Origin of the sequence: Paenarthrobacter sp. OM7 (genome assembly GCF_029873575.1) — a bacterium.
GTDB lineage: Bacteria > Actinomycetota > Actinomycetes > Actinomycetales > Micrococcaceae > Arthrobacter.
Window position 1 is genome coordinate 3,035,862 of the sequence record NZ_CP123579.1, and the last position, 229,198, is coordinate 3,265,059.

Consider the following 229,198-nt stretch of genomic DNA (forward strand, 5'->3'; position numbering starts at 1 on the left):
CGGGAAGCTCTACTTCGAAGTCGTGCTCTACGGCCAGCAGGCTCCTTCCCTCGCTGCGCATAATGAGGATGTACTGGGCCAATTTGCGCACCATCTGTTCTGCGCGTTGGAAATCGAGCTTCCCTTCCCAGTTATCCTTCATGCCCAAGGTTGGCCACCGGCGGACGAGTTCAGCCACATATTCTGACCCCGAGGCCTCGGGCAGTTCCTGGGCAATGCTGTGGACCAACGTGCCAAGGCTTCGCGCAAAATCAGTGGCGGCCTCACCACCAGCGGCTTGGACGAACCAGTCCAGCGGTGACTTATGGACAGCTTCAACTTTGGAAGGTGAGACGGAGACTGTTCCCCCCGGAGGGACAACAGGCCCGCTGGAACTCAGCGGTGCCAAACCCCACCATGTGTCCGGGTGGGCCCCCGGAACGGGTGGATCCGTGCTGGCAAGCCGGGCCAGTATCCGCGCTGCTTCCAGCCCTGTGGCGGCAACGTTGGCGGCGTCGGCAACGGACTCCTCCGACTGCGCGTGCTGCCTCAGCTCCGCGACAAGCGCCCTGAGTGTCATGGGGCGGTCCACGGGAGTGTAGTCGCGTTTGTACTGCCCGGACTCCAATGGTGCTACGTAGTCCAGGAACGCCGAGGGCTGGTCGTCTTCAGAGGAGACGGCCGTGCAGATCAAGACTTCACGGGCCCGGGAAACCGCCGTTGAAAAGCTCCTGAGTTCGTCGTACCGAATATCGCGGAGTTTGCTCAGTGGTCCCCGCCGCACGGCGTAGTCCACTCCATGCTCCACGGCGTCGGCGTAGACGGTGCTGCCAAGCAATTCACCACGCAGGCGCGTATTCGGCCAGACGCCTTCCTGGAGTCCGGCGACTATCACCACTGGCCATTCCCGTCCCGCTGCGCTGGCGGGCGTCATGATCTCCACGCACGCCTCAAGCTGGGCACGTGCCGCAAGAGTGTCCATGGGAAGTTCCTGGTTCAACAGATAGTCCAGGAACTGCTCGGGACCGGATCCGGGTAATTGGTCCACGAAGCGTTCGGCCGTATGGAACAGGGCCATCATGGCGTCGAGGTCGCGATCCGCACGTGCGCCGGCGTTGCCACCCTCCAGCGCCATTTCCGCCCAGCGCGACGACAAACCGGTGGCCTGCCACAAAGCCCACAAGACTGACTCCGCATTGGCACCGGGCTCGGCAGCGGCCGTGGCACCCGCCGCGATCATGCGGGCAAGACGGCGGGCGGCGCTGCCTTCAATGCCAAATGACGCCAGCGCTCCTGGTTCAAGCAGCGCTTCCACCAGGAGGGCATCGCTGGACCTGCCGCCTCCACCCAGGAGTTCCTCGCGCCTGAGTGACTGCCTAAGCCTGCGCAATTCGATGGCAGTGGCTCCGCCGACGCGGGATGTCAACAGCGAAACAGCCATCTCCGGCGTCAACTTGGCCGGGTCCAGGACAACCGCGAAGGCCTCCAGAAGAGGACGCACAGCTACTTCGTCCCGGACGGCCGAGTCTGCCACTGGAACCCGCACCGGTATTCCCTGGCCACTAAGGTAGCGCTGCATCTGTGAAATTTGTCCACCGTTCCGCACGATCACGGCGATGTCACTGAACTCCCGGTTCTCCCTCAGTTGGGCTTCCAGAATCCGCTGGGCTACGTAACGCAGCTCATGCACAGCGGACGGCAGCACATGCCCTTCCACCCTGCCATCACGGGAAGGCGGCTCACTTGCAGTGTCCGGACCTGGCAGTTGCTCAAGCCGCCTGGCCAGCTGACCGCCGGAACGCTGTGAAATGCGTGCCGCGACGCGCGTCCAAGCCTCTGCTACCACGGGGAGGTGCCGGTGGGTGAACCACAAAGGACGTTCAGTGACCGCGCCCTGGGTGCCTCCCAACAGCGAAGGCAACTCGGCCACAAGGTCAGGACGGGCACCGCGGAAGCCCTGCACTACGGTATCCGGGGAGTAGGTGACCACAACGTCCTTGCCCTCCGATATATCGGCGAGGAGTTCAAAAATTGCAGGATTGGATTCCTGGGCGTCGTCCACGAGGATCAGCTGAAGGCGTTCACGTTCCGCGGCCAGGAATGCCGGCGAATCCTGGAAGATCTGGCGCGCCGTAGTGATGATTCCTGCGGGGTCAAACGCCTCGGGCATGCGGAGGTCCAGAACGTCCCGGTATTCGCTGTACAACTCGGCTGCGGCCATCCAATCGGGACGACCGCATTCGTAGGCGAGACCCACCAAATCCTCTGCGGTACGGCCGGACTCAATGATGCGGTCGAACAACTGGCGGATCTCATGGCGGAAGCCCCGGGTGGGAAGGGCAGCACTGAGATCCTCCGGCCAGGGCAGCTGGAAACCCGGCCGCGCATGGCCTTCAAGGAGTTCTTTGATGATGAGGTCCTGCTCCGGACCTGAGAGGAGCTTTGGGGGCCTGGCCAGGGGTATGACGCCTTCGGCCTTCGCCCGCCGAATGACGTCGAAGGCGTACGACGCCCAGGTGCGCGCCGGCGTCGTACTGAGACTGCGGTCCAACCGTCCGGTGAAGGTGTCGCGCAAAGCTGCGGCGGCGTGGCGCCCCGGGGCGAGTATGAGGATCTGCTCCGAATTCAGCCCGTCTTCACGGACGCGGCGCACTGCGGATTCCACAAGCACTGTTGACTTGCCCGTGCCCGGACCTCCGGGCACAAGCACGGGGCCGCTCCCCTGCCGGAGGGAAACAACCGCCTGCTGGTCCGGGGACAAGACAGGTGCCGCATAGTGGGTCTCGCGCGGAGGCAGCAGGCGAAGAGCGGCCGGTGATTGGCGGGTTCTGGCGGGAGTGGCGGTCACACAGTCATTTCATCATCGGGCACCGACAATTTATGGAGTTGACGCTCCAACTGGTCAGAGATCACATCAAGTTGATCGAAGTCGGCGTCCGAAGGCGCCCATCGCGCCGTGGTCAGGTCAACCCGCCAACGGCCTTCCCCGGTCCTGAGGAAGGCCTCGTAGGCGCCATGCAGCGGAGTGGATTCCTGCAGGTAATGCTTCAAGGCATCGACCTCGTGGCCGGGAGGCGCTTCCCCGCTGGCCCGAAGGACACGCCACCAAGCCACGGAGCTTCCGTAGTGGCTCATGACTGCGCCGACCTGACGCGGTCCGCCGGCACCCAGGAGCTCTGCCACGTCGCCGTAGGAGACCGCCGATCCCGACGGCACGAGGTCCACCACCGCAAGAACCGCCGTCACATACTCCATCCGCATGTGTTCAGGGTAACGGCAGGAGTGTCGCGCCCAAAGACTGTCGGACCCAGCCGGTAACTTGAAATCATGAGCTCCTGGAACACCCTCTCCCGTGCCGCATTCGACCTCGAAACCACCGGGAAGAACTCGCGGTCGGCACGGATAGTCACGGCTTCGATCACCGTTGTGGATGCCCACGGAGAGCTCATTGCCGAACACGAATGGCTGGCGGATCCGGGCGTTGAGATTCCCCTCGAGGCCAGTGAAGTGCATGGCGTGACCACCGAGAGGGCCCGCGCGGAAGGCCGCCCCGCAGCGGAGGTTACGCGTGAGGTTGCTGCGGTTCTCCAGGAACTTTTCGACGCCGGCACTCCCGTCATCGCTTTCAACGCCAGTTACGACTTCACGGTACTGGCGGCCGAGTCCGCGCGTTATGGCGTACCGCAACTGAGCCGGTTCCCGGTGCTGGACCCCTACGTGATGAACAAGCAAGTGGACCGCTACCGCAAGGGCAAGCGCACCCTTACTGCCCTGTGCGAGGAATACGGCGTGGACCTGACCAACGCGCACACCTCTGCCGCGGATGCACTTGCCACTCTCCGTGTCCTGGACGCGATGGCCGGCAAGTTCCCCAAGCTGCACATGCCGGCAACCACCCTCCACCAACTGCAAGTAGACTGGGCGGCATCGCAGGCCGCCGATTTCCAGCAGTATTTGCGGCGCAGCAAACCCACAGCGGTCATTGAGGGCGAGTGGCCGGTTCTGCCGCCCGAGGACGCCAGCCGCGGCGGTTTCTAAGCCGGGGAGATCCCTTCGAGGCTTCGCCCTGCGACGCATGTCACATGATTCTCGGGAACCCGCGTTTTAGCCTCAGTTGCGCGCGGATTCCACAAGCCAGAGCAGCGTCGGAATAGTACGGCGGTCGATGATGCCCGGGCGGGAACAATATTCGGCGTAATCGAGTGTGAGCCACCATTTATTCGATTCACTATGCTCCGGTGGGCTGGTGACATAATTAAGTTTGGCGGGTTGAAGTCTGCTAAGGCAGCAAACCTTCTTTCGGTTGCCACATTCCCCGCCCACCGTGAATCGTCTCCGTGACCCGATGAAAGTGATTTCTTTATGAAATTCAAAGCCCCTAAGTGGCTGTCTGTTGCCCCCGTGGCCGCAGCCTTGGTGATTTCCCTGGCAGCATGCGGCGGTGGAACTTCCGAGCCCAGCGGTTCGCCCACCGATGCGCTGGCCGGCAGCGACCAGAAATCGCTCGACACGTTCACGACGGCTGAGGTGACGCCGCTGGACAAGATCGACAAGTCCAAGCTGGGCCTCATCACCGACGGCACCCTGCGGGTGGGCACCCTCTCCGACGCCCCGCCGAACATCTTCATTGACCCTTCGGGCAAGTTCACCGGCTACGACAATGAGCTCTTGCGCGCCATTGGCGACAAGCTGGGCCTCAAGGTTGAGTTCGCCTCCACTGACTTCTCAGCACTCCTGTCCCAGGTAGGCAACAAGCAGTTCGACGTCGGATCCTCCTCGATCTCCACCACGGACGCCCGCCGCAAGACGGTCGGTTTCACCAACGGCTACGACTTCGGCTACATGGCCATCGTCACCAAGAGCGACTCCAAGGTCACCGGCTTCGCCGACGTCAAGGAAGGCCTCCGCATCGGCGTTGTCCAGGGCACCGTCCAGGATGACTACATGACGAACACGCTAAAGATCGAGCCGGTCCGCTTCCCTGACTACAACACGGTCTACGGCAACGTGAAGAACGGCCAGATCGATGCTTGGGTTGCTCCTTCCCAGCAGGCAGAGGGCCAGGTCAAGGAAGGCGACAACACCAAGATCGCCGAGAAGGTTGTCAACACCCAGAACTTCACGGCCTACGCCGTGAACAAGGACAACCAGCCACTGATCGACGCCTTGAACTCGGGCCTGGATGCTGTCATTGCTGACGGCACGTGGGCCAAGCTCACGGCCGAGTGGTACAAGGACCGTCCGACTGCTGCCGAGCAGACCCCCCAGGGCTGGAAGCCGGGCAGCAAGGCCGTCCAGCTCCCCGCCAAGTAACCAGGGCGTTCCATGGATATCCTCAATCAACTGGCCGAGACCTTCTTTGACTGGGAGGCAATGGGCGAAGTCCTCCCCAAGATGTTCGCCGTCGGCCTGCCCAATACCATTGTCCTGGCCGTCGTCTCGGGCATCATCGGGACCGCGCTGGGGATGCTGCTCGCCCTGATGGGGATTTCCCGGAACGCAGCAGCACGGTGGGTAGCCCGCATTTACACGGACATTCTCCGCGGGCTTCCTCCGGTGCTGACCATTCTGGTGATCGGGTTCGGTTTCGGCCCCATCATTCGTGAACTGACGGGCTCCACCAGCCCGTACCCCATGGCCATCGCGGCGTTGTCCTTGATGTCCGGCGCGTACATCGGCGAGATCTTTCGTTCCGGCATCCAGAGCGTGGACAAGGGACAACTCGAAGCGACCCGCGCCCTCGGGTTCAGTTACGGCTCATCCATGCGCCTCGTAGTGGTGCCCCAGGGAATCCGCAGGGTCCTTCCTGCCTTGGTCAACCAGTTCATCGCATTGATCAAAGAATCCTCGTTGGTGTTCATGCTGGGTCTTCTTGCCACAGAGCGTGAGATCTTCCAGATCGGCAAGGATGCCGCCGCCAACAGCGGCAACCTTTCCCCGTATGTCGCTGCAGCCATCTTCTACCTCGCGCTGACCATCCCGCTCACGCACTTCGTGAACTGGATTGATGCCCGCATGCGCTCCGGCCGGCCGGAGAAGAAGGAACCGGACGAGGCAGCAGCAGTGGTAGGAAAGGGAGCCCAGGCATGAGTGAATTCGCTTCAGGAACGTTAACGGCGAAGAACATCCATTTGTCCTTCGGCAGCAACCACGTGTTGCGGGGCATTGACCTGCACGTCGAGAAGGGCACAACGGCCTCCGTGATCGGCCCCTCGGGCTCGGGCAAGTCAACGCTCCTGCGCGTAATGAACCGGCTCATCGAGCCGGACCAGGGGGACATCCTGCTGGACGGACGCTCTGTCCTCAAGGACAACCCGGACGAACTGCGGCGCCGCATTGGCATGGTCTTCCAGCAGTTCAACCTTTTCCCCCACAAGACGGTGGCGGAGAACATTTCGCTGGCCCTGCGCAAGCTCCGTGGCATGTCCAAGGAACAGGCCCGCGATGAAGCACTGGCCCAGTTGGACCTGGTGGGCTTGAAGCACAAGGCAGACGCGCGGCCAGCCAACCTCTCAGGTGGACAGCAGCAACGTGTAGCGATTGCCCGCGCGCTGGCCATGAAGCCCGAGGTCATGTTCTTCGATGAAGCCACCTCCGCACTGGACCCGGAGCTCGTCAAGGGCGTCCTTGCCCTGATGACGGATCTGGCCCAAGGCGGCATGACCATGGTGGTGGTGACCCACGAGATGGGCTTCTCCCGCAATGTCTCCGACGTAGTGACCTTTATGGACGCTGGTGTAGTGGTGGAGTCCGGCCCCCCGGAGCAGCTTTTCACCAATCCGCAAACGGAACGCCTGCAGGGCTTCCTGTCGGACGTCCTTTAGCCAAGACAACCACAAGTCTTGAGAACCCCGCCTTCGTTTCGAAGGCGGGGTTCTTTGCTGTGATCATTACCCTGCTTTGACCCGCAGCACTGTCAGGGCGGCAGCATCCACCTTGGCGCGGAAGGAGGCATCTGCTGTGGCTTTCTTCACCACGGCCTGGTGCATGGCAGGAATGCTCGCAGGATCTGCACACACCAGCATGGTTCCACCGGCCGCGAAGAAATTCAGGGCGCGGTCCGCATCGGACCAGGCGCCCAATTGCGCGGCACTGCAGAGGTCGTCGGATAGGACAATCCCCGTGAAGCCGGCGTCTGAACGCAGCATCGTCTCCATCACCGTAGGCGAGAAGGGTGCGATGTTCGAGGGGTCAATCTTGTCGTAGTAGGCATTCGATACCATGACCCACTGCGTGCCTGATGCGATGGCAGCGTGGAACGGTTCCAGGGCGGGATCGTTCCGGGTGGTGGAGGTATCCCTGACATCGCTGGTGACATCCGTGTTGGGGACTACCCTGCCCAGGCCGGGGAAGTGCTTCACTACAGGGGCGACGCCCGCGTCCTTCATGCCATCGGCAAAGGCATTGCCCAGGGTCGACACTGTGCCCGGTGCATAGCCGTACTCACGTTGGAAGTGGCCAATCGGAGCATTGGACGGCGCAAACTCCGGGCTGGTGACTGTGTCCAGCACGGGCGCAAGATTGACGTTGACGCCGGCGCTTCGCAGCTCCTTGCCCCAGGTTGCAGCATCGGCGCGGAGCTTTGACTCCCCTGCCCCTGCCTGCACCAACGCTGTGGGAATTGTTGAGAACCCCGGACCCGAAAGAACCTGGACATACCCGCCCTCCTGGTCGGTCGCTACGAAGAGGGGCAAACCGCCGGTGGTGGCGGTGGAAACCGTTCCCGTCAACGACGACACGACGGCAGCGGTGGCAGCACTGCCTGCCTTGCTGCGCCCGCTCAAGTACACGTTGCCCGCGTGGTATTCCTTCAACGCCTGCATGGTTCCTGGCTCGGCGCCGGTGGCCTTGGCCGCCACCATGAACAGTTGGCCTACCCTTTGTTCAAGACTGAGCGCCGCCAACTGTTGCTCCGCGGCCGTAGGAGCGCTGGTGGCAGGCGCAGCGGAGGGCGGAGGCACCGTGGATGGCTTTGTTGGCGCCGCTGATGTGGTGGCTGGCTGCGGAGTGCCCGGCGGTGAAGAGGCAGAAGCCGACGGCGTCGCTTCCGTTGCGGGTGGGACGGTGCCTCCGCTGCCGCTTGAGCAGCCGGACGCCATGGCGACCAAAGCTCCAGCCGTCGCGATGCTTACACCGAAGGATGCAATTGTCTGGGTCTTGCGCATGGTAAACCGTTAGTTCGTTGGGGGTGGGTTTCCACCTACGAGCCTACCCCTTGCGGACACAGCAATGCCCCGGGCAAGTGCCTTCCGCACCAGCCCGGGGCATCAGCAGGGTCAGGCCGTGGCGCCGGCAGCAGCCTGTGCAGCTGCGGGAAGCGCCTCGAAAATACGGTTCATTGCTGCGTCGTCATGGGCAGCAGACAGGAACCATGCTTCGAAGACGGACGGCGGCAGGTAAACGCCCGAGTCCAGCATGGAGTGGAAGAACGGTGCGTAGCGGAAGCTCTCCTGAGCCTGCGCGTCGTCGTAATTGTGCACGCCGTGGGCCGAGGTACCAAAGGCGACCGAGAACAGGTTCCCTGCCCGCTGGATGGAGTGGTCAACGCCTGCAGCATCCAGAGCTGACGAAAGTGCCGCGGAGAGTTCCAGCGAGCGGGCATCAACGTAGGCGTAGACCTCCGGTGTTGCATGGGTCAGCGTGGCTACGCCGGCCGCCATGGCCACGGGGTTTCCGGACAGCGTGCCGGCCTGGTAGACCGGGCCAACGGGAGCAAGGTAGTCCATGACGTCGGCACGGCCGCCGAGTGCCGCCGTCGGCATTCCGCCGCCGATGACTTTGCCGAAGGTGAGCAGGTCAGGCGCCCACCCTTCCTGGCGGCCTGTCAGGCCCCAGTAGCCGGAGTAGCCAGTGCGGAACCCGGTCAGGACTTCATCCACGATCAGGAGGGCCCCGTGCTCCTTGGTGATGCGGGACAGCCCTGCGTTGAACCCCTCTCCTGGTGTGACAACGCCCATGTTGGCGGGAGCCGCTTCCGTGATCACTGCGGCAATGTTGTTACCGTGCGTGGCGAAGGCAGCCTCAACTGCGGCGAGATCGTTGTAAGGCAGGACCAAGGTTTCAGCTGCTGTTGCCTCGGTGACGCCGGCCGAGCCTGGAAGGGCCAGGGTGGCAACACCGGAACCTGCGGCGGCCAGCAAACCGTCCAAGTGGCCGTGGTAGCAGCCAGCGAACTTGATGACCAGGTTGCGGCCGGTGAAGCCACGGGCGAGGCGTACGGCGGTCATGGTCGCCTCGGTGCCGGTGGACACCATGCGCAGGCGCTCAACGGCGGATACGCGGTCCTTGACGATCTCGGCCAGGTTGGCCTCATCCGGAGTGGAAGCACCGAAGGACAGGCCGCGGTCCACGGCGGCGTGCACGGCTTCGAGTACGGCAGGGTGGGCATGGCCCAGCAGCGCAGGGCCCCAGGAGCAGACAAGGTCCACGTACTCCTTGCCGTCGGCGTCCGTGAGGTAGGCGCCCTTGGCCGAAACCATGAACTTCGGGTTGCCACCGACGGATCCAAAGGCACGGACCGGGGAGTTCACGCCACCAGGCATGAGGGACCGGGCGCGGTCGAAGAGCTGATCGGACACAGGGGTGTTGGAAGTCATGGTTCCTATTCTTTCAGTGATTCAGGAGCAGCCGGTCTGTGATTCAGGAGCAGCCGGTCTGTGATTCAGGGGCAGCCGGTCTGCGTCGTGTGCGCCTATTCGGAAGCAAGCAGCCGGGCAACCCGCGGGGCCACCTCGGTGCCATAGAGCTCAATGCAACGCATCATGGATTGGTGGGGCAGGGTCCCGTTGCTGTACTTCAGGTCGAAGCGGTCCACACCCAGGGTGCGTTTGAGGAGGACGATCTTCTGCGCAACGGTTTCCGGCGAACCCACGTAGAGGGCGCCTTCGGGGCCGCACATGGCCTCGAATTCACCGCGGTTTCCAGGACCCCAGCCGCGCTCAGCGCCGATCCTGTTGCGCTGGTCCAGCCAATGCGGGAAGAGCTCCTCCCGGGCGGCCTCATCCGTATCGGCAATGAAGCCCGGCGAGTGCGTTGCGATCTGGCGCATCGGGTGTCCGTACTTCGCCATCGCATCGCGGTAGAGGTTCACCAGCGGGGCAAAGCGGCGGGGTTCTCCCCCGATGATGGCGAAAATGATCGGGTAGCCGTATTCGGCACAGCGCAGCACGGACTCGGGTGTTCCGCCTACGCCAATCCAGGCCGGCAGCAAATGGTGCTGCAATTTCGGGTACACCTGGAGTCCATTGACATTGGGCCGGGTACGGCCCTCCCAGTGGACCGGCTTCTGGGCACGAACCTTGTCGAAGAGCTCCAGCTTCTCCTCGAAAAGGACCTCGTAGTCAGCCAGGTCGAGGCCGAAGAGCGGGAAGGATTCAATGAACGAGCCCCGGCCCAGCATCACTTCAGCCCTGCCGTTGGACAGCGCATCCACAGTGGAGAAGCGCTGGAAAACTCGAATGGGATCATCCGAGCTCAGCACCGTAACAGCCGAGCCGAGGCGAATCCGGGATGTCACTGCGGCGGCGGCGGCAAGGAAGACCTCGGGTGCGGAGACTGCGAAGTCCCGGCGATGGTGTTCCCCTACCCCGAAGGCATGGATCCCGACGGCGTCGGCCAACTTCGCTTCTTCGAGCAACTCGCGGAGGACGCGGGCGTGTTCTTTGGGGTTCCCGTCGGCGTCGACGCCGGCATCGCCAAAAGTGTTCAGCCCCAGGAGGATGTGGTTGGCAGCTACCGGCGCGGCGGGGTCGGACGGCCCGCCGCGATCCGGGGAGGCGCCGGGGTCGGAGGGAACGGATGTCATCAGGACTCCTTCAGCCAGCCTGCCAGTTCGGAGGCCCAATAGGTCAGCACGGTATCGGCTCCGGCACGCTTGATTCCCAGGACGGATTCGGTGATGGCACCGCGCCTGTCGATCCAGCCGTTGGCCGCAGCAGCTTCGATCATGGCGTACTCGCCGGAGATTTGGTAGGCCGAGACAGGTACCGGGCTCATGGCTGCGACGTCGGCCAGGATATCCAGGTAGCTCATGGCCGGCTTTACCATCACCATGTCGGCACCCTCTTCAAGGTCCAGTTCAACCTCCAGGATGGCTTCCCGGCGGTTTGCTGCGTCCATCTGGTAGGTCCGACGATCGCCCTTGAGCTGGGAATCGACTGCTTCACGGAACGGGCCGTAGAACGCCGACGCATACTTGGCTGCGTAGGCAAGGACCGCGGTGTTCTTGTGGCCGGATTCCTCCAACGCCTGACGGATGACAGCGATCTGGCCATCCATCATGCCTGAGGGTCCCAGTACATGGGCCCCCGCATCGGCCTGGGCTACAGCCATCTGTCCGTAGATCTCCAGGGTGGCGTCGTTGTCCACATAGCCATCGGCATCGAGGACCCCGCAGTGGCCATGGTCCGTGAACTCGTCCAGGCAAACGTCGCCCATGATGACCAAGTCATCCCCCACCTCAGCCTTGACGTCGCGGATGGCCTTGTTCAGGACGCCTTCCGGGTCGAGTGAGGCCGTGCCCTGCGCATCGCGCACGGAGGGGACGCCAAACAGCATGATGCCGCCCACACCAAGCTCCACAGCTTCGGATGCAGCGCGTTTCAGGGAATCAGTGGTGTGCTGGACCACACCCGGCATGGAGCTGATGGGGCTTGGTTCGGTGAGGCCCTCCCGGATGAACGCCGGGAGGATCAGGTCTGCAGGTGCCAGCCGGTTCTCTGCGGTGAGCCTGCGCATGGCGGGAGTGGTGCGCAGACGGCGGGGACGATGGTTTGGAAAGCTCATTGCGGGTTCCCTTCGTTGGCGAAAACAGATTCCAAGGCGGCCACGATGCCGTCCGGGGTTGGTTCTTTGGCTGTGGCGGCCACGGTGAGGCCAAGACGCGAGGCCTCACCCGCCGTCGGACGCCCGATGGCAATCAAGTGGCACCTGCCCAGCGGCGGCAAGGTTTGGGCGATGCGGCGTACGGCGCTGGGCGAAGCAGCCACCACGGCGTCCACAGTGCCTGCCTTGAGGCTGGCCCGTGCTTCTTCCGGGCTGAGCATTGGCAGCACGCTGTCCTCGGAAACCTCGACGGCGGGCGGCAGTTCCGCCGTCAGGCGACGTCCCGTCCCGGCCGGGTAGTCCACGGTGTGGTAGGCAACCACGGAGGTCACGTCAGCACCTTTTGACGCCAGGCCTTCCCGAAGGCCGGGTGCCGCGATATCTGCTTGGGGCAGGAGCACCCGGGCCGGCGCGGGCTCCCACAGTTCCACCAGGCCGTCAGCAGACTGACGCTCCGTCGGCGCCAGGTGGACGGAGAGGCCAATGGATTCCAAGACCCGCAACGAGGACGGCCCGATGGTCGCCACCCGGGTGGCTGCCGGAACCAGGGCTGCCGGGGTTGTGCCCCGCTCTGCAGCCTTCTCAAGAAGGACTCGGGCACTGGTGATGCTGCTGATCACCAACCAATCGAATTCACCGGCAGCCAGGCGGTCGAGGGAATCGTCCAGGGGTGCCTGGTCTTTTGCCCGTTCAAAATCGATCAGGGGCAGCACCAAGGGTGCGGCGCCGAGGCTGGTCAGCAACGACGCCAGCGGCTTGGCACGGTCGGCGCTCCTGGTGATCAAGATGCGCCGACCGGTTAGCCCTCGTGGATCATGCGGTTCAGGACGCGGCAAGGTCCGCGATCTCCGCGGCACCGGCAGCGAGCAACAACTCAGCCACCTCGATGCCGAGCAACGTGGCGCCGACTTCCGTGAGGCCATCGGTGGCTTTTTTCTCACGAACGGTCTTGGTGCCATCCACAGCGCAGACCACTGCCTCCAGGTGCAGAATGCTGCCCTTGCGGAAGGCGTAGGCACCCACCGGAGCAGCGCAGCCCGCTTCGAGCCTGGCCAACACGGCACGCTCGGCTGTCACCGCCAGCCGGGTGTCGTCGTCGTTTAATGCCGCCAAGGCCTGGGCCAGCACGCCGTTTGAACCCGCGGTGGACCCTGGCTGGCGCGGAGCATCCCCAGTTCGGCATTCGATGGCCAACGCACCTTGCCCGGGTGCGGGCAACATGACGTTGGTTTCGAAGAACTCACTGACGGTGTCCAGCCGGTCCATTCGTTCCAATCCAGCGGCGGCCAACACCACTGCGTCGAGGTCGCAGGACTTACCCGGCACAACCTCATCCGTGATGTTGCCCGGGAGGCCGGGAACCCGGCCGAGGCGGGTATCGACGTTGCCGCGGATGTCCAAGACCTCGATATCGGGCCGGGCTGCCCGGAGTTGGGCAGCGCGGCGTGGTGAGCCTGTACCTACTTTGGCACCGCCCGGCAGCTCAGAGAGCGTCATCCCGTCCCGTGCGCAGAGAACATCACGGACATCCACCCGCTTGGGTGTTGCAGCGATGCTCAGGCCAAGGGCTGCGCCGGTGGGCAGGTCCTTGAGGGAGTGCACCGCGACATCGCACGTGTCAGCCAGCAGCGCGTCACGCAAGGCGGCGACGAACACACCTGTTCCGCCCATCTGGGAAAGGGAACCGGTTTTGACGTCGCCCTCGGTCTTGATGTGAACCAGCTCTACCGGGAAGCCGCCAACCGCAGACAACTTGTCCGCCGTCTGCTGCGTCTGCGTCAGTGCCAGCTTGCTGGCCCTGGTGCCGATGCGAACGGTCACTTGGCAGCCTCCGCAGCCGGGTAGGCGTCGTGGCCGATGCCCACCGTGGTGCCAACTTCTGAAATAGCAGGCTTCGCTCCACGGAAGTTCTCGCAGCAGTTGGGGCGGCAAACGTCGTACCACGGTCCGAGGTCCGTGACGTGGGGGCGCTCGGCGATGTTGTTCTCCACCGTGCGTTCGCAGATCAGGTCCACCAGGCCGGACACGAACGCCGCGTGCGTACCCGGGGTGGGAACACGGGTTGCTTCAATGCCCAGGTTCTTGCAGGTTTCCAGGGCTTCGGTGTCGAGGTCCCAGGCAACTTCCATGTGATCGCTGACGAACCCGAGGGGAACAATGACGACGCCGCGGACGCCATCGGGGGCGATTTCCTCAAGGTGGTCGTTGATGTCCGGCTCAAGCCACGGGATGTGCGGGGCGCCGGACCGGGACTGGTACACCAAGTCCCAGGCGACGTGGGGGGCCACGACATCCATGATGGCCTTGGCATTGGCCAGGTGCTGCGCAGCATAAGCCGAACCTTCGGCGAATTCGCGGGGCTCGTCCTCCGACCTGCCAGCGGCTTCGGCATCCCGCGTAGGGATGGAGTGCGTAGCGAACAATACGCGGATCTTTGAATCGGGATCTGACTCACCGGCAGCGGCAAGCTTGCCACGGATCTCTTCCAAGCCCGCAGACGTACCCTCCAGGAAGGGCTGGACGACGCCGGGGTGGTCGAAGTACTGGCGGATCTTGTCCACCTGGAGCTTGCCGTCCAATCCTGTTTCCGTCAGTGCAACGCCGATGTCTTCGCGGTACTGGCGGCAGCTGGAGTAACAGGAGTAGATGCTGGTGGTGAGCATCAGGAGCCGGCGATGTCCGGCGTCGTAAGCGTCCTGGAGTACAGGAGCGATGTAAGGATCCCAGTTGCGGTTACCCCAAAGGACCGGCAGTTCGATGTCGCGGCGGGCCAGCTCGGCCTCAATGGCGGCCTTCAGCTCACGGTTCTGCTGGTTGATGGGGCTGATGCCGCCGAAGGCGCGGTAGTGGTGGGATACCTCTTCCAGTCGCTCATCCGGGATGCCACGGCCACGGGTGACGTTGCGCAGGAACGGGATGACGTCATCCTGCCCTTCAGGTCCGCCAAAGGAAGCGAGCAGCACGGCATCATAGTGCTTGGCTTCCTGGCGCCCACGCTCAGTGACGGCGTTCGTTGCGGTGGAGACAGCGGGGCTGGTCATGCGAGAACCTCGGCAATCTCGGCAGCCGTGACCCGGCGGCCGGTGTAGAAGGGGATTTCTTCGCGAACATGGTGGCGGGCTTCGGTGGCCCGCAGGTGGCGCATCAGGTCTACCAGGTCCACCAGTTCAGGTGCTTCGAGGCCAAGGATCCATTCCCAGTCACCCAGCGCGAAGGAGGACACAGTATTGGAGATGACCTGCGGGAATTCGCGTCCCAGCAGTCCGTGGTCGCGGAGCATCTTGCCGCGTTCGTCCGTCGGAAGCAGGTACCACTCGTAGGAGCGGACGAACGGGTAGACGCAGAGCCAGGTGCTCGGTTCAACGCCGCGGGCGTATGCCGGCACGTGGCTCTTGGAGAACTCGGCTTCGCGGTGCACGCCCATGGCAGACCAAACGATGTCGGTGCCGGCGAAAAGCTTGCTGCGGCGGATGGAGCGGACGGCGGCCTGCAGGTCCTCCGGCTTGGGCCCGTGGAGCCACACCATGATGTCCGCATCCGAGCGCATCGCCGAGACGTCGTAGCTGCCGCGGAGGATTACTCCACCCTCAGCGAGCTTCTCCGCAAGGGCGTCGAATTCCTGGGCAGCATCGCCGCTGCGCAGGACGTCGGCCGATCGCTTGAAGACCGTCCACAGCGTGTAGAACTGTTCTTCGGTTTCAGCAGTTTTAGTGACAGATTCGGCAGAAGTGTGGCTCATGGTTCAAGTTTGCCCCGTGCCAGCCCCTAAGTCGAAACGGATCAGTTCTACAACACGTAGAAGTGATGCAAATCACAGTTTTGAGGCATTCTCGGCTACGGCTGCGGCGAGCTGTGTCCGGGTGTCGGCCACCACGGCAGCCAGGCCATTCCCCGCCAACCAGCCTCCAACCACCGTCAAACCGGAGGCCGCGGCACACACAGCGCGCACGTGCCCGACCCGCTGTTTATGACCGACGGCGGCGAACGGCAAGGCTCCGGCCCACCGCACCACATCCCAATCCACGATGTCCGCCCGGGAGACCGGCACCGTCAACAACGCGGAGGCATCCATCAGCGCCGCGGCAAGGAGTGCCTCATCATCCAGGATGATGTCCGCTCCCCCGGCAGCTTCTTCACGCCGGCCATAGGACAGGCGCAGGACATGCGTCCCCGGCCCGGCTTCGCCCGCCAACCAGTCCCATTTGGCTGTCGCGTGGGTCAACGCCTTGGCCATGATTCCGGGAGTTTGTGGTGCCACCAAAATTCCGGTCCCGCGGGGCCTGCTGTCAAGCTCGGGAAGGTCCACCACCATGGTCACGAGGCTCACCAGCGGTCCGGGTGCCGGACGCAAGCCGGACAGTTCCGGCAAGGACTGCTCAAGAAGCCCGACGGCGGCCGGGCCGTCGAGCGCAACCACCAACCGGCCGGCGTCGTACGTGGAACCTCCGGCGGTGACCCGCCAGCCGTCCGGGGTCTTGGCGACTGCGTCGGCGCGCTTTCCGGTCATCAGCCCGACGCCGCGTCCGCGCAGGTCCGCCACGAGCGCAGTCACCAGCGAATGCATGCCACCTTGCAAACCGGCGACGGCGGATCCAGCCTTGGCCGGGCCGGATGCGGAGCCAGCGGCGGCCCTGCGCTGGGCCGCCACAGCGGCGGCCAGTGAGCCATGCTGACGAATGCCCGCCCGCAGGCCTGGCGCAACCATGTCCACATCCAGAAGACCGGGGTCGGCCGAATGGACACCGCCCACCACCGGGGAAACCAGCCGGTCAAGGACCCTCTTGCCCATACGGCTCCGCACAAGCGCGGAAACACTGGTGACCTCCGAGGACGTACCAAAGGACGCCGGAAGCCAGGTGTCCAACGAGGCACGGATGGCTCCGGCGAGTCCCAAGGAACGGCGGACTTCCGGATCCCAAGGATTGGCGGGGATGCCCAGGACTCCCGTTTTGGGTAGTTCCTGCGGCCCGTCGGGTAATTGCACCCAGGCACCTCCGGGGTGCGGGGAAACGATTTTGTCCGCCAGGCCCAGCTCTCCGGCGAGATTGGCAACAGCCGGCGACCGGGTGGCAAACGATTCCGCCCCACTGTCAAGCTGCAGCCCGGCAACGACATGGCTTCCCACGCAGCCGCCCCAGGCGTCGCCCGCTTCCAGGATAGTGACGGCAAAGCCGCCCATGGCAAGTTCACGGGCAGCAATCAGGCCTGAGACGCCGCCGCCCACCACAACGGCGGACGGCCTGTCGGCCGGTGGCTTTGGCGTTGGGTGTCCCCCGCGCATCGGCACTACTCCGAAGGGATGGAGTGGATGAGTTCCACGACGCGGGTCAGGACGGTGGGATCCGTTTCCGGAGGCACTCCGTGGCCCAGGTTCAGCACATGGCCCGGCGCGTGGGCTCCGGCCGCAATGACCTCACGGACATGGGCTTCAAGGACCTCCCACGGAGCGGAGAGAAGTGCGGGATCGATGTTTCCCTGCAGCGGAACGGTGCCACCCAAGCGGCGGTTGGCCTCATCCAAGGGGAGTCGGTAGTCCACGCCCACCACGTCCACTCCGACATCGCGCATCGCGACCAGGAGCTCAGACGTCCCCGTGCCGAAATGAATCAACGGAGCACCCAGGCCACGGACATGATCCAGCGCCCGGGCGGACGCCGGCGCGACGTACTTGGTGTAATCAGCCAGGCCCAGTGAGCCTGCCCACGAGTCGAAGAGCTGCGCAGCCGAAGCACCCGCTTCGAGCTGGGCCTGGAGGAACATTCCGGAGGTGTCGGCGGCCCAGTTGGCCAGTGCCGCCCAGGTTTCAGGATCTGCGTGCATCATGGTCCGGGGTCCGAGGTGGTCCCGGGACGGCTTGCCTTCAACCATGTAGGCCGCCAAGGTGAAGGGGGCGCCGGCGAACCCGATAAGCGGGGTTTTCCCGAGTTCAGCAACAGTCAGGCGGACGGCTTCGCGGATGGGTTCCAGCGCCTCCCACGTCAGCGTGGGCAGGGCCGCTACATCAGCGGCCGTGCGGACAGGTTTGTCCAGGACCGGTCCAACACCGGGGACGATGTCCACGCCCACACCGGCCAGCTTCAGCGGAATCACGATGTCGGAGAAGAAAATGGCCGCATCAACATCATGGCGGCGAACCGGCTGGAGCGTGATTTCCGCCGCAAGTTCCGGTCGCAGGCAGGAGTCCAGCATCGCCACGCCTTCGCGTACCTTCAGGTACTCGGGCAGGGAACGGCCTGCTTGACGCATGAACCACACGGGCCTGCGGGACGGCGTGCCGCCGCGGTAGGCGGTAATCAACGGCGAGTCCGAGGTCCGGCCGTCCTTCAGCGGGTGGTTGGCGTCGAGGGTTCCCGCCGGGGCGTTGGAGGCCGTACTCTTGGATGCTGCCGAGCTAGAAGTCATGCCTTCGATTGTGCCGAAAATCCGGTGCAAAAGATAACGACAAGCTGTCACGTTGAGCGCCTCCCGGGCCTTTGTGGCGGCGATCACTCCCCTGCGTGTGGATCGCCACGGTGCCATATTGTTCTACCGGGCTACGAAAAAGCTATGATTGGGGTGCTGTGGTTCTTTTCTCATTGGTGGCTACACACGCCGACATCGACCTCGAAACTGTCGCTCAGTTGAGCAACGGTTCCTCTGAGCTTGCCTCGGCAGCCCTGACGGACTCCCCGGTGGTTTCCGGTGCCGTGGTCCTGGCGACGTGTAACCGCTATGAGGTTTACGGCGAAACGGCCAACGGGGCGGACCTCGAAGCAGCCCGCTCCGCCCTCGTTTCCCAGATCAGTGAACTGAGCGGCCTGAACGAGCAACTCGTCTCCCGTTCCTTTGCTACCCACACCGGCCCTGACGTCACCCGCCACCTCTTTGCCGTGAGCGCCGGGCTGGACTCCGCCGTCGTGGGCGAACGCGAAATCGCCGGCCAGGTCCGCCGGGCACTGATTACAGCCCAGCAGGAGGGCACCGCGAGCTCCGGCCTCGTCCGGCTTTTCCAGGCGGCTTCCAAGACCGCCAAGGATGTTGGCGCGCAAACCGCCCTCGGTTCCCGGGGCCTCTCGATCGTGTCCGTCGCCCTGGACCTCGCAACCGACCTTGCCGAGAACGATGACTGGTCCGCCAAGAAGGTCGTGGTCTTCGGTACCGGGGCATACGCAGGCGCCACGATGTCCCTTCTCCGGGAACGCGGCTGTACTGATATCTCCGTCTACTCGTCGTCCGGCCGCGCCGAAGGTTTCGTCGCCACCCGCGGTGGAACAGCGCTCGACGCCGACACTCTCCCAGCCGCTGTTGCCGCAGCTGACGTCATGATCGGCTGCAGCGGATCGGACAACCGTGTAGAGGCCGCAGACCTCGCCCGTGTCCGTGCACAGTCGGGCAAGCCGTTGATCGCCATCGACCTTGCCCTCACCCATGATTTCGATCCCGCCGTGGGCGAACTCGACGGCGTTGAGCTCTTGACGCTTGAGTCCGTTCGGCTCGCCGCACCCCAGGAACAAGCAGAGTCGCTGTCCCAGGCAAGTGCAATCGTCACCGGCGCTGCCGCGTCCTTTGAATCCGAACGCGAAGCGCGTTCCGTGGACACTGCCATCGTGGCGCTTCGCCGCCACACCATGAACGTCCTGGACGCCGAGATGGAAAAGGTCCGCGCCCGTCACGGTTGCACGGCCGCCGCCGAAGAAGTGGAGTTCGCACTCCGCCGCATGGTCAAGCAGCTCCTCCACATCCCCACAGTCCGTGCACGCGAACTTGCCGCCAACGGACAGCAGGATGACTACGTCGCAGCCCTCGAGGCACTCTACGGAATCCAGGTGGAACAGCCCCAGGCTGCAACCCCGGCCGCCGAATGCCCCGTGGACCACCAGCAACTCCGCTCAGAGAGCGCCTGAGCAGACGGGGCCGTGCCCTCGAGCCCCAGGCATCGGCTCATGTGGGACTGCCAGGCACGGCTGGGGGCGAAAAACGACCTAGTAAACAGGTTTCGCCGGCTCGACGTCGCGCACCCAGGCGAGGATACCGCCGTCGAGGTGGCTGACCCGCGTGTAACCCGCTTTCCGCGCAGCCTCCAACACAGCAGCCGAGCGCGTGCCGGCCTTGCAGTGGAAAACGATGTCCTTGTCCTGGGGCAACTCCACCCACGCTTCACCCGAGAGAATACGGCCCTGCGGGATGAGGACTGAACCGTCAATACTGACGATGCTGTGCTCCCCCGATTCCCGGACATCCACCAAGTCGAAGTCCCGCTCCCCCGCCTCCCGCTCTGCGAGCATCGCTGCAAGGTCCTTCGCGGACACAGTGTGTTCCTGGTCGGTTGCTGCCAAAGGCGTCACACCGCAGAAAGCTTCGTAGTCCGTCAGCTCCGTGATGGGTTCGGCTTCCGGGTCCTTGGATACCCTGATCTCGCGCCAGCTGCCGCCAAGTGCGTCAAAAAGCGCTACCCGTCCCAGCAGTGAACGCCCGACGCCGGTGATCAGCTTCACGGCTTCGGTCACCATGAGCGAACCAACCGCTGCGCATAACATGCCGAACACTCCGCCCTCGCCGCAGGAAGGCACCGAACCGGCGGGAGGAGCTTCAGGGTAGAGGTCCCGGTAAGTGGGTCCGTGCTCGGCCCAAAACACGCTGACCTGGCCGTCGAAGCGGAAGATGGAGCCCCAGACATAGGGCTTGCCGAGGATGGCGGCGGCGTCGTTGACCAGGTAACGCGTGGCGAAGTTGTCCGCGCCATCGAGGATGAGGTCGTACTGCGCAAACAACTCCAAGGCGTTGGATGAGTCCAGCCGGATGTCGTGCAGGACGACGTTGACCAGCGGATTAAGTTCGTTGATGGCGTTGCGGGCCGACTCGATCTTGGGGATGCCCACGTCCTTCACGCCATGGATGACCTGGCGCTGCAGGTTGCTGAGGTCCACTACGTCGTCGTCAACGATTCCGAGTGTGCCAACGCCGGCCGCAGCCAAGTACAACAATGCCGGAGAACCAAGTCCGCCGGCGCCTATGACCAGCACTTTGGCATTCTTAAGCCTGCGTTGGCCCAGGGCACCGATTTCGGGAATGATGAGATGCCGGGAGTATCGCTCCACTTCAGCCGGCGTGAGTTCGGCGGCCGGTTCAACAAGGGGCGGCAGGATAGCGGGCGCAGCAGGGCGGGCAGCAACAATTGAGGCCATACCCCAATGTATGCCTGCCGATGCCGCCCGGTCATATTACCCACCGGTAGAGTGGTCATAACTGCAAAGGAAAGGCGGCAGACTGTGGCTGACGGCACAAGGGCACACGATGGGGCACCGGCCAAGCAGGAACGGGCTGTTTCAACGCGTTCACCAAGGTTGCCGCGCGACGAGCGCCGGGCGCAGTTGCTGAATGCGGCGTTGGAAGTTTTTGTCTCCAACGGATTCCATGGTGCCGCCATGGACGAGATCGCCGAGGCTGCCCACGTGAGCAAGCCGGTGCTGTACCAGCACTTTCCGTCCAAGCGTGAGCTCTACATGGCCCTTTTGGACAGCCACTTGGCCGCGCTGACTGAACTGATGCTCAGCGCTTTGAACTCCACCTCGGACAACAAGGAACGCGTGAAGGCCGTGATGCGGGCCTACTACCGGTTCATCGCTGATGACGACCAAGCCCACCGGCTCGTCTTCGAATCTGACCTCATCAACGATCCCGATGTCAGTTCCCGTTTGGAGACGTTCAACAAAACATTCGCTGATGCGGTGGCCCATGTTATTGCCGAGGACACCAAGCTGCCTCCCTTGGAGGCGCAGCTCCTGGGCCGTGGTCTGGCCGGAATGGCGCAGGTCAGCGCACGCTACTGGCTTGAAACGGACGGAAACCTTGACCTCGATGTGGCCAGTGATCTGATCTATCGTTTAGCTTGGCGCGGAATCAGTCGATTCCCCAAAGAGTCCTAGGCTACAAATAGAGGACTGACTTAATACTTGATTGGCTTGGAGGCCTTGCTGTGGAAGTAAAGATCGGCATTCAGAACGTTGGCCGTGAAATCGTGCTCGAATCCGCTTTGGATGCAGACGCGGTGGCCAAGATCGTGGCAGAGGCCGTGTCCAAGGGCTCGGAATTGCGCCTGACCGATGAAAAGGGCCGCCAGATCATTGTTCCCGGCAGCGTCCTGGGCTATGTGGAGATCGGCGCAGAGGAAGTCCGCCGCGTCGGCTTCGGTGCCCTCTAGGCCCTCCGCATAACGCAGTCCGCAAAGGAGTCTTCATGCTTTCACTCGTCGTGGTGGTTCTGGCCACCATAGCCACCGGTTTCATCGTGTGGGCCAACGACAAGAGGCACGGCAAGTACGGCATCGCTTTGCCGGCCGGTGTTTCGGTGGCTGTGGGCACCCTGGGCTGGATTGCGTTCATCAGTGCCGGCCTGGGCTACCAGCCCGGGGCAACCTGGATTCCCTGGGTCTTGCCGATCGTCCTGGGAACTGCCGCCGCCGCAGCGGTGGTGGTCTTCCTGGGCCGAACCCGCACCCGGCACGATACTGCGGCGCTCACCAAGGCGCTCAAGCTCTAGCAGCAACAAGAACACACGACAGTGACCGCCGCCCTCGGGCGGCGGTCACTGTCGTTTAGCGCCTTGTCACAATGGTTCGGGGTCAGCTGGGTTCAGGGTTCCGGATACCGCTCCGGCTGCGCGATTGCACCCAGCGCCGCTGCGGCTTCACTCACGGAAGCAGCAGCGGTGATGTCGCGTTGGGTGACTTCTCCGCCTGCGTCGTGGGACAGGTACCGCAGGTGGACCTTGTTGTAGCGCCATTCCAGATCCGGATGGTGGTTTTGGTGTTCGGCGATCTGTCCGATCGCTGCAATGAGGGCCAGCGCTTCGGCCGCCGTCGGAGTTTTATAGACGGTTACCAGGCCGCCCTGGTACTTCCAGTCGCGTAGCTCCCGGAGGGCATCGTCGACATCCGCCTGGGTCAGATGGTCATGGTTCCCTGCCACTGCTGCTCCTTCTCCCGAAGACCCGGCGGACACTTAGAGGAACTCTGCCCGGCCCTCCATGGCCGACGACGCCAAAGCGTGCTCACGCCGCGGAATCCGGCCTGCCTGCTTGGCCAGCCTACCGGCGATCACGGCGTGCTTGAAGGCCTCACCCATTTGCACCGGGTTCTGCGCCCGGGTGACAGCGGTGGCCAGAAGCACGGCGTCGCAGCCCAATTCCATGGCGAGGGCAGCATCGGAGGCGGTTCCTATTCCGGCATCGAGCACCACGGGTACTGAGGCCCGGGACACGATGAGTTCAATGTTGTGCGGGTTCAGGATCCCCAGACCGGTTCCGATCGGCGAGCCCAGGGGCATCACTGCGGTGGCACCCAGGTTTTCGAGGCGCAGTGCCAGGACGGGATCATCGTTGGTATAGGCGAAGACTTTGAATCCACGGTTCACCAGCTGTTCCGTTGCCTCGACGAGTTCCACTGCGTCTGGAAGGAGCGTGTGTTCATCGGCGATGACTTCCAGCTTCACCCAGTCGGTTTCCAGTGCCTCGCGTGCCAGTTCAGCGGTCATCACGGCGTCTCTGGCAGTAAAGCAACCGGCGGTGTTGGGCAGCACCCGGATTCCGTGGTCCACCAGGAGTTGGAAGAGGGATCCTGTTTCAGCGGGTGAGTAGCGCCTCATGGCTACTGTGGTGAGCTCAGTCCCGGACGCCAGGAGCGCAGCGCCCAGACCGTCCAGGCTCGGGGCACCTCCCGTCCCCATGATCAGGCGGGATCCGAAGTGGACGCCGTCGATCACCAGGGCGTCAGTAATGACCTCTGTGTTTGCTGTCGTCATGATGTCAGCCTCCTTGGACTGCGGTAACAAGTTCGAGTTCATCCCCGTCGGCGAGCGCCGTTGCGGACCATTGGCTGCGTGGCACCACCTCGGAATTGCGGGCGACGGCGACGCCCAGCTTGCCACCGTCGGCTGCCTGTCCGCGGTGGTCCAGGGCGCGGCCGGTGACGGCCGTGACCAGGGTGCTGACTGAAGCATCCTCCGGCACGGCGTGATCGGATCCGTTGAGTTTGATGTTCATGCTGTTTCCTTGCTGGGAGCGTGTGCCGGCGTAAGCGCCCGCGCTGTGGATGAAGTGGCCGCGAAGCGGTCCGGGGAAAATGATGCCCACCGGGGGTCCGACGTGCCGTTGATCAGCCCGCCCACAATCCGTGCGGCCGCGGGCGTCAGGAGGACACCATGCCGGAAGAATCCTGTGGCGATCACCAGACCATCAACATCCCCCCGGGGGCCCACGACCCGTCCAAGCAGCGGTGCGTTGTCCGGAGTGCCGGGGCGGGCCCGGGCCGTTGCTTCGAGCAGCTCAAGTTCCGCCACTGCGGGGACCAGGGCCTGGGCGTCCCGCAATAACTGGTATACGCCCCCGGCTGAGACCGCGTTGGACGCTGCCGACAGTCCGTCCTCGCGCTGGGTGGCCCCGATGACTACAGTGCCGTCGTCCCGGGGCACGATGTAGACGGGCACTCCACGGACCATCCCGCGGACGGTGGAGGTGAGCAGGGGCCGGAGGTGTTCAGGCACCCGAAGCCTGAGGATGTCGCCATATACCGGCCGCAGGGAAAGGTTAAGCCCGTCGGGGAGCCCTTCCAGGTCTGCCGCACCCAGTCCGTTGGCGACCACCGTCTCGGTGGAGTGGACAGCGGCGCCGGACTCGAGTTCCACTCCTGAGACCCGCCCTCCGTCCCAGAGCAAGCGGCGCGCCGTGGAAGTCACGGCAAACCCATCGTCGGCGCCCGAAACCCACGTGGAGTCGCTGGCCGCGTGGCGTGCCAGTCCCGAGAGCAGGCATGCCGCCAGCTTGCGGGGATCGACCTGGTGGTCGGCGGGAACGTCGAAGGCACTGGAAATTTGGGGACTGAGGAGGGGTTCGCGATCCCGGGCGTCGCGCAGGGACAACGGCTCGACCCCCAGGCCCGCAGCAAGCTGTACAGCACGGAGGTCTGCCAGTGCCCTGCGGTCCGCGGCATCGGCACCCACGGCAAGTGTCGGCGTCGTGCGGTATCCGGTGTCTTCCCCTCCGCGGGGCAGGCTTGCCGCGAAAGACGACCACAGCCTGGACGATTCGAGCATCAACTCCAGGAGATCTTCCTCCTGGTAGTGAAATTCGCTCACGGGGGCAAGCATTCCGGCGGCAGCAAACGTAGCCCCCGAAGCCGGTGCGGGGTCGATCACCACCACGGAGCGGCCAAGTCGCCGCGCTTCGCGGGCGATGCCCAGCCCGATGACGCCGCCGCCAATGACGGCCACGTCGGCCTGGAGCGGGGTTTGGCGGGGAACTGCCATTGCGCGTTTCCTTCCCTACGCCGGTACTAGCCGGATCAGGTCAAGCGGTCGGCTCTTAAGCCCTCTCAGCCGGACAGTCATATGACGAACGTCGCGGCTCCCGCAGTACGTGCCCAGTTTAGAGGAACTACTCTGGGTTCCATGACCCAGACTGATGCCCTCGCCACCGCCCGCTTGTATCTATGCACCGATGCGCGGAAACGGCAAGGCGATTTTGAAGACTTTGTGGACGCCGCGTTCGAGGGCGGTGTGGACATCATCCAGCTGCGCGACAAGACCCTCGAAGCTGCCGAGGAATTGGAGTTGCTGGCGGTCCTGCACGGAGTTGCGCAACGTCATGGACGGCTGTGGGCTGTCAACGATCGAGCCGACGTTGCCAGTGTTTCCGGGGCTCCGGTGTTCCACATCGGGCAAAAGGACCTCCCGTTGAAGGTGGCCCGGACATTGCTTCCGGAGTCCGTCACGATCGGTCTTTCCACCCACTCCCCCGAGCAGGTGAATGCCGCCATCGCGGCATCACCGGGACAGGGGGGCCTGGACTATTTCTGTGTAGGACCCGTCTGGGCGACACCCACCAAACCCGGCCGCGAAGCCGTGGGACTGGACTTGGTCACATATGCCGCAGAAGCGAGCAAGCGTGCAGTCGAGACCACCGACGGCGCCGTGAATCTGCCATGGTTCGCCATCGGAGGGATCGATCTCAGCAACGTAGAGCAGGTGCGGGCCGCAGGAGCCACCCGGATCGTCGTGGTCCGCGCCATCACCGAGGCTTCGGATCCGACGACGGCAGCCAAGTCGCTGCTGGAGGCGCTGGACGCAGCCTGAGCCTGGCCGTTGGAGCCTTTCAGGCATAAGCCCGGTCATACCGCTAGGCAGTGAGGCCCAGCGCCGTCATCCGGCGGGCATGACGCCCGGCGAGCTCGCCTGTCAGTCTTTTAATTGCGGCGCGGGCATCGCCACCACTTTTTAGTGCCGGCCCCAACTGTGGGTGCTCAGTCCCTACCCTCTGCGCCTGTGTCAGCGCTTCCCCCACCAGCCGGCGGCCCCACAACGCCAGCCGTGAGGCCAGTCGTGGGTCATCGGCCAAGGCCCGCCGCAGCAGGACACGAAGTACCTCGGTTGCCTGGTCGGGGGAGGCAACCCGGTCCACGAACTGCTGCGTTGTTCCATCGAGGAAAGTGGCGACAGCCCGGTAGAAGTCCGAGGAAACGGTGTCGATGACGTATGCCTTCATCACGGATTCGAACCAGTCCCCGGGCTTGGTGCGTTCATGGAAGTGGTCAAAGGAACGCTGGAACGGCAGCATGGCTTCCTCCGGATCGAGGCCCATTTCAGCGAGCCGATCGCTCAGCAGCGCGAAGTTTCCGTACGCACCGACGGCAATTTTTGCCAGCACTGAACGGTCATGGAGTGTGGGGGCGTATCGGGAATCGAACGAAAGCCGGCCGAAAGCCGACAACTCGCCGTAGGCCATGGCGCCCAGGAGTCCCGCGGCGAGTTGTCCGGCAGAAGGTGCGACGTCCGTCGAAGTGCCCATAATCCAAGACTATCCCCGGCTCTCCACACCCCGCCCGCGGAGATTGCCTTCAGCAGCGTTGGTCCCACTAGGCTGACTGGAAGTGAGTTGACTGTCTGGCCTGCCCGCAGGCCGCGTGTCCTCCTCCTCGCACCCACTCCCCCGAAGGATGATCAATGACTAATCCGAGCTACCCGCCCGCGCCCCACAACGGGAACGGTGCCCCACCAGTTCCCCCTGCACCCGGTGCTTTCGACGCCCAGTACCAAGGCGGACCCCAGACGTACCAGTCCGGCCCGGATTCCAGCCCTTATGGTGTTCCCGGCACGGGTACTCCGGCCAAGTCCTTCATGGTCACGTGGATCCTCTCCTTGCTCCTTGGTGGCCTCGGTGTTGACCGCTTTTACTTGGGAAAGATCGGGACCGGCATTGCCAAACTGCTCACTGCGGGCGGACTCGGCATCTGGTCCATCGTGGACCTCATCATCACGCTGACCGGCAACGCACGGGATAAGGAAGGCCGCCCGCTGCAGGGTTATCCGGAAAACAAGAAGAAGGCCTGGATCATCACGCTCGTTGTCTGGTTCGCCGGCACGGTTGTTGGGATCGTGTCCACGGTGTTGTCTTTGACGCTGGTGGCTGCCGCGGTCCAGGGACAGGCCACGCCTGTCCCTGCCGCACCGTCAGCTTCACAGGAGGCCACTGCCCCTTCCCAAGGCACTGCCACCGATGGCAACGCTTTCGAGGTCACGGTGTCCGAGGGCAACACCGTTAAGGTCACCGTCCTTAACTCCGGATACGCTACCGAAATCCCGGAGATGGCTTACATGAAGCCGCTCAACGGCGGGTTCCTCCTGCTGGAGGTTTCCTGGGAGACCACCGCCGGATCCAGCTTTGCCGCGCCCAGCAACTTCGATGCCTTCGATGCTGACGGCAACGAGGGCGACCGGATCTTCCTTGACAACGGTCTGGGCGGTCTCGTCTCCGGCGATGTCGCAGCCGGAGACGTACAGCAGGGCGTCATCGCCTTCGACATCAAGAATGGTCCCACCACAGTGGTGATCAACAATGACTTCGGCGACAAGGCAGCCACCTTCACTTTGACACCGGCAAGCTAACCGCCTGTTTGGTCAGAACCAGCTTTACCGAAAGCCCGTTGCCCCTTGGGGCAGCGGGCTTTTGCGTGCGGCTGCCAAGACTATCCGCCGGTTTCGGGCTACCCTGATTTTCGTGTCACATCATCGGATAGCACCCAACGTCGACGATTCGTCGGACCAGCTCGCTGAAGCACTTGCGGCCTTGAGGACGGAACTGGAACTCCCCACCGCGTACCCTGCCGAGGCAGTACAAGAGGCAGAGCGGGCCGTGGAAAACCTCAGGCTGCCGGATCAGGACCTGCGGGAGATCCCCTTCGTCACCATTGATCCCGCTACCTCGACTGACTTGGACCAGGCCCTGTTCATTGAACGTTCCGGAGACGGCTACAAGGTCCTCTACGCCATCGCCGACGTGCCGTCCTTTGTGGCTCCCGGAGGAGCCTTGGATGCCGAGACCCGGCTACGCGGACAAACGTTCTATGCACCTGACGGCCGGATCCCACTGCACCCTGAGGTCATCAGTGAAAACGCCGGAAGCCTGCTGGCCGAACAGGACTGCAGTGCCTTCGTGTGGAACTTCGAACTCGGCGCTGATGCAGAGGTCATGTCCGTGACCGTTGCCCGGGCTGCTGTCCGCAGCCGGGCCAAGCTGAGCTACAAAGGCGCCCAACAGCAGATCGACGACGGCACCGCCCCGCCTGTTCTTCAGCTCCTCAAGGAAGTGGGACTGAAGCGCGTCGAGCTGGAACGGTTGCGCGGCGGCGCAAGCCTCAACATGCCGGAACAGGAAATCGTCCAGGCGACCGACGGCGGCGGGTACAGGATCGTTGCAGCCCCGTCTTTGCCGGTGGAAGACTGGAACGCACAGATCTCTCTGATGACCGGAATGGCGGCCGCACAACTGATGCTGGAAGGCAAAGTTGGCATCCTCCGCACGATGCCCGCCCCGGATGAACGCTCACTGCAGCATTTCAAACGGCAAACCACTGCGCTGGGCAAACCGTGGGATGGCCAGGTCAGCTACGGCGAGTACTTGCGCACCTTGGATGCGTCCGACCCCCAACAGCTGGCCATCCTGCACTCGGCCGGGACGCTGTTCAGGGGCGCAGGTTACACGCCCTTCGACGGCGAGGTGCCTGACACAGTGATCCAAGCGGCCATCGGGGCTCCCTATGCCCACACCACAGCACCGCTGCGACGCCTGATTGACAGATTCGTCCTGGTCATCTGCGAGGCCCTCAGTAACCACAAGGACATTCCGCGGTGGGCCCGAGACGCACTGCCCTCGTTGCCGGAGATCATGGCAGCCTCGGACCAAGTGGCCGGTCGGCTTGAGCGTGCGGCTCTGGACACGGTGGAAGCAGCACTGGTAGCCAACCACGTGGGCCAGGAGTTCGATGCCGTGGTGATTTCAGGGTCCAAGCCTGCCAATGGGAACAGCAACGGCAACCGAGGCAATGGCAATAAAGCCAACGGAAACGGGAGCGGTCCGTATGGGGTCGTCCAGATCGCGGAACCGGCCGTCACCGCACGCTGCGACGGCGAATTGGAGTCCGGAACCAAAGTGCGGGTACGCCTTGTCACGGCGGATATTGCCAGCCGTGAAATCAGGTTCGAGCTGCAGCACTGACCCCGGTGAACCCATGATCCGGGCTTTATGGCTCCCAGAGGATAGACTGGGCCTGTAGTAATGGATGCCCGGTCGTTGATTCAGTTAATTTTTGAAGTCAACAAGCCCGCCCCTACGCGATCTTGAGATGTACCAACTGGTCACCAGTGCCAGTACTTAGATAGCCCGCGATCGGCTTCCACTGGATATGCTTGCGCGCCAGTTCGTGCTCCGGTACGGCTTCGCCGCCCCCGTTGAGCACGCAGCGCCAATGCCTAAATGAATAAGGAAACTCCCTGTGAGTGAATTGCACACCCATGAAGTCCTGACCGACCCCACCGGAACCGAAATTCTTGAACCCGAGGAAACGATCGTCTCGGATGAAAAGCCCCACGAGATCGAAGAAAAGTCCTTCGCCGACTACAACGTCCGCGCTGACATTGTTGAGTCCTTGGCCGATGCCGGGATCACGCACCCCTTCCCCATCCAGGCGATGACCCTGCCAGTGGCCCTGAGCGGCCACGACATCATCGGCCAGGCCAAGACGGGTACCGGTAAGACGTTGGGCTTCGGCATTCCTGCGCTCCAGCGTGTAGCCGGCCGCGACGACGCCGGCTATGAGAAGCTTGCCGTCCCGGGTGCACCCCAGGCCTTGGTGATCGTTCCCACGCGTGAACTCGCGGTGCAGGTTGCCAACGACCTCCAGACCGCGTCACGCAAGCGCAACGCCCGCATCGCCACCATTTATGGTGGCCGCGCTTACGAGCCCCAGGTCGATGCCCTGCAGAAGGGAGTCGAGATCGTGGTCGGTACCCCCGGGCGTCTGATCGACCTTTACAAGCAGAAGCACCTGAGCTTGAAGAACGTCAAGATGGTGATCCTTGATGAGGCTGACGAAATGCTGGACCTCGGCTTCCTTCCGGACGTTGAGACCCTGATCGCCGGCACCCCCGCCGTTCGGCAGACGCTGCTCTTCTCCGCGACGATGCCCGGCCCGGTGATCGCGATGGCACGCCGTTACATGACGCAGCCCACCCACATCCGTGCTGCGGATCCGGACGACGAAGGCCTGACCAAGCGCGACATCCGTCAGCTGATCTACCGTGCGCACAGCATGGACAAGTCTGAAGTAGTGGCCCGCATCCTCCAGGCTCGCGGCCGCGGACGGACCATTATCTTCACCAAGACCAAGCGCACTGCTGCCAAGGTTGCCGAGGAACTCGTCGACCGCGGTTTTGCCGCTGCCGCCATCCACGGAGACCTCGGCCAGGGTGCCCGCGAGCAGGCTCTCCGTGCTTTCCGCAACAACAAGGTCGATGTCCTGGTGGCCACTGACGTTGCCGCCCGCGGCATCGACGTTGATGACGTCACGCACGTGATCAACTACCAGTGTGTTGAAGACGAAAAGATCTACCTGCACCGCGTTGGGCGTACCGGCCGCGCGGGTAACAAGGGCACCGCTGTCACGTTCGTCGACTGGGACGATATGCCGCGCTGGGGCCTGATCAACAAGGCACTCGGACTGAGCGTTCCGGAACCGGTGGAGACGTACTCGTCCTCGCCGCACTTGTACGCGGATCTCGACATCCCCGAGGGCACCAAGGGCAGGTTGCCCCGCAACAAGCGGGTCCTCGCCGGCGTCGACGCGGAGGTCCTTGAGGATCTCGGCGAGACCGGCAAGAAGAACGCACGTTCCGGTTCAGGCCGCGATGGCGGTCGAGACAGCGGACGGGGTCGCGACGGCGGACGAGACAGCGGCCGCGGACGGCAAGCCAAATCCAACGACTCGGACTCCAGCGAATCCAAGGGCGACGGCGGCCGCAACCGTACGCGCCGCCGTCGTACCTCCGACACCGAAGCAGCCCCGGCTGCCGGTGCGTCGGAAACCCGCACAGCCACTGCCGACAATGCAGACAAGCCTGCCCGGACGCGTCGTACCCGCACGCGCCGCCGCAACGGCGAAGTGGTTTCCGGGGAGACCGCAGCTGCCCAGTCCGGCAGCACCGAGGGCTAAAACCCTCAATGACTGAAACTGTTTGGGCGCCGGACGGCGGCAATGTGGTGGTGCACGCGGACAACGCGGAATTCCTCCCTACGCTGCCGGACGGCGCCTTCACACTCATTTACGTCGACCCGCCCTTCAACACAGGCCGGGTACAGCGCCGCCAGGAAACCCGCATGGTCCGGAACGCGGACGGCGACGGCGATCGCGTCGGTTTCAAGGGGCGTTCCTACGACACCATCAAGGGTGCCCTTCACAGCTACGACGACGCCTTCAGCGATTACTGGTCCTTCCTGGAGCCCAAACTCGTCGAGGCGTGGCGGCTCTTGTCAGACGACGGCACCCTGTACCTGCACCTCGATTACCGGGAGGTGCACTACGCCAAAGTGATGCTGGACGCCATCTTCGGCAGGGAGTGTTTCCTCAACGAGATCATCTGGGCCTACGACTACGGCGCGCGCGCCAAGAACCGCTGGCCCACCAAGCACGACAACATTCTGGTGTATGTAAAGAACCCCACCAAGTACCACTTCGACAACGCAGAGGTGGACCGGGAACCGTACATGGCCCCCGGCCTGGTGACTCCTGCCAAGCGCGAGCTCGGCAAGCTGCCCACTGATGTTTGGTGGCACACCATCGTTTCCCCCACCGGCCGTGAGAAGACCGGCTACCCTACCCAGAAACCCGAAGGCCTGGTCCGGAGGATCGTTTCCGCATCCAGCCGCGAAGGTGACTGGTGCCTCGATTTCTTTGCCGGATCAGGGACCCTCGGAGCCGTTGCAGCGAAGCTCGGCCGCAACTTTGTGTGTGTCGACCAGAACGAACAGGCCATCGAGGTCATGCGGAAACGGCTGGGCAGCAAGGCTGTGTTCCACGAGATCCAGCCAACCGGCCTTTAGCCCGCAATACCAAAGCGTGCTCAGGCGACGCCCTTCACGAAGGCCGTCACGGAGTCCGCGATCATCTGCACGGCAATGGCCGACAGAAGCAGGCCGGCAATCCGGGTGACAAGCTCGACGCCGTTTTCACCCAGCACGCGCTGCACGACGCCCGCGAAGCGCATCGCCAGGTACAACGAGCCCAGTACCACGGCAATGCCCAGCCCCACAGCCAAATACTCTGACAGTTGGCTGGACTGCTGAACGAAGACCATCACGGCAACGATCGCACCAGGTCCAGCCATGAGTGGCGTCCCCAAAGGAACAAACGCCACATTTTTGTACTTGGCCGCATTTTCCTCGCCGCTGGTGGAACCGGTCAGCAGCTGCAGGGCAATGAGCACCAGCAGCAGGCCACCCGCGCCCTGCAAGGCCGCCAGCGAGATATGCATGTAATTGAGGATTGACTGGCCGAAGATGGCGAACACCACAATGACGCCGGTGGCCACCAGCAGTGCTTGGAAAGCGGAGCGGTTCCGGTCCCTCGCCGTCATCTGGGCCGTCAAGGACATAAAGATCGGGACGGTACCCGGTGGGTCCATAATCACGAACAAGGTGACGATCACCGAGGCGAGCAGCTGCAAATCCACTAAAGGACCCCTCTCAACGAACCACCGTGCTGCCTGTTGCCATCTCCTCAATCCGGGCCAACACCGCGGGCGAGGTGGTGTTCTCACCCAACAGGTTCGGTTTCCCCGCTCCGTGGTAATCGGAAGATCCAGTGATGAGCAGGCCATGCTCTGCAGCCAACATGCGCAGGAAGTCGCGCCCCTCCTCGGGGTTGTCACGATGTTCAACCTCAAGGCCCATCAGGCCGGCATCAATCATCTCCCGGTAGGTCCGCTCCCCCACGATGCGTCCTCTCGACGACGCCACGGGATGGGCGAATACGGGAACGCCGCCTGCGGCACGGACAAGCTCGACGGCGACCGCCGGGTTGGGTGCGTAGTGCTGAACGAAGTATCGCGAGTGTGAGGTCAGGATGGAAGTGAAGGCCTCCGAACGGTCGGCCACTACGCCGGCAGCGACCAAGGCATCCGCAATGTGGGGACGCCCCACGGTGGCGCCCGGAGCTACGTGATGGATAACGTCGTCCCAGGTCAAGGGGTAGTCCTCGGACAACAGGGTGACCATATGCTCCGCACGGGTAAGGCGGGCATCCTTTGACTTGGTGATTTCCTCCAGCAGACCCGCATGGGCGGGGTCATGCAGGTAGCTCAGCAAGTGGACACTGATGCCCTGTTCCGTCCGGCAGGAGATCTCCATTCCCGGAACAAAGGCGATGCCATGGTCGCGGGCGGCTGCTGCGGCCGGATCCCAGCCATCCGTGGAGTCATGGTCGGTCAGCGCCACCGCATCCAAGCCTGCCGCCACAGCGGAAATGATCACCCCGGCGGGTGTCTCGGTTCCGTCAGAAACATTGGAGTGCGCATGCAGGTCTATCCTCACTTTCCCAGCCTAGGGGATGCGGGCGGGCTTGGCGGGTTGCGCCGTTGGCCTCCTCAACGAACTGGTGGGACGATGTAACGGTGAACGATGCCGAAAACACCCAAAACTCGTCCTCCCAGCCGCTGCAGGAGCGTGTCAACAACCGCTCGCAACGGCCCACATCCGATGCCTTCAAGGCATTCATGGCCAGCAACTGGGCGCCCGCCCCGCAGGTGACCCCTGCGCGTGACGCCGTCGCAGACCACGCCGCCCGCCGCCGTCGTACTATTTCAGGACAGTTCAAAGGCGAACGTCTGGTCATCCCGGCAGGTCCTTTGAAGGTCCGGTCCAACGACTGCGACTACCGTTTCCGCCCGCACTCGGGATTCGCCCACCTCACCGGTTTGGGTTTGGACCACGAGCCTGACGCCGTCCTCATCCTGGAGCCGGTGGCTGAAGGAAAGGGCGACGACGGCGGTCACCATACCGCCACGCTGTACTTCCGCCCGTTGGCCGGCCGCGATACCGAACAGTTCTATGCGGACTCCCGCGCGGGCGAGTTCTGGATCGGCGCCCGCCCCACCCTGGCCGAGTTCGAAGCCCGGCTTGGCCTGCCCACTGCGCACATTTCCGAACTGGAAATGGCCATCACCAAGAACGTGGGTGCACCCGAAATCGGCGGCATTTCCATTCGTTTGGTCCGCAAGGTGGACGAGAACATCGACGCCCTGGTGGATACCGCCCGGTACAACACTGCCAAAGATCCCGAAACGCTTGACCTCGGTGAACTGGATGCCTTGGATGAAAAGCTCAGCGAAGCACTCTCCGAACTGCGCCTGATCAAGGACGAGTGGGAAATTGAGCAGATGAAGATCGCCGTCGCTGCAACCGTGGAGGGGTTCGCCGACGTCGTCCGTGCCCTCCCCCGCGCCCTGACACACAACCGCGGTGAGCGTGTTGTGGAAGGTGCTTTCTTTGCCCGCGCCCGTGAGGAAGGCAACGAGCTCGGCTATGACACCATTGCAGCGTCCGGCAACAACGCCACGGTCCTCCACTGGAACCGCAACTCCGGCACCGTCAACGCCGGCGAACTCCTGCTCCTGGATGCCGGGGTGGAAGCCGATTCCCTGTACACCGCAGATGTCACCCGCACCCTGCCTGCCACCGGAACGTTCACCGATGTCCAGCGCAAGATCTACGAAGCCGTGCTGGACGCCGCCGACGCCGGATTCGCAGCAGCCCAGCCGGGCGTGAAGTTCCGCGACATCCATACGGCCGCCACCACGGTCCTGGCCGAGCGCCTCGCTGAGTGGGGCCTGTTGCCCGTTTCCGTGGAAGAGGCCATCAGCCCCGAAGGCCAGCAGCACCGCCGTTGGATGCCGCACGGTACCAGCCACCACCTTGGCCTTGACGTCCACGACTGCGCCCAGGCCAAGCGCGAGCTCTACCTCGATGGGATCCTCACCGAGGGCATGGTGTTCACCATCGAACCGGGCCTCTACTTCAAGAACGAGGACCTTGCCGTTCCGGAGGAGTACCGCGGGATCGGCGTCCGGATCGAAGACGACATCCTCATGACCGCAGACGGCCCCGTGAACCTCAGCGCCGCTTTGCCGCGCAAGGCAGAGGACGTCGAGTCATGGATGGCCGGCATCTACCAGGACGCGCAGGGCTAAGCGGCTCCGCTGTCAACCACGACCACAGCAAAAAGGGAAGGCCACCGGGGATCCGGTGGCCTTCCCTTTTTGCTGGTCAGCTGAAATCAGTCGCAGGGAGCCTACTGCTTGGACGAACCCTCGGAGCCGGGCTGTTGTCCGTCCTCCTGCGGCGCGTTCTGCGGTGCGTTCTGGCCATCGGTGACGCGAACGCCGTACTGCGGACGGCCGTCAGGGAGGTCCGGGTAGCGAACGGCCGCCGGTGCCGGCTGGGGAGCAGGCGCCGGGTTTCCGGCGGGCGCGTTCTGGCCCTCCGGAACGCCCGCGGTGGATTCGGGTCCACGCTGGCCATAGGGGTCGTTCCAGGTGGAAGGCCGCTCAGGCGCCTGGCCGGGCTGGTGAAGCGGGGCGTTCTGCGGGTTGTAGTTGGCGGGCTGCGCCGTGGCTGCCTGCGACGGGTTCATGGGCAGCTGCTGGAGCAGTCGGCGGGCTTCGTGGGCTGCTTCAACGGCAACAATGACGTCATAGTTGGTGGCCACCACCTGGCTGGTGGAGGTGAAGTCACGCTTTCCGCGTTGGGTGGCGTACGTGACGATCCCGAACAGCATGAAAAACGCAGCACCCATCAGCACTGAAGTGATGATGGAGAACGGCCCACCTGCCGGTGTGAAGAAGGAGAGCATCACGCCGACAAAGAGGCCAAACCACATGCCGCTCAAAGCACCGGACAATGCCACCCTCGGATAACTCAGCCGGCCAGTCACCCGCTCTACCATCTTGAGGTCGTTGCCCACGATCGACACAAGCTGCACAGGGAACTGCTGGTCCGCGAGGTAATCCACCGCCTTTTGGGCATCCAAATACGAGGTGTATGAGCCCACCGTGTCACCTTGCGGGACGCTGCGGGCTTCCTCAACGGCTTTGGGGGCACCAAAAATGTTAGACATAGCCCCATTGTGTCTCATGGACATGTGAACAGGCTGGAATTCAGCTAAAAGAGAGCAGACTCGGTAGCCTGTAAACATGAGCACACATCCTTCACGCGTCTTTGTCGCGCGCCTGCTCGGTTTGGACGTCTTCGACCCCTTGGGCGATCGTCTGGGCCGGTTGCGCGACGTCGTGGTGCTCTCCCGCGGGACCCGCGGGGCGCCGCACGTGGTGGGCATCGTGGTGGAGGTGCCGGGGAAAAAGCGTGTCTTTGTCCCCATGACCCGGATTACGTCCATTGACCAGACGCAGATCATTTGCACCGGCCTGGTTAATTTGCGCCGCTTCGAGCAGCGGGGCGCCGAAACGCTGGTGGTTGCCGAGATGTTCGACCGCCGTGTGACCCTTGCCGACGGCAGCGGCGATGCCACCATCGAGGACATCGCCATGGACCAGCACCGGTCCAAGGACTGGTTTGTCAGCAAGCTGTTCGTCCGCCGTGGACACTCACTCTCACCGTTTGGCAGGCTCCGCCGCAACGAGACGTTGATCATCGATTGGGCCGACGCCCAAACCGGCGCCCACAACGAGCCCCAGGCTGCCACCCAGTTCGTTGCCACGCACGAAGACCTTAAACCCGCCGACTTTGCCGAAGCCCTTCAGGAGATGAGCGATAAGCGGCGTTTTGAAGTGGCCAGCGAGCTCCAGGATGAGCGTTTGGCAGACGTCCTCCAGGAACTGCCGGAGGATGACCAGGTGGAGATTCTCTCCGCCCTCGACGTGGAGAGGGCCGCAGACGTCCTCGAAGAGATGGACCCTGATGACGCCGCCGACCTCCTCGCCGAGCTTCCCTCGGCCCAGGCGGAAGAGTTGCTGCAACTCATGGAACCCCAGGAAGCCGAAGACGTCCGACGCCTCCTGGAGTACGACGAAGACACCGCCGGCGGCCTCATGACTCCAGTCCCGGTCATCCTGCCCCCGGAAGCAACCGTGGCCGAAGCGTTGGCCCACGTCCGCCGCGAGGAGCTCTCCCCCGCCCTGGCATCATCAATCTTCATCGCGCGGCCTCCCTTGGAGACACCCACGGGGCGTTTCCTGGGGGTCGTGCACATCCAGCAGCTCCTGCGTTTCCCGCCGCCCGAACCGCTGGGCAACCTCGTTGACAAGAATCTTGAACCCCTTTCGGACCAGGCCCACATCAGCGAAGTCGCCCGGACTCTTGCCACGTACAACCTTAATTCCCTTCCAGTCGTAGACGACGACGGCCGCCTTGTGGGGGCGGTGACTGTTGATGACGTGCTGGATCACCTGTTGCCGGATGACTGGCGCGCCCACGAGGACGACGCCCCTATAAGGAAACTTGGAGGCCGCATTGGCTGATAACAACGCCGCACGATCCCCCAAGTCGGCAGGACGCGCAACCAGCAGCCTCGACACCCCACTGAGTGGCCGGCAACGGATCCTGCCAAAGTTCTCTCCCAACCCGGATGCTTTCGGCAACGCAACCGAAGGCTTCGCGCGGTTTATGGGCACGCCGACGTTCCTCGTCTACATGACGGTGTTCTGTGTGTTCTGGCTTGCGTGGAACTCTTTCGCCCCCACGGACTGGCAATTCGACCGCATGGAGCTGGGCTTCACCCTGCTGACGCTGATGTTGTCTCTCCAAGCCTCGTATGCGGCACCACTCCTGCTGCTGGCCCAGAACCGGCAGGATGACCGGGACCGTGTCTCACTCCAGCAGGACCGCCAGCGTGCCGAACGCAATCTCTCCGACACCGAGTACCTGACACGGGAGCTGGCGTCTCTCCGCATCGCCCTGCGTGAGGTAGCCACCCGTGATTATGTCCGGACTGAACTCCGGAGCCTCCTGGAGGACATCATCGATGCCCAGGAAGAGCTCCGCGAAAGCGAATCCGCCGCGGACGGCACTGAGTCTCCTGGCGAGAAGGTCAAGGAGAAGCTGAAGGAGAAACGCGACAAGTCCCGTAGCCCCCGCACACAGCAGATACCCAAGGTCCGCCAGCCGCGGGCCACAGGACCGCAGCACTCCACTGCAAAACCGTCGCCTGAAACCCCTGAAAGCCGAGCCTGACCCTATGAGCACCGCATCTGCCGAGGCGCTGCATGCTGCCCTGGCTACAGTCATCGATCCCGAACTCCGCCGCCCCATCACGGAGCTCGGAATGGTGGAATCGGTGTCTTGCGACGACGCCGGCACAGTCCGTGTCGCCGTCCTTTTGACTATTGCCGGCTGCCCCCTTCGCGAAACCATCACTCAGGACGCCTCTGCGGCTTTGTCGCAGGTGGAGGGCGTCACGTCCGTGGACGTGGAGCTGAAAGTCATGTCCCCGGCACAGCGTGAAGCGCTCAAGGAACAGCTCCGCGGTCCAGGCGGCCAGCGCGGCATACCCTTCACCAAGCCGGGCTCCCTGACCAAGGTCTACGCCGTAGCCAGCGGAAAAGGCGGTGTGGGGAAGTCCTCGGTCACCGTCAATTTGGCCTGCGCATTGGCCGCGCAGGGTCTTCGGGTAGGCATCGTTGATGCCGATGTCCACGGCTTCTCAGTGCCCGCTTTGATGGGTATCACCCAAAAGCCCACCCAGGTGGATGACATGATCCTGCCGCCGGTGGCCTACGGCGTGAAGGTCATCTCCATTGGCATGTTCGTAGCAGGCAACCAGCCGGTAGCCTGGCGCGGTCCCATGCTGCACAGGGCCTTGGAACAATTCCTCACGGACGTCTATTTTGGCGACCTCGATGCCCTGTTCCTCGATCTGCCACCCGGCACAGGCGACATCGCCATTTCCGTGGCCCAGCTGCTCCCCAATGCCGAGATTTTGGTGGTAACCACGCCGCAAGCTGCTGCCGCGGACGTCGCCGAGCGCGCTGGAACGATCGCCACCCAGACGGGCCAGAAAGTGGCCGGCGTCATCGAGAACATGTCATTCCTGGAAATGCCCGACGGCGGCAGGATGGAATTATTCGGAAGTGGCGGCGGCGCTATCCTGGCCGGGCGGCTGAGCGCTGCCGTTGGCAGCGAGGTTCCTTTGTTGGGCCAGATTCCCTTGGATATCCGGCTGCGGGAAGGCGGTGACGCCGGGAAACCCGTGGTCCTGGCTGCCCCCGAAACTGCGGCCGCGAAGGCTATGCAGGACGTGGCCTCGGCTTTGGCCTCACGACCCCGCGGACTGTCAGGCCTGTCACTGGGGATCGAACCGCGCTGACGCTTAGCGCTTGCGGGCGCGGCACTATCAATCGGGTCAGGTGGCTTCGGAATCGAAGGGGGCAGCTTCGCCCTCAGCCAGCCGCTCGATGACCCGGGCGGGGGCCTTTGGCTTGGTCTCCACCGATGCAGCCGCAGCAGCAGCTGTTGCGGCAACGGCAGGTGCTCCAGCGCTCACGGGCTTGGTCTCATCATCCAGCAGTGCATCCTTGATGATGCGCCGGGGATCATATTGCCGGGGATCATATTTCTTCCAGTCGACGTCATCGATATCGATGCCGACTTCTTCCTTGATCTGCTCCCGGGCACCCGACGCCATCCGGCGGACTTCCTTGACCAGGTTGGCAAGCTTTTGAGTGTATTCGGGCAAACGGCTGGGACCGATGACGAGTACGCCGATAATCAGAAGGAGTACGAACTCCGGGCCGTTGATTCCAAGCACGCTACGAAGATTACCTTGTCTGTGGTGCCGCTCATAAACCGGCGGGTCGGAGAAGGGTCTGGAGCCCGCGCAGCAGCCTCGCGTACCAGGCTTCGGCCCCTTCGCTGGGCTGATCAGCCGCCATGGATTCGCCTGCCCGGACGATTTCAGGTACCGCGTCATCCGCAGTGTCTGCGGGAAGGTCCGAAGCATAACTGATCACTGCAGCGGGCATGGTGTACACGGCCTTCCACGGGCTCCCCTGCGTGACAGAAAGCCGTGCCGACGTCGTTGGTCCCTGGGCCGGCTGGTCAGCCGGCAGATGCTCCTCCACAATGATGGCGTAGTGGCCGTTGCTTTCCAGCCTCATTTCCACCGCCGGGTGCCCGTTGTGCATAGTGCCGTGGGCCGAGACCACGGTGAAGCCCATTCCCGCCAACTCAGGGCACGCCCACCCTTCTTCCCGCAGAGCGTCCAGCTGGGCAGAGCTCAAGCTGACAGTGCTGCCGGCCCGGAATACAGGTCCCGCCATGCTTTCCACCGGGTTCCCTGTCCACGCTCCGGCAAGGGCGCCGACGTCGCTGGTTCCGGCACGGACCTGCGGGATGTCGTCACCGGCCACCACGTACGCCGACACCCCCAGGGCACCGGCGCTGACAGCCAAGGTGCCGGCTGCGACGCCCGCGACGCGAAGTCCCCGGCGGAGGCCGTTGGAGGAAGTCCGGGCGGCAAATTCCTGGCCCGTCTCGTTGGCAAGGCGCTCAGTATGCTGGATCAGCCGTGCGGCAAGGTCCTGGCTGGCTTCGGGCACTGAAGCACCCCGAAGACGTTCCAGGTACTGCCGTTCCCGGCGAAGGGCGTTACTGCAATCGGCGCATACCTGAACATGGTCCGGGTTGCGGGTATGGCGCAGGGCAGCCAGTTTGCGCCGGGACAACAGTCCCGGACGACGAGGATGTCGAGGCATCGACGTCCTAAAGGATGCTTGCGATGCGCGGCATCTTCAGGCGCGGCTTGCGGGCCTCGGCCGGACGGGGATCGCGGTGGGCGAGTTTCTCCCGCAGCATGGTCCTGCCACGGTGGATACGGGACCTGACGGTTCCCAACTTGACGCCCAGCGCCTCTGCAACCTCGTCATAGGAAAGGCCTTCGAGATCGCACAGCACGACGGCGGCGCGGAAGTCCGGCGGCAGTTCTTCCAATGCACGCTGGACATCCAGGTCAAGGTTGTTGTGTTCGAAGCTCTGCTCCGGACCGGGCTCGCGGCCGGGCAGGCGGGACTCGGCATCCTCAGCCAGGGCATCGAAACGGATCCTGCTCTTGCGCCGGGCCTGGTCCAGGAACAGGTTGGTGGTAATGCGGTGCAACCAGCCGTCCAATGTTCCCGGCTTGAAATTCTCCAACGACCGGAACACCCGGACAAAGACCTCCTGGGTGAGGTCCTCGGCGTCGAACTTGTTGCCTGTCAGGCGATAGGCGAGGCGATATACCTTGGCGGAGTGGTTGGCCACCACTTCCTCCCAGCTGGGCATGACCCAGTCGGCAACGCCGTCAATGCTTTCCGATGTTTGGACTGGCGCAGCATGCAATGCCGGCATCGTCCACTCCCCTCAAACTGTGGTTCACCGAATCCTTCGGCGCCGGCCACCTCATGGATGATCGGACCATTATCATCCCAAGGTTGTCTGGGAATTTCCTGACTGGGGCAGGTTTTTCCCGCAGGGCTGAAGAGGGGGCTGGACACAGCTGCAGGACGGCTGCCCAACAGCGGGTTTACGCGTGCTTACACAGTAGTCTTGGTACAAACACCCCTACCCGCGGAAAGCGAAACCCTTCATGAGTGCCGACAAGTCAAGCAGCTGGTCCTATGCAGAAGATCTGCCTGCTGAGGATGACGTCTTGTTGCGCGCCAGGGAGCGGTCTTTCGAGCTGGGAGTCACACCCATCAGCCCCGGTGTGGGCGCGGTGCTCACGGTCCTCGCTGCCGCCTCCAAGGCACAGACAGTGGTCGAAGTTGGCTCGGGAGCCGGAGTGTCCGGCGTCTGCCTGCTCCGCGGACTGAGCCCCCAGGCAGTCCTGACCACCATCGACGTTGACGTTGAACACCTCAAAGCGGCCAGGGAAGCGTTCCTGGAATCCGGCAGCCCTGCCAACCGCACCCGTACCATTTCAGGGCGTGCGGCCGACGTCTTGCCGCGATTGACGGACTCGGCCTATGACCTCGTCTTTATCGACGCCGACAAGCCCAACTTCCCCAAGTACGTGGAACAGGCCATCCGCCTCCTCAAGTCCGGCGGCACGCTGGTGATCAACGACGCCCTGGACAAGGACCGGGTGGCCAACCCGGCCGCACGCGATTCCACCACTGTGGTGCTCCGCCAGATCGGCAAGGCAATCCGCGACGACGATCGGCTGGCGTCGGCGATGCTGCCCACCGGTGATGGACTGCTGGTGGCCGTCAAGAGGTAGGGCGCCAGCCTTCCTTAAACCAAAAAGCAGGGCCCCGGCTCAGCCGGGCCCTGCTTGGTAAATCTATCCAGTCACGCCTACGAGGCATTCCTTGAGGTTCTCCGCCTCAGCGGCGTTGAGCTCGACCACAAGCCGTCCCCCGCCTTCGAGCGGCACACGCATGATCAGGCTGCGTCCCTCTTTGGTCACTTCCATCGGGCCGTCGCCAGTACGTGGTTTCATCGCCGCCATTAGGAAAATCCCCTCCATTTGTCCCAAGTCACGCCCAACCCGGCCGGGCTGGATCCGCGTCGCAATTGCAGCCGGCGGCAACGCTTGGGAGGCCGCCTTGGCCGGGCACTTTTAGGTGCTTTATCCTTGCTCTTGGTCCATTATCCCGTACTTAACCGTCCGTAGCGAATCAGCACGCCATTTGTCCGGCCTTTGTACATATTGCCATTCCCGGCAAAGCTGCACGTCAGGGCGGATAGTCGCCTCCCCCGGGCAGCTGGGCCCACGCCCACAGCCATACCACCCAGACAATCTGGAGCAGGATGAACATGGCCACCACGGTTCCCCGGTACGCCTTGGATTTGGACAGCAGGGCTGCACCGAGCGCCAGCGGAAACAGCGGCAGGAGCATACGGAAGGTGCTGGTTTGCGGGTGCAGGAAAACCAGCAGATAACCCATGTAACAGGCACACCACAGCCGCAACTCCATTCCAATTGCCCGGACCGGCCTGGACATCATCACCAGCACAAACACTCCGGTGAAAACGAAGGGAGCCAGCACTCCCAGCACCGGCCCGAACAACATCCGGCCAGTATCAAACCAGGGCTTGAAGGGAACAAGGTCGTGACCACGCCACGCCGTTTCAGTACGGGTGTAGGCCGCCGGATCCCCTGTCACGGCCCAGGCAATGGCAGGCCATGCCAAGGCCGCAAGACCCGTGGCGAACACGAGGACTGCCAGTGATACCAGGCTGCGCGTCGACGTCGGGTCCGTTGCCTTGCCGGCATGTCCAGCAGTGCCAACCGCCGGCAGCGCCATAGGTGCCTCCCGGAACCGTTGCCACAACCGCCACAGGAACAGCAGCCCCAGCATGGCGGCAAACGGCACGCCGGTGGGCCTGGACAGGCACATCAGGAGCACCACGGGAATGGCCGTAAAGTAGTGGCGCCTGACCACAAGGAGCATTGACGATGCCAGAAGCAGCAGGTTCAGCGATTCGGCATAGGGGACCTGCAGGATGGGAGACACAGGGAACGTGGAAACGAAAATGACGCCCCACATGGCGGTACGCCGGCCCGCGAACTCCCGGAAGAGCAGGTAAATGACCAGCGCCGCACCGAGGCCCGCCAGCATTGCAATGGCCGTGAGGGCGGGCAAAGTCCCCATCCCGGTGATGGCGGACAAGCCCCGGCCCAGGAAGGGAAACAGTGCGTAGAAGGCCCAGGCATTCTCCTTGACGACGCCGTTGGCGTCCACGGGAAGCTCTGCAGGATAGCCCTTGTCCGCCGCCTCCTGGTACCAGCGCCCGTCCCAAATGGTGATGAAGTTCCAGTAATCCGGCGCCGGCGGAAACCACGGGTTGGTGCCTTGGTGGATGGCTGCGGCCATGAAGATACACGCGCTGACGAGCCTGGCCACCACGAAGAGCAATGAAACCTGGAGCCACCATGGCCACACCGACATCCGTGCGGCCAGGGCTGAGGCAGAGTTCGAAATCCGTTCCGTGGGCCCTTGCCCGGCCTTGCTCCCGGTCTGTGGACTCACGGCTTGATCCGGCCGGGTTCGCCGTCCTCAAGTCGCGGCTGCGCCTGCGCGCTGAGCCGTTCGATCTCCTGGTCTTTGGCATGCAACTGGTCCCGAAGGTCATCAAGGACCTGGTCAACCTGGTCCATGCGGTATCCCCTCAACCCCAAGGCGAAACGCAGGGAATCGACGTCGGACGGCTTGGCCTTGGACGGCAGCACCACCGGAGGCAGGCCGGCTACGGGGTCGTCAAGGCCAGCGCCGATCGAGCGTCCCCGGACCATCCCGGCTCCGAGGTACAACACAGCGCCGATGAGGACAATCGCGAGAAACACCAGGAAAAAGCTCACAGGTCCATCGTGCCAGAAACTGCCGGCTATTCCGGGCGCTGGTTGCCGTTGGGAGTGGGAGGGAGCGGCGCCCCGTGCAAAACGCGGTGAACGGCGTCCGCGGGGTCATCCACCAGTTGGATCAGGTCAAGGTCCTTTTCGGACACCATTCCCTCCGCCACCAGGGTCTCCCGGATCCACTCAATCATGGGCCCCCAGAACCTGACCCCCAGAAGCACGATGGGGAACGATGTCACCTTGCGGGTCTGGACCAACACCATGGCTTCGAACAGCTCATCGAGAGTCCCGAGGCCGCCGGGCAGGACGACGAAGCCCTGCGCGTACTTGACGAACATGGTTTTACGGGCGAAGAAATACCGGAAGTTGATGCCCAGGTCCACCCACTGGTTGAGTCCTTGCTCGAACGGCAGTTCGATGCCCAGGCCTACGGAGACCCCGTTGCCTTCCACGGCACCTTTGTTGGCCGCTTCCATGGAACCGGGACCTCCACCGGTGATCACTGCGACGCCGGCTTCGGCGAGCTTGCGTCCGACGTCCACGGCCATTTCGTAGTACTCGGTCCCAGGCTTTGTCCGTGCGGAACCGAACACGCTGACGGCCGGGCCCAGGTCAGCGAGCGCTCCGAAGCCCTCCACGAATTCGCTCTGAATCCTCAGGACACGCCAGGGATCAGTGTGGATGAACTGTCCGGCGCCACTCGTATCCAGCAAATGTTGGTCAGACATCCCCGTATCCGCTTGTTTACGGCGAAGCTCCAAGGAGCCCTTGTGCTTGGCCGGCGCGATCTCCGAGGGCAGGGGAACATGACTGGCCCTGACCTGGCCGTTGGCATCCGGGTGGGGTACTGGGTGCTGGCTGATGCTCATTGCCCAAGGCTAGCGCTTACAGCTGCCTGCTCCGTCGCTGCGACCCGGTTCTTGCATTGCAGTCTGGTATATCGCTGTGGGGCAGGTTTCTGTTCAGTCACGATCTTGGGGAAGTTGCCGTGACCGTGGTCATATTTGCTTCTTTGTTCGCTAGATTCGTCGTATGACTACTCAAGCGTCCGGCGATGCCCTCGTCTCCCTGAATGGCGTCAACAAGCATTACGGTCAACTGCACGTCCTCAAGGACATCAACCTTCAGGTCAAGAAGGGTGAGGTGGTAGTGGTAATCGGCCCCTCAGGTTCCGGTAAGTCCACACTCTGCCGTGCCATCAACCGTTTGGAAACCATCGACGACGGTGACATCGCCATCGACGGGAAGAAGCTTCCCGAAGAAGGCAAGGACCTCGCACACCTGCGTGCCGACGTCGGAATGGTCTTCCAGTCCTTCAACCTGTTCGCCCACAAGACGATTCTTGAGAACGTCACGTTGGGTCCCATCAAGGTCAAGGGTGTGGCCAAGGGCACGGCCGACAAGGAAGCCATGGCTCTCCTTGAGCGCGTTGGCGTTGGGCACCAGGCTCCCAAGCTTCCTGCCCAGCTCTCCGGTGGCCAGCAACAGCGTGTTGCCATCGCACGTGCTCTCGCCATGAAGCCTAAGGTCATGTTGTTCGACGAGCCGACGTCCGCGTTGGACCCCGAAATGATCAACGAAGTCCTTGACGTCATGATCCAGTTGGCAAAAGAAGGCATGACCATGATCGTGGTCACCCACGAGATGGGCTTTGCCCGCAAGGCTGCCGATCGTGTGGTGTTCATGGCTGACGGCCAGATTGTGGAAGACGCTACTCCCGAGGAATTCTTCACCAACCCGAAGAGCACCCGAGCCAAGGACTTCCTGTCCAAGCTTTTGACCCACTAGCTCTTGACCGCCCGCACCCAGGCCGTTAGAGACCGCACCCAGGCCGTAAGACGGCCAATCTATGAAAGGAATGTCATGAAGGCTTTCATTACCCGGAGGAAATCACTCCTGGTGGCCGCTTCCGCAGCCCTCGCCCTGTCGCTGAGCGCATGTGGCGGCGGCACCACCACCACTCCCCCGGTTGCTTCGGCGACCTTCGAGGCCGGCACCACCATGGAGAAGCTGAACAAGGCCCAGAAGATCACCATCGGCACCAAGTTTGACCAGCCGCTGTTCGGCCAGAAGGGCCTGGATGGCAAGCCTGTCGGTTTCGACGTCGAAATGGGCAAGGCGATCGCTGCCAAGCTGGGTATTCCCGCTGACAAGATCGAATGGGTAGAGACTGTCTCCCAGAACCGCGAATCGTTCATCGAGCAGGGCCGCGTTGACTTGGTCATCGCCACCTACACCATCAACGATGCCCGGAAGGAAAAGGTTGCCTTCGCCGGACCTTACTACGAAGCGGGCCAGGCACTCCTGGTGAACAAGGACGACACCTCCATCACCAAGCCTGAAGATGTCGCCGGCAAGAAGGTCTGCTCCGTCACGGGCTCCACCCCGGCAAAGACCATCGCCGAAAAGTACAACGCCGAGGTTGTTCCGGCTGCCACGTACACCGCTTGCCTGGAGCCGCTGCGCAACAAGCAGGTAGTTGCAGTAACCACGGACAACGTGATCCTCGCCGGTTACGTGGACAAGGAACCGGATGCCTTCAAGCTCGCTTCGGATGAGACCTTCACCAAGGAGCCTTACGGCATCGGCCTGAAGAAGGACGACACCGTTTTCCGCAACTGGATCAACGACCAGCTCGAGGCATTCCAGAAGGACGGCGACTACAAGAAGGCTTGGGAAGCCACTGCAGGCAAGGTCATCAAGACCACTCCTGAACTTCCTGCGATCAACCGCTACTAGTCGGGATCCGTTGACTGCCGCCGCCCAACCGGACGGCGGCAGTTGACGACTCCAGGACCCTGTTCCCTGATTAGCTGCAGCCAAAGGAAGCCATGGACGCCGTCATAGCAAGCCTCCCCGAATACTGGGACGGATTTCTCCGGACCCTTTATCTTTCCGTCATTTCAGGAATCATTGCCCTCGTTGTCGGCACACTCCTGGCGGCCATGAGGGTCTCCCCCGTGGCTGCACTCCGCGGTTTCAGCATGTTCTATGTTGAAGTCGCGCGTAACACCCCGTTGACCATCATTTTCTTCTTCGCAGCCATCGTTCTCCCCCGGCTGGGCGTCAAGTTCGAGCAATTCGAAGTGGCCGCCATCATCGCGCTGAGCAGCTACACGGCAGCCTTCATCGCCGAAGCAGTCCGTTCCGGTGTCAACAGCGTGCCCGTGGGCCAAGCAGAAGCTGCCCGGAGCATCGGCATGACCTTTACCCAGGTCCTGGGCTTCATTGTCCTTCCCCAGGCCGTCCGTACCGTCGTCCCCCCGTTGATCAACATCCTGATCGCCTTGGTCAAAAACTCTTCGGTGGCCGGCGCGTTCTTCGTCCTCGAGCTTTTCGGTTACGGCCGCCAGCTCTCCAACGACTACGGTGACCAAGTCCTGTGGATCCTGCTCGGGGTGGCCTTCTTCTACCTCCTGATCACGGTGCCCTTGGGCCTTCTGGCGCACTTTGTTGAACGAAAGGTGGCGATTGCCCGATGACCTCGGTCCTGTACGACGTCCCCGGGCCCAAGGCCCGCCTCTACTCGCTCCTGGGATCCGCAGCCGGAATCCTGATCATCCTTGGTGTCCTTGCCATCGCCGTCACCACGCTGGCACAGCAGGGCATCTTCGATGCAGACCGCTGGGAAATCTTCTACGGTCCCCTGGCCCCGGATGTCTGGAGCCTGATCGGCCAAGGCATCCTCTCGACGCTGGCGGCAGCCGCGGTCGCGGCAATCATCGCCTTCCCTCTGGGCATTGCTCTCTGCCTGCTGAGGATCTCCCTGATCGCCTGGATCCGCATCCCCACCCAGGTGGTCCTTGAGTTCCTCCGCGGCATGCCCGTGGTCCTCATGATGTTGTTTGTCCTGCTGGTCTTCGCCACGGGACAGTTCCAGGCCGTCGTCGTGGGCCTGGTCCTCTACAACGCCGCCATCTTTGCCGAAATCCTCCGTGCGGGCATCCAGTCGCTGCCCAAGGGTCAACGCGAGGCCGGACTGGCCATTGGCCTGCGGAGCTTCCAGTCGCGGATGTCCATCGAGTTCCCGCAAGCTGTCCGCCGGATGCTGCCATCGCTGGTCGCCCAGCTGGTGGTCCTGCTCAAGGACACCTCGCTTGGCTACATCGTGGGCTATGAGGAACTGCTGCGGAAGATCCAGATCATGGCCGACTTCCTGGGTCCGGACTTCCTGTTCCCGGCCTTCTTCGTCGGCGCGGCCATCTACATCCTGATCAACCTGACCGTGTCACGGATTGCGATCATGATTGAGCGCCGCGGTTCCAAGAAGGCCGCCGGCGGCGTGGCTCCGCCCAGTCTCCGGACCGGGCTCGTGGTGGGCGGTAACGACCCCATCGCCAAGGATTCCATCGAAGGCCCCAACAAGGCGTAGTCCTGCACCAACTCAAAGAAGGTCCGCAGCCACCAGGCTGCGGACCTTCTTTATGCTGCGGGGAAGCTCCTAAACTACGGCGCCAGCCACGTCCTGAGTGCCCGCAGGCACTCACGGATGGCATCGGCGTCGACGTGTTCGTTGTCCTTATGTGCCAGCAGCGGGTCGCCGGGTCCGAAGTTCACCGCCGGGATTCCCAGCTCGCTGAAACGCGCGACGTCGGTCCAGCCGTATTTGGGCTTGGGCTCGGCACCGACTGCGGCCACGAAGGATGCGGCCGCGGGGTGGTTCAGACCGGGCCTGGCGCCGGCAGCAGCGTCGGTGCGGACGACGTCGAATCCTTCCAGGAGTTCCCGGACATGGGCCTCGGCCTGGTCCGGCGACTTGTCCGGGGCGAAGCGGTAGTTGATCTCCACCACGCACCGGTCCGGGATGACGTTGCCGGCTGTCCCGCCGTTGATCTTTACTGCGTTCAGGCTCTCGCGGTAATCGAGGCCGTCCACGTTGATGGTCTGCGGCTCGTAGGCGGCGAGCCGCGCCAGAATGGGGGCAGCACCGTGGATGGCATTGATGCCCATCCAGGCGCGGGCTGAGTGCGCCGTTTCGCCGATGGTAGTGGCCTCAAAACGGCTGGTCCCGTTGCATCCACCTTCCACCGTGCCGTGGGTCGGCTCAAGCAGGATGGCGAAGTCGCCCTGCAGCAGGTCACCGTGGTTGCGGACCAACCTGCCCAAGCCGCTCTTCACGGCTTCGACTTCCTCGTGGTCGTAGAAAACGAAGGTGACATCCTTGTCCGGTTCCCGGCCGTCGTCGAACATGGTCGCCGCGAGCGCCAGCTGCACAGCGACGCCACCCTTCATGTCCGTCGTCCCACGGCCGTACAGCACACCCTCGCCCGGAACGCCGGATTCCCACGTGGCTGGAACGGTGCCCAGCGAACCCTCCACGGTGGGCAGGGGCACGGTGTCCAGATGTCCTGCCAGGATGACCCGTTCGGGACGGCCAAGCTCGGTCCGGGCAATGATGGCGTCGCCGTCGCGGACCACCGTATAGGCGGGTATGGCCCGCAAGGCGGACTCGACGGCGTCGGCGAGCTCGGTCTCATTGCCGGACACGCTGTTGAAGTCGATAATCGCGGCCGTCAGCAGGGCAACGTCCTGGCGCAGGTCGAGGAGGGCGGGGGCTGGATTCAGGGTCACCCGTCCAGCCTAATGCCCGCAAATGCGACCTTTATGGCATGAGACCGGTTTTAACCGACCTCCGGGTGCTGGATACACTTGCCCCATGACTGAAACTGCTTCCTCTGCTGTGCCCACCGACGCGCCCGCCAACCTCCGATCAGCCTACGGATTCGGCCTCGCCACCATCGCTACCTCGGCTTCCGGGGAAGCAACCGTGCTGGATGTCTGGTACCCGGCTCCCGCATTGGGCGTTGCCGCCGAGACCCTGCGCGACGTTGAGAACGCCGATCCCGCGCTCACTGCACTGGCCAACGACGGCAAGGACGCCGACCGCGGTACGGAACAGAAAGTGGTTTTCGCCCAGATCGACCTCGACGCCGCCCCGGCAGACACCGCCGACGCGTACCTCCGCCTGCACCTCCTCTCGCACCGCCTGGTCAAGCCGAACAGCATCAACCTGGACGGCGTCTTCGGCAAGCTTCCCAACGTGGTGTGGACCAACTTCGGTCCGGCAGCCGTGGACGGCTTCGAACTGACCCGCGCCCGTCTTCGCAAGCGCGGCAACGTTGTGGTTTACGGCGTGGACAAGTTCCCGCGGATGGTTGACTACGTTGTCCCCACCGGTGTGCGCATTGCCGACGCCGACCGCGTCCGCTTGGGTGCACACCTGGCAGAAGGCACCACCGTGATGCACGAGGGCTTCGTGAACTTCAACGCCGGCACCCTGGGCACTTCCATGGTGGAAGGCCGTATCTCTGCCGGCGTCGTGGCCGGTGACGGCACTGATGTTGGCGGTGGAGCGTCCATCATGGGAACGCTCTCCGGTGGCGGCAAGGAAAAGATCGCCCTGGGCGAGCGTGTCCTCCTCGGTGCCAACTCCGGCGTTGGCATCAGCATCGGTGATGACTCCGTGGTGGAGGCCGGGCTGTACGTCACCGCCGGTACCCGCGTCCGCGTTCCGGGTCCCAAGGACGAGAACGGCGAGGACACCAGCAAGATCATCAAGGCCGTGGAGCTCTCCGGGGTCCCCAACCTGCTGTTCCGCCGCAACTCCACCACGGGCGGCGTGGAAGTTCTTCCGCGCAAGGGCCAGACGGTGGAGCTCAACGAGGCCCTTCACGCCAACTAGCAGGAGGACATCCGTGCGCCGGTTCCGCCGCGCCATCGTTGCGGTGCTGGCTTTGGCCCTCGTAGCAGGTGCCATCTACGCGATCGTTGCTGTGCTGCAGCGCTCCGAGACCTTGGTCACGGAGCGCTGCGTCGCCGTCGTCGGCTCTGAAAGCCACGAGCTCGCCACGGACCAGGCAGCGAATGCTTCCCTCATCACCGCCATTTCCGTCCAGCGTGGGCTGCCTCCCCGGGCTGCGAGCATTGCCCTCGCCACAGCCATGCAGGAATCCCGGATGCGGAACATCAACTACGGCGACGACGCCGGTCCCGACTCCCGCGGGCTTTTCCAGCAGCGGCCCTCGCAGGGCTGGGGCACTGAGGCTCAAGTCATGGACCCCGTCTACGCCGCCAATGCGTTCTTTGACGGCTTGGTCAAAGTCCCCGGCTACGAGTCAATGGAGATCACCCAGGCCGCCCAAGCGGTCCAACGATCGGCCTTCCCCCGCGCCTACGCGCAGCACGAAGGCATGGGCAGGGCCTTCGCTTCTGCACTTACAGGACATTCCGAGGCGGCGCTGAACTGCGAACTGCGCATGCCCGAAGCGGCCGGTGACCCTGCCGCCGTCGTCGATGAACTCACGACGGCGTTCGGCACCCAAGCGGCCACCGTTCAGGGGCGCTCGGTGCAGCTGGACATCACGGGGACGCAGGCATGGGCCGTCGCCCACTGGGCCGTGGCGAACGCCAAGACGCTGTCCATCACCCAGGTGGATGTAGGCGGCCGGGCCTGGAACCGGGAGAAGCGTGACGGATGGCAGGCCTCACCGGCTCCCTCCGGAGCGGTCACCATCACTGTCTCAGCCCCTGCCACCTGAGTTTTCTCAGGCGAGGATCTCCACCACCGGCTGGACGTAGCTCCGGAAGACGTCGGGCTCGGCCAACAGCCTGTGGCTCATAATCATCGTGCTGGGTTCCAGATACCACGCACGTGGTTCGTTCAAGGGGAGCTCAATGATGGTCAATTCGAAGTCGCGGGAACTGCGCCCGACTTCCAGCAGCCTGTCTTCCACCATCTCGTTGAGGACCTGGGTCACACCGTTGGCTTCACGGGCAGCTTCGAGGTCGGCGTACTCGTCGATCCTGTCAGTGGCCCATCCCAAAGCCGAGCCGAAGTGGGCCTGCAGGACACGTTGAAGTGCCGGCGAGTTGCCGAAGGCCTTAAAGCTGGGTGGCGCCAGTTCCGAGGCGGGCTTGGGGTAGGACTTCACCAGGCTTTCCCACCAGGCTTCCCACTCGGTCTTGAGGGCGTGGATACCCCCGACGTCGGAGGTCAGGTGGCTGTGGTCGGCATGCCGGACTTTGGGGGCTGCGTGGGACAGGCTGGGTTTGCCGGCACCATCCAGTCCGGCGACGTCCCGCAGGTACAGGGCGATGAGCATCGGCCCGGACGTGTCCATGGTGATGCGCCATCCCGGGCCGCCTGACTCGTGCATCCGAATTCCTCCCTTGGCAGGTTCCCGACATCTCCCAGTCTATTCCCGTTGGGTCTGGACGGTAGGGGCGTGGGGCATTTGCCTTGTGGCGGCACTGGTTGCCGGAGAAGCCCTTAGTGGGCAGCGGGCATCCCGGCCAGGGATCCCAGATGGGCGGTGAGGACGTCGCTGCACATCTCGGCCGTCATCCATTCGGGCTGCAACAGCGCGTGCATGCACAAGCCGTCCATGGTTGCCAGGAGCCGCTCCGCCTCCGTGACGAGGGTTTGTTGGGCCGCGGCTCCCCCGGGGCTCAGGTGCATGATCAAACGCCCGACGACGGCCGCTACAGTGCGGTGGCTGCGCCCGGCTTCGGCTGCGAGGACGGGCTTGATACGGGCTGCGTGCCTGAACGCCATCCATACGCACGCATCCACCGCGAGTTCCTCGTCCAGAGGCAGGAATTGGACCAGAAGGTTCAATACTGCAGCTTGCTGTTCCGGACTGCCCGGCGCCTCTTGCTCGACAGCTGCCATTGATGATTCAAGCCGCCCCGCGATCCGGTCAATCACAGCACCAAAGGAAAACACCAGGAGGTCGTCGCTGCTGGCAAAATAGTGCCGGACAGAGCCCACTGCCAGTCCGGCCTCATCCGCTACTTCCCTGAGCGATGCCCGTTCCAAGCCATCGCTGGCAATGATCCGGAACACGGCTTGGACAACTTCCTGGCGCCGGGCTTCGGCATCAACAATTTTGGGCACCAGTAGTTTTTAGCACGAACGTGCTTCAACACCGCTCAACACAGAGCGGCGTGGCTCCAATTTCCGCTAGCGTAGAGACCATGAAAATTCTTGTCACGGGTGGCACCGGCTACATCGGTTCCCACACCGTTTTGTCCCTTCAGGAAGCCGGCCACGACGTCGTCGTGCTTGATAACCTCGTGAACTCCAGCGAGGAATCCCTCCGCCGGGTTTCGGAGCTTACCGGCAAGACCGCGGCGTTCCACAAGGTTGACCTGGTGGATGAGCCCGCAGTTGAGGCCGTGTTCGACCAGCACCAGATCGACGCCGTGATCCACTTCGCTGGCTTGAAGGCAGTAGGAGAGTCCGTCCAGGAGCCCCTCGCCTACTACTACAACAACATCGTTGGCACCCTGAACCTGCTCCGCGCCATGGACAAGCACAATGTGCGCTCCATCGTCTTCAGCTCTTCAGCCACGGTGTACGGCGAGCACAACCCCATCCCGTACATCGAGAAGATGGAAATCGGTGCCAACAACCCGTACGGCCGCACCAAGGAACAGATCGAGGACATCCTCTCGGACCTGGGCAACGCGGACGACCGCTGGCATATCGCACTGCTGCGCTATTTCAACCCTGTGGGCGCACACCCGTCAGGCCGCATCGGCGAGGACCCCCAGGGGATTCCCAACAACCTCGTGCCGTTCATCGCCCAGGTGGCCGTGGGACGCCGCGAGAAGCTCATGGTCTTCGGCGGGGACTATGACACCCCCGACGGCACGGCACAGCGCGACTACATCCACGTGGTGGACCTGGCCGACGGCCACGTAGCAGCCCTGAACTATATCGCTGGGCGCCCGGGCGTCCGGCGCTGGAACCTTGGCTCCGGCCGCGGCTCCTCGGTACTGGAAGTGCTGCGCTCCTTTGAGAAGGCCGTCGGCCAGCCGATTCCGTACGAGATCACTGGCCGCCGTGCCGGCGACCTCCCCGCATTCTGGGCCGACGCTTCCTCCGCCCTGGCCGACCTCGGCTGGTCCACCACCAAGAACGTGGACCAAATGTGCGAGGACCACTGGCGCTGGCAGAAGAACAACCCCTACGGGTACAACGCCGCCGAGCCTGCCGCAGCCGGCAACGCCCAGGCGTCCGGCGCTTAGGCGACCAACCGCTGAGGCGACCAACCGCTGAGGCGACCAACGCCTCGGTAACCAACGACGGCGGCCGCCCCCTCGCGCGAGGTGGGCGGCCGCCGTCGTTATTTACGATATTGCCGTATCAGTTGGCCGGGTAGTTGCGCTCCGGCTCCCCTGTGTAGAGCTGCCGCGGGCGGCCGATCTTGGTCTGGGGGTCGTTGATCATTTCGCGCCACTGGGCAATCCAGCCCGGGAGGCGTCCGATGGCGAACAGAACGGTGAACATCTTCTCCGGGAAACCCATGGCCTTGTAGATGAGGCCGGTGTAGAAGTCGACGTTCGGGTAGAGCTTGCGCTGGATGAAGTAGTCATCAGCCAGGGCCTTCTCTTCGAGGCGCATGGCGATGTCCAGCAGTTCGTCGTTGCCGCCGAGCTTGCCGAGAACTTCGTGGGCCGTTGCCTTGATGATCTTGGCGCGGGGATCGTAGTTCTTGTAGACACGGTGTCCGAAGCCCATGAGGCGGACGCCGTCTTCCTTGTTCTTGACCTTCTCCATGTAGTCCTCGGGCTTGATGCCGTCGGCCTGGATCTGGCGGAGCATCTTCAGCACGGCCTCGTTGGCGCCACCGTGGGCAGGGCCGAAGAGGGCGTTGATGCCTGCGGACACCGAAGCGAAGAGGTTCGCGTTGGACGAACCCACCAGGCGAACGGTGGACGTGGAACAGTTCTGTTCGTGATCCGCGTGCAGGATGAGCAGGAGGTCCAGTGCCTTGACCACTACCGGATCCATTTCGTACTGCTCGGCGGGAAGGCCGAAGCTCAGTCGAAGGAAGTTCTCCACCAGGTTCATGGAGTTGTCCGGGTAGAGCATCGGCTGGCCGATGGACTTCTTGTGGGCGTAAGCGGCGATGACAGGCAGCTTGGCCATGAGGCGGATGGTGGAAACTTCCACGTGCTCCGCGTTGAACGGATCCAGCGAGTCCTGGTAGAACGTGGACAGCGCCGAAACAGCAGAGGAGAGCACCGGCATGGGGTGGGCGTCGCGCGGGAACCCACCGAAGAAGCCCTTGAGCTCTTCGTGCAGGAGCGTGTGGCGCCGGATCTTCTGATCGAATTCTTCCAACTCCGTGGGGGTGGGAAGGTTGCCGTAGATCAGCAGGTAGGAAACTTCGAGGAAGCTCGAGTGCTGCGCGAGCTGCTCAATCGGGTAACCGCGGTAGCGCAGGATGCCTGCGTCGCCGTCGATGTAGGTAATGGCCGAGGTGGTGGCCGCTGTGTTCATGAAGCCGGGGTCATAGGCAACGGCGCCCGTCTGCTTCAGCAGCTTGGAAACGTCGTAGCCTTCGTTTCCTTCTACAACCTGGATGCGCGGCAGTTCGAGTTCGCCGCCGGCATGGCGCAGTGTTGCGCTGGTGGTCTCAGTCATGGAGTCCCCTTCATGAGGCCTTTGGGCCTCTATCGAACGCTTGTCCAACCAACTTCTGGTGCCGCCGCCTTCGGCCCTACTGTTGCAGGGCTCCAACGGCCGAAGTGCTTTCTTAGAGAAGGCCACCATTGATAGTCAGTTAAAAAGCTACCGCCAGTAACCTCCCGGAACTAATCCGTACCGTCCGGTTACTGGCGGAATGACGCTGTTAGTGGTGCAAGTCACAGCATTGTTATGAGGCTGTGGCAAGCCGCTCAACTGCAGCGTCGATGCGTTCGTCGCTGCCGGTGAGGGCTACGCGGATGAAACCATTGCCGGCATCCCCGTAGAAGACCCCGGGACCCACCACAATTCCGAGGTCGGCGAAACGTGCCACCGTGTCCCAGGTGGCTTCGCCTGCCGTGGACCAAAGGTACAGCCCGGCCTTGGATTGGTGGATCTGCAGTCCGAACTTCTCCAGCGCCGGAACCATCTTTTCGCGCCGGCCGCGGTAGAGGTCCTTCTGTGTCAACACGTGGCCGGCATCACCCAAAGCAACGCGCATCGCTTCCTGCACAGGGTAGGGCACGATCATGCCCGCATGCTTCCGGCTGTTGACCAGATTGGCCATGATGGCGGAGTCTCCGGCCACGAATGCGGCACGGTAGCCGGCCAGGTTGGACTGTTTGCTCAACGAGTACACGCACAGCAGTCCGTCGGTGGAACCGCCGGTAACGCGGGGATCCAGGATGCTGGGGACAGCTTCTCCCCCGCGTTGGGCATCCCATTCGCCCCAGCCCAGCTCGGCATAACATTCGTCCGAGGCCACCACGGCGCCGAGCTCGCGGGCCTGGCCTACGATCCTGCGGAGCGACTCGACATCGCGAACGCTGCCTGTGGGATTACCCGGCGAGTTGATCCAGATCAACCGGACTTTGGCGCGGGTGGCCGGATCAAGTTCGTCCAGGTCATCAGCAGCAACAGCTGTGGCCCCTGCCAATGAGGCGCCGATGTCATACGTCGGGTAGGCAACGGTAGGCCGCACCACGACGTCCCCGGCGCTGAGGCCAAGCAAGAAGGGCAACCAAGCGACAAGCTCCTTGGAACCCACCGTAGGCATGACGTCCCTGGGGTCCAGGCCGGGCACGCCGCGTCGGCTGGCGAACCAATCCACCACAGCCTGCCGCAGGGCCTCGGTTCCATGAACCGTGGGATAGCCGTGGGCATCCGCCGCGGCCGACAGGGCGTCGCGGATCAGTCCTGGAGTCGGATCCACCGGCGTTCCGATGGAAAGATTCACTGCGCCACCGGGATGCTTCGCCGCCGTGGCAACATACGGTGCCATGGCCTCCCAGGGGTAGTCAGGCAGGTTCAGGCCGAAAGCCGGTGCCGCGGAAATCAAAGAAACTACCGCCCTTAGTGGTCTTGGTTCTGCGGGGGCAGTGCGGAGATGAACGGGTGATCCTTACCCGTGTTGCCGATCTTGGCCGCTCCACCCGGGGAACCGAGGTCATCGAAGAATTCAACGTTGGCCTTGTAGTAGTCGGCCCATTCCTCCGGGGTGTCATCCTCGTAGTAAATGGCCTCAACCGGGCACACAGGTTCACAGGCGCCACAGTCGACACATTCATCGGGGTGGATATAGAGGGAACGCTCACCTTCGTAAATGCAGTCGACAGGGCACTCTTCAATACATGCCTTGTCCTTGACATCCACACACGGCTGCGCGATTACGTACGTCACGTCCCAGACCTCTCCACGGTTTGTCCCGGCGATGGCCGGGGTAATACGGCCGGCATCATGCCGGGCACTCAACTTCCGAGCCTATTATCCAACAGTGCAATGACGCCAACCTAGCCCGCGTCTTAGTATGAAACGGTGACTCCCCCGCATTTGCCGCCCAGAGAATTCCTACTCACCGCAGAGCCAGGCATCCGGGTGGTGGTCCGCTACAGGATTGACGACGGCCTGACAGACGCTCTCGGCTACCTCCTGGACACCAGCGACAACAGTTGCACTGTACGGACCCGCACGTCCGACGTAGAAATTCCCTTGGCGATGGTCATCGCGGCGAAAGAGGTTCCACCGCCACCGCCGCGGCGGCAGGCCGTCCGGCGCGCAGGCGGCTCGCTGCCACCAGCATGACCAGGGTGACTGCAGCGATGCCGAAGACCCACACGTTGCCGGCCGCGTCGCCCAGGACCAACTGCTTGGCGGCTCCGGCTGATGAGAAGACGCCGACGGCGGCATAGGTCACCACGCCCGCTACCGCCGTCGGGATGATCGAGCGAGACCACGCTGCAAGCCACAGCTGCACTGAGGCCAACAGCAACAGTGCCGCCACAACGCCCCACGGAACCTCGACGCCGGCCACCGGCCCTGCTTGACGGTGCAGGGCCGTCCCTGCTGCAGCAACGAAAAGAGCCGCCAGCACGGCCGCAGCAATGCCACGAACCGTACCGGCGGCTCCTCTCTTCATTCAGCTGTTCCTGACTGTTTCAGTCAGTGCAGGCTAGGACTTGGCGCGGGCGCGGTTGGCCTTGGCGCGCTCGTTGGAGTCCAGGATGACCTTGCGGATACGGATGGCATCCGGGGTTACCTCGACGCACTCGTCTTCGCGGGCGAATTCGAGAGACTCTTCCAGGGTGAGATCGCGCGGCGGCGTCAGGTTTTCGAAGGTGTCGGACGAAGCGGCACGCATGTTGGTGAGCTTCTTTTCCTTGGTGATGTTGACGTCCATGTCATCAGCGCGGGAGTTCTCGCCAACAATCATGCCTTCGTAAACCTCGGAGGTGGGCTTCACGAAGAAGGAACCGCGCTCCTGCAGGTTGATCATGGCAAAGGGGGTCACAACGCCGGCGCGGTCGGCGATCATCGAACCGTTGGTACGGTATTCGATCGGTCCGGCCCACGGCTCGTAGCCTTCGGAGATGGAGGCAGCGATACCGGCGCCACGGGTGTCCGTCAGGAACCGGGTACGGAAACCAATCAGGCCACGCGCAGGGACGATGAACTCCATGCGGCACCAGCCGGTGCCGTGGTTGGCCATGTTGGTCATGCGGCCCTTGCGGGCAGCCATGAGCTGGGTGACGGCACCAAGGTATTCCTCGGGCACATCGATGGTCATATGTTCCATCGGCTCGTGCAGCTTGCCGTCGATGGTCTTGGTGACAACCTGCGGCTTGCCCACGGTCAGCTCAAAGCCTTCGCGACGCATCTGCTCAACCAGGATGGCCAGCGCGAGCTCGCCACGGCCCTGGACTTCCCAGGCGTCGGGACGCTCGGTGGGGAGGACCTTGATGGAGACGTTACCGATCAGTTCCTTGTCCAGGCGATCCTTCACCTGGCGGGCCGTGACCTTGGCGCCCTTGACCTTGCCGGCCAGCGGCGAGGTGTTGATACCGATCGTCATGGAGATCGCGGGATCATCCACAGTGATCAGCGGCAGCGGCTGAGGGTTCTCGGCATCGGTGAGGGTTTCACCAATGGTGATTTCCTCGATACCGGCCACTGCGACGATTTCGCCCGGGCCTGCGGATTCGGCAGGAACACGGGTGAGGGCCTTGGTGGCGAGCAGTTCGGTGATCTTGACGTTCTTGAGCTCACCGTTGGCGCGGGCCCAGGCAACGGTCTGGCCTTTGCGGAGGGTTCCGTTGTAGATGCGGAGCAGGGCGAGGCGGCCAAGGAACGGCGAAGCGTCCAGGTTGGTCACGTGTGCCTGCAGCACGCCGTCCGGGTTGTAGGTCGGAGCCGGGATGTGCTCAATGATGGTCTTGAAGAGAGGCTCGAGGTCCTCGTTCTCCGGGGCCGAGCCGTTGGCCGGCTGGTCCAGTGACGCACGGCCAACCTTGGCGGCGGCGTAGACGACGGGAACTTCGAGGACCTTGTCCAGGTCCAGGTCCGGAACTTCGTCGGCGAGGTCCGAAGCGAGGCCCAGGAGCAGGTCCATGGACTCATGGACAACTTCGTCGATGCGGGCGTCGGGACGGTCGGTCTTGTTAACCAGGAGGATGACCGGCAGGTGCGCAGCAAGGGCCTTGCGGAGCACGAAGCGGGTCTGGGGCAGCGGGCCTTCGGAGGAGTCGACCAGAAGGACGACACCGTCAACCATGGACAGACCGCGTTCTACCTCGCCACCGAAGTCGGCGTGGCCGGGGGTGTCGATGACGTTGATGGTGATGGTCTCGCCGTTGGACGACGGGCCGTTGTAGGCAACCGTGGTGTTCTTCGCGAGGATGGTGATGCCCTTTTCGCGCTCCAGGTCACCGGAGTCCATGACACGGTCCTCAACCTCACCATGGGAAGCGAAGGAGTTGGTCTGCTTGAGCATGGCGTCGACCAGCGTGGTCTTGCCGTGGTCAACGTGTGCGACGATCGCGACGTTGCGCAGATCGCTCCGCGACGCAGTGTTGGTGATGGTTTCAGACATGCGTTAATGACTCGTTTCAGTGGTGAAGTCAGCTGTTTGTATCCGCGCGCATACCTGATCGACTTGATCGGAACACACAGCGAAAAGACCCCGGGACACAGGGCACCTGCATCCAGTCTAAACGCAGTTGCATTTCCCAGCCTAAAAAGCAAGCCATTCGCCGCCTGAATGTGGCCCGGCTCACATCGTGTCACGCTTTAACAACCGCTACTCCAGATGCTGGATTTTCCTGGCTCCGTGCCCCATGATTGCTGCAGAACCAGTGCCACACGGAGAACCATCGATGCGACAATCTTCGGCCGCGTTCCGCTTGCTCGCACCATTGATCGCCGTCGGCGTTCTGGCAGTAGGCTGCGGACCCAGCCCAGCTACCCCTGTTTCCACCCCCACGCGCTCCGCCGCGCCCGGGCCCGCCCAAACGGCTGCAGCTCCGCCGCTGAGGACGGCCCCGACTCCCAGCGCCCTGGACCTGCCGGTTGGCTCCCTCTTCAAGAACCCGGCGAACAACCGCAATGAGCTGGTGCTGGCCGATGTACGCCACACGGCTGTCCTGATCGGTGATTCCCAGGCCATGCCCAAAGACTCCTGGCCCCAGCAGGGCATCGCTGCCCTGGGATACAAGTTGCACGTGGTGGGCATGGGTGGCACCGGCTTCGTGGCCGCCAACGGCAAGACAGGCAACTACATCGATGCGTTGCAGCGTGGAGACTGGATACTCCCCTACGGAGATCCGCCCCTGATTGTGGTGCAAGGCGGCGGCAACGATGCCTCGCAGAAGGCTACGGATGCGCAGATCACCAGCAATGCCGAGCGTCTGCTCGCGGCCCTGAAGAAGCGCTACCCCGGGGCCACCGTGGCCATGATCGGAACCTTGGCACGCGGCGCTGACCACGGAGGCGGCCGCCGTACCGAAGTGGACGCCCTGCTGGGACGGGTTGCCGCGAAGCACGGTGTTCCCTTCGTCAGCACTGGCGACTGGCTCACCCGTTTCAACGCTGTTGGCGATCTCCAGGACGGCGTGCATCTCAAGCCGTCCGGGCACGTCAAGCTGGGCGACGTCCTGGCCCGCGAACTCACAGCCCTGGGCCTAACGGCCCGCCCGGACAGCATCGCCGGGGTTCCGTAGCGGTTCCGTAGCGGGCACGTTAAACAGCGAGAGCCGGTAGTTTCCTTTCGGGAACCACCGGCTCTTCTGCTATCCAGCGATCAAACGTTCGACGCCGGTCAGGCCACCGCGGGCGGCAGCAGGAGCGACCCACCAGGGATGGCGTCCAGGAGTGCCTGGGTGTACGCCTCACGGGGGTTGTCGAAGACGTCGTCAGTACTGCCCGTCTCCACCAGCTTGCCCTTTTCCATGACGCAGACGTGGTCTGCAATCTGGCGTACAACGGCGAGGTCGTGGGTAATGAACAGGTAGGTCAAGCCAAGGTTGTCCTGGAGATCTGCCAGCAGGTTCAGGACCTGTGCCTGCACCAGGACGTCAAGGGCTGACACCGCTTCGTCACAAATGATGACTTCTGGATCCAACGCCAGAGCACGCGCAATGGCGATACGCTGCCGTTGGCCGCCTGAGAGCTCGTTAGGGTACCTCTGCATCATGGACTGGGGCAAAGCCACCTGGTCCAACAACTCGCGGACCTTCTTCTCGCGGCTGGCTGCATTCCCGATCTTGTGCACTCGCAGCGGCTCTTCGATGGTCCTGAAGATGTTGTACATGGGGTCCAGGGATCCGTACGGATCCTGGAAGATGGGCTGCACGCGGCGACGGAACTTGAAGAGCTCCTTGCCTTTCAACCCCGCAGTATCCACGCCGTCGAAGATGATCTGGCCCTCAGTGGGCTTCTCAAGCTGGAGAACCATCTTGGCAACAGTGGACTTGCCCGAGCCGGACTCGCCCACGATCGCCGTCGTGGTCCCACGCTTGACGCTGAAGCTGACATCGTCAACAGCAGCGAAATCGGACGTCTGCCCTAGTCCCTGACGGAGTTTGTAGATCTTGCGCAGGTTCTTGATCTGGAGGACCTCGTCCTGGACCCGGCTTTGTGCGGCAGCTACGGGCGCCAAAAGATCGCCGGCTTCCACACCCTGCTCCTTGGCCACCTGGATACGACGCGATGCCAGGGACGGCGCCGATTCGACCAGGCGACGGGTGTAGGGGTGCTGGGGGTTGCGGAGCAGTTCCAGCGAGGGACCGGCCTCCACCACGTTGCCCTGGTACATGACGATCACTTTGTCAGCACGTTCGGCGGCAAGGCCGAGGTCGTGCGTGATCAGCAACACCGAGGTGCCGAGTTCAGTGGTCATGGTGTCCAAGTGGTCCAGGATCCTGCGTTGCACCGTGACATCCAAGGCCGACGTCGGTTCATCGGCAATGAGGAGCTTGGGTTGGCAGCTCAGGCCGATGGCGATCAGCGCGCGCTGGCGCATGCCGCCGGAGAACTCATGCGGATATTGCTTGGCACGCCGTGCAGCGTCGGGGAGTCCGGCTTCCGCAAGGACGCGGGCAACGTCCTCAGGACCGTCCGGGCGACCGTTGGCCTTCAGGGTTTCCCGAACCTGGTAACCGATCTTCCAGACCGGGTTCAGGTTGGACATGGGGTCCTGGGGAACCATGCCGATATGGCTGCCGCGGAGCTCGATCATGCGCTTTTCCGACGCGTGGGCGATGTCTTCGCCGTCGAGCAGGATCTGGCCTGCGGAGACTCGGCCGTTGTTGGGCAAGAGGCCGATGGCGGCCAGCGCCGTCGTCGACTTTCCGGAGCCCGACTCCCCCACGATGGCGACCGTTTCGCCCGGCATGATGGTCAAGTGGGCGTTCTTTACCGCCTTGACCTCACCGGAACCGGTCTTGAAGGTGATGGCCAGGTCCTTGATCTCCAGGATGGGCCGTACTGGTGCCGTGGCTTCATCAATTCTGATGTTCGCAGAAGTCATGTTCGCCTCCTTAGCGCTGACGGCTCTTGGGATCAAGAGCATCGCGGACGGCGTCGCCAAGCATGATGAAGCTCAGGACGGTGATGGACAGGGCGGCTGCCGGGTAGAGCAGGATTCCCGGGTTGGTGCGGATGGATGCGTTGGCCGCGGAAATGTCGTTACCCCACGACATCACGCTCCCGGGCAACCCGACACCAAGGAAGGACAACGTGGCTTCCAAGACGATGAAAACGCCCAATTCCAACGTGGCCAGCACAATTACGGGCGCCAAGGCATTCGGGAGGGCGTGCTTCACCAAGGCGCCGAATTTGGACACGCCCAGTGACCGGGCCGCCGTAACGAAGTCCGCGTTACGGACCTCAATGACGGCACCTCTGGTGATACGCGCCATTTGTGGCCAGGCAAGCAGGGATATTGTCAGGACCACTGTCCAGACGCTCCTGTTCTCACGGAACAACGGCAGCTGCGTAATGACCAGGGCGCCCAGGATGATCGGCAACGCGAAGAAGATATCGCCGAGTCGTGCAAGGACGGAGTCCAGCCAGCCACCGTAGTAACCGGCCAGCGCACCGAGGGTGACGCCGATGATGACAACGGCAAGCACGGACAGGACACCCACAGACAGGGAAGCCTGCGTACCGTGGATCACGCGGGAATAGACGTCGCAACCCTGCAGGGTGAAGCCCAGAGGGTGGCCGGCAGTGGGTGCGCCCTCGGAGTTGGCCAACTGGCAGTCATTGTTGGGTTCGACGCTGGTGAACAGCCCCGGGAACACGGCAACGATCACAAGGAGCAGGATCAGCAGCGAGGAGACGATGAACATGGGGCGACGGCGAAGCTTGCGCCACGCATCTGCCCAAAGGCTCAGGGGCGCCTGATCTGTCTTGACAGCGTCAGTGGCCAGAAGCGGTGTCTCCTCGACGGGAGCCACAAAGTGTTCATTATTACTGGTCATAGCGGATCCTCGGGTCAAGCCAGGCGTACAGGAGGTCAACCAAGAGGTTGGTGATAACAAAAACCAGGACCAGGACACTCACAATGGCAACGATGGTGGGGCCTTCGCTGCGCTGGATGGCCTGGAAGAGTTTGTTACCCACTCCGGGGACGTTGAAGATACCTTCGGTAACGATGGCGCCGCCCATGAGCCCGCCAAGGTTGGCACCCAGGTAGGTGACCACCGGGATCAACGAGTTCCTGAGGATGTGGGCCATGACGACGCGGGGCCGGGACAAGCCCTTGGCTGTCGCTGTGCGGACATAGTCCGCGTTCATGTTCTCGCTGACAGAAGCGCGGGTCAGCCGGAGGACATAGGCGAAGGAGACGAGCCCCAGCACAATTGCCGGAAGAATCAGGTTGCCCCAGTCGGCGTTGGCGCCCACAGTAGGTTTGGCCCAGCCAAGCTGGACACCAAACACCAGCTGGAAGACGAAGCCCAAAACGAAGGTGGGAACTGCGATCACCAGGAGCGAAACGACCAGAACGGTGGAGTCGAAGAGCTTGCCCTTCTTCAGCCCGGCGAAAACACCGAAGGCGATGCCGAACACGGCCTGGATAATGAGGGCTTCGATGGCGAGCATTGCCGTCACAGGGAACGCCCTGGCAAGGGAGTCAGCGATGGGCTGCTGGGTGAAGTCAACGCCGAGGTTGAAAGTAAACAAGTTTTTGATGAAGAGCCCGTACTGAACCCAGAACGGCTGGTCCAGGTTGTACTGGGCCCGCAGGGCGTCGATGACGCTCTGCGGCGGCTGACGATCTCCGAAGAGGGCGGCAATCGGGTCGCCGGGTAGTGCGAAGACCATGTAGTAGACGAGGAGTGTGGTCCCCAGGAATACCGGGATGACCTGGAGGAGTCTACGGAAAATGAAGCGAACCATGGGTCACCCCTCTCCGGTGGTGGGGCATTGGTGTGTCATGTGTGCCTTCCTGCCAAGCAAGCAAGGGGGGCCCGGCACGTTGGCCGGACCCCCTTTGCCCTAAGGCAAGTTCAGATCCTGGAGACTACTTGGCCTCGATGTCGAAGTAGCGGACGCCGCCATTCCAGCCGGTTTCAGCTGACACAACGTTGTTGCTCCATACGATCGGGGTCGCCCGGTACCACAGGGGCAAGCCCGGGAGTTCCTTGAACAGGATCTCCTGTGCCTCGTTGAACTTCTTGTTGGCATCTTCAGGCGTCTTGGCAGCCAGGCCTTCCTTGAGGAGCTTGTCGAACTCAGCGTTCGAGTACTTCTCGTAGTTGGACGAGGCGTTGGTTGCCCATACCGGTCCGAGGAAGTTGTAGAGCGACGGGTAGTCACCCTGCCAGCCAGCGCGGGTCAGGCCCGGGAGGGACTGCGACTTGCGGAGGTCCAGAACTTCAGCGAACTTAGCGAACGGCTGGATTTCAGCCTCGATGCCGAGGTTGTTCTTGAAACCGTTGGCAACGGCGTCGATCCATTCCTTGTTGCCACCGTCAGTGTTGGAGGCGATCAGGAGCGGCTTGGAACCGTCGTACGGCTTGATCTTCTCGGCCTCAGCCCAGAGATCCTTGGCCTTCTGCGCGTCGAACTTCAGGACGTCGCTGCCGGGAATGGCGTCGTTGTAGCCGTCGAGCACGGGAGCCGTGAACTCGGTGGCCGGGGTACGCGTGCCGTTGAAGATGACCTTGGTGATCTCTTCACGGTTGATGGCGTGGGACAGTGCCTGGCGACGCAGGAGACCGGCTTCACCCTGGAAGTTCGGGTTGTAGCCCGGGATGTTCAGGGTGGCGTTGTTGGCGTTCGGGCGCGTGGAGTTACGGTCCGGGAAGTCCGTGGTGTAGGTCTTCAACGCGTTCGACGGAACAACGTCCGTGATGTCGAGGTTATCGGCCTGGAGATCCGTGTATGCGGGGCCCGGATCGGTGTAGAACTTGAAGGTAACGCCACCGTTCTTGGCAGCACGCGGGCCGGTGTAGTCAGGGTTCTTGACCAGGGAGATGGACTGGTCGTGTACCCAGGCACCTTCCTTCTCGAACTTGTACGGGCCGTTGCCGATGGGGTTCTCGCCGAACTTCTTCGGGTCCTTCAGAGCCTCGGAAGGCAGCGGGTAGAAGGCGGAGTAACCGAGGCGCAGCGACCAGTCAGCCTCAGGCTGGCCGAGCTTGACCGTGATGGTCTGGTCGTCAGTGGCAGCCAGGCCGGACATGGTCTGGGCCGTCGGTGCCGGCGTGGAGGTCTTCTTGCCATCGGCGCCGGTGGTCTCGGTGACTGCACTGACGTCGGCGTAGCCCTCGATGGACTCGAAGAAGAAGCCATTGTTCTGGAGGTTGGTGCTCAGCGCGGCGAAGTTCCAGGAATCAACGAACGTCTTGGCCGTGATGGCTTCACCGTTGGTGAACTTGGCGCCGGACTTGACCTTGATGGTCCAGTTCTGCGAGTCGGTTGTCTCAATCGACTCCGCCAGAGCGTTGACGGGCTTGCCGTCCGAGTCGTAGGCGCGAAGGCCTTCGAACAGCAGCTCGACGACGCGGCCACCGTACACCTCGTTGGTGTTGGCCGGAAGCAGCGGGTTCTGCGGTTCGTTGCTGTATGCGGAAATGACCTTGTTCGGGTCAGCTGCGGCAGAGCTGTTTGTGCTGGTGCCGCCACCGCCGCCGCAACCGGTCACTGCGAGGGCGATGATCGCCGCTACGCCTAGAGCTTTGGAAGTGCGCGAGAAACGCATTCCGCCTCCTATGAGTCGTGGAGTTGAGCAGGAGAAATTCGTGATTTCCCCCAGGCACAGGCACAGTTTCCTACTGTGACGTTGCCTACATGTGTGTGTAAGCCTACCCACATTGCGTCCGGATGTTGGGACATGCTGGCCAAACTGTAACCGTTCCGCAACCTACACATGCCTAAATTGGCGGGAATTTCAAGTCAAACACTACTCGGTGGTAGCATTCGCTGTCTGACAGCAGGACAGGACGATTTTTACGCAAAAAAAGGACCCCGGTTCTGTCGAACCAGGGCCCTTCCAAAATTCTGCGGCGTGCGCAACGACTTAGACGTTGAAGCGGAACTCCACCACGTCGCCGTCGGCCATCACGTATTCTTTGCCTTCGATCCGTACCTTGCCGCGGGACTTTGCCTCCGCCATGGAACCGGCGTCGATGAGGTCGTCGAAGGAGACAACCTCGGCCTTGATGAAGCCACGCTGGAAGTCGGAGTGGATCACACCTGCGGCCTGGGGAGCGGTGTCACCCTGGCGGATGGTCCACGCACGGGTTTCCTTGGGGCCGGCCGTCAGGTATGTCTGCAGGCCAAGGGTGTGGAAACCAACGCGGGCCAACTGGTCGAGGCCGGACTCGCTCTGGCCGTTCATTTCCAGCATCTCGCGGGCTTCTTCCTCGTCGAGTTCCACGAGGTCGGACTCAAGCTTTGCGTCCAGGAAGACTGCATCTGCGGGGGCAACCATCGCCCGCAGTTCTTCTTGCTTTGCCGGGTCGCCAAGGATGCCCTCATCCGCGTTGAAGACATAGATGAAAGGCTTGGCGGTGAGAAGTCCGAGCTCCTTGAGGTGCCCCATCTCCAGCTTGTCGCTCTTGATCGAGGAGAAGATGGTGTCGCCGCGTTCCAGCACTGCCTGGGCCGCTTTGATGGCCGCCAGCTCGGCAGCTTCGCGCTTCTTGATCTTGACTTCTTTTTCGATACGCGGGATGGCGTTTTCGATGGTCTGAAGGTCGGCCAGGATCAGCTCGGTGTTGATGGTCTCCATGTCTGAGCGCGGATCAACTTTGCCGTCGACGTGGATGACATCAGGGTCATCGAACACGCGGACTACCTGGGCGATGGCCTCTGCCTCGCGGATATTGGCGAGGAACTTGTTGCCAAGTCCTTCGCCCTCCGAGGCGCCCTTCACGATACCGGCGATATCCACGAAGGACACGGGTGCTGGCAGCAGTTTCTGCGAACCGAAGATCTCGGCCAGCTTCGCCAGACGCGGATCCGGCAGGTTGACCACACCGACGTTGGGCTCGATCGTCGCGAACGGATAGTTCGCTGCGAGCACCTGATTACGGGTCAGTGCGTTGAAAAGGGTTGATTTGCCGACGTTGGGCAGTCCGACGATGCCAATAGTAAGAGCCACGAGCATTGATTCTACCCGCTGGAACCTTGCCAGTGCTTGTTCGTCCCTGTGTCAGCCGCCCCGCGCGGTCCCTTCACTAAAACTGTCGTACCCCTGTGACAGGGTTGCCTCATGGATGGATTTGGATTGGTTTTGGCCCTGCTCATGCTGTTGATCGGCGCCGCCGTGGGCCTGGCGGCAGGCTACGTCGTCTTTCGACGCCGGGGCGCCGGCTTGGAAGAAGACTTCGACGCCGTTTCGGCGCGCCTCTCGGAGGTGACCGCGCAGCTGGCAGCGGCCGACGCCGAACGGCGCCTTTTGTTCACACAGAACCGGGAGTTGACGGCTTCGAGGAACGGAGATGGCAGTGTCCTGCGCGCGCTCGCTCCTGTGGCTGAGAAACTCACCGCGGTACAGCAGCAGGTATCGCTTCTGGAGCGTGACCGGGTAGAGCAATACGGCCAGCTTGCCCAGCAACTGCAGGATGCCCGGTTGTCCGACGAGCAGCTCCTGCGGTCCACACACGCCCTGGCCTCGGCCCTGCGCTCCAACAGCGCCCGCGGCCAATGGGGTGAAGTGCAGCTCCGCAGGGTGGTGGAGGCGTCCGGGATGCTGAGGCACGTGGACTTCCATGAGCAGGTGCATTCAGGCCGGACCGAGAACACACTTCGCCCGGACCTCGTAGTCCAATTGCCAGGTGGCAAACAATTGGTGGTGGACGCCAAGGTCCCGCTCGCCTCCTACCTCTCCGCCCAGGAACAATTGCACGGAGACGGTTCCTTTGGGGAATCGGTGGCACCTGCCAGCAACCATGATTCAAAGACCTTGCTGTCCCAGCACGCCAAAGCGCTGAAGTCCCACATAGATGCCTTGGCGGGCAAGAAGTACTGGGACATTCCGGGGAACTCCCCCGAACTGGTGATCTGTTTCCTCCCGGCTGAGTCCATCCTGGCATCTGCCCTGGAAGCTGACCCGGGCCTTCTTGAATATGCCCTGTCAAGGAACGTCGTGCTGGCCTCGCCCGGGACCCTGCTGGCGGTCCTCAAGTCGGTGGCCTTCACGTGGCGTCAGGATGTGCTCACGGACAGCGCCCACGAACTGTTCGAGCTCGCCAAGCAGCTGTACGAGCGCATGGGTACTTTGGGTGAAAATGTCGGCAAGCTGGGCAGTTCCCTGAAGACGTCCGTGGACCGCTACAACGCGATGGTGGGCACGTTGGAAGCCCGGGTCCTGCCGACCGCGCGCAAGCTCAACACCATGGACGATGCCGGCCTTGCGGCGCCGATGTCCGTTGAGGTTGTCCCCCGCGCTTTGGCAGCTCCTGAGCTTCTGGCTGAGGAGGACGAAGAGTCCGCGGCATAGCGAAACCGGCCCGCAGCACCGCTTCCTCTGTGGAAGCCGATGGCTGCGGGCCGGTTTCTTTGAGTTCGTAGTGTGGAGCGAGGGGCGTTAGGACGTTGCCCGGTTCCCGCGGCCGCCGAGCGCACGCGTCACATCGCCGGCTTTCTTCAACGTGGCCCTCAGCTCCTTGGGAAGTGAGAAGAGGAGATCTTCCTCTGCCGTCACGATTTCCTGCACTTCGCCGTAGCCGTAGTCAGCCAGCAGCCGCAGGACATCCTTGACGAGTACTTCAGGGACAGAGGCACCCGAGGTCACACCGACCGTGGCGACGCCCTCGAACCAGGCTTCGTCCACTTCGTTGGCGAAGTCCACGCGGTATGAGCTCTTGGCGCCGTACTCCAAGGCAACCTCAACCAGGCGCACGGAGTTGGACGAGTTGGCTGAACCCACCACGATCACGAGGTCAGCTTGGGGAGCAATCTTCTTGATGGCCACCTGGCGGTTGGTGGTGGCATAGCAAATATCGTCGCTGGGCGGGTCCTGGAGGGTCGGGAACCGGTCCTTGAGGAGACGGACCGTCTCCATGGTTTCGTCCACGCTCAGCGTCGTTTGGGAGAGCCAGATGGTCTTCTCGGGGTCGCGCACGGTGACCTTGTCCACCTCGTGCGGGCCGTTGATGATCTGGATGTGATCCGGTGCCTCACCGGCTGTTCCTTCGACTTCCTCGTGGCCTTCGTGGCCGATCAGGAGGATGTCGTAGTCATCCTTGGCGAAGCGCACAGCCTCCTTGTGAACTTTAGTGACCAGCGGGCAGGTGGCGTCGATGGTACGGAGACCGCGGTCTTCAGCAGACTGGACCACAGCCGGAGATACACCGTGCGCGGAGAAAATGACCAAGGCGCCCTCGGGGACCTCATCTGTTTCCTCGACGAAGATGGCTCCCTGTTCCTCAAGGGAGCTGACCACATGGACGTTGTGCACGATCTGTTTGCGGACGTAGACCGGAGGCCCATAGTGCTCAAGGGCTTTTTCTACAGCAATGACTGCCCTGTCCACTCCGGCGCAATAGCCGCGCGGCGCCGCCAGCAGAACCTTCTTGGGACCCGTGACGGGTGCCGCTGCCTGTACCTCTTCCGGAGATCGCCGTCTGCGCGGCACCGTGGGCATAGGAATGGAAACTGCTGTGCTGGTCATGTCTCCATGCTACCGGCCCGGCCTTTAACTTCGGGCCGAACGTGACCCTCGTCGCCCTGAGACCACTCCCGCTATGACGCCCACCACCAGGACGGCCCCGGACACCAACACTGCGATCCATACCCACTGGCCAAAACCATTGCGGGCCGTGGTGAGGAACTCGTTCTTGAACAGTTCTGCCACGCCGTTGGCGCTGGCAAGGCTTCCGACCATTCCACCAGCGAGGTCTGCTCCCGCCGTCCAGAGGGCTGCCAGCGCCAATCCCCCCAGCCCAAGGAAGACCAAAGCCAGCGACCGTCGTCGTGCAGCCGCCAATGCCAGAAGGGCAGACACCAGCGCCCCGGCAGCGGCTATCCACCACAGCGGCGCGAAGGCTGCCACGCGTTCCACGAGTTGCCGGTGCGAAGGCTCCCCCAGAGAGACAAGGCTCTCCGCGGGGACATCGAGCCTGATCCGCGTAGCCTCGGCAAAATGATCACGGATCAGCCGCACAAGGGGCCCTATGTCCAACACGAGTGCTGTGGACGCCGCCGATTCTTCCGCCAGGGCGACCGTCCCAAAGTTCAGCCTGTGGCTGTTACGTACGGTTTCCTCCCAGGCTTGCGGATAGTCACTCCACGACTGCATGCCCGTTGCCGCGTTCCGGAGCGCGTCGGCCGCCAGGGATTGGATGGGGCCGGGCAGATCCACGGAGGACTCAAAGGTGCCCACTGCGGCCGTAGCCAAACGGTTCTGGAATTCGGGATCGCTGCCCAGCGAGCCGGCGATCCGAACGAATCCCTCTTCTTTGACAATGTTCTGGTCCACCCACGCCGCAGGAACAGCGACGGCTGTGAGCAGAAGGGCGAGGATCACTCCCAGTGCTGAAACAAAAGTACGCAACGTCGTCCTCGGGGTCGTGGGCTGTGCCACCATCCTAGGTCTGTCCACATGAGAGGAAAAATGTCAGGGTCGGCATGGAAGCTATGGATAGAGTTGGAAGGCGGCCGGCAACCAAGGCCGCATCCCGGAGCGAGGACACATCATGCAGCAGCAATCACGGAGACTGGAACAGGCACGGACCGCCCATGTCCGCTGAAGCGACTCCGGAATCAACACTGCCCGGGACGGCGGCCGAAACCAGCCCCGATAACCCCTGGCCGCTCCAACTGCTGTCCCGCAAGCTGAAAGCCCACATCGAGCGTGCGCCGGCGGCGTGGATCGAAGGCCAGGTTATTGAGCTGAACCGCCGGGGCGGCAACGCCTTCCTGACACTGCGTGATGTTGACGCCGAGATTTCCCTGCCGGCGTCGGTGTGGTCCACGGTGTTGGACCGTCAAAAAATACCCCTTGAACGCGGATCCCGCGTGGTTGCCCTGGTCAAGGCGGATTTCTGGGTCAAAACAGGGCGCCTGAACATGTCCGTCAAGGACATCCGTCCGGTGGGCCTCGGTGACCTGCTGGCGCGGATTGAACGGCTGAGGCAAGCCCTCGCGGCCGAAGGCCTGTTCGCTGACTCCCGGAAACGCAAGCTGCCGCTGCTCCCCCACCGCATCGGCCTCATCACCGGCCGGGACTCGGACGCCAAGAAAGACGTCCTGCGTAATGCTGCATTGCGCTGGCCGGCGGTTGAGTTCGACGTCCACGAAGTCGCTGTCCAAGGCAACACCGCTGTCTCTCAGATCATCGCAGCATTGAAGAAGCTCGACGCAGACCCTCAGGTAGACGTCATTGTCATGGCACGCGGCGGTGGGGCGTTGGAAGACCTCCTCCCGTTCAGCAACGAGGACCTCATCCGCGCAGTATCTGCCGCCACCACTTCGGTTGTCAGTGCGATCGGGCACGAAGCCGACCGACCCATCCTTGACGACGTGGCGGACCTTCGCGCGTCAACGCCCACCGATGCCGCCAAGCGGATAGTTCCTGACGTAGCCGAGGAACTGGCCATGGTCCGTCAGGCCAGGGACCACCTCCGCAGAAGCATCGGCAGGATGGTGGACCGGGAGACGGACCGCCTCCATGCCTTGAAGTCACGGCCGGTCCTGGCGACGCCGGCTTCCATGGTGGACGCCCGGGCCGATGACATCCACCGGCTGCAACGGCGCTCCCATTCGGCAGTCAACACGGCCGTCGTCCGGGCCCTGGACCAGGTCCACCACTTGCGCGCACAGGTCAGGGCCCTGTCTCCGCAAAAAACACTGGACCGCGGCTACGCCGTGGTCCAGATTGTTGGTGAGGACCAGGCCGGGCACACAGTGGTGAGCAGTCCAGAGGAAGCCCCCGACGGAACCGCACTGGCGATTCGAGTAGCCGAAGGTCGCTTCAGGGCAGTTTCCACGGGCCAAGGACACATAGTGGACCGTTGATGAACCGGTCACCATCATCATTACCGAACACAAAAGGACATCATGACCGAGAACAACTCATCCGCAGCTTCACCGGAATCCCTCGACTCGTTGAGCTACGAGGAAGCCCGGGAGCAACTCATGGGCGTCGTCAGCCGCTTGGAGGCAGGGGGTGCCAGCCTGGAAGAATCCTTGGCCCTGTGGGAACGGGGCGAAGCACTGGCCAAACGCTGCGAGGACTGGCTGGAGGGCGCCCGCAAACGCCTGGCTACCGCCCGGGACGCAAGCAACGACGCCGGTGCTGCCGCGCAGTAACGCCCAAGCAGGACCGCATCGAGCAGCCCAGGGTGCGGATTCCTAGGAAGCCACCACCAAAGCGCGTTCCGCAGCGACGTCGAACTCGGCCTTGGGCCAGTCCAACTGGAGTCCTTCAAGGGCATCCAGCAGCAGCTGTTGCACTGCGATGCGCGCGTACCACTTCTTGTTCGCCGGAACCACGTGCCAGGGTGCTGTATCTGTTGACGTTTTCTCGAAAGCAACACCGTAGGCGTCCATATAGTCGTCCCAGAACGCACGTTCAGCAAGGTCGCCGCTGCTGTACTTCCAGTGTTTGCTGGGATCGTCCAAGCGGGCGACAAGCCGTTCTTTCTGCTCGTCCTTGCTGATATTGAGCATGACTTTGACGATGGTGGTGCCCTGGTCTGCGAGGCGAGCTTCGAAGTCGTTAATGGCTGCGTAACGGCGTTCCAACTCCGAATCGTCCGCCCAACCATGCACGCGATGGATCAGGACGTCCTCATAGTGTGAGCGGTCAAAAACCCCCACCATTCCGGCTGCGGGAGATTGTTTCTCGATCCGCCACAGGAAGTCGTGCGACTTTTCCTCGTCCGTGGGCGCCTTGAACGCCGACACTTGAACGCCTTGCACGTCCATGGCACCCACCACATGGCTGACAATGCCACCCTTGCCGGCGGTATCCATCGCCTGCAGGATCAGCAGGAGCCTCTTGGGGCTGCCAAAACGGCCTTGGGCAAAGAGCTTCTCCTGCAGTTCTGCCATCTGCGCGTCCTGGGCTTCAAGCAACGCCTTGCCGTCAGCTTTCGCGCCGGGATACCCGGGGGTTGAGTCCGGGTCCACGCCGGCCAGCGAGAACCCGGGCCCGACCCTCAATACCTCAGCGGGACTCTTGGCAAATTCAATTGCAACAGCCATGGGGTGTGCCTTTCCGCAGGGCCGCGCCCTCATGGAACGACCATGGACCTCAGGCTAGTTGCCCGGGTACCTCGACAGGAAGTCCGCCATGCGGCCAATGGCCTCTTCAATGTCTTTGACGTTGGGCAGGGTGACCATCCGGAAGTGGTCCGGGCGCACCCAGTTAAAAGCCCGGCCGTGGGAAACCAGGATTTTCTGTTCCTTCAACAAATCGAGGACAAACTTTTCGTCGTCCCGGATGTGGTAGACCTCGGGGTCCAGTTTCGGGAACAGGTACAGTGCGCCCCTGGCCTGCTGGGTGCTGACACCGGGAATGGCGTTCAACAGGTCGTAGGCCTTGTTTCGCTGTTCCAGGAGCCTGCCGCCGGGCAGGATGAGGTCGTTGATGCTCTGGTATCCACCGAGGGCTGTTTGGATGGCATGTTGCGCGGGAACGTTGGCACACAAACGCATGTTGGCCAGGAGGTTGATGCCTTCGAGATAGTCAGCGGCGTCCTTCTTGGGCCCCGAGATAGCCATCCAACCGGCGCGGTATCCACAGACCCGGTAGGCCTTGGACAGGCCACTGAACGTCAGGCACAGGACGTCGTCACCGGTGAGCCCGGCGAGGTTGGTGTGGACGGCGTCCTCGTAGAGGATTTTCTCGTAGATCTCATCGGCAAAGAGCACCAGGCCGTGTTTCTCGGCGAGAGCGACGATTTTCTTGAGCGTTTCTTCCGGGTACACCGCGCCGGTGGGATTGTTGGGGTTGATGACCACAATCCCCTTGGTGCGCGGAGTGATCTTGGCTTCCATGTCCTCAAGATCGGGCTGCCAGCCGGAATCCTCGTCGCAGAGGTAATGCACGGGTCGCCCGCCGGCCAAAGCAACGGAAGCAGTCCACAGCGGATAGTCCGGTGTGGGAATCAAGACCTCATCGCCGTCTTCCAGGAGCGCCATGAGGGACATGGTGATGAGCTCGCTGACGCCGTTGCCCAGGTAGATGTCATCAACGTGGATGTTCTGGATGCCACGGGTCTGGTAGTACTGCGATACAGCGGTCCGGGCCGAGAAAATCCCGCGCGAATCGCTGTAACCCTGGGCGTTGGGCAGGTGGCGGATCATGTCCACCAAAATGGCGTCGGGCGCTTCAAAACCGAAGGGAGCCGGGTTTCCGATATTCAGTTTGAGGATCCTGTGACCCTCTGCCTCCATCTGTTGGGCGGCCTGAAGAATCGGTCCACGGATGTCGTAAAGGACATTATGAAGCTTGGTGGACTGCTTGAATTTCGCCATCCCTCAAATATGCCACACGGGTGATGGACTTCAGCTGAGACTTAACTCACAGAAACGACGACGGCGGTGACGGTCCCGCGTGGGGCCGTCACCGCCGTCGTACGCAGCTCTGGTCAGGCGTTACTTGACGATCCCCTTGTCCTTCAGCCAGGCGGCTGCTGCGTCCTTGGGTGCCTGCTTCTGGTCTCCACTGACCGCACGGTTCAGGTTGATGAGGTCATCCGTGGACAGGATCTTGGAGACGTTGTTGAGCGCTTCCTTGGCCTTGTCCGTCATCTTGGCCTCCTTGACCAGCGGAAGTACCTGCTGGGCCTTGAAGTTGTTCTTCGGGTCTTCCAGGACCACGAGGTCGTTATCTGCGATGGACGGCGTAGTGGTGTAAATGTCCGCTACCTGCACCTTGTCCTCCAGCAGAGCCTGGAGGGTCAGGTTGCCGCCGCCGTCGCTGAAGGGCTGGAGGCCTTTGAGCTCGCAGTTGTAGTTGGCCTTCAGGCCCGGGAAGCCGTAGGCGCGCGTCTCAAACGTGGCCGGAGCTGCCATGGTGAAGTCCTTGCAGACCTTGGCCAGGTCCTCGATGGATTTCAACTGGTACTTCTCCGCAGTCGCTTTGGTGACCACCATGGCGTCCTTGGACTCGGCCTTTGCCGGTTCCAAAACCGCGAGGCCATCCGGAAGCTTGCCCGGGAGCGCTTTGTAGACGTCCTCCGCGGAAACTTCCTTGGCTTCGGTGTCCACGTAGGACAGGAGGTTGCCGGAGTAGTCCGGGACGAGGTCGATGGAGCCGTCCTGGACTGCCTTGAAGTAGATTTCGCGCGAACCGATGTTCGGCTTGGAGGTGGCGGTCAGACCCGCGGCGTTGAGCGCGCCAACGTAGATCTCGGCAATGACCTGGCTCTCGGGGAAGTCGGCCGAACCGACAACCAGCGAGCCACTGGCAGCGGATCCGCTGGGTGCCGAGGTGGACGGCGTGGCCAAGGGGCTTCCGCCACACGCGCTCAACGCGAGGGCCACACCCAGTCCGGCTGCGAGGCCGCCGAGACCACGGCGTGTAAGGGTCATGGGGACGGGGTTCTTCATGGTGTACCTCCTTGAACGGCAGCCCCGGCGGGAGCTGTGGCTGTGGGATCGTCGGACGCCTTCTGGCGGCCGCTTGAGTCGAGGGTCAGGCCTGGTGAGATGACGAGCCGCTGTACCCCGGCCAGGATCAGGTCTACGGCGATGGCGAGCCCGGCAATGAGCAGGGAACCACCCAGCATCCGGGGGAAATCCTGCAGGACGAGGCCGTCAAACAGGTAGCGCCCCAGTCCGCCCAGAGGCAGGTAGGCCACCACCGAGACGGTGGCGATGACTTGCAGGACCGCGGTGCGGATGCCACCAAACATCACCTGCAGTCCGTTGGGGACTTCCACCCGGAAGAGGATCTGAAGTTCGGTCATGCCCATGGCGCGGGCAGCATCTACCACGGTGGAATCGACGCTGGAGATCCCGGCGTACGTACCGGCCAGCAATGGCGGCACCGTGAGAATGACCAGAGCCCAGACGGGCGGCATCAAGCCGCTGCCTGCGAGCAAGGCGAACAGCACCAGCAAACCAAGGGTCGGGAGTGCACGCAGCGCACCGGCGACGGCGACCGCAACCACCCTGCCACGGCCGGTGTGCCCGATGTAAAGACCAATGGGTACGGCGATGGCCGCGGCGATCAGGAGAACGAGTCCGCTGTATTGCAGGTGTTCCATCAAGCGGGTGGGGATGCCACCGCTTCCGGTCCAGTTCTTGGGGCTCGTCAGCCAGGCGATGGTCTCGGCGAAGATGTTCATGCAGAGGCCCCCGGGCCCGGGCGAAGGGCAGCGTGTGGAGTGGCCGGCCCGGACTTGGGTTCGGTGAGAAGCGCAGTTCCGTCCTGCCGTGGAGTCTTCCCGCCGGCGGCACGGGTCCACGGAGTCAGGAGCCGCTCAAGAACCACCAGGACAGCGTCCATCAGCAAAGCCAGGATAAGAATGGCGATGATTCCAACCACCACAACGGTAATGAAGGTACGCTGCAGGCCGTCAGTGAACAGAACTCCGAGGTTTCCCACCCCAAGGAGTGCGGCGACGCTGACCAACGAGATGTTGCTGACCGACACCACGCGCAAGCCTGCGAACAACACCGGCAAGGACAAGGGCAGGTCAACCTGGAAGAAACGGGCCAAGGGCTTGAACCCCATGGCAACGGCAGCATTGCGGAGGTCGTCGTCCACGGAATCGAACGCATCAATGGCCGCGCGGACCAGCAGCGCCACCGCATAAATGGTCAGCGCCACCACGACGTTCAGCGGATCCAGGATCCTGGTGCCAAGGATGGTGGGGAGAATGATGAAAAGTGCCAGCGAAGGAATGGTGTACAGCAAAGAGGTAGCGGTGGTCACTATCGACCTGAGCGTGCTGTTGCGCCTGGCCAGCTGGGCCAACGGGATGGAAATCAGCAGGCCCAGGATCATGGGAATGATGGCGAGCACCATGTGCTGGCCCGCCAATCCCAGGACCATGCCACTGTTGTCGAGGAACCACTCCATCAGGTGGCGTCCTCCCTGTGGTGGCGGACTTCTTCGATGAGTGCCAGGACTTCCGACGCCTTCAAGACTCCGGCCACGCGGCCGTCGTCGTCTACTGCCACGCCAAGACCCGACGGCGACGACAACGCCGCGTCCAGGGCGCGGCGCAGGGTGTCTCCCTTGCGGAACAGCGATCCGCCCGGGATCAAACCTGCACCGTCGCGCGGCGAGGACCATCCCAACGGGCGGGAGTCGGCGTCGACCACCAAGGCCCACTCCCCCGATGCCCGGCCCGCATGATGACCGTCGGAAGGACTGACCATGGCGACAGGGTGCAGGGTCACTGCGTCAGCTGCGGTGAAAGCCAGGTGCCTGAATCCGCGGTCGCGCCCCACGAAGGAGGCCACGAAATCGTTGGCCGGTGCCCTCAGGATTTCTTCCGGCGCAGCATACTGGGCCAGTTTCCCTCCAACGGCGAAGACCGCAACCTTATCGCCAAGAACCGTTGCTTCGTCGATGTCGTGCGTGACGAAAACAATGGTCTTGGCCAGTTCACGCTGGAGGCGGAGGAGTTCCTGTTGCAGTTCGTCACGGACCACCGGATCCACCGCGCTGAAGGGTTCGTCCATCAGCAGGACGGGCGGATCAGCAGCGAGCGCCCGGGCCACCCCGACGCGCTGCTGCTGACCACCTGAGAGTTGCGACGGATACCGCTTGCCGAGGACCGAAGCCAATCCGACGACGTCCAGGAGTTCCACCGCGCGCTTCCGCGCATCCGCCTTGGAAACACCGTTGAGGCGCGGGACAGTGGCGATGTTGTCCAGGACGGAGCGGTGCGGCAGGAGGCCGGAAGACTGCATGACGTAGCCCATGGAGCGGCGGAGCTCAGGCGCAGGAACCTGTGAAACGTCCCTGCCCGCCACAGTGATGGTCCCGCTGGTGGGCTCCACCATCCGGTTGATCATGCGCAGGGATGTAGTCTTTCCGCAGCCCGAAGGCCCAACGAACACCGTGATGGAGCCTTTGTCGATGGACATACTGAGGGCGTCCACCGCCGGCTGCCCGCCCTGGTATTGCTTGGTGACGCTCTGGAACTCAATCATGGCTTCGGCCATACCCGGGCTTACCTATCTGTGGTCGAGAACATCGGCAGAGCCACACGATCATATGCACTCTTATTACTTGGCTGCAAAGCAATCTTCACCCAGCCTAGCCAGCACCGCGGGCGATGTCAGCGCCGCCACGTTTTCCGTAATGAATCGGCAATGTTCAGCGTTTCCGTCGCTTGTTGCCTTTCCCGGCCCGCTCCTCAGCTTGGTCGTGCCTGTACCGTTCCGCCGCGCGTTGTCCCCTTTCTGCCGACACCACCTTTTGATGCCACTCACGCTGGTAGGCGCGGCGGGCAGCGGCGTCATGTTTCCTGGCCAGGGCAGCCAGCTCACGTTGCAGTTTCAGGTAGCTTGCCCACCGCCGGGGATCGAGTGTTTCTTCCGCGAGCGCCTCCTGGACCGCACATCCCGGCTCGGCCTGGTGGGCGCAGTCCGCGAAGCGGCACTCGGCGAAGAGTTCTTCAAGGTCGCCGAACATCTCTTCCATCCCCTCGTCTGCGTCGAACAGGCCGAACCCGCGGACCCCGGGGGTGTCCATCAGCACAGCACCATCGGCCAACGGCACCAGCTCCCGGGACGTGGTGGTGTGCTTTCCTTTGCCGTCACCGGCCCGCACCTCTCCTGTCTGTTGGACCTCACGTCCGGCGAGCGCGTTGATCAGTGTTGATTTCCCTGCCCCGGAAGGCCCCAGGAAAACCAGGGTGGCCCCTGCGGGGATGTGCTGCCTGAGTTCGTCCAGGCCGTCGCCTTGCTCCGCCGAAGTAGTCACGACATCCACGCCGGCTGCCTGCAGGATGACCTCCCCCACGACGTCGTCCGCCAACCGGGCAAGATCGGCTTTGGTGATGACCACCAGTGGCGTGGCGCCGGAATCCCAAGCGGCAACCAAGGTCCGTTCCAAGCGGTTGTGGGTCAGAGGGCGGTCCACCGGAACCACCACGGCGACGATGTCGATGTTGCTGCCCAGGATCTGCTCCTCGGAAGAGGCTTCGAAGGCACGCTTGCGGCTCAGCGCCGAACGACGAGGCAAAACCTCGACGACGGCGGGCTCACCCGCTGCGTTGTGGCCGAGCCACACCCAGTCTCCGGTAGCCGGCACCAGCCCGTGGGATGGATAGGGCAGGTGGAGCAGGCCGTCGTCCGAAGCGACCAGCACCCGGTTCCTGTCCAAGCGGACCACGCGGCCCGGTCTGGCGTTTTGTTGGAGGTGGGAAGAGGCGTTGGCGCGGAAAAGTCCGGCAGTTTCCTCGGTGAAGCCGTAGTCGACGGGACCACGAAGGTGCAGGGTGGAACTGCTTAAGGGGTTGCTTGAAGAAGCGAAAGTGTTCAATGGAAGCCTCTGCTGAGGCCCGGCCACCTAGCTCTGGCAGGCTGATGCCGGGACAGGAATGATGGGCTGATGACGGCGCACCGCAACTGGCAGCGGGGCGCGCAAGATCGCTGCAATCATCAAATCCACCCCCTCGGCATCCTGGCCGGCAACTGAATAGCCGACAACGTTGTACAGCGTAACCAAGCAACCGGGGATTTGGCTAGGCCTTGCGGCAAACTGATTTAGCTGGGTTTCCCGTCTGCCGGGCGCTCCCTGTAGAGGCGCAGCGCAGTGTCGACCAAGGAGACCCGGTTGAGTTTGGGTATGTCTTCAAGGGCGATCCAGGCAGCATGGGTGGTGCTTCCATCCACCTCGTGGGTCAATTCGCCGCCTACCACCGTGGCCTCGTAGACCAGCCGCAGTGCTTGGAAGTCCTTCACCGAACCATCCGGGCGGATATCGCCGGGCCAGTGGCCGACGTCGATCCCCAGCATGCCATCGATACGCGCTTCGTAGCCGGTTTCCTCGAAAACTTCCCGCTTGCAGCCGTCAACGGGGTGTTCGGCAAGATCCAGGCCTCCGCCTGGCAGCGTCCACCCTTCCTTGCCGTCCTGCTTCCAATAGGCCAGCAGGATCTTCCCGTCCCGGACAATAACGGCGTACGCGGCTGGGCGGGTATCGAACTGCAGGGTCATGGAGCCAGCATAATTCCTTGGACCAGATCCCCTTTGGGAAGTTCGGCCGCCGCGATGGGCCCGGCTTCGACGGGGCCCAGATCAGGTATTTCGCGAAGTTCGACGACGGTCCCCGGCTTCCCAAGCTCCAGCACCTTGATGCTGTTTTTGCCGGGCCTCAGCAACGGAGCGGGCGCGTAGAGGGTCACTTGTGGCCCCTTCTCCCAGTACCTGCCGAGCAGGAAGCCGTTGAGCCAGACGAAGCCCTTCCCGGAATCAGGCAGGGCGAGGTAGGTGTCGGCCGGTTCGCCAATCTCGAAGTCGGCTCCGGCCAGTCCTTCCAGGTCTTCCTGCTTCCAGTCGGCCAGGGGCACCGGTGTCTGCGTCCAATGGAACGTGTACCGCTGGTTGATGAGGACACCGCCCAGGATGCCTTTGCCGTGGCCTGTCAATGGGCCGTAGTTGATGCGGCCCAGGTTCTCCACGAGGATCTCCAGCTTGGCGGGAACTCCGGTGCCGGTGACGACGAGCCCCTCAGCACCGGTGACATCGTCGAGCACACCGACGAAGTCACCGTCTACCCACACGTAGGCGCGGTCGTTCAGTCCGGTAATCTTTAGCCGGCTCTCGGTGGGATCGCCGGTTCGTCCGGGCAGGATGGCTTCGGCAGCGTAGAGGACCATCCCGGCGTCGAGTCCAAGCTGCTCGAAGCTCAGCGGCTTGACGCTGCTGACGGCTCCGCTTGCTTTCCTGACCAGACCGAGCAGCGCGGGCCCCTCGGATAGGGTCAGAGACCGGGCCGGAAGTACCGGGGCGTCGGCCAGCAACTCCGCAGGGAGTTCCGGCAGCTCTTGAATGCCTTGGGCGCGGAAGAATTCCCGGCGGAAGGCGTGGAACTTGGGTGTCAGGGCGCCGTTCTCTGCGATGGGCGCGTCGGAATCGTAGCTGGTGACCGTGGGCTGGAGCATGGTGCCATCGTGGTTGCTGCCGGAGGTCAGCCCAAAGTTGGTCCCGCCGTGGGCCATATAGGCGCAGAGCGAACCGCCCAGGTCCAGCATCTTGCGTGCTTCCCGTGCGGCATCATCAGCGTCTCGTCGGTGGTGCAGTTCGCCCCAGTGGTCGAACCAGCCGCCCCAGAACTCAACATTAAAAAACGGCTCGCTGGGCCGGCGTCGCTGCCACGTCGCTATGGCTTCGTCGCCCCGGCTTCCCAACGTAGCAGTCGCCCACGTTCCTTCGATCGAACCGCCGTCGAGGAAGTAGTCGTTGCCGCCGTCGGCTGTGAAGAGCATCTCCGTGATGCCGCGCTCTTCCAGGACGCGCCGGTTCCAACGGATGTACTCGTGGTCGTCGCCGTAGCTGCCGTATTCGTTCTCGATCTGCACGGCTACGACCGGCCCGCCTGCTGACGCTTGACGCGATGCGACGACCGGGAGGAGGTGGTCGAACCACTCCTCAACGGCCGCCGTGAAGACCGGATCCATGCATCGGAGGCCAATGCCGGGGATACCGGTCAGCCAGGCGGGAAAACCGCCGTTGTCCCACTCGGCACAAATGTAGGGACCGGGGCGGACGATGACGTCCAGTCCCTCTTCCGAAGCGAGGTCGATGAACCTCCCGAGGTCACGCCATCCGCTGAAGTCGGGGGCCCGATCGCGCTTAGGCTGGTGGAAGTTCCAGGCGACGTAGGTGTCGACGGTATTGGCGCCCATAGCCTTCAGCCGACGCAGACGGTCCTGCCAGAGATCCGGATGGATCCGAAAGTAGTGGATGGCTCCGGCGAGGATACGATACGGTTCACCCGAACGGTAAAGGATGGCGTCGTGGTAGCTCAAAAGGGCGTTGTTCACACGGAACAGATTAGCTCAATTTCCAACATTTATGCACAGGTGATGAACACATGACCAATCTTGATACTTCTCCGGCTCAGGAAGTCTGCCCGGCCGCCCACGAAGGTCAAGGGCCTTGCGTTCAGTTATGGCCCGAACGCGAAGTCCCCCTGGGCGGTGTCCGGGCCATGAACGTCCTCCGAACGCTGCCCCAGCGTGGCCTGCCCACCGTGGGAGCGTGGTGTTTCCTGGACAGTTTCGGTCCGGACAGGGTGGCCATGAGCGTCCTCCCCCACCCGCACTGCGGACTCCAAACAGTGACGTGGCCACTCGAAGGAGCCGTCCGGCACCGTGACAGCGTGGGCAGCGATGTGGTGGTCCGGCCGGGCGAGCTGAACATCATGACAGCAGGCCACGGCATCTCACACTCCGAATTCTCCGTGCTCCCCGCGACCACCGGTACGGGATCGAGCCCCGTAGTGGAAGAACTCCCGGTGTCGCGGGGCCTGCAATTGTGGGTCGCACTGCCCGACGAACACCGCCACCGCGCGCCATCCTTCGAACAGGTCCGGGACCTGCCGGTAGCCGTGGGCGAAGGCTTCACCGCCACCGTCATGGTGGGCGAATTTGCCGGCCACCGCTCCCCTGCCACCATGTTCAGCCCGATTGTTGGGGTTGACATCACGGGCACGGGCTCCCTGGACCTCCCTTTGCGACCGGACTTCGAGCACGCCGTGTTGGTCCTGGACGGTCACCTGGTGATTGACGGTCAGGACATTGAGGCCGGGCCCCTGGCTTACCTCGGTGCCGGCAGGACCAGCCTTGCTGTGGAAGCAAAGCCGGACACCCGCTTCATGCTCCTTGGCGGCGAGCCGTTCGGCGAAGACCTGCTGATGTGGTGGAACTTTGTGGGGCGGACCCACGAAGAAGTGGAAAAGGCCCGCGAGGAATGGGAGGCGGAGGGATTGCTCGACGACGCTGCTGCCGCCGCCTCACGCTTCGGCTTCGTCCAAGGCCACGGCCCCGACGCCGGGCCGGAAGCAGGCCGCATACCCGCTCCACCGCTCCCCGGAGTCAAGCTGCGCCCGAGAACCCGGGGCTGAGTTTTTGTACAGCTGATGCCCTCGCTGAGACGTTCCAGGGACGTCAGCTGTACAAAATCCCCCGCTAGGACCGCTGCTCGGCCACCAAACGGGGTACGCCAAACACCGGGTCCTGTTGCAGGATGCGGACGTCCACAATCCCGTCCTCTGCCAGTTTGGCTTTGAAGGCTTCCTGCAGCCGGGGGACGTTCATGCCAAGTCCGCTTCCGAGGATTACCGGACCATCCATTCCCAGCTGGCGAACGGCTTGCCGGGCGAGGTCAGCGAGGTCCCTGCCGGCCTGTTCCACCATCGCTTGGCTGATGTCGTCTCCGGCGTCCGCGGCTTCAACAACCAGCCTCGCCTGCTGTGCCCAATAGCGGCGGCCGGTGTCCGGTGAGTGGAACATGGCAATCAGCTTTCCCGGTTCATCCACTCCGCAGGAGTCCAGCAGCGCACGGCTGAGCGCATCCGGTTCCAGGCCTTGGTTCATTCGCCTGAGACTGTGTCGGACAGCTTCACGCCCCAGCCAATAGCCGCTTCCTTCGTCGCCCAGAAGGTAGCCCCAGCCACCCGCCCGGGCCTCTTCCCCGGCGTCATTCTTTCCCCACGCAGCTGAGCCCGTACCGGCAATGACGGCAACGCCCGCACTTGCGCCGCCGGCCGCCAACAGCAGGCGGGAATCATGAACCACGGTGATGTGGGCCCCGGGCGCATGGGGGGCGATCAGGTCCGCGAGCGCTTGCGCGTCTTCCTCAGTGTCGATCCCGCCGGCGCCTGCATAGACTTCGTCAATTTCACCGCCACCGATTTTGCCGAACAGTTCGGCGAGGTTCGCTGCTGCCTGTTCCCTGCTGACGTTTTGCACGTTGGAACTTCCGGCGCTTTCATCACGGACCGGCGCGCCATTTTGGAACCGTACGCCACGGGTCTTGGTGCCGCCGATATCGAGCCCGATGACCGTTCCACTCAAGGCCTCCGATGGGGCAGGGGAATGCTGGGCAGAGTCAAGATTGTTCACCGTGAAAGACTAGCTTGGAGCGCCCGGAGGAGAAACTGTCAATGCCACATCCCCTGTTCAACACACCGTTTATTGCTGCCCCCATGGCGGGCGGAACCTCCACACCGGATTTGGCTCGGGCCGTTCACGAGGGTGGTGGTCTGGGTTTCCTCGCTGCCGGCTACAAGAGCGGCGAGGCCATGTGCGCCGAGATCGCAGCGGCCAGGTCCCTCGGCATTCCCTTCGGCATGAACGTCTTTGTACCCGACCCACGCCAGCTCCCTCCCGGCCCGGAGGCAGTGGAAAGGCTTGAGGCCTACCGGGCAGAGCTTGAGCCTGAGGCCGCCCGGTACGGCGTGGCCTTGCCTCCCTTGCGCCTTGATGACGACGACGCCTGGCAGGACAAAATCGACGCCCTCCTCGCGGACCCGGTGGAGTTCGTCAGCTTCGCTTTCGGTCTTCCTGGCAAACAGGTGGTGACCGCGCTCCAAAAGGCCGGAACGACCGTCATTTCCAGCGTGACCAGCGTCGCTGAGGCCTTGGCTGCCGCCGAAGAGGGTCCGGACGCCCTCGCCGTCCAGCACACTTCCGCGGGCGGACACACGGCTGCGTTCTTGCCGGGCACTCCGGAAACAGCGGGAGCCCCGGGCGCCGGAACCCCCGCAGCCCGGACGACGGCGGAACTGGTCGCCCAGGTGCGTGCCGCCGTCGGAGTTCCCCTGATCGCGGCAGGGGCCGTCATGGACGGCCGCGGCCTACGGGAGGTGCTGGCGGCTGGGGCGTCAGCGGCCCAAATCGGGACCGCCCTGGTTCGGACTGACGAGAGCGGTGCCCGGCAGGCGCACAAGGATGCCTTGGGCGACCACGTGTTCACACAAACCGCCATGACCCGGGCCTTCACCGGGCGCATGGCCCGAGCCCTGGTCAACGATTTCGTCCGCGACCATCAGGACGCACCGGAGGGCTACCCTGCCATCCATCACCTCACGGCACCGGTCAGGGCGGCCTCCTCCGCGGCCGGCGATCCGCAGCGGCTCAACCTCTGGGCAGGGACGGGTTGGCAACGGGCCCGGGAAGGGTCAGCGAAGGATGTGGTCAGGGAGTTCCTGAGCGGGCTCTGACGAGTTCCGCGAGCAACTCTCCGCCCTCGGCGCCCACCAGTTCACGGAAGAGCCGCACAGCGTCCGGTTCGAAGCTTCTCTCCCGCCAGGCGAGGCCGATCTGCCGAAACGCCAGGTCGGATTCGATGGCCACTTCAACCAGTCCAAGTTCGGCTTTGGGCAGGAACTGTCCCGTGCCTGAACCGGGACCGGCGGGCGGAAGGATGCTGAACCCCAGTCCGGCCGAAACCAGCCCGCGGGCCGAGGTGGATTCCTGGACTTCAAAGGCGATCCGCGGGCGGAAGCCCGCCTCCCGCAGGAGTGCCTCGCCGAGTGCCCGCAGGCCAACTCCGGCTGGAAGCGTGATGTAGGGGTCGTGGCGCAGCTCTGAAAGGTGCACGCTGGCCCGCGCGGCAAGGGGGTGCCGATAGTGCAGGACCACCCTGAGTGGCTCCCGGTAGAGCGGAAGGGAACGGATGCCTTTGCCTTCGGGCGCAATGGGTGCGGTCAGTGCGAAGTCCATCTCGCCGCTGGCCAACTGCTGCAGGCAATCGTCGCGCGGGCCTTGCCAGAGTTCGAACACCGCATGGGGGTGGAGCCCGCGGAACGCGCTGATGAGCAGTGGAAGCGTCGCCTCTCCGAACGTGTGTTGGAAGGACACACCGATTCGGCCCCTCACCACGTCAGACTCGTGCCTGACCCTGTCCAGGCCGGCCTGGAAACTCTCCAGCGCTGCTTCGATGTAGGGCAGAAGTGTTCTGGCCTCGGGGGTGAGCCGGATGCCGCGGCCGTCGCGGATCAGCAGGTCCGCTCCTACGATTGCACTGGCCCTGGCCACTGCACGGCTCACTGTCGACTGTGGAACGCCCAGGATCTCCGCTGTTTCGGTCATGTGCTCCGTGCGGCCAAGTTCCGCCAGGACAGGCAGGAGCGGAAGAAGCTGAATGAGCTGGTGGTGGTCCGGCTCCATGGTGTTCTCCCTTCCGCCTTCCGCAGCAGCCCGCCGCCAAGGTGCCGGTCCCGGATTCATGCTGTGATGCATCAATTATAGGCAACCCATGCATTGGAAAGCTGAGTCCCTGGCGCCCTACCCTTGCCGGGTGACCAACACCATCGCCAGCGGCAGCACAGAAACGTGGGACGGCCATGCCAGGGGTTCCCGCGGATACAGCCGGATTCTCGCAGCGCTGGCTCTCGCCGGAGTTGCAACCTTTGCCCAGCTGTACTCGACACAGGCTGTCCTGCCCCTCATGGCCCACGACCTCAAGATCACTGCAGCCGAGGCCGCACTCAGCATTTCCCTTGCCACCGCAGGTCTTGCCATCACCGTGCTGCCGTGGTCGTTCGTGGCAGACAGGATCGGCCGCGTGCGCGCCATGGCCATTGGCATCGCCGTGGCAACACTGCTGGGGCTGCTGGTTCCCCTGGCGCCCACCGTGCCGATGTTGATGACGCTGCGCACGTTGGAAGGCATGGCTTTGGGCGGCATCCCCGCCATTGCCATCGCGTACCTCAACGAGGAAGTGACCAAGGTCCACACGGCATTGGCGGCCGGGACCTATGTAGCCGGAACTACGTTGGGTGGCTTGGCCGGGCGCCTGGTGGCCGGCCCAGTGGGCGAGCTCTGGGGCTGGCGTGCCGCGACCCTTGCCGTCTCCTTGCTGGCCACTGTGTCCGCTGTCTTGTTCCTGGTCCTCGTGCCCAGGCAGCGACGCTTTAGTCCAGCCCCGGCGCTGGGATTCCGGGGTGCACTCAAGACGTTGAAAGGCCACTCGAGCAATCCCAAACTGGTGTCTTTGTACCTTCAGGCCTTCCTGCTCATGGGTGGCTTCGTAGCGGTTTACAACTACCTGGGGTTTCGACTGCACGCAGATCCGTTCCGGCTCCCTGCAACTGTAGTGAGCCTGATCTTCCTTGCGTATCTGTCCGGCACTGTCAGCTCACGGTGGGCCGCTGGACTGACCACGAGGTTTGGCAGGCGCAACGTCCTGGTGGCCGGAATTGCCATCATGTCCGCGGGGCTGGCGCTGACGTTGGTGGAGAACCTGGCAGCCACCCTCGCCGGGCTGGTGATTTTCACAGGCGGCTTCTTCGCCGCCCACAGTGTTGGTTCAGGCTGGACGGGGGCCATCGCCACGACGGGCAGGGCGCAGGCGGCATCCCTGTACAACCTGTCCTACTACCTGGGCTCCAGCGTGATCGGCTGGGCCGGCGGCCTGGCCTTCCAGGCGTTTGGCTGGCCGGCCTTGGCGTTGAGCGTCATCGTCCTTTCGTGCACGACGGCGGCAGTCACCTTGATAGTGCACCGCACACCAAACCAAGCCCGCTGATTTCCAGCCGCCTGCCCCTAGAATCAGAGGCATGACACAGGTCACGAAAAGCCGGGAACTGTCGTCACCGGAGCGTTTGCAGGCGTTTACGGATGCCGTGGTGGCGATTGCTTTGACGTTGTTGATCCTCCCGCTGATGGAGAGCGTGGGTGAGCTTGCAGACCACAACGGCACCACGGCCGAATGGTTGGCCGAAGAACAGTACGCATTGCTCGGATTCGTGCTGAGCTTTGTCCTCATTGCCGTGTTCTGGGTGCACCACCACAAGCTCTTCCGCAGCGTCAAGCACGTTGACCCGGGCCTGCTGTGGCTGACTGTGGCCTGGATGTTCACCATCGTGGTGATGCCGGTCGCCACATCCCTCTCCACCCAGATGCCCTCCGACTGGGCCCAACCGCTGATCTACATCGGCACCCTGTTTGCCACCAGCCTCATGCTCCTCCTGGCCCGGGCGTACTTGCGGTCACACCCCGACCTCCACACCATGGGAGATGCGGAATCGGCGTCAGGAATTCGAGCGAGTGGCATCGTTTCCGGGCTCTTCCTGGCAGCCCTGGTTCTGGCCGTAGCCATTCCGGGTGCAGGCAACTGGCCCCTGCTCCTGATGCTGCTCAGTGAGCCACTCCAACGGCTGGATCGGCGACGGGCCCGCCGCACACGGGTAAAGCGATAGTCACCTGAAGAATTCACCGATTAGGATGGATGGAAGGCAATTTCAGGAGGATCCGTGAGCAACCCCACGAAGAATGTTCGGTCAGGCACGGGCAGCGCTGAGCCGCTGGACGCGATTGATGAACGAATCCTCGCCGCGTTGGTGGATGACGCCCGGATCTCGAACAAGCAATTGGCAGAGCTTGTGGGGATCGCCCCCTCCACGGCCCTCATGCGGACCAGGGCTCTTTCCGAACGCGGAATCATCGAAGGCTTTGAGGCCGTGTTGAGCCTGCCGGCCATCGGCCGCTCCGTCCAAGCCCTCATCGCCGTCCGTCTCCGCGCCCACGACCGCGATCAGATCGACCGTTTTACGGCCCGCGTTCCCAAGCTTCCGGCGGTGATCTCCACTTTCCACACCACCGGTTCCGTTGACTACTTGCTGCACATCGCCGTCGCCAATACCGACGACCTCCGCAACTGGCTCCTGGACAACCTCGCCACGGATCCCGTAGTGGGCCACACGGAAACCACCATGGTCTTCCAGCACATCCCGGGCAATCGCGGACCGCTGCCGGAGTAAAACGACCAGGCGGCGCAGGTCAGGAACGCACTGCGCTCCGCAGCGAGATTGCCGCCAGCGTCAGCGCCGCAACGCCGCACAGGGCCGTGAAACCCACGACGGCGGCCTGGAGCCCCAGTGCCGAGACAGCCAGTCCCAGCCCGATCACCGGAACGGCACTACCCAGGTACGTGATGACGTAGACGGTACTGATGACCTGGGCGTGGCGGGAAGCCTCAACCTTTCCGGCAACTTCGTTGAAGACCTGCCGGAAAGCAATGCCTTGACCCATGCCCGCCGTGACGCTCGCAGCCACCAGCAACCACGGGCTTGACCATGCAGCCGCAGCGCCCACCAGGACAACCGAGACCCCCAGGACCGCCAAGGCCACGGGCACAACCCAACGGCCACGGGTACCCAAAAGCTGGCTCAGCGCCGAGGCGCCCAACGTGACTCCTGCCAGCAAGCCGATCAGCGGCCGCGAATCTGCATGGACCACACCGGCGAAGTACCCCGGCGCCAATGACAGGCAGAAGCCGAAGACTGCGAAGCTCAGGAACCCGGTGGCAGCTGCCATCCAGAAGGCTCCGCGGGCATCACGGGAGATGGAAGGCTTCCGTGGCGCCAGGACCTTGAGGGGTTTCGGGCCCTCCGCCGGAGCGATGGCAGGCCTCGCTTTGAGGAGCCACAGGGGAATAAGGGCGGCTATCAGCACCGCCGAATGGACGTAGTACGGGGTGCGCGTGGGGTCCGGCAAAAGTGACAGGAGGCCACCGATTGCGGGGCCTGCGGCCACACCACCTGCCGAGGAGAGCAAAGTGAATCGGGAGGCCCACTCAGGCCGCTGGGGCAACAGTTCACGCAAGGCAGCTGAGCTGGCTCCGGTCGCCAGCCCCACTGCCACTCCTTGGAGTGCCCTCCCCATGGACAAGGCAACCAGTGTGTCCGCGTTTGCAAAAATCACACCACCCACCAAACCGACCAGGACAGCCAACACCAACGCCGCACGACGCCCGATGTGGTCCGACCAATGTCCTGCCACCATGAGGACACCCACCAGTGCAAGGACGTAGCTGGAGAAAGCAACTGTCACGTCCAGCGATGTCATACCAAGCCTGGCCTGCAGCAAGGGATACAACGGAGTGGCCAGGTTGGCGCCTACCAGCAGCGTAAAGATGACGACGCCGGTCAACACCAGCCTGGCGGTGGTGGAGGCATCCCAGCCCCAGCGGTCGGCGGTAACCGGACGCATGCGGAGTTCGCTCAAGACAGTCATTTCCATGCCTTCGGGCTCGGTGGCCGGGCTGATTGGTTCCTTGTGGGAAGCGCAGTCCGACTAAGTATTGGTGGCAACAGAATGCAGCAGGATTGATCTGAACATGCTGCAATAGTTTGAGAATTGAGCAAAAGACTCAAACTCGAATGACCCAAGTGAGCTGGAGTGACCATTTGAACACCCTCGACCCTATGGACCTGAAGATCCTCCTGGAACTCATCAAGGATCCCCGGATCCAGATCGCCGAGTTGAGCGACACCTTGGGTATTGCACGCAACACTGCCCAGAGCCGGGTCAAGCGCCTCCTCCGGTCCGGGGTGCTGCACGCCGCCGGACGGGAGGTAGACCTCGAAAAGGTGGGGTACGACGTCGTCGCTTTCGTGACGATCGAAGTCACCCACCGCGAACTCGACGGCGTCATTGGTGCGCTGCGCTTGATCCCCCAGGTCCTGGAGGTCCACGAAATTTCCGGCCGGGGCGATCTCTGGTGCCGGGTAGTGGCAACCGACACCCACAACCTGCAGTCGGCACTGCGATCGGTCCTCCGCACCAAAGGCGTGATCCGGACGGAAACGGTGTTGGCCCTGCATACTCACATCCCGTACCGGACTGAACCACTGATCGAAAGGATGTCTGCCGCGCCAACACGGCCAAGGCTTGAGAGTCAGAGCCCCGGGTCACAGGCCCGAACCGACTAGGATTTCAGGAATGGATTGGCTCTCACACATCTCCCAGATCAACTGGTTCGCTGTACTTCTGGCCTTCGTTTCAAGCATGGTCATCGGCTTCGTCTGGTACATGCCGGCCGCCTTCGGACGCAGGTGGATGAAAGCGATCAACAAAACCGAAGACGACCTCAAGAATATTGAGGGCGGCGCCGGCATCTGGGTTCCCATGATGGTGGCCGCAGCGCTGACCAGCATTCTCCTGGCGGTCCTCATCAGCGCGCTGGAACTCAACACTTTTTGGGCCGGCGGATTCTTCGCGCTGATCCTGTCCTTGGTGATCCGCGCCGGCGGCCACGTCATCCACAACGGCTTCGCGGGGCGCCCCTCCGCGGTGACCGTCATCGATTCCGGCCACGACATCGCGGCCATGACCATTGCGGGCGCCATCATCGGAGCCATGCAGTAGCGTTCAACCAGTGACAATCATTGATAACGCCGTATACGTAGACGGCGTCCGCACAGCAACCCCGCACAGCCTCGAGCAGACGTTTGAGACCTTGGCGGAACACGGCGGCATGGCCTGGATCGGCTTGTACCGGCCCACGAAGGACGAGATGGCGGCCGTCGCCCAGGAATTCGGCCTCCACGAGCTCGCCGTGGAGGACGCCGTCTCGGCACATCAGCGGCCCAAGCTTGAGCGCTACGACCACAACCTGTTTACTGTCCTCCGCCCAGCCAGGTACCTCGATGAAACCGAGACAGTGGAGTTCGGCGAGCTGCACATCTTCACCGGACCAAACTTTGTGGTGACCATCCGGCACGCTGAGACCGGTGGGGTGGCCCGGGTCCGCCACCGGCTGGAGACACGACCGGACCTTCTCTGCCATGGGCCCGAAGCCGTGCTCTACGCTCTCCTGGACCAAGTGGTGGATGACTACGCGCCGGTAGTGGCAGGTCTTGAGAACGACATCGATGAGATAGAAGACCAGCTCTTCAGCGGCGACAGCACCGTGTCGCGCCGCATCTACGAGCTCGCCCGTGAAGTGATCCAGTTCCAACGGGCCATCCAGCCCCTCCCGGACATGATGGCCCTGCTGGAAAAGGGCTTCGAAAAATATGGCGTGGACATTGAGTTGCAGCGCTCCCTGCGCGACGTCGAGGACCATGTCCAGCGCGTCATTTCCCGCGTGAACTCCTTCCGGGATCTGTTGCAGAACGCGCTGACCCTGGATGGCACCCTGACGGCAAACCGCCAGAACGAAGCCAGCGCCGCGCAGAACGAGCAAGTCAAAAAGATCTCCTCCTGGGCTGCCATCCTCTTTGCCCCCTCCTTCGTGGCCGGCGTGTATGGGATGAATTTTGACCATATGCCGGAGCTGCATTGGGACTTTGGCTACCCCCTGGCGGTGGGGCTCATGTTCGGTGCAGCCCTGCTCATGTACGTCATTTTCAAGCGCAAAGGCTGGCTGTGACGCCATTGTCGAGGCCTGCTCCCCGCACTGCGCGGGTCACTGTCCGCGCTTTGCTGGCGGGGATGGAGCACGACGCCGGACTGGCGGGTTTTGCGCTTGAGCCAAGTCAGCGACAGGCGGCCGAGCGGTTGGCGGCCTTCGGCGCCCAACTGACGGGCCGTCGTCGTCCGCTTCCCCGCAAGGCGCCGCGGAGCCTGTACTTCCACGGACCGGTGGGCCGCGGCAAGACATGGCTGATGGACAGCTTCTACGGACAACTTGACGCCCGGAAACGCCGTGTCCACTTCCACGACTTCTTCCGCAGGCTCCATGCGGGAACCCACGTCTTTGAGGCCAACAGCGGAACTGCCATTGAGCAGTCCGTGGATGCATTGCTGGATGGCATCGACGTGCTGTTCTTCGACGAATTCCATGTCCATGACGTTGGCGATGGCATGTTCATTGCCCGGTTGTTGCGGTCTGCTGCGCAGCGCCGTATCCCCCTGGTGGTGACCTCGAACTACGCCCCGGACGACCTCCTGCCCAATCCCCTGTGGCACGACCATTTCCTGCCCACCATCGAGGCCATCAAAGAGATGATGGACATCGTGGAGATCGAGGGGCCCACGGATTTCCGCCGTTTTCCCGCCGCTGGAACTGCCCCTGCCGAAGGGTTTGCCGCGTTCCGCTCAGGTCGGATCGTCTCTCCCGGCACGCCCGCACAACTGGGGCGCCTCGGTCTCTTCCGGCCGGCACCATCCCAAGGCCGCGTTTTGCAACCGACAACCCAGCCGATTGTGGTCAGGAACTCCGACCCCGATGTGCTCTGGGTCGGTTTCGAGGAGCTCTGCGGTGGGCTCACCTCAACAGCGGACTTCCTGGTGTTGGCGGAGACCTATAAAACGTGGGTGATCGACGACGTTCCCTCCCCTGCAGGAAACGATTGGGCATCCGCACCCTCATGGCAGCGGTTCAGCAATGTGGTGGACGTGCTGCACGACCAGGACATCACGCTGTTCCTGATCGGCGAGGGACCGATGGAATGGGACATCGACGCATCCGGCAGTGATCTTTCGGTTTTGCCGGTGGATCTGGCGCGGATAGCGAGCCGTTTGTCCCTCTTGGGACGGTCAGAGCACCACGATGGCGTGGACAGTGCTGTCCACAGTGAAGAGGCCGCCGGAAGCTAAGCTTCCGACGGCCACAGCATGGTAAGGGTCCGTCCCTAGATGACACCGCCGGCTGCGGACGGTGCACTGGCATCGTCGCCGCCATCGCCGACCGTTTCGCGGGCGACGTAGTTCTCGATGTCGAAGAGGTTCTCAGCCCGTTCCGTGATGTTGAGCAGCGTGGTCATGGAAGCAACTTCCTCAACCTGCTCCTTCAGGAACCACAGCATGAACTGCTCGCCCAAAGCATCTCCCTCTGCACGGGCAACGCGGAACATCTCTTCGATGTTGCGTGTGACTTCCTTTTCCTGCTCCAACGCCAACGCGATGGGCTCCTTGGCGTTGGAAAAGTTGTTGCGAACAGGGGCGATGCCCGGGATCTCAACGTGCACATTGCGGTCCAGCATGTACTGGACCATCATCATGGCGTGGTTTCGCTCCTCGAGCGACTGACGGTAGAAGTGCCGGGCGAGCTGAGGCAAGTCTTCGCCATCAAAGTACACAGCCACTGCGATGTATTGCTGGGAGGCTGCAAACTCATTCGCAACCTGGGCGGACAACAGCTCATTGAAAGTCTTCTTAGCCATGGCTCGATCCTACAGGCGGACAATACCGGTTCCGGTGGTGAGATTCGCCACTGCTCAGGGCAGCAGCAGACTGATCCACACACCCGCAGCGGCCGCCACGACGCTGACTGCCATGGTCCCCAAGCCGTTGATGACCGCCAATGCTGTACGCCCGCTTTGAACGAGCCGGATGGTCTCAAGGCTGGCGGTGCTGAAGGTGGTGTAGCCGCCCAGGAAACCGGTACCGAGGATGAGCATCAAGGACTCCGGTGCCTGGCCACGCATGACCAGGCCCGCCAGGAAACCCAGCAACAGGGAGCCCGAGATATTGATGATGACGGTCCCCCATGGGAAGGCAGTCTTCAGGCGTGCACGGACGAACCCGTCCACCACAAACCGCACTGCCGCACCCAGCCCACCGGCCAGAGCAAGAAGGATGACTGTCACGAGCGTCGTCCGGTTGCCCGCCGGTGATGCCAGGCGCCCAGCCAAATTCCTGCGGTGGCAGCGGCGGCCCCGCCTATTAGGCTCGCAGCGAGGTACACCGCAGCGGCTGGAGCAGCTCCAGCGGTGAACAGGTGCACCGCGTCCAGGGCCAGCGTGCTGTAGGTGGTGTAGGCGCCCAGGAATCCCGTGCCCAAGGCGAGCCGCAGGACCCGGCGATTGCCGACGTCGGGCCCACGGCGTGAAAGTCCCTCCAACAGCGCGCCCAACACCAGAGCACCCGAAAGGTTGATGACCAAGGTGGGAAGCGGCCACGCGCCGGGCGCTGGGATGACCAGCCCCAAACCGTACCGTGCGAGTGCTCCGAACACCCCGCCGGCTGCCACGATCGCGATGAAACCCCAATGGAGGTGGACGGGGCTATTGGCCTCAGTCGTCGTCATCGTCAGTGGGGACCCTGGGATTAACGGGAACAACGAGCACCGGCCGGGCCTGGCGGTGGAACAGGTGCCGCGCCACCGAGCCTGCCGTCAGTTCTTTCAATGCAGCAGCCAGTTTGTGCTCCCGGGTACCCACCACGATCATGGAGGCTCCAATGTCCTCAGCCTCACGGGCCAAAGCGCGGGCGGGTTCCCCGGCCAGATGGACCAGCGACCATCCAACGCCGTTGCCGTCCAAGTGGTCATGAAGGGTTTGCACCAGTGATTCGGGGATCCTGTGAAGATCCGCATCAATGCCGTCCGGATCGATCGGCGCTGCCGGCCCTCCGGTGCTGCCGTCCACCGGGTACACCGTGACGTCTGCATAGGCGCACACCAGCGGCAGCCGGGCACTGGCCGCCACAGTCGCTGCTTGTTGGAGGACCACTGGATGCTGCCCCGGCATGACGCCTACCAGGATGGGGCCGGCCGCACTGGTGGAAGCCTCGGAACGCGGGGCGGGAGTCTCTGTCACAAGGAAAGTCTACGGCGCGGTACTGGAGCCCGCGGTTGTTCTCAGGACTGTCGCCGGCCCGACCACAGGCCGTAGAGCAACGGGACCACTGAGCTGATCATCAGCACATTGCCCAGTCCGGGATCGTCCGTCCGCAGAACGGCTCCGGCGATCAGGAGAGCGCCGAAGATCAGCGCCGCCACTGCACGCCGCGCCGTCAGGATGAGACTCGCCATCTGCCGCTCCAGGCGCCGGTTGCCCACTTGGAGGGATCCTTCTTCCAGTCTCGAGACCAGCCCGTCCAGCCTCTTGGGCAGGCGAAGGGCGATGGCGGCGGCTTCGAGAGTTTGGGACGCGACATCGTTGATCAGGTTGCCGCGCTCGTCCCGCAGAAGTTGGGCCGCATATGGTTCCACCGAGTCCCACAGGTTGAAGCGGGCATCCAGAGAGCTGCACACACCCGACGTCAGGGACATGGCCCTGATAATGAGCAGGAAATTCTCGGGTAATTGGAAGGGCAGTGAGCGGATCACGCTGCCGAATTCAGTGCCGAATTCACGGAACTCCCGTGGGTCAACATCGCGAAGCTCGGCGAAGCCCATGCCACCGAAACGCGCAAAGAGCTGCGTCATCGCCCGCTCAAGCTCTGCGGTATCGGCTGACTGCATCAGCACCCCTACATCGCTGATGGCGGTGACCAGTCCTTTGCCGTCACGAGAGGCAGCGGCGATCAGGAGCTTCCGTAGGCCGCTTCGCGTCTCCACGGGAACCTCGCCCATCATTCCGAAGTCTATGAAGGTCAGTTTCCACGGATGTTCACTGGAAGGATCATTGGCCGGAGTAACGAAGATATTGCCGGGATGGGGATCGGCGTGGAAGAAACCCTTGGTGAACAACTGGTCAAACATCACCGAGGCGAAGACCGGTGCCACTTCGGTGGGGTCTATGCCGGCCAGGCGAAGCGAGTCCGCGTCCGTAATCTTGATGGCCGTGACGTCTTCGAGGGTGAGCACGCGGCGGGTGGTCCGCTCCCACACCACGGCCGGAACGGTCACCCGGGCGTCATCGGCGAAGTCAGCAGCAAACCGCTCTGAATTGGCCGCTTCATTCAAGTAGTCGATTTCCTCGAGGCTGGTCTGCGCGAATTCCTTGATCAGCGCAGGAACGTCTGCACGGTTCGAAACGAGGCGGATGCGGCTGAGCCAGCCTCCCACTTTCCGCAAGGCAGCGAGGTCGACGTCTACTATTTCGGCGATGCCAGGCCGCTGCACCTTGAACACGACACTGCTGAGACCGGTGTCCTCGGCGTTACCGGAGAGCAGTTTCGCCCGGTGTGCTTGTCCCAGTGAAGCTGCCGCGATGGGAGTCTCCTCGACCGAAGCAAACACTGCCTCCAGGGGAGCCCCAAGTTCGGCCTCAGCCAAGGCCCGGATGGCGTGAAAAGGGACAGGCGGAACTTCGTCCTGCAGCCCCTCCAGCTCCGAGGTTATTTCCGGCGGCAGCACATCGAGCCGGGACGACATGAACTGGCCCACCTTGATCATCAGCCCGCCGAGCTCCACCGCTAGGCCATGAAAACGCCGGGCGAAGCGCCGCATTCTGTTGGCGCGGTTCCGTTCAGTCAGCCTGCGCAGGCCCACTCTGGGCAGGAACAGCTCGAACCACCAGGTCACCGCCAAATGCCATGCGGCGAATCGGAGGATTCGACGATAACGGGCACGGGGGCTCCCAGCTCCCCTCAGGGAATCAGCCCGTTCGCGCCGAATCGACGTCACCCCTTCAGTCCTGGGCGAGGATCGAGTACAGGCGGCGGCGTGCCTCCTCAAGCACCGTTACAGCCTCCTGGACTTGCTTGGGTGTCCCGGTACGGCCGACCTGCGCCGCAGCCTGCGCCAGGTCCACACCGGCCTTGGGCAGTGCAGCGAAACCCGGGCTCGATGACGTTCCCAGGGAATCCCATGGCGCTGACGTTTCGGAACCAGCCACGTCCTCCCGGCCCGCCTCGGTCAGGGAGTAGATTTTGCGCCCGTTGGACTCCTCGGCACTGACGAAACCTTCGTCCGCCAACAGCTGCAGGGTGGGATAGACGGAGCCGGCACTCGGCTTCCAACTACCGCCGCTGCGCTCTTCGATTTCATGAATGATCTGGTAGCCGTGCATGGGACGCTCAGCAAGCAGGGCAAGGATCGCCGATCGCAGCTCGCCCCGGCCCGCACGGGTTCCGGAGCGCTTTTCGAACCGGGAACGGAACTCCTCAACGGCTTGCCACATGCCGTCCAGGTTGTTGCCCATGAATCCGTTTGCAGGGAATGAATTGTGCATCAAGCTCACCTCAATCAGTCGCGAACGATACTAAACGATAGTTAACGATATACCTTCACGCGGCTTAGGAACAACGGCGGCCTGGCCGGTTCATGCTGGCGGGCATGGCTGCCCTGGCAAACGACGGAAAGGAGATGAGGTGTTTGGTCATCGAGTTCCTTCGTCGCAGGATGGGCGATGCCCACCATCCTCGTCGATGACTCCACTCCGCGGAAAGACCCGTTAGCGCAGGGCCGGACAGCACTTCTGGGTGATGCCGTCCGGCCCCAGCCGCGGAACCTTGGGGCAGCCCCGGCGAACGAGGGGGATCATTGGCCGTTGCGTGGGATCCGCTGGGTTCAGTAAAGATGAGTCGGGGTTCAGGCACACGAGTAGTTGGTACTCGTCTTTGCTTGTGCTTGAAAGATCCACTACTTGCCGGGCACGATAGCTGGCGGGCTGAATTGTGGAGCTAAGGAGATTCGAACTCCTGACCTCTTCGATGCGAACGAAGCGCTCTACCAACTGAGCTATAGCCCCTGGACCAGACCGTAACCGTCCGGCCAGTGTCCCTAGGCTACAAACTTTCGCGGCGCTTTTCCAACCACGACACGAACGTCTCCACGCCATCCTTTTGCCCGGGGATCAGGTTGTTGCCGGATCGCAGGAATGCACCCATCGCCCCAGGCAACGGCACCTCCACAATCGTTCCCCGCGCGCCGGTAACCGCCTTCCATGACTCCGCCATCTGCCGCATGGTGAGCACTTCCGGACCACCCACCGTACGCAGGCGGTGACGTTCAGGAGAGGCGCTCTCCATGGCAGCGTCCAGCAGTGCCCGTGCAACGTCAACTGGCGAGATGGTCTGGAATCTTGTGCGCTTGAAGACAGGAATGAGGCGCACTTTGGCCCCGGCAGCGAAGATCATTGCCACCAAGCCGTGAAACTGTGTTGCGCGAACCACCACGGTCTCAAGCGGAGAAGCAGAGTACTTCCGCTCTTTCCCAACCTTGGAGACGTAATACGAATAACTGCTGAGGTCGCAGTTAATGATGGACAACGCCACCGCCCTGCCGACCCCGGCACGGTGAGCCGAGGCAAGAAGGCGGGCACCGCCGTCGGCGAATTCTCGTTGGGCTTTGCCGAACTGAGCTTCAAGGCAGTCAATCACGACGTCGACGCCCTCCAGTGCGGCCGCCAGCCCTTCTCCTGTGGTGACGTCGCCCGCAACGTAGGTGGCGCCGTCGTGATGCTTCTCCGAGTCGGGAGGCGGCACGTGGCGTGACAAAGAGGTCACCTCATGACCCGCATCCAGAGCAAGCCGGACAACCTCGCGACCTACCTGGCCGGTACCGCCTGCTACGCAGATACTGGCCATGCGTGGCTAGGCGCGGCGGCGCTGCAGGACGTCGTCCAGGTTACTGAGCGCGCTCTGCCCCTTGGCGGAGACGGCAGCAGATGCCTCGGCCTGCTCAACACCTTGCTTCAGGACGGGCTTGCCCACGGGTTTGGGAGCCTCAGGGAGGTCCAGCGGTTCAGGGGCCGGCCTTGAAGCCTTGGCGGCTTCAACATACGTGGGCTTGGGAACTGCAACAGGCTCCCAGCTGGCACCTTTGGAATCGGTTGCTTGCGCTGATGTGTCTCCTGCGGCAACGGCAACCGCCAAAGCAGCCTGGCGAAGCTCAACGGCGGACAAGCGCGCAGCTTCACGGCTGGTGGCTTCGGCGTCGAAAACCGTGGTTTCCTTCGCTTCCACTGCTGGTTCCTTGGGCAAGTAGCGTTCGGGCGTCGGGATGGGCGCTGCCTGCGCCGCACGGCGTGCCCGGCGTTCGCGAAGATCCCTGAGAGCGAGCTTCCGCAAGGTGACGACGGCGAGCACCGCACCGATGAAGGACACCAGCGGCAACCAGAATGACCCGACGCCAAAGGTGAGGAGGATGCCCGAAACGGCCGCCGTCACCAGCAAGGCAAGGCCTGCCAAGGCCAAAGTGAGCCGGGCATAGCGGATGGTGAACGGAGTGGTGGGCGCTTTCCGCACGGACGACTCAGCCGCGCGGGATTCCTGGGGCGACGCCGGTGCTTTGCTGTGCATGGTCTCCATCGGTTTCTCCTGCTGAGGTGCCAAAGTCAGTACCACCCCTGCCTGCGGTTCGTCTGGTTCGTCGTCGATTGCCCCTGCTGGAACAGCGGCCGTTTGGACTTGTTGGCGCCTGTTCCGGAGAACGTAGGGCGCCACCCAGACCATCCACAGCGCAACTGTGACCACGAGTATCACTGAGCTGCTGAGAGGGAAGTCCACATTCAAAACCGTAGAAGCAAATCACCGGGCGCGGCGGCATTGCGGCCGGTGTGTCGTCGTCGAGTCCTCAAATGACTGGATATACGGACAAAATGGCCTATGACCTGCCCATTTATCCTCTGAGCCACCGACGCAGCAGACCCTCAGGAACCTCGTCCGATGTCAGGGCAAAGGACCGGTGGTCAGCCCATTCGCCGTTGATGTGCAGGTACCGTTCCCGATACCCCTCATCCCGGAATCCAAGCTTCTCCACCACCCTCAGGCTGGGGGCGTTTTCGGGCCTGATGTTGATCTCCATGCGGTGAAGGCCCAACACCTTGAAGCAGTGGTCCGTTGCCATGGCCACCGCCGTCGGAGCAATACCGTGCCCGGCCCGCTCCTTATCCACCCAGTACCCCAACGTGGCCATCATGGCCGATCCCCAAATGATGGAGGAAACAGTCAACTGCCCGACGATGAGAGGCTCACGGAATCCAGGGGTCCGCTCGACAATGAGGAAAGGCAATGCCGTGGACTGTCGGGCTTGGTTGTTCAGCGAGGCCACCATCTGCCGATAACTGGGCAGGCGCCCACCCGGTGCCGGGTTGGACGCCTCCCAGGGAGCAAGCCATTCGCTGTTCCGCGAACGGACTTCAGACCACTCCCGCTTGTCGCGGTATCGGATGGGGCGAAGAAGCAGGTCTCCGCTTTCCAGCGTCACCGGCCAGATCGCAGAACCGTACATCCTGAGGTTACTTGGGAAGCGAAGCAGTGAAGGTCGGCAGCCACTCACGCAGTTCAGGACCGAGGTCCTCGCGTTCGCAGGCCAACTCGATGCAGGCCTTGAGGTAGCTGAGTTTGTCACCGGTGTCGTAGCGACGGCCCCGGAAAACAACGCCGTACACGCCGTAGCCTTCACCTTCGCCGGCTGCCAGCACCTCGAGGGCGTCGGTCAGCTGGATCTCGCCACCACGGCCCGGCTCGGTCTTTTCAAGAACATCGAACACTGCCGGATGCAGCACGTAGCGCCCGATCACGGCAAGGTTGGACGGCGCTTCTTCCGGAGAAGGCTTTTCCACCAGCTGCTTAATGCGGACGTAGCCGTCTTCACCGATCTCCTCGACGTCGGCGCAACCATAGGCACTGATCTTGGAGGGCTCCACCTCGATCAGGGCAACCACGGAACCGCCGGTCTTTTGCTGGACCGCGATCATGTCGCTCAGGAGGTTATCCCGGGCATCGATCAGGTCATCGCCGAGGAGTACGGCAAAAGGCTCGTGCCCTACGTGCTGCTTCGCACGAAGGACAGCGTGGCCCAGGCCGTTGGGGTCGCCTTGGCGGACGTAGTGGATGTCACCGAGGTTGGTGGCGGATTGGATGGCCTCAAGCTTGGCGGTATCGCCCTTTTCGGCCAGCGTCGCTTCCAGCGCCGGCACACGGTCGAAATGATCCTCCAGGGCGCGCTTGCTGCGCCCAGTGATCATCAGGACGTCGTGCAGGCCAACCTTGACCGCTTCTTCGACGACGTACTGGATGGCTGGCTTGTCAACCACGGGCAGCATTTCCTTCGGCATCGCCTTTGTTGCAGGCAGGAAACGGGTACCAAGACCCGCTGCGGGGATGACGGCCTTACGGACAGCATTGTTATCGAGAGTCACCGGACTAATGTAACGGAAGGAATACATCATCGGCTAAACCCTCGCCGCGCCGGGACAACATTTCTGTGGACTGAACCGCAGCTTTTGTCGCCGGACCGGCATCAGACGAACCTCACGATCGGACATCCATGGCATCGAAGGAAGACATCCGCAGCAGCCGCCGCCTCCAAAGGCGCGCCCTCTCCCCCGAACAGATCGCTGCTGCCGGTGCGTCGATCGCGCAGCATGGAACGGAATGGGCGGCTGCAGCTTCCTCCGGCACGGCGGCCACTTTTGCCGTCTATGTAGGTGTCGCGTTTGAGCCACCCACCATGCCGCTCATCCATTCCCTGCACGAGGCCGGACACAGGATCCTCCTTCCCGTGTGCGAGCCCGGCCGGCAGCTGAGCTGGGTCTATTGGACCCCGTCGACAGTTTTCGTCCGTTCCTCCTACGCCCCTATCGACGAACCTGAGGGCGAACGCATGGAAAGCCAGGTGGTGGCCGGCGCGGCGGGGATCTTCATGCCAGCCACGGCAGTGGACAGGGATGGCAACCGGATCGGCCAAGGCGGCGGTTACTACGACCGGCTCCTCCATGGGCTCGACGATTCCGGCCAGCGGCCGCCCACCATTGCGGTGGTGTACGACGCCGACCTGTTGCCTTCAGGTTCGATTCCCGCCGAAGCATTCGACCGCCCCGTGCGGGAAGTGCTGACTCCCTCCGGGGTGGTCCATCTCGACGAGAGAGCCCCGTGAGGTCCCGCACATCCACTGGCGCATGCACTGTAGACCGATGATAGAATTGGCACTCAGGCCCTGCGACTGCTAATGCGAAGCGAAATCTCCGCCGTTGCTGCACAGGACCTGACCTTTGTCCTGAAGGAGGAACTCAGTGCCCACATACGCATACGCCTGCAAAGACTGTGACCATGCCTTTGACATCGTCCAGTCCTTCTCTGACAGCTCCCTGACGGAGTGCCCCGAGTGCAAGGGCGCCCTTCGCAAGAAGTTCAACAGCGTCGGTGTCGTCTTCAAGGGCTCTGGTTTCTACCGGACTGATTCCCGTGATGCCAAGGGCAGCACTGTTTCAGCCGCACCCGCCGCCGCGCCGTCCGCTCCCGCAGCCGCCCCGGCACCGGCAGCTGCAGCAAGCTAACTTCCCCACTTTTCCACATAGCGCTTCAGGCCGCTGTTATCCGGCCTGTCCGGCTGGCTAACGTGGCGGCATGCCACAACAGTCTCGAAGCGCCCTCCTTGCCCGCGCCCGGCGTTCAGCGTCGCCTGCCGGCCCTTGGCCCCCGGACCCGTTTGGTGCGGGAGGGCAGTCGTCCCGGCCGCGCAAAAATGCCACAAGCTTTCACCGGCAGCTGAATTATTCAGCCCGCCAAGGCAGAAGGCAAAGGATCGGCTCCTGGATCGCCCGGAACCGCCGTCTCACTGTTGCCCTCCTGCTGTGCCTGGCCGCCGGCATCGCCGTCCAACAGCTGACTCCGGCTTCGGAGCTGCGAATCAGTGTCATGGTGGCCGCCCGTGACCTCCCCACGGGAACCACTCTCACAGAAGCCGATTTCACCCGGGTGGGAGTGCCCCAGGACCTTGCCGTCACCGGAGCCCTCTCAGATGGCGGGGACCTCACAGGCAGACAGTTGGCCGCTCCCTTGAGCCGGGGGCAGATCCCCACTGAGTCCAGCCTCCTGGGTCCCGGGCTTCTCACTGGATCACCCGTGGGCACCGCAGCCGTTCCCCTGCGGATGGCCGACCCGTCGTCCATCCAGCTCCTCTCCCCCGGCCAGTTGGTCACGGTGGTCCTCACGGCAGCCGGATCCTATGACGAATCCAGGGAAACACAAGTACTCGCCGGTCCCGTCCCCGTGCTCTGGACCTCAGCCCACGGGGGCAAGGCAGGCGAATGGCTGGGCACCAGCGACACCGAAGGCTTGGTAGTGGTTGCTGCGGATCCACAGCAAGCAGAAAAGCTTGCCGGCGCATCAACGCACGGCAAGCTTTTCTTTGTTTTGGTCAACCCGTGATGGGTGGTTCAGATGGCGGTGGACGCTCAGCCCCAGTGCGGCGGCTTTTGTTCCTTAAGCCACTGCTCATGGTCGTAACCGGACTCATCGCCCCAGCGCCGGGGATCGTCTTCCGCTGCTTTGGTGGGCAGAATGCCACTCACGCCTGGTTTGGCTGCGGCGGCCGTGGCGTCCGCAGTTTCTTCAGTGGTGTCGGCGCCGGGCGCGGAGGATTCGGTCTCGGACCCGCCTTCAGGACCGGTTGCTTCTTCCATCAGTGGTACTTCTTTCCCGTTCTCTGCTTCGCTGTCTGCATCATCGGCAGCGTCGTCAATCTGGTCTGGTGCCTGCCGTGCCGGACTTGGAGCGAACGTTTGCTGCCCCTTGTCCACACTCAATTGTTCAACGTCCATGTCCAGGAAGCCATGCTCAGGCGACGTCGACCGCGGAATGTGATTCTCCAGCCCAAGGTAGGAGCCGATGCGATCCGCGCAGGACGAAGGATCAGTGAAGACCTCAATGGTCCACAGGGACATGTAGCGCCATCCCATGCGCTCCAGCAGCTGCGGACGCAGCCGGCTGCGTTCCCGGACGCTCATCCGCCGGTAGCGTTCAGTGCCATCGGATTCGATCGCGACAGGTGTGGGGATTTCTGCTCCCTCCCGGCCGATCGTGTGGACGGGATCCGCCGCAGCTGCGATGTCCAGAACGCCATCGTAGAGATGCCAGACCCGGGCTCCCCGGGCCCGCAGGCGTTCTCCAAGGTCAGCAACCAAGGGATCCTCACCGAGCGCCTGCTCACTGGCAACAGCACGGGACGCGGGTGTACCGAGGTTGCTGTTTCCCGAGAGTTCCCGGTCCAGCAGCTCGTAGAAGTCCACTGCACCATGAGCCAGCCGATCGAGGTCAAGGTCCTCGGGACGGAAGCAGCTCAGGACGTGCATGGAACGCCGTGCGCGGGTCATGGCCAAAGCGAAACGGTTCCGGCCACCCTCGGCGGACAGCGGACCGAACGAATGGAGTGCCCGGCCATGTGGTGTGCGGCCGTAGCCAAGCGAGAAGATCACGTGGTCCCGTACCAGGCCTTGGGCCCGCTCCAGATCCACCACACGGAAGGACTCGGGACCGGCGCCAAAGAACGTGGACAGCAGGGGGTGGTTGGGCAGTTGAAGCCTGATGGCCTCGCCGATGCGGGCAGCATGGCGCAAGCTGGCAGTTACCACCGCCAGGGACGTGCGGGGACGCAGCCTTGCGTGTTCGAACACAAGGTCCACCACGCGATTGACCTCGGCAGTGACGGACTCGACGCCCTCATGGTCTGCACCCGGAAGCCCGGTGCCATCGGGGATGTACTCCACCAGGATGGAACGGTCCAGTCCCGTGACAGAGTTGCCGTCGGGCAGGCGGCGCAGGCCACCGTCGTAGTAATTCTTGCTCAGCTGAAGGATCAGGTCCTCGTCTACGGCGCGGTAGACCCAGTTCAGTTGCCAGGTCGGAAGGACCCTGGCCAGCGCCTTGAAGGCGCTGTCAACATTCTCGTGGCTGGCAACACCGGCTACAGGCGGTTCCACAGCAACGCTGAAGGTCCGTGCATGCGCAATCTTCGCATCACCGAAGGCCACCACCTGCTTCGCCCGGGCGATGGCAGGAAGTACGGCCTGCAGCGAGGTGGATTCGGCGTCGATGACCACCACGGCGTCAAACTTTTGCTCGGCCGGGAGGACACCAGTCAAGAGGTAGGGGCTGACAGACCAAACGGGCACCAGGAGTGGCACAAGCTCAGGCGCCTGGGCGCTCAGCGCCGGCAAAGTAACCCGGCCATCCTTCAGCAAGGCTCGCAGCAGTTCCGCCTGCCGGGGGTGCTCAAGCAGGCCTTGGCGCCATTTCTGTGCCAACTGCCAGCGGAGACGGGCAGCACCACTGGCGATGTGGGCCTGGTCAGCAAGCCGGTATTCGGCTTCCAGGCGGCGCAGCGAATCGCCATCGGACATCGCAAGGTAGTCGTCGCCGCTGATCATGGCTTCCAAAGCGGATTGCCACCAGGCCAGATCCAATTCGGCGGCCACGGAGCCGGCAGGAACCTCGCGGGCAGCCAGGTCGGACAGCAACTCACCAAGGCCGTGCTCGCGCATTTCCTCGATCAGGAGGGTGCGTTCGGGAAGTGTCTCCAGTGTTGCCGTGTCAGCAACAAGCCGTTCCAGCCGCTCCATCAGTTCCAAGTACGGTGTCCCGTGCAGGGAGCCACCAGCGCTGGTGTGCTTGAGGGCAGCACCGAGGCGGTGCAGCTCGCCATCCAACTCCCGGTACAGCGCACCAAGATCGGCGAGCCCGGAAGGCACTGCCGGGTGGCGCTGGGTGGTGGCGTATCCGGCCCACAGAGCCCGCTGCTCCTGAACCAGGACGAGGGAGCTGTGGAGGTCCGCGATGTGGACTCCGGGCCGCACATATTCCTTGGCTACCCGGCGCAGGCGGGAACGCTGCATGGAAGGCATCTCCAAGTTGCGCTCACGGCGCCAGGCGGAACTGGCAGTCGCGGAAATGAGGTCGTGCACGGGCCGGTCAAAGATGTCCGGGGTGAACTTATCCAGGCTCTCCCGGACGGCAATGAGCAGTTCGAGCTGCGCACCCCACTCGGTGAAGGTGTCCCCCAGCCGGATTTCAGCGTGATCGGACACCTGCTTCATCCGGTCCCGCAGGACGGGAAGCTTCTCCTCGGCCAGACGGGCGAGGTGTTGGGCTTCCTCGGTCTCCTTGCGCGTCACCAGTCGCGCTCCATACCAAGGGCTGGAGGTGGACGCCCTGCTGAAGCTGCCAAGCTCCGCAGCCCGGCGCAGGCGGCCGGCCAGTTCTTCACGGTCCTTGATGTTGTCCAGGACGCTGCGCTTCAGTCGGACCGTGGTGGAAGGCGCGGGATGGATGGACGTCAGTTCTGCCAGCGACTGCATGGCCTGGTACGGCGAGCAACCCCACCGCTCACGGACGTTGTGCAGCGAGGCTACATGGTCCATTAAGGCGTGGCGGTGTCCGGTGAGCGTCTGGTGCAAGTTGCCCAGTTGAGGCTCAAGCGCTTTTTCGTTGCGCATGATGGCGCGGACCAGCTGGCCTTTGAGCTGCTGCGGCGTGGTCCCGTTACCCGGGCGGAACAGCATGGAGTCGAGGCCGAGCGATTCCAAGTGGGCGGAGAGTCCCGCCAGGCTGGACTGCCTGTCCCCAACCACCAGTACGGATTTGCCTTCGCTGACCAGCGCACCGATCGCGTTGATGGCCGTTTGCGTCTGTCCGCTTCCCGGCGGGGTGCTCACTACCAGGGAATCTCCGGCCCGGACGGCATCCACCACGTACTGCTGGTCCGTGTCGGCGTCCAGCAGGAGGAGCTCATCTGCCGGATCACGCAGGTCGAGGCTCGGGAACCGGCCCGCCTTAATGGGCTCGGGCTCAATGTCACCACCGTTTGCCGCAACAGCAAGCGCTGCCACGGTGGGGTTGTTCATGTTGATCCAGGGATCATCAAGGTTTCCCGAGAGGTCAGCCAGGGTGGTGACCAGCAAGTTGAAATCCACCTCGGCGCCGTGAATCGGCTGGACGAGTGTGGCCAGGCGGTCAAGTACCGGCTGGGGATCGAACCGGGCCGTGTTGTAGGCCATGCGCGCCACGGCGTTGACGTCAAAGACTATGCCGTGGACCGACTTGAGGTGGCGCACCAGGGCAGGGTTCATGCGTGCCTGCTCGGTGAGCTGGAGTTCAAAGTCGTCTTCACCCGGCCTGATGGTCAGGATGATGGAAGCGAGCATCACAGGGGCCGACACACGCTGCGGTTTTCCGCCCACGGCAGAGGTCCACACCACGGTGCCCGCAGACAAATATCCGGCTTCAATGCCGCGATCATTGCTCAGCTCAAAGATCTTGGACCTGATGTTGCGGGCGGCACGGGCCGCCACCAAGTATTGCTGCCGGTCCCGGATCAACGTGGACAGACGGGTTCTGCGACCTGCCAGCAACTGCGCCAACCCCGAGGGGTGTGCGTTGCTCAAATCGATGGCGCCTTCGGGCGTCTTGACGAAACGCAGCATCGTGTCCGCCCCGGTGACGGGTTTAAGACCAGACAGCCATTTGCGGAGCTCTTCGGAGCCCTCTTCCTGGCCTTGACCTAATGACACAACTTCTGCCTTCTTTTCTGTACTAGCTTTAGACGCCTTGGACCATACCGGCATACCTTCGAGGGTAGCGGGAATACCTTGGCAGTCCGCTCCGCAACGCTGTTCCGACGCGAAATTCGCCGTCATTTCACAGGTGCCTGCCGATTTCACAGGCCGCGGCACCCGGTGGGTTCAAGCACAGTGGCCGGCCTCCCAGAGGAAGCCGGCCACTCAGAATGCTATTCCCACTCGATGGTTCCCGGTGGCTTGCTGGTGACATCCAGCACCACGCGGTTCACGCCGTCGACCTCATTGGTGATGCGGTTGGAGATCCGGGCAAGGAGGTCGTAAGGCAGTCGCGACCAGTCCGCCGTCATGGCGTCTTCGGAGGACACCGGACGCAGCACGATCGGGTGGCCGTAGGTACGGCCATCACCCTGGACACCAACGCTTCGGACATCGGCCAGGAGGACTACCGGCATCTGCCAGACGTCGTTGTCCAAGCCGGCAGCCGTGAGCTCCGCACGGGCAATGGCATCCGCCTTGCGCAGCAGGTCCAGGCGTTCCTTGGTCACTTCGCCCACGATGCGGATTCCCAAACCGGGGCCAGGGAACGGCTGGCGGCCGACGATTTCCTGCGGCAGCCCAAGCTGGGCGCCGACGGCGCGTACTTCGTCCTTGAACAGTGCCCGCAGCGGCTCAACAAGCTCGAACTGCAGGTCCTCGGGAAGCCCGCCCACGTTGTGGTGGCTCTTGATGTTGGCAGCACCTTCGCCGCCACCGGATTCGACGACGTCCGGGTACAGGGTTCCCTGAACCAGGAACTTGATCTTCTCGCCCTCGGCAGCAGCCTGGGCGATGATGGCCCGCTCCGCTTCCTCGAAGGCACGAATGAATTCGCGGCCAATGATCTTGCGCTTGGTTTCGGGATCGCTGACCCCGGCCAATGCTGACTGGAAGCGTTCCTGCTCATTGGCTACGTAGAGGTTGACGCCCGTGGCTGCCACGAAGTCGCGCTCAACCTGTTCGGCTTCGCCTTCACGCAGGAGTCCGTGGTCGACGAAGACACAGGTCAATTGGTCGCCAACGGCGCGCTGGACCAAAGCCGCAGCAACAGCGGAATCAACGCCGCCGGAGAGACCACAAATAACCTTGGAGTCCCCGATCTGCTGACGGATCCGCTCCACCTGCTCTTCGAGGATATTGCCCGTAGTCCAGTTGGGGCTCAGGCCCGCACCCTTGAACAGGAAGTTCTCCAGGACGTGCTGGCCGTGGACTGAATGCTTGACTTCGGGGTGCCACTGGACACCGTAGAGGCGCTTCTCGTCGTTGGCGAAGGCAGCCACCGGCGCACCAGCCGTGGAGGCGAGGACTTCGAAGCCCTCAGGGGCCTCGTGAACGGAGTCACCGTGGCTCATCCAGGTGTTCTGCGAGGAGGGGACGCCGTCCAGGATGGACCGGGCATCGCCTACGACAAGGGCTTCAGTAGCGCCGTACTCGCGGAGACCCGTCTGGGCCACCTTACCGCCCAACGCGTTGGCCATCGCCTGGAAGCCGTAGCAAATGCCAAATACAGGCACCCCGGCTTCGAAGAGATCAGCGCCGACGCTCGGGGCTCCCTCTGCGTACACGCTGGAGGGTCCTCCGGAGAGGATGATGGCTGCCGGGTTCTTGGCCAGAAGCTGCTCGGTGGTGAAGGTGTGCGGAACAATTTCCGAATACACATTCGCTTCGCGGACGCGGCGGGCAATCAGCTGCGCGTACTGGGCACCGTAGTCAACAACCAGCACCGGCTTCTGGGAAGTTTGGGGTGCGGTGGGAGTAGTCACCAGACAAGACTACTTTGCCGGGCCGCCCCGGTGCACGTTGACGAGGGCGGCCAGAGGCCAAAAAGGCCGCGTCGTTAGGCATCTCACAGTGCGTCAGGTCGCGTAGCCCGCAGCGGGACGCTGTGGGCGGTCCTAGTAGCGCTTGGACGCCTGCGGGTTGGCTGCCAGTTCCGCTTCAACTTGCGCGTGGAATTTCTTCTCCACAATGAAGGACAGCAACGGAATGACACCACCCAGGGCCAGGAGGACCATCTTGGAGAACGGCCAGCGCATGAGGGACCACAAGCGGAAGTTGGAGACCAGGTACACCACGTACATCCAACCGTGCACGATCAGTACCGACGTGGAGATGTTGAACCCGCCGATCACGCCTTTGGGCTCGGACTCAGCGAAACCGAAGCCGAAGGGCTGGCCGGTGACGGCGTTCGTGCCGCCGGCGAAGAGCGAGACTCCAAACCCATAGCGGGCGATCAGTTCCGCACACAGCAGGAGCAGCATGGCGCCGGTCAGGTACGCCATGACTTTGTAGAACTTCAACGCCGAACGGATCTGGGCTTCCGTTCCGCCGAACCGGCGCTTCTTGGGCTTGGATCCGGATTGCTCTGGCTGGATGGCCGGTTTTGGCTCAATCATTGCTGCACCTTTTGTTCTGGCTCTGGGTTTGTAGTTTCGTGGGCATCCACGGGTTTGGCAGGCTCCGCCTCGTGGTCATCCCCGTATTCGTCGTCCTCGTCCTCTTCGAGGTCGCGCCGGTAGTCGTCCTTGACCAGACGCCACCAGATGAAGATCGAGAACCCGGCGAACACCACCCATTCCACTGCGTAGAAGAGGTTCAGCCAGTTGATCTGCTCTGCAGGCGGCTGGGGCGGGATGTTGAGGGCCTTGACGTCATCGCCAAGGGGAATGGCCATGCCGTCGGAAACCTCCGACGTCGCGGCGACAAAACCCGGGTAGCTGGACACTTCCCACAGGTTGATGAGCTCCGCGGCAGACACAGCGGACGCACGGCCTGGACCGGCGTCGACGTTTGGAACGGGCGCTTCAGAAGGAATAAGGCGACCAGTCAAGGTGATGGTGCCCGACGGCGGCGGGCCGGCCTGGTCGGCATCTGCCACCCAGCCGCGCGCCACGGGGATCCACGTCTGGGGCGAGGCAGCAACACCGTTCAGCGTCGGAGCGTCGTTGACAGCGAAAGCCGAGACTATCCAGAAGCCTTTTTGATTGTTGTACAGGCGACCCTCTACAAGAACCTGCTTGCCGGGATCATAGGCCCCCGTGGCGGTGACCATCTGGTCAGAGACCGAACCCGGGAAGAACTGGCCGGGTTTGAGGACGTCCACCAGCGGTTTGACTTCTTCGATGCTGGACGGCGCCGGAGGCTCGTGCTGGGCGGACCGGCTGAGCTGCCACTGGCTGAGCAGCACAAACACCCCGGATAACAGAAGCGCAAAGACCAGTCCTGCGATCCAGCGGGGTTTCAACGCGGTTTTCAACACCCCTTAACCGTACTTCGTCCGGCTGTAGAACAACGAAACGGCTGAGGCCTGCCCCGCCCTCTAGTGATCGAAGAACACCAGGCTGGAGTTGATGAGCTCAGAGATGACCTCGGGATCGTGGGCCCGCCGGAGGGACTCACGGAAAGACTCCTTGGACAATGAACGGGCCAGGGTAGCCAAAACCTCAAGGTGGTCGGAGAAGGAACTGGCAGGAGTGGCGATGAGGAGGATCAACGTCGCAGGGCCGTCGGTTGCCCCGAAGTCCAGGGCGTGGCCGAACTTGGTCACACCCACCGCGATGGAAATCCTGTCCACGTATTCACTGCGCGCATGCGGGAGGCCGATGCCGCCCGGAAGTCCCGTAGCCAACTGGTGCTCACGGGAGTGCACCTGCTCCAGGAATCCTTCAAGGTTGCTGATCCTGCCGGCAGCGTGGAGCTTATGGGCCAGTTGGGCAGCGGCGTCGATCTTGTCCTCGGCGACGAGTTCAAGGATGACGGTGTCCGGGGTGGTCAGTTCCGCGTCATACCGGTCAAGTGGTTCAGCCAAGTCGTGTTCCCTCCAGTGTGGCCTTCCGGCCGCATTTTCCTGAGCCGGTCAGCGAAGGGGAACGATGTCATCCACTCCCATGCGCGCGGCATCTGCCGATTCATCGTCAGGCTGCTGCTGACTGAGCCGTTCAGCTTCCACGCGTGCCAGGTAGTGCTTGATCTCGCTTTCGCGCTGAGTCTCGCTCCAGCCAAGGATTTCTCCCATCAGCTTAGCCACTACGGGGAGGGCTGCCACACCCCGGTCCCACGATTCGATCGAGATCCGGGTCCGACGCGTCAAAACGTCGTGGACATGGCGGGCTCCCTCGTGGGTTGTCGCGTAGACGACTTCCGCGGCGAGGTAGTCATCGGCTCCGGGCAGTGGTTGCCCCAGTTCCGGTCGCTTGGAGATCAGTTCCAGCACTTCGGGGGTCATGGACCCGTAGCGGTTCAGCAGGTGCTCAACCCGGGCGACGTGGACCCCGGCTTCTTCAGCAGAACGCCCGCGGCGGTTCCAGGCAGCCTTGAAACCTTCGGCTCCCAGGAGCGGAATGGTCTCGGTGCAGCTGGAGGGAACACGCTCGTCCATGGCCCTGGTGGCCTCATCCACGGCGTCCTTGGCCATGACCCGGTAAGTGGTGTATTTGCCCCCGGCCACCACCACAAGCCCGGGAACGGGATGTGCCACCACGTGCTCGCGGGAGAGCTTGGCCGTGGAGTCGTTCTCACCGGCCAGCAAGGGCCGGAGGCCGGCATAGACGCCTTCCACATCCTCACGGGTCAGGGGACGCTTGAGGACCTTGTTTACGTGCTCCAGGACGTAATCGATGTCCTTGCTGGAAGCGGCCGGATGCGCCTTGTCCAGCGTCCAGTCGGTATCTGTGGTGCCGATGATCCAGTGGCGGCCCCAAGGGATCACAAAAAGCACCGATTTTTCCGTGCGGAGGATCAGGCCCACTGTCGATTGGAAGCGGTCACGCGGCACCACCAAGTGAATGCCTTTGGAGGCACGGACCTTGAGTTGGCCGCGATCCGTCACCATGGCCTGCGTTTCGTCCGTCCAGACTCCCGTTGCATTAACCACTTGCTTGGCCCGGACTTCGAAAACGCTGCCGTCTTCCTGGTTCTCAAGCTTTGCCCCCACCACGCGTTCACCCTCGCGAAGGAAGTCCACCACCCGAAGCCGGTTGGCGGCATGGGCGCCGTAATGGGCCGCGGTCCTGACCACGTTGACCACCAGACGGGCATCATCCACTTGTGCGTCGTAGTAGCGGATGGACCCCACGAACGCGTCATCCTTAAGGCTGGGAGCCGCGCGCAGGGTTCCGCGCTTGAAAAGGTGCTTGTGCATGGGAACGCCGCGGCTGTGCCCGGAGGTCAGGCCCAACGTGTCGTAAAGCATGATTCCGGCACCAACGTAGGGACGTTCCCAGAACCTGCGCGTCAGTGGATACAGGAAGGGCACAGGGCGGACCAGGTGGGGAGCGATCTGCTGGATCAGCAGTCCCCGTTCCTGCAAAGCCTCCTGGACGAGGCCGAAATCAAGCATTTCCAGGTATCGAAGACCTCCGTGGATGAGCTTGGAGGACCTGGATGAGGTGCCGGACGCCCAGTCCCGGGCCTCCACAATGGCTACGGTAAGGCCGCGGGTCACGGCATCAAGGGCAGCTCCGGCCCCCACCACGCCGCCACCAACAATCAGGATGTCGAGCTCTTTGCCAGGTTCGGCAGTGGCTTTCAGGACTTCGATCGATGCGGCACGGGCTTCCGGGCTCAAGGCTCCCGGAGAACCGGCATGTGGACCGCGCGCGACATTGCTCATCGGACCCCTCCTCAAACGCAACAGCTGGTAGTCCCCTACCCTACTTGCTGCCCGCCGCATTGGGCAGGGCAATGGCAGGCAGCCATGACGCGGGAATTGCCCCAAACGAAGAAAGCCCCTGTTGCGCCGACAGGAATCGGCGGCCAACAGGGGCTTTCAGGGCAGTTGTCAGTTGCCTGCGTAAGGCGACACAACGACGTCGACCCGCTGGAACTCCTTGAGGTCCGAGTAGCCGGTGGTTGCCATGGACCGGCGCAGGGCACCGATGAGGTTGGAGGTGCCATCGGTGTGGTGGCCGGGTCCGAAGAGGACTTCCTCCAGTGGACCGACAGTTCCCACGTTGACGCGGTCGCCACGGGGTGATTCCAGGTGGTGTGCTTCCGGACCCCAGTGCCAGCCACGGCCGGGTGCCTCTTCCGCGCGGGCCAGGGCACTACCGAGCATGACGGCGTCGGCGCCCATGGCGATGGCCTTGACGATGTCGCCCGAGCTGCCCATGCCGCCGTCGGCAATGACGTGGACGTACCGGCCGCCCGACTCGTCCATGTAGTCGCGGCGCGCCGCGGCGACGTCGGAAATCGCCGAGGCCATTGGCGAATGGATGCCCAGGGCACGGCGGGTGGTGGTGGTCGCACCGCCGCCGAAGCCCACCAGGACGCCAGCCGCGCCAGTGCGCATGAGGTGCAGGGCAGGAGTGTACCCGGCTGCGCCACCAACGATCACGGGGACGTCGAGTTCATAGATGAATTGCTTGAGGTTCAGCGGTTCGTGGTTCTTGGACACATGCTCAGCTGAGACCGTGGTTCCACGGATCACAAAAATGTCGACGCCGGCAGCCACCACTGTCTTGTAGTGTTCCTGGGTGCGCTGCGGGGTCAGGGAGCCGGCCACAGTGACGCCCGCGGCACGGATTTCCGCGAGGCGGGAACTGATGAGTTCCGGCTGGATGGGTGCTTGGTACAGGTCCTGCATGCGGCGGGTAACGGCAGTGCTGCTGGTCTCATTGGCCAGGGCGGCAATTTCGTCGAGCACCTTCTGTGGGTCCTCATAACGGGTCCATAGACCTTCGAGGTCCAGGACACCGAGACCACCGAGCCGACCAAAAGCAATTGCCGTGTCAGGGGACATCACGGAGTCCATGGGGGCAGCGATCACCGGGGTGTCGAACTTATAGGCGTCGATCTGCCAAGAGACAGAGACGTCCTTCGGGTCGCGCGTCCGGCGGTTCGGGACGATCGCGATGTCATCCAGGGAGTAGGCACGACGCCCACGCTTGCCACGGCCAATCTCAATCTCATAAGTCACGGCTCTTACTTTACTGGACCCCTCCCGGAACCCCGATTCGACACAAACAAGTGAACACTTCAGACAATGCACGAAAGGACCCGAGGATGGCTCACTTGATCGTGCCACTTCGTAAACTGGACGCAGAACCGCCAAGAGAAGGCACAAATGACCGCCCTGACCGAAGAATTCCAAGGCATACCGAACGCCGGACATGAGCTCATTGCCCTCGGCTCCCCTGTCCGCGCAGGCCTGGAGCTGTACACAAGGTGAGCTACCAGACAAGCCCCGCGCCTCTCCCCCACGCCGCCCGGCCCCTCGACTATTGGCTATCGACCGAACTCGCCGCAATAACGCCGGCCGGTGCGCGCTCCCGGCTTCGGGAGATCGCTGATGCGCGAGGTTCCTCCATGGGCGCTTGGGCCGCCGGCATTGGCATGGGCGCAGTCCTCATCCTCCTGGGTGTCATCCTCGCCATCCGGTTGGGCACGCTAGTGCCGGTTCCTTCCCTCGGCCTTCCTGGAGCGGCAATCACCGCACTCTGCTGCGTCTTCTACGCACGGGCGCGCGACCGGTTGCCGCGAACAAGCCGGTTGATCGTCAATCGTGGGCCCGGGAGCTTGCGTAGTGCACTTTCATTCGTGGGATTCATCCTGCTCGTCTTCATAGGACTGTTCGCCCTCACGGCGAAACCAACGGCCTGGGAGGATCCAGCCCTCCTGCAGACGCTGGTCACCGTTGTTGCATTCCTCGTCTGCCTTCTGGTGGCCGCGATCATCGTCCCGGCAACCATTGTGGGCCGTTCCCGTGAATCGCTTCGAAGCAAGGCTGCGAATGATCCTCGCTTCAGGGCGCTCCTGGAACAGGACCTCGCCACCTGGCGTGACCCCTATGGCGATGCCGGATACGGGCCGCTCTAAGACTCAGGGCGTGTTCTGGCTGGTTTCGTCCGCGGAGAGCTGGGATTCGAACATCCGGAAGTAGCGACCCCTTAATGCGACCAATTCCTTGTGGGTCCCCTGCTCCGCGATCCGGCCGTCTTCCAGCATGTACACGATGTCTGCCTTCTCTATGGTGGCAAGGCGGTGGCTGATGGCGATGATGGTACTGCTCCTGTCAGCGAAGAGCCGCGTGAAGATGCGGTGCTCGGCCAAAGCGTCAATGGCCGAGGTGGGTTCATCCATGACCATGAACGAGGCGTCGCGATAGAAGTTGCGTGCCATGGCCAAACGCTGCCATTGGCCCCCGGACAGTCCGCTGCCCTTGCGTCCGCGAGGGTCCTCCATCCAGTTGCTCACATGGTTTTCCAACCCATTGGGCAGTTTGTTGATGAACTCCATGGCTTCTGCGTCCGAGGCTGCCCGCCGGATACGGTCGTCATCGCGTGGCTGGTCCACGTCGCCGAGGTAGATGTTCTCCGCGGCAGTCGCGAACTCGTACTTCAGGAACTCCTGGCTCAGCACGGCCAGGTGCCGGTGCCAGCTGGTGACATCGATCCCGGCAAGGTCCACGCCGTCCAGCAGCACTTGGCCAGAATCGGGACGATACAAGCCCGCCAGGATACGGATCAGCGTGGACTTTCCTGCCCCGTTCTCGCCAACGATCGCAATATGCTGGCCAGCCTGGATAGTCATGGAAATACCCTTGATGACTTCGATGTCGCTTCCGGTATAGCTGAACCGGATGTCCCGCAGCTCCACCGTTCCGGGCGAGGAAACGAGGGGCTTTTCGTTGCCACTGGGAACTGGCAGGGCCATGAACAGCTCATAGTCTTTGAGGTTGGCGAGGTCCTCGTCAATGGAGCTCAGCGAAGATACGAGGCTGTTGGCCGTGGACAGCGCCCGGCTGACGATCTGCTGCACGTAGAGGAACTGCCCCACGGGTTGTGCCCTGGCGATGATCTGACCAACGACCCAAATCAAGGACACCACCTCGGCGCCGTACTGCAGTGAGTCGGCAGCCAGCTGTTTGGGAATGTACCGCTTCTGGAAATCCAGGCGCCGCCGCTCGTCAGCATCCCGGAGCCGTGACCGGAGGTCCATGAGGTAACCCACGATTCCGTAAAGACGCATCTCGGCAATATGTTGGGGCCTCAGGAGGTTCTGTTCAATCATTCGGCGTTGGCGGCGCGAATCCACTTGGGTGTTCCAATGCGCGATTTGCTCGCGGGACAGTTTGAACTGCAGGTACACACTGGGCACGATCGCCACCAGGACAATGACGGCGATCCACCAACTGACCAGGACCAACGCCCCGATGGCGAGGATCACAGAGACCAACTGGGTGAAGATTGCGGCAATCCTGTCCAGGACCCGGGCGTAGCTATCCGAGAACCGCTTCGCACGGTCGTAAAGGTCCACCGTTTCTTTGTCGTCATAACGCCAGAACTCCAGCGCCAGGAATCGCTGGTACATCATGTCGCCCACAATCGCTCCCACCTTGAAGCTCATGAGCTGTTGGATGTAGCGGTCAACACTGCTGAAGGCACCCCAGAACAACCCCAGCGCGGCCGTGATGATGACGTACAGGATTGCCTGCGGACCGGCGTTCGGATCTCCCGCATACCCGGCCGCCAAGGCGGTGGTGGTCAGGGCAGCAAAGTAGGTGGTGACCAGCGGAAGCGTGGCAGAGATGAGCGAGCCAAGCACCTTCATGATCACCGCGACGGGCGAAGCTTTGAAACTCACCTTCAGGACCTGCCCGACGGCGCGTGCGTACGGCCGCAGCGCCAACTTTCGGGGCGGCGTCTTGCCCGGTTGGGCTGGGTTCAGCCGGATGGATTCCGGATGCCGCGGTTGCGCGGGCTTTTCAGACATGATCCCAGCCTATTCTCACGGGCCGACATTTCTGCCCGGACGGTTAAACGGCTGTTCCCCGCGGAGGTGCCTCCGCGGGGAACAGCTGTTTAGACAGGTGATGGATCAGCGTGAACCGTAGTTGGGTGCTTCCACCGTCATCTGGATGTCATGGGGGTGCGATTCCTTCAAGCCTGCCGGCGTGATCCGGACAAACTTGCCGCGAGCCTTCAGCTCGGGGATGGTGGGAGCGCCCGTGTAGAACATGGTCTGGCGGAGGCCGCCCACCAACTGGTAGGCCACTGAAGCCAACGGCCCGCGGAAGGCCACCCGGCCTTCGATGCCTTCAGGGATGAGCTTGTCATCGCCGGAGACGTCAGCCTGGAAGTAGCGGTCCTTGGAGTAGGACGTGTTCTTGCCACGGGACTGCATGGCGCCCAGGGAACCCATGCCGCGGTAGCTCTTGAACTGCTTGCCGTTGACGAAGATGAGATCGCCCGGGGATTCCTCGCAGCCAGCCAGCAGGGAACCGAGCATCACGGTGTCGGCACCGGCAACCAGTGCCTTGCCGATATCGCCCGAGTACTGCAGGCCGCCGTCGGCAATCAGCGGAACGCCTGCCGGGATGGCGGCCTTGGCGGATTCGTAGATGGCGGTGATCTGCGGAACACCGACGCCGGCAACAACGCGGGTGGTGCAGATGGAGCCCGGGCCCACGCCTACCTTGATGCCGTCGGCGCCGGCGTCGATCAATGCCTGGGCACCCTCGCGGGTGGCAGCCTGACCGCCGATGATGTCCACGTGGGCAGCAATCGGGTCCGATTTGAGGCGGCGGATCATGTCCAACACACCTTGGGAGTGGCCGTTGGCGGTGTCCACGAACAGCGCATCCACACCGGCGTCGATCAACTTCATGGCGCGTTCCCAGCCATCGCCAAAGAAGCCGATGGCGGCACCCACGCGGAGGCGGCCTTCGTCGTCCTTGGTGGCCAACGGGTACTGCTCCGCCTTGGTGAAGTCCTTGGTGGTGATGAGGCCCTTGAGGCGTCCCTGCTCGTCAACGAGGGGAAGCTTCTCGATCTTGTTGGTAGCCAACTTGTGCGAGGCTTCTTCGCGGCTGATGCCCACATGCCCGGTGATGAGCGGCATTTTGGTCATGGTGTCGCTGACGCTGCGCAGCGGGAATTCTGATTCCGGAATGAAGCGGGTGTCGCGGTTGGTCACGATGCCCAGCAGGCGCCCGTCGGTGTCCACTACGGGAAGGCCGGAAACGCGGTAGCGGGAACACAGCTCGTCGAGTTCTTCCAGCGTGGCCTGGGGGCCGATGGTCAGCGGGTTGGTGATCATGCCCGATTCGCTGCGCTTGACGCGGTCTACGTGCTCGGCCTGGTCGTCGATGGACAGGTTGCGGTGGACAACGCCCAAACCGCCCTGACGTGCCATGGCGATGGCCATGCGGGACTCAGTCACAGTGTCCATCGCTGCAGACAGCAGCGGGGTCTGCACGGAGATCCGCTTGGAGATACGGGAAGACGTGTCGGCGTCGGACGGGATGACGTCCGTGTGGCCCGGGAGCAACAGGACGTCGTCGTACGTCAGGCCAATAAAGCCAAAGGGATTGTGTTCGGGCTGGGTCATGAGTGTGCGCCTCTTACCTGGGTTCTGGGGGCTTAACTGGTAGGGGTTGCAACTGATGACCAGCCCGTCATTACGGGACTGGCCTGTGCAGAAGGTATTGGATAAATACTAGAACCTCCGCGCCGATCGCCATATTCCGCGACGCCCCAGTGTGAGCAAGAGCACTGGACTTAGCCGCCGGACCACCCGGTGGCAGCAAGGAGCCGCTCCTCGAACATGGGGATCATGCTCTGCACGTAGGTTTTGGTGAGGTGGTTATCGTCCTTATAGACGTAGACATTGCCCACCACTGCCGGACAAGTGCCCTGTTCGCAGATGAAGTCGCTCATATCCATCAGGTAGAGCCTGTCCACTTTGCCCACATAGTCGTCCAACGGCGACGACGCGGCCAGGGACTCTTCCAGCGGGGCGTTGCAGTCCGGCGAATCAGGACCCTTTTTCTGCACGCACTCCGGCATGTTGATGCTGAAGCGGGGGTTGTCTCGGACGCCCACAACGTCGATGCCTGCATCGGTGAAAGGCTGGATGCCTTCAAGGTAGCCAGGGACTTCGGTCTCAAAGGGCGCTGTGGCATGGGTCAACGACGCTACCGTGAACACAGCATCCGGTTGGTGTTCCATGACGTAGGCGGCGCTTGCCTTGTTGAACTCGTTGCATTCGTCGGACCGTTCAGGGGACTCGGCGCCGAACCGGCAACTGCCTTTCAGGAGCGTCACCACTTCCCACCCGTGCTGCTTGGCGATGGGGCCCAGTGCAGCCATGTACTGCTGGGCGTGTGAATCACCAAGCACCACGATCTCCTTGGTCACTTCCTCGGGTTCATCGTTTTGGAGGCAGCCCTCCAGCAAAGGGTCCGTGGGCACGTTGTCCCCACTGCACAGACCGTCAATGTCTGCCCATTCGTCCTTCATCGCTGCCGGCGCCGGGATGATCATCGCTTCCTGGGTGGGTTCCCCCATGAACTCCGGGGACAATGCGGCTGCCCCCGGGGTCAGCTCCTTGGGCTGGCCGGCGATCGCCGCGCTTTCGGAAGCGATGGCACCCTGCCAGGCAGTAACGGGGATCGCCAGCAGCGCACCGCAGGCGGCAATCACGACGGCGGCACGCCAGGACCGCACGTCGGGCCACTTCCAGCGGCGCATGGGGACCTCCACGTATTTGGTGGTGGCAACGGCCAACACCATGGAGAAGGCCATGATCCCCAGCCCTTGCAGGAGGTTGGGCGTGGTGGTCCCGGAGACCAACAGGAAGAACACCAGGACCGGCCAGTGCCACAGGTAAAGGGCGTAGGAGTTATCCCCCACCAGGACCAGCGGCCGCGAGCTCAGGATACGGTCCACGCCGAAACGGCTGGTGCTCTGCCCGGCGATGATGACCGCCGCCGCGGCAAGCGTTGGCCAGAGCGCGATGAACCCGGGGAAGGAGCGGTCCACGGTGAGGACCAGACCGCAAGCGAGCATGGCGGTGATACCGGCCCACCCCAGGAAGACGCGGAGCCGGCGTTGGGGCTTCAAGTACGGAAGAGCGAGGGCGAGCAACGAGCCCAATGCGAACTCCCAGAGGCGGGCACGGGTGTCAAAGTACGCCACTGCCTGGTTGTTGGTGGTCTGCTCGATGGAGTACATCAGTGATGCCACGAAGACGGCCCCGAAGGCCACGACGAGAAGCGTCCGGTGGGCTATGGCCTTCCGGTCCGGGAAGAGCTTGGCCAACTGCGGCTGGATCAAGGCAACAGCGGCGAAGACCAAGGGCCACAGGATGAACACCTGGCCCTGGACGGACAAGGACCAAAAATGCTGGAGGGGGCTCGCTCCCGAGTGGTCCTGGGCGTAGTAATCCACAGCGGTGTCCGCCAGCTGCCAGTTCTGTCGGTAGAGCAGCGATGCCCAGGCCTCAGCCAGGACATCCGGCCAACGGCTCTGCGGGATGAAGGCCCAAGTGGCGGTCAGGACCCCCAACAGGACCACGACGACGGCGGGCAGCAGCCGCTTGAAAACGTGCAGCCAGTGCCGCAGGAGCCTCAGTGGCTTCCCGTTCTCGAGTTTGCGTGTGAAGGACAAGGTCAGCAGGAAAGCCGAAATGAGCAGGAAGACGTCAACACCGCCGGAGACCCGGCCAAGCCAAATATGGTAGGCGGCCACCATCAGCACAGCCAAGGCGCGCAAACCCTGGACCTCCGGGCGGAAGCCGGGCTTCGCCGTCGTGCGTTTCTCCTGAACAGGTGCCGTCACCGCAGTTGGAGCGTCCATCATCGCTGCCACCCGGTCGCGGCAAACCACCTTTCCTCAAACATCTCAGCCATGCTGGTCACGTACGTCCTGGACAGGTGGTTGTCATCCAAATACACGAACACGTTTCCCACCACGCTGGGGCAGGTGATGCCGTCGCAGAGGAGGTCGGTCATGTCCAGGAAGGCTGCGTTGCCGAACGTTCCCTGCACGGCTGCGAAGGGGCTCTCCGCGGCCAGGACCTCGGGTTGGTCGGACCTGCAATCGGCGCTGTCCACGCCTTTGGACAACGCACATTCGGTGACGTTGTAATCAAAGCGGGGGTTGTCGCGGATGGCCACCACCTCGATTCCGAGGTCATTGAAGTTGGTCACCGTCTGCTCAAAGCCGTACACCAACTGCTCGTCCGGTGACGATGGGGACGCCATGGTTCCCACCATGAAAACAGTGTCAGGCGCCTTCTCCGCTGCGTAGCGGAAAGCGGCGGCGTTGAAATCATTGCAACCGGCATCGGCATCCGGGTTCTCCGGCATGAAATGGCATCCGCCCAGCAAGAGGGCAGTCACCTTCCAGTGTTCAGCCTCGGCAAGGGGGCCAAGCGCGGCCAGCCACTGCTGGGAGTGGGAGTCGCCCAACACCAGGATTTCCCTGTCGGCGTCCTCCCCCACGCCATTCTGCTGGCACTTGTCCTGCAGTTGCTTGTCCTCCGGCTTGGCATCGCCCTCGCACGGACCCGACAGCGTTGCCCAATCTTCCGGAAGTTGCTCGGCGGTGGGCAGCGTCTTGGCGCCATCGCTGACCAGATCCACGTAACCGGGGACCAGAGCGTGGGCACCGGGGTTGTCGTTGAACGCTTGGGCCTGGGCGGCTTTGAGGTCCATGTCCTGCTTGTACTGGAACCCCAAGAGCGGCGTGCACGCCACGGCGAGGCAGGCCGCGATGGCGATGGCCGAACGGCGGCGCTTGACCTCGGGCCACTTCCATTCCCGGAACGGCTTCTCCACATACTTGGTGGTCAGGAATGCCAGCACCAGCGACAGGGCGATGATGACGGTTCCAGACAGCCAGCCAGCATGATCCTTGCCGCTCCATGCCAGGGCGATCACCAGGATGGGCCAGTGCCACAAGTAAAGGGCATAGGAGTTGTCGCCCAGCCGGACCAGGAACTTTGAACTCAGGATCCTGTCCACGCCCAAACGGCTCCCGGTTTGGCCGGCGGCAATCACGGCAACAGCAGCCAGAGTGGGCCACAGGGCAACAAAGCCGGGGAATGCCGTCTGTACCTGCAGCAGGATGCCGCAGCTGAGCATGGCGGCCACGCCGATCCATCCCATGATGACCCGGACTGGCTTGGAGAAATTCAAACCCGGAAGAATCAGCGCCAGCAATGTGCCCAGGGCGAATTCCCACAGGCGCGCAAACGTATCGAAGTAGGCCACAGCCTGGTTGGTGGCCGTGAAAATGATGGAGTAGGTGAGGGAGAGGACAAAAATAATCGCAAAGACATACGCGAGAGTTGCCCGGTACCTCAAACTGAACCGGCGGCAAAGAACTGCGACGGTGGCGAAAATGACCGGCCACAGGATGAACACCTGGCCCTGGATGGAGAGGGACCAGAAGTGCTGGAGCGGACTGGCGAGACTGTGGTCGGTTGCATAGTAATTCACAGCCAGGCCCTGCAGGAGCCAGTTTTCGAAGTAGAACAGCGAGGCCCACGCCTGGTGGACCACCTCCACCCACCGGGTGGGCGGAAGGAAGGCAAACGTCGCCGCGAGCGTGGCCAGAAGAACCACCACCACGGCGGGAAGCAGCCGCCGGAACAGGTGCAGCCAGTGACGCACAAGGTCCATGGGCCGGCCCTGTTTATAACGGCCGGTGAACTGCAGCGTCATAAGGAAGGCGGAGATCAGGAGGAACACATCCACGCCGCCGGAAACCCGTCCGATCCAGATGTGGTAGCTGACCACCATCAGGACGGCCAGTGACCTGAGGCCTTGGATCTCGGGGCGGAATTTCGACTTTGCAACGGGTCCGGAAGACCGCCTGCCGGCGCGGGCAGGGGCTGGGATCGTTGGCATAGTCACGTTAGGCAGTTCCTCAAAAGCTGTGGCACAAAGCATCAATCATACGCGGTTCAGCGGCCCCACCCCAGTCGGGACCATCTCGTGGACCGTCTTCCGAAGGTCAATTAGCCCAGGTCCAGCTATGCATTTTCCCAGTCCTGCCTGTGCGTGGCCTGTGCCCGAATCACAGCCAAGCGCACGTGATGCAACTACGCTGGAGCCGGGTCGGAGGAAGGAAATCCATGATCGTGCAGCTGCGCCTTTGCGTGCCAACGGAGTTGTCCGAGGCCGTCGTGAAATGTTGCACCGATAACACCGGAGCCGCCGAGGTGGCCGTCTACAAAGATGCTTCTGTGGTGCCACCTGGCGACGTGATCACCGTTCAGCTGGCCCGGGAATCCGCGGAAGAACTGATCGAGCGGCTTCATGGGCTCAAGGTTCCGGACCTGGGCTCCATCTCCATATCGTCGCCGGACCTCGTCCTGTCCAAACGCGCTGACGACGCTGAGGCAGCCGCCCCCGGAGAATCGGCCGACGCCGTCATTTGGGACGAGGTTTCCAGGCAAACCGGCGAGGACTCGAAACTGACGTGGAGCTTCCTGGCATTCTTGGTCATAGCGGCCCAGTTGGCGGCGATCGGCATTGTGACCGATTCAACGATCGCGATTGTGGGCGCAATGGTGGTGGGACCCGAGTTCGGACCGCTCGCCGCGTTGGCCGTGGGGCTGGTGGAACGTAAGTGGCGATTGGTACGTGCCTCGATGCTCGCCCTGGGTGTCGGTTTTCCCCTCGCGATGCTGGTCACGGCCGTTGCAGCCTGGCTCTCAGTGCCCCTCGGATTGTTTCCCGAGGACACACTGGATCGGGGATCAGCCGTGGAGTTCATCTACCATCCGGGTCCCTACTCGCTGATCGTGGCCGCACTCGCTGGAGCGGCGGGAATGCTGTCCATGATCAGCCACCGGTCCTCAGCTCTGGTGGGTGTGTTTATTTCCGTCACGACTGTTCCGGCTGCAGGATACGTCGCCGTTGCGTCGGTTCTGGGTGAATACAGCAAGGCGGCCGGATCAGCGATGCAGCTGGCACTCAACCTGGTGGGCATCGTGTCAGCTGCAGCTGCGGTCTTGGTGTTCTACCGGCTTGTCGGCATGCGGGTCTCCTTGGCCCGGCGACCGTCGGGCTCCGGACGCCGCTCCGTTGCCAACCGGCGGGCCACGTAGCGGGCGTCCCGACAGACTCCGGGAAGTGTTGCCGAGGCTGCCGCGAAGAGGAATTCCTGACCGATGAAGAACACGCCGGGAACGTCCTCGGCCACTCCCCTGCTTTGCCTCGGCTCTCCCTGTTCGTCAAAGACCGGCAGTTTCACCCACGAGTACTCCTCCTGATACCCCGTGCACCAAATAACGTTCGTGGCCTCCACCTTTGTCCCGTCTTCCAGGACCGGCAAGCCTTCCGAAACCCCCGCCAGCCTTGGAACCAGCTGCACACCCGCTGCGGCCAGGTCCTTGGTCTTGGTCCGGATCAGCGGCGCCGCCATGGATTTGAAGCCCGGGGCGGCCTTGCGTCCGATCGGCGTGTTGAGCGTTAGGACCCGGACGCCCAGGAATTTCACTATTGGCAGGGCGAAACGTGCTGCGGTACGGCCGTGCTTCATGGGCATTTCGCCGCTTGGCTTCCCTGCAAGAACGGTGGAATGCGACCCTGAAACGTCAAGGGCGATCTCCGCCCCCGAGTTTCCGAGACCTACCACCAGCGCTGTTCCGTCCCTCAACTGCCCTGGGTTCTTGTAGGCCTGGGAATGCAGCTGGACTATGTCCGGATCAAGCTCTCCTGCGAAAGCGGGCCGTTTCGGAAGATGGTGTCCGCCGGTCGCAATCACCACGTTGCGCGTGCGCCAGAGCCGGTCCCCTGCCGCGACAACAAACCCCCCATCCTCGGAGCTGATTTCCTCCACATGGACATGGGACACGAAGGGGAGGTCAAAACGACGCACATACTCCTCCAGATAGTCAGCCAGTTGATCTTTGGTGGGAAAGGCAAGACGGTCTCCTGGGAAAGGCCAACCCGGAAGCCCGTCATATTTGGCGGGTGTGAACAGCTTGAGCGAGTCCCAGCGTTGACGCCAGGCATCCCCTGGCCTTCCGTGCTGATCCAGAATGAGGAAGTCACGGCCTTCCTTGGCCAACCAGTATGCGAGCGCGAGCCCGGCCTGGCCACCTCCCACGATGACGGTGTCTACCTCTTGAAGTTGGTTTGATGTCATGATGCGCTCCTTTCGTGTTGCAGTGGATCCTTTGTTGTTTGGTCCAACCGGTCAATGCACCTCATGCGGTATGTGAACCTCCCTTGGACTGGCTTCGTGCACCTCAGACGGCCCGGCCTCGGGCGTCTTCCGGTACCGCAGGCACCACGCGAGCATCAGTGCGGATGCCACCACATAGAAGGCGTGCAGAAGCCATACGGGACCGGCCGGAAGATCAAAGACATAGAACGAATGCACGGCATTGGCGATGTTGGTCAGGGCAATGTTCCCCAGGCTGTAGGACGCCACATCCTTTGTTCGGACCGCCTTGAGAAGCATGGGCAGCATGCTGGCGGCGAAGAGCACGGTTGAAACGGTGCCGGCAAGCAGTGGAATGTTCATAGGGCCAAGCTATGAGCCCAGCCCCTCCCGTCGCGTCGGCAGAATGACGCATTCGATTCCACACGGTATGGGTATTTCTGCGCAGCAGGTGACAGAGGGTCCTGCGGAACGGTGCGGGGGGTAATGGGGGTTCAGTGGATCAGGCCATGCTCGAAGGCGTAGCCCGTGGCGGCGGTCCTGGACGGCACAGCAAGTTTGGACAGGATGTTGCTGACGTGCCTGGCCACGGTCTTTTCGCTGAGATACAGCTCCCTGGCGATGGTACGGTTCGCGTGGCCACTGGCAACGAGCTGCAAGACTTCCAGCTCACGGCTGGTCAGCGGAAAACTGTTCTGACGTTTCTCGCCCGTGAGCTCCAAAACATGGGCCACTGCAGGCGCCGCTCCAAGATCGGCAAACTCATCTTTGGCAGCTTCAAACTCCATGGCAGCCGAGTCCGGATCTCCCAGCTGCGAGCAAGCACGCCCCGCCAGGACCCTGCAACTGGCCGCGCCGTACGGAGCCTCCAGGCTGTACCAAAGACGCCACGCCTTTCTCGCCACTGACAGGGAAGCGTGCGGTTTGCCCTCCGCAAGCAGCACAGTGGCTTCCGCCTGGCCAGCGAGCGCCTGCTCGAGGGGCATGCCGCCGCCTTCCGGGGACCCGAACTCGTCTGCGGCGGCCCGAGCCGCCTTGACGTCTCCGGCAGCAAGTTCGACGTCGACGACGGCCGGGAGGAGTCGACGGCGGTTGGCTGGGTCAGAAAGGGAAAGGGCACGGCGAAGCATGGACTGGGCTTGTGGTTCTTTGCCCTGCCCGGCCAGGACGAGTGCCAGCCCTGGCAGGGCCTCGAATCCGGTCTCAGCGGCCTTGGCATAAGCTGCCATGGCTTCATCGTCACGGCCGGTCAGGCGAAACAGCTCGCCCTGGAGGTACCACGCGCCCCAGACTGCTTCCGGGTCGCCATGGCGGGAACGGTCCTGGGCGATCCGGAGTGCGGCCGTGGCATCCTCCCAGGCACCGTGCAGGATGAACAGTTCGGCCCTGTGCGACTGGCACTGCCCGCTGAACATGACCATGTCCGGTTGCTGTCCGCACCACCGGGCAAGTGCAGCTGTCCACTCGTGGGCACGCTTGACGTCCAAGGTCAGGCGACAGCTTCCGATGACGGCGCAGTAGATAATGCCGGACGGAATGGGCGACACTTCGCCGGCGGTCACGGAAACCATGACGTCGTCCAGGAACTCCAGGCCCTCATCGGGAAAACCCAACGCGATCCGTGCTGTACCTACGCCCAGCTGGCCCAAGGCCGTCAGGTCCCGGTCGTGGAAGCGCTGCCCCACAGCCAAGGCGCGGCCAAAAAGCTCGTTGCCGGCTTCCGGGTTTCCCCCATACAGCGCGCCCAGCGCCGATGGGATCAAAAGGTAGCCCTCCGCTTCGGTGGGGTCATCCATCCCATCCACCAACTGCTTGGCCCTGGATAACCAGCCGGAACCACGTGCGGGTTCCCCGAGGTTCATAAGGTACAGGACCAGCCACGCAGCACAGCGGGCCGCTCCGGCAATGTCCCCCATGGTCACGTACTCGTCATGTGCCCGCGTCAGATAGGCCACACCTTCCGATTCCTTGCCCAGGAGCATGGCAACCGAGGCAACAAGCTCAATGTCCTGGGGAGGCAGGCCGCCTTCGGTATCCGCCCGGGCGAGGCAGTCCAAGGCATCGCTCCAGCGATGCTCGAAGAACGCCGAGCGTCCGAGATCCAAGGTTGTGGCCAGCATAGTCGTTACTCATCCCGCGACCGGGAACAGCCCGGTTGGCGCACCCAAGCCGCCGTATAAGCGTCAGGTTACTGCCGTCGTCGAACGCTCACAATAGCTTGGGCAGGCGTGCCTGCCGGCAGCCTCCAAGACGCACGGAGCCCCGGCCACGCGAACGTGACCGGGGCTCCAGTGAAACAGGCTGCTAGTGGCTGTGGCCTGCGTGTGCGTCTTCTTCCTCAGCCGGCTTCTCGGCAACCAGGGTCTCGGTGGTGAGAACCAGGGCAGCGATGGAAGCGGCGTTGCGGAGAGCCGAACGGGTGACCTTGACGGGGTCGATCACGCCAGCGGCGATCAGGTCCTCGTACTCGCCGGACTTGGCGTTGAAGCCGTGGTTGGCTTCGAGCTCGGACACCTTGGCAACGACAACGAAACCGTCGAAACCGGCGTTCTGGGCGATCCAGCGCAGCGGCTGGACCAAGGCGCGGCGGACGATGCCCACAGCAGCTGCTGCGTCACCTTCCAGTGCCTTGACGGCCGGGGACTCGTCCAGTGCCTTGAGGGCGTGGATGAGGGCGGAACCGCCACCGGAAACGATGCCTTCTTCGAGAGCTGCGCGCGTAGAGGACACAGCGTCCTCGATGCGGTGCTTCTTTTCCTTCAGCTCAACCTCGGTGGCAGCGCCAACCTTGATCACGCCGATGCCGCCGGCCAGCTTGGCCAGGCGTTCCTGCAGCTTTTCCTTGTCCCAGTCGGAGTCCGTCCGGGTGAGCTCAGCGCGCAGCTGGGCAACGCGGTCAGCCACGTCCTCAGCCGTGCCGGCGCCGTCAACGATGGTGGTGTTGTCCTTGGTCACCGTGATGCGGCGTGCGGTACCGAGTACCTCAAGGCCAACGGTGTCCAGGCTCAGGCCAAGGTCCGGGGAAACAACCTGGGCGCCCGTGAGCGTGGCGATGTCCTGGAGCATGGCCTTGCGGCGGTCGCCGAAGCCCGGAGCCTTGACGGCAACAACGTTGAGGGTGCCGCGGATGCGGTTGACGATCAGCGTCGAGAGGGCTTCGCCTTCGATGTCTTCGGCGATGATGAAGAGCGGCTTGTTGGCCTGCAGTGCCTTCTCCAACAGCGGCAGGAAGTCCTGCAGCGATGAGATCTTGCCCTGGTTGATCAGGATGAGGGCGTCCTCGAGGACGGCTTCCTGGCGCTCTGCGTCGGTGACGAAGTACGGGGACAGGTAGCCCTTGTCGAACTGCATGCCTTCGGTGAGGACCAGCTCGGTCTGGGTGGTGGAGGACTCTTCAATGGTGATGACACCGTCCTTGCCCACCTTGCCGAACGCTTCGGCGAGGAGCTCGCCGACTTCGTCGCTCTGCGCGGAGATGGCTGCGACGCTAGCGACCTGGGTGCCTTCAACTTCGCGGGCGTTCTCCAGGAGGCGGGCTGCGACGGCTTCAACGGAAACCTCGATGCCGCGCTTGATCTCGCCCGGAGCGGCGCCGGCGGCAACGTTGCGCAGACCCTCCTTGACCAAAGCCTGTGCCAGCACGGTGGCCGTGGTGGTGCCGTCGCCTGCGACGTCGTTGGTCTTGGTGGCTACTTCCTTGGCCAGCTGGGCGCCAAGGTTCTCGTAGGGGTCGTCAAGCTCAACTTCACGCGCGATGGTGACGCCATCGTTGGTGATCGTGGGAGCGCCCCACTTCTTGTCCAGCACGACGTTGCGGCCGCGCGGGCCAAGCGTCACCTTGACAGTGTTGGCGAGCTTGTCGATACCGGCCTCAAGAGACCGGCGGGCAGCATCGTTAAAAGCAAGCTGCTTTGCCATGGTTGTGTCCTTTCAAGACAGAAAACCCGCACCGCTGACGGTCGGAAATGATTTCCAACGCGACGGCGGTGCGGGGCTCCGGGAAGTTACTTTACGACGATCGCAAGGACGTCGCGGGCGGACAGAACGAGGTACTCGTTGCCGCCGGTCTTGACTTCGGTTCCACCGTACTTGGAGTAGATGACGACGTCGCCAACAGCTACGTCAACCGGTACGCGGTTGCCGTTGTCATCGAAACGGCCGGGGCCGATTGCAACAACTTCGCCTTCCTGCGGCTTTTCCTGTGCGGAGTCCGGAATAACCAGGCCGGAAGCCGTGGTCTGCTCTGCTTCGAGCGGGCGAACAACAATACGATCCTCAAGAGGCTTAATCGAGACCGACACTCGGACTCTCCTTTTCATGAGCTGATTCATGGACTAAGAACTAGGGTGCCGGAGCGTACATCCGCCGTCGCGGTGCCGGAAGACGCTTGGCATTTATTAGCACCCTCCGGGGGAGAGTGCTAACTAGACTCTATGTAAATCGTTAGCACTCGGTCAAGGTGAGTGCCAGCATTTCGTCATGGGTGAACGCAGGTCACCGTCCCGTGAGGTCATCCAGGTCATAGTCCTGGCCGTCGTCATCCTCGTCCAGCGGGGCATTGCCGCGGTTCAGGTACAGGAGCACAGCGGCCGCAACAGCAACGACGCCGGAAATCACCAAGGTGATCATCCCACCGGTGCGGGCGCCGCTGTAGAGCTCGCGGATGTCCCGTGCTTCGTCGGTAGCATCATTGACGCTCTTGCCGGCGACGGAATAGGTGGCCGCGTTGAAGGAATCCAACGCGAAGATGATGATCAGCAAGCCGATGCAGACCACAGCGATCACGGCCCCCGCTATGAGGGCGGGTCGCGCGAACTTCATCATGGTGGAGGGTTGCGGGGCTGCGGTGTCTTCCATGAAAACAACCCTATCCGGCTGATTCGCCCGTCACGTTGTCAAGTGCCGCGCCGTTAGGCTTGATTCCATGCCTCACGCACCGCAGGAACAGATCGCACCCTTGCTGACCACTGAAGGATGGGAACTCCTGGCCTCCTTGGGGCCCTACCGCGAGGCCGACGCTTTCAGCACCAACGCGGATCTCCGCAAAGCCGGCCACTCCGCCGAATTGGTGGCCGCAGTCCTGACGCAATCACGGTTGCGTACCCGAGCCGAGGCAAAGTTCGGCGAGTTCGCCCGGCAGATGCTGTTCACCCAAGCAGGCTTGGAGCAGGCCACACGGTTGAACGTTGCAGCCCGACATGCCGAACGCTTCGCCAAGGCCGGCATTTCCCATGTGGCCGACCTCGGATGTGGCCTCGGCGCCGATTCCATGGCGATGGCGTCCATGGACATCTCAGTGACAGCCGTTGAAATGGATGAAACCACCGCTGCCTGCGCCACCATCAACCTCATCCCGTTCCCGCACGCCACCGTGGTGCACTCGGATGCCACGTCCGTGGAGCTGGACGGGATCGACGGCGTGTGGCTGGATCCTGCACGACGCACCACGTCCACGTCGGGGACCAAGCGGATTTGGGACCCTGAGGCTTTCTCTCCCCCCTTGTCCTTCGTGGAGAAGCTGGCAGCCACAGGACGTGCCATTGGCGTCAAAATGGGGCCCGGCATCCCCCATGATTCCGTACCCTCAGGCTGTGAGGCCCAATGGGTCTCGGTGGGCGGGGACGTCACCGAAGTGACCCTGTGGTTCAACGGCGTAGCCCGCCCCGGCGTGCGGCGGGCGGCCCTGGTCATCGGCAGCCAGGGCGCCGCTGAAATCACCAGCGGCGAAGACTTCGACGCAGGTCCCGCAGCCACCGTCGGGCCTGTTGAAGGTTTCTTATACGAACCGGACGGCGCAGTCATCCGCGCAGGCCTGGTAGCCGACATCGCCGAAAGGCTGGGCGGGCACCTGGTGGATGAGCACATCGCCTACATCTGCGCGCCCGAACTGCACGACACTCCGTTTGCCCGGGCCTACAAGGTGCTTGAGGTGATGCCCTACAACGTCAAGGCCTTGAAGACGTGGGTAAAGGCCAACGGCATCACCGTGCTGGACATCAAGAAGCGCGGCACGGCCGTGACTCCCGAGGAGCTGCGCAAGCAATTGCTTCCCGCCAAACCATCAAAGGGCAAGGACGCAAAAACAGCCACCCTGGTCCTCACCAGGATCGGTGAGGAAAGAGTGGCTGTTGTGGTGGAGCCGGTGACCGGCTAGCACCTCATCGACGGGAGAACTCCGAGGCTTCGCGGACCTGCCCGGCACTGGGGCGCACACCCGTGTACAGCACAAATTGTTCTTCGGCCTGGATGGCGATGACCTCGGCACCGGTGATGACCTTCTTGCCGGAGTTCCTGGCGGCGGTGATGAGCGGCGTCTCAGAAGGCAGCGCTACGACGTCGAAGACCACCTGGGCAGCGACGACCGTGGCGTCGTCGAAGGACTGCGCGGTCTCATCCGCACCCGCCATCCCCAGCGGGGTGACGTTGATGATCAGGTCCGCTGTTGAGCCGTTGACGTCGTCCTGCCACCCGAATCCGTAGAGATCCGCGAGTGCTCGTCCAGTGGTTTCATTGCGCGCCACGATAGTGACGGCGGTGAACCCTGCGTCCCGGAGCGCTGCGGCAACTGCTTTTGCCATGCCTCCGGCACCCCTGAGAAGGACAGTGTGGCTGCTGGGAACCTGGTGGTCCTTCAGGAGCCGGGCAATGGCGATGTAGTCCGTGTTGTAAGCAGTGAGGACGCCGTCGTTGTTCACGATGGTGTTCACCGAATCGATGGCTTTGGCTGAAGGGTCCATCACGTCAACCAGCGGGATCACGGCTTCCTTGTACGGCATGGACACCGCGGCACCCCGGATGGGGAGGCCGCGGATGCCCGCTACCGCGAGGGTGATGTCAGTGGGCGCGAATGCCTTGTAAACAAAGTTCAGGCCGAGCAGATCGTAGAGATAGTTGTGGAACCTGGTCCCGATATTGCTGGGCCGGGCCGCAAGCGAAATGCACAGGGACATGTCTTTGTTCAGGATTGGCATTCCCCCATTAAACGCCCTGTTGGTAGAGCCGTGTATTCATTGCACCTTTTACCCTGCCGCGGGTTAGCCCTGGCGCGCCTTCATCCTGGGGTTGTTCTTGTTGATGACGAAGGTACGCCCCCGCCTGCGCACGATCTGGGCGCCGGGGATCTTCTTGAGGGCACGCAGTGAATTCCTGACCTTCATGGTGTTTCTCCTTTGATGTGGGTGTGGGTCTTCGATTTAGAGGGCGTCGCTGAGTTCCAGGGGGTCGTCCCAGACGCCGGAGTCCAGTGTCATTTCGGCCTCCGTCAGTTGGCAGCCATCCAGGAGCTCGCGGATTTCCGTGGGGTCGATGTCCTCTGAGCGTCCGGTGATGGCAAGCACGGTGCCGCGGTCTCCGTGGTGTGGGTGCCAGTCCAGGAACGCGTCGACGTCGGCGCCGGCCTTTGCGGTTGCCTCGCCATGGCCGGACCCTGCAGAGTCGGCCAGCCAGTTCCCGGTACTTTCGAGCCAGACCCTGGGGCCAATGCCCTGGACGGCGATCCGCCGCGTGGGCGCGGAGGCGATCCATAAGCGGCCGCGCAGCCAGTGCGTACCGATGGCCAGCTGTGGCAGGGCATCCCGGAAGCGTCCGGGGTGAAGGGGACGGCCCGCTTTGTGCAGCACGGTCCGGAAGGGACCAGGTGTTTCACTCAGGGGCACACGCACGACGCCGGGCCGGTTACGTGCCGCTGCTTCAGCATCGTCGAAGCAACCCGGCCGGAATTCCCCGGCCGAGCCGACGGCATTGGCATGGGGCGCCAACTGGCCCAGCAGTTCCAAGCCGACCAGCCACGCCTCCGATCCTTCCCGCGGATCCCCGGTCAATACCGCTCCCAGACCCGGGGAAACCATCACGGTGTCCACCTGGCCGAACTCACCAATCAGGAATTCGCCACTGGTGCGCTCATCCTGGGGCATGGAGGTGAACCCGGATTCGAACAGGGTGTGTCGGTCCCAGATGTGGTCATCCAAATCCGCCGGGTCCATGGCCAGCACCGCATTGTCCATGACAGCCGGCTGGCTGAGTCCACGGCGAAGTTCTGCGACGGCCATGCCTGCGGCAACTCCCGGCGGGAGGCCCAGGACCACGTGGTCGAAGCCGCAGGCGGCGAGGCGTTCCGCCGTCGGGACTACGTCAAGCCGGACGGTGCAGCTGAGGCAACCATGCTCCAGGACCGTGGTTTCGCGTTCGAACAGCTGACCGCCCCGATAGACGCGTCGAAGGACCAGCGAACCGTCCAGGAGATCGTGGAGGACAACCACGGAGTTCTCATGGGTTCGGTCGAGCCTTGCGGCGGCTGCCTCCCGGCATTGGCTGTCCAGGGAACTGACGACTGTGAGGTGCATGGCTCGAGTCTAATGCGAATAGTTCTCATTAGCAAATGACGGCATGCTGCGACGTCGGTTCCTGTCGATATCACCGGTGTTCCTGCTGCATTAGACTTGATCCGACCGCTGGCGGCCCCGCAGCGGGGAACCGTGCCCGGCTGACAAGGCCGGAAAGTACAAATTGAGGGGACTACTTGCAGATTGATTTTGCGCCATCCAGGCAATCGACACTGGGTGTGGAATGGGAGTTGGCGCTCGTCAATGCACGTACCGGGGAACTGGTATCGGTGGCGAACGATGTCCTGAAAGGCGTCGCCGCCAACCACCCGGACCTCAATGAGGACGACGAACACCCCCACATCAAGCGCGAGCTGCTCCTCAACACCGTTGAACTTGTCACCGGCATTTGCGAGACCGTCAAGGACGCCAAAGAGGACCTTGGCCGTTCCCTCGCCGCGGTGCGCGAAGTCACCGATCCCATGGGCGTTGAAGTGTTCTGCGCAGGCAGCCACCCCTTCAGCCCTCCCCTGCTCCAGCCCGTCACGGACAAAGAGCGCTACGCCAAACTGATTGAGCGGACCCAATGGTGGGGACGCCAAATGGTCATCTACGGCGTCCACGTCCACGTAGGCATTGACCGCCGGGACAAAGTCCTCCCCATCCTCGACGGCCTGGTCAACTACTTCCCGCACTTCCAGGCATTGTCCGCCTCCAGCCCTTACTGGGCAGGGGAAGAAACCGGGTACGCCTCCCAGCGTGCCCTCATGTTCCAGCAACTCCCTACCGCCGGGTTGCCCTTCCAGTTCGAAACCTGGGAGGCGTACGAGTCCTACGTCCAGGACATGTTCACCACCGGAGTCATCGACTCAACGTCAGAGATCCGCTGGGACATCCGCCCCGTCTCAAACCTGGGCACCATCGAAATGCGCATCTGTGATGGCTTGGCGACACTTGAAGAAGTAGGCGCCATTGCGGCGCTGACCCAGTGCCTCGTGGACGAGTTCTCCTCCATCCTGGACGCCGGCGGCAGCATCCCCACCATGCCGCCATGGCATGTGCAGGAGAACAAGTGGCGTGCCGCGCGGTATGGCATGGAAGCCATCATCATCCTCGACGCCGAGGGCAACGAACAACTGGTCACCAAACACCTTGCAGAGACCGTTGCGCGGCTTGAACCTGTGGCAGAAAAGCTGGGTTGCTCCGAGGAACTGGCAGACGTCCTGAAGATCATCGAACGTGGAGCCAGCTACCAGCGCCAACGGCGTATTGCTGCCGAGCACAACGGGGACCTGCAGGCAGTGGTCATGGACCTCGTTCAGCAAATGCGCAAGGGACCGGACGCCTCGTAGTTGGAGACTGTGCCTGCTTGGGCGCGAACCTAGGCAGGCACAGAAACCGTGGTTACCGGCATGGAGGAATCCGGCGCAAACGCTATTCCGCTCGGTCCAACTCCGGCCATGATCAGTTGGGCACCGAGGGCCGCCACCATGGCACCGTTGTCCGTGCAAAGGTCCAGCGGCGGAACGTGAAGCGTGATCCCGGCCGACGCACAGCGTTGCCCGGTCAGTTCCCGAAGCCGTGAGTTGGCTGCAACTCCCCCACCCAGCAACACATCGGTGATGCCGTGCTCTTTGCAGGCGAGGACCGCCTTGGAGCTGATCACGTCCACCACGGCTTCCTGGAACGCGGCGGCGATATCCGCCACGGGCACTTCCTCGCCACGGGCCTCGAACTGTTCAACGCACCGGGCCACCGCCGTTTTCAGGCCGCTGAAAGACCAGTCATAGCGGTGCGGGCCCTTCTCCTCCGCCGTACCCATGTATTTGGGCTGCGAGAGGCCGCGCGGGAAGCGGATGGATTTGGGATTGCCTTGGCGTGCCAGTTTGTCGATGGCAGGTCCACCCGGGTAGCCGAGGCCAAGGATGCGGGCCACCTTGTCATAGGCTTCACCCGCGGCGTCGTCGATGGTTGAGCCCAGCAACTCAACATCATCGGTGATGCTCCGGATCCGCAGGATTTCCGTGTGCCCACCCGATACCAGCAGGGCTCCGAGATTTTCAGGCAACGTTCCGGCACCCAGTCCGGCGGCAGCACCGGCGTCGTGCTTGCCATCCGGTGATGTCCGCGCATCCAGCAGCCCCACGCCAACGTGCGCCACCAAGTGGTTAATGGCATACAGCGGCTTACCCGTGGCAACGGCCAAGGCCTTCGCCGCACAGACGCCCACCATGAGCGCGCCGGCGAGGCCGGGTCCCGACGTGACGGCAATGGCATCAATGTCGTCCAACGTGACACCAGCCTCATGCAGGGACTCCTGCAAGGTGGGGACAAACGCGTCCAGGTGCGCACGCGAAGCGATCTCCGGGATGACGCCACCAAAACGTACATGCTCTTCCATGGACGAGGACACCGTGTTGGTGAGCAGGGTGGTGCCCCGCACGATCCCTACGCCGGTCTCGTCGCACGAGGATTCAATGCCGAGCACCAATGGTTGCTGGGGCTGTTCCGGATGAGCGCCGCTCACGCTGTGTCTCCTTCGTGGGGTTTGTTCAGTTCAAGACGCATGATCAGTGCATCCGTGCCGTCCCGGTAGTAGCGGGGTCGGACGTGGATCTGCTCGAAGCCGAACCTCACATAGAGTTGCTGGGCCCGGGGGTTGTCTGCCCGGACCTCCAACAGGACGTCCGCCGCCCGGCGCCGCCGGGCTTCGTCGATGAGTTCGGTCAAGACGGCGGAGCCGATGCCCTTGCCTTCAAACTCAGGCACGACGGCGATCGTCTGGACGTCCGCTATCGGCTCGATGCACATCAACCCTGCATAAGCCACGATCTCTCCGGCGACCTCAGCCACCACATAACGGCGGGTCTCGGGCTGCGCCAATTCATCGAAGAACATCTGCAACGGCCAGGCGTCCACGGGGAACAACCGGCGCTCCAGGGTCTCTACGGCCGGGATATCAGCTTCCGTCATGTCGCGCAGGGAAACCCCTGCGAGCTCCAGCTTGGGTGACAATTTCACAGTTCGCCTCCCCTCACAGCGCACGCTTCCGGGGCCCGGGAACCTGCGCGTCGGATTCCCGCAGGTACAGCGGAGTGGAGTCCAGCAGCGCCTGCCCGGCAGTGAGCCTGGCCAAGGCAAACTGGCCCAGCGATGCTGCGTCAGGTTGGGTCTGGGCAAAGTCCTCGTTGGCCTTCAGGACCTCGGCGTACAAACCTGCGCCGGCGCCGAACACCGGCAAATCCGGAAGCCCGGATGCGAAACCCACATGCGGCCCGTCAACAAGCTCCGGCAGTTGGCCGTCTGCCGAGGTATAGCGCGCCCAGTAAACCTCCTTGCGCCTGGCGTCGGTGGCCACCAGGAATTCAGGAGCAGCGGACGTGGACTCGGCCACCTCAAGGGCGATCGCGTCCAGGCTCATCAGGCCATACAGGGGCTTGTTCCAGACGAAGGCCAAGGTTCGGGCGGTCGCAATGCCGGACCGCAGGCCCGTGAACGGGCCCGGTCCCACTCCGGTGACGATTGCATCGATATCGGCACCCGTGACGCCCGCTCCGGCCAGGAGCTTTTCGATCCCGGGAGCCAGGACTTCGGCATGGCTGCGGGTGTCCTCAGTCGCGAAGGAATCCACCACGCTTTCCATGGCGTCGTCGGAAATCAGTGCGGCACTGGCCACCGCGGAGGTGTCTATGGCCAGGATCAGCATCAGTTGCCTTTCTCTGGTGCCGGGGTTTCAAGAAGCCGTGGAGCTTCGGCCCAGCGCGGACCGTATCCACGGAAAACCAGGGTGCGGGGTTCGTCGTCGTCATCAGTATCGAAGTCCATGACGTCACCGGCTGCTGCGGTGGCGGTCGCCGGGCTTTCCCCACCAACTGACCTGTGCAGGTCAACCTCCAGGCGGCTGTCCGAGAGGTGCTCCACCCGGTCCCTGCCCCATTCCACCACGGTCACCGCGGTGTCCATGGTGTTTTCCAGATCGATGTCGTCGATCTCCGCGGCCGATTCCAGCCGGTAGGCATCCACATGGACCAGGTCCGGGCCGCCGGGCCTGGGGCCATCGGCCAGATTGGGGTGGATCCGGACCAACACGAACGTGGGGGAAATGATGCCGGCGCGGACGCCAAGGCCTTCGCCCAGCCCCTGGGTGAACGTCGTCTTTCCCGCACCCAGTTCGCCGGTCAGGACCAGGAGATCTCCGGCCTCAAGCACCCCGCCCACGGCTGCTGCGAGCGCATGCGTCTGCTCCGCCGTCGTGACCGTCAACGTGCGCTCCCATTGGGGTTTGCTCACAGTGCTGCCGCCTCTGTCGCATGGCCGGCAGCCTTGTGGGCCTCTGCCTGCGCACTTACCTCGTTGAGGTAAGTGCGTGGCACGCGCGGGCTGATGCGGGTAACAATTTCATAGTTGTTGGTCCCCGCGGCCGCGGCCCAATCGTCAGCCGTGGGACCGCCGTTGGCACCGTCTCCGAGCATGACGGCTTCCGCGCCCTTGAAAGAAGCTGCCTCTTCGGGCGTCAGTGCTCCGAGGTCGATGACCATCTGGTCCATCGCGATCCTGCCCACTACGGGGTAGTTGGTGCCGTTGACGCGGACCGGCCCGCCGGTGGCAATGCGCGGGACACCGTCGGCGTAGCCCAACGGCACCAGGCCCAGCGTGCTTTCCCCGCTGGTCCGGTAGTTGAGGCCGTAGGAGACGCCCTGGCCTTCGGGTACCTTCTTGCAGTTGGACAGCAGTGTCCGGACGGTCATGGCAGGATGCAGGCCAAGCTCGGCGGAGGTTGCCCCTTCGAAGGGCGAGAGTCCGTAGATGCCAAGGCCCACACGCACAAGATCGAAGTGCGAGTCCGGGCGGGACAGCGTGGCGGGGGTGTTGGCGATGTGCCGGACTTCCATGTCCACTCCGGCGTCCTCGGCCATGGCGATTGCCTCACGGAAGACGGCCAGTTGCTCATCGGTTTCCGGCCTGTGCGGCTCGTCAGCCACAGCGAGGTGCGAGAAGATACCCACCACACGCAGCAGGCCTTGGTCTTGGTACTCCATGGCCTGGCCAACCAGTTGGTCCCAATCGGCGATGGGGCAGCCGTTACGTCCCAGGCCGGTGTCCACCTTGAGGTGGACGCGTGCGGGCCGTTCCTGTTCGCGGGCTGCGGCGACCACGGCGTCCAACTCCCAGCCGGAAATTCCGACGTCGATGCCGGCGGCTACTGCCGCTTGGAAGTTGCTTTCACGGGTGTGCAGCCAGGCGAGCAGGGGGGCATCCACTCCGGCGGCGCGCAAGGCCAGCGCCTCGGAGATATGCGCGACACCGAGCCAGGCGGCACCGGCGTCGAGTGCTGCACGTGCCACTTGGACGGCTCCGTGACCGTAAGCGTCCGCCTTTACTACGGCCATGACCGTAGCAGGGGACGCAATGGCGACAAACTGACGTACGTTGTGCCGCACGGCTTCGAGGTCAATCACGGCGGAGCGTTCCAGCACCGCCGACTTTGTTATGGAGGCTTTCGACCCGATACCGATATCTGCAGCTGCTTCGTAAGTCACCCTAGAGATTCTAGTGGTGCCGGTGAATTCGGGTTAACTGCCGGCCAGCCGGTTCCCTGCTGCGCGTCGGGATTGCGCGTCATTACTGCGCGTCCGACAAATGCGCGATCGTCGCCCGTGCGCGGCGCTGGGCTTCCGCCGGGATGTCCTTGACGATAGGTTCCAGGAACGCGAAACGCCGAAGCCACTGGCTGGATTGGCGTTCCTTCCGCGCGTTGGCCCGCTGCCACCAGTCGGCGATGTCTCCCCACCCGGGGGCGGCCAGGGAACCGCCTACTTCCTGGACGGCCAGGGAGGCACAGAGGTTCGCGAACCGGAGCCGGTCCCCCAACCTCCACCCCGCCAGGCACCCCACAATGAAGGCCGCCCCAAAACAATCTCCCGCACCGGTGGGATCGTAGGCGGACACCGGCAGGGAAGGCACCCATTCTTCTTCGCCGGTCTCGGAGTCCACCGCCACGGCACCCTGTGGGCCGAGCGTCACCACGGCAACGGGGACCCGGTCTGCCAGGGCGTACAGCGCCGCCCAAGGGTCCGCCTTACCGGTGAAGGCCATGGCTTCGGGCGCGTTGGGCAGGAATGCATGGAAGTTCTCCAAAAGATCCAGGCGCCGTTCGGACCACTCCCCCGTGGGATCCCAGCCCACGACGCCAAAAAGCCTGGTGCCCGCTTCCTTCGCCGCCAGCATCCACGGTTCCAGTTCCTCACCCAGGTCAGCGACGGCTGCGAGCGCCTTGGGCGGTTGTCCTATCAGCTCGGAGGAACTCACGGGGGCGGGGTGCCCGTGGGTGACCATGGACCGGTCCTGGTTGACGCAGAGCGACACGGTAACGGGTGAGTGCCAGCCCGGTATCTTTCTGGACAGCGAGAGGTCCACGTGTTCCTGGCTTTCAAGGATCTGCCAGTTGTAGTCGCCGTAGCCATCGTCCCCGAAGGTCGCGGCGAGGTTGGTGCGCAGGCCCAGGCGCGCAGCGGCGATGGCTTGGTTGGCTACGCCGCCCGGGCAGCTTCCCATGCCTTCGCTCCAGATCTCCGTGCCGGGCTCAGGCGAGTGCGGAAGACCCGTGAAGATGATGTCCTGGAAGACGGTTCCGGTCAGGAGGAGGTCGCAGTGCTGGTCCGTAGGGGACCGTAGGGAGGCAAGGGGATCAAAACGTCGCTGGGGCATAGCGTCCATGCACCGCAGACTACGCTGCACCGTAGTGGGCTGCATAGATGTTGAGGCCTGCATAGACTCGGGTCATGCGGCTCATGATCGCCGGTGGTGGCGGCTTCCGGGTACCCCTTGTCTACCGGGCTTTATGCGCGGGCCCGTTCGCCGGACTGGTGGACGAGTTGGTGCTGTACGACGTCGACGCCGGACGGCTCGCAGCCATCGAGGCCGTGATTGGGGACATGCCCCCGGCCGGCGGTTCCACTCCCGTCGTCGTGGTGTCCACGGACCTGCGGGAGGCCCTCACTGGGGCGGACATGGTCTTTGCTGCCATCCGGCCCGGTGGCACCGCCGGCAGGATCGCCGACGAACGCGTGGCCTTGGACCTCGGTCTGCTTGGCCAGGAAACCACAGGCGCCGGCGGCATCTCCTATGCCCTGCGTTCGATCCCCCGCATGCTGGAACTGGCCGAGGCGATGCGACGCCACTGCCCCGAGGCGTGGCTTATCAATTTCACCAACCCCGCCGGCATGGTCACCGAAGCACTGGAGCCGGTGCTGGGGCGCAAAGTAATCGGTATCTGCGATTCCGCCGGTGGCCTGGTCCACCGGGCGGCGCGGGCTGTTGGCGCGCCGCTCACAGAAGGAACGCTCGACGGCGTGGGCTACTTCGGCCTGAACCACCTCGGTTGGCTGTATCGGCTGGCACCCGGCGGGCAGGATCTGCTGCCGGGCCTGCTTTCCGACCATGCGGCCCTTGAGTCCATGGAAGAGGGCAGGCTGTTTGGGCAGCACACCTTGCTGCAGCTTGGTTGCCTGCCCAACGAATACCTTTACTACTACTACCAAACGGCGCAGGCTACCGACGCCATCCGCCGGCAGCAGGAAACGCGTGGAGCGTCCATACACCACCAGCAGAGTGCCCTGTATCCAGCCCTGGCAAAGGCCCCGCACGCCTTTGAGCTGTGGGACGGCGCCCGCCGGGCCCGCGAGGAAGGTTACCTGGCCGAGGCGCGTACGCATGGAGAGCAACGGGACGAGTCTGATCTCGCAGGCGGCGGCTATGAGCGCGTGGCGTTGTCCGTGATGCGGGCTCTGTCCGGCGGCGGTTCTGCCCAGCTGATTTTGAACGTGCCCAACGCGCCGGTGCTGCCGTCAGGCGCCCTGGCCACAGCGGAGGTGGCCGTGCCCGGGCTGCCGCCGGACGCCGTCGTCGAGGTTCCCTGCGAGGTAACGCCCGACGGCGCGTTGCCGCTTGCGCAAGCACGGCCCGGCGGGCAGTTCCTCACGCTGATGCAGCACGTCAAGGAGGTGGAACGACTGACCATCCGCGCTGTGGCCCATGGAGAGCGCAGCGCTGCCGTGGGTGCCTTCGCGGCGCATCCATTGATCGGATCGGCGGAGCTGGGCGAACTACTCCTCACCGGGTACGAGGCAGCCTTTCCCGAACTGGCGCAGTTGTGGGGCCCTAGAGCTTCCGATACATGACGTGCAGGCCGACGTACCCGATCTCCGGGTGGTCAAAGGCCTCCGGGACCGTAGCGAGGATCCGGAAGCCCATGGACTGCCACAGCCAAACTGCCCGGACGTTGCTCTCCACCACGGCGTTGTACTGCATGGCGTAGAAGCCCGCCGCCTTGGCCTCACTCAGCGAATAGGCGCAGAGGGCGCGGGCGATGCCCTGGCCTGAGTTGTTGGCCCCCACCATGTACCCGGCGTTGGCAATGTGGTTGCCGCCACCGGCTTGGTTGGCGTGGAACTCCCCTGTTCCCAGGATCTGGCCCGTGTCCTTGCCCACGGCCACGAACGTCTGGCCGGGAGCGTCCTTGGTCCACTTGTTCCTGGCCGCTTCCTCGGAGGTGTCGCGATCCCAGGTGAAGGTCTCGCCGGCCCGGATCACCGGCTCCAGGATGGCCCAGATACCGGGCCAGTCTTCAGGGGTGGCTTTGCGGATGTCGAAAGTCTGTTCTTGGCTCACAGCGGCCACGCTAGCAGCCTTGTCCACATCACCGGGTTGCCGTGGGGTGGCTTTGATCAGCAGGAGTAGTGTTTTCTGCAGGGCAAAGGCGTGTTGGCTGTTTGCTGTTTGCTGTGAGTGTCAGGAGGAATGCGGTGCCGTTGATCCGTCGTGTGGCGTTCCTGTCCTTGCACACCTCCCCCATGGAGCAGCCGGGTGCCGGTGATGCCGGTGGAATGAACGTCTACGTCCGGGCGTTGGCCATGGCACTCGCGGAGTCCGGGGTGGAGGTGGAGATCTTTACCCGTTCCACCAAAGCGGGCCAACCCGCCGTCGAGCATCCAGGTCCCGGCGTCTGCGTCCACAACGTCATGGCCGGGCCGCGCCGGAAACTGCCCAAAGAAGAATTGCCTGCCCTCCTGCATCAGATGGTGGAAGAAATCGACAGGATCCGGGGAAGCCAACTTCACGGCCGCTACGATGCCATCCATTCGCACTACTGGGTTTCCGGGGTGGCAGGGCTTGAGTTGGCCCAGCTTTGGGGTGTTCCGCTGGTCCACACCATGCACACCATGGCCAAGGTCAAAAACCTGGTCCTCGAATCCGGCGAACGCCCCGAGCCCCGGCGCCGCGAGGAGGGTGAGCAGCGGGTTGTGGATGGCGCAGCCCGGCTGGTGGCCAACACTCCTGCCGAGGCCGAAGAACTGGTGTCCCACTACGGTGCCGATCTTGACCGGATCGACGTCGCGCCGCCGGGCGTGGACCTCAAAGTGTTCACACCGTCTTTCCGGCGGAAGTCACGATCCTTGCGGGATGTCAGGCCGGACAGTTTCCATATCCTCTTCGCCGGCCGCATCCAGCGGCTCAAGGGCCCCCAGGTGTTCGTCAAAGCCGCGGGAATCCTGCGCAAGCGCAGGCCGGACATTGACCTTGAGATGACCATTCTGGGATCTCTTAGCGGGGCCAAGGATTTCAACCTTCAACACATCATCGAAGACGCCGGACTGGCCGACGTCGTCACTCATCGGCCGCCTGTCGTGGCGCCGGAGCTGGCCAGTTGGTTCCGTTCAGCAGACGTCGTTGTCATGCCCTCGTTCAGCGAATCCTTCGGTTTGGTGGCCTTGGAAGCACAGGCGTGCGGTACACCTGTGGTGGCCACCAATGTGGGTGGCCTGTCCCGCGCCATTTCCGACGGGCGCACGGGCATGCTGGTGGACGGGCACGACCCCTCCGACTGGGCAGACGCCCTGGAAGACCTCTACGATGACGTCCAGACCCGGGAAGACATGGGCCGGTTGGCGGCCACCCATGCCGAATCCTTCGGATGGCAGCGGACGGCAGCCATCACCTTGGAAAGCTACCGCGAAGCAGTAGGTGGCCTGCTGGTTCCCCGGCGCTGAGTCTTCGCCGGATCCCCCGCCGGGACTGATAGATTGTCGCGCACAGCGAACCAACGCCTGCAGCACCAACCCCGCTGCGGGGACACCCAGCCGAAGGACAACGATGTCTGAGAACAAGGTCATGTCTGATCTTGAAATTGCCCGCAACGCCACCATCCTGCCCATTGTGGACATCGCCCAACGCGCGGGCATCACAGTGGATGCCCTTGAGTTGTATGGGCCCTATAAGGCCAAGATCAATCCGGCCAAACTGGTACTCCCGGCACGCACAGTACCTGGCAAGGTGGTCCTGGTATCTGCCATGTCCCCCACCCCGGCGGGTGAAGGGAAGTCCACCACCACCGTGGGGCTCGCAGACTCGCTGGCACGCGCGGGACACAAAGTGATGATCGCCCTGCGCGAGCCATCCTTGGGTCCCATCCTGGGCATGAAGGGCGGAGCCACCGGCGGTGGTTACTCGCAGGTGTTGCCGATGGATGACATCAACCTGCACTTCACCGGCGACTTCCATGCGATCACTTCCGCCAACAACGCCCTCATGGCACTGGTGGACAACCATATTTTCCAAGGCAACGAACTCGGTATCGATCCCCGCCGCATGACCTTCAAACGCGTGCTGGACATGAACGACCGTGCCCTGCGGGAAGTAGTCATCGGCCTCGGCGGGCCTGTGCAGGGCGTGCCCCGGCAGGATGGCTTCGACATCACTGTCGCGTCCGAAATTATGGCGGTCTTCTGCCTGGCCACGGACCTGGACGATCTCCGCTCGCGGCTGGGTCGGATCACCTTTGGGTACACCTACGATCGCGCGCCGGTCACCGTTGCCGACCTCGGCGTTGAGGGTGCCCTGACCATGCTGTTGAAGGACGCCATCAAGCCCAACCTCGTCCAGACCATCGCCGGGACACCGGCTTTGGTCCATGGTGGCCCGTTCGCGAACATCGCGCACGGCTGCAACTCGTTGATCGCCACCAGCACGGCCATGCAACTCGCAGACATCGTGGTCACCGAAGCGGGATTCGGAGCAGACCTCGGCGCCGAAAAGTACATGGACATCAAGGCGAGAATCGCCGCGGTGGCGCCATCCGCCGTCGTGGTGGTTGCGACCATCAGGGCCCTCAAGATGCAGGGCGGGGTCCCCAAGGACCAACTCAGCCGACCGAACGTCGAAGCCGTGGCCGCCGGGGTGGAGAACCTCCGGAGACACGTCGGCAACGTCGCCAAGTTCGGTATCTCCCCCATTGTCTCCATCAACAAGTTCGCCACGGACACCCCCGAGGAACTGGAGTGGCTGCTCGCCTGGTGCGCCGCGGAAGGTGTTGAAGCCGCCGTCGCCGACGTCTGGGGCCGGGGCGGCGGAGGCGACGGCGGTGACGACCTCGCTGCCAAGGTCGCAGCTGCGCTTGGCGCGCCCTCCGATTTCCACCACCTCTACCCGCTGGAAATCCCTGTGGAGGACAAGATCAGGACCATCGTGCAGGAGATCTACGGGGCCGACGGCGTCGAGTTCTCGGTTCCCGCCCTGAAACGCCTCGCGGAGATCGAAAAGAACGGTTGGTCCGACTTCCCCGTCTGCATGGCCAAGACACAGTATTCCTTCACGGACGATGCCTCCCGGCTGGGGGCGCCCAAGGGATTCACCGTGCACGTCCGCGAGCTGATCCCCAAGACCGGCGCCGGGTTCATTGTCGCGTTGACCGGCGCTGTCATGACCATGCCCGGACTGCCCAAGGAGCCGGCCGCGATGCGCATGGACGTGGACGCCGAAGGACAACCCACCGGCCTCTTCTAGCGCTCTCTCACATCCCACGCCCTTCCGGCCAGCGCTCTCTCACATCCCACGCCCTTCCGGCCAACGCTCTCTCACATCCCACGCCCTTCCGGCCAACGCTCTCTCACATCCCGCGCCCTTCCAACCAACTCTCTCTCACTCTTTTGAGAAAAGTGAGCGAGCGTCCGCACCAAACCCGAGGGATGTGAGCGAGCGTCCGCACCAAACCCGAGGGACGTGAGAGAAGGTTCGGAGAATGGCAAACGCCCCCGTATCGGATACGGGGGCGTTTGGTGTGACAGAGGTGTTTAGCGCTCGATGTCGCCGCGGATGAAAGCCTCAACCTTCTCGCGGGCGAGGTCGTCGTTGAACTGCTCCGGCGGGGACTTCATGAAGTAGCTGGAAGCAGACAGCAGCGGGCCGCCGATGCCGCGGTCCAGGCCGATCTTGGCGGCACGGATGGCGTCGATGATGACACCTGCGGAGTTCGGGGAATCCCAAACCTCGAGCTTGTATTCGAGGGACACCGGGGCATCACCGAAGTTGCGGCCTTCGAGGCGGACGAAGGCCCACTTGCGGTCATCGAGCCAGGCAACGTAGTCGGACGGCCCAATGTGGACGTCATCGGCGTGCAGCTCGGCCTCAACATTGGAGGTCACAGCCTGGGTCTTGGAGATCTTCTTGGATTCGAGACGATCGCGCTCCAGCATGTTCTTGAAGTCCATGTTGCCACCGACATTCAGCTGGTACGTGCGGTCCAGCGTAACGCCGCGGTCTTCGAAGAGCTTGGCCATGACGCGGTGCGTGATGGTGGCACCGATCTGGCTCTTGATGTCATCGCCCACGATCGGGACACCGGCCTCAGTGAACTTGTCAGCCCACTCCTTGGTTCCGGCGATGAAGACCGGGAGGGCGTTCACGAACGCAACACCGGCGTCGATGGCGCACTGGGCATAGAACTTTGCAGCCTGGTCCGAACCGACGGGCAGGTAGCAAACCATGACGTCAGCCTTGGCCTCGCGCAGCGCTGCGACGATGTCCACGGTTTCGTCCGGTGCCTCAACAATGGTCTCGCGGTAGTACTTGCCCAGGCCGTCCAGGGTGTGGCCGCGCTGGACGGTGACACCAGTGGCGGGGACGTCGGCGATCTTGATGGTGTTATTTTCGCTGGCGCCGATGGCGTCGGCCAGGTCCAGTCCAACCTTCTTGCTGTCGACGTCGAAAGCAGCAACGAACTGGACGTCGTTGACGTGGTACTGGCCGAACTCGACGTGCATCAGACCCGGGATCGTGGCCTTGGGGTCAGCGTCGCGATAGTACTGAACACCTTGGACCAGCGATGCGGCGCAGTTACCTACGCCGACAATGGCAACACGAATCGGATGTGAAGACACGGAACTCCTTTTGAGAACTAAACCTCATGTGCCAGGCGCAGCCCTGACTGAGTCCAGGGCACGACTGATTGGCACGGCGCCATTCGGCGCACTCTTGCATTGTAACCAACACAGCAGGGGCCGGCTTTGTTCCCGGCCGGCCCCTGCTGTTTTATGGCGAAACTTCCGAGGCTACTTCTGGGCCCACCGGTTGATGTCCGACTCCACAGCGAACTCGTCGATCGCCGTCAGCTCATCAGTGGTGAACTTCAGGTTGTTGATGGCACTGAGCGTGTCCTCCAACTGGGCCACGCTTGAGGCACCCACCAATGCTGAGGTCACCGGCGAGCCCTTCGGCTGGTCGCGCAGGATCCAGGCGATGGCCATCTGGGCCAGCGTCTGCCCGCGACCTTCGGCGATGGCGTTCAATCCCCGGACCCGGTCCAGCTTCTCCTCGGTCAGCTGCGCTTCGGACAGGAACCGCTCCTTGGCGGCCCGTGAATCGGCCGGTACGCCGTTGAGGTAGCGGTTGGTGAGCATTCCTTGGGCGAGGGGCGAGAACGCGATGGAACCGGCGCCTACTTGGTCCAGTGCCTCGTAGAGATTGGGCGTGCCGTTCTCCGTCCACCGGTTCAGCATGGAGTAGCTGGGCTGGTGGATGAGCAGCGGGGTTCCGAGCTCCTTGAGGATCCGGGCAGCTTCAAGGGTCTGCTCCGGGGTGTAGGAGGAGATCCCGGCGTAGAGCGCCTTGCCTGATCGGACAGCGTAGTCCAAGGCACCCATTGTTTCTTCCAGCGGAGTCTCGGGGTCGGGACGGTGGCTGTAGAAAATATCCACATAGTCCAGGCCCATGCGCTCCAGCGACTGGTCCAGGCTGGAAATCAGGTATTTGCGGGATCCCCACTCGCCGTACGGGCCGGGCCACATGTAGTAACCGGCTTTGGTGGAGATGACCAGTTCGTCACGGTACGGCTTGAAATCATCCTTCAGGTGGCGCCCGAAGTTGGTCTCGGCTGAGCCATCCGGCGGTCCGTAATTGTTGGCGAGGTCGAAGTGGTTGACACCGAGATCGAAGGCGCGGCGCAGGATGGCACGCTGTTCGTCAAAACGTTTGTCATCGCCGAAGTTGTGCCAGAGTCCCAAGGAGATGGCGGGGAGCTTGAGTCCACTGCGTCCGACGCGGCGGTAGGGCATGGTTTCGTAGCGGTTTTCCGCGGCCGAATAAGTCATACGTACCATCCTGCCACTGCACTATCCAGGGTGACGGCGGTGTCCGCCATGTGGGCGCCGTCACCCCGGATTGTGTATGGCTTAGTTGACGCGCACGACGGCGGCGCTCCCGCCGGGAAGCGTCAGTGTTCCCTCATCGAGGACTGCTTCATGGTCAGTGGCCAACAATATGGAGCCGCTGAGGGGTGTCCCGAGTGCCTCGTCACCGAAGTTGCACACCACCCGGACAGTGCCGCGGGAGATCTGCAGCCAGTGTTCGTCGTCGTCGTATTCCACCACTGTGCTGCCGAAGCCACCGTCCACCAACTCGGGGGTGTTTCGGCGCAGCTGTGCTAAATCCTTGTACAGCTGGAGCAGGCGTGCATGGTTTCCCTCGCCGGCTTCTTCCCACTTGAGTTTGGACCGGAGGAAGGTTTCCGGGTCCTGTGGGTCCGGCACCACCGCGGGGTCCCACCCCATGCGTTCGAACTCCTTGATGCGGCCCTCTGCGGTAGCCTTCCCGAGCTCGGGCTCCGGATGGGAGGTGAAGAACTGCCACGGCGTAGACGCACCGAATTCCTCGCCCATGAAGAGCATGGGCGTAAATGGAGATGTCATGGTCAGCACAGCACCGATGGCCAGCTTCCCATAGGACAGCGACGCGGTGAGGCGGTCACCGATGGCGCGGTTGCCGATTTGGTCGTGGTTCTGGAGGCAGACAACCAAAGCTGACGGGTGCGCCAGATCCCTGCGGATGGGCCGGCCGTGGTGCCGTCCGCGGAAGCTGGAGTAACTGCCATCGTGAAGGAATCCATGCTCCAGCACCTTGGCCAGGACCGCCAGTGAATCGAAGTCCGCGTAGTAGCCGGTGGTTTCCCCGCTCAGGTTGACGTGAACGGCGTGGTGGAAATCGTCGCTCCACTGCCCATCAAGTCCGTAGCCGTTGTCCTTGCGTGGATATATGAGGCGCGGGTTGTTCAAGTCCGACTCAGCGATCAAAGTCCGGGGAATTCCCGTCTCGGCCTCGATCTGATCGCCCAGAGCCCCGAACTCCTCCAGAATGTGGACGGCCCGTTCGTCACGCAGCGCGTGGACGGCATCGAGGCGGAGACCGTCCACATGGTAGTCACGGAGCCACATCGCCGCGTTCTCCAGGATGTAGCGCCGGACGTCGTCTGAGCCTGGGCCATCCAGGTTGACGGAGTCACCCCACGTATTTCCCTCCCCTGATTTCAGGTAGGGGCCGAACTTGGGCAGGTAGTTTCCGCTGGGTCCAAGGTGGTTGTAGACGACATCCTGGATGACGCCCAAGCCGGCAGCATGCGCGGCGTCCACGAATCGCTGGTACGCCGCCGGGCCGCCGTAGGGCTCATGGACGGCGTACCAAAGCACTCCGTCGTAGCCCCAATTGTGGACACCGTTGAAACCGTTGACCGGAAGCAACTCGATGAAGTCCACGCCAAGGTCCACCAAGTAGTCCAGCTTGGCAGCGGCGGCATCCAGCGTTCCTTCCGGTGTAAAGGTACCCAGGTGAAGTTCATAGATGACGGCTCCCTTGAGCTGCCGTCCCTTCCAAGCCGAGTCCTGCCACTCATGGATGGAGGGATCGAACGTGGCGGACAACTCGTGCACTCCGTCCGGCTGCCTCCGCGAGCGCGGATCAGGGAATGGACCCTCTCCGTCCACGATGTACCCGTACGGTACACCGTCACTTTCCTGGCCAGCCACATCAGCCGGCGCCCGCCACCAGCCCGGGGCGGCGGCGTCGTGGTGTTCCATGGGGTACTCACGTCCATCGGCAACAAGCCGGACCGAGTCGGCGTTCGGCGCCCAGACGTCGTAGCGGTTTTTTCCAGCAGCGTGCTCCAGCATCATGCTCCCTTATGCGTGTTCAAGCGTGCGTTGCAGTGATGTTTGCGGTGGTGGGGATCAGTCCGTAGGCACCAGCAGTGCCACGGGGTACTGCTCCAATAACGTGGCCAATTGGACAGTGCCGGCACTGTATGTGTGTCCGGTGAGTTCGTCCCGGGCGTTGACGGACAATTCGATGGTTGTGTCCCGCCAGCCGCCTTCCCGCGCAAGCCGCTTGGGCAGTCGGGTGGCAACCGTGAGGGCACCGCGCCGATCAGCTCCGCGGTCGAAGGCCACTACGTGATCTGCGGCCGTACCTTGTGCGACCACCGGCAGGTATCCGCCGAAGAGCTCAGGCCGATCGCGCCGCAACCGCAGTGCACGGGACACTACCAGCAGCTTGGCTGCCTCATCGGTGAACTGTGGCGCAGCGCCGTTGTCCAGCTCCGCCAAGGCAGTCATGCGGGCCTGGAAGTCAACGGGCCGCCTGTTGTCAGGATCAGTCAGGGAGCCGTCGCGGAATTCCGTGCCCTGGTAGACGTCAGGAACCCCGGGCATGGTCAGCTGGACCAGCTTGGCCGACAACGAGTTGGACGTCCCGTACGGTTCGAGCTCAGCGACAAAGTTGGCCAGCGCCGCTGCAACCTCCGGCACATCAAAGACAGAGTCGACGGCGGCAGCCAAGTGGCGCTCGAAGTCCTGGTTGGGGTCGGTCCAATTTGTCGAGTTACCGGCCTCGCGCGCCGCCTTCAGGGCATACGACTGAAGACGCCCGCGGTCTGCCGGCCACGCACCAACAATTGACTGCCACACCAGCGCGGCCAACGGGCCGTCCGGAATCGGGGCCAACTCCTGCACTGTCCCCAAGAAGAGTTCCCACTCCGGGACGGCCTCGGAAATGACCGAAATACGCGCCCGGGCGTCCTCGCTTCGCTTGGTGTCATGGGTGCTCAGCGTGGTCATGGACAACGGCAGGACCTGCTGGCGGCGGGCCATGCGCTCATGGAAGACCCCGCTGGACACGGCGAATTCGGTGGGATCGGCCCCTACCTCGGTGAGGGTACCCAGACGGGTGTAGCGGAAGAAGGCTGTGTCCTCCACACCCTTGGCCATCACCATGCCGGAGGTCTGCTGGAAACGCCGGGCCAAGGCGCCGGTGGAATCGAGCAGCAACGGCGTCAGGTCTTCCAATACCGCCTTGAGATCTGCACGGTTTTCCGCGGCATGGCGGATGGATTCCACCAGGACGTCCTGACCGTACGGGAGGTAGGTGCGGTAGATCGGGAAGCAGCAAATGACTTCCGCGATGGCATCGGCCACCTTGTCCGCCGGCAAGTCCATGGAAGGAGGCACCAGGCGTGCGAGCCTCAGAATCTCTGACCGCAGGATGCCATCCGCAATACGGCGCTTGGTCCCGTGGATCATCTCCTCGTAGTCCGCCGGGGCATCCGCATCCCGCAGCCTGGCGTCGAGGGAATCGAGGTATTCCTCAGCTGCGGGGTCCACGAAAAGCCGGTCCACGTCAGCGAGGGCGTCATAACCGGTGGTACCTTCGCAGTCGAAGGTGTCCGGCAACTGCTCCCCCGGCTCCAGGATTTTCTCGACAAGCAGGTACGCGCCGCCCGTTGCTTCCCGCAGCCTGGCCAGATAGCCCTCGGGATCCGCCAGGCCGTCCGGATGGTCGATCCTGAGCCCATCCACCAGTTCCTCACGGAACCACCGGACGATCTCTTCATGGGACTCGTCGAAGACCCATGGGATCTCCACCCGGACACCAGCGAGGGTATTCACCGCGAAGAACCTGCGGTAGTTCAGTTCGGCGTCGGCCCTGCGCCAGCCGATGAGCTGGTAGTGCTGCCGGGCGTGGACGTCCTGGGGACTGTCACCAGGGGCAAAGGTGCCCTCGGCCAAGGGAAAACGGTGATCGTAGTAGTGCAGTTCACTGTCCACCACAGTGAGTTGCTCCAAGTCCTCATCGCTGCCCAGGACCGGAATACGGATTTTCCCCCCACCGAAATCCCAATCGACGTCGAAGGCCTCGGCGTACTTGGACCCGGGTCCTTCCTTCAGGAGCTGCCACCACCAGGCATTCTGCCCGGCCGAGGCTACACCCATGTGGTTGGGCACAATGTCGGCCAGAATGCCCAAGCCCTGTTCCCGGGCCGCCTTGGAAAGTGCAGCGAGCCCCTCGGGACCACCGCGTGAGGGATCCACGGTGGAGGGATCGGTGACGTCATAGCCGTGGTCCGATCCCTCCTCCGCGGTCAGGATGGGCGAGAGATAGACCCAGTCCACCCCGAGGGTCCGCAGGTAGCCCGTGAGCTCCGCCGCGTCCTGAAGTGTCAGTCCTGGCCGGATCTGGAGCCGGTACGTCGAGACGGGAGTCCTCATGAATCCGCCTTCTTCGTTGCTCCGGACTCCTCGCCGGCCGGGGCGTCTCCCTTGTAGTCGAAGGGCAGCGACGTCACAGCAGGAGCCGTGATGGATGCCGTTTCCGGAGTGCTCGTCTGGGTCAGCGCAGCCAGTGATGCTGCCACGGAGTGGTCAGGCTCTATCTCGGGAGTGCTGTGCGCACGCAGTACTACCAGGGACTTGGCACCGACCATGAGGATCTGGTCCGGCTTGACGACACCCGCCTCGGCACCTTCTCCGGCGGTGTCGATCATGACATCCCATGCCGGTGCGTATTCATCCGAGGGAATCCGGAAGCCTACCTCGTCCTGATCCGCGTTGAAGTAGAGCAGGAAGTTGACGTCGGTAATGCGCCGTCCTTGGTTATCACGGCCGTGAATGCCATCGCCGTTCAGGAAAACACCAACGGAGCGTCCCAGCGCTTCATCCCAATCCGAGGGACTCATGGTGCTCGCGTCAGCGTCCAACCATACGATGTCCGGCAGACGTTCGCCTTCGCCTCGGAGCACCGGGCGTCCATCAAAGAACCGGCTTCGTCGAAGGCTGGGGTGCTTGGCACGCAGTGCGCACACGGCAGCGGTGAACTCGATGAGCGGCTGGTCCACGTTCTCCCAGTTGATCCACGTCAGTTCAGAGTCCTGGCAGTAGCCGTTGTTGTTGCCGCGCTGTGTCCTGCCGAGCTCGTCGCCGTGGAGCAGCATGGGTACACCTTGCGAGAGGAACAGCGTGGCGATGAAGTTGCGCTGTTGGCGCGCCCTCAGGCCCAGGACTGTGGGGTCCTCGGTGGGTCCTTCGGTGCCGCAGTTCCACGAGCGGTTGTGGGATTCGCCGTCGTTGTTGTCTTCGCCATTGGCCTCATTATGTTTTTCGTTATAGGAAACGAGGTCGGCCAGGGTGAAGCCATCGTGGGCCGTGACGAAGTTGATCGATGCCACCGGACGGCGGCCCGAGTGCTCATAAAGATCTGCGGAGCCGGTCAACCGGGACGCGAATTCACCCAAGGTGGACGGTTCCCCGCGCCAGAAGTCGCGGACAGTATCGCGGTACTGGCCGTTCCATTCGGTCCACTGCGGCGGGAAGTTACCCACCTGGTAGCCGCCGGGACCAACGTCCCACGGCTCGGCGATGAGCTTCACCTGGGAAACCACCGGATCCTGCTGGATGAGTTCGAAGAAGGTTGAAAGCTTGTCGACGTCGTAGAACTCGCGGGCCAGCGTGGACGCGAGGTCGAACCGGAAACCGTCCACGTGCATCTCGGTCACCCAGTACCGCAGGGAGTCCATGAGCAGTTGAAGGGAGTGCGGGCTCCGGACATTCAGCGAGTTTCCCGTGCCGGTGTAGTCCATGTAGTACTTCTGGTCGTCTTCCACCAGGCGGTAGTACGCGGAGTTGTCAATCCCCTTGAAGGACAACGTGGGGCCCAGGTGGTTGCCCTCTGCCGTGTGGTTGTACACCACGTCCAGGATGACTTCGATGCCCGCAGTGTGCAGGGCACGCACCATGGCCTTGAAGTCCTGGACCTGCTGGCCGGTATCGCCCTTGGAGCTGTAGCTGTTGTGGGGCGCAAAGAAACCAATGGTGTTGTAGCCCCAGTAGTTGTTCAGGCCCTTGTCCTGCAGAATGCCGTCGTTGACGAACTGGTGCACCGGCATCAGTTCAATGGCGGTGATTCCCAGTTTCTGCAGGTGCGAGATGACCGCAGGGTGGGCCACACCGGCATACGTACCACGCTGTTCTTCGGGTACCTCCGGGTGCATCTGCGTCAAGCCCTTTACGTGGGCCTCGTAAATGACCGACTTGTGGTACGGAATCCGCAGAAGCTTGTCTCCGTCCCAGTCAAAGAACGGGTTGATGACGACGCCAAGCATCATGTGCGGTGCGGAGTCCTCATCATTGCGGGAATCCGGGTCCCCCAGGTTGTACGAGAACAGCGCCGGGTCCCAGTCGATCTGCCGGTGGATGGCCTTGGCGTAAGGATCCAGCAGCAACTTGTTGGGGTTGAAGCGCTGACCGGCGTCGGGGTCGTAGGGGCCGTGCACACGGTAACCGTACTTTTGCCCCGGCTGAACCTGCGGAAGGTAGCAGTGCCATACGTAACCATCCACCTCGGTGACTTCCACGCGGACTTCCCCGCCGTCGTCGTCAAAGAGGCACAACTCTACTCTTTCGGCCTTCTCGCTGAACAGCGCGAAGTTGGTGCCGGTGCCGTCAAAGGTGGCACCCAGCGGATAAGCCGATCCAGGCCAGACTTCCATGCGTTCTCCTCTTGATGATGCGAACAACTGCTGCAAGCCTACTCATGACCCATGACACGGACAGTAACCTTAGGGTCTTGGACGGTCGCATTCCGCGTTGAGCGAACCGATGACGCCTGGTACCGCTGCCATGATCGCCGACGCTGTAATGGGGCCGCCGGCCAATTCCGCGGACGCTGCCGTTCCTGCGCGTCCATGGACGCTCGCCGCAACAGCCGCCACAGCAGCCCAGCGGTCGGCAACGTCCAGTCCCAAGCCGGCATAGGCGCCGTCGTCGTCCTTGATCGTTTCCGCGCTCTGCGCCAGCAACGCGCCCAGCACTCCTCCCAGGACATCCCCACTTCCCGCAGTCGCCATCCACGCGGTGCCCTCGGATTGGCTGAAAACAACGCCCGACGGCGACGCCACCAGTGTGGTGGCTCCCTTCAGGAGCACGGTGGCGCCCGTTTGTTCGGCGGCCTGCCGTACGAAATGCAGCGGACGCGACTCCACGTCATCACGGGTCACAGCTACCTCCCCCGTGGACGGAAGGGAGTCCAGAAGCGTAGCCAGTTCTCCAGCGTGTGGCGTCAGTATCCAATGGGGCGGGCAGCGCTCCGGAAGGAGGCTGAGTGCACCAGCATCCACCACCACCGGCACGTCGGCGGCCAGGGCAGCCGCAGCAGCGTCCCTCGCGCGCTCCAGCTGCTCTTCCCCAGCAACGCCCGAGCCCAGCAACCACGCCTGGACGCGGCCGGGTTCATCGGGTTCCCAGAGGGCTTCGGGGGTTTGGGCGAGCACCAACTGTCCCACCGTTTGGGGGCCGGCGTAGCGCACCATCCCCGCTCCTGCGAGGGCTGCGGCATGAACACCCAGAACAGCAGCACCGGGGAACCGAACCGAACCGGCTACGACGCCCAGGACACCCCGGGAGTATTTGTGTGCCCGGCGGCCAGGATGGGGCAGTACTGCCCCTACATCCTGGGAGGTGAGGCGGCGGAGCTCCGGCTGCTGGGACGTTAGCGATCCTTCGATGCCGATCTCCACCACGTGCACCCGCCCGGCACTGCCCTCACCGGGGTCGGTCATCAGCCCTGCCTTCACGCCTCCAAAGGTGACTGTGACGTCTGCTTCCAGCACCGGCCAGTGAACTTCACCGCTGTTGGCGTCCAGGCCGCTGGGGAGATCACAGGCCACTACCAACCGTGGACGCAGTTCCTGGAGGCGCGCAACCAGTTCCGCTGAAGGGCCACGCAGGCCCCCACGCGCACCCGTCCCGAGCAGGGCATCGATGACCACATCGCCGGCGGCGCACAGGACCGCGAGTTCTTCAGCATTCCCGGGTTCGAGGTACAAGGTCCTCCCGTTGGCTGCGGCAAAAGCAGCCAACGCCTCCGGGTGTACTTCAGCCGAGGCGAGTACCGCCGTCGTTCGCATCCCCCGGCGGGCCAGCAGGGCCGCGGCGAAGAGACCGTCCCCGCCGTTGTTGCCCTTGCCTGCCAGGACAGTCACGCCGGCACCCGCCAGGCTGCGCCGGGTTTTGACCTCGCGCACCACGGCTTGGGCCAGCCCGAACGCTGCCCGTTGCATAAGAACAGCGCCCTCACCGGCGTCAAGGAGCGGTTGTTCCGCATCCCTGATCTGTTGTCCGGTGAAGGCGCTGATCATTGCTGTTGAGAGTCCGTCTAGCCCTCGGCGAGGACAGTCGCCGTAGCGATGCCGCCGTCGTGGCTCATGGACAGGTGCCAGCGCTTGACGCCCTTGGCCTCGGCCACTGCCAGCACAGTTCCCTTGACCTGGACTGTAGGACCGTTCTCATCGAGACCAATCCAGCAGTCCTGCCAGTTCATGCCCGCGGGAGCACCCAAGACCTTGGCCACGGCTTCCTTGGCCGCAAAACGTGCGGCCAAGGAGCGGGTGTTGAGTTCCCGTTCGGCAGGAACAAACAGGCGGTCCCGGAGTCCGGGCGTCCGTTCCAGCTGCCGGCCGAACCGTTCGATGTCTACGACGTCTACGCCAATGCCAACAATCATGGCGTTATTCTACGGTCACGCTCTTGGCGAGGTTACGCGGCTGATCCACGTCATAGCCCTTGGCTCCGGCCAGTTCAGCAGCGAAGATCTGCAGCGGAACGGTAGTGAGCAACGGCATCAGCAGCGTGGGCGTTTCAGGTACGTAGAACACATGCTCTGCATAGTCCTTGACCGACTCGTCGCCTTCTTCAGCGATCACCAGGGTACGGGCACCACGTGCACGGACTTCCTGGATGTTGCTGACCACCTTGGAGTGCAGGGAGTCGCGGCCGCGCGGAGACGGCACCACAACGAAGACCGGCTGGCCGTCGTCGATCAGGGCGATCGGACCGTGCTTGAGCTCGCCGGCGGCGAAGCCTTCAGCGTGGATGTACGCGATTTCCTTGAGCTTCAAAGCACCTTCGAGGGCAACCGGGTAGCCGACGTGGCGGCCCAGGAACAGCACGGACTTTTCGTCCTTCATGCTGCGGGCGAGCTCGCGCAGGGGGCCTGCGTTGTCCAGGATTTTCTGGATCTTGGCCGGGATCTTGTTGAGGTCCGCGAGGACGTCCTTGATCTGGCCGGAGAAGATGTTGCCGCGCAGCTGAGCCAGGTAAAGGCCCAACAGGTAGGCGGCAGTAATCTGCGCCAGGAATGCCTTGGTGGAGGCCACTGCGATTTCCGGACCGGCGTGCGTGTAGAGCACAGCGTCGGATTCGCGCGGGATGGTGGAACCGTTGGTGTTGCAGATGGAGATCGTCTTGGCACCCTGTTCACGGGCGTAGCGGACGGCCATCAGCGTGTCCATGGTCTCACCGGACTGGCTGATGGAAACCACGAGCGTGTTGGAGTCGACGATCGGATCGCGGTAGCGGAACTCGTGGGCGAGCTCCACCTCCGTGGGGATGCGGCACCAGTTCTCGATTGCGTACTTGGCAACCAGGCCGGCGTAGGCCGCGGTACCGCAAGCGAGCACGATGATCTTGTCAACCTGCTTGAGGAGCTCCGGATCGATACGGACCTCGTCAAGGGTCAGCTTGCCATCGAGGTCCGAGCGGCCCAGGAGGGTCTGCGCAACGGCGTCAGGCTGGTCATGGATTTCCTTCTCCATGAAGGAGTTGAAGCCACCCTTTTCGGCAGATGCCGGGTCCCAGTCAACGTGGTATTCCTTGCCTTCGGCGGGAGCGCCGAAGAAGTCGGTGATCTCCACGGAGTCCGCGGTAATGGTGACGATCTGGTCCTGGCCCAGTTCCACGGCACGACGGGTGTAGTCGATGAAGCCGGAGACGTCGGAGCCAAGGAAGTTCTCGCCTTCGCCCAGGCCAACCACCAGCGGGGAGTTGCGGCGGGCAGCTACGACGACGTCGGGCTGGTCTGCGTGGACTGCAAGAAGGGTGAAAGCACCTTCGAGTCGCTGGCAGGCCAGACGCATCGCTTCGGTGAGGTTTCCGCCGTCGCCGTTGAGCTGGGTGCGGAAGATGTCGCCAACCAGCGCGGCGGCAACCTCGGTGTCCGTTTCGGACTCGAAGGTAACGCCCTTGGCCAGCAGTTCCTGCTTGAGCTCTGCGAAGTTCTCGATGATGCCGTTGTGAATAAGTGCAAGGCGGCCGCCGTCAGAGAGGTGCGGGTGCGCGTTGCGGTCGGTCGGTCCGCCGTGGGTGGCCCAACGGGTATGGCCGATGCCGGTCAGGGATTCAGGTACTGGATTTGCTTCCAGTTCACTGATCAGGTTGCTCAGTTTGCCGGACTTTTTACAGGACGAGATTGCCCCGTCAGCCACCACTGCGACGCCTGCAGAGTCATAGCCGCGGTACTCAAGACGACGCAGCCCTTCCACGACGACGTCAAGGGCGCTGTGACCAGCTGCCTTGCGAGACGAATTGCCAACATAGCCTACGATTCCACACATGGGTACAAGCCTAACGGCTAGCGCAAACAACTGACGTGGGACATCCCAGCTCTTCCCCTTGCCGCTATGATGTCCAGCCCCCACAATTCACCCTCCCGTCGTCGTGCATTTCCTGATCCGCCGCGTGGAGGGCAGAATCATGAGCGTGACTTTGCAACGCACCGAAGCTAATGGCGACGGCGCTTCCCCGTTTGTAGAGCTGGACCGTCAAACGTGGTCCAGGCTTGCAGCGCAGATGGAGCAGCCCCTCAACGAAGAGGACATCTTCCGTCTCCGCGGCCTCGGCGACCCCTTGGACATGAAGGAAGTCAGGGAGGTTTACCTCCCGCTTTCGCGGCTTCTGCACCTGTATGTAGAGGCTTCCCACCAGCTTCATGCTGCAACAACCACGTTCCTGGGCGAACAGACCCAGCGCACTCCGTTCGTGATTGGCGTCGCCGGTTCTGTGGCGGTTGGCAAGTCCACCATCGCCCGCGTGCTCCGGGAAATGCTCCGGCGATGGCCCGGTACCCCCAACGTGGAACTCATCACCACGGACGGTTTCCTCTACCCCTTGGCCGAGCTGAAGCGCCGGCACCTTCTTGAACGCAAGGGTTTTCCTGAGTCCTATGACCGGCGGGGGCTCCTCCGCTTTGTGTCGGAAGTCAAAGGCGGCGCCGAGGAAGTGCGCGCACCCTGGTATTCCCACGTAACGTACGACATCGTACCGGGCAAGGAAGTGGTGGTCCGGCGTCCCGACGTCCTGATCGTGGAAGGGCTCAACGTCCTTGCCCCCGCGCGCCCCCGGATGGACGGAAAACAAGGACTGGCCGTCAGCGACTTCTTCGATTTCTCCATCTACGTGGACGCCAAAACCTCCTACATCGAGGAATGGTACGTGGACCGTTTCCGCAAACTGCGCACCACCGCCTTTGCGCAGCCGGAATCCTACTTCCACCGCTACGCCACGCTGTCCGACGACGACGCCGAATCCACCGCCCGCGGCATTTGGAAGCGCATCAACGAACCCAACCTGGAAGAAAACGTGCTGCCCACCCGTGGGCGCGCCCAGCTGGTTCTCACCAAGGACGCCGACCACTCCATACGCCGCATGCTGCTGAGGAAGGTCTAAGGTGGCCGATCTCCAGCCGCTGCCCAGCCGGCGCGCTTTTGCAGGTTTGATCGCCGCTGGCGCTGGAATGGCAGCGTTGTCCGCGTGCACGCCGGAAGCTGCCGCACCCTCCCCCGCCGCCGCAACCGCCGCCAGTGGGGCTGCTGCGCCTTCTACGGCCCCTTCCAGCTCCCCCGCCATGGATCCGGCAACGGTCGCGCCTGAGACGGCCGCGCCGTCGCCCAGCGCCACGCCTTCCAGTGCCGCGCCCTCCAGCGCCGTTACATCGCAGCATTCGCTGTCGGACCCCGCCAGCCCTTGGGTCATCGTCAACAAACACCGCCCCCTCAACCCCCAGGACTTCGTCCCAACCGATCTGGTACAGCCGAACATCCGCCTCGCCGTCAGCGGCGAAGCCGCCCTGCTGAACAGCACGACGGCGGCTGCCGCAGAAAAGATGTTCGGTGCTGCTGCGACGGAAGGCGTCGTTATGGCGTTGGCATCGGGCTACCGCTCCTACTCGACCCAAGTGGCCACGTACGGCGGCTATGTCGCCAGCACGGGCCAAGCCGCAGCCGACCGCGCCTCGGCCCGCCCGGGACACTCCGAACACCAAACAGGTTGGTCCTTCGACATTGCCGACGGTGGTGGGGCCTGCAGCTTCCAGCCATGTTTTGCTGAGCAACCGGCAGCGGTGTGGGCGAAGGCCAACGCACATAAGTTCGGTTTCGTGGTCCGCTATCCATGGATGTTCCACGACATCACCGGGTACTTTTACGAGTCGTGGCACCTGCGTTACATCGGGGTGGAGGCAGCAACTGACATGGTCACGCGGGGCATCGTGACGCTCGAAGAGTATTTCGGCCTCGAAGCGGCCCCGGATTACCTTTAGTCCTTGAATGGCTTCGGCCCGCTCCCCTGCCAGGCAGGGGAGCGGGCCGAAGCTCGTTCTGGCTTCTTTAGACAGCCATCTCGCTGGAAGCGCCGAGGCGTTCCTTAACTACTGCAGCAAGGCTGTTGCAGATGCGCTCAGCCGTTTCCATGTCAGCGGCTTCCACCATGACGCGGACCAGAGCTTCAGTGCCCGACGGGCGGAGCAGCACGCGGCCGGTTTCGCCCAGTTCGAGTTCGGCTGCAGCAACAGCGGCCGCCACACCTTCGTCGGTACCGGCGCGGGCCTTGTCCACGCCCTTGACGTTGATCATCAGCTGCGGGAGCTTGGTCATCGCGGTGGAGAGTTCTTTGAGGCTGCGGCCTGTCAGTGCAACCTGCGCTGCAAGCTGCAGGCCGGTCAGGACACCGTCACCTGTGGTGGCGTAATCGGAGAAGATCACGTGGCCGGACTGTTCGCCGCCCAGGTTGTAGCCGCCGTTGCGCATTTCTTCGAGGACGTAACGGTCGCCGACGCCGGTTTCGCGGATGGTGATACCGGCACTCTTGAGTGCGATCTTGAGGCCGAGGTTGCTCATGACGGTGGCCACGAGGATGCTGTCCTTGAGCTTTCCAGCCTCGTTGAGGGCCAGTGCAAGGATGGCCATGATCTGGTCGCCATCCACTTCATTGCCCTCGTGGTCCACGGCGAGGCAACGGTCGGCGTCGCCGTCATGGGCTACGCCAAGGTCGGCGCCATGCTGGAGAACTGCTTCCTTCAACGGGCCCAGATGGGTGGAGCCTACGCCCTCATTGATGTTCAGGCCGTCCGGCTCAGCGCCGATCACTACGACGTCCGCGCCGGCGTCCTTGAACACCTGGGGTGAACAACCGCTCGCAGCACCGTGGGCGCAATCAAGGACCACCTTCAGGCCGTCAAGGCGCTTGGGAAGCGTTCCCAGCAGGTGCACGATGTATCGGTCCTCAGCGTCGGAGAAACGCTGGATGCGTCCGACGTCGGCTCCCACCGGGCGCTGCGGCTCTTTGCCGAGCTGTGCCTCGATGGCGTCTTCGACGTGGTCCGGGAGCTTCTGGCCGCCGCGGGCAAAGAACTTGATGCCGTTGTCCGGCGCGGGGTTGTGGGAGGCCGACAGCATCACGCCGAAATCGGCGTCGAGATCTGCCACCAGGTAAGCGGCCGCCGGGGTGGGAAGAACACCGGCGTCATAGACGTCGATTCCGGAGCTGGAAAGCCCGGCTTCCACGGCGGCGGCGAGGAACTCGCCACTCGCTCTGGGGTCCCTGGCGACGACGGCGCGCGGCCGCTTGCCGTTGGTTGTGCGGTCATGGCCGAGTACGACGGCGGCGGCCTGGGCAAGCTGCATAGCCAGCTCGGCGGTGAGCAATCCGTTCGCGAGACCGCGCACGCCATCTGTTCCAAATAATCTAGACATCGGCTCAAGTTTAGACGACGCCGGGACACCATCAGTTCAGGAGCGTGTCGGAGCGTCACATGCGCGCCGTGCGACGCCCGTGTTTAACGGCGAAAGCCCGCCCCGCCGAAGTGGCGGAACGGGCTTTCGATGCCCCAATGCAGGGGCGAAGCGAATTAACGCTTGGAGTACTGCTGAGCCTTGCGTGCCTTCTTGAGACCAGCCTTCTTACGCTCGATGACGCGGGCGTCACGGCGCAGGTAACCGGCCTTCTTGAGGGTGGCGCGGTTGTTGTCGACGTCGATCTCGTTCAGCGAGCGAGCAACACCGAGACGCAGTGCACCGGCCTGGCCGGAGATGCCACCGCCGTGGATACGGGCGATGACGTCGTAAGCGCCTTCGAGATCAAGGATCTTGAAGGGCTCGTTGACATCCTGCTGGTGCAGCTTGTTCGGGAAGTAGTTGTCCAGCGTGCGGCCGTTGATGGTCCACTTGCCGGAACCCGGTACAACGCGAACGCGCGCAACGGCTTCCTTGCGGCGGCCAACAGCTGCGCCGGCAACGGTCAGTGCCGGGCGTTCCTTCTTGGGCGCATCTTCACCAGATGTGCTTTCAGAGGTGTAGCTGGTGAGGGTTTCCTCAGCCTCGACGGCTTCGGCGGTCAGTTCTTCGTTCTGAGCCACGGTTCTCCTTGTAATAAAAAGTTTAGTTGGTGGCCAGGACTACTGGGCGACCTGGGTGATTTCGAAAGTCTTCGGCTGCTGAGCGGCGTGGGGGTGCTCGGGGCCTGCGTAGACCTTGAGCTTGCCCAGCTGCTGAGCGGCGAGGGAGTTCTTGGGGAGCATGCCCTTGATGGCCTTCTCAACAGCGCGAACCGGGTTGGATTCCAACAGCTCGGCGTAGTTGACGGAGGTCAGGCCGCCCGGGTAACCGGAGTGGCGGTATGCGCGCTTCTGCTCCAGCTTGGCGCCGGTGAGGGCAACCTTTTCAGCGTTGATGATGATGACGAAGTCGCCCATGTCCATGTGGGACGCAAAGGTCGGCTTGTGCTTTCCGCGCAGCAGTGTTGCGGTCTGGCTGGCAAGACGACCAAGGACAACGTCGGTGGCGTCAATGACGTGCCACTGGCGGTTGATATCGCCGGGCTTCGGGGTGTACGTACGCACGGTTTTGCCTCGTTCTTGTTCTGGCGTTCATGTTTTAGGCGACACGCAATAAGGCGTGTACCTACTATGTATGCGCTACCGGAGCAGAGGTGAGGGCTCTATGTACCAGTCATCCCAGAATCTCGAAATGCCTCAGGAGTTGGCGATCCTGCAACTGGATCCCCCGTAAGGCATGTGTCATCGAGATAGGACACGCACAACGACTCTAAACAATACCTTCAACGGGCCGCCCGGGTCAAAATGGGGTAATCGCCCTTGGGGCTTGGGCACTGATTGAGGGAGAGCACATGACCGACGGGCCCGCCTTTCCACTCATTATCGCCCTCGCGGGCCTCCTCCTGAGCCCTGCTGCAGAGTGGCTCATCTCAGTGCGGCTGCCGCGGCTCGGCGGACCACCTTCCCCGAGGGTCCGGATCACGACGGCGGCTCTCACCTCGCTGCTGTTTGGCTTGCTCGCGTGGCGGTTTGGCCCTTCTTTGGACCTGCCGGCATTTCTTTTGTTGGCTCTTTTCGGCGTACAGCTCTCCCGCATTGATTTCACCCTGCATTTGCTGCCCAACCCCTTGGTATTGCTTTTGCTAGGGGGTGGCCTGCTGCTTTTGCTGGCTCCCGCAGCCTTCGCGCCAGGCTGGCCAGACCTCGTCCGGGCCCTCGCAGGAGGGGCGATCCTGTTCGCCGGCTACCTGATTCTGGGACTTATTTCGCCAGGGAGCCTCGGAATGGGCGATGTGAAGCTTGCGGCACCCGTTGGAATGTACTTGGGGTACTTGGGTTGGGGGCAAGTACTCTACGGCGGCCTGCTGGGTTTCGTGGTGGGCGGGGTGCTGACGGTACTGATGTTGCGCCTGAGATCAGCGGAAAAGCCCATAGAGACGGCTCACGGACCCGCCATGTTCGCTGCGGCCCTCGGCGTCATCCTGGTACTCCAGTAGCGCCCTTCATGTGAGTCTTTCACGACTCCCCTTTAGTGCGATTTTCATAAGGCTACTGTCAAAACCAAGTAGTCCCTGACCTTCCGTGCGCCTGAAACTGAGTACTCCTCCCACCCCCTACGGGTGCCCACGTGCCGGCCTTATCAGGAATTCGAGTACAACTACGCATTGTTCAGCCGACCGCCCAGGGTGAATTCTTATCTCATCGAATTCCGAACCGCTAAAGGATACATGGGGGTAGTTCGGGAAACGTATAAATGCAAATTCCGATAATTTGCTGGACCTATAAAACAACCTGTTCATTCATTCTGGGAAGGACTCTCCAATGTCTACTCTTATGTTCACCATCACCTCGTACATCGCCGGCGTCAAGGACCGCTTCACCAAAGAAGAGAAGGGCGCGACGATGGTTGAATACGGCCTCATGGTCGCCCTGATCGCAGTCGTGGTCGGAGTCGCGGCAACAACCCTCGGCGGCGGCATCGCCGCACTGTTCAACGAAGTGAACGGTGACCTCTAGAACATCGTGGTCTTGGCCGGCGGTCGTGGCGCAAATTCAGGCCTCAACCGCCGGCCATTTCTTCTTAAGCACTGCTAGTGAATTGCCCCACTGGGATCTGGGTCTGGGAGACGGTCGTGAAAACCAAGAAGAATGAGCGCGGCGCAGTAGCCGTGGAGATGGCAGTTCTGTTGCCTCTTCTGCTGTTGATCTTGATCGGAATTATTGAGTTTGGACGTGTTCTAAACGTTCAAGTTTCGCTAACTCAAGCTGCTCGTGAGGGTGCGAGACACGCCGCCGTGCACTACCAGGACGGCTCCCTCGACGTAGAAGGCACTGCACTGGGTGCCGCTCCGTCGCTGGACGGTCTCGGAGTCACCGTCACTGACAACGCTTCCAGCTGCGCTCCCGGCTCCAACGTGGAAGTGACAACGAGCGTTTCGCTGCCCTCCATGTCGGGTTTCCTGGACGCTGGCTTCTTTGGTTCGCCAGGCATTTTTCCAATCAACATGACCGGAGTGGGAGTGATGAGATGCGGAGGTTAGTGCAGGTCGTCAGCCGAACAGCGAAAGACGGGCAAGGGGATACACACGAGCGTGGGGCCGCCACCGTCATGGTCGCTGGGCTCATGGTGGTTCTTTTGGGCTTCGCAGCTTTGGCCGTGGACGTCGGTGCGCTGTACGCGGAGAAGGCCCAGTTGCAGAATGGCGCCGACGCCGCGGCGTTGGCTATTGCCACCGACTGTGCCGGCGGGAGCTGTGGCAACAGCACTTCTACTGGAAATCAGTTCGCCAACAGCAACGCAAACGACAACACAAGCGGCGCAGTCGTCACGTTTCCGGCTGCCACCACCGTACGCGTAGTAACCAATGCCAGGGACACCGCAGGGCAAAACAGCTTCTCATTGTTCTTTGCGAGGGCCATGGGGTTCGACACTGCGAACGTAGATGCCTCAGCCGAAGCATCGTGGGGGGCCCCTTCTGCGGCTTCTACCCTGCCGTGGACCGTGAGCGAGTGCGTTTTCAAGAAGTACCTTTCACCCACGCAACTCGCTTCGCTGAACTCCACCGGAAACTTCACGGGCGATCCTGTTCCGACCCATATTCTCCTGCGTTACGACACGAACGCGCCAACCGTGCCGGGCTGTGCAGTGCAAAACGGCTACCAACCTGGTGGCTTTGGTTGGCTCGTCACCGATTCCGGGTGTTCCACCGACATCGATCTGGACGCGACTGTCAATGGACAAACCGGTAATCACTTCCCTAACGCTGCTGCCTGCGAGGCCGCCCTTTCCACCATCATGGACGAGCCGGCACTGATACCGCTCTTCAAGACGGCCACAGGCAATGGCAGCAATGCGAAATACACGTTGGTTGGTTTTGCAGCATTCCAGGTCACCGGATACAAGTTCAGCGGCTCTGGGGCCGTGCTGGACCCCCTGGCACCAAGCTGCACGGGAAATTGCCGTGGACTCCAGGGGTTTTTCTCACGCTTTGTGTCCCTCGAAGAGGGCATGCAAGTTACCGGAGGCATTCCCAATTATGGGGCTTCCGTCGTCTTGCTCACCGAGTAGCTTCTCGCAGAGTCGCTGCTCTCGAACTCACGAAACTCAAAGGAGTAGAAAGTGAAAACACGCCTACTGGGAGGCATTGCAGCACTGCTATTGGCAGTCATAGGCACCGTTTTGCTGGTTACCTACGTACAGGGAGCCGACAAGCGGGCGCAGCAAGGGCTCGATCCCGTCAGCGTACTTGTCGTGAAGGAACGCATTCCCGCCGGCACCAAGGCTGAAGAAATCCAGTCCAAGGTCAAGGTCGAAACCCTGCCGCAGTCGGCAGTAGCACCAGGCACCATCAACGCGCTGACCGACCAAAAAGGAAAAGTCACCTCGGCCGATCTCCAGCCAGGCGAACAGCTGCTCGGGGTAAAGCTGGTCAGCCCCAAAGAGCTGGCACCGGGTACTGTTCCTGTTCCGGACGGTTTGCAGGAAGCAACGTTCGTCCTAGCCCCTGAGCGCATGCTGGGTGGGCGGATCGAAGCTGGAGACACCGTAACAGTCTTTGCCTCCTTCAAGCTGGACGAGGCCGTACCCGCGGGAGCCAACCTGCCGGCTGCGCTGACCGGCTGGAAAGATTTCACGGAACTCCTGTATCACGACGTCCTCGTCACAGCTGTCCAGCAGGCCGCCCCGGACTCAGAGAAGTCTGCTGGAGCTGAGAAGGGGGTTGCACTCCCCAACGGGTCGGCTTATGTGACTGTAGCCCTGAGTGACGCGAGCGCTGCCGAGATGGTTTTCGGCGCCGAGTTCGGCACCCTGTGGCTGTCCAAGCAGACTGACAAGACGGTCAAGAGCGATCCTCCCACAACTACTTTCGGAGGGCTGGTCCAATGAGCCGCTTCGTAGCCATAACCGCAGTCCGTGACTTTGAAGGACGCATTCGCCAAGCCATCACTGGCTCCTTGCACGGCGACCTTCAGACATTGCCACCGACAGTGCTGCAAACGGGCACAGACGAGCTGTTCAAGCAACTGACTGGTGCTCCACCTGAGGTCTTGATTCTCGGCCCGGGGGTAAACCCGGATGACGCCTTCAAACTGGCTACTGTCATTGATCTCCAGTACCCGGAAATCAGTTTGCTGATGGTGGCGGAGCCAAGTACGGATATCGTCCTCAAGGCGATGCACGCAGGGGTTAGAGACGTCGTGGCTCCGGACGCCGAGGTTAACGAACTCCGTGTTCTACTCGAGCGGGCATGCTTGGCTGCCGCCAGCAGGCGGCGTGGAATGCAGCCTGCCGAGTCCGGCCAGGACCGAGGGCGGGTCATTGCCGTCATGTCGCCCAAAGGTGGCGTCGGCAAGACCACCGTAGCGACCAACCTTGCTATCGGGTTGGGGTCCCTTGCACCCATGAGTGTAGTTATTGTGGACCTCGATCTGCAGTTCGGGGATGTTGCTTCGGGCCTGATGCTTGAGCCGGAGCACTCCATTACGGAGGCCGTCCACGGTTCAGCCGCCCAGGACTCGATGGTCCTCAAAGCGTTTCTCACGGTCCACCCGGCAGGGATCTACGCCCTATGCGCGCCTCAAAAGCCCTCTGAATCGGACTACATCACGGCCGACCACGTGACCAGGCTTCTCAATCAGCTGGCCACCGAGTTCAAGTACGTAGTGGTGGACACAGCTCCGGGACTGGGCGAGCACTGTCTTGCCACGCTTGAGTTGGCAACTGATGGTGTCTGGGTCTGCGGTATGGATGTGCCAAGCATCCGGGGTCTTCGAAAGTGCTTCAGCGTGCTGAAGGAGCTTCAGTTGCTGCCGCAGGGCCGGCATACAGTGTTGAACTTTGCTGACCGAAAGAGTGGTCTTTCCGTCCAGGACGTGGAGGCCACCATAGGAGTGCCCATCGACACTGTGATTCCCCGTTCCAGGACACTCCCCTATTCGACCAACAGAGGAATTCCGGTTCTTCAAGGGACGGCACGGGATTCAGCCATCAAGGGACTGCGCAAGCTCGTTCAGCGGTTCGATCCCCGTATGGAAGCCGCACCGCAAAACAAACTGCACCGGAGGGTGGTCGTGTCATGAAACTTTCAGAACGGCTCTCGAGGAACGATCACCAAATCGTCATAGATCCTGTAGCGGGTGACACCGCGGGAAATCCGCCGAGCGAGACATCGTCATCGTCCCTCTCAGTTACCGCTCCGATATTGGGTGGAGCGCCCGCGACGCCAACGGTCGACGCACTTTCGGGTCTTAAACAACGGGCGGCTGCGGCATTGTTCGACCGTATCGGAAGCAGGATCGGGGACACGTCTTCAACCGAAGAGGAACTCCGGACCTTCGCTGTTGACGAACTCTCGGCAGTTATTGATGACGAACAGGTTCCGCTGTCCCCTGAAGAACGTCGACGGCTCATTCGGGAGATCGCCGATGAAGTGATGGGCTTCGGACCCCTTCAGCGTCTGCTGGAGGACCCCTCGGTAACTGAAGTCATGGTCAACCGCTTCGACCAGATCTATGTTGAGCGCCACGGACACCTGGCTCTGACGGATCTTCAGTTCAGCTCAGATGCGCACCTGCGAAAAGTGATTGAACGGATCGTTTCCAAAGTAGGGCGCCGCATTGACGAGTCTTCACCCCTCGTCGATGCACGTTTGGAGGACGGCTCCCGTGTCAACGCCATCATCCCGCCCCTTGCAGTCAATGGACCGTCCCTGACCATCAGGAAGTTCAGCCAGGTTCCGTTGACCGTCCGCAACCTCATTGAGTGGGGATCCATGAGCCACGAGATGGCGGAGCTTCTCAGTGCTTGTGTCCGGGCCAGACTCAATGTCATTGTCTCCGGCGGAACTGGTACTGGAAAGACAACACTGCTCAACGTCTTGTCTTCCTTTATTCCGGAGTCTGACCGCATCGTGACTATTGAGGACGCGGTGGAACTGCAGTTGCAACAGCGCCACGTAGTTCGGTTGGAGAGCCGACCACCCAACATCGAGGGCAAGGGGGCCATCACCATTCGTGACTTGGTGCGCAACTCCCTCCGTATGCGGCCCGATCGCATCATCGTGGGCGAGGTTCGCGGCGGTGAATCTTTGGACATGCTTCAGGCCATGAACACTGGTCACGACGGCTCGCTGTCCACAGTCCACGCCAACTCTCCAAGGGACGCGATTGCCAGATTGGAAACGCTGGTGCTCATGGCCGGGATGGACCTCCCGCTACGAGCCATCCGGGAGCAGGTGTCCTCTGCTGTTGACCTCATCGTCCAAGTAACACGCCTGCGCGATGGCAGCCGGCGGGTCACCCATGTGACGGAAGTTCAAGGTATGGAGGGCGACATCGTGACCCTACAGGACGCCTTCCTGTTCGATTATTCAGCTGGTCTCGACGCTCAAGGTCGGTTCTTGGGCAAAACTCTACCGACTGGCATTTGTCCTCGGTTCCTTGACCGATTCGCAGAGCTGGGCATCACCGTGTCGCCGGCGGTCTTTGGGGTAGCACCTGTCGTCCCAGGGAGGCGGTAGCGGTGGAGTCGCCACTGATATTCGCCGCGGCCGTTGGGCTCTGCGCGGCCTCTCTCATCTTAATTGTTGTATTCGTGCTGAAGCCTCGCCACGGAAGCATCCCTCTCGAACGTCGTCGCGTTGGCACTGCTCCTGATGAGTCGGCATTGGGACGCGTGTCCCACTCGGCCGTTCAGGTAGTCGATGCTGCGATTGGCCGTTCGGGGGGGCCTTTCAACCGTGAGGTACTGTACAACGCCGGAGTCAAGCAGGCTCCAGCCGACTTCACCGTCCTGGTCGTCATTGCAACGGTGACTGTTGGCGTTGCCGGATGCTTCTTGATCAATCTCCTCATAGGTCTATTGCTAGCCCTTGCTGCACCATTCGCAGCAAAGATCGTGCTCGTGTTCAAGACGGAAAAGCGCCGTGCCAAGTTTGAAACGCAACTCACGGACACGATCCAGATGTTGATTGGCGGCCTCAGAGTAGGACACAGCATCATGCGGTCACTCGAAGCCGCCGCACATGAGGCACAGGCACCTACATCGGAAGAACTGTCCCGCATCGTCAACGAAGTCAGAATCGGTAAGGATGCCCGACAAGCCATCGAAGACTGCGCTGCCCGTATGGACAGTGAAGACTTCCGTTGGATCGGCCAGGCGATCCAGATCAATCGTGAGGTTGGTGGTGACTTGGCGGAGGTTCTGGAGCAGGTAGCGGGGACGATTCGGGAGCGCAGCGAAATCAAGGGACATGTTCGCGCACTAAGTGCTGAAGGCAAGATGTCAGCAGTAATTCTCATGATCCTGCCTATCGCTGTAGGGCTGATCATGACGTCCGTCAATCCGAGCTACATGAGGGTCTTCGTCCAGCATCCAATAGGAATCGCTCTGTTGGTAGTCAGCGTCATCCTGTTCATCGTTGGCGGATTCTGGATGAGCCGAACCGTGAAGATCAAGTTTTAGGAGGCAAGACTCATGACTCCCATTGTTTGGCTGATCATCGCCGCCATTATCATCCCGATCGCCTATATTGTGTGGTCATTAGCGACCATAGATCGCAAAGGCCTCGTCGCCATCCAAACCAACCTAGGGTCCGGATTCTCCCAAGGTGCCAGTATCAACATTCAACGTCCGCCGCTCCTCCTGGGCGTTGCCCGGAAGCTCACGCCCGGCAGTTACGAAGCCAAGCTTGATCAATGGCTTGCACTGGCGGGTCGCCCGAAATCGATTCCTTTGACCAAGCTCATCGCCATCAAGCCGGCACTAGGTTTCGCTGGCGCCTTGGGAGGCATGTTGCTGATCACCAGCAACCCAACTCCCCTGTTCATCTGTCTGGGCTTGTTCATTACTGTCCTGCTGTACTTCCTCCCAGATCTATTGGTCTACAACACCGGCATTAAGCGCCAGGAAGCAATCCAATTGGAGTTCCCAAACACTCTCGACCAAATGTTGATCTCAGTGGAGGCCGGGCTCGGCTTCGAAGCTGCTTTGGAACGAGCCTCGGTCTATGGAGGCGGGCCCTTGGCGCAGGAACTCATGCGTACCTTGCAAGACATTCAGGTTGGGCGGCCGCGGCAGGAAGCCTATGAGGCCTTGGCGGAGCGATCAACAGTTACCGACGTCCGCAGCTTTGTCCTCGCGGTTATGCAAGCCGATAAATATGGCATCGGCATCGCGAACGTCCTCCGCGCCCAGGCCAAGCAAGCCCGCGTCAAGCGTCGTCAGAAGGCAGAAGAAAAAGCCATGAAGCTGCCTGTGAAAGTGCTCTTTCCATTGATGCTCTGCATCTTCCCTGTGCTGTTCATAATCCTTCTGGGTCCCGCCGTCATCAGAATCATACAAATGTTCTCTTGATCCTCGGGAAATAGACCGGCACTTCGCGGATCCCAGACCACGGAGTGCCACAACGGCCCCCTTCCGGTACCCAGAGCCGGGAGGGGGTCCTCCAACGCACAGGGAAAGCAGCAAACAAGAAGAGAACTACGCCCGCCGCGCCCGCGTCAGCTCAGCCCGGGCCAGCATCTCGGCATCCGAAGGATAAGAAACTTCCTCCAGCACCAAGGGATGCGGTGCAGCGAGCACGGATTTGGCATCGCGCTTCCTCTCCAGAAGGCGCGAGTGCAGCCAGCCTGGAGCCTCCAACTTCTCCCCCACCCGCAGCGCGGAGCCCACCAAGGACCGCACCATGTTGTGGCAGAAAGCGTCGGCCTGAACGGTGGCCACAATTACACCGTCGCTGTCGCGGGTAAAGGAGAACTTCTGGAGTTCCCGGATGGTGGTGGCGCCTTCGCGCGGCTTGCAGTACGAGCGGAAATCCTGGAGTCCCAGCAGCGCCACGGCCCCGGAGTTCATGAGCGAAACATCCAACGGCGCTTTGTGCCACAGCGTGATTCCCCGCAGCAGGGGGTCCCACCGTTCGGGACCGTCGGCAATGCGGTAACTGTACCTGCGCCACAACGCTGAAAAGCGGGCGTCGAAGCCTTCAGGCGCCAGACCGGCGTCGTGCACTTCCACAGCACCGGTGAGGTCGCCGAGGATCCGGCTCAAAGCTCCGCGGAGGCGCCGCAACAGCGCGACGGCGGGATCGAGTTCGTGCCCACGCGGCAGTGACAGCCACTCGGCTTCGGTCAGGTCCAGGTGAACCACCTGGCCGCGTGCGTGGACTCCCGCGTCAGTCCTGCCGGCCACCGTCACGCGGACAGGTCGTTGCAGCAGGAGCGCCAGCGCTTCCTCCACGGAGCCCTGGACAGTACGAAGCCCGGGCTGCAGGGCCCATCCATTGAAGGGTGCGCCGTCGTAAGAGAGATCAAGCCTTACACGCAAAAACCCGCCGCCCCCCAAAACGGGGGCAGCGGGTTTTCGTTCGTTCATAGACTTAAGTCTACTGCGAAGAATTCAGTGAATTACTTCTTGTCCTCAGCGGCCGGAGCCTCTTCGGTTTCGGCAGCTTCAGCGGCCGGAGCCTCTTCCGTCTCAGCTTCAACGGCTTCGGTCTCAACGACCTCTTCCTCAGCAGCCGGAGCTTCAGCAGCCGGAGCAGCCTTGGCAGCGGCAGCGGTTGCTTCAGCAACAACGGCCTGCTTCGGGGAGACCGGCTCGAGAACGAGCTCGATGACAGCCATGGGAGCGTTGTCGCCCTTGCGGTTGCCGATCTTGGTGATGCGGGTGTAGCCACCATCGCGGTTGGCAACGGCGCCGGCGATGTCGGTGAACAGCTCGTGGACAACGCCCTTGTCGCTGATCAGGCCGAGAACGCGGCGGCGGGAAGCGAGGTCGCCACGCTTGGCGAAGGTGACCAGACGCTCTGCGTACGGCTTAAGGCGCTTGGCCTTGGTGACCGTGGTGGTGATGCGCTTGTGCTCAAACAGAGCAGCTGCCAGGTTCGCGAGCATCAGGCGCTCGTGAGCCGGGCCGCCTCCGAGGCGCGGACCCTTAGTGGGGGTAGGCATAGTTATTTCTCCTGTTATGTAAGCCGTTCAGGTCCATTGCTGGACCCAGCGGCCAAGATCTGCTGTTTAGAGCTCGTCGTCGCTGAACGCGGCGTCGTCCTCTTCGATGGCTGCGGCGCGGGCTGCGAGATCGAAACCGGGAGGGGAGTCCTTGAGGGACAGACCCAGTTCCACGAGCTTTGCCTTGACCTCGTCAATGGACTTCGCACCGAAGTTACGAATGTCCATCAGGTCAGCCTCGGAGCGGGCAACGAGTTCACCCACGGTGTGGATGCCCTCACGCTTGAGGCAGTTGTAGGAACGGACGGTGAGGTCCAGATCCTCGATCGGCAGAGCCATGTCAGCTGCCAGGGCAGCGTCCGTCGGCGACGGGCCAATCTCGATACCTTCAGCTGCGGTGTTCAGCTCACGAGCCAGACCGAACAGTTCCACCAAGGTGGTGCCTGCGGAAGCAACAGCGTCGCGCGGAGCGATTGCCTGCTTGGTCTCGACGTCGACAATGAGCTTGTCGAAGTCGGTGCGCTGCTCAACACGGGTAGCTTCCACGCGGAAAGTTACCTTCATGACCGGCGAGTAGATCGAGTCAACCGGAATACGGCCAATCTCGGAGTCGCCGGACTTGTTCTGAGCTGCCGAAACGTAGCCACGGCCGCGCTCGATGGTCAGTTCGAGTTCGAACTTGCCCTTCGAGTTCAGAGTGGCAATGTGCAGATCCGGGTTGTGGAATTCGACGCCGGCCGGCGGAGCGATGTCCGCGGCGGTGACGACTCCGGGGCCCTGCTTGCGCAGGTACGCAACAACCGGCTCATCGTGCTCGGAGGAAACCGAAAGGTTCTTGATGTTCAGGATGATCTCGGTGACATCTTCCTTGACACCCGGAACCGTGGTGAACTCGTGCAGCACGCCATCGATCCGGATGCTGGTTACAGCGGCACCGGGGATGGAGGAGAGCAGGGTACGGCGGAGGGAGTTTCCGAGGGTGTAGCCGAAGCCCGGCTCCAGCGGTTCAATGATGAAACGGGAGCGGTTCTCGGATACAACTTCTTCAGACAGGGTGGGGCGCTGTGCAATGAGCACTTAGGTTTCCTTTCGGCGAGCATCCGCTATATGACGCAACACAGGTGGTGGAAATCGGCTTCGGTTTCCAGCCTGACCAGCCGGGCCATGCTTATGAAGGGTCGAAACTCTCCACAGCAGGCCCGGCCAGTCAGGCAGGGAAGACCTAATTAGACGCGGCGGCGCTTCGGCGGGCGGCAACCGTTGTGGGCGCTGGGGGTGACGTCCTGGATGGAGCCAACCTCGAGGCCAGCGGCCTGAAGCGAACGGATTGCGGTTTCGCGTCCGGATCCCGGGCCCTTGACGAATACGTCAACCTTGCGCAGACCGTGCTCCTGAGCGCGCTTTGCAGCGGCTTCAGCAGCCATCTGGGCGGCGAAGGGAGTGGACTTACGGGAGCCCTTGAAGCCAACCTCACCGGCGGAAGCCCATGAGATGACAGCACCGTTCGGGTCCGTGATGGACACGATGGTGTTGTTAAAGGTGCTCTTGATGTGCGCCTGGCCAAGCGCAATATTCTTCTTATCCTTGCGACGCGGCTTACGAACCGCTCCACGAGTCTTCGGGGGCATTGTTTCTCCTACAGAAAGTTATCGGGGGAAAACCGGATCAATCCCGAGGGATTAACGTCCGGCCTTCTTCTTGCCGGCGACGGTGCGCTTCGGGCCCTTACGGGTACGAGCGTTGGTCTTCGTACGCTGTCCGCGTACGGGCAGGCCCTTGCGGTGGCGCAGGCCTTCGTAGCTGCCGATCTCTACCTTGCGGCGGATGTCAGCGGCTACCTCGCGGCGAAGGTCACCCTCAACCTTGTAGTTGCCTTCAATGTAGTCACGCAGCTGAACCAGTTCGGCGTCAGTCAGGTCCTTGACGCGAACGTCGGCGCTGATGCCAGTGGCAGCCAGGGTTTCGTGTGCACGGGTCTTGCCCACGCCGTAGATGTAAGTAAGCGCAATTTCCAACCGCTTTTCGCGGGGAATGTCTACGCCAGCGAGACGAGCCATAGTGGCGGTACTCCTTGAATAAACCGGAGGTCGTAGGCAGTACACCCACACGTTCCGTGTGGCCCCAGCCTCCGACCGGGGGTTCGCTGACCAGGCTCTATACTGCAGTCCTGGCACAGCTTGTGCTGCCTTTATTTACTTGCGTGGGCTAGCAACCCAGGTTTGCCCTTGCGGGCGCTGATTCCCGGAAGGGGAATTAGCCCTGGCGCTGCTTGTGGCGCGGGTTCTCGCAGATCACCATGACCCGGCCGTTACGGCGGATCACTTTGCACTTGTCGCAGATCTGCTTGACGCTCGGCTTGACCTTCATGGCGTTCCTTTGCGTGTTTTGCAGTTGATCTGCTGGAGCGGCTTAGGCACTATTGCCTGGCCGCCCAGCAATTTACTTGTAGCGGTAGACGATACGACCACGTGTGAGGTCGTATGGGCTCAGCTCAACCACTACCCGGTCCTCGGGGAGGATTCGAATGTAGTGCTGTCGCATCTTCCCAGAGATGTGTGCGAGAACGACGTGCTTGTTGGTGAGCTCAACGCGAAACATCGCATTGGGCAGCGCCTCAGTCACAACGCCCTCGATCTCAATGACCCCGTCCTTCTTGGCCATATCCTCCGCTAACTGTTGTTTGCCGCTGTCCTTCAGTTAGGCACCGAAGATCCAGCGGACGTTTTTTGTTTGCTTGGCTCTCTTGAACCACGACACTAAAAAGGGCGTGGCTGCACAGACAACCAACAAATAACTCTACGCCAATCAGGCCGGAAAGTTAAATCCGTCCATGGTAGCGCAAGGGTCCCCCGCCGTCACTCCCCTGCGGGCCTGAAAGCCGGGAATTCACCTGCCGCCGTCGATACACTTTCCGCAGCCCCGACGCCGTCGAGTATCGCGAGCCGAACGGCTTCCGCCGCGGCACTTTGAAGCGTTATCAGCGACACTTGCCGCGCCTGTTCAGTACTGCGATCCAGCACGACGGCGCCGGTCGCCAAAGCGAACACGGTATCACCGTCCGCAAGGGTGTGCGACGGATCCAAGGCCCGGGCCAACCCTGCATGCCCGGCACTGGCGGTCCGCCTGCATTCGGCAACATCAAGGGCAGCATTCGTAGCGACCACCACCAACGTCGTGTTGAGCCCCTGCGGTGGAACCCCCGGGCCGGCAGAGGGTTGTGGCCCTGTCGCGCTGAACACCGGCGAACCAAGCGCATTTACTACCGCGATGGCCCCCACAATCACGCCGCCGTCGAGGGTGATGGACGACGTTCCGATGCCACCTTTGTACTGCCCGCGCGCAACAACGGCACCAGTCCCCGCACCCACGTTTCCACGTTCGACGACGGCATGGTCACCTGAGGCGAACGCTGCAGCGGCTGCCTGGTAGCCCATGTCGGCGCCTGGTCGAGCTTTCACGTCACCGCCCCGCCCGAGGTCGAAGATGGCGGCCGCAGGCACGATCGGCACCACGGTCCCGGGAACAGCGAAGCCCCTCCCCTGTTCTTCGCACCACAACTGGGCACCGCTGGCCGAGGCCAACCCAAAAGCGCTGCCCCCGGTCAGCACCACGGCATCCACAGTGGATACCAGCGTGGTGGGATCCAGTGCGTCGGTCTCATGAGTCCCAGGACCTCCACCGCGAACATCCACAGACCCCACGGTCCCCACGGGAGGAAGAACAACAGTCACCCCGGACAGCCACCCCTCCCCCACCCTCTGCACATGCCCAACCCGTATGCCGGCAACATCGGTGATCGAATTCATGGCTCCATTCTCCACCTGCACGAAGGCGGACTCAGCGAATTGACTGGCACCCGGCAGCGCGCGTCTAAGGGAGGAACGACCGAGCGCGCAGAGGGTGGCAGCCAATTGGCTGCCACCGATGAAGGGCAAAGTGGGAGCCCGGCCTCGAATACGAACAAGCGAGTAACGCCGAGTAAACGGGTTGGGAAGTGTCAGACAACTATCGCTACGGACCGCGTATTCGGCCCATTCAGCCGCTGTGCGTGTGGTGAGCTAGGCCTGTCTTCGCCGCCCCGTTCCGGGAGTTGGCGCCCCACGTTCGCCAAAAAACGTTAGTGACCCATGACTACCCGACAGATTCACAGCAGCACCGCGCCTGCAGGCAGGCCGGACTCCACGCCGCCGGTTCCGCCCGTCGATGCCGCCCAGCACCCTCCGGTAAGAAGGGGCTGGTCTGGCCGCAGCCGCAAAGACTTCATGGTTTTCCTAGCCATGGCTTTGCCGAACCTGGTGTTGATCGGCACGTTCACGTATTGGCCCCTGATCAACAACATCTATTACTCCACGCTGGATTGGACGCTGGGTTCGGCGTCGGCCACGGTGGTGGGGCTGCAGAACTATGTCACCTTCTTCACCAGCGAGGATGCGTCCAAGGTTCTGGGGACCACAGCCGTCTTTACGTTGGTGACGGTGGGTGGGTCGATGGTTCTAGGGTTGCTGGTTGCCCTGGCGTTGAACTCGAAGGTCCGTGGAACCACCTTTGCGAGGTCCGCGGTGTTTGCCCCTTACGTGCTGTCCGGGGTGGGCGTCGGCCTGGTGTGGCTGTTCATCTTCGATCCCGGCTACGGCGTGCTGGCGTGGATTCTTCGGGGAATGGGGCAGCAGAGCCCACAGTGGATCAACGATCCCCAGTTGTCGCTGGTGATGGTCATCATCGTCTACATCTGGAAGAACCTGGGCTATTGCGCCGTGGTGTACCTCGCCGGGTTGCAGTCCCTTCCCCGCGACGTCATGGAAGCTGCAGCGCTTGATGGGGCAAACAGCGTGCGGAGGTTCTTCAACATCTCCATGCCGCTTCTTTCCCCCACTACGTTCTTCCTCTTGATCACCACCATGCTGAGCTCTTTGCAGGCCTTCGACCTCATCCGCATCATGACTCCGCTGGGCAACGGCACCAGCACGTTGATTTATGAGGCGTATCTGCAGGCATTCGGCGCCTATAACCGGGCCGGGTATTCCGCCGCGATCTCGGTGATCCTCTTCGCCATCCTGCTGATCATCACGGTCCTCCAACTGCGGTTCGTTGAGCGAAAGGTCCACTACTCATGAGCGCACCGTTACCAGCCGCCGTCGTGCCTTCCCCACAGGACGCACAGCAGGACAACCGGCAAGAGTCGCAGCAACCGCAACGGCCGCGTCCCTTCTCCAGCGCCAACCTGCTCCAGACTGTCGCAACCGGGTACGTCCCGTTGATCATTGCCACACTGGTGGTGTTCCTGCCCCTGCTGTGGATGCTGTTGAGCTCTTTCAAGCAGCCGGGCGAGATCGTCACCATGGATTTGAAGATCCTGCCGGAGTCCCTGAACCTGGAAAATTACGCCACGGCGATGACCACCGTCCCGTTTGCGCAGTTCTTCGCCAACAGCCTGATCGTGACCGTCATCGGCTCATCCATCAAGGTCGTCCTGGCCATCCTGACTGCCTACGCCCTCGTGTTCGTGCGATTCCCGTTCAAGAACGTGATCTTCGTGCTGATTCTGGTAGCCCTCATGGTCCCGGCCCAAGTGTCCATCCTGCCCAACTACATCCTCATTGCAGGAATGGGCGGGAAGAACACGTTGTGGGGCATCATCCTCCCCGGCCTCGGCACAGCGTTTGGGACGTTCCTGCTGCGCCAGCACTTCCTGACGCTGCCGCCATCGATCCTCGAAGCGGCCGAAATCGATGGTGCCGGCCACTGGCGGCGCTTGTGGCAGATCATTGTGCCGGTCTCGGTCCCGTCCATCGCCACTGTGGCGTTGGTGACCGTGGTCAGTGAATGGAACGACTACATCTGGCCGCTCATTATCACTGACCGCCCCGAAACCATGACGCTGCCCGTGGGCCTGACGTTGCTGCAGAACTCGGAAGGCAATGGGGCAGGCTGGGGAATCCTCATGGCCGGCGCCGTTCTGGTGATCGTCCCCATCCTGCTGGTGTTCGCAGCACTCCAGCGCTACATCGTGGCCGGCCTGACCCAAGGAAGCGTCACCGGCTGATTTTCTCCCTCCGCACCATTCGCATCGAAATACCCTAGTGAAGTTATTGAGAGGAAGCACCATGCGTACCAACCTTGACCGCCGACATTTCCTGGGCCTGGCCGGACTGGGCGCCGGAGCCGCGGCACTGGCCGCCTGTGGCGGACCTTCGACGGCGGGCACGGCAGACGCCGTCGAGACCGCAGCGATCGATTTCAGCGGCGTGAAGCCGGCTGGCTCCATCGACTTCTGGACCAACCACCCAGGCAAGTCGCAGGACGTGGAGAAGGCGATCATTGAGAAGTTCCACGCCAAGTTTCCGGACATCAAAGTCAACCTCGTCACGGCCGGGGCCAACTACGAGGAGATCGCCCAGAAGTTCCAGACCTCGCAGGCAGCCAAGACGGGTCTCCCGGCGCTGGTTGTCCTCTCTGATGTGTGGTGGTTCCGCTACTTCTCCAATGGCAGCATCATCCCCATCGATGGACTGGTGAAGCAGCTGGACATCAAGATCGACGACTTCCAGAAGTCGCTGGTGGACGACTACAAGTACGACGACAAGCAGTGGGCGCTCCCCTACGGCCGGTCCACCCCGCTGTTCTACTACAACAAGGACCATTTCAAGGCGGCGGGCCTCCCTGATCGCGCACCGGCCACGTGGCAGGAATTCGCGGAGTGGGCCCCGAAGCTTAAGGCCACGTCCGGCGCACAGTATGCCTACATCTACCCGGCCCTTGCCGGCTACGCGGGCTGGACCTTGCAAAACAACCTGTGGGGCTGGGGCGGCAGCTGGTCCAAGGACTGGGACATCACGTGTGATTCCACCGAATCAGTCGCTGCATTGCAGTGGGCGCAGGATTCCATTTACAAGGACGGCTGGGCGGGCGTTTCGTCCAAGGAAGCCGCAGACGACTTCGCCGCGGGCATCACCTCGTCCACCATTTCCTCCACTGGTTCCTTGCTGGGCGTCCTGAAGGCAGCCAAGTTCAACGTTGGCGTCGGTTTCCTTCCGGGCGGGCCCGAAGTGCCCAGCGGGGTCTGCCCCACGGGCGGTGCCGGTCTCGGCATCCCGAGCGGCATCACCAAGGAGGAACAGCTTGCTGCGGCCACGTTCCTGAAGTTCATGACCGAACCGGAGAACACCGCCGCTTTCTCCGCTGCCACCGGGTACATGCCCACGCGTCTCTCGGCCGACATGTCCGCTGTCCTCGCCGAGACACCGCAAATCAAGACCGCCATGGACCAGCTCGCCGTGACCAAGGTCCAGGACAACGCACGCGTGTTCCTGCCGGGTGCGGACCAGGAGATGGCCAAGGCCGCTGCAAAGATCCTCACGCAGCAGGGCGACGTCCAGGCAACCATGACCGAGCTTAAGAAGACGCTCGAGGGCATTTACACCAAGGATGTGAAGCCGAAGCTGAAGGCTTGATTTCTCCTCCAGGCATGAAGAGAGCCGGGCTGCTTCAGCAGCCCGGCTCTTGTGCTCCGGGGCGTACGGCCCGGGTCTTACGGGATTGGTACAAGCCTTACGGGATCGGTACAGGCACGACGCCGAGCGGCGCCAACTGCTCGGCGCCTCCATCCGGGGCGGACAGGACCCAGATGCCCTTTTCGTGGACGGCGACAGAATGCTCCCACTGGCAGGAACGCTTGCCGTCGGTGGTGACAACGGTCCAGTCGTCGTCGAGGGTGGCGGTTTCGATGCCCCCGCGCACCAGCATGGGTTCGATGGCCAGGCACAGGCCTGGGCGGATCTTCGGTCCGCGGTGGCCGGTCCGGTAGTTCAGGACATCCGGGGCCATGTGCATTTCGGAGCCAATGCCGTGCCCTACGTAGTCTTCCAGGATGCCCAAGGGCTTGCCGTGGACGGAGGAGACGTAGTCATCGATCGCGTTGCCGATGTCTCCGACGAATTTTCCGTTGGCAAGGGCGGCGATGCCACGCCACATGGCAGCCTCAGTGACGTCGGAGAGCCGCTGGTCTTCGGGATCCGCCGTACCCACGATGACCGTCCGCGCAGAGTCTGAATGCCAGCCGTCCACGATGCAGCCGCCGTCGATGGAAATAATGTCACCCTCATTGAGGACCTTGGTCCCGGGGATGCCATGGACCACTTCTTCGTTGACGGAGGTGCAAATTGTGGCGGGGAAGCCGTGGTAGCCGAGGAAGTTGGACTTGGCACCTGCGTCGTTGAGGACCGCGGCAAAAACATCGTCCAGGTCTTTGGTGGTGACGCCCGGCTTGGCCGCCGCAACTGCAGCATCAAGTGCACGGCTCAGGACAAGCCCGGCTTCCTGCATCTTGCGCATCTGCTCGTTGGTCTTGTATTCAATGCGGGGCTGACCGAACGCCATGTTCTCCTCTGGAAAGTTTGCTGACGGAGCCGATCAGGCTCCGTGCTTGAACCATTTTCCCGCATCCGAGACTGTGGTCGAAATTGGCTCGATTCCCAGCTCGTGCCGGAGGCGTTCCAAGGAGTAGGTTCGCTCCCTCCCGAGTTGGCTCACCGCGTAACGTGTGAGCCGCGGATTCCGGCCGCTCGCCCGTGAAACCGCTTCCGAAATGCCGGCTAAAGCCATGGCCGCGGGCTCGGGAAGGTACCTGATGTCCACGCCGTGGAATCCAGAGGAGTCCAGCACCTGGCGCAGCACTCCACCCAATTCAACAGGCTCAGCGTCCCCCACGTTGACGGCGCCCCGGATTTCCGAGCGGCAGGCGGCAAGGGTTGCTTTCACCAGATTGTCCACGTGCGTCAATTGATGTTTCACCTGGGCATGTCCGACACTCAGCAAATGGCCTCGCCTGATGTTGCTGATCAGACGTGGCAGCAGCGTCCGGTCCCCCGGCCCGTAGACACCGTGCGGGCGCAGTGCCACGGCATTGCCATGGCGACGGGCTTCGACGTCGGCGAGCGCCTTGCTGCGTCCGTAGGCACTCAGGTGGCGTGTGGCTACCTCATCCTCGGCCCGGTTGACACATGATTCCCACCACGGGTACACGCTGGAACTGGAGATGTGGACCAGGCGGGTGCCGTCGAAGGCCTCGGCCACGGCACGGGTGCCCAGGACGTTGGCCCGGTGGAAGAGGGCAGACGGACCCCAATCGGCAACGTGTGCTGCCGCGTGCACCACAGCGTCAACGCCGGGAAGCCGCCCTGGGGGAAGCCCGGTCAGATCCCAGTAATTCAGGCCAGGTCCGTGCTGTCTCGCGAAGCGGACTACCTCCCATCCCTGGGCCTCCGCAGCTGCGGCTACGGCTCCCCCGATGAACCCAGTGGCGCCGGTGACTGCAATCTTCACCGTGTTCCCGCTGCGTCTGCGTGTGCCTCTGGCTGGGTGCGTGACGCGAACTCCTGCCGCAATGCTGCACGGTCAGGTTTCCGGTGCCGGCCACCGGACGGGATGGACTCCAGGACTTCAATGTGGTCCGGGAGCACGGATTCGTCGATGAGCCGTGGGAGGTCTCGGGCAAGCCGCGACTTCATCAGGGCTGCACTTTCGCCAGCCGCAGCGACGACGGCCAGCCACACTGCCTCGTCTCCGACGTCATCCGGAACGCCTACCATCACTGCTTGCCGGACCCCGGGGATCCCAGCAATGACCGGCTCGTAGAGTGCCGGGTAGATGTTGGTCTTCCCTCGGATGATCATGTCCTTCTTACGCCCGATCATCACCAGCCTGGGCGCCCCGGCGCTGCCGTGGTCCAGCCGGACGAGGTCCCCCGTCGCGTGCTCCACCATCGGGTCTTCGCCCAGGTAGCCGTGGCACACATTGGGACCCCGGACCAACAGTTCGTGGTCTTCAGCCACCCGGATTCCGACGGCGGGCAGCGGCTCCCCCAGGAAGTCACCTTCGCCTGTGCCGTCGGGGGCCGTTACTTCAGCCTCTGCACCTGACGCGAAGGCCAATTTTTCGTGTCCGTCGGCAATGGCGATTGGAAGCGCTTCGGTCATGCCATAGATCAGTTTGAACTCGATGCCCGGAAGCAGTTGCATGGCCCGTTTCAGAAATGGCGCCAGGATCGGCGCCGCCCCAAGCATGACTGTCCTCAGCGATGCCGGCAGCCTGACCGTTCCTTCCTCGATCGAGTCCAGGATGGGCGCCAACTGTGACGGCACAAGGAAAAGGTGGGTGGCGCCGTCGTACGCTGTTTTTTGGCCGGCCACAGGCCCAAGTTCGCCCGCAAGCCGGAGAGGATCGATGTGGGCGGAGAATCCGTACGCCGGCATGGTCCAGTGCGCACCGGCAATGAGCGCGGGCAGGCCCATCATGAGTTGCTCCGAGTGGACCCTGTCGCCTTCCCTGAAGGTGCAGCGCGTGGTGAGTTGTCCAAAGCCCGCGGCGAGCGATCCCCGGGTGTGGATCACGCCTTTGGGAGCACCGGTAGTCCCCGATGTGAAGATGATGACGGCTTCCTGCGAGGACGCGTTCACGGCGTCGCCGCCAATTTTGCCATCCCCCGTTGCCATCCGCGTCGACGCCAGGGCCCTCACCGGCGACGCGCCCCGTGGCACACCAGGCAACCACGGTCCCGCGTAGTAGTGGCGGACCTCCATGGCGCCATAGTTGGGGAGAAGCAGGCCCCGCCTCCGTGCAAGGGGACGGAAAGGGCTCTTGGCGCTCAACGCGTACAGGAGCGACTCCGAGGCTGCCCACTGCGGCGACGCGAGCCCTGCACGATCCCGAAAGAGGGAAGGACCGATTCCCGGGTCAATAAACACCACCGAGCCACCCGCCCGCACAGCGCCCAAGGCAAGGACAAACGCCGCAGGGCTGGGACGTACGGAGAACAACATGCGCTCCCCCAAGCCGAATCCGTCCTTCTGGAGGCTGAGCGCCGTCGCCTCGATCCCGTCCGCCAGCTCACGGTAGGTGATGGTCTGTCCGGGTTTCACTGCCTCCGCCCCACGCACGCCCCTGATGCGGCGTGCTTTGCCTGGGGCTGTGATCGCCGGGTGTTGCGGGAACCGTTCCGCTGCTGCATATACGGCGGCGATCAGGTCGGCAGTGCCCGCTGACTGCTCAACTGTCTCCTCAGACATTCGCCAGTTCCAGACTCTTGTATCCCGGAATGAGAACACCTCTGCTGACACGGCGGCTCCGGATGGTCCAGGGTTGCTGAAGATACCGGTCCAGCAGTACGTCCAAGGCTGCGTTGATCTCGGCCATGGCCAACGGCATGCCGATACAGAAGTGTGCTCCCGCGCCGAACCACAGCTGGCGCGCTTGCGGGGGTATGGCCTCTGCCGGGTCAAAGCCGCGGAGGCTCTTGGCAGCGTGGACGGTGGATAGCAGTATCCTGTCGCCGGCCCGGACCTCCGTCCCTCCAATGGCCCCGGGTGCCACTGCATCCCGGATCATCATGGGCGATGGCACTGTGAAGCGAAGGGCCTCATTGATCACGGCAGGAACGGTTGAGCGCTGGTTGGCCAGTTCCTCAACCCGTCCGCTGTCCGTAAGGAGCGCCACCAACCGCGGAAGGAATGAGACCAGCGTTTCGGTGCCCACCATGACGAAAGCACTGATGATGCCCATCGCTTCTTCCTCGCTCATGCCGAGTTCCCGGAGCCTCCCGGGAAATGTCCCGGGGTCACTCTCCCGGTAGGCCACCCTGGCCGGTCCTGCCAGGATTCCGACGGCGGAACGCCCCTTCGCGATTTGCCGCGCCGTCAGGGAGGGACGGCCCAAGCGGACAAGCGAGGAAATGGAAGAGCCCAGGTTGAAGAGTTCCTTGTTGGGTAGCCTGCCCGGCGCGTCGTCGGGCACTCCCAGCAACCGGGAGATCACTCCCCCTGCCAGGTCCTTCACGCATTCCACCACGTCCACCGAACGTCCCGCGTCCAGTTCCTTGGCGATTCGTGATTCAAAGGCGGATGCCGCCGGCTCCACTATCCCGGCTACCGATCGCGGCGTGAACAGATCACCCAGGCGTTGCCGCAATTTCTTGTGGTCTTCGCCATCCATGTTCACCAAGGCTTTGGGGCCCACCACGGGAGTCCAGAGGGCGCCTGAACCCGAGCGGCCATTCTTGACAAATCTCTGCTGGTCCATGAGGACCTCACGAACCAAGCCGGCTTCACTGACCAGCACCCCCAACCCTGGCAGCTTGACCACCGGACGGAGGCTGCCCAAACCTCGAATCATCGGATACAGCAGAGGGTGGGCGCCCAGGTGGATGCGTCGTTCCCATTGCTCAGCCGTGGCCACGTCCGCCATCACCGGATATCCACGTGCTCGGGACGGTACCGGTGGTCTGCGTACCACGCCAGCGTGTTCTTCAAGCCCCAGGCCTTGACGCGGCGTGAGGAGCCGAATACCACAACATCCCGCCGCAGGGCGTAGTTCCGGGTCAGCTTTCTGACCCGGTTGGACAGTGCCCTGTCCTCATGGAGGTCTTCGATGCTGGAGCGGGGGAATCCGCCGGACCGGTGGTACATATCTGCGGTGATGGCCATGTTGCAGCCCGGGAGCATTTGGTACGGCCCCAGGTACCCCTCGCCCTTATTGCCGGGACGGATACGGCCAAAGAATGAGGCCACCTCCACCGCGAGCAACATCATCCGCCGTTCACCGGCGCTGATTCCCTCATCAAGCCTCGGATTAAGCTGGCCAGCGATCAGTTCCAGCCCGTCATCGAAGGCGGCCATGATCCTGGCAGTCCAGTCCGGAGCTGCAAGGCAATCGGAATCGGTGCGGGCCAACCATACTGCGCCGTGCTCCACACCGAAGCGCATGCCCGTATCCGCCGCCGCCCCAGTACCCTTCTGCCCTTCGGTCAGGAGCCGGATGTCCATTCCGGGATGTTCCGCGGCGAACTCAGCCACGATGCCACGGCTGTTATCAGTGGAGCCGTTGTCCACCACAACAACCGTGAAATCCTTGTGCTCTTGGGCCGCCAGGGACAGCAGTGTCTGACGTACCAGTTTCTCCTCGTTCAGCATCGGAACAGCGATACACAGCGGCCTGGTGGGAGCGCTGCTTTCCAGCCCTGGGCTTGCAGGCTCCGGCCGTGCGTTCATGGCCGTCACAGCCGCACCACTGCCATGCCCAGGCTGACGCCGCCGGCCAATCCCACCAACGCGACGAGGTCACCTGGTCCACACCGTCCGCTGTCCATGGCGAGTTTCAGTTGCAGCGGCAGGCTGACTGACGCCAGGTTGCCGAAATCCTCCACGGAAGGGACCAGCAACTCACTGGGAACACCGGCACGCTCAGCGAAGATCGCCCGGTACGGAGCACTGACTTGATGAACACACACCACTGCGAAGTCCGTCCATGACAGGTCAAGCCGCTCGAGCGTCTGGTCAAGAATCTCAGAACCAAGATCCAGGAACGCGTCCTTCAGCTTTTCACCGTCCATGCTGAAATAGCTGGCTTCCGGATCGCGGGGAAACGCGGAACCTCCCGCCGAGAGCGTACCCACAGACCAGTGGCTGCTCCGCGCCGTGAAGGCCATGGACAGGATCCCGGCCGCCCCTTCGGGACCTGGCGGCTCCCGGTCTGCCGCCTCAAGCAAAACTGCGGCACCGCCGTCGCTCATGGTGTACCCGGGAAAACTGGACGCAAAAGTCTCAAAGTCCGGAACCTTCCAACGAACTGCCCTCGACGGCGATTCACCGGTGGCCACCAGCACGCGGGCATAGCGTCCCGTAGCGATCAGGGAGTCCCCCACTTCGACGCCGTTGAGGAAACTGTTGCAGGCGTTCTTGACGTCCATGACCGGACATGCGAGCCCCAACTTTGCCGCAACCATATGTCCGGTGGCCGGCTCCACCATGTCCTGGCTGGCCGAAGCAAAGATCAAGAGGTCTACTTCCGGAGCCTGCAGTCCACACTCAGCCATAACCTTGGCCGCAGCGTTGGCCGCCAGGTCCGACGCTTGTTCGGTTTCAGCCATGACACTGCGGGAACGGATTCCCGTGACGCGACCGATCAGGCCCTGAGGGACCCGGAACCCCGGACTGTGCTCAGCAATACGGCGCTCGACGGCGGCCGTGTCCAGCCGGGCGGGTGGCAGGTAGACCTCGAGCCCCGAAATCCGGCTGTGCCCAGATAAAGCAGTATGCATGCGGTTCCCCCAACAGTCTGCCGCGAAACGAAAAATGGGTGTGTCCCGCACCAATGGTACGGGACACACCCTTCGCTCCAGAGCCGCGCGAACCGGCTATGTGGAAAACAAGCTAGACGGCCTTGGCCGACTCAATCGCGGTGAGGACACGATCGGTAACTTCATCGATACCGCCAATGCCATCAACCTGCGTGAGGATTCCACGCTCGGCGTACTTGGCCACAACGGCTTCGGTTTGCTCGTGGTACAGATCAAGACGGTGACGGATCACGGTCTCGTTGTCATCGGAACGTCCGGTCTCTTTGGCACGGCCAAGGAGACGGGTCACCAGTTCTTCGTCATCGGCGGTCAGCTGGAGCACGACGTCGAGCTCCTGCTGGCCTTCGGCGAGGATCTGGTCCAGGTAATCAACCTGGGCCGTGGTACGCGGGTAGCCGTCCAGGAGGAAGCCGTTCTCCACGTCGCTCTGGCTCAAGCGGTCCCGAACCATGTCGTTCGTAACGCTGTCCGGAACGAAGTCGCCTGCGTCCATGTACTTCTTGGCTTCAATGCCCAAGGGTGTTTCGCCCTTGACGTTGGCACGGAAGATATCGCCAGTGGAAATGGCGACTACGCCGAGGCGCTCGGAAATCCGTTCAGCCTGCGTACCCTTGCCCGAACCGGGAGGTCCAATGATCAGCATTCTCGTCATCGCAAAAGCCCTTCGTAGTGACGTTGTTGTAGCTGCGCATCAATCTGCTTGACGGTTTCCAGGCCGACACCCACCATGATCAGGATTGAGGTGCCACCGAACGGGAAGTTCTGGTTGGCATTGATCAGGACGAGTGCAACCAGCGGAATCAACGCCACGAAGCCCAGGTAGAGGGCTCCAGGCAGGGTGATCCTGGAAAGCACGTACTGCAGGTAGTCCGCGGTCGGTTTACCCGCCCGGATGCCCGGAATGAACCCGCCGTACTTCTTCATGTTGTCCGACACTTCTTCAGGGTTGAAGGTGATGGCCACGTAGAAGTACGTAAAGAACACGATCATGGCGAAATAGAGCGCCATGTAGATGGGGTGGTCGCCACGGGTGAGGTTGTTGTTGATCCACTCAACCCACGGGGCCATCTGCTCCCCTGGCGCCGGCTGGTTGAACTGCGAAATCAGCCCGGGCAGGTAGAGCATGGAGGACGCGAAGATGACAGGCACAACGCCGGCCATGTTCACCTTGATGGGAATGTAGGTGCTGGTACCGCCCACTGTGCGGCGGCCGATCATGCGCTTCGCATACTGGACCGGAACACGGCGTTGGGACTGCTCCACGAAAACAACCAAGGCCACAGTCAGCAAACCGACAGCCAGCACGGTGAAGAAGGTGCCGGGACCCTTGCTCTCCCAGATGGCACCCAGCGAACCCGGGAAGCTTGCAGCGATGGAGGTGAAGATGAGCAGCGACATACCGTTGCCCACACCCTTCTCCGTCACCAGCTCGCCCATCCACATGATGAGGCCGGTACCGGCCGTCAACGTGATGATGATGAGGATGGTGGTCATGATGCTCTCATCGGGGATGATGGGCAGGTTGCAGCCCGGGAGCAGTTGACCGGACCGGGCCAGGGACACCAGAGTGGTGGCGTTCAGCAGGCCGAGAGCGATAGTGAGGTACCGGGTGTACTGGGTCAACTTTGACTGTCCCGAGGAACCCTCTTCGTAGAGCTGCTGGAACCGGGGAATGACCACCCGGAGCAGCTGCACGATGATGCTCGCCGTGATGTAGGGCATGATGCCCAAGGCAAAGACTGAGACCTGCAGCAACGCGCCGCCGCTGAACAAGTTAACCAGCTGGTAGATGCCCTGCGAGGTGTCACCGGTGTTCAAGCATTGCTGGACATTCTGGTAGTTCACACCAGGCGAGGGGATAAAAGCTCCCAAGCGGAAGATTGTGATGATTCCCAGCGTGAACAACAACTTGCGTCGCAAATCAGGCGTCCGAAACGCCCGGCCGAATGCGCTTAGCAAGCGTCCTCCTGAGTAGAAAGTACAAGGATGTGATCGGGCTCAATGAAACCCAACAACCGAGTCTAACTGCTTGTGACGCCGTCGTAATAATCGAGAGTCCTCAACCATGAAAAAAATCCCGGTACACAGGGCCGAAGCCCCGCGTACCGGGATCCTTTTTTACAACGGGCATCTGCCCCACTGGCTCTTAGAGAGCAGTGGTGCTTCCGCCTGCTGCAGCAATCTTTTCCGTAGCACTGGCGGAGAATGCGTGGGCCGTAACATCAACCTTGACGGTGATGTCGCCGGTGCCAAGCACCTTCACGGGCTGGTTCTTGCGAACGGCACCCTTCTCAACCAGGGACTCAACGGTGACAGCGCCACCTTCCGGGAACAGCTCGTTGAGCTTTTCCAGGTTGACAACCTGGAACTCAACCCGGAACGGGTTCTTGAAGCCGCGCAGCTTCGGCAGGCGCATGTGCAGCGGCAGCTGGCCGCCGGCAAAGCCAGCCTTTACCTGGTAGCGGGCCTTCGTACCCTTGGTACCGCGACCAGCGGTCTTACCCTTGGAGCCTTCACCACGACCAACACGGGTCTTGGCGGTCTTGGCACCCGGGGCGGGACGCAGGTGGTGGACCTTCAGAGCGTTCTGCTTCTCAGCAGTCTCTGCGGCGGTCTTGTTCTCTGCCATTACTTCGCCTCCTCTACATTCACGAGGTGCGGAACCGTGTTCAGCATTCCAACGGTCACGGCATCAGCGGAGCGGACAACAGTGTGTCCGATGCGCTTGAGGCCGAGGGACCGAAGGGTGGCGATCTGGTTCTGCTTGGCGCCAATGACGCCCTTGATCTGGGTGATTTCCAACTTGGCGTCGGAGGGAGTCAGGTTCTTAGCCATGACTAAACACCTGCCTTCTGGTTCTGGAGCGCGCGCACCAGAGCAGCAGGAGCAACCTCGTCCAGCGGCAGGCCACGGCGGGCAGCCACGGAAGCGGGCTCTTCGAGCTGCTTCAGAGCGGCAACGGTCGCGTGAACGATGTTGATCGCGTTGGAAGAACCGAGCGACTTGGAGAGGATGTCGTGGATGCCCACGCACTCCAATACCGCGCGGACCGGGCCACCGGCGATAACACCGGTACCGGCGGAAGCCGGACGCAGCAGGACTACGCCTGCAGCAGCCTCACCCTGCACACGGTGCGGGATGGTGCTGCCAACGCGGGGTACGCGGAAGAAGGACTTCTTGGCCTCTTCAACGCCCTTGGCGATAGCAGCGGGAACTTCCTTGGCCTTGCCGTAGCCGACGCCGACCATACCGTTGCCGTCACCGACGACGACGAGAGCGGTGAAGCTGAAGCGACGACCACCCTTGACGACCTTGGCAACGCGGTTGATGGTGACAACGCGCTCTACGAACTGGCTCTTCTCAGCCTCACGACCGCCGTCGCGGCCACCACGGCCACCACGGTCGCCGCGGCCCTGGCCACGGTCGCCGCGCTCGCCACGACGTCCGCCGCGGCGGTCATCGGCAGCGGGTGCGGTCTCAGTTGCTTCAGCAGCTACAGCTTCAGTCACCTGAATGTCCTTTTCGTTATTTTCAACGGTCACAGTGCCAGCCCACCTTCGCGAGCACCGTCAGCGACGGCGGCGATGCGGCCGTGGTACTTGTTACCGCCACGGTCGAAGACAACAGCCTCGACGCCTGCAGCCTTGGCGCGCTCTGCAACGAGCTCGCCGACGCGCTTGGCCTTTGCAGTCTTGTCTCCGTCGAATGCGCGAAGGTCAGCTTCCAGGGTGGAAGCGTAAGCCACGGTTACACCCTTGCTGTCATCGACAACCTGGACGAATACGTGACGTGCCGAACGGTTGACGACCAGACGAGGACGTACAGCCGTACCGGTGATGCGCTTGCGGATACGAAGCTGGCGACGGCTGCGTGCAGCAGACTTGCTCTTGTTCGTACGCTTCTTATTAATTGCGATGGCCATGGTTTACTTACCAGCCTTTCCGACCTTGCGGCGGATGACTTCGCCGGCGTAACGGACACCCTTGCCCTTGTAGGGGTCAGGCTTGCGCAGCTTGCGAATGTTGGCAGCAACCTCGCCGACCTGCTGCTTGTTGATACCCGAAACAGAGAGCTTGGTCGGACCCTCTACTACGAAGGTGATGCCTTCGGGTGCAGAGACGTTAACCGGGTGGCTGTAGCCCAGAGCGAACTCCAGGTCAGAACCCTTGGCCTGAACGCGGTAACCAGTACCAACGATTTCAAGCTTCTTCTCGTAGCCCTCGGTAACGCCCTGAATCATGTTGGCGATCAGGGTGCGGGTCAGGCCGTGCAGCGAACGCGAGTTGCGCTCGTCGTTCGGGCGGGTGACCGTCAGGGTGTTCTCTTCCTGGGTAACCTCGATCGGGCTGGCCACAGTGTGGCTCAGCTCGCCTTTGGCACCTTTGACGTTGATGACGGAGCCATCAAGCTTGACCTCAACTCCGGCAGGAACGGTGATGGGGAGACGTCCAATACGTGACATTATTCTCTTCCTTTCCCGTTACCAGACGTACGCGAGGACTTCGCCGCCCACGCCCTTCTTGCCGGCCTGCTTGTCAGTCAGGAGGCCGGAAGAGGTGGACAGGATTGCGACACCCAGGCCACCCAGCACGTGCGGCAGGTTGGTGGACTTCGCGTAAACGCGGAGACCCGGCTTGGAGATGCGGCGGACGCCAGCGATGGAACGCTCGCGGTTCGGACCGAACTTAAGGTCGATGGTCAGCTTCTTGCCAACCTCGGCGTCTTCTTCCTTCCAGCCGGCAATGTAGCCTTCTGCCTTCAGGATGTCAGCAACGCGTGCCTTCAGTTTGCTGTATGGCATGGACACGGTGTCGTGGTATGCCGAGTTTGCATTGCGCAGACGCGTGAGCATGTCTGCGACAGGATCTGTCATAGTCATTTGGGCTATAGCCCTTCCTCGTACCGGTTTCCGCTGCGCCGGCTCTCAAGAGCCTGCGAAGACGGACCTGTCACGTAGTTAGTTTTCGGTCTTGAACGGGAAACCAAGCGCCTTGAGCAGCGCGCGGCCTTCGTCATCGGTCTTGGCGGTGGTGACGACCGTGATGTCCATACCGCGAACGCGGTCGATGGAGTCCTGGTCGATCTCGTGGAACATAACCTGCTCGGTCAGACCGAAGGTGTAGTTGCCGTTGCCATCGAACTGCTTGCCGTTGAGGCCGCGGAAGTCACGGATACGCGGCAGAGCCAGCGAAACCAGACGATCCACGAATTCCCACATGCGGTCCCCACGCAGAGTTGCGTGTGCACCGATCGGCATGCCTTCGCGCAGCTTGAACTGTGCGATTGACTTGCGGGCCTTGGTTACCTGCGGCTTCTGGCCGGTGATCAGGGTGAGGTCGCGGACAGCGCCGTCGATCAGCTTGGAGTCCTTGGCGGCATCTCCAACACCCATGTTCACTACAACCTTGACCAGGCGGGGAACCTGGTTGACGTTCGCGTAGCTGAATTCCTCCTGCAGGGACTTCTTGATGGTCTCTGCATACTTGGTCTTCAGACGCGGAACGATCTTCACTGGAGTCTCGAGTGTCTCACTCATCAGATGTCCTTCCCGGTGGCCTTGGACACGCGGATACGGACGGTCTTGGTAGCGCCATCCTTCTCAACGGTGTCGAGACGGAAACCAACACGGGTCGGCTTCTTGGTCGACGGGTCAACCAGAGCAACGTTGGAAACGTGGATCGGGGCCTCAACGACCTCAATGCCACCGGTCTTGGTGCCGCGCTGCGACTGACCGACCTTGGTGTGCTTGGTGACGCGGTTGATTCCCTCTACCAGCACGCGGTTGGTGTCCGGGAATACGCGCAGAACCTTGCCCTGCTTGCCGCGGTCTCCGCCGCGTTCCTGCTTGGCGCCGGTGATGACCTGAACGAGGTCACCCTTCTTGATCTTAGCCATGGACTAAAGCACCTCCGGGGCCAGCGAAACGATCTTCATGAACTTCTTGTCGCGAAGTTCACGACCAACCGGGCCGAAGATACGGGTACCGCGGGGGTCACCGTCATTCTTCAGGATCACAGCTGCGTTTTCGTCAAACTTGATGTAGGAACCATCCGCACGGCGGCGTTCCTTCTTGGTACGAACGATGACAGCCTTGACGACGTCACCCTTCTTTACGTTGCCGCCAGGGATAGCGTCCTTGACGGTAGCGACGATCACGTCGCCAATGCCTGCGTAGCGACGACCAGATCCACCGAGAACGCGAATGGTAAGGATTTCCTTAGCACCCGTGTTGTCGGCGACCTTGAGTCGCGACTCCTGCTGAATCAATTTCTACTCCTTGCGTCGCGCCGGTTCTCAGACCGAAATCATGCATACGGAATGAGCCTTGCGGAACGGTTGATCGGGGTGTCTCTTGACCTGCCTGGATTTTGCCAGTACAGGCCTAAACGCCCGTGCCACAAGCATCAGCTTCCCTTGCAGAAAACTCTGCGCGGGGCAGTATGCAGCGGCACGATTGTTTACGAGGTAGTTGACGGCGCACAAGTGGCGCCATACAAACTCAATATCCTAGCACGTTTACGGCCTGAAGCCGAAACGGCCGGAGATGCGGAAAGGCCCGCGCTCCCTGGGGAACGCGGGCCTTTCCAGTGAATCACTGCCAGGCATGCCCGGCGTCGGATTTACTTGGCCTTTTCGAGGATCTCCACCAGACGCCACCGCTTGGTAGCGGACAGCGGGCGGGTCTCAGAGATGAGAACGAGGTCGCCGATGCCGGCGGTGTTCTCTTCGTCGTGAGCCTTGATCTTCGAGGTGCGGCGAATAACCTTGCCGTACAGAGCGTGCTTCACGCGGTCTTCAACCTGAACAACGATGGTCTTTTCCATCTTGTCAGAGACAACGTAGCCGCGACGCGTCTTACGGTAACCGCGCTGTTCAGCGCTGGCTGCTGCTTCCGTCACAGTTTCCTTCTCGCTCACTTGGCGTCCTCTCCAGCTTCAACCTCGGCCTTTTCAGCCTTGGCAGCCTTCTTGGACTTCTTTTCTTCCTTGGCTTCCACAACCGGTGCGGCAACCTCGGCACGAATGCCCAGCTCGCGCTCACGGAGAACGGTGTAGATGCGTGCGATGTCCTTCTTTACCGCACGCAGGCGACCGTGGTTCTCCAGCTGTCCGGTGGCGGACTGGAAACGCAGGTTGAACAGCTCTTCCTTGGACTTGCGGAGTTCTTCAACGAGACGCTCGTTGTCGAAACCGTCCAGCTGTGCGGGTGCGAGATCCTTCGACCCTACTGCCATTTCTATTCACCACCTTCGCGACGCACAATGCGTGCCTTCAACGGGAGCTTGTGGATTGCCAGGCGCAGGGCCTCGCGAGCTACCTCTTCATTGACACCGGAGAGTTCGAAGAGAACCCGGCCCGGCTTGACGTTTGCGACCCACCATTCCGGAGAACCCTTACCGGAACCCATACGGGTTTCAGCAGGCTTCTTCGTCAGCGGACGGTCCGGGTAGATGTTGATCCAGACCTTGCCGCCACGCTTGATGTGGCGGGTCATCGCAATACGAGCGGACTCGATCTGACGGTTGGTAACGTATGCCGGGCTCAGGGCCTGGATACCGTACTCACCGAAGCTGACCTTGGTGCCGCCCGTAGCAGCGCCGGAACGACCCGGGTGGTGCTGCTTACGGTGCTTTACTCGACGTGGGATAAGCATTTAAGCCTGTCCTCCTTCTGCTGCGGGAGCAGCAGCTTCAGCGGCCGGTGCTTCAACGGCAGCGGGTGCTGCCTCAGCTGCCGGACGGTCGTTACGACGACGGCGGTCGCCACCCGGGCGGCCCGGACGGTCTCCTGCACGGCCACGGGACGGAGCAGCAGCTGCCTGCTGAGCCAGTTCCTTGGCAGTTACGTCACCCTTGTAGATCCAAACCTTCACACCGATGCGGCCGAAGGTGGTCTTGGCTTCGTAGAAGCCGTAGTCGATGTTCGCGCGGAGGGTGTGCAGGGGCACACGGCCTTCGCGGTAGAACTCCGAGCGGGACATTTCTGCGCCACCCAGACGGCCCGAGCAAGCAACACGGATGCCCTTGGCACCCGCACGCTGTGCGGACTGCATTGCCTTCTTCATCGCACGGCGGAAAGCCACGCGGGAAGTCAGCTGCTCAGCGATGCCCTGGGCAACAAGCTGTGCTTCCATCTCGGGGTTCTTGACCTCGAGGATGTTCAGCTGAACCTGCTTGCCGGTGAGCTTCTCGAGCTCGCCGCGGATGCGGTCTGCTTCAGCGCCGCGGCGGCCGATGACGATACCCGGGCGTGCCGTGTGGATGTCCACGCGGACACGGTCACGGGTGCGCTCGATCTCGACCTTGGCGATGCCGGCGCGCTCCATGCCGGTGGACATGAGCTGACGGATCTTGATGTCCTCGCGGACGAAGTCCTTGTAGCGCTGTCCGGGCTTGGTGCTGTCAGCGAACCAGTGCGAAACGTGGTCGGTGGTGATGCCGAGTCGGAACCCGTGCGGGTTTACTTTCTGTCCCACTTAGCGAGCCTCCTCTTTCTCCGGGGTTGCGACAACCAGCGTGATGTGGCTGGTCCGCTTCCTAATGCGGTAGGCGCGGCCCTGGGCACGCGGCTGGAACCGCTTCATGGTCGGGCCTTCATCAACAAATGCTTCGGTGATGAAGAGGTCGCTGTCGTCGAATGCAACGCCGTCACGGTCCGCGAGGACACGTGCGTTGGCCATTGCCGACTGAAGTACCTTGAATACCGGCTCCGAAGCTGCCTGGGGGGCAAACTTCAGAATTGCCAGAGCCTCATTCGCTTGCTTACCACGAACAAGGTTGACGACGCGCCGGGCCTTCATAGGCGTTACGCGGATGTGACGCGCAATAGCCTTGGCTTCCATTGCTTTCCTTCTCTCGTCTAAGACGTAAAGTCAGGCGCCTAGCGGCGCTTGCCCTTACGGTCGTCCTTAACATGGCCGCGGAATGTCCGCGTGGGAGCGAATTCGCCGAGCTTGTGCCCGACCATCGACTCTGTGACAAACACCGGGATGTGCTTGCGTCCGTCGTGTACGGCGATCGTGTGCCCGAGCATGTCGGGGATGATCATCGAACGGCGGGACCAGGTCTTGATGACGTTCTTGGTGCCCTTATCGTTTTCCCGTGCGACCTTCACAAAGAGGTGCTGGTCAACGAAAGGACCTTTTTTCAGGCTGCGTGGCATGTGTCCAGGCTCCTATCGCTTGTTCTTGCCAGTACGGCGGCGACGAACAATAAGCTTGTCGCTCTCTTTGTTCGGACGGCGGGTACGGCCCTCGGGCTTGCCGTTCGGGTTAACCGGGTGACGTCCACCGGAAGTCTTACCTTCACCACCACCGTGCGGGTGGTCAACCGGGTTCATGGCTACACCACGGACGGTCGGGCGAACGCCCTTCCAGCGCATGCGGCCGGCCTTGCCCCAGTTGATGTTCGACTGCTCGGCGTTGCCCACCTCGCCGACGGTTGCGCGGCAGCGCACGTCAACGTTGCGGATTTCACCGGAGGGCAGACGCAGCTGGGCGAAACGGCCTTCCTTGGCAACGAGCTGTACCGAAGCACCTGCGGAACGAGCCATCTTGGCGCCGCCACCCGGACGCAGTTCAACTGCGTGGATTACGGTACCAACCGGGATGTTGCGCAGCGGCAGGTTGTTGCCCGGCTTGATGTCAGCGTCGGGACCAGCCTCGACGAAGTCACCCTGGGACAGCTTGTTCGGAGCGATGATGTAACGCTTGGTGCCATCAACGTAGTGCAGGAGTGCGATGCGAGCCGTGCGGTTCGGGTCGTACTCGATTTCGGCAACGCGGGCGTTGACGCCGTCCTTGTCGTGACGACGGAAGTCGATCAGACGGTACTGGCGCTTGTGCCCACCACCCTTGTGACGGGTGGTGATCTTACCGGAGTTGTTACGGCCGCCAGTCTTGTGCAGCGGACGCAGCAACGACTTTTCCGGAGTCGATCGCGTGATTTCAGCAAAGTCGGCTACGCTCGAGCCACGACGGCCCGGGGTAGTCGGCTTGTATTTACGGATTCCCATAATTTATTTCCTCGTTAAAGTGGTCTCCGCTACGCGAGCGGACCGCCGAAGATGTCGATTGTGCCTTCTTTGAGGGTGACAATTGCACGCTTGGTGCTCTTGCGCTGACCCCAGCCGAATTTGGTGCGCTTGCGCTTACCGGCACGGTTGATGGTGTTGATCGAGTCAACCTTGACCGAGAAGATCTTCTCGACGGCCAATTTGATCTCGGTCTTGTTCGAGCGAGGGTCCACCAGGAAGGTGTACTTGCCTTCGTCGATCAGACCGTAGCTCTTTTCCGAAACGACGGGTGCAAGCACGACGTCGCGCGGGTCCTTGATGGTGGTTACGCTCACTTGGAGGCCTCCTCGTTCTTTGCCTTGTCAGCGACGAACGCCTCGAAAGCAGCCTTGGTGAAGACCACGTCGTCGGAGATAAGCACGTCGTAGGTGTTCAGCTGGTCTGCGTACAGAACGTGAACATCCTGGAGGTTGCGCACGGAAAGTGCAGCAACATCGTTGGCGCGCTCGATTACGACGAGCAGGTTCTTGCGCTCAGTGACGGAGCGCAGCGAAGCCAGTGCGTCCTTGGCGGACGGCTTGGTGCCGGCTACCAGTTCAGCGATGACGTGGATGCGGCCGTTGCGGGCGCGGTCAGACAGGGCGCCGCGGAGTGCAGCAGCCTTCATCTTCTTGGGGGTGCGCTGGCTGTAGTCACGAGGGGTCGGACCGTGGACAACGCCACCGCCGGTCATGTGAGGAGCACGGATTGAACCCTGACGGGCGCGGCCGGTGCCCTTCTGCTTGAACGGCTTGCGACCTGCACCGGAAACCTCGGCGCGGGTCTTCGTCTTGTGGGTACCCTGGCGTGCAGCAGCGAGCTGTGCGACGACGACCTGGTGCAGCAGCGGCACGTTGGTCTGGACGTCGAAGATCTCTGCAGGCAGGTCTACCTTGACAGTGCTAGTCATTGAACTAGGCTCCCTTCACGGCGGTGCGTACGAGTACGACCTGGCCGCGGGCGCCGGGGACGGCACCCTTGATAAGGAGCAGCGACTTCTCAACGTCAACAGCGTGAACCGTGAGGTTCAGCGTGGTGTGACGTTCGGCGCCCATGCGGCCGGCCATTTTCAGGCCCTTGAAGACGCGGCTCGGGGTGGATGCGCCACCGATGGAGCCAGGCTTACGGTGGTTCTTGTGGGCACCGTGGGAAGCGCCAACGCCGTGGAAGCCGTGACGCTTCATAACACCGGCGAAGCCCTTACCCTTTGAGGTGCCGACGACGTCGATCTTCTGGCCGGCTTCGAAGATCTCAACAGAGAGCTCCTGGCCCAGCTCGTAGGATGCGGCGTCTGCGGTACGCAGTTCGACGACATGGCGGCGAGGGGTGACGCCAGCCTTTTCAAAGTGACCAGCCAGCGGCTTGGTGACCTTGCGGGGATCGATCTGGCCGTAGCCGATCTGTACGGCGACGTAGCCATCTACCTCTGCGTTGCGCAGCTGGGTGATGACGTTGGAGTCAGCCTGGACAACAGTTACCGGGATGAGCTTGTTGTTCTCGTCCCAGACCTGGGTCATGCCGAGCTTCGTGCCCAGCAGGCCCTTTACGTTACGGGTTGCGGTCATAGTCTCTCAGCACCTCCCTAGAGCTTGATTTCGATGTTCACGTCTGCAGGCAGATCGAGACGCATAAGCGAGTCGACGGCCTTCGGCGTGGGGTCGATGATGTCGATCAGACGCTTGTGAGTACGCATTTCGAAGTGCTCACGGCTGTCCTTGTACTTGTGAGGAGAGCGAATTACGCAGTAAACGTTCTTCTCCGTGGGCAGCGGCACCGGGCCGACTACCGTTGCGCCTGCGCGCGTGACCGTCTCAACGATCTTCCGCGCTGAAACATCAATGACCTCGTGGTCATATGACTTCAGCCGGATGCGGATTTTTTGTCCCGCCATGTCGCCTGACTCTCTTTCAGCTAGTGCTGCTCTAGTTAGGGCTGCTCTGTTTACTTACCTGTTGATGTGGCCGCCGAAGCGTTTGAGGATTTACCACCACACGCCGCACAAGCTGAATCCGGATATTCCGGGTTCCTCAACCTGCCGGCGCACCGACCCCCGCGGTCGGGCGTGTCGCGATTTCCACGCAGACTCGACCGCATTCCATGGGGTTCAGGGTTATGTTTGGTCTTCCACTTGGACCCTGACACCCGGCATTATCCGGATCGGGACACGAAGAAGCGCTTGAACAACTCATCCAGTATGGCGGAAATATGAGGCAAAGGCCAATCGACGGTATAAGGGCCCCTGCAGGACCATTGCCCGGGCGCCTGCACCTGAGGAAGATGGGTGCATGACCGTCCAGGATTCAGGCTCAGTGGAAGATCTTGCCGCGCGCCTGCGTCCGGGTTTCACCCTGGGGGTGGCGTCTGCGGCTTTCCAGATTGAAGGATCACTGACCGCTGATGGCCGTGGTCCGTCGGGCTGGGATGCCTTCGCGGAAAAGCCAGGAGCAATAGTCGACGGCGACTCCCCCACTGTAGCGTGCGACCATTACAACCGCGCCGATGAAGACATCGCGTTGATGCAGGAGCTTGGCGTGGACTCCTACCGCTTCTCGCTGTCCTGGCCGCGGATCCAACCCGGCGGCAAGGGCTCCATCAATCAACGCGGTCTGGACTTCTATGATCGCCTCATCGACAAACTCCTGGCCGCAGGCATCTCCCCCATGGCTACCCTGTTCCACTGGGATACCCCATTGGAACTGGAGCATGCAGGCGGGTGGATGAACCGCGACACTGCCGAGCGCTTTGCTGTCTATTGCGCCGCCGCTGCAGACCGCTTCGGTGACCGTGTTGATCACTGGGTCACCATGAACGAACCCGTGTCAGTCACCGTGCAGGGGTACTCCTTGGGAGTGCACGCCCCGGGCCGGCAACTGCTTTTCGATTCCCTGCCTGCCGCACATCATCAATTACTGGGACACGGAATGGCCGTCCGGGCCCTGCGGAACGCCGGCGTCAAAGGGCAGATCGGGGTGTCCAACATGCACTGCCCCGTCGAGTCTGCCAGCAACAGTCTGGGCGACCGGCTGATGACGCAGGCGCTGGACCTGATCCTCAACCGCATCTATGCCGATGCGATACTGCTAGGCCAATACCCCAAGCCACCCTGGCCCATGAAGCCGTGGTTCCGCTCACTCGGCACCATCCACGACGGCGATCTTGAACTGATCAGCCAACCTTTGGACTTCTACGGGCTCAACTACTACTACCCCGTGAAGGTGGCAGCAGGACCCGGGCCTGCGGAGATCCCCACCGGAAAGTCACCGGAGATGAGCGAAGTTCCCTTCCACCTGGCCGCCTACCAGGAGTATGAAACCACAGGGTTCGGCTGGCCCGTTGCACCGGAGTACCTGGCGCTGCTGCTGCGTCAAATGAAGGACCGGTACGGGGACGCTCTTCCCCCGGTGTACATCACCGAAGGCGGGGCAAGTTTTCCGGAGCCGCCCCACGTTGACGGCCCCGTTCAGGACACCAACCGCATTTCCTACCTGGCTGAGCACCTCGGCCACGCCCTGACAGCGACAGGTCCGGGCGGTATTGCCGAGGATGTGGATCTGCGCGGCTACTACGTCTGGACGCTGCTGGACAATTTCGAATGGGCGGCTGGCTACTCACAGCGTTTCGGATTGGTCCATGTGGACTTCCACACCCAGGAACGGACTCCCAAGGAGTCCTATTACTGGTTGCGTGCACTGGAGCGGGCCCGCTCCCAAGAACCGTAGGCCGCCTGACTAGCCCAGTCCTGCTAAAACGACGGGTTACTTGTTCTTGTTGGCACGCCTGATGCGCTTTGCGCGTTCAATCTCGCTCCGGAAGTTCTTGCGGCCCCACAGCACGCCCCCACCGATGGCGGCAATGACTGCCAGGAAAATCAGGAATTCCATACTGCGCTCCTCTTCGTAGACTGCCAGATTATCGGATTCCGTCCCTGTCCTGTCCCCACGGGGCATTACCGGGCGAAGCATTGCCCGGGTAGACACCGTCGGGGTGAGCACTGTCGGGTGAAGCATCGCCCCGGTTGAAGCCGTCGGTACTGGCGGCGCCCGGCGCAGAGTTCTGCGGCGGAACATCACCGGGCGCAAAGTTCTGCGGCGGAACACCACCCGGCGCAAAGTTCTGCGGCGGAACACCACCGGGTGCAAAGTTCTGCGGCGGAACACCACCGGGCGGCTGCGGCTTCCGGTTCAGGCGCCACACTGCCAGGACAATCAACGCCAGGGCAACCAGCGCCAGCATGGCGAACGCGTACGAGCGCAACGCCCACATGACACTGAGGGCAACGCCCACGGCGCCCCACCACACCATGGCCCGTTCGGCCAGCAGCAACCCGGCGACCAGAAGCACCGCGTGGCCCACCAGCACATACAACTGCTGCGGGGCCGTTCCACCAAAGATGGTCCCCAAAGAGGTCAAAGACAGGGCGCCCGCGGCAACGGCGAGCCGAAGCAGACCTTCGCTCCGCTGCTTTCTCATGTAGCGCAGCCATGCTAAAACAGCCCCGGCCAGGACGTACCACTGCACGGTCCAGAACCAGTCCGGCCCAGTGTCGCCCACGAACAGCACCGCACGCTGGAGGGCGGCTAAAGACGCCAGCGCCGCAATTTCTCCAGCAAGCCACTTGCCGTACGGTATCTCAACAACTGCCAGCGCACCGGTCGCGACCACCAGGAAAAAACCGACCCATGATGTCTCATCGCGGATCAAACCAATGGCGGCCGACGACGCGAGCGCCACGGCTGCTGTTCCCGTCAGGGCGTTTCGCCTGAGCGGTTCCCCGCTGATTGCTGCTCCTCCGAGCCGCTTCACCGCGTAAAGAAGCACTGCTGTTCCAACACCACCCACCAGCCATGGTGCGTAGTCGCTCCATACTCCCGGCGCCATGTCCCTCAGCAAACCTTCGACGGCGGGAACGGCACCAACCAGCATGGACGGCGCGGCGCCGAGGTAGAGGGCGGGCAAGTGCTCAACGTGCGAGGCAGCGAACAGCACGGACGCAAGGACCAGCACTGCCAGCCCAGCCAGGGCGTAGGACACGGCAAGGGTCAACAGACCACCGGTGACGACGAACGCCATTGCAGCAATGAACCAGAACCAGCGCTCCGCAACGTGGCCGGCGGCACCTTGTCCGGGACGGACCGTGGCACGCACAACCCGGACAACGACGAGCACGGCTGCGAGCCCCAGGAGCACCACCGGTACCTGGGCCCTGTCCAGCAGTGGCTGGTACAACCAGGTGCCCGACGGGAACGTCAAGGACGGACCGGAAGCAATCACGCCCCCGACCACGGCAGGGATACCGAAGTATTGGATTCCCTGGATTCCCAGAAGACGCCAAGCGATCACAGCGGATGCCGCGCAGAGTCCCAACTCGATAAGGACCACCCAACGGCCGCCGCCGTTGTAGGTCCCTGCCAGCAGGTAAGCCGCGGGCAGAAGGAGCTGGGCAGCCAGAGTACCCCACACCATGGCCTGCTGGAAGGCGATGTCCACCCCACGGCTTCTCTGGATCCAGGTCACGGCATGCTGCAGCACGAGGACCACAGCCAAGGTCATGGAGACGGTGGTGATCGACCCGGAAAGATCCCCCACCAGCACGCCAATGAAGGCCAAAGACAAAACACGGAGTCCCAGCATGTAGCCGCCCCGTACTAAACGGCCCTTTGCCGCTGCCACCATGAAGCCGCTGTAGGCCGCGAAGAGTCCCAGCAGGATCTCAACATCCCGCACACTTCCGAGCCGTAGAGCCAGAAGCAACACCAATGCCGCCGGCGCGAAAAGCCAAGCTGCCGAATGCCTGCGCAGGACTACGCCGCAGAGAATTGCCGCAAGTGCCGTCGCGATTGCTGCAACCCCAGGCTGCCAGCCTCCGCGCAGGAATTGCTCCCCTGAGGCCATGGAAACCGTCAGGACGGTGGCGGCTCCCGCCATCACGGTCACCACCGCTCCGGCGTCGACCACGGATGCACGGGGGAAGCGCCTGCGGCTGCTTTGCTGCAAGGGAAGGACCAGCTGCAGGGCCCCCGCTGCAACTACGACCAACGCCACCGTGGGTAGCTCGCCAGCCACGCTGTAGCTGAAGCCATGCCGTATCGCGTCAAAGTAGGCAGAACCGGCCAGGACGGTACCTGCAGCCCGAGCAAGCCACCAATAGGACTGGCGGTGGGAGGAAACAGGCATTCGCATGGCGGTCGCGGCGAAGTAGGCAACCGCTACCAGGAGGACCACGTTGCCCAGCGCCAGCGACACCGTGGCCGATGCCACCACGCCTGCAACGATGGCCGTAGCCGGGGCCAGGACCTCGCCCAGGGTAGGACGCCAGGACCCGACGCCGGCCTTGCTTTGCCGGGTGGGCGGGAACATCAAAGCACCCGAGGCTGCACCTGCGAACAACACCAACAGCACCGCGGTCCCTACGAGTTGATGACCCGCAGCTCGGTCCACGGACGGCAGGACGAGCAAGCCCGCTACTGCGAGTCCACCGAATCCAGCAAGGGTTGCCTGCGGAACAAAAAGGTGGACTCCAGCACATTCAAGCCAGGCGCTGACCAGTTGCTGCACTCCAGCCGCAGCCACAAGTGCTACCAAGGAAAGGGCAATCCTGTCCGGGCTTTCGGCAAAAACGCCGGCAGCTGCGGTAGGCGCTGCCACCGTCACGGCAATTCGTGCTGCAAGCACCAATGGCTGACGGAAGGATGCCGGATGAGCAGCCGCCCGCACTGACCAGTACAGTGCGGCAGACGCCAGGAGGGCCGACACCGGCCATGCGCCCAACAGACCCATGAACGGCAGGGACACCGCGAGGACGACGCCGGGCGCGAACTCGGTGCCGTGGCCCAACTTCCAGCCCACCACCATGGCGGTCACCATGGTCACGCTGAGTGGAACATAGGCGGGCAAGTCGTAAGCCCCGAGGGCCAAGACCACTGTCAGGATGGCTGCTGTCGCCAATTGAAGGCCCAGGCAGGACAAGGCGTCGTACCACCAGTGCCGCAGCTTCAGCCCCTTACCCCCGAGCGCAACTCCCAGGGACTGGACTCCACAGCAAATGACTGCCGCAAGCATCACTGCGCTGACGTCCGAGGTGGCGTCCCACACCACTCCCAGCAACGCCAACGTCAGCGTTGCGCGCGCTCCGTAGGCGTGCTGCAGTCTGTACCGGGCCTGTGGAATGAAGGCCATTACGGCGAAGTACATGCCGCACATCAGCATGACCAGCGGGTACTCACCCTTGGCCAGGAGGTGAGGTGTGACCGTGACCGCAAGCGCCACCAAGGGCACTACATAGGGATGGAGCACCATCAGCGGACGGACATAAAGCGGTGGCAACCACCGCGGACGAATCAGCGCACCCAGGGTCAGGACAATGGCGACTCCGATCAGCGCAGTGAAGTACCAGACCAAAGCGCCGCCCAGCACGGAAACTCCGGACCACGCGGTAGAGACAAGGAAGCTCAGGGAAAGGAAGGCCAGGACCTTGTTGTCCAGGCGAACCGCGGTATACGCATAAACAGCTGTTCCCAGCAGTGAGGTGACCAGCCACGCGGCCGGACCGTTGGGCAGCACAAAGTTGTACATGGCAAGGCCCGTCACGGGAATGAGCGCCAAACCCGTGCCGACGAAGGCAACTGCGGCTGGACGCAACCGCGGCATTTTGGCATGGATGACCAAACCGGCAACGTAGAACAGGGTGGTGATGAAGCAGATACCTGCAAAGCGGAAGAGTGCAGGAAGGCTTGTCCCCACAAAGAGGGCACCCGCGGCGACCAAGAGAAGACTGGCTACGTAGAGCGTGACGTTGATGTTCTGTTGGTCGCGTTTGGCCTTACGGGCCGCGGCCGCCTCGGGAGTTTCCCGATGTATCGCTACCTGCTGGCCCGCTGCCCACTGGGGCTGTGTGGCCATGACGGGACGCTGCGGGACTGCGGGAGGTTGAACGCCCGACGGCGGCTTGGGGGCCTGCGCTGGGAAGGGCGCCGCCACGTGCGTCGGTGGATGCACTGAGTGCGCGGGGGCCTGCGCTGGGAAGGGCGCCGCCACGTGCGTCGGTGGATGCACTGAGTGCGCGGGGGCCTGCGCTGGGAAGGGCGCTGCCACGTGCGTCGGTGGATGCAGTGGTGCTGATGCAGGCGTCACGGCGGGCCCGGCCCCGTAGGTTATCGGAGCCGAAGCGGCTGGTTGAGGGGGCGTCGACACCTCTGCAGCGTGGATCTTGGCCTCGGCGTCGCGCCAGCCGGCCATGTGGCCTGCCAGATAGCCTGCCTGGTAGGCGCGGTGCTCAGCGATGCCTGTGGCGGCAGCGGTCCCCGCGGCATCTTTTCGGCCCCGGCCTCGACCGATGGCACTGCTCACCGCCGCTGTCACAGCAAGGAGTATCAGTACTAGCAGGACTTCCATGGCTACTCCTTGATGTCACGGGAATCTGGCATTTCGCCGGCGTTTATTCCAATCGATAGAGTAACTGTACCAAAAAGAACCCCACCGCCGAAACGGTGGGGTCCTTTTTGAATGACTACCGGTTGAGCCGGAAGGTCACCGATCTACAAGTAGTGACTACTTGATGATGCTGGTGACACGTCCCGAACCAACGGTGCGGCCGCCTTCGCGGATAGCGAAGCCGAGGCCCTCTTCCATAGCGATCGGCTGGATGAGCGCAACGGTCATCTCAGTGTTGTCGCCAGGCATAACCATTTCCGTGCCTTCCGGCAGGGTGATAACGCCGGTTACGTCCGTGGTACGGAAGTAGAACTGCGGGCGGTAGTTGGAGTAGAACGGGTTGTGACGTCCGCCTTCGTCCTTGGACAGGATGTAGACGTTGGCTTCGAAGTCGGTGTGCGGGGTGATTGAACCCGGCTTGACGACAACCTGGCCACGCTCGACATCGTCGCGCTTCAGACCGCGGAGCAGGAGGCCACAGTTCTCGCCGGCCCATGCTTCGTCGAGCTGCTTGTGGAACATCTCGATACCGGTAACCGTGGTCTTCTGGATCGGGCGGATGCCAACGATCTCGACCTCGGAGTTGATGGCGAGGGTTCCACGCTCGGCGCGGCCCGTAACAACGGTGCCACGACCGGTGATCGTGAAGACGTCTTCGATCGGCATCAGGAACGGCTTGTCGCGGTCACGTACGGGGTCCGGAACGGACTCGTCGACTGCTGCCATCAGGTCCTGGACGGACTTGACCCAAACCGGGTCGCCTTCCAGAGCCTTGAGGCCGGAAACGCGAACAACCGGAGCCTCATCGCCATCGAAGCCCTGCGAGCTCAGGAGCTCACGAACTTCCATTTCGACGAGGTCGAGGAGTTCTTCGTCATCAACCATGTCGGACTTGTTCAGTGCGACCAGCAGGTAGGGAACGCCAACCTGGCGGGCGAGCAGAACGTGCTCACGGGTCTGAGCCATCGGACCATCGGTTGCAGCAACCACGAGGATTGCGCCGTCCATCTGGGCAGCACCGGTGATCATGTTCTTGATGTAGTCAGCGTGACCCGGGGCGTCTACGTGTGCGTAGTGGCGCTTCTCGGTCTGGTACTCCACGTGGGAGATGTTGATGGTAATACCGCGCTGGCGCTCTTCCGGAGCAGAGTCAATCGACGCGAAGTCGCGCTGCTCGTTGAGATCCGGGTACTGGTCGTACAGCACCTTGGAAATGGCGGCAGTCAATGTCGTCTTACCGTGGTCAACGTGACCAATGGTGCCGATGTTGACGTGCGGCTTAGTCCGCTCGAACTTTGCCTTTGCCACAGGTTCCTCCTAGAACGATTTCAAGTGAAGTGCTCCTCGGCCGCGCTTTTCGCGGCAGAAACTTTAGCAAGTCTACTTGGGGGCTTGGTTTTGGTGAAATTGCAGATTCAGGAACCAATAATAGTTCCTCGAGCCTGTTTGCGCAGGGACCGGGCCGCGGCTCTCGCCGCAGCCCCGCCTCATGCGCTTAGATGCCTTCCCGATACCGGAATTGCATCCGTTACCGGGAGATTACTCGCCGCGGGTTTTCTGGATGATCTCGTCGGCAACTGCCTTCGGGACCTCCGCGTAGCTGTTGAACGTCATGGAGTACACAGCGCGACCCTGGGTCTTGGACCGGAGGTCACCGATGTAGCCGAACATGCCGGACAGCGGAACGTGTGCACGGATAACCTTCACACCTGCTGCGTCTTCCATGGACTGCATCTGGCCGCGGCGGGCGTTCAGGTCACCGATAACATCACCCATGTATTCCTCAGGTGTGCGGACCTCAACATCCATCAACGGTTCAAGCAGAACAGGGTTCGCCTTGCGTGCAGCTTCCTTGAAAGCCATACGTCCGGCGATCTTGAACGCCATTTCCGAGGAGTCAACATCGTGGGACGCGCCATCAATCAGCGTGGCCTTGATGCCGACAACCGGGTAACCAGCCAGGACGCCGTCGTTCAGTGCATCCTGGATACCAGCGTCAACGGACGGGATGTATTCACGCGGAACGCGGCCACCAGTGACCTTGTTCTCGAATGCGTACAGCTCGCCGGAAGCGGTGTCCATGGGCTCGATCGCGATCTGGATCTTTGCGAACTGACCCGAACCACCGGTCTGCTTCTTGTGCGTGTAGTCATGACGCTCGACTGCGCGCTTGATGGTTTCGCGGTAAGCAACCTGCGGCTTGCCAACGTTTGCCTCAACCTTGAATTCGCGGCGCATGCGGTCCACCAGGATGTCCAGGTGGAGCTCGCCCATGCCGGCGATGATGGTCTGGCCCGTGTCTTCGTTGAGGGAAACCTGGAAGGTCGGGTCCTCAGCGGAGAGCTTCTGGATGGCCGTGGAGAGCTTCTCCTGGTCACCCTTGGTGTTGGGCTCGATGGCAACCGAGATCACGGGCTCCGGGAAGCTCATGGACTCGAGGACGATCTGGTTGTTGGCATCACACAGGGTGTCACCCGTGGTGGTGTCCTTCAGACCGATGGCTGCGTAGATGTGGCCGGCGGTAGCGCCCTCAACGGGCATTTCCTTGTTGGCGTGCATCTGGAACAGCTTGCCGATACGTTCCTTCTTGCCCTTGGTGGAGTTGACCACCTGGGCGCCCGCCTCAACGTGACCGGAGTACACGCGGACGAAGGTCAGCTGACCGAAGAACGGGTGCGCAGCAATCTTGAAGGCGAGGGCCGAGAACGGCTCGTCAGCAGAGGGCTTGCGGGTGAGTTCCTTCTCTTCGTCGCGGGGATCGTGACCGATCATCGGCGGGACGTCGAGCGGGTTCGGCAGGAAGTCAACAACAGCGTCAAGCATCGGCTGGACACCGCGGTTCTTGAAGGCAGAACCACAGAACACCGGGTAGAGCTCGGAGTTGATGGTCATCTTGCGGATGCCGGCCTTCAGTTCCTCAAGGGTGAGTTCTTCACCTTCGAGGTACTTCTCCATGAGTTCTTCGGAAGCCTCGGCCACAGTCTCTACGAGCTGTGCACGGTACTCTTCAGCCTTGGCCTGGAGGTCCGCCGGGATTTCCTGCACTTCGTAGGAAGCGCCCATGGTGACGTCACCCTTTGCGTCGCCAGGCCAAACCAGGGCGCGCATTTCGAGGAGGTCAACAACACCGATGAAGTCGTTCTCAGCACCGATGGGCAGCTGCATAACCAGCGGCTTGGCACCAAGGCGGGAGATGATGGTGTCTACGGTGAAGTAGAAGTCAGCGCCCAGCTTGTCCATCTTATTGACGAAGCAGATACGCGGAACGTTGTACTTGTCAGCCTGGCGCCAAACAGTCTCGGACTGCGGCTCCACGCCTTCCTTGCCGTCGAACACTGCAACTGCACCGTCGAGGACGCGCAAGGAGCGCTCAACCTCAACTGTGAAGTCCACGTGGCCCGGGGTGTCGATGATGTTGATCTGGTTCTTGTCCCAGAAGCAAGTCACGGCGGCAGACGTGATGGTGATGCCGCGTTCCTTTTCCTGTTCCATCCAGTCAGTCGTCGAAGCGCCGTCGTGCGTCTCGCCGATCTTGTGGTTCACACCCGTGTAGAACAGGATGCGCTCGGTAGTGGTGGTCTTGCCGGCATCGATGTGGGCCATGATGCCGATATTGCGGACCTTATTAAGGTCGGTAAGCACGTCCTGTGCCACGGGGTCTCCCTTTCGGATGGACTACACGTTCGCCGCCGGCTCAGTGAGCCGGCGGCGTCCGGAAAGTTTTTACCAGCGGTAGTGTGCGAAGGCCTTGTTGGACTCGGCCATCTTGTGGGTGTCTTCGCGACGCTTCACAGCGGCACCAAGACCATTGGAGGCATCCAGGATTTCGTTCTGGAGGCGCTCGGTCATGGTCTTCTCGCGGCGGGCCTTGGAGTAGCCCACGAGCCAACGCAGAGCGAGGGCAGTGGAGCGACCCGGCTTGACCTCAACCGGAACCTGGTAGGTAGCGCCACCAACACGGCGTGAACGTACCTCGAGCGAAGGCTTGACGTTGTCCATGGCCTTCTTGAGAGCGGCAACGGGGTCGCCGCCGGACTTGGCACGTGCACCTTCAAGTGCACCGTAAACGATGCGCTCTGCGGTGGACTTCTTGCCGTCGACCAGAACCTTGTTGATCAGCTGAGTGACCAACGGGGAGCCGTAAACGGGATCGGAAACTAGCGGCCGCTTCGGGGCCGGACCCTTGCGAGGCATATTACTTCTTCTCCATCTTTGCGCCGTAACGGCTGCGAGCCTGCTTGCGGTTCTTGACACCCTGGGTGTCGAGTGCGCCGCGGACGATCTTGTAGCGGACACCCGGAAGGTCCTTCACACGACCACCACGGACGAGCACGATGGAGTGCTCCTGGAGGTTGTGGCCAACACCGGGGATGTAGGCGGTTACTTCTACGCCACCGTTGAGACGCACACGTGCCACCTTACGGAGAGCCGAGTTCGGCTTCTTGGGGGTGGTGGTGTAAACGCGGGTGCAAACACCGCGGCGCATCGGGCTGCCCTTCAGCGCGGGAGCCTTGGTCTTGGAGACCTTCGGCGTGCGGCCCTTGCGGACCAGCTGGTTAATCGTAGGCACTTTCGTGTTCTCCGTTGTTTGATCTCTGCCCCCACACACAGGCGCCAGCCTGGGTAAACGTGGGAACTTTGGCGTTGCTCGTGCAGCCGGCCGAAACTCCGGTAGGCGTGCAAAAGTGCGGCATTCGTTGCGCATGTTGCCCGCAACCCGGAAACAGGCTCCACCCAGCACCATGAGAACAAAACCAAAATGATGCTGCGGCGGCCTTCATCCACTGCCACACAGAACAATTACCAAAAGTCTAGCACGGCTTGATCTAGGGCCTTAATCGGGTGTATGGAGGACGACGGCGCAACCCGTCTGCCGCCGTCGTCCTCCACTCCCCCGGCTGACCGCGCGAAAGCTGCCGCCGTTAACAGGTCCGGCCCCGCACTCATGGAGTACGGGGCCGGACTTTTACCGCGTCAACTCAACATTGACGGCTGGCGAACAACGGATCAGCGGAAGTCGTTACCGAGGTCGTAGTCATCCAGCGGTATGGCGTGGAACTCGGGAGCTCCCTCGCCGCCCAGTGCGTCATAGGAGAAGTCGGTAAAAGCGCTGGGGCCCGTGAACAGGCTTGCCTTTGCTTCTTCCGTCGGCTCCACAGTGACCTCTGTGTAGCGGGGCAGGCCCGTACCAGCCGGGATGAGCTTACCGATGATGACGTTTTCCTTGAGGCCGAGCAGAGGATCGCTCTTGCCTTCCATGGCCGCCTGCGTCAGGACGCGGGTGGTTTCCTGGAAGGAAGCTGCCGACAGCCAGGACTCGGTAGCCAAGGAAGCCTTGGTGATCCCCATGAGTTCCGGACGACCCGAAGCCGGGGACTTGCCCTCGGACACGACGCGGCGGTTCTCGTCCTCGAAGCGGGCGCGCTCTGCAAGCTCACCGGGGAGCAGGTCGGAGTCGCCGGATTCGATGACGGTCACGCGACGCAGCATCTGGCGAACGATAACCTCGACGTGCTTGTCGTGGATACCGATACCCTGGCTGCGGTAAACGCCCTGTACTTCGTCCACGAGGAACTTCTGTGCAGCACGCGGACCCATGATGCGCAGAACCTGCTTCGGGTCCACCGGACCGTTGATCAGCTTCTGGCCGACGCTGACGTGCTCGCCATCTTCGATGAGGAGACGTGAACGGCGCAGCACCGGGTAGGCAATCTCTTCGGAACCATCGTCCGGAGTGATGACCAAGCGCATCTGGCGCTCGGACTCTTCAATGGTGATGCGGCCGGCTGCTTCAGCAATCGGTGCGACACCCTTCGGAGTACGGGCTTCGAAGAGCTCCTGGATACGGGGCAGACCCTGGGTGATGTCGTCGCCACCGCCGGCGGAAACAGCACCACCGGTGTGGAACGTACGCATGGTCAGCTGGGTACCGGGCTCACCGATGGACTGTGCGGCAATAATGCCCACGGCCTCGCCGATGTCAACGGTCTTGCCAGTGGCCAATGAACGACCGTAGCAAAGAGCACAGGTGCCGACCTTGGACTCACAGGTGAGTACGGAGCGGACCTTGACCTCGGTGATGCCTGCAGCCAGCAGCTGGTCGATAACGACGTCGCCGCAGTCGGTGCCGCCGGCAGCCAGGACGTTGCCCTGGGCATCGACGACGTCGACAGCCAGCGTACGTGCGTAGGCGCTGTTCTCGACGTTCTCGTCCAGGACGAGCTCACCGTTGGAATCCGGCACGGCGATCGGGGTAACCAGACCGCGTTCGGTACCACAGTCCTCTTCGCGGACGATGACGTCCTGCGAAACGTCCACCAGACGACGGGTCAGGTAACCCGAGTTGGCGGTACGGAGAGCGGTATCGGCCAGACCCTTACGGGCACCGTGCGTGGCGATGAAGTATTCCAGAACCGACAGGCCCTCGCGGTAGGAGGACTTGATCGGGCGAGGAATGATCTCACCCTTCGGGTTGGCCACAAGACCACGGATACCCGCGATCTGGCGGACCTGCATCCAGTTACCACGTGCACCGGAGGACACCATGCGGTTGATGGTGTTCATCGGAGACAGGCTGTCGCGCATCGCCTGGGCGATTTCGTTGGTTGCCTTGTTCCAGATTTCGATCAGTTCCTGGCGACGCTCGTCGTCGTCGATCAGGCCCTTGTCGTACTGGCCCTGGATCTTGGCAGCCATGGCCTCGTAACCGGCCAGGATGGCAGGCTTGGAGGTAGGCACCTCGATGTCGGAGATGGCAACCGTGACACCCGAACGGGTAGCCCAGTAGAAGCCGGCGTCCTTCAGGTTGTCCAGCGTTGCCGCCGTGACAACCTTCGGGTAGCGCTCTGCGAGGTCGTTGACGATCCGGGACAGTTCGCCCTTGTCGGCAACAGCCTCTACCCAGGGGTAGTCCTCAGGCAGCGTCTGGTTGAAGATGACCTGGCCCAGGGAGGTTTCAACGAGAGCCGGCTGACCGGGCTCCCAACCTTCCGGAGCTTCCCACCCTGCGTAAGGCACAAAGTCATCCAGGCGGATCTTGACCTGGGAGTTCAGGTGCAGATCACGGGCGTCGTACGCCATGATGGCTTCCGAAACCGAGGAGAAGATGCGGCCTTCGCCGGCAGAACCGACGCGCTTGGTGGTCAGGTGGTACAGACCGATGATCATATCCTGCGAAGGCAGGGTCACCGGACGGCCATCGGACGGCTTCAGGATGTTGTTCGAGGACAGCATCAGGATGCGGGCTTCGGCCTGGGCTTCCGGGCTCAGCGGCAGGTGGACTGCCATCTGGTCGCCGTCGAAGTCAGCGTTGAAGGCGCCACAAACCAGCGGGTGAAGCTGGATTGCCTTGCCTTCCACAAGCTGCGGTTCGAAGGCCTGGATGCCGAGGCGGTGCAGGGTAGGTGCACGGTTGAGCAGCACCGGGTGTTCGGTGATGATCTCTTCCAGCACGTCCCAGACCTGCGGACGGTAACGCTCAACCATGCGCTTTGCCGACTTGATGTTCTGGGCGTGGTTGAGGTCAACCAGGCGCTTCATCACGAACGGCTTGAAGAGCTCCAGGGCCATCTGCTTGGGCAGACCACACTGGTGCAGCTTCAGCTGCGGGCCGACAACGATGACCGAACGGCCGGAGTAGTCAACGCGCTTGCCGAGGAGGTTCTGGCGGAAACGACCCTGCTTGCCCTTGAGCATGTCGCTCAGGGACTTCAGCGGACGGTTGCCCGGACCCGTGACGGGACGGCCACGACGACCGTTGTCGAAGAGGCTGTCAACGGCTTCCTGAAGCATGCGCTTCTCGTTGTTGACGATGATCTCCGGAGCACCGAGGTCAAGCAGTCGCTTGAGTCGGTTGTTGCGGTTGATCACACGACGGTAGAGGTCGTTGAGGTCGGAGGTCGCGAAGCGGCCACCGTCCAACTGGACCATCGGGCGCAGTTCCGGCGGGATCACCGGGACGGCGTCGAGAACCATGCCGAGCGGGCTGTTGTTGGTGGTCAGGAATGCGTTGACAACCTTCAGGCGCTTCAGGGCACGCGTCTTGCGCTGGCCCTTGCCGTTCTGGATGGTGTCGCGCAGCGACTCAGCCTCAGCCTGCATGTCGAAGGTCTCAAGACGCTTCTTGATGGCTTCGGCACCCATGGAGCCTTCGAAGTACAGACCGTAACGGTCGCGCAGTTCGCGGTACAGGCCTTCGTCACCTTCAAGGTCAGCGACCTTGAGGTTCTTGAAGCGGTCCCAGACCTGCTCGAGGCGCTCGATGTCGGCGTCGGCACGCTTGCGGACGTTCGCCATCTGGCGGTCTGCGGAGTCGCGGGCCTTCTTTTTATCGGCAGCCTTGGCGCCTTCACCTTCAAGACGGGCAAGCTCGTCTTCAAGGTCGCGGGCGATCGTGGCGATGTCGCTGTCGCGGTTGTCCACCATCTGCTTCTTCTCGAGGTCGTGCTCAACCTGGAGGTTCGGCAGTTCGGCGTGACGGCTTTCGGTGTCAACGCTGGTGATCATGTAGGCAGCGAAGTAAATGACCTTCTCGAGGTCCTTCGGTGCCAGGTCCAGAAGGTAGCCCAAGCGCGAGGGAACGCCCTTGAAGTACCAGATGTGCGTTACAGGCGCGGCCAGCTCGATGTGGCCCATTCGCTCACGACGCACCTTGGCGCGGGTGACTTCAACGCCACAACGCTCGCAAATGATGCCCTTGAAGCGGACGCGCTTGTACTTGCCGCAGTAGCATTCCCAGTCGCGGGACGGGCCGAAGATCTTCTCGCAGAAGAGGCCGTCCTTCTCGGGCTTGAGCGTGCGGTAGTTGATGGTTTCCGGCTTCTTGACCTCACCGTAAGACCATCCGCGGATGTCTTCCGCGGTGGCGAGGCCGATCTGCATGAGGCCGAAGGAGGATTCGCTGGACATAGGGTCCCTGTTCTCTCTTGTTCTCTAAATTCTGAAGTCTTGGTTACGGGAAGAGGGAGCTGTTCCGACGGACAGTTGTTGAGGCTGCCCGCCGGAACAGCTGCTAGACCTCTTCTACGGAACTGGGCTCTGCACGAGACAGATCGATGCCCAGTTCTTCCGCAGCCGTGAAGACTGCGTCATCAGAGTCACGCATTTCGATCGTGGTTCCGTCCGTGGAAAGAACTTCCACGTTCAGGCACAACGACTGCATTTCCTTGATCAAGACCTTGAAGGACTCGGGAACGCCAGGCTCAGGGATGTTCTCGCCCTTGACGATGGCTTCGTAGACCTTCACACGACCATGGATGTCATCCGACTTGATCGTGAGGAGTTCCTGAAGCGTGTAGGCAGCACCGTAAGCTTCGAGCGCCCAGACTTCCATTTCACCGAAGCGCTGGCCACCGAACTGAGCCTTACCACCCAGCGGCTGCTGCGTGATCATGGAGTACGGGCCGGTGGAACGCGCGTGGATCTTGTCGTCCACCAGGTGGTGGAGCTTCAAGATGTACATGTAACCGACGGAGATCGGGTCCGGGAACGGCTCGCCGGAGCGGCCGTCGAACAGACGGGTCTTGCCGGAGGAATCGATCAGGCGGTCGCCGTCGCGGGTCACGTTGGTGGAGTCAAGCAGACCAGTGATTTCTTCTTCACGGGCGCCATCGAACACCGGGGTGGCAACGGTGGTCTGGCCGGTTTCACGGGGCAGGTTGGGCAGGTTCTTGACCCACTCCGGCTCGCCTTCGATCTTCCAACCGGTCTTGGCAACCCAACCGAGGTGGGTTTCCAGGACCTGTCCAACGTTCATTCGACCCGGAACACCAAGCGGGTTCAGGACGATGTCCACCGGGGTACCGTCTGCAAGGAAGGGCATGTCCTCGATCGGGAGGATCTTGGAGATAACACCCTTGTTGCCGTGACGGCCGGCGAGCTTGTCGCCGTCGGTGATCTTACGCTTGGCTGCTACGTAGACGCGGACCAGCTGGTTCACGCCCGGGGGCAGTTCGTCGTCGTTGTCGCGGTCGAAGACGCGCACGCCGATGACCGTACCGGACTCGCCGTGGGGCACCTTCAGGGAGGTGTCGCGGACTTCGCGGGACTTCTCACCGAAGATGGCGCGGAGAAGGCGCTCTTCCGGGGTCAGTTCGGTTTCACCCTTAGGGGTGACCTTTCCAACCAGGATGTCGCCGGCTTCAACCTCGGCACCAATGTGGATGATTCCACGCTCGTCCAGGCCTGCAAGGACTTCCTCGGACACGTTGGGGATGTCACGCGTGATTTCCTCGGCACCAAGCTTGGTGTCGCGGGCATCAATTTCGTGCTCCTCGATGTGGATGGAGGAAAGGACATCCTCAGCAACAATGCGCTGCGACAGGATGATGGCGTCCTCGAAGTTGTGGCCTTCCCATGACATGAATGCCACGAGCAGGTTCTTACCGAGGGCCAATTCACCCTGGTCCGTTGCGGGACCGTCAGCGATGATGCCGCCAACTTCCAGGCGCTGGCCTTCGTTGACCAGGACACGGTGGTTGTAGCAGTTGCCCTGGTTGGAACGGGCGAACTTGTTGATGCGGTAGTTGGTCTCAGTACCGTCGTCGTTGATCATGACAACCAGTTCGGCGGAGACTTCGGTGACCACACCTGCCTTCTTCGCGATGACAACATCACCGGCGTCGACGGCTGCTGCGCGCTCCATGCCGGTGCCCACGAAAGGAGCCTCGGAACGGACCAGCGGCACGGCCTGGCGCTGCATGTTGGCACCCATGAGTGCACGGTTTGCATCGTCATGCTCGAGGAACGGAATCAGGGCAGTTGCCACGGACACCATCTGGCGCGGGGAAACGTCCATGAACTGAACGTCAGCGGCGGGAACCAGAACAGGCTCGCCTCCACCACCACGGGCACGAACAAGGACGGTCTCTTCAGAGAACTTCTTGTCAGCATCCAGCGGAGCGTTGGCCTGTGCAATCAGGACCTCGGCTTCGTCATCGGCAGTCAGGTACTGGACCTCGTCGGATACGACGCCTTCGGAGACCAGGCGGTACGGCGTCTCAATGAAGCCGAACGGGTTGATGCGGCCGTAGGATGCCAGCGAACCGATCAGACCAATGTTCGGGCCTTCAGGGGTTTCGATGGGGCACATACGTCCGTAGTGGGACGGGTGAACGTCTCGGACTTCCATGCCTGCACGGTCACGGGACAGACCACCCGGGCCAAGTGCCGACAGGCGGCGCTTGTGGGTCAGACCCGACAGCGGGTTGTTCTGGTCCATGAACTGCGACAGCTGGGAAGTTCCGAAGAACTCCTTGATGGCTGCAACAACGGGACGGATGTTGATCAGCGTCTGCGGCGTGATGGCCTCGACGTCCTGTGTGGTCATGCGTTCGCGGACGACGCGTTCCATACGGGACAGACCAGTGCGGACCTGGTTCTCGATCAATTCGCCCACGGCGCGGATGCGACGGTTGCCGAAGTGGTCGATGTCGTCGACGTCGACGCGAAGCTCGTGGTCTTCGCCGTCGCGCTTGCCCATGAGGGTCTTCTCGCCGGCGTGGAGCGCGACGAGGAACTTGATCATGGCAACGATGTCTTCAACGTGCAGGACCGAGGCTTCCTTGTCACCAAGGGAGCGGTCGATGCCGAGCTTGCGGTTGATCTTGTAACGGCCAACCTTCGCAAGATCGTAGCGCTTGGCGTTGAAGTACAGGTTGTCCAGCAGGGACTGGGCAGCCTCGACTGTGGGCGGCTCGCCCGGACGCAGCTTGCGGTAGATGTCCAGAAGCGCGTCTTCGCGGGTCTCGGTGGCGTCCTTCTCCAGCGTTGCACGCATGGAGTCGTACTGGCCGAACTCTTCCAGGATCTGGCCTTCGGTCCAGCCGAGGGCCTTCAGGAGAACCGTGACCGACTGCTTGCGCTTGCGGTCGAGGCGAACGCCGACCTGGTCGCGCTTGTCGATTTCGAGTTCGAACCATGCACCACGGGACGGGATGATCTTCGCAGTGAAGATGTCCTTGTCACTGGTCTTGTCGGCGGTGCGCTCGAAGTAGGCGCCCGGCGAACGGACCAACTGGGAGACAACAACACGCTCGGTGCCGTTGACGACGAACGTTCCCTTTTCAGTCATGAGGGGGAAGTCGCCCATGAACACGGTCTGCTGCTTGATTTCGCCCGTGTTGTTGTTCATGAACTCGGCCTTGACGTACAACGGTGCCGAGTAAGTGGCGTCACGGTCTTTGCATTCGGCCATGGTGTACTTCGGGTCAGCGAACTCCGGCTCGGAGAAGCTCAGGGACATGGTGCCCTGGAAGTCCTCGATGGGGGAGATCTCTTCGAAGATGTCGGCAAGTCCGGAGGTGGTGGCGACGCTGAGGTCGCCCTCCTCGACAGCCTTCGCTACCCGCGCCTGCCAGCGTTCGTTTCCGACGAGCCAGTCAAAGCTGTCCGTCTGCAGGGCGAGAAGATTCGGAACATCAAGCGGTTCATGAATCTTTGCGAATGAGAGGCGGCGGGTGGCACCATCGGTGCTTGCCGTGTTAGCGGTTTCGTTATTAGAGGTGCTCGAGGCGACCAAGAGGGATCCTTCCACAGACCTTCAGGCGTTTTCAGATCTCCCCCGTTTGCATCCCGCAGAGTGCTCCGCAGGATACTTATTCCGGTTCCGCTATATGACCCGGACCCAGTCCACTCATTGGCTATGCACGTTAAGGAACGGCACGTCAATGGCGCAGCTGAGAGGTAAAGCCCACCGCTATATGAAGGCTGAAGGTTAACAGGGAAGACGCAAATATCTACGATACGGCAAAGCAGCCTTCCTGTCTACCCCAGATCGTCCGTGATTGCAAGCACCGTTGCTGCAGGCACCTAAGCGGCGCACGCCACAGGCATCCACCAGCCGCGCAACCGAAGCTTCAGCAGGCATCCACCGCGAACGAGCTCCTGCAAAAGAGATGGAATGCAGCGGAAGGCACAACCGTTGAAAGGGTAGGCTGGCGCACGCCCCGCGATAGCCTTGCACCACCACTCCCGGATCGGAAGAGAGACCATGACCAACTCCGCTGACGACAATGACGTTGTCATCCTTGCCGCTTCCCGTACCCCACAGGGTCGACTCAACGGCCAGCTGGCGGGCTTCACCGCCGTCGACCTTGGTGCACATGCCATCACCGCTGCCCTGGCCGCCAGCGGCGTGAAAGCCGAACAAGTGGACGCCGTGATCATGGGGCAGGTGCTCCAGGCCGGAGCGGGCCAGAACCCGGCCCGTCAGAGCGCTATTGCAGCGGGCGTTGGCTGGAATATTCCAGCCCTGACCATCAACAAGGTATGCCTCTCCGGGCTCACTGCCGTCATTGATGCCGCGCGGATGATCCGCAGCGGTGACGCCACCGTAGTGGTGGCCGGCGGCCAGGAATCCATGACCCGGGCACCGCACCTCCTTCCCGGCTCCCGGCAGGGCTGGACCTACGGTGCAATCCAGGCCTTGGACGCAGCGGCCCACGACGGACTCACGGACGCCTTCGACGGACAGTCCATGGGTTTGTCCACAGAAACCAAGAACCTCACCCTTGGCATTGACCGCAAGGCACAGGACGAGGTTGCTGCTGCCTCCCACCAGCGTGCCGCTGCCGCCATCGCGGACGGAACGTTCGACGTCGAAATTGCTCCGGTGAAAGTCAAGCAGCGCAAGGGCGATCCGCTGGTCCTCAGCACGGATGAAGGCGTCCGCCCCAACACGACAGTGGAAACCCTGGCGCCGCTCAAGGCCGCGTTTGCTACCGACGGCACCATTACGGCAGGAAACTCCTCTCCGCTGTCCGACGGCGCCTCCGCGCTGGTACTGACCAGCCGCCGTTTCGCCGAAGACAACGGCCTGGAATACCTGGCCGTTGTGGGGAAGCCCGGCCAGGTTGCCGGCCCGGACAACTCACTGCATTCCCAGCCTTCCAACGCCATTGCCCAAGCCCTGAAACGGGCCGGCTGGACGGCAGAGGACCTGGACTTCATTGAAATCAATGAAGCGTTCGGCTCCGTGGCGGTCCAATCCCTCAAGGACCTGCGTTATCCGCTGGAGAAGTGCAATATCCATGGCGGCGCCATTGCCCTGGGCCACCCCATCGGGGCGTCCGGCGCACGCCTCGCGCTGCATGCAGCCCACGAACTCAAACGCCGGGGTACGGGCAAAGCCGCAGTGTCGCTGTGCGGCGGTGGCGGCCAGGGTGAAGCCCTTCTCCTGTACCGCGACTAATACTTCGAACGAGGACTGATGGGAAACGTTGTGAATGAACCTGTGACGGACGGCGCTGAGAGGTTCCTGTCCGATGCCGCCGCGCGCGGACTGGACGTTGACGTCGTCGAGCGTCCCGCAGCGCGCAGCCTCGAAGAAGCTGCCGGAATCCTGGGCATCAGCCCTGCGGATATTGTGAAGTCGTTGGTGGTCAAGCACCGGGATGGCAGCTTCCTGTTCGCACTGATTCCCGGGGACCGCCAGATCTCGTGGCCGAAACTGCGGGCACTGGTGGGTGTCAACAAGCTCTCGCTCCCCCACGCCGACGTCGCCCTGGCCGCCACAGGATACGAGCGGGGAACCATCACGCCCTTGGGCAGCACCACGGCCTGGCCCGTGTACGCCGACGCCGCCATCAGCGGGCGTCGCATCTCCATGGGCGCAGGTGCGCACGGCCGGAGCGCTTTCGTGGACGCGGACGCCCTCACCGCCGCACTGGGCGCAGTAGTAGCGGACATCAGCGAACCCAACTAGCTCGCAATTGAGCGCGTTTTGAGCCGTCAAAACGCGCTCAACTGCCACCTGCTTGGGTGCGGTTAAACGCAGGAAGCCCCGCCCGGTTCCTTTGCCGGAACGGGCGGGGCTTCCACAAGCAAGACGAGTTACTTGAGGGTAACCGTTGCGCCAGCTTCTTCGAGCTGAGCCTTTGCCTTCTCGGCAGCTTCCTTGGTGGCGCCTTCGAGAACAGCCTTCGGTGCGCTGTCAACCAGGTCCTTGGCTTCCTTGAGGCCGAGGGAGGTGATGGCGCGAACTTCCTTGATCACTGCGATCTTCTTGTCGCCAGCAGCTTCGAGAACGACGTCGAATTCAGTCTTCTCTTCAGCAGCTTCAGCAGCACCGCCGGCAGCGGGGCCGGCAACTGCAACAGCAGCAGCCGTAACTTCGAAGGTCTCTTCGAAGAGCTTGACGAACTCGGAGAGCTCGATGATGGTCAGTTCCTTGAAAGCTTCAATGAGCTCTTCGTTGCTGAGCTTCGCCATGGTGGCGTCCTTCCATTAGTTGGTGCAGATGCGGACCAGGCCGCTCCATGCACCGGAGTTTGATTGGGGGGAGAACTTAGTTCTCTTCGGTTGCAGCTTCAGCGGCTTCGGCCGGAGCCGCAGCCTCTTCAGCAGCAGCCTCAACAGCAGCCTCTTCAGCCGGAGCTTCTTCAGCGGCCGGTGCAGATGCGCCGCCCTCTTCTTCAAGCTTGAGGCGCAGGGCGTCGATGATACGAGCAGCAGCGGATGCGGGAGCCTTGAGGACACCAGCAACGCGTGCAAGCTGCAGTTCGCGGGACTCGAGGGCTGCCAGTGCGGCAACTCCTGCTGCGTCCAATGCCTTGCCTTCGAAGACGCCGGTCTTGATAACCAGCTGCTTGTTGGCCTTGGCAAAGTCCGTCAGGCTCTTGGCAGCAGCAACAGCGTCACCCTTGATGAAGGCGATTGCAGTAGGGCCGGCGAGCTGATCGTTGAATGCTTCAACTCCAGCTTCCTTGGCTGCAATGGCACTCAGGGTGTTCTTGACGACCGAGAACTTGGTGTCCTGGCCGAGCGCAACACGCAGTTCCTTGAGCTGTGCAACAGTGAGCCCGCGGTATTCGGTCAGGACAGCCGCGTTCGATTCCTTGAAATCGTTGGTGATCTCTGCAACTGCGGAGATCTTGCTAGGCGTTGTCATAACCCTCCTTCCGGGGAATAAAGCCGGTCTTCCGGGTCCCCGCTCACGAGAGCTAAAACTAAAAACGCCCCGCGCAGATGCACGGGGCTTGGCTCAACACAGACTGAATCCGTGGAGACTTGCTTCGTTCACCTGCGCCGGCCGCCCTATGTTCAGGGTCCTTCGTCAAGGAATTCACTTTAGCCTCAAGGGCGTAGCTGCAGAATTGAGCTTCGCTCGAAAGAGTGGATTCCCATCAACCGACGGTCTTTGGTATTTCAAGGTTACGGGAGAGTGTTCCCCAAACCAAATCGACGGCGGTACTAGTCCGACGACGTCGTGTCCTTGCCCCGTCCGGGAAGTTCCTTCTGCCAGAGTCCGGTGACGCCCGCCGTCGTAAATCCCAACTGCTTGTTCACTGTGAGGAGGTAGCGGTTCTCGGGTGCGTTCCACGTGTAGATCACCCGGGCATCAGGGAACTGCTCGCTGAGCCGTTCCATGTTGGCCACCTTGATCAGCAGGCCCAGCTTGTTGCCCCGGTGTTCCTGGAGGACCAAGGTGTCGTCTTGGAAGACCACATCCTGGCGGTGCGCCAGGACGCTGATGGTGGTCAGGCCCACCAAACGTCCGCTCTCACTATGCTCGACGGCGGTGACCACCGTGCGTCGTCCCTGCGCCAGGGCGGCGTCTTCTGTTTCACGCAGGACAACGGGATCGAACACCATGCCGCTTGCCTCGACCTCGGGGGCATCTTCTTCCCCCTCATCGCGGACCACCTCGCCGGCAGCATTTTCCAACTCCGCCACGGCTTCAAGCCACGGTTCAGGGCAGCGGTCCGTCCAGTGGTGCAGGACATAGCGGCCGCCATTGGCTTCCTCGGCCTCCACCTGCAGGTCGCCCACCAGTTTGGAGTCGAGGGGCAGGACGCAGGAGCTGAACTGCTCAATGTGCTGCAGGGTGTAGCCGGCACGTTTGGCAAAATCCACTTCCCTGCTGCTCACGGGAATAAAGCCCGCACCGCTTCCAGGGATCAGCTGGTCCTCGGGGACCTCAGTCAGTGATGTTGCAGGATGGTTGGTGTCCACCAGGATCATGGTCCTGCCCTCTGCCCGCGCCAGTTGTTCGGCGGCTTCAAGCAATTGCCGTCCGACGCCCTGGCTTTGATACTCAGGCAGGATATCCAAGGTGAATTCGGCCAGGTCCATGTTGTCGGCCAGGGGCAAGGCAATATCCACGGTGCCCACAATGGCGCCATCGACCTTGGCCACCAGGATGATCTGGCGCTCATAGGGATCGGAGAACTCCAGCAGCTTCTCCAGGGGTGTGTAGGCGAGGTCGTCGCTACCCCAGGTCTCCATGCGTACCCGTCGGCCTACTTCCACAGCGTCCAGGAAATCAGCGGCGTCGGGGCTGTCCAGGGTGTCAGGCACCCACAGCTGCTCGACGTGAACGGTCTTTGCCTCGTCTACAGTCATCCCAGCCGTTTCTGCCATTCGCCTTCAAAGCCGGAGGGCTTGAATCCCAGGGCGTTATTTATGGCCAGCATATGCCGGTTTTCATTGGCGTTCCATGTCATCACCGACGTGGCGTCTGGCCAGAGGTCCCTTGCGCGACGAAGATTGGCGACCTTGACCAACATCCCCAAGCGGTGGCCACGGTGTCCAGGGGCCACCAACGTGTCCTCCTGGTAGATCACTGCAGGCAGGGCTGCGCGATGTGTCAGGACTGTGTAGGCAGCCAGCTCACCAGTGGCGTCGTGCCGGGCAACCGCCACCACCGGGTCAACACCGCCCTCCCTCCAGGCGGATTCTTCCTGGCGTACCCGGGCGGCATCCCAGTCTTCACCCTCCCAGCCCAACCCGGCGATGGGCACTTCCGTGCTCATGAGGCTTTTGAGTCGCGCGAAGACGTCCACCAGATGGTCCGGGCAACGGTCCTGCCAGGCGATGACGCTGTACCCGGCAGCCCGCTGCACAGCCTCAGCCTCGAGCTCCCGCAGAATCTCCTCCCCGACGGGGAAGGGCAGCGTGCTGTTTGTTTCCACCTGTTCCAGCGAGTACCCATGATGGAGGGCGAAAAGGGTGGATGCGGAATCCAGAGGCACACCGCCGGTGCCGGACTTGGCCTCCAGCAACCGGGCCCGTTCCGTGGCCGGCCCGAGTGGCTCCTCGCAGTACCCGTCAAGGGAGATGCGGCCTCTTCCACGCGCCAGTTCCTCCACAACGCCAAGGATGGCGGATCCAAACCCGCGCCGCCGGAAAGGTGCGGCGACGATGACGTCCACGCCCGCCGTCGTCGTGTTTTCCCTCAGTGGCAGTGTCAGCGTTCCCCGTCCCACCACGTCACTATCGAGATAGGCCAGGAACGCCTGCCGCTCCTCGTACTCACTCCCCCGCCAAAAGACAGCTGCTTCAGCCAACGTGGGACAACGGTCCCGGTTGCCCCAGAGCTCCAGCTGGTGGGCAATGTCCAGCCCATGGAACGCATTGAACTCCGACTCATCTTCACCAGGCTGCACAGGCACGGGGATCCGTTCTACGGACAGCCCGCCAGGGATGGAAGGGTTCGACGACGACACGCACCACAGCCTACGGCGCACCACTGCCGGTGAACAGGGAACAAGGCAAAAAAGGACCGCCCGGCATAGCCGGACGGTCCTTTATCAGAGCCAGTGCTCGCGAAGCTTACGCGTCGGTGAGAACCTTGGTGACGTTCGGGTCAACGGTGATGCCCGGACCGAACGTGGTGGCAACGGTTGCCTTCTGGATGTAGCGGCCCTTGGAAGCGGACGGCTTCAAGCGAAGCACCTCTTCCAGTGCAGCTGCGTAGTTCTCGGCCAGCTTGTTGGCGTCGAAGGAAACCTTGCCGATGATGAAGTGCAGGTTCGAGTGCTTGTCGACGCGGAAGTCGATCTTGCCACCCTTGATGTCGTTGACAGCCTTGGTGACATCCGGGGTAACCGTACCGGTCTTCGGGTTCGGCATGAGGTTACGCGGGCCGAGAACCTTACCGAGGCGGCCAACCTTGCCCATGAGGTCAGGGGTTGCCACTGCGGCGTCGAAATCGGTCCAGCCGGCTGCGATCTTTTCGATCAGGTCATCGGAACCAACGAAGTCGGCGCCGGCAGCGATTGCTGCTTCAGCCTTGTCGCCGGTCGCGAAAACGAGGACGCGGGCGGTCTTACCGGTGCCGTGCGGCAGGTTGACGGTGCCACGAACCATCTGGTCGGCCTTACGCGGGTCAACGCCCAAACGGAAAGCTACCTCAACGGTTGCGTCGAACTTGGAAGGGTTGGTGTCCTTCGCGAGGGTGATGGCTTCGATCGGGGCGTAGACCTTGTCTGCCTCGATCTTGGCTACGGCTGCCTCATATGCTTTGCTGCGCTTTGCCATGCTGCTGTTTCTCCTTGTGCAGTTGTGGTCTGCGGACCGCGCTGGGCCCTGCCACAGTCGTGGATCCGGCAAGGATCCTGCGACATTTCAAATGTTTCAGATGCCGGTTGCCCGGCGGGTGAAGGCCACAATGGCCTTCGAAGACTACTAGCCTTCTACGGTGATACCCATGGAGCGGGCGGTGCCGGCGATGATCAGGGCAGCAGCCTTGATGTCGTTGGCGTTGAGGTCTTCCATCTTGGTGGAAGCAATTTCCTCGACCTGTGCCTGGGTCAGCTTGGCAACCTTGACGGTGTGCGGGGTAGCTGAACCCTTGGCGACGCCTGCAGCCTTCTTGATGAGCTCTGCAGCCGGCGGGGTCTTGGTGATGAAGGTGAAGGAACGGTCTTCGTAGACCGTGATTTCCACCGGGATAACGTTTCCGCGCTGGGATTCCGTTGCAGCGTTGTACGCCTTGCAGAATTCCATGATGTTGACACCGTGCTGGCCAAGCGCAGGACCGATCGGCGGGGCCGGGTTAGCGGCACCTGCCTGGATCTGCAGCTTGATGAGGCCGGTGACCTTCTTCTTGGGAGCCAATGTAGGGTCCTTCTCTCAATAGCTTCCTGGGGCACAGGAGCGCGTCCCAGGTTTTTGGCCGCCATGGCGAGGCGGCCGGCCGCTCCCGAACTGCTAAGCAGGCAGGACTGGAGCGAAATTTTGGAATCAGCTAGATCTTGGTGACCTGGTTGAATGCGAGCGTCACCGGGGTTTCGCGCTCGAAGATCGAGACCAGGACCACCAGGGTCTGGGACTCGGGCTTGATCTCGGAGATCGTTGCCGGAAGGGTCTCGAACGGGCCCTCCTTGACGATGACCGACTCGCCGACCTCGAAGTCGACGGCCACGGGAGCCTGGTTCTGCTTGTTGACCGGCTTGCCCTGCTCTGCCTGCTCTTCCTCGAAGACCGGGGCGAGCATGGAGAAGACCTCGTCAAGGCGCAGCGGCACGGGGTTGTGGGCGTTGCCCACGAAGCCGGTGACGCCAGGGGTGTGGCGAACGGCGCCCCAGGAGGCGTCGGTCAGGTCCATGCGGACCAGGACGTAGCCGGGAATGCGAACGCGGTTGATGACCTTGCGCTGCGCGTTCTTGATCTCGACGACCTCTTCCATGGGGACCTGGATTTCGAAGATGTAATCTTCCATGTCCAGGGTCTGGATGCGGGTCTCAAGGTTTGCCTTCACGCGGTTTTCGTAACCTGCGTAGGAGTGGATGACGTACCAGTCACCTTCCTGGCGGCGCAGCTTGCCCTTGAATTCTTCGGCCGGATCGGCCGGAGCTGCAGCAGCGGCGGCTGCCAGGTCGTCGCCGTCGGACTCTTCCGAAGCGTCGTCCTCGTCTGCAACATCGCCGGACGCGTCATCAGATTCGGCGTCGACGTCAGCTTCGAAGTCCTCTTCGGAATCATCGGCGTCGGCAGATTCGGGCGCAGCAGAATCAACCTCGGACTCTTCCGCAGCCTCAACTGCAGCGCCCTCAGTTTCTTCCAGCTCAGTCTCGTTTACCTCGAGCTCCTGCTCAGACACTTGGTCTCCTGCTTCCTCATTGCCTAACATGCCTATTTAAATGGCTCAATTCCGCAAACCCCGCAAAACTCCTGAATTACCGAGGAATTTCACACAGTTTGCGGACAGATCCGCTTAGCGGTCCGTAGCACCTGACCCACCGAAGACCCAGCTGACTCCCGTGCCGAAGGCCAGGTCCAGAAGGGTGACGATGAGCATCATGATGGCCACGAACACCAGCACCACGAGCGTGTAATTGATCAGTTCCTTGCGGGTGGGAGCAACGACCTTCTTCAGTTCACCAATGACCTGGCGGACGAAGAGAGCAATACGGGCGAAGAAGCCACGATCGGCTTTCTTGGCGGGACGGCCCTTCGAGCTGCTGGCAGCTGTTTCGGTCACCTGGTCCTCACTCACCTTGCAAAGTCGTTGACCCGACTCTGATCAGAGCCATGGTTGCTGCGCTTGCCCCGGCGTTTCCGCCGGGACAGCTTGCGCAGGGCAGACAGGACTCGAACCTGCAACCTGCGGTTTTGGAGACCGCTGCGCTACCAATTGCGCCACTACCCTATGGATCGAATCCATGTTTCAGGCCGCACTTCAGCCTGTGGTGCTTTTCAACACCGGTGAACCAGTCTACGCAAGAATTTCGCGATAGTCGAACCGGCCCGTTTCCGGTCCCCCCAGCCCTAAAAACCTGTGATCAGCATTATCAGTCACAAAGTCCGGCAGGCACGCGGGAGGTCCGCAGAACAGCATAAGGTAGTTTACGTCGAATCCCATCATCCAGCCCACGAGCTGCCTGCGAAGAACGGTACATAGATGTCTGCCGGAACAACTACCGCCCGCATTTCACAGCGAATCTCCGCCATTGCCGAGTCCGCCACCCTTGCCGTTGATGCCAAGGCCAAGGCACTGAAGGCCGCAGGCCGTCCCGTGATCGGTTTCGGTGCCGGGGAACCCGATTTCCCCACCCCGGATTACATTGTCCAGGCCGCCATTGAAGCTGCGGGCCAGCCGAAGTACCACCGCTACTCCCCCGCCGGCGGCCTCCCTGAGCTGAAGAAGGCCATCGCAGAGAAGACCCTGCGGGACTCCGGCTACCAGGTTGACCCCTCCCAGGTACTGGTGACCAACGGCGGCAAGCAGGCGGTCTACAACACCTTCGCTACATTGGTGGATCCGGGCGACGAGGTCATCATTCCCACCCCGTTCTGGACCACCTACCCGGAAGCCATCCGCCTCGCCGGCGGCGTTCCCGTTGAGGTCTTCGCCGGGCCGGAACAGGGATACCTGGTGACCGTCGAGCAGCTGGAAGCAGCCGTGACGGACCGGACCAAGATCCTGCTGTTCGTTTCCCCGTCCAACCCCACCGGTGCCGTTTACAGCCCGGAGCAAGTTGCGGAGATCGGCAAATGGGCCGCGTCCAAGGGCCTGTGGGTTGTCACGGACGAAATCTACGAGCACCTGACCTATGACGGTGTGGAGTTCACCTCCATCGCCACTGCCGCTCCGGAACTGGGCGACAAAGTTGTCATCCTCAACGGTGT

At 62.6% G+C, this 229,198-nt stretch carries 222 protein-coding genes, 2 tRNA genes and 1 riboswitch (2 of these 225 only partly in view); of the genes, 67 read left to right on the forward strand and 157 right to left on the reverse strand.

Going from position 1 to position 229,198, the window contains the following annotated elements; all coding sequences use genetic code 11:
• On the reverse strand, positions 1-2,827 hold the 5' portion of the coding sequence (locus QEH68_RS13955; protein WP_280623158.1) for an ATP-dependent DNA helicase. 524 nt of this gene lie to the left of the window's left edge; only the first 2,827 of its 3,351 coding nucleotides appear in the window; the start codon lies at positions 2,825-2,827; the stop codon falls past the left edge of the window.
• Entirely contained in the window at positions 2,824-3,240 is a 417-nt protein-coding gene (locus QEH68_RS13960; protein WP_207594068.1) for an MGMT family protein, read from the reverse strand. Before QEH68_RS13960 ends, QEH68_RS13955 begins: the two co-directional genes overlap by 4 nt.
• Positions 3,241-3,306: 66 nt before the next feature.
• On the opposite strand from QEH68_RS13960, the gene QEH68_RS13965 reads away from it, so the two are divergent.
• The 4 genes from QEH68_RS13965 (at position 3,307) to QEH68_RS13980 (ending at position 6,803) form a co-directional block, all read left to right on the forward strand.
• Positions 3,307-4,017 (forward strand): 3'-5' exonuclease, encoded by a 711-nt coding sequence (locus tag QEH68_RS13965; RefSeq protein WP_207594069.1) that lies wholly within the window; start codon positions 3,307-3,309, stop codon positions 4,015-4,017.
• A 324-nt stretch (positions 4,018-4,341) separates the two neighbouring features.
• Positions 4,342-5,292, forward strand: coding sequence for an ABC transporter substrate-binding protein (locus tag QEH68_RS13970; RefSeq protein ID WP_091468676.1), 951 nt, complete (start codon positions 4,342-4,344; stop codon positions 5,290-5,292).
• 12 nt (positions 5,293-5,304) lie between these two features.
• Positions 5,305-6,069 (forward strand): amino acid ABC transporter permease, encoded by a 765-nt coding sequence (locus QEH68_RS13975; protein ID WP_089595652.1) that lies wholly within the window; start codon positions 5,305-5,307, stop codon positions 6,067-6,069.
• Positions 6,066-6,803 (forward strand): amino acid ABC transporter ATP-binding protein, encoded by a 738-nt coding sequence (locus tag QEH68_RS13980; protein ID WP_207594071.1) that lies wholly within the window; start codon positions 6,066-6,068, stop codon positions 6,801-6,803. The genes QEH68_RS13975 and QEH68_RS13980 overlap by 4 nt, the downstream gene beginning before the upstream one ends.
• A gap of 66 nt (positions 6,804-6,869) precedes the next feature.
• Here the strand turns inward: QEH68_RS13980 and QEH68_RS13985 are convergent, their stop codons facing one another.
• Positions 6,870-7,940 carry a glycoside hydrolase family 3 N-terminal domain-containing protein gene (locus QEH68_RS13985; RefSeq protein ID WP_242703345.1) on the reverse strand — a complete coding sequence of 357 codons (1,071 nt, stop codon included), beginning with the start codon at positions 7,938-7,940 and terminating at the stop codon, positions 6,870-6,872.
• Here QEH68_RS13985 and QEH68_RS13990 point away from each other — a divergent pair.
• Positions 7,912-8,157: a hypothetical protein gene (locus QEH68_RS13990; protein ID WP_242703346.1), complete on the forward strand. Its 246-nt coding sequence runs from the start codon at positions 7,912-7,914 to the stop codon at positions 8,155-8,157. The genes QEH68_RS13985 and QEH68_RS13990 overlap by 29 nt on opposite strands.
• A 98-nt stretch (positions 8,158-8,255) precedes the next feature.
• On the opposite strand, the gene hemL is transcribed toward QEH68_RS13990, so the two are convergent.
• The 9 genes from hemL to hemE all read right to left on the reverse strand — a co-directional run bounded on the left by hemL (position 8,256) and on the right by hemE (position 18,204).
• On the reverse strand, positions 8,256-9,575 hold the full coding sequence (gene hemL, locus QEH68_RS13995; RefSeq protein ID WP_280623159.1) for a glutamate-1-semialdehyde 2,1-aminomutase: 1,320 nt from the start codon (positions 9,573-9,575) through the stop codon (positions 8,256-8,258).
• Positions 9,576-9,670: 95 nt separating this feature from the next.
• Positions 9,671-10,783: an LLM class flavin-dependent oxidoreductase gene (locus QEH68_RS14000; protein ID WP_207594074.1), complete on the reverse strand. Its 1,113-nt coding sequence runs from the start codon at positions 10,781-10,783 to the stop codon at positions 9,671-9,673.
• Entirely contained in the window at positions 10,783-11,763 is a 981-nt protein-coding gene (gene hemB / locus QEH68_RS14005) for a porphobilinogen synthase (RefSeq protein ID WP_280623161.1), read from the reverse strand. Before hemB ends, QEH68_RS14000 begins: the two co-directional genes overlap by 1 nt.
• Complete coding sequence (locus QEH68_RS14010) at positions 11,760-12,587, reverse strand: uroporphyrinogen-III synthase (RefSeq protein WP_280623162.1); 828 nt, start codon at positions 12,585-12,587, stop codon at positions 11,760-11,762. The genes hemB and QEH68_RS14010 overlap by 4 nt, the downstream gene beginning before the upstream one ends.
• Before the next feature lie 37 nt (positions 12,588-12,624).
• Positions 12,625-13,623: a hydroxymethylbilane synthase gene (hemC, locus tag QEH68_RS14015; RefSeq protein WP_280623163.1), complete on the reverse strand. Its 999-nt coding sequence runs from the start codon at positions 13,621-13,623 to the stop codon at positions 12,625-12,627.
• Entirely contained in the window at positions 13,620-14,843 is a 1,224-nt protein-coding gene (locus tag QEH68_RS14020) for a ferrochelatase (protein WP_207594078.1), read from the reverse strand. The genes hemC and QEH68_RS14020 overlap by 4 nt, the downstream gene beginning before the upstream one ends.
• Positions 14,840-15,541, reverse strand: coding sequence for a hydrogen peroxide-dependent heme synthase (gene hemQ, locus QEH68_RS14025; RefSeq protein ID WP_207594079.1), 702 nt, complete (start codon positions 15,539-15,541; stop codon positions 14,840-14,842). The genes QEH68_RS14020 and hemQ overlap by 4 nt, the downstream gene beginning before the upstream one ends.
• A gap of 72 nt (positions 15,542-15,613) precedes the next feature.
• Positions 15,614-17,083 carry a protoporphyrinogen oxidase gene (hemG, locus tag QEH68_RS14030; protein WP_280623164.1) on the reverse strand — a complete coding sequence of 490 codons (1,470 nt, stop codon included), beginning with the start codon at positions 17,081-17,083 and terminating at the stop codon, positions 15,614-15,616.
• 5 nt (positions 17,084-17,088) lie between these two features.
• On the reverse strand, positions 17,089-18,204 hold the full coding sequence (gene hemE, locus QEH68_RS14035; RefSeq protein WP_207594081.1) for a uroporphyrinogen decarboxylase: 1,116 nt from the start codon (positions 18,202-18,204) through the stop codon (positions 17,089-17,091).
• A gap of 158 nt (positions 18,205-18,362) precedes the next feature.
• Between hemE and QEH68_RS14040 the strand changes: the two genes are divergently transcribed.
• Positions 18,363-19,685 carry a glutamyl-tRNA reductase gene (locus tag QEH68_RS14040; protein ID WP_280623165.1) on the forward strand — a complete coding sequence of 441 codons (1,323 nt, stop codon included), beginning with the start codon at positions 18,363-18,365 and terminating at the stop codon, positions 19,683-19,685.
• Positions 19,686-19,763: 78 nt separating this feature from the next.
• Here QEH68_RS14040 and moeB read toward each other — a convergent pair whose 3' ends face one another.
• Positions 19,764-20,966, reverse strand: a complete 1,203-nt coding sequence (moeB, locus tag QEH68_RS14045) for a molybdopterin-synthase adenylyltransferase MoeB (RefSeq protein WP_280623166.1) — start codon at positions 20,964-20,966, stop codon at positions 19,764-19,766.
• 6 nt (positions 20,967-20,972) lie between these two features.
• On the opposite strand from moeB, the gene QEH68_RS14050 reads away from it, so the two are divergent.
• Genes QEH68_RS14050 through QEH68_RS14060 form a run of 3 tightly spaced genes read left to right on the forward strand, consistent with a single transcriptional unit; the run spans position 20,973 to position 22,320 of the window.
• Positions 20,973-21,707, forward strand: a complete 735-nt coding sequence (locus QEH68_RS14050; RefSeq protein ID WP_207594084.1) for a TetR/AcrR family transcriptional regulator — start codon at positions 20,973-20,975, stop codon at positions 21,705-21,707.
• Positions 21,708-21,757: 50 nt separating this feature from the next.
• On the forward strand, positions 21,758-21,982 hold the full coding sequence (locus QEH68_RS14055; protein WP_026539987.1) for a DUF3107 domain-containing protein: 225 nt from the start codon (positions 21,758-21,760) through the stop codon (positions 21,980-21,982).
• Positions 21,983-22,017: 35 nt separating this feature from the next.
• Positions 22,018-22,320, forward strand: coding sequence for a hypothetical protein (locus tag QEH68_RS14060; RefSeq protein ID WP_207594085.1), 303 nt, complete (start codon positions 22,018-22,020; stop codon positions 22,318-22,320).
• A gap of 92 nt (positions 22,321-22,412) precedes the next feature.
• Here QEH68_RS14060 and QEH68_RS14065 read toward each other — a convergent pair whose 3' ends face one another.
• The 4 genes from QEH68_RS14065 to thiO form a co-directional block, all read right to left on the reverse strand.
• Positions 22,413-22,748, reverse strand: a complete 336-nt coding sequence (locus QEH68_RS14065) for a 4a-hydroxytetrahydrobiopterin dehydratase (RefSeq protein WP_280623169.1) — start codon at positions 22,746-22,748, stop codon at positions 22,413-22,415.
• Between the two features lie 33 nt (positions 22,749-22,781).
• Positions 22,782-23,579 (reverse strand): thiazole synthase, encoded by a 798-nt coding sequence (locus QEH68_RS14070; protein ID WP_207594087.1) that lies wholly within the window; start codon positions 23,577-23,579, stop codon positions 22,782-22,784.
• Positions 23,580-23,583: 4 nt separating this feature from the next.
• On the reverse strand, positions 23,584-23,820 hold the full coding sequence (thiS, locus tag QEH68_RS14075) for a sulfur carrier protein ThiS (RefSeq protein WP_207594088.1): 237 nt from the start codon (positions 23,818-23,820) through the stop codon (positions 23,584-23,586).
• On the reverse strand, positions 23,817-25,082 hold the full coding sequence (gene thiO / locus QEH68_RS14080; protein ID WP_280623173.1) for a glycine oxidase ThiO: 1,266 nt from the start codon (positions 25,080-25,082) through the stop codon (positions 23,817-23,819). The genes thiS and thiO overlap by 4 nt, the downstream gene beginning before the upstream one ends.
• Positions 25,078-25,196, reverse strand: a riboswitch (TPP riboswitch). (Overlaps the previous gene by 5 nt.)
• 27 nt (positions 25,197-25,223) lie before the next feature.
• Here thiO and thiE point away from each other — a divergent pair.
• Positions 25,224-25,907 carry a thiamine phosphate synthase gene (gene thiE / locus QEH68_RS14085; RefSeq protein ID WP_207594090.1) on the forward strand — a complete coding sequence of 228 codons (684 nt, stop codon included), beginning with the start codon at positions 25,224-25,226 and terminating at the stop codon, positions 25,905-25,907.
• Positions 25,908-25,950: 43 nt separating this feature from the next.
• Here thiE and QEH68_RS14090 read toward each other — a convergent pair whose 3' ends face one another.
• Complete coding sequence (locus tag QEH68_RS14090) at positions 25,951-26,619, reverse strand: ferritin-like fold-containing protein (RefSeq protein WP_280623175.1); 669 nt, start codon at positions 26,617-26,619, stop codon at positions 25,951-25,953.
• Between the two features lie 155 nt (positions 26,620-26,774).
• On the opposite strand from QEH68_RS14090, the gene QEH68_RS14095 reads away from it, so the two are divergent.
• The 4 genes from QEH68_RS14095 (at position 26,775) to QEH68_RS14110 (ending at position 32,205) form a co-directional block, all read left to right on the forward strand.
• Positions 26,775-27,716: a TM2 domain-containing protein gene (locus QEH68_RS14095; RefSeq protein ID WP_280623176.1), complete on the forward strand. Its 942-nt coding sequence runs from the start codon at positions 26,775-26,777 to the stop codon at positions 27,714-27,716.
• 112 nt (positions 27,717-27,828) lie between these two features.
• Positions 27,829-29,325 (forward strand): RNB domain-containing ribonuclease, encoded by a 1,497-nt coding sequence (locus QEH68_RS14100; protein ID WP_207594093.1) that lies wholly within the window; start codon positions 27,829-27,831, stop codon positions 29,323-29,325.
• Positions 29,326-29,602: 277 nt separating this feature from the next.
• A complete protein-coding gene (locus tag QEH68_RS14105) occupies positions 29,603-31,318 on the forward strand; it encodes a DEAD/DEAH box helicase (protein WP_207594094.1) in 1,716 nt (571 codons plus the stop codon).
• Between the two features lie 8 nt (positions 31,319-31,326).
• Positions 31,327-32,205, forward strand: a complete 879-nt coding sequence (locus QEH68_RS14110; RefSeq protein WP_207594095.1) for a site-specific DNA-methyltransferase — start codon at positions 31,327-31,329, stop codon at positions 32,203-32,205.
• A gap of 20 nt (positions 32,206-32,225) precedes the next feature.
• Here the strand turns inward: QEH68_RS14110 and QEH68_RS14115 are convergent, their stop codons facing one another.
• Positions 32,226-32,834: a MarC family protein gene (locus QEH68_RS14115; protein WP_207594096.1), complete on the reverse strand. Its 609-nt coding sequence runs from the start codon at positions 32,832-32,834 to the stop codon at positions 32,226-32,228.
• 13 nt (positions 32,835-32,847) lie between these two features.
• Complete coding sequence (locus QEH68_RS14120; protein ID WP_089595677.1) at positions 32,848-33,693, reverse strand: PHP domain-containing protein; 846 nt, start codon at positions 33,691-33,693, stop codon at positions 32,848-32,850.
• 80 nt (positions 33,694-33,773) lie between these two features.
• On the opposite strand from QEH68_RS14120, the gene QEH68_RS14125 reads away from it, so the two are divergent.
• Positions 33,774-35,348, forward strand: a complete 1,575-nt coding sequence (locus QEH68_RS14125) for an aminopeptidase P family protein (RefSeq protein WP_280623177.1) — start codon at positions 33,774-33,776, stop codon at positions 35,346-35,348.
• Between the two features lie 101 nt (positions 35,349-35,449).
• On the opposite strand, the gene QEH68_RS14130 is transcribed toward QEH68_RS14125, so the two are convergent.
• Positions 35,450-36,274 carry a general stress protein gene (locus tag QEH68_RS14130; protein WP_207594099.1) on the reverse strand — a complete coding sequence of 275 codons (825 nt, stop codon included), beginning with the start codon at positions 36,272-36,274 and terminating at the stop codon, positions 35,450-35,452.
• 76 nt (positions 36,275-36,350) lie between these two features.
• Here QEH68_RS14130 and QEH68_RS14135 point away from each other — a divergent pair, with 76 nt between their 5' ends.
• From QEH68_RS14135 to QEH68_RS14145, 3 genes are read left to right on the forward strand one after another with little or no spacing between them, the layout of a single operon-like run.
• Positions 36,351-37,634, forward strand: a complete 1,284-nt coding sequence (locus tag QEH68_RS14135) for a CBS domain-containing protein (protein ID WP_011775428.1) — start codon at positions 36,351-36,353, stop codon at positions 37,632-37,634.
• A complete protein-coding gene (locus QEH68_RS14140) occupies positions 37,615-38,346 on the forward strand; it encodes a DUF1003 domain-containing protein (protein ID WP_207594100.1) in 732 nt (243 codons plus the stop codon). Before QEH68_RS14135 ends, QEH68_RS14140 begins: the two co-directional genes overlap by 20 nt.
• Positions 38,347-38,350: 4 nt before the next feature.
• Positions 38,351-39,478: an Mrp/NBP35 family ATP-binding protein gene (locus tag QEH68_RS14145; RefSeq protein ID WP_207594101.1), complete on the forward strand. Its 1,128-nt coding sequence runs from the start codon at positions 38,351-38,353 to the stop codon at positions 39,476-39,478.
• A 36-nt stretch (positions 39,479-39,514) separates the two neighbouring features.
• On the opposite strand, the gene QEH68_RS14150 is transcribed toward QEH68_RS14145, so the two are convergent.
• From QEH68_RS14150 to sigE, 3 genes are read right to left on the reverse strand one after another with little or no spacing between them, the layout of a single operon-like run.
• A complete protein-coding gene (locus QEH68_RS14150; RefSeq protein ID WP_207594102.1) occupies positions 39,515-39,919 on the reverse strand; it encodes a Sec-independent protein translocase TatB in 405 nt (134 codons plus the stop codon).
• Positions 39,920-39,950: 31 nt separating this feature from the next.
• Positions 39,951-40,865 carry a hypothetical protein gene (locus QEH68_RS14155; RefSeq protein WP_280623178.1) on the reverse strand — a complete coding sequence of 305 codons (915 nt, stop codon included), beginning with the start codon at positions 40,863-40,865 and terminating at the stop codon, positions 39,951-39,953.
• Between the two features lie 7 nt (positions 40,866-40,872).
• Entirely contained in the window at positions 40,873-41,496 is a 624-nt protein-coding gene (sigE, locus tag QEH68_RS14160; protein WP_207594103.1) for an RNA polymerase sigma factor SigE, read from the reverse strand.
• Positions 41,497-41,734: 238 nt separating this feature from the next.
• Between sigE and QEH68_RS14165 the strand changes: the two genes are divergently transcribed.
• Entirely contained in the window at positions 41,735-42,367 is a 633-nt protein-coding gene (locus QEH68_RS14165) for an O-methyltransferase (protein WP_026539968.1), read from the forward strand.
• Between the two features lie 63 nt (positions 42,368-42,430).
• On the opposite strand, the gene QEH68_RS14170 is transcribed toward QEH68_RS14165, so the two are convergent.
• From QEH68_RS14170 to QEH68_RS14185, 4 genes are all read right to left on the reverse strand, one after another.
• Positions 42,431-42,598: a DUF3117 domain-containing protein gene (locus QEH68_RS14170; RefSeq protein ID WP_089595685.1), complete on the reverse strand. Its 168-nt coding sequence runs from the start codon at positions 42,596-42,598 to the stop codon at positions 42,431-42,433.
• Positions 42,599-42,824: 226 nt separating this feature from the next.
• Entirely contained in the window at positions 42,825-44,042 is a 1,218-nt protein-coding gene (locus tag QEH68_RS14175) for a hypothetical protein (protein ID WP_280628018.1), read from the reverse strand.
• A 77-nt stretch (positions 44,043-44,119) separates the two neighbouring features.
• Positions 44,120-44,452 carry a DivIVA domain-containing protein gene (locus tag QEH68_RS14180; RefSeq protein ID WP_207594104.1) on the reverse strand — a complete coding sequence of 111 codons (333 nt, stop codon included), beginning with the start codon at positions 44,450-44,452 and terminating at the stop codon, positions 44,120-44,122.
• Positions 44,453-44,478: 26 nt separating this feature from the next.
• Positions 44,479-45,318: a TIGR00730 family Rossman fold protein gene (locus tag QEH68_RS14185; protein WP_207594105.1), complete on the reverse strand. Its 840-nt coding sequence runs from the start codon at positions 45,316-45,318 to the stop codon at positions 44,479-44,481.
• A gap of 163 nt (positions 45,319-45,481) precedes the next feature.
• On the opposite strand from QEH68_RS14185, the gene QEH68_RS14190 reads away from it, so the two are divergent.
• From QEH68_RS14190 to QEH68_RS14205, 4 genes are all read left to right on the forward strand, one after another.
• Positions 45,482-46,237, forward strand: a complete 756-nt coding sequence (locus QEH68_RS14190) for an amino acid ABC transporter ATP-binding protein (RefSeq protein ID WP_026539964.1) — start codon at positions 45,482-45,484, stop codon at positions 46,235-46,237.
• A 75-nt stretch (positions 46,238-46,312) separates the two neighbouring features.
• A complete protein-coding gene (locus tag QEH68_RS14195; protein WP_207594106.1) occupies positions 46,313-47,188 on the forward strand; it encodes a glutamate ABC transporter substrate-binding protein in 876 nt (291 codons plus the stop codon).
• A gap of 92 nt (positions 47,189-47,280) precedes the next feature.
• Entirely contained in the window at positions 47,281-47,931 is a 651-nt protein-coding gene (locus QEH68_RS14200; RefSeq protein ID WP_280623179.1) for an amino acid ABC transporter permease, read from the forward strand.
• A complete protein-coding gene (locus QEH68_RS14205; protein ID WP_089595690.1) occupies positions 47,928-48,821 on the forward strand; it encodes an amino acid ABC transporter permease in 894 nt (297 codons plus the stop codon). Before QEH68_RS14200 ends, QEH68_RS14205 begins: the two co-directional genes overlap by 4 nt.
• A gap of 74 nt (positions 48,822-48,895) precedes the next feature.
• On the opposite strand, the gene dapE is transcribed toward QEH68_RS14205, so the two are convergent.
• Complete coding sequence (gene dapE / locus QEH68_RS14210; protein ID WP_207594108.1) at positions 48,896-50,020, reverse strand: succinyl-diaminopimelate desuccinylase; 1,125 nt, start codon at positions 50,018-50,020, stop codon at positions 48,896-48,898.
• Positions 50,021-50,105: 85 nt separating this feature from the next.
• On the opposite strand from dapE, the gene dapD reads away from it, so the two are divergent.
• Both dapD and QEH68_RS14220 read left to right on the forward strand, forming a co-directional pair.
• Entirely contained in the window at positions 50,106-51,131 is a 1,026-nt protein-coding gene (dapD, locus tag QEH68_RS14215) for a 2,3,4,5-tetrahydropyridine-2,6-dicarboxylate N-succinyltransferase (protein WP_089595692.1), read from the forward strand.
• Between the two features lie 13 nt (positions 51,132-51,144).
• The gene (locus QEH68_RS14220; protein WP_207594110.1) at positions 51,145-51,987 is read left to right on the forward strand and encodes a hypothetical protein; all 843 of its coding nucleotides are present in this window, start codon (positions 51,145-51,147) and stop codon (positions 51,985-51,987) included.
• Between the two features lie 6 nt (positions 51,988-51,993).
• Here QEH68_RS14220 and QEH68_RS14225 read toward each other — a convergent pair whose 3' ends face one another.
• Entirely contained in the window at positions 51,994-52,605 is a 612-nt protein-coding gene (locus QEH68_RS14225) for a hypothetical protein (protein ID WP_207594111.1), read from the reverse strand.
• A gap of 113 nt (positions 52,606-52,718) precedes the next feature.
• Positions 52,719-53,345 carry a TetR family transcriptional regulator C-terminal domain-containing protein gene (locus QEH68_RS14230; RefSeq protein ID WP_280623180.1) on the reverse strand — a complete coding sequence of 209 codons (627 nt, stop codon included), beginning with the start codon at positions 53,343-53,345 and terminating at the stop codon, positions 52,719-52,721.
• An 80-nt stretch (positions 53,346-53,425) separates the two neighbouring features.
• On the opposite strand from QEH68_RS14230, the gene galE reads away from it, so the two are divergent.
• Complete coding sequence (galE, locus tag QEH68_RS14235; RefSeq protein ID WP_207594113.1) at positions 53,426-54,481, forward strand: UDP-glucose 4-epimerase GalE; 1,056 nt, start codon at positions 53,426-53,428, stop codon at positions 54,479-54,481.
• A 118-nt stretch (positions 54,482-54,599) separates the two neighbouring features.
• Here galE and QEH68_RS14240 read toward each other — a convergent pair whose 3' ends face one another.
• The 5 genes from QEH68_RS14240 to typA all read right to left on the reverse strand — a co-directional run bounded on the left by QEH68_RS14240 (position 54,600) and on the right by typA (position 60,291).
• Positions 54,600-55,883 carry a citrate synthase gene (locus tag QEH68_RS14240; protein ID WP_090818059.1) on the reverse strand — a complete coding sequence of 428 codons (1,284 nt, stop codon included), beginning with the start codon at positions 55,881-55,883 and terminating at the stop codon, positions 54,600-54,602.
• A 232-nt stretch (positions 55,884-56,115) separates the two neighbouring features.
• Complete coding sequence (dapC, locus tag QEH68_RS14245; protein WP_207594114.1) at positions 56,116-57,264, reverse strand: succinyldiaminopimelate transaminase; 1,149 nt, start codon at positions 57,262-57,264, stop codon at positions 56,116-56,118.
• 14 nt (positions 57,265-57,278) lie between these two features.
• Positions 57,279-57,605 (reverse strand): ferredoxin, encoded by a 327-nt coding sequence (gene fdxA / locus QEH68_RS14250; RefSeq protein ID WP_024817464.1) that lies wholly within the window; start codon positions 57,603-57,605, stop codon positions 57,279-57,281.
• 319 nt (positions 57,606-57,924) lie between these two features.
• Positions 57,925-58,341: a hypothetical protein gene (locus QEH68_RS14255; protein ID WP_280623181.1), complete on the reverse strand. Its 417-nt coding sequence runs from the start codon at positions 58,339-58,341 to the stop codon at positions 57,925-57,927.
• Between the two features lie 33 nt (positions 58,342-58,374).
• A complete protein-coding gene (gene typA, locus QEH68_RS14260; protein ID WP_089595701.1) occupies positions 58,375-60,291 on the reverse strand; it encodes a translational GTPase TypA in 1,917 nt (638 codons plus the stop codon).
• Between the two features lie 283 nt (positions 60,292-60,574).
• On the opposite strand from typA, the gene QEH68_RS14265 reads away from it, so the two are divergent.
• A complete protein-coding gene (locus tag QEH68_RS14265; RefSeq protein ID WP_280623182.1) occupies positions 60,575-61,417 on the forward strand; it encodes an SGNH/GDSL hydrolase family protein in 843 nt (280 codons plus the stop codon).
• A gap of 98 nt (positions 61,418-61,515) precedes the next feature.
• Here QEH68_RS14265 and QEH68_RS14270 read toward each other — a convergent pair whose 3' ends face one another.
• The 5 genes from QEH68_RS14270 to ychF all read right to left on the reverse strand — a co-directional run bounded on the left by QEH68_RS14270 (position 61,516) and on the right by ychF (position 68,310).
• Positions 61,516-63,225, reverse strand: coding sequence for an ABC transporter ATP-binding protein (locus tag QEH68_RS14270; RefSeq protein WP_280623183.1), 1,710 nt, complete (start codon positions 63,223-63,225; stop codon positions 61,516-61,518).
• A gap of 10 nt (positions 63,226-63,235) precedes the next feature.
• The gene (locus tag QEH68_RS14275) at positions 63,236-64,180 is read right to left on the reverse strand and encodes an ABC transporter permease (protein ID WP_089595704.1); all 945 of its coding nucleotides are present in this window, start codon (positions 64,178-64,180) and stop codon (positions 63,236-63,238) included.
• Positions 64,170-65,099, reverse strand: coding sequence for an ABC transporter permease (locus QEH68_RS14280; RefSeq protein WP_089595705.1), 930 nt, complete (start codon positions 65,097-65,099; stop codon positions 64,170-64,172). Before QEH68_RS14280 ends, QEH68_RS14275 begins: the two co-directional genes overlap by 11 nt.
• Before the next feature lie 124 nt (positions 65,100-65,223).
• Positions 65,224-66,906: an ABC transporter substrate-binding protein gene (locus QEH68_RS14285; protein WP_280623184.1), complete on the reverse strand. Its 1,683-nt coding sequence runs from the start codon at positions 66,904-66,906 to the stop codon at positions 65,224-65,226.
• A gap of 318 nt (positions 66,907-67,224) precedes the next feature.
• Entirely contained in the window at positions 67,225-68,310 is a 1,086-nt protein-coding gene (ychF, locus tag QEH68_RS14290; RefSeq protein WP_280623185.1) for a redox-regulated ATPase YchF, read from the reverse strand.
• Positions 68,311-68,421: 111 nt separating this feature from the next.
• On the opposite strand from ychF, the gene QEH68_RS14295 reads away from it, so the two are divergent.
• Positions 68,422-69,651 (forward strand): DNA recombination protein RmuC, encoded by a 1,230-nt coding sequence (locus QEH68_RS14295; RefSeq protein ID WP_280623186.1) that lies wholly within the window; start codon positions 68,422-68,424, stop codon positions 69,649-69,651.
• Between the two features lie 87 nt (positions 69,652-69,738).
• Here the strand turns inward: QEH68_RS14295 and QEH68_RS14300 are convergent, their stop codons facing one another.
• Positions 69,739-70,824 carry a 4-hydroxy-3-methylbut-2-enyl diphosphate reductase gene (locus tag QEH68_RS14300; protein ID WP_207594151.1) on the reverse strand — a complete coding sequence of 362 codons (1,086 nt, stop codon included), beginning with the start codon at positions 70,822-70,824 and terminating at the stop codon, positions 69,739-69,741.
• 24 nt (positions 70,825-70,848) lie between these two features.
• Positions 70,849-71,706 carry a hypothetical protein gene (locus QEH68_RS14305; protein WP_280623187.1) on the reverse strand — a complete coding sequence of 286 codons (858 nt, stop codon included), beginning with the start codon at positions 71,704-71,706 and terminating at the stop codon, positions 70,849-70,851.
• Between the two features lie 185 nt (positions 71,707-71,891).
• Between QEH68_RS14305 and xseA the strand changes: the two genes are divergently transcribed.
• Positions 71,892-73,169, forward strand: coding sequence for an exodeoxyribonuclease VII large subunit (gene xseA, locus QEH68_RS14310; RefSeq protein ID WP_280623188.1), 1,278 nt, complete (start codon positions 71,892-71,894; stop codon positions 73,167-73,169).
• Between the two features lie 42 nt (positions 73,170-73,211).
• On the forward strand, positions 73,212-73,463 hold the full coding sequence (locus tag QEH68_RS14315; RefSeq protein ID WP_207594154.1) for an exodeoxyribonuclease VII small subunit: 252 nt from the start codon (positions 73,212-73,214) through the stop codon (positions 73,461-73,463).
• Positions 73,464-73,505: 42 nt separating this feature from the next.
• Here QEH68_RS14315 and QEH68_RS14320 read toward each other — a convergent pair whose 3' ends face one another.
• From QEH68_RS14320 to QEH68_RS14360, 9 genes are all read right to left on the reverse strand, one after another.
• Positions 73,506-74,360: a polyphosphate kinase 2 family protein gene (locus QEH68_RS14320; RefSeq protein ID WP_280623189.1), complete on the reverse strand. Its 855-nt coding sequence runs from the start codon at positions 74,358-74,360 to the stop codon at positions 73,506-73,508.
• Positions 74,361-74,414: 54 nt separating this feature from the next.
• Positions 74,415-75,635 carry a pyridoxal phosphate-dependent aminotransferase gene (locus QEH68_RS14325; protein ID WP_207594156.1) on the reverse strand — a complete coding sequence of 407 codons (1,221 nt, stop codon included), beginning with the start codon at positions 75,633-75,635 and terminating at the stop codon, positions 74,415-74,417.
• Positions 75,636-75,755: 120 nt separating this feature from the next.
• Positions 75,756-76,712 (reverse strand): ABC transporter substrate-binding protein, encoded by a 957-nt coding sequence (locus QEH68_RS14330; RefSeq protein ID WP_280623190.1) that lies wholly within the window; start codon positions 76,710-76,712, stop codon positions 75,756-75,758.
• A complete protein-coding gene (locus QEH68_RS14335; RefSeq protein ID WP_207594158.1) occupies positions 76,709-77,452 on the reverse strand; it encodes an ABC transporter permease in 744 nt (247 codons plus the stop codon). Before QEH68_RS14335 ends, QEH68_RS14330 begins: the two co-directional genes overlap by 4 nt.
• A complete protein-coding gene (locus QEH68_RS14340; protein WP_280623191.1) occupies positions 77,449-78,189 on the reverse strand; it encodes an ABC transporter permease in 741 nt (246 codons plus the stop codon). Before QEH68_RS14340 ends, QEH68_RS14335 begins: the two co-directional genes overlap by 4 nt.
• Entirely contained in the window at positions 78,189-79,283 is a 1,095-nt protein-coding gene (locus tag QEH68_RS14345) for an ABC transporter ATP-binding protein (RefSeq protein ID WP_280623193.1), read from the reverse strand. Before QEH68_RS14345 ends, QEH68_RS14340 begins: the two co-directional genes overlap by 1 nt.
• Positions 79,284-79,437: 154 nt before the next feature.
• Complete coding sequence (gene rsgA, locus QEH68_RS14350; RefSeq protein ID WP_280623194.1) at positions 79,438-80,607, reverse strand: ribosome small subunit-dependent GTPase A; 1,170 nt, start codon at positions 80,605-80,607, stop codon at positions 79,438-79,440.
• Between the two features lie 224 nt (positions 80,608-80,831).
• Complete coding sequence (locus QEH68_RS14355; protein WP_280623195.1) at positions 80,832-81,284, reverse strand: NUDIX hydrolase; 453 nt, start codon at positions 81,282-81,284, stop codon at positions 80,832-80,834.
• Entirely contained in the window at positions 81,281-83,113 is a 1,833-nt protein-coding gene (locus QEH68_RS14360; RefSeq protein ID WP_280623196.1) for a beta-galactosidase, read from the reverse strand. The genes QEH68_RS14355 and QEH68_RS14360 overlap by 4 nt, the downstream gene beginning before the upstream one ends.
• Before the next feature lie 50 nt (positions 83,114-83,163).
• Between QEH68_RS14360 and QEH68_RS14365 the strand changes: the two genes are divergently transcribed.
• Positions 83,164-84,195: a pirin family protein gene (locus QEH68_RS14365; RefSeq protein ID WP_280623198.1), complete on the forward strand. Its 1,032-nt coding sequence runs from the start codon at positions 83,164-83,166 to the stop codon at positions 84,193-84,195.
• Positions 84,196-84,259: 64 nt separating this feature from the next.
• On the opposite strand, the gene QEH68_RS14370 is transcribed toward QEH68_RS14365, so the two are convergent.
• Complete coding sequence (locus tag QEH68_RS14370; protein ID WP_207594165.1) at positions 84,260-85,195, reverse strand: BadF/BadG/BcrA/BcrD ATPase family protein; 936 nt, start codon at positions 85,193-85,195, stop codon at positions 84,260-84,262.
• A gap of 41 nt (positions 85,196-85,236) precedes the next feature.
• Here QEH68_RS14370 and QEH68_RS14375 point away from each other — a divergent pair, with 41 nt between their 5' ends.
• Positions 85,237-86,295 carry a nitronate monooxygenase gene (locus QEH68_RS14375; protein ID WP_280623199.1) on the forward strand — a complete coding sequence of 353 codons (1,059 nt, stop codon included), beginning with the start codon at positions 85,237-85,239 and terminating at the stop codon, positions 86,293-86,295.
• On the opposite strand, the gene QEH68_RS14380 is transcribed toward QEH68_RS14375, so the two are convergent.
• A complete protein-coding gene (locus tag QEH68_RS14380) occupies positions 86,270-87,244 on the reverse strand; it encodes a LysR family transcriptional regulator (protein ID WP_280628019.1) in 975 nt (324 codons plus the stop codon). The genes QEH68_RS14375 and QEH68_RS14380 overlap by 26 nt on opposite strands.
• Before the next feature lie 130 nt (positions 87,245-87,374).
• Between QEH68_RS14380 and QEH68_RS14385 the strand changes: the two genes are divergently transcribed.
• Genes QEH68_RS14385 through QEH68_RS14395 form a run of 3 tightly spaced genes read left to right on the forward strand, consistent with a single transcriptional unit; the run spans position 87,375 to position 89,838 of the window.
• Positions 87,375-88,604, forward strand: a complete 1,230-nt coding sequence (locus QEH68_RS14385; protein WP_280623200.1) for an MFS transporter — start codon at positions 87,375-87,377, stop codon at positions 88,602-88,604.
• Positions 88,605-88,635: 31 nt separating this feature from the next.
• The gene (locus tag QEH68_RS14390) at positions 88,636-89,277 is read left to right on the forward strand and encodes a TMEM175 family protein (RefSeq protein ID WP_280623201.1); all 642 of its coding nucleotides are present in this window, start codon (positions 88,636-88,638) and stop codon (positions 89,275-89,277) included.
• A 54-nt stretch (positions 89,278-89,331) separates the two neighbouring features.
• Positions 89,332-89,838, forward strand: coding sequence for an Lrp/AsnC family transcriptional regulator (locus QEH68_RS14395; protein WP_089595726.1), 507 nt, complete (start codon positions 89,332-89,334; stop codon positions 89,836-89,838).
• A 19-nt stretch (positions 89,839-89,857) separates the two neighbouring features.
• Here the strand turns inward: QEH68_RS14395 and QEH68_RS14400 are convergent, their stop codons facing one another.
• The gene (locus tag QEH68_RS14400) at positions 89,858-91,093 is read right to left on the reverse strand and encodes an MFS transporter (protein ID WP_280623202.1); all 1,236 of its coding nucleotides are present in this window, start codon (positions 91,091-91,093) and stop codon (positions 89,858-89,860) included.
• Positions 91,094-91,239: 146 nt separating this feature from the next.
• Between QEH68_RS14400 and QEH68_RS14405 the strand changes: the two genes are divergently transcribed.
• The 4 genes from QEH68_RS14405 to zapE are packed head-to-tail and all read left to right on the forward strand — an operon-like array spanning position 91,240 to position 94,402.
• Complete coding sequence (locus tag QEH68_RS14405) at positions 91,240-91,791, forward strand: Lrp/AsnC family transcriptional regulator (RefSeq protein ID WP_280623203.1); 552 nt, start codon at positions 91,240-91,242, stop codon at positions 91,789-91,791.
• Positions 91,792-91,801: 10 nt separating this feature from the next.
• Entirely contained in the window at positions 91,802-92,227 is a 426-nt protein-coding gene (locus QEH68_RS14410) for a DUF1761 domain-containing protein (protein ID WP_207594170.1), read from the forward strand.
• 10 nt (positions 92,228-92,237) lie between these two features.
• The gene (gene corA, locus QEH68_RS14415; protein WP_207594171.1) at positions 92,238-93,233 is read left to right on the forward strand and encodes a magnesium/cobalt transporter CorA; all 996 of its coding nucleotides are present in this window, start codon (positions 92,238-92,240) and stop codon (positions 93,231-93,233) included.
• Positions 93,230-94,402, forward strand: a complete 1,173-nt coding sequence (gene zapE / locus QEH68_RS14420; protein ID WP_280623204.1) for a cell division protein ZapE — start codon at positions 93,230-93,232, stop codon at positions 94,400-94,402. The genes corA and zapE overlap by 4 nt, the downstream gene beginning before the upstream one ends.
• 35 nt (positions 94,403-94,437) lie before the next feature.
• On the opposite strand, the gene QEH68_RS14425 is transcribed toward zapE, so the two are convergent.
• From QEH68_RS14425 to galU, 11 genes are all read right to left on the reverse strand, one after another.
• A complete protein-coding gene (locus QEH68_RS14425) occupies positions 94,438-94,968 on the reverse strand; it encodes a ferritin (protein ID WP_207594172.1) in 531 nt (176 codons plus the stop codon).
• 54 nt (positions 94,969-95,022) lie between these two features.
• On the reverse strand, positions 95,023-95,394 hold the full coding sequence (gene crcB / locus QEH68_RS14430) for a fluoride efflux transporter CrcB (protein ID WP_280623205.1): 372 nt from the start codon (positions 95,392-95,394) through the stop codon (positions 95,023-95,025).
• Positions 95,391-95,834: a CrcB family protein gene (locus tag QEH68_RS14435; protein WP_280623206.1), complete on the reverse strand. Its 444-nt coding sequence runs from the start codon at positions 95,832-95,834 to the stop codon at positions 95,391-95,393. The genes crcB and QEH68_RS14435 overlap by 4 nt, the downstream gene beginning before the upstream one ends.
• Entirely contained in the window at positions 95,821-96,345 is a 525-nt protein-coding gene (locus QEH68_RS14440) for a universal stress protein (protein WP_280623207.1), read from the reverse strand. The genes QEH68_RS14435 and QEH68_RS14440 overlap by 14 nt, the downstream gene beginning before the upstream one ends.
• A gap of 41 nt (positions 96,346-96,386) precedes the next feature.
• Positions 96,387-98,099, reverse strand: coding sequence for an AarF/UbiB family protein (locus QEH68_RS14445; protein WP_280623208.1), 1,713 nt, complete (start codon positions 98,097-98,099; stop codon positions 96,387-96,389).
• A 4-nt stretch (positions 98,100-98,103) separates the two neighbouring features.
• A complete protein-coding gene (locus tag QEH68_RS14450; RefSeq protein WP_089595737.1) occupies positions 98,104-98,646 on the reverse strand; it encodes a PadR family transcriptional regulator in 543 nt (180 codons plus the stop codon).
• Between the two features lie 446 nt (positions 98,647-99,092).
• A tRNA-Ala gene (locus QEH68_RS14455) sits at positions 99,093-99,165 on the reverse strand.
• Between the two features lie 37 nt (positions 99,166-99,202).
• Entirely contained in the window at positions 99,203-100,003 is an 801-nt protein-coding gene (locus QEH68_RS14460; protein WP_280623209.1) for an NAD(P)H-binding protein, read from the reverse strand.
• 6 nt (positions 100,004-100,009) lie between these two features.
• Positions 100,010-100,891 (reverse strand): hypothetical protein, encoded by an 882-nt coding sequence (locus QEH68_RS14465; RefSeq protein WP_280628020.1) that lies wholly within the window; start codon positions 100,889-100,891, stop codon positions 100,010-100,012.
• A 145-nt stretch (positions 100,892-101,036) separates the two neighbouring features.
• The gene (locus QEH68_RS14470) at positions 101,037-101,648 is read right to left on the reverse strand and encodes a GNAT family protein (protein ID WP_207594178.1); all 612 of its coding nucleotides are present in this window, start codon (positions 101,646-101,648) and stop codon (positions 101,037-101,039) included.
• A 7-nt stretch (positions 101,649-101,655) separates the two neighbouring features.
• Positions 101,656-102,561: a UTP--glucose-1-phosphate uridylyltransferase GalU gene (galU, locus tag QEH68_RS14475; RefSeq protein ID WP_089597525.1), complete on the reverse strand. Its 906-nt coding sequence runs from the start codon at positions 102,559-102,561 to the stop codon at positions 101,656-101,658.
• A 128-nt stretch (positions 102,562-102,689) separates the two neighbouring features.
• On the opposite strand from galU, the gene QEH68_RS14480 reads away from it, so the two are divergent.
• The 3 genes from QEH68_RS14480 to QEH68_RS14490 all read left to right on the forward strand — a co-directional run bounded on the left by QEH68_RS14480 (position 102,690) and on the right by QEH68_RS14490 (position 104,572).
• Positions 102,690-103,298: a 5-formyltetrahydrofolate cyclo-ligase gene (locus QEH68_RS14480; RefSeq protein WP_207594179.1), complete on the forward strand. Its 609-nt coding sequence runs from the start codon at positions 102,690-102,692 to the stop codon at positions 103,296-103,298.
• A 136-nt stretch (positions 103,299-103,434) separates the two neighbouring features.
• Positions 103,435-103,698, forward strand: a complete 264-nt coding sequence (locus QEH68_RS14485) for an FmdB family zinc ribbon protein (RefSeq protein ID WP_207594180.1) — start codon at positions 103,435-103,437, stop codon at positions 103,696-103,698.
• Between the two features lie 70 nt (positions 103,699-103,768).
• Positions 103,769-104,572 (forward strand): RcpC/CpaB family pilus assembly protein, encoded by an 804-nt coding sequence (locus QEH68_RS14490; protein WP_207594181.1) that lies wholly within the window; start codon positions 103,769-103,771, stop codon positions 104,570-104,572.
• 26 nt (positions 104,573-104,598) lie between these two features.
• Here QEH68_RS14490 and QEH68_RS14495 read toward each other — a convergent pair whose 3' ends face one another.
• From QEH68_RS14495 to QEH68_RS14525, 7 genes are all read right to left on the reverse strand, one after another.
• Positions 104,599-108,762: an AAA family ATPase gene (locus QEH68_RS14495; protein ID WP_207597608.1), complete on the reverse strand. Its 4,164-nt coding sequence runs from the start codon at positions 108,760-108,762 to the stop codon at positions 104,599-104,601.
• A 164-nt stretch (positions 108,763-108,926) separates the two neighbouring features.
• Complete coding sequence (gene guaA / locus QEH68_RS14500; RefSeq protein ID WP_207594182.1) at positions 108,927-110,516, reverse strand: glutamine-hydrolyzing GMP synthase; 1,590 nt, start codon at positions 110,514-110,516, stop codon at positions 108,927-108,929.
• Positions 110,517-110,648: 132 nt separating this feature from the next.
• Complete coding sequence (locus QEH68_RS14505) at positions 110,649-111,149, reverse strand: DUF3817 domain-containing protein (protein ID WP_261609457.1); 501 nt, start codon at positions 111,147-111,149, stop codon at positions 110,649-110,651.
• Positions 111,146-112,012, reverse strand: coding sequence for an SURF1 family cytochrome oxidase biogenesis protein (locus tag QEH68_RS14510; RefSeq protein WP_280623215.1), 867 nt, complete (start codon positions 112,010-112,012; stop codon positions 111,146-111,148). Before QEH68_RS14510 ends, QEH68_RS14505 begins: the two co-directional genes overlap by 4 nt.
• A gap of 60 nt (positions 112,013-112,072) precedes the next feature.
• Positions 112,073-112,561 carry a PTS sugar transporter subunit IIA gene (locus tag QEH68_RS14515; protein ID WP_089595745.1) on the reverse strand — a complete coding sequence of 163 codons (489 nt, stop codon included), beginning with the start codon at positions 112,559-112,561 and terminating at the stop codon, positions 112,073-112,075.
• Positions 112,562-112,609: 48 nt separating this feature from the next.
• Entirely contained in the window at positions 112,610-114,364 is a 1,755-nt protein-coding gene (locus QEH68_RS14520; RefSeq protein ID WP_280623217.1) for a glycerol-3-phosphate dehydrogenase/oxidase, read from the reverse strand.
• Positions 114,365-114,532: 168 nt separating this feature from the next.
• Positions 114,533-115,669, reverse strand: a complete 1,137-nt coding sequence (locus QEH68_RS14525; RefSeq protein WP_207594186.1) for a GuaB3 family IMP dehydrogenase-related protein — start codon at positions 115,667-115,669, stop codon at positions 114,533-114,535.
• A gap of 248 nt (positions 115,670-115,917) precedes the next feature.
• Between QEH68_RS14525 and QEH68_RS14530 the strand changes: the two genes are divergently transcribed.
• Positions 115,918-116,568 (forward strand): hypothetical protein, encoded by a 651-nt coding sequence (locus tag QEH68_RS14530; RefSeq protein ID WP_280623218.1) that lies wholly within the window; start codon positions 115,918-115,920, stop codon positions 116,566-116,568.
• Between the two features lie 3 nt (positions 116,569-116,571).
• Here QEH68_RS14530 and QEH68_RS14535 read toward each other — a convergent pair whose 3' ends face one another.
• The 4 genes from QEH68_RS14535 to QEH68_RS14550 all read right to left on the reverse strand — a co-directional run bounded on the left by QEH68_RS14535 (position 116,572) and on the right by QEH68_RS14550 (position 124,387).
• A complete protein-coding gene (locus QEH68_RS14535; RefSeq protein WP_207594188.1) occupies positions 116,572-118,464 on the reverse strand; it encodes an ABC transporter ATP-binding protein in 1,893 nt (630 codons plus the stop codon).
• A gap of 105 nt (positions 118,465-118,569) precedes the next feature.
• Positions 118,570-120,081, reverse strand: a complete 1,512-nt coding sequence (gene guaB / locus QEH68_RS14540) for an IMP dehydrogenase (protein ID WP_207594189.1) — start codon at positions 120,079-120,081, stop codon at positions 118,570-118,572.
• A 170-nt stretch (positions 120,082-120,251) separates the two neighbouring features.
• Positions 120,252-122,333, reverse strand: a complete 2,082-nt coding sequence (locus QEH68_RS14545) for an acyltransferase family protein (protein WP_280623219.1) — start codon at positions 122,331-122,333, stop codon at positions 120,252-120,254.
• Positions 122,330-124,387 carry an acyltransferase family protein gene (locus tag QEH68_RS14550; protein WP_280628021.1) on the reverse strand — a complete coding sequence of 686 codons (2,058 nt, stop codon included), beginning with the start codon at positions 124,385-124,387 and terminating at the stop codon, positions 122,330-122,332. Before QEH68_RS14550 ends, QEH68_RS14545 begins: the two co-directional genes overlap by 4 nt.
• A 227-nt stretch (positions 124,388-124,614) precedes the next feature.
• Between QEH68_RS14550 and QEH68_RS14555 the strand changes: the two genes are divergently transcribed.
• Positions 124,615-125,592, forward strand: coding sequence for a DUF389 domain-containing protein (locus tag QEH68_RS14555; RefSeq protein WP_280623220.1), 978 nt, complete (start codon positions 124,615-124,617; stop codon positions 125,590-125,592).
• Here the strand turns inward: QEH68_RS14555 and QEH68_RS14560 are convergent.
• The 6 genes from QEH68_RS14560 to QEH68_RS14585 form a co-directional block, all read right to left on the reverse strand.
• Complete coding sequence (locus QEH68_RS14560) at positions 125,505-126,635, reverse strand: FAD-dependent oxidoreductase (RefSeq protein ID WP_280623221.1); 1,131 nt, start codon at positions 126,633-126,635, stop codon at positions 125,505-125,507. The genes QEH68_RS14555 and QEH68_RS14560 overlap by 88 nt on opposite strands.
• Positions 126,636-126,686: 51 nt before the next feature.
• Positions 126,687-127,016, reverse strand: coding sequence for a hypothetical protein (locus tag QEH68_RS14565; protein WP_280623222.1), 330 nt, complete (start codon positions 127,014-127,016; stop codon positions 126,687-126,689).
• A gap of 131 nt (positions 127,017-127,147) precedes the next feature.
• Positions 127,148-128,773, reverse strand: coding sequence for a LuxR C-terminal-related transcriptional regulator (locus QEH68_RS14570; RefSeq protein ID WP_280623223.1), 1,626 nt, complete (start codon positions 128,771-128,773; stop codon positions 127,148-127,150).
• 184 nt (positions 128,774-128,957) lie between these two features.
• Entirely contained in the window at positions 128,958-130,571 is a 1,614-nt protein-coding gene (gene groL, locus QEH68_RS14575; RefSeq protein ID WP_089595752.1) for a chaperonin GroEL, read from the reverse strand.
• Positions 130,572-130,657: 86 nt separating this feature from the next.
• Positions 130,658-130,954 carry a co-chaperone GroES gene (groES, locus tag QEH68_RS14580; RefSeq protein ID WP_011775524.1) on the reverse strand — a complete coding sequence of 99 codons (297 nt, stop codon included), beginning with the start codon at positions 130,952-130,954 and terminating at the stop codon, positions 130,658-130,660.
• 193 nt (positions 130,955-131,147) lie between these two features.
• Positions 131,148-131,510, reverse strand: coding sequence for a hypothetical protein (locus QEH68_RS14585; protein WP_207594196.1), 363 nt, complete (start codon positions 131,508-131,510; stop codon positions 131,148-131,150).
• Between the two features lie 67 nt (positions 131,511-131,577).
• Between QEH68_RS14585 and QEH68_RS14590 the strand changes: the two genes are divergently transcribed.
• Complete coding sequence (locus tag QEH68_RS14590; RefSeq protein ID WP_280623224.1) at positions 131,578-132,807, forward strand: class I SAM-dependent methyltransferase; 1,230 nt, start codon at positions 131,578-131,580, stop codon at positions 132,805-132,807.
• Positions 132,808-132,811: 4 nt separating this feature from the next.
• On the opposite strand, the gene QEH68_RS14595 is transcribed toward QEH68_RS14590, so the two are convergent.
• From QEH68_RS14595 to QEH68_RS14605, 3 genes are all read right to left on the reverse strand, one after another.
• Positions 132,812-133,624: a shikimate 5-dehydrogenase gene (locus QEH68_RS14595; protein WP_280623225.1), complete on the reverse strand. Its 813-nt coding sequence runs from the start codon at positions 133,622-133,624 to the stop codon at positions 132,812-132,814.
• Between the two features lie 63 nt (positions 133,625-133,687).
• Entirely contained in the window at positions 133,688-133,810 is a 123-nt protein-coding gene (gene ykgO, locus QEH68_RS14600) for a type B 50S ribosomal protein L36 (protein WP_011775528.1), read from the reverse strand.
• A 36-nt stretch (positions 133,811-133,846) separates the two neighbouring features.
• The gene (locus tag QEH68_RS14605) at positions 133,847-134,995 is read right to left on the reverse strand and encodes a GTP-binding protein (RefSeq protein WP_280623226.1); all 1,149 of its coding nucleotides are present in this window, start codon (positions 134,993-134,995) and stop codon (positions 133,847-133,849) included.
• 176 nt (positions 134,996-135,171) lie between these two features.
• Between QEH68_RS14605 and QEH68_RS14610 the strand changes: the two genes are divergently transcribed.
• Positions 135,172-136,326, forward strand: coding sequence for a glutamate--cysteine ligase (locus QEH68_RS14610; RefSeq protein ID WP_280623227.1), 1,155 nt, complete (start codon positions 135,172-135,174; stop codon positions 136,324-136,326).
• Positions 136,327-136,355: 29 nt separating this feature from the next.
• Here QEH68_RS14610 and tsaD read toward each other — a convergent pair whose 3' ends face one another.
• The 6 genes from tsaD to QEH68_RS14640 all read right to left on the reverse strand — a co-directional run bounded on the left by tsaD (position 136,356) and on the right by QEH68_RS14640 (position 141,691).
• Positions 136,356-137,501 carry a tRNA (adenosine(37)-N6)-threonylcarbamoyltransferase complex transferase subunit TsaD gene (tsaD, locus tag QEH68_RS14615; RefSeq protein WP_207594201.1) on the reverse strand — a complete coding sequence of 382 codons (1,146 nt, stop codon included), beginning with the start codon at positions 137,499-137,501 and terminating at the stop codon, positions 136,356-136,358.
• Positions 137,498-137,995 (reverse strand): ribosomal protein S18-alanine N-acetyltransferase, encoded by a 498-nt coding sequence (gene rimI / locus QEH68_RS14620; RefSeq protein ID WP_089595758.1) that lies wholly within the window; start codon positions 137,993-137,995, stop codon positions 137,498-137,500. The genes tsaD and rimI overlap by 4 nt, the downstream gene beginning before the upstream one ends.
• A 13-nt stretch (positions 137,996-138,008) precedes the next feature.
• Complete coding sequence (gene tsaB / locus QEH68_RS14625) at positions 138,009-138,680, reverse strand: tRNA (adenosine(37)-N6)-threonylcarbamoyltransferase complex dimerization subunit type 1 TsaB (protein ID WP_280623228.1); 672 nt, start codon at positions 138,678-138,680, stop codon at positions 138,009-138,011.
• Positions 138,680-139,264, reverse strand: a complete 585-nt coding sequence (gene tsaE, locus QEH68_RS14630) for a tRNA (adenosine(37)-N6)-threonylcarbamoyltransferase complex ATPase subunit type 1 TsaE (RefSeq protein WP_280623229.1) — start codon at positions 139,262-139,264, stop codon at positions 138,680-138,682. The genes tsaB and tsaE overlap by 1 nt, the downstream gene beginning before the upstream one ends.
• Positions 139,261-140,514, reverse strand: coding sequence for an alanine racemase (gene alr / locus QEH68_RS14635; protein WP_207594204.1), 1,254 nt, complete (start codon positions 140,512-140,514; stop codon positions 139,261-139,263). The genes tsaE and alr overlap by 4 nt, the downstream gene beginning before the upstream one ends.
• A gap of 82 nt (positions 140,515-140,596) precedes the next feature.
• Positions 140,597-141,691, reverse strand: coding sequence for a carbohydrate kinase family protein (locus tag QEH68_RS14640; RefSeq protein WP_280623230.1), 1,095 nt, complete (start codon positions 141,689-141,691; stop codon positions 140,597-140,599).
• A gap of 65 nt (positions 141,692-141,756) precedes the next feature.
• Between QEH68_RS14640 and QEH68_RS14645 the strand changes: the two genes are divergently transcribed.
• On the forward strand, positions 141,757-143,154 hold the full coding sequence (locus tag QEH68_RS14645; protein WP_280623231.1) for a 6-phospho-beta-glucosidase: 1,398 nt from the start codon (positions 141,757-141,759) through the stop codon (positions 143,152-143,154).
• Here QEH68_RS14645 and QEH68_RS14650 read toward each other — a convergent pair.
• Positions 143,135-143,653 carry a GNAT family N-acetyltransferase gene (locus QEH68_RS14650; RefSeq protein WP_207594207.1) on the reverse strand — a complete coding sequence of 173 codons (519 nt, stop codon included), beginning with the start codon at positions 143,651-143,653 and terminating at the stop codon, positions 143,135-143,137. The genes QEH68_RS14645 and QEH68_RS14650 overlap by 20 nt on opposite strands.
• 125 nt (positions 143,654-143,778) lie before the next feature.
• Here QEH68_RS14650 and mshA point away from each other — a divergent pair, with 125 nt between their 5' ends.
• Positions 143,779-145,023, forward strand: coding sequence for a D-inositol-3-phosphate glycosyltransferase (mshA, locus tag QEH68_RS14655; protein WP_280623232.1), 1,245 nt, complete (start codon positions 143,779-143,781; stop codon positions 145,021-145,023).
• Positions 145,024-145,126: 103 nt separating this feature from the next.
• Complete coding sequence (locus QEH68_RS14660) at positions 145,127-146,815, forward strand: formate--tetrahydrofolate ligase (RefSeq protein WP_280623233.1); 1,689 nt, start codon at positions 145,127-145,129, stop codon at positions 146,813-146,815.
• A gap of 287 nt (positions 146,816-147,102) precedes the next feature.
• On the opposite strand, the gene QEH68_RS14665 is transcribed toward QEH68_RS14660, so the two are convergent.
• From QEH68_RS14665 to glmS, 8 genes are all read right to left on the reverse strand, one after another.
• A complete protein-coding gene (locus tag QEH68_RS14665; RefSeq protein ID WP_207594210.1) occupies positions 147,103-148,188 on the reverse strand; it encodes an inositol-3-phosphate synthase in 1,086 nt (361 codons plus the stop codon).
• A gap of 171 nt (positions 148,189-148,359) precedes the next feature.
• Positions 148,360-149,397: an L-glyceraldehyde 3-phosphate reductase gene (gene mgrA, locus QEH68_RS14670; RefSeq protein ID WP_207594211.1), complete on the reverse strand. Its 1,038-nt coding sequence runs from the start codon at positions 149,395-149,397 to the stop codon at positions 148,360-148,362.
• Positions 149,398-149,478: 81 nt separating this feature from the next.
• Positions 149,479-151,248 (reverse strand): malto-oligosyltrehalose trehalohydrolase, encoded by a 1,770-nt coding sequence (gene treZ, locus QEH68_RS14675; RefSeq protein WP_207597609.1) that lies wholly within the window; start codon positions 151,246-151,248, stop codon positions 149,479-149,481.
• Between the two features lie 57 nt (positions 151,249-151,305).
• Positions 151,306-153,618, reverse strand: coding sequence for a malto-oligosyltrehalose synthase (gene treY, locus QEH68_RS14680; RefSeq protein WP_280623235.1), 2,313 nt, complete (start codon positions 153,616-153,618; stop codon positions 151,306-151,308).
• A complete protein-coding gene (gene glgX / locus QEH68_RS14685; protein ID WP_280623237.1) occupies positions 153,615-155,894 on the reverse strand; it encodes a glycogen debranching protein GlgX in 2,280 nt (759 codons plus the stop codon). The genes treY and glgX overlap by 4 nt, the downstream gene beginning before the upstream one ends.
• A gap of 69 nt (positions 155,895-155,963) precedes the next feature.
• Positions 155,964-157,541 (reverse strand): NAD(P)H-hydrate epimerase, encoded by a 1,578-nt coding sequence (locus tag QEH68_RS14690; protein WP_280623238.1) that lies wholly within the window; start codon positions 157,539-157,541, stop codon positions 155,964-155,966.
• A 17-nt stretch (positions 157,542-157,558) separates the two neighbouring features.
• Positions 157,559-157,906 (reverse strand): holo-ACP synthase, encoded by a 348-nt coding sequence (locus QEH68_RS14695; RefSeq protein WP_011775548.1) that lies wholly within the window; start codon positions 157,904-157,906, stop codon positions 157,559-157,561.
• A gap of 4 nt (positions 157,907-157,910) precedes the next feature.
• Complete coding sequence (gene glmS / locus QEH68_RS14700) at positions 157,911-159,794, reverse strand: glutamine--fructose-6-phosphate transaminase (isomerizing) (RefSeq protein ID WP_280623239.1); 1,884 nt, start codon at positions 159,792-159,794, stop codon at positions 157,911-157,913.
• Between the two features lie 139 nt (positions 159,795-159,933).
• Between glmS and coaA the strand changes: the two genes are divergently transcribed.
• Together coaA and QEH68_RS14710 are read left to right on the forward strand one after the other, a co-directional pair.
• Positions 159,934-160,905: a type I pantothenate kinase gene (gene coaA, locus QEH68_RS14705; RefSeq protein WP_011775550.1), complete on the forward strand. Its 972-nt coding sequence runs from the start codon at positions 159,934-159,936 to the stop codon at positions 160,903-160,905.
• 67 nt (positions 160,906-160,972) lie between these two features.
• Positions 160,973-161,776: a M15 family metallopeptidase gene (locus tag QEH68_RS14710; protein ID WP_280628022.1), complete on the forward strand. Its 804-nt coding sequence runs from the start codon at positions 160,973-160,975 to the stop codon at positions 161,774-161,776.
• 67 nt (positions 161,777-161,843) lie between these two features.
• On the opposite strand, the gene glmM is transcribed toward QEH68_RS14710, so the two are convergent.
• The 3 genes from glmM to rplM form a co-directional block, all read right to left on the reverse strand.
• Positions 161,844-163,208 (reverse strand): phosphoglucosamine mutase, encoded by a 1,365-nt coding sequence (gene glmM / locus QEH68_RS14715; RefSeq protein WP_280623240.1) that lies wholly within the window; start codon positions 163,206-163,208, stop codon positions 161,844-161,846.
• 155 nt (positions 163,209-163,363) lie between these two features.
• A complete protein-coding gene (gene rpsI, locus QEH68_RS14720; protein ID WP_089595774.1) occupies positions 163,364-163,870 on the reverse strand; it encodes a 30S ribosomal protein S9 in 507 nt (168 codons plus the stop codon).
• A gap of 39 nt (positions 163,871-163,909) precedes the next feature.
• Positions 163,910-164,353 carry a 50S ribosomal protein L13 gene (rplM, locus tag QEH68_RS14725; RefSeq protein ID WP_011775554.1) on the reverse strand — a complete coding sequence of 148 codons (444 nt, stop codon included), beginning with the start codon at positions 164,351-164,353 and terminating at the stop codon, positions 163,910-163,912.
• A 287-nt stretch (positions 164,354-164,640) separates the two neighbouring features.
• Between rplM and QEH68_RS14730 the strand changes: the two genes are divergently transcribed.
• From QEH68_RS14730 to QEH68_RS14770, 9 genes are all read left to right on the forward strand, one after another.
• A complete protein-coding gene (locus tag QEH68_RS14730) occupies positions 164,641-165,285 on the forward strand; it encodes a prepilin peptidase (protein WP_280623241.1) in 645 nt (214 codons plus the stop codon).
• A 325-nt stretch (positions 165,286-165,610) separates the two neighbouring features.
• A complete protein-coding gene (locus tag QEH68_RS14735; RefSeq protein ID WP_280623242.1) occupies positions 165,611-165,805 on the forward strand; it encodes a Flp family type IVb pilin in 195 nt (64 codons plus the stop codon).
• 116 nt (positions 165,806-165,921) lie between these two features.
• Positions 165,922-166,329, forward strand: coding sequence for a TadE/TadG family type IV pilus assembly protein (locus QEH68_RS14740; RefSeq protein ID WP_280623243.1), 408 nt, complete (start codon positions 165,922-165,924; stop codon positions 166,327-166,329).
• Positions 166,329-167,357, forward strand: a complete 1,029-nt coding sequence (locus tag QEH68_RS14745; RefSeq protein ID WP_280623244.1) for a Tad domain-containing protein — start codon at positions 166,329-166,331, stop codon at positions 167,355-167,357. Before QEH68_RS14740 ends, QEH68_RS14745 begins: the two co-directional genes overlap by 1 nt.
• A 51-nt stretch (positions 167,358-167,408) precedes the next feature.
• Entirely contained in the window at positions 167,409-168,176 is a 768-nt protein-coding gene (locus QEH68_RS14750; protein WP_280623245.1) for an RcpC/CpaB family pilus assembly protein, read from the forward strand.
• Positions 168,173-169,369, forward strand: a complete 1,197-nt coding sequence (locus tag QEH68_RS14755; protein ID WP_280623246.1) for an AAA family ATPase — start codon at positions 168,173-168,175, stop codon at positions 169,367-169,369. The genes QEH68_RS14750 and QEH68_RS14755 overlap by 4 nt, the downstream gene beginning before the upstream one ends.
• On the forward strand, positions 169,366-170,808 hold the full coding sequence (locus tag QEH68_RS14760; protein ID WP_280623247.1) for a CpaF family protein: 1,443 nt from the start codon (positions 169,366-169,368) through the stop codon (positions 170,806-170,808). The genes QEH68_RS14755 and QEH68_RS14760 overlap by 4 nt, the downstream gene beginning before the upstream one ends.
• 2 nt (positions 170,809-170,810) lie before the next feature.
• On the forward strand, positions 170,811-171,752 hold the full coding sequence (locus QEH68_RS14765; protein ID WP_280623248.1) for a type II secretion system F family protein: 942 nt from the start codon (positions 170,811-170,813) through the stop codon (positions 171,750-171,752).
• A 12-nt stretch (positions 171,753-171,764) separates the two neighbouring features.
• Positions 171,765-172,643: a type II secretion system F family protein gene (locus tag QEH68_RS14770; RefSeq protein WP_280623249.1), complete on the forward strand. Its 879-nt coding sequence runs from the start codon at positions 171,765-171,767 to the stop codon at positions 172,641-172,643.
• A gap of 126 nt (positions 172,644-172,769) precedes the next feature.
• On the opposite strand, the gene QEH68_RS14775 is transcribed toward QEH68_RS14770, so the two are convergent.
• From QEH68_RS14775 to QEH68_RS14810, 8 genes are all read right to left on the reverse strand, one after another.
• Positions 172,770-173,660 carry a tRNA pseudouridine synthase A gene (locus QEH68_RS14775; RefSeq protein WP_207594224.1) on the reverse strand — a complete coding sequence of 297 codons (891 nt, stop codon included), beginning with the start codon at positions 173,658-173,660 and terminating at the stop codon, positions 172,770-172,772.
• A 32-nt stretch (positions 173,661-173,692) separates the two neighbouring features.
• Complete coding sequence (gene rplQ / locus QEH68_RS14780; protein ID WP_280623250.1) at positions 173,693-174,238, reverse strand: 50S ribosomal protein L17; 546 nt, start codon at positions 174,236-174,238, stop codon at positions 173,693-173,695.
• Positions 174,239-174,304: 66 nt separating this feature from the next.
• Positions 174,305-175,315 carry a DNA-directed RNA polymerase subunit alpha gene (locus QEH68_RS14785; protein ID WP_011775567.1) on the reverse strand — a complete coding sequence of 337 codons (1,011 nt, stop codon included), beginning with the start codon at positions 175,313-175,315 and terminating at the stop codon, positions 174,305-174,307.
• 149 nt (positions 175,316-175,464) lie between these two features.
• On the reverse strand, positions 175,465-175,866 hold the full coding sequence (gene rpsK, locus QEH68_RS14790) for a 30S ribosomal protein S11 (protein ID WP_014922380.1): 402 nt from the start codon (positions 175,864-175,866) through the stop codon (positions 175,465-175,467).
• Positions 175,867-175,917: 51 nt separating this feature from the next.
• Positions 175,918-176,295: a 30S ribosomal protein S13 gene (gene rpsM / locus QEH68_RS14795; protein ID WP_011775569.1), complete on the reverse strand. Its 378-nt coding sequence runs from the start codon at positions 176,293-176,295 to the stop codon at positions 175,918-175,920.
• Between the two features lie 196 nt (positions 176,296-176,491).
• Positions 176,492-176,605: a 50S ribosomal protein L36 gene (rpmJ, locus tag QEH68_RS14800; protein WP_011775570.1), complete on the reverse strand. Its 114-nt coding sequence runs from the start codon at positions 176,603-176,605 to the stop codon at positions 176,492-176,494.
• Positions 176,606-176,677: 72 nt separating this feature from the next.
• Positions 176,678-176,899: a translation initiation factor IF-1 gene (gene infA / locus QEH68_RS14805; RefSeq protein WP_011775571.1), complete on the reverse strand. Its 222-nt coding sequence runs from the start codon at positions 176,897-176,899 to the stop codon at positions 176,678-176,680.
• 194 nt (positions 176,900-177,093) lie between these two features.
• Entirely contained in the window at positions 177,094-178,044 is a 951-nt protein-coding gene (locus QEH68_RS14810; RefSeq protein ID WP_280623251.1) for a P1 family peptidase, read from the reverse strand.
• Positions 178,045-178,365: 321 nt separating this feature from the next.
• Between QEH68_RS14810 and QEH68_RS14815 the strand changes: the two genes are divergently transcribed.
• The 3 genes from QEH68_RS14815 to QEH68_RS14825 all read left to right on the forward strand — a co-directional run bounded on the left by QEH68_RS14815 (position 178,366) and on the right by QEH68_RS14825 (position 181,689).
• On the forward strand, positions 178,366-179,352 hold the full coding sequence (locus QEH68_RS14815; protein WP_207594227.1) for a sugar ABC transporter permease: 987 nt from the start codon (positions 178,366-178,368) through the stop codon (positions 179,350-179,352).
• Positions 179,349-180,281 carry a carbohydrate ABC transporter permease gene (locus QEH68_RS14820; protein ID WP_280623252.1) on the forward strand — a complete coding sequence of 311 codons (933 nt, stop codon included), beginning with the start codon at positions 179,349-179,351 and terminating at the stop codon, positions 180,279-180,281. Before QEH68_RS14815 ends, QEH68_RS14820 begins: the two co-directional genes overlap by 4 nt.
• Positions 180,282-180,342: 61 nt before the next feature.
• A complete protein-coding gene (locus tag QEH68_RS14825) occupies positions 180,343-181,689 on the forward strand; it encodes an ABC transporter substrate-binding protein (protein WP_280623253.1) in 1,347 nt (448 codons plus the stop codon).
• A 97-nt stretch (positions 181,690-181,786) separates the two neighbouring features.
• Here the strand turns inward: QEH68_RS14825 and map are convergent, their stop codons facing one another.
• From map to rpsJ, 28 genes are all read right to left on the reverse strand, one after another.
• Positions 181,787-182,614 carry a type I methionyl aminopeptidase gene (gene map, locus QEH68_RS14830; protein WP_280623254.1) on the reverse strand — a complete coding sequence of 276 codons (828 nt, stop codon included), beginning with the start codon at positions 182,612-182,614 and terminating at the stop codon, positions 181,787-181,789.
• Positions 182,615-182,647: 33 nt separating this feature from the next.
• Entirely contained in the window at positions 182,648-183,559 is a 912-nt protein-coding gene (locus QEH68_RS14835) for an NAD-dependent epimerase/dehydratase family protein (protein WP_280623255.1), read from the reverse strand.
• On the reverse strand, positions 183,556-185,301 hold the full coding sequence (locus QEH68_RS14840; RefSeq protein WP_280623256.1) for a class I adenylate-forming enzyme family protein: 1,746 nt from the start codon (positions 185,299-185,301) through the stop codon (positions 183,556-183,558). Before QEH68_RS14840 ends, QEH68_RS14835 begins: the two co-directional genes overlap by 4 nt.
• On the reverse strand, positions 185,294-186,475 hold the full coding sequence (locus QEH68_RS14845; RefSeq protein WP_280623257.1) for a cytochrome P450: 1,182 nt from the start codon (positions 186,473-186,475) through the stop codon (positions 185,294-185,296). The genes QEH68_RS14840 and QEH68_RS14845 overlap by 8 nt, the downstream gene beginning before the upstream one ends.
• Positions 186,475-187,278, reverse strand: coding sequence for a glycosyltransferase family A protein (locus tag QEH68_RS14850; RefSeq protein ID WP_207597613.1), 804 nt, complete (start codon positions 187,276-187,278; stop codon positions 186,475-186,477). Before QEH68_RS14850 ends, QEH68_RS14845 begins: the two co-directional genes overlap by 1 nt.
• Before the next feature lie 5 nt (positions 187,279-187,283).
• Positions 187,284-188,327 carry a 3-oxoacyl-[acyl-carrier-protein] synthase III C-terminal domain-containing protein gene (locus tag QEH68_RS14855; RefSeq protein ID WP_280623258.1) on the reverse strand — a complete coding sequence of 348 codons (1,044 nt, stop codon included), beginning with the start codon at positions 188,325-188,327 and terminating at the stop codon, positions 187,284-187,286.
• Between the two features lie 112 nt (positions 188,328-188,439).
• Positions 188,440-189,009 carry an adenylate kinase gene (locus QEH68_RS14860; RefSeq protein ID WP_172324492.1) on the reverse strand — a complete coding sequence of 190 codons (570 nt, stop codon included), beginning with the start codon at positions 189,007-189,009 and terminating at the stop codon, positions 188,440-188,442.
• A 5-nt stretch (positions 189,010-189,014) separates the two neighbouring features.
• Positions 189,015-190,325 carry a preprotein translocase subunit SecY gene (gene secY / locus QEH68_RS14865; RefSeq protein ID WP_207594234.1) on the reverse strand — a complete coding sequence of 437 codons (1,311 nt, stop codon included), beginning with the start codon at positions 190,323-190,325 and terminating at the stop codon, positions 189,015-189,017.
• Positions 190,326-190,512: 187 nt separating this feature from the next.
• A complete protein-coding gene (gene rplO / locus QEH68_RS14870; protein WP_207594235.1) occupies positions 190,513-190,995 on the reverse strand; it encodes a 50S ribosomal protein L15 in 483 nt (160 codons plus the stop codon).
• The gene (gene rpmD, locus QEH68_RS14875) at positions 190,995-191,201 is read right to left on the reverse strand and encodes a 50S ribosomal protein L30 (protein WP_089595794.1); all 207 of its coding nucleotides are present in this window, start codon (positions 191,199-191,201) and stop codon (positions 190,995-190,997) included. The genes rplO and rpmD overlap by 1 nt, the downstream gene beginning before the upstream one ends.
• A gap of 2 nt (positions 191,202-191,203) precedes the next feature.
• Positions 191,204-191,875, reverse strand: a complete 672-nt coding sequence (gene rpsE / locus QEH68_RS14880; RefSeq protein WP_198318248.1) for a 30S ribosomal protein S5 — start codon at positions 191,873-191,875, stop codon at positions 191,204-191,206.
• Positions 191,876-191,904: 29 nt separating this feature from the next.
• Complete coding sequence (gene rplR, locus QEH68_RS14885; protein WP_089595796.1) at positions 191,905-192,288, reverse strand: 50S ribosomal protein L18; 384 nt, start codon at positions 192,286-192,288, stop codon at positions 191,905-191,907.
• A gap of 3 nt (positions 192,289-192,291) precedes the next feature.
• Positions 192,292-192,828, reverse strand: coding sequence for a 50S ribosomal protein L6 (rplF, locus tag QEH68_RS14890; protein ID WP_089595797.1), 537 nt, complete (start codon positions 192,826-192,828; stop codon positions 192,292-192,294).
• Between the two features lie 18 nt (positions 192,829-192,846).
• Positions 192,847-193,245 (reverse strand): 30S ribosomal protein S8, encoded by a 399-nt coding sequence (gene rpsH / locus QEH68_RS14895; RefSeq protein ID WP_089595798.1) that lies wholly within the window; start codon positions 193,243-193,245, stop codon positions 192,847-192,849.
• 78 nt (positions 193,246-193,323) lie between these two features.
• Positions 193,324-193,902 (reverse strand): 50S ribosomal protein L5, encoded by a 579-nt coding sequence (rplE, locus tag QEH68_RS14900; RefSeq protein WP_207594237.1) that lies wholly within the window; start codon positions 193,900-193,902, stop codon positions 193,324-193,326.
• Positions 193,902-194,261, reverse strand: coding sequence for a 50S ribosomal protein L24 (gene rplX, locus QEH68_RS14905; RefSeq protein WP_062073171.1), 360 nt, complete (start codon positions 194,259-194,261; stop codon positions 193,902-193,904). Before rplX ends, rplE begins: the two co-directional genes overlap by 1 nt.
• A 3-nt stretch (positions 194,262-194,264) precedes the next feature.
• Positions 194,265-194,633 (reverse strand): 50S ribosomal protein L14, encoded by a 369-nt coding sequence (rplN, locus tag QEH68_RS14910; RefSeq protein WP_003803789.1) that lies wholly within the window; start codon positions 194,631-194,633, stop codon positions 194,265-194,267.
• A 353-nt stretch (positions 194,634-194,986) separates the two neighbouring features.
• Positions 194,987-195,283: a 30S ribosomal protein S17 gene (gene rpsQ, locus QEH68_RS14915; protein WP_011775587.1), complete on the reverse strand. Its 297-nt coding sequence runs from the start codon at positions 195,281-195,283 to the stop codon at positions 194,987-194,989.
• Positions 195,280-195,600 carry a 50S ribosomal protein L29 gene (gene rpmC, locus QEH68_RS14920; RefSeq protein ID WP_014922387.1) on the reverse strand — a complete coding sequence of 107 codons (321 nt, stop codon included), beginning with the start codon at positions 195,598-195,600 and terminating at the stop codon, positions 195,280-195,282. Before rpmC ends, rpsQ begins: the two co-directional genes overlap by 4 nt.
• 2 nt (positions 195,601-195,602) lie before the next feature.
• Complete coding sequence (gene rplP, locus QEH68_RS14925; protein WP_003803795.1) at positions 195,603-196,019, reverse strand: 50S ribosomal protein L16; 417 nt, start codon at positions 196,017-196,019, stop codon at positions 195,603-195,605.
• Entirely contained in the window at positions 196,020-196,841 is an 822-nt protein-coding gene (rpsC, locus tag QEH68_RS14930) for a 30S ribosomal protein S3 (protein WP_011775589.1), read from the reverse strand.
• On the reverse strand, positions 196,842-197,207 hold the full coding sequence (rplV, locus tag QEH68_RS14935) for a 50S ribosomal protein L22 (protein ID WP_011775590.1): 366 nt from the start codon (positions 197,205-197,207) through the stop codon (positions 196,842-196,844).
• Between the two features lie 38 nt (positions 197,208-197,245).
• The gene (rpsS, locus tag QEH68_RS14940) at positions 197,246-197,527 is read right to left on the reverse strand and encodes a 30S ribosomal protein S19 (protein ID WP_011775591.1); all 282 of its coding nucleotides are present in this window, start codon (positions 197,525-197,527) and stop codon (positions 197,246-197,248) included.
• A 12-nt stretch (positions 197,528-197,539) separates the two neighbouring features.
• Positions 197,540-198,379: a 50S ribosomal protein L2 gene (gene rplB, locus QEH68_RS14945; protein ID WP_207594238.1), complete on the reverse strand. Its 840-nt coding sequence runs from the start codon at positions 198,377-198,379 to the stop codon at positions 197,540-197,542.
• Between the two features lie 29 nt (positions 198,380-198,408).
• Complete coding sequence (gene rplW / locus QEH68_RS14950) at positions 198,409-198,714, reverse strand: 50S ribosomal protein L23 (RefSeq protein WP_011775593.1); 306 nt, start codon at positions 198,712-198,714, stop codon at positions 198,409-198,411.
• Positions 198,711-199,328 (reverse strand): 50S ribosomal protein L4, encoded by a 618-nt coding sequence (gene rplD, locus QEH68_RS14955; protein ID WP_018776684.1) that lies wholly within the window; start codon positions 199,326-199,328, stop codon positions 198,711-198,713. Before rplD ends, rplW begins: the two co-directional genes overlap by 4 nt.
• Positions 199,329-199,332: 4 nt before the next feature.
• Complete coding sequence (gene rplC, locus QEH68_RS14960; protein ID WP_026539807.1) at positions 199,333-199,983, reverse strand: 50S ribosomal protein L3; 651 nt, start codon at positions 199,981-199,983, stop codon at positions 199,333-199,335.
• A gap of 17 nt (positions 199,984-200,000) precedes the next feature.
• The gene (gene rpsJ / locus QEH68_RS14965; RefSeq protein WP_003803825.1) at positions 200,001-200,309 is read right to left on the reverse strand and encodes a 30S ribosomal protein S10; all 309 of its coding nucleotides are present in this window, start codon (positions 200,307-200,309) and stop codon (positions 200,001-200,003) included.
• 394 nt (positions 200,310-200,703) lie between these two features.
• Here rpsJ and QEH68_RS14970 point away from each other — a divergent pair, with 394 nt between their 5' ends.
• A complete protein-coding gene (locus QEH68_RS14970; RefSeq protein ID WP_207594240.1) occupies positions 200,704-202,137 on the forward strand; it encodes a GH1 family beta-glucosidase in 1,434 nt (477 codons plus the stop codon).
• A gap of 36 nt (positions 202,138-202,173) precedes the next feature.
• Here the strand turns inward: QEH68_RS14970 and QEH68_RS14975 are convergent, their stop codons facing one another.
• From QEH68_RS14975 to rpoB, 8 genes are all read right to left on the reverse strand, one after another.
• A complete protein-coding gene (locus QEH68_RS14975; RefSeq protein WP_268825391.1) occupies positions 202,174-202,299 on the reverse strand; it encodes a hypothetical protein in 126 nt (41 codons plus the stop codon).
• A 28-nt stretch (positions 202,300-202,327) separates the two neighbouring features.
• A complete protein-coding gene (locus tag QEH68_RS14980; protein WP_280623259.1) occupies positions 202,328-206,809 on the reverse strand; it encodes a hypothetical protein in 4,482 nt (1,493 codons plus the stop codon).
• A 156-nt stretch (positions 206,810-206,965) separates the two neighbouring features.
• Positions 206,966-208,156: an elongation factor Tu gene (tuf, locus tag QEH68_RS14985; protein ID WP_011775598.1), complete on the reverse strand. Its 1,191-nt coding sequence runs from the start codon at positions 208,154-208,156 to the stop codon at positions 206,966-206,968.
• Between the two features lie 231 nt (positions 208,157-208,387).
• Entirely contained in the window at positions 208,388-210,502 is a 2,115-nt protein-coding gene (fusA, locus tag QEH68_RS14990) for an elongation factor G (RefSeq protein WP_026539805.1), read from the reverse strand.
• Between the two features lie 69 nt (positions 210,503-210,571).
• Positions 210,572-211,042 carry a 30S ribosomal protein S7 gene (rpsG, locus tag QEH68_RS14995; RefSeq protein ID WP_003803829.1) on the reverse strand — a complete coding sequence of 157 codons (471 nt, stop codon included), beginning with the start codon at positions 211,040-211,042 and terminating at the stop codon, positions 210,572-210,574.
• A gap of 1 nt (position 211,043) precedes the next feature.
• Positions 211,044-211,418: a 30S ribosomal protein S12 gene (gene rpsL, locus QEH68_RS15000; RefSeq protein WP_009358312.1), complete on the reverse strand. Its 375-nt coding sequence runs from the start codon at positions 211,416-211,418 to the stop codon at positions 211,044-211,046.
• A 437-nt stretch (positions 211,419-211,855) separates the two neighbouring features.
• Positions 211,856-215,755, reverse strand: coding sequence for a DNA-directed RNA polymerase subunit beta' (locus QEH68_RS15005; RefSeq protein ID WP_280623260.1), 3,900 nt, complete (start codon positions 215,753-215,755; stop codon positions 211,856-211,858).
• Between the two features lie 103 nt (positions 215,756-215,858).
• Positions 215,859-219,365, reverse strand: coding sequence for a DNA-directed RNA polymerase subunit beta (rpoB, locus tag QEH68_RS15010; RefSeq protein ID WP_043471397.1), 3,507 nt, complete (start codon positions 219,363-219,365; stop codon positions 215,859-215,861).
• Positions 219,366-219,836: 471 nt separating this feature from the next.
• Between rpoB and QEH68_RS15015 the strand changes: the two genes are divergently transcribed.
• Positions 219,837-221,036 (forward strand): acetyl-CoA C-acetyltransferase, encoded by a 1,200-nt coding sequence (locus QEH68_RS15015; RefSeq protein ID WP_207594243.1) that lies wholly within the window; start codon positions 219,837-219,839, stop codon positions 221,034-221,036.
• Positions 221,037-221,066: 30 nt separating this feature from the next.
• On the forward strand, positions 221,067-221,549 hold the full coding sequence (locus QEH68_RS15020; protein WP_280623261.1) for a YbaK/EbsC family protein: 483 nt from the start codon (positions 221,067-221,069) through the stop codon (positions 221,547-221,549).
• Between the two features lie 128 nt (positions 221,550-221,677).
• On the opposite strand, the gene rplL is transcribed toward QEH68_RS15020, so the two are convergent.
• The 9 genes from rplL to QEH68_RS15065 form a co-directional block, all read right to left on the reverse strand.
• Positions 221,678-222,055 carry a 50S ribosomal protein L7/L12 gene (rplL, locus tag QEH68_RS15025; protein ID WP_011775604.1) on the reverse strand — a complete coding sequence of 126 codons (378 nt, stop codon included), beginning with the start codon at positions 222,053-222,055 and terminating at the stop codon, positions 221,678-221,680.
• 76 nt (positions 222,056-222,131) lie between these two features.
• The gene (gene rplJ / locus QEH68_RS15030; protein ID WP_280623262.1) at positions 222,132-222,734 is read right to left on the reverse strand and encodes a 50S ribosomal protein L10; all 603 of its coding nucleotides are present in this window, start codon (positions 222,732-222,734) and stop codon (positions 222,132-222,134) included.
• A 302-nt stretch (positions 222,735-223,036) separates the two neighbouring features.
• Positions 223,037-224,206, reverse strand: a complete 1,170-nt coding sequence (locus QEH68_RS15035) for a GNAT family N-acetyltransferase (protein ID WP_280623263.1) — start codon at positions 224,204-224,206, stop codon at positions 223,037-223,039.
• Positions 224,185-225,291 (reverse strand): GNAT family N-acetyltransferase, encoded by a 1,107-nt coding sequence (locus tag QEH68_RS15040; RefSeq protein WP_280623264.1) that lies wholly within the window; start codon positions 225,289-225,291, stop codon positions 224,185-224,187. Before QEH68_RS15040 ends, QEH68_RS15035 begins: the two co-directional genes overlap by 22 nt.
• A gap of 106 nt (positions 225,292-225,397) precedes the next feature.
• Complete coding sequence (gene rplA, locus QEH68_RS15045; protein ID WP_090817733.1) at positions 225,398-226,105, reverse strand: 50S ribosomal protein L1; 708 nt, start codon at positions 226,103-226,105, stop codon at positions 225,398-225,400.
• Between the two features lie 147 nt (positions 226,106-226,252).
• Positions 226,253-226,684 (reverse strand): 50S ribosomal protein L11, encoded by a 432-nt coding sequence (gene rplK / locus QEH68_RS15050; RefSeq protein ID WP_011775609.1) that lies wholly within the window; start codon positions 226,682-226,684, stop codon positions 226,253-226,255.
• 130 nt (positions 226,685-226,814) lie between these two features.
• Positions 226,815-227,669 carry a transcription termination/antitermination protein NusG gene (gene nusG / locus QEH68_RS15055; protein WP_089595812.1) on the reverse strand — a complete coding sequence of 285 codons (855 nt, stop codon included), beginning with the start codon at positions 227,667-227,669 and terminating at the stop codon, positions 226,815-226,817.
• Between the two features lie 114 nt (positions 227,670-227,783).
• Positions 227,784-228,065 carry a preprotein translocase subunit SecE gene (gene secE, locus QEH68_RS15060; protein WP_024817604.1) on the reverse strand — a complete coding sequence of 94 codons (282 nt, stop codon included), beginning with the start codon at positions 228,063-228,065 and terminating at the stop codon, positions 227,784-227,786.
• Between the two features lie 80 nt (positions 228,066-228,145).
• Positions 228,146-228,218 (reverse strand) — tRNA-Trp (locus tag QEH68_RS15065).
• A 252-nt stretch (positions 228,219-228,470) separates the two neighbouring features.
• Here QEH68_RS15065 and QEH68_RS15070 point away from each other — a divergent pair.
• Positions 228,471-229,198 carry the 5' portion of a pyridoxal phosphate-dependent aminotransferase gene (locus tag QEH68_RS15070; protein ID WP_089595813.1) on the forward strand. It continues 502 nt past the right edge of the window, so the window shows 728 of its 1,230 coding nt (coding positions 1-728); its start codon is at positions 228,471-228,473; its stop codon lies off the right edge, out of view.

Bases quoted from the DNA above. Each gene is read 5' to 3' on its own strand.
- QEH68_RS13960 (WP_207594068.1), bottom strand. From the start codon at position 3,240: ATGCGGATGGAGTATGTGACGGCGGTTCTTGCGGTGGTGGACCTCGTG.
- QEH68_RS13965 (WP_207594069.1), top strand. From the start codon at position 3,307: ATGAGCTCCTGGAACACCCTCTCCCGTGCCGCATTCGACCTCGAAACC.
- QEH68_RS13970 (WP_091468676.1), top strand. From the start codon at position 4,342: ATGAAATTCAAAGCCCCTAAGTGGCTGTCTGTTGCCCCCGTGGCCGCA.
- QEH68_RS13975 (WP_089595652.1), top strand. From the start codon at position 5,305: ATGGATATCCTCAATCAACTGGCCGAGACCTTCTTTGACTGGGAGGCA.
- QEH68_RS13980 (WP_207594071.1), top strand. From the start codon at position 6,066: ATGAGTGAATTCGCTTCAGGAACGTTAACGGCGAAGAACATCCATTTG.
- hemL (WP_280623159.1), bottom strand. From the start codon at position 9,575: ATGACTTCCAACACCCCTGTGTCCGATCAGCTCTTCGACCGCGCCCGG.
- QEH68_RS14000 (WP_207594074.1), bottom strand. From the start codon at position 10,783: ATGACATCCGTTCCCTCCGACCCCGGCGCCTCCCCGGATCGCGGCGGG.
- hemB (WP_280623161.1), bottom strand. From the start codon at position 11,763: ATGAGCTTTCCAAACCATCGTCCCCGCCGTCTGCGCACCACTCCCGCC.
- QEH68_RS14020 (WP_207594078.1), bottom strand. From the start codon at position 14,843: ATGACCAGCCCCGCTGTCTCCACCGCAACGAACGCCGTCACTGAGCGT.
- hemQ (WP_207594079.1), bottom strand. From the start codon at position 15,541: ATGAGCCACACTTCTGCCGAATCTGTCACTAAAACTGCTGAAACCGAA.
- hemG (WP_280623164.1), bottom strand. From the start codon at position 17,083: ATGCGCGGGGGACACCCAACGCCAAAGCCACCGGCCGACAGGCCGTCC.
- hemE (WP_207594081.1), bottom strand. From the start codon at position 18,204: ATGACTTCTAGCTCGGCAGCATCCAAGAGTACGGCCTCCAACGCCCCG.
- moeB (WP_280623166.1), bottom strand. From the start codon at position 20,966: ATGGCCTCAATTGTTGCTGCCCGCCCTGCTGCGCCCGCTATCCTGCCG.
- QEH68_RS14050 (WP_207594084.1), top strand. From the start codon at position 20,973: ATGTATGCCTGCCGATGCCGCCCGGTCATATTACCCACCGGTAGAGTG.
- QEH68_RS14060 (WP_207594085.1), top strand. From the start codon at position 22,018: ATGCTTTCACTCGTCGTGGTGGTTCTGGCCACCATAGCCACCGGTTTC.
- QEH68_RS14070 (WP_207594087.1), bottom strand. From the start codon at position 23,579: ATGACGACAGCAAACACAGAGGTCATTACTGACGCCCTGGTGATCGAC.
- thiS (WP_207594088.1), bottom strand. From the start codon at position 23,820: ATGAACATCAAACTCAACGGATCCGATCACGCCGTGCCGGAGGATGCT.
- thiO (WP_280623173.1), bottom strand. From the start codon at position 25,082: ATGGCAGTTCCCCGCCAAACCCCGCTCCAGGCCGACGTGGCCGTCATT.
- thiE (WP_207594090.1), top strand. From the start codon at position 25,224: ATGACCCAGACTGATGCCCTCGCCACCGCCCGCTTGTATCTATGCACC.
- QEH68_RS14090 (WP_280623175.1), bottom strand. From the start codon at position 26,619: ATGGGCACTTCGACGGACGTCGCACCTTCTGCCGGACAACTCGCCGCG.
- QEH68_RS14095 (WP_280623176.1), top strand. From the start codon at position 26,775: ATGACTAATCCGAGCTACCCGCCCGCGCCCCACAACGGGAACGGTGCC.
- QEH68_RS14110 (WP_207594095.1), top strand. From the start codon at position 31,327: ATGACTGAAACTGTTTGGGCGCCGGACGGCGGCAATGTGGTGGTGCAC.
- QEH68_RS14130 (WP_207594099.1), bottom strand. From the start codon at position 36,274: ATGTCTAACATTTTTGGTGCCCCCAAAGCCGTTGAGGAAGCCCGCAGC.
- QEH68_RS14135 (WP_011775428.1), top strand. From the start codon at position 36,351: ATGAGCACACATCCTTCACGCGTCTTTGTCGCGCGCCTGCTCGGTTTG.
- QEH68_RS14145 (WP_207594101.1), top strand. From the start codon at position 38,351: ATGAGCACCGCATCTGCCGAGGCGCTGCATGCTGCCCTGGCTACAGTC.
- QEH68_RS14155 (WP_280623178.1), bottom strand. From the start codon at position 40,865: ATGCCTCGACATCCTCGTCGTCCGGGACTGTTGTCCCGGCGCAAACTG.
- sigE (WP_207594103.1), bottom strand. From the start codon at position 41,496: ATGCCGGCATTGCATGCTGCGCCAGTCCAAACATCGGAAAGCATTGAC.
- QEH68_RS14165 (WP_026539968.1), top strand. From the start codon at position 41,735: ATGAGTGCCGACAAGTCAAGCAGCTGGTCCTATGCAGAAGATCTGCCT.
- QEH68_RS14170 (WP_089595685.1), bottom strand. From the start codon at position 42,598: ATGGCGGCGATGAAACCACGTACTGGCGACGGCCCGATGGAAGTGACC.
- QEH68_RS14175 (WP_280628018.1), bottom strand. From the start codon at position 44,042: ATGTCGGTGTGGCCATGGTGGCTCCAGGTTTCATTGCTCTTCGTGGTG.
- QEH68_RS14185 (WP_207594105.1), bottom strand. From the start codon at position 45,318: ATGAGCATCAGCCAGCACCCAGTACCCCACCCGGATGCCAACGGCCAG.
- QEH68_RS14190 (WP_026539964.1), top strand. From the start codon at position 45,482: ATGACTACTCAAGCGTCCGGCGATGCCCTCGTCTCCCTGAATGGCGTC.
- QEH68_RS14195 (WP_207594106.1), top strand. From the start codon at position 46,313: ATGAAGGCTTTCATTACCCGGAGGAAATCACTCCTGGTGGCCGCTTCC.
- QEH68_RS14200 (WP_280623179.1), top strand. From the start codon at position 47,281: ATGGACGCCGTCATAGCAAGCCTCCCCGAATACTGGGACGGATTTCTC.
- QEH68_RS14205 (WP_089595690.1), top strand. From the start codon at position 47,928: ATGACCTCGGTCCTGTACGACGTCCCCGGGCCCAAGGCCCGCCTCTAC.
- dapD (WP_089595692.1), top strand. From the start codon at position 50,106: ATGACTGAAACTGCTTCCTCTGCTGTGCCCACCGACGCGCCCGCCAAC.
- QEH68_RS14225 (WP_207594111.1), bottom strand. From the start codon at position 52,605: ATGCACGAGTCAGGCGGCCCGGGATGGCGCATCACCATGGACACGTCC.
- galE (WP_207594113.1), top strand. From the start codon at position 53,426: ATGAAAATTCTTGTCACGGGTGGCACCGGCTACATCGGTTCCCACACC.
- QEH68_RS14240 (WP_090818059.1), bottom strand. From the start codon at position 55,883: ATGACTGAGACCACCAGCGCAACACTGCGCCATGCCGGCGGCGAACTC.
- QEH68_RS14255 (WP_280623181.1), bottom strand. From the start codon at position 58,341: ATGAAGAGAGGAGCCGCCGGTACGGTTCGTGGCATTGCTGCGGCCGTG.
- typA (WP_089595701.1), bottom strand. From the start codon at position 60,291: ATGTCTGAAACCATCACCAACACTGCGTCGCGGAGCGATCTGCGCAAC.
- QEH68_RS14265 (WP_280623182.1), top strand. From the start codon at position 60,575: ATGCGACAATCTTCGGCCGCGTTCCGCTTGCTCGCACCATTGATCGCC.
- QEH68_RS14270 (WP_280623183.1), bottom strand. From the start codon at position 63,225: ATGACTTCTGCGAACATCAGAATTGATGAAGCCACGGCACCAGTACGG.
- QEH68_RS14275 (WP_089595704.1), bottom strand. From the start codon at position 64,180: ATGACCAGTAATAATGAACACTTTGTGGCTCCCGTCGAGGAGACACCG.
- QEH68_RS14280 (WP_089595705.1), bottom strand. From the start codon at position 65,099: ATGGTTCGCTTCATTTTCCGTAGACTCCTCCAGGTCATCCCGGTATTC.
- QEH68_RS14285 (WP_280623184.1), bottom strand. From the start codon at position 66,906: ATGCGTTTCTCGCGCACTTCCAAAGCTCTAGGCGTAGCGGCGATCATC.
- QEH68_RS14295 (WP_280623186.1), top strand. From the start codon at position 68,422: ATGGATGGATTTGGATTGGTTTTGGCCCTGCTCATGCTGTTGATCGGC.
- QEH68_RS14300 (WP_207594151.1), bottom strand. From the start codon at position 70,824: ATGACCAGCACAGCAGTTTCCATTCCTATGCCCACGGTGCCGCGCAGA.
- xseA (WP_280623188.1), top strand. From the start codon at position 71,892: ATGTCCGCTGAAGCGACTCCGGAATCAACACTGCCCGGGACGGCGGCC.
- QEH68_RS14315 (WP_207594154.1), top strand. From the start codon at position 73,212: ATGACCGAGAACAACTCATCCGCAGCTTCACCGGAATCCCTCGACTCG.
- QEH68_RS14320 (WP_280623189.1), bottom strand. From the start codon at position 74,360: ATGGCTGTTGCAATTGAATTTGCCAAGAGTCCCGCTGAGGTATTGAGG.
- QEH68_RS14325 (WP_207594156.1), bottom strand. From the start codon at position 75,635: ATGGCGAAATTCAAGCAGTCCACCAAGCTTCATAATGTCCTTTACGAC.
- QEH68_RS14330 (WP_280623190.1), bottom strand. From the start codon at position 76,712: ATGAAGAACCCCGTCCCCATGACCCTTACACGCCGTGGTCTCGGCGGC.
- QEH68_RS14335 (WP_207594158.1), bottom strand. From the start codon at position 77,452: ATGAACATCTTCGCCGAGACCATCGCCTGGCTGACGAGCCCCAAGAAC.
- QEH68_RS14340 (WP_280623191.1), bottom strand. From the start codon at position 78,189: ATGGAGTGGTTCCTCGACAACAGTGGCATGGTCCTGGGATTGGCGGGC.
- QEH68_RS14345 (WP_280623193.1), bottom strand. From the start codon at position 79,283: ATGGCCGAAGCCATGATTGAGTTCCAGAGCGTCACCAAGCAATACCAG.
- QEH68_RS14355 (WP_280623195.1), bottom strand. From the start codon at position 81,284: ATGACCCTGCAGTTCGATACCCGCCCAGCCGCGTACGCCGTTATTGTC.
- QEH68_RS14365 (WP_280623198.1), top strand. From the start codon at position 83,164: ATGACCAATCTTGATACTTCTCCGGCTCAGGAAGTCTGCCCGGCCGCC.
- QEH68_RS14375 (WP_280623199.1), top strand. From the start codon at position 85,237: ATGCCACATCCCCTGTTCAACACACCGTTTATTGCTGCCCCCATGGCG.
- QEH68_RS14380 (WP_280628019.1), bottom strand. From the start codon at position 87,244: ATGGAGCCGGACCACCACCAGCTCATTCAGCTTCTTCCGCTCCTGCCT.
- QEH68_RS14390 (WP_280623201.1), top strand. From the start codon at position 88,636: ATGACACAGGTCACGAAAAGCCGGGAACTGTCGTCACCGGAGCGTTTG.
- QEH68_RS14400 (WP_280623202.1), bottom strand. From the start codon at position 91,093: ATGACTGTCTTGAGCGAACTCCGCATGCGTCCGGTTACCGCCGACCGC.
- QEH68_RS14405 (WP_280623203.1), top strand. From the start codon at position 91,240: ATGACCCAAGTGAGCTGGAGTGACCATTTGAACACCCTCGACCCTATG.
- QEH68_RS14410 (WP_207594170.1), top strand. From the start codon at position 91,802: ATGGATTGGCTCTCACACATCTCCCAGATCAACTGGTTCGCTGTACTT.
- QEH68_RS14425 (WP_207594172.1), bottom strand. From the start codon at position 94,968: ATGGCTAAGAAGACTTTCAATGAGCTGTTGTCCGCCCAGGTTGCGAAT.
- QEH68_RS14435 (WP_280623206.1), bottom strand. From the start codon at position 95,834: ATGACGACGACTGAGGCCAATAGCCCCGTCCACCTCCATTGGGGTTTC.
- QEH68_RS14450 (WP_089595737.1), bottom strand. From the start codon at position 98,646: ATGCACAATTCATTCCCTGCAAACGGATTCATGGGCAACAACCTGGAC.
- QEH68_RS14460 (WP_280623209.1), bottom strand. From the start codon at position 100,003: ATGGCCAGTATCTGCGTAGCAGGCGGTACCGGCCAGGTAGGTCGCGAG.
- QEH68_RS14470 (WP_207594178.1), bottom strand. From the start codon at position 101,648: ATGTACGGTTCTGCGATCTGGCCGGTGACGCTGGAAAGCGGAGACCTG.
- QEH68_RS14480 (WP_207594179.1), top strand. From the start codon at position 102,690: ATGGCATCGAAGGAAGACATCCGCAGCAGCCGCCGCCTCCAAAGGCGC.
- QEH68_RS14490 (WP_207594181.1), top strand. From the start codon at position 103,769: ATGCCACAACAGTCTCGAAGCGCCCTCCTTGCCCGCGCCCGGCGTTCA.
- QEH68_RS14495 (WP_207597608.1), bottom strand. From the start codon at position 108,762: ATGCCGGTATGGTCCAAGGCGTCTAAAGCTAGTACAGAAAAGAAGGCA.
- QEH68_RS14505 (WP_261609457.1), bottom strand. From the start codon at position 111,149: ATGATTGAGCCAAAACCGGCCATCCAGCCAGAGCAATCCGGATCCAAG.
- QEH68_RS14520 (WP_280623217.1), bottom strand. From the start codon at position 114,364: ATGAGCAATGTCGCGCGCGGTCCACATGCCGGTTCTCCGGGAGCCTTG.
- QEH68_RS14535 (WP_207594188.1), bottom strand. From the start codon at position 118,464: ATGTCTGAAAAGCCCGCGCAACCGCGGCATCCGGAATCCATCCGGCTG.
- guaB (WP_207594189.1), bottom strand. From the start codon at position 120,081: ATGACCCAGCCCGAACACAATCCCTTTGGCTTTATTGGCCTGACGTAC.
- QEH68_RS14545 (WP_280623219.1), bottom strand. From the start codon at position 122,333: ATGATGGACGCTCCAACTGCGGTGACGGCACCTGTTCAGGAGAAACGC.
- QEH68_RS14550 (WP_280628021.1), bottom strand. From the start codon at position 124,387: ATGCCAACGATCCCAGCCCCTGCCCGCGCCGGCAGGCGGTCTTCCGGA.
- QEH68_RS14555 (WP_280623220.1), top strand. From the start codon at position 124,615: ATGATCGTGCAGCTGCGCCTTTGCGTGCCAACGGAGTTGTCCGAGGCC.
- QEH68_RS14560 (WP_280623221.1), bottom strand. From the start codon at position 126,635: ATGACATCAAACCAACTTCAAGAGGTAGACACCGTCATCGTGGGAGGT.
- QEH68_RS14565 (WP_280623222.1), bottom strand. From the start codon at position 127,016: ATGAACATTCCACTGCTTGCCGGCACCGTTTCAACCGTGCTCTTCGCC.
- QEH68_RS14570 (WP_280623223.1), bottom strand. From the start codon at position 128,773: ATGCTGGCCACAACCTTGGATCTCGGACGCTCGGCGTTCTTCGAGCAT.
- groL (WP_089595752.1), bottom strand. From the start codon at position 130,571: ATGGCAAAGCAGCTTGCTTTTAACGATGCTGCCCGCCGGTCTCTTGAG.
- QEH68_RS14585 (WP_207594196.1), bottom strand. From the start codon at position 131,510: ATGGAAGACACCGCAGCCCCGCAACCCTCCACCATGATGAAGTTCGCG.
- QEH68_RS14590 (WP_280623224.1), top strand. From the start codon at position 131,578: ATGCCTCACGCACCGCAGGAACAGATCGCACCCTTGCTGACCACTGAA.
- QEH68_RS14595 (WP_280623225.1), bottom strand. From the start codon at position 133,624: ATGCCAATCCTGAACAAAGACATGTCCCTGTGCATTTCGCTTGCGGCC.
- ykgO (WP_011775528.1), bottom strand. From the start codon at position 133,810: ATGAAGGTCAGGAATTCACTGCGTGCCCTCAAGAAGATCCCCGGCGCC.
- QEH68_RS14605 (WP_280623226.1), bottom strand. From the start codon at position 134,995: ATGCACCTCACAGTCGTCAGTTCCCTGGACAGCCAATGCCGGGAGGCA.
- tsaB (WP_280623228.1), bottom strand. From the start codon at position 138,680: ATGCTGATCCTGGCCATAGACACCTCCGCGGTGGCCAGTGCCGCACTG.
- QEH68_RS14640 (WP_280623230.1), bottom strand. From the start codon at position 141,691: ATGGACGCTATGCCCCAGCGACGTTTTGATCCCCTTGCCTCCCTACGG.
- QEH68_RS14645 (WP_280623231.1), top strand. From the start codon at position 141,757: ATGCGGCTCATGATCGCCGGTGGTGGCGGCTTCCGGGTACCCCTTGTC.
- QEH68_RS14660 (WP_280623233.1), top strand. From the start codon at position 145,127: ATGTCTGAGAACAAGGTCATGTCTGATCTTGAAATTGCCCGCAACGCC.
- mgrA (WP_207594211.1), bottom strand. From the start codon at position 149,397: ATGACTTATTCGGCCGCGGAAAACCGCTACGAAACCATGCCCTACCGC.
- treZ (WP_207597609.1), bottom strand. From the start codon at position 151,248: ATGCTGGAGCACGCTGCTGGAAAAAACCGCTACGACGTCTGGGCGCCG.
- treY (WP_280623235.1), bottom strand. From the start codon at position 153,618: ATGAGGACTCCCGTCTCGACGTACCGGCTCCAGATCCGGCCAGGACTG.
- glgX (WP_280623237.1), bottom strand. From the start codon at position 155,894: ATGGAAGTCTGGCCTGGATCGGCTTATCCGCTGGGTGCCACCTTTGAC.
- QEH68_RS14690 (WP_280623238.1), bottom strand. From the start codon at position 157,541: ATGATCAGCGCCTTCACCGGACAACAGATCAGGGATGCGGAACAACCG.
- QEH68_RS14695 (WP_011775548.1), bottom strand. From the start codon at position 157,906: ATGATTGTTGGCATTGGCGTAGACGTCGTAGACATCGAACGGTTCGGC.
- glmS (WP_280623239.1), bottom strand. From the start codon at position 159,794: ATGTGTGGAATCGTAGGCTATGTTGGCAATTCGTCTCGCAAGGCAGCT.
- coaA (WP_011775550.1), top strand. From the start codon at position 159,934: ATGAGCGTGACTTTGCAACGCACCGAAGCTAATGGCGACGGCGCTTCC.
- QEH68_RS14710 (WP_280628022.1), top strand. From the start codon at position 160,973: ATGGCAGCGTTGTCCGCGTGCACGCCGGAAGCTGCCGCACCCTCCCCC.
- glmM (WP_280623240.1), bottom strand. From the start codon at position 163,208: ATGTCTAGATTATTTGGAACAGATGGCGTGCGCGGTCTCGCGAACGGA.
- QEH68_RS14730 (WP_280623241.1), top strand. From the start codon at position 164,641: ATGACCGACGGGCCCGCCTTTCCACTCATTATCGCCCTCGCGGGCCTC.
- QEH68_RS14735 (WP_280623242.1), top strand. From the start codon at position 165,611: ATGTCTACTCTTATGTTCACCATCACCTCGTACATCGCCGGCGTCAAG.
- QEH68_RS14755 (WP_280623246.1), top strand. From the start codon at position 168,173: ATGAGCCGCTTCGTAGCCATAACCGCAGTCCGTGACTTTGAAGGACGC.
- QEH68_RS14760 (WP_280623247.1), top strand. From the start codon at position 169,366: ATGAAACTTTCAGAACGGCTCTCGAGGAACGATCACCAAATCGTCATA.
- QEH68_RS14770 (WP_280623249.1), top strand. From the start codon at position 171,765: ATGACTCCCATTGTTTGGCTGATCATCGCCGCCATTATCATCCCGATC.
- QEH68_RS14775 (WP_207594224.1), bottom strand. From the start codon at position 173,660: ATGAACGAACGAAAACCCGCTGCCCCCGTTTTGGGGGGCGGCGGGTTT.
- rplQ (WP_280623250.1), bottom strand. From the start codon at position 174,238: ATGCCTACCCCCACTAAGGGTCCGCGCCTCGGAGGCGGCCCGGCTCAC.
- rpsK (WP_014922380.1), bottom strand. From the start codon at position 175,866: ATGCCCCCGAAGACTCGTGGAGCGGTTCGTAAGCCGCGTCGCAAGGAT.
- rpsM (WP_011775569.1), bottom strand. From the start codon at position 176,295: ATGGCTCGTCTCGCTGGCGTAGACATTCCCCGCGAAAAGCGGTTGGAA.
- rpmJ (WP_011775570.1), bottom strand. From the start codon at position 176,605: ATGAAGGTCAAGCCGAGCGTCAAGCAGATCTGCGACAAGTGCAAAGTG.
- infA (WP_011775571.1), bottom strand. From the start codon at position 176,899: ATGGCCAAGAAGGACGGGGTCATTGAGATCGAGGGCGTTGTGACTGAG.
- QEH68_RS14810 (WP_280623251.1), bottom strand. From the start codon at position 178,044: ATGAATTCGATCACCGATGTTGCCGGCATACGGGTTGGGCATGTGCAG.
- QEH68_RS14815 (WP_207594227.1), top strand. From the start codon at position 178,366: ATGACTACCCGACAGATTCACAGCAGCACCGCGCCTGCAGGCAGGCCG.
- QEH68_RS14820 (WP_280623252.1), top strand. From the start codon at position 179,349: ATGAGCGCACCGTTACCAGCCGCCGTCGTGCCTTCCCCACAGGACGCA.
- QEH68_RS14825 (WP_280623253.1), top strand. From the start codon at position 180,343: ATGCGTACCAACCTTGACCGCCGACATTTCCTGGGCCTGGCCGGACTG.
- map (WP_280623254.1), bottom strand. From the start codon at position 182,614: ATGGCGTTCGGTCAGCCCCGCATTGAATACAAGACCAACGAGCAGATG.
- QEH68_RS14840 (WP_280623256.1), bottom strand. From the start codon at position 185,301: ATGTCTGAGGAGACAGTTGAGCAGTCAGCGGGCACTGCCGACCTGATC.
- QEH68_RS14845 (WP_280623257.1), bottom strand. From the start codon at position 186,475: ATGGCGGACGTGGCCACGGCTGAGCAATGGGAACGACGCATCCACCTG.
- QEH68_RS14850 (WP_207597613.1), bottom strand. From the start codon at position 187,278: ATGAACGCACGGCCGGAGCCTGCAAGCCCAGGGCTGGAAAGCAGCGCT.
- QEH68_RS14855 (WP_280623258.1), bottom strand. From the start codon at position 188,327: ATGCATACTGCTTTATCTGGGCACAGCCGGATTTCGGGGCTCGAGGTC.
- QEH68_RS14860 (WP_172324492.1), bottom strand. From the start codon at position 189,009: ATGCTGATCATTGGACCTCCCGGTTCGGGCAAGGGTACGCAGGCTGAA.
- rplO (WP_207594235.1), bottom strand. From the start codon at position 190,995: ATGGCAGAGAACAAGACCGCCGCAGAGACTGCTGAGAAGCAGAACGCT.
- rpmD (WP_089595794.1), bottom strand. From the start codon at position 191,201: ATGGCTAAGAACCTGACTCCCTCCGACGCCAAGTTGGAAATCACCCAG.
- rplR (WP_089595796.1), bottom strand. From the start codon at position 192,288: ATGGCCATCGCAATTAATAAGAAGCGTACGAACAAGAGCAAGTCTGCT.
- rplF (WP_089595797.1), bottom strand. From the start codon at position 192,828: ATGTCACGTATTGGACGTCTCCCCATCACCGTTCCTGCCGGAGTTGAG.
- rpsH (WP_089595798.1), bottom strand. From the start codon at position 193,245: ATGACTATGACAGATCCTGTCGCAGACATGCTCACGCGTCTGCGCAAT.
- rplE (WP_207594237.1), bottom strand. From the start codon at position 193,902: ATGAGTGAGACACTCGAGACTCCAGTGAAGATCGTTCCGCGTCTGAAG.
- rplX (WP_062073171.1), bottom strand. From the start codon at position 194,261: ATGGCTAAGATCAAGAAGGGTGACCTCGTTCAGGTCATCACCGGCGCC.
- rpmC (WP_014922387.1), bottom strand. From the start codon at position 195,600: ATGGCAGTAGGGTCGAAGGATCTCGCACCCGCACAGCTGGACGGTTTC.
- rplP (WP_003803795.1), bottom strand. From the start codon at position 196,019: ATGCTTATCCCACGTCGAGTAAAGCACCGTAAGCAGCACCACCCGGGT.
- rplV (WP_011775590.1), bottom strand. From the start codon at position 197,207: ATGGAAGCCAAGGCTATTGCGCGTCACATCCGCGTAACGCCTATGAAG.
- rpsS (WP_011775591.1), bottom strand. From the start codon at position 197,527: ATGCCACGCAGCCTGAAAAAAGGTCCTTTCGTTGACCAGCACCTCTTT.
- rplB (WP_207594238.1), bottom strand. From the start codon at position 198,379: ATGGGAATCCGTAAATACAAGCCGACTACCCCGGGCCGTCGTGGCTCG.
- rplD (WP_018776684.1), bottom strand. From the start codon at position 199,328: ATGACTAGCACTGTCAAGGTAGACCTGCCTGCAGAGATCTTCGACGTC.
- rplC (WP_026539807.1), bottom strand. From the start codon at position 199,983: ATGACCGCAACCCGTAACGTAAAGGGCCTGCTGGGCACGAAGCTCGGC.
- rpsJ (WP_003803825.1), bottom strand. From the start codon at position 200,309: ATGGCGGGACAAAAAATCCGCATCCGGCTGAAGTCATATGACCACGAG.
- QEH68_RS14970 (WP_207594240.1), top strand. From the start codon at position 200,704: ATGACCGTCCAGGATTCAGGCTCAGTGGAAGATCTTGCCGCGCGCCTG.
- QEH68_RS14975 (WP_268825391.1), bottom strand. From the start codon at position 202,299: ATGGAATTCCTGATTTTCCTGGCAGTCATTGCCGCCATCGGTGGGGGC.
- QEH68_RS14980 (WP_280623259.1), bottom strand. From the start codon at position 206,809: ATGGAAGTCCTGCTAGTACTGATACTCCTTGCTGTGACAGCGGCGGTG.
- rpsG (WP_003803829.1), bottom strand. From the start codon at position 211,042: ATGCCTCGCAAGGGTCCGGCCCCGAAGCGGCCGCTAGTTTCCGATCCC.
- QEH68_RS15005 (WP_280623260.1), bottom strand. From the start codon at position 215,755: ATGTCCAGCGAATCCTCCTTCGGCCTCATGCAGATCGGCCTCGCCACC.
- QEH68_RS15015 (WP_207594243.1), top strand. From the start codon at position 219,837: ATGACCAACTCCGCTGACGACAATGACGTTGTCATCCTTGCCGCTTCC.
- rplL (WP_011775604.1), bottom strand. From the start codon at position 222,055: ATGGCGAAGCTCAGCAACGAAGAGCTCATTGAAGCTTTCAAGGAACTG.
- rplJ (WP_280623262.1), bottom strand. From the start codon at position 222,734: ATGACAACGCCTAGCAAGATCTCCGCAGTTGCAGAGATCACCAACGAT.
- QEH68_RS15035 (WP_280623263.1), bottom strand. From the start codon at position 224,206: ATGGCAGAAACGGCTGGGATGACTGTAGACGAGGCAAAGACCGTTCAC.
- rplA (WP_090817733.1), bottom strand. From the start codon at position 226,105: ATGGCAAAGCGCAGCAAAGCATATGAGGCAGCCGTAGCCAAGATCGAG.